This window comes from Chitinophaga sp. NPDC101104 (genome assembly GCF_050277495.1).
GTDB lineage: Bacteria > Bacteroidota > Bacteroidia > Chitinophagales > Chitinophagaceae > Chitinophaga.
In genome coordinates this window covers 2,690,459-2,915,617 of record NZ_JBNNSF010000001.1, presented here as the reverse complement: position 1 = coordinate 2,915,617, position 225,159 = coordinate 2,690,459, and the positions used below count along the sequence as shown (strand labels likewise).

Here is a 225,159-nt window from a genome sequence, read left to right as displayed (position 1 = left end):
TTCTACAAATGGTCCGATTCCATCTGCGGCTTCACTTTTTATGATTTGGCCTTGCAGGCTGGTGTGGCGGCAATGATTCGCTTCCCGCCTTCTACAAATGGTCCGATTCCATCTGCGGCTTCACTTTTTATGATTTGGCCTTGCAGGCTGGTGTGGCGGCAATGATTCGCTTCCCGCCTTCTACGATGGTCCGATTCCATCCGCGGCTTCAATTTTCAGGATTTTGCCCTGCAGGCCGGTTAGCGAAGATGATTTGTGCGATGGCGGCCGGTGTAGCGGAGACAATTCACTTCCCGCCTTCTACAATGGCCCCGATTTCATCCGCGGCTGTTGCATGCTGCATTAATAGTTAAGCATAAGGTTGAACCTACATTAACCGGCAACATTGCCCATTACATATAACTGGGTCAGATCTGGAGTAGGGCTTCCTCCTTCCTTTTCGAGGGTAATCGCGAATGCATCCGCATGTTCCACCGGCTTGAGCCGGCAAAAGCCTTGACAATTGTCCAGCATTCCTGCATCTACAGGCTTACCGTCGACCAAAGCCCATAACTGGAATTGTTTTCCTTTAGGCGCAGGCGGCAAAAATTGGGTATAGACAAAAACATCATGACTATCATCATTCCAGTAAATGGTAACTTCACCCTCTTTTCCACCCACACCTTTAAGCAGAATTTTCTTGGTGCCCGGTGCCGCAACAGAACGGACGTGGGAATACACCCTGGACATCGTATCCCTTATGGCACTGTTGCCCGCAAGCAGTAAATCGTTGCGGCGCATTACCGCCGCATAATCATCCTTCAGCCGGTGATAACGCTGATAAAGCAAAATATTCCCCGCAACACTTACCAGCAACAAAATAGCAGCTGCGGCAGCTACGCTCCCCCAACCGAATACCCCGCGGATAAGCTTCCGTTCACGCACTACCGTACCGGTTCCCGGATAAATGTTCCCGGCATCAGCTACATCGGTGCTTTCAGCTAACCTGTGTTTCAGGTCGTCCCACAGGTTATTCTCCAGAGGCCTGGCATGATCGAAACAATATGTCTCCAGATTCTCCTCGCACTTTTGAATGGCGGCTTCGATCTCCGGATACCGGGCACGGTATTGTTCCACTTCCGCCCTTTCCTCTGGCGTAGCAAGACCAAGTACATAACTTTCGATCACCCCACTTTGTATGTATGCCGATACGTTCACGCAAATAAAAATATAGATATCATTTTCCTGAGTTGCCGGATCGCTGCCCGCAACCTCGTTTTAACCGTCCCCATCGGGATATTCTCCAACCGGGCAATCTCTTCATGTGTATAGCCCTGAAAATAAGATAATTCTATCAATGCCCGATGCTCTGCGGTCAGCTTGCTGACCGATTTCCTTAAACCCGTATACTCTATAACCGATCCGGCGATCGCATGATGATAATCCTGAACAGGTTCTACCTTCCGCGCATTCCGCCATGCCGCACTCCGTACCGCATCTATCGCACCGGAACGGGCAATATTATGCATCCACGTAAAAAGCCTCGCCCTGGAGGGATCATATTGTTCCATCAAACGCCAAATCTTTACGAAACTTTCCTGCAAAACATCCTGCGCCGTGTGCGTTTCCGGAACGATACTGAAAATCACCCCGTATAACGCGGATGCGTAATTGTCGTACAAATACCTGAATGCGGTTTCGTCCCGCTGTTTTAACAGCTGAACCAGGTCGTCCTCTGTATATTTTGATATAAACTTCAAAAGATTATGAATAACTCGAACAGCATAATATACGGGGGAACCGTATATCCGGTTTTAAGATAATTGACGCCCCTCGCTGATGCCTGCAAGGGGCGTTCCGGACTATCCGTTCACCCACAGTTTCCAGCTGGCATCGAACTTATACCATTTACCATCGGCTCCCTCCCACTTCCATTCGGGCACTTCCGACCATGCATTGCCATCTGTGCTCCAAACTAGTTTGCCTTCATGGATCTTTAACCATTTGCCCTCCTTATCCATCCACATACCGGTCTTATCAGCTGTCCATTTCTTGCCATCATGGCTTTGCCAAAGCCCGCCTTTGGCATCCAGTTTATACCATTGCATTTTCCCTTCATGCATGCCTGCCCATGTACCCGTCGCGGACCTGGACCAATCGAAAGCAGCAGCCATGGTTTCAACACGGCAACCGGCCGACGCGAAAACATTCGGAGAAGTGATACCCATTACAGCCGCCAGCATGGCCATTTTCATTGTACTTTTCATAGTAGTGACGTGTTTGGTGTTGAATACAAAAATTGAAATCGAAATTATTCAATTGACAACACAGATACGGGGGCTTATGAAAAATAGTTTTGGCCGTGCAGTTTAAATTTGGCAGATCCGCTGCAACCTGCCGGCAGCTTCACTTTCATCCAGATCGATGAAGTAGCCGGATTGCCATTGTTGTGTTTTCAACGCCTGCCGGTTGGGCGCTTCCACCCAATCGGGATACAGCCGGAAGCCGCGCTTCCCTTCCTTCGGCCCGACCGTCAACACACCGTTATCGGCCAATGCCTGTTTCGGGAACATGAAAAATCCGCTGCGCGGTCCGCTTTGTACAGCGATCATGTAAAAGTCGTAGGGATCGGAAAGCGCGAAAGGCTCCGTTTCGCCGGCACCGCTTCTTTTCCATAACGCCACAAAATTGCCCGCTTTTTTGGGCGTTAATTTCGCCTGGCGGTATTTGATGCGGACGTTGCCCTCGCAAAGAAGGTCGTGGCCGTCGTAGTCTTCACTTCCGGCGTCTTGTAACATACTCGTGATGTGCCATCCCGCGGGACGTAATGCTTTGGATGCTATGGATGCGAGCGTAGCGGTCATATGGAGAATCGGGGTTAAAAAACCGGCCCGCAATGTAAGGATTCGTCGCGAAAAAATTCCCCGTTTCGCGGCTGGCATGCTATTTTCGGTAGTTCCGGCATGATCGATATGTCTTTACTTACCGCTATCCGCAACGGGCTCATCCACTCCGGGCAAACGATAGCCGTAGCCGAAAGCGCCACGGGGGGCGCGCTGCAATCCGCCATCGTAGCGGCTCCTGACGCGATGCGCTTATTCCAGGGCGGGATCACCGCTTACAATCTCGGGCAAAAATCCAGACATCTCCTCATTGAGCCCATCCATGCGCAGGAAGTGAATTGCGTGAGCGAACGGGTGGCGGCGGAAATGGCGGCGGGCGCATGCAGGTTGTTCCGCAGCGACTGGGGGATTTCCATCACCGGATATGTAACGCCCGTGCCGGAGTCCGGCAATAAAGTGTTTGCGTGGTACGCCATCGCGAAAGGAGAAGATATCGTGGAATCGCGCCGGCTCGATGCGCCTGGTGAAGATCCGGAACAAATCCGCCATTGGTATGCGGAAAAGTCCCTTGAAGCCTTTCTTGCCTGCCTGGAACGCGTATGAGGATAGAATTACTTCCGGATGCCGAGTATCCCATTCACCAGGCTCTTCCACTGGAAATGCGAAAACCCCAGCATGGCGGTGACAGACACGATGAGGTTGCGCAGCTTCGCGATCAGCCCTTTCGCATTCGTGTTCGGCACTTCATTGCGGCCAAACACGCAGGCGAACACCGTTCTTCCCTGCAAAACAACCATGAATGTACTTGTGGCATACCGCTGGAAGAAATGGGACACCCTGTGCAGCGGTTTCTCCGGCTGCGGCGCAGGGCGCACCCGCATTGCAACGGACAGTGTGTCGCTACGGATGTTCCGCTGCTCCGTAATGGCCTCGATCACGACCCAGTCGAACCCGTTCCCATTCGGGTTTCCAGGGCCCGGGAGCCGGATGCGGATGTAGTCGCCCGGAGCGGCTTTGCGCTGAACGGGCCTTCCGGATCCGTCGGAGAGATGGAAGGAGGCCAAAGGCTTTTCGCTCGTTTCTTTCCAGTTATTGACTTCCAGGAGCCTGTCCAGCGATTCACGGAACAGCTGTTCCGCATCTTCCTTCGTAGGCAGCGTGATCATCTGGCAATCGTTGGTCTTGTTCCCCAGATGCTGATCGGGGATGTCTTCCTTTCCTACGATGGCCGGGTCGTCCAAAAGCATAGTTTTTTTTAGTTTTCACGAAAAAATGGTGCCGGATTTTACCGTTACACGACATGCTGTTCTTCCAGCAAGGACCTCAGCCAGCTGCAAAGCCTGGAAATACTGACGTCCTTCACCCAATATCCGGATGCGCCGAGCATCAGCATTTCGTCGCGGGTGCGCGGGTCGGAAGACGTGGAATAAATGATGACGGGGATATCGCGGAGCTGCGGATCGGCTTTCATGGCCATTAAACAGCTGCGGCCATCCATCGGCGCCATATTCAGGTCAAGAAAAATGTAATCGGGCTTTTCACCGGCTGCGGCCAGTTTCTTCAATGCTTCGCGCCCGTCCCTTGCAAACTGGCACAACACCGGCAGGTTCAACTCACGAAGCGCGTAGAGGAATATTTCCTGGTCGTCCGTGTCGTCATCAACAAGCATACAGATACGATTTGATTTCATGCGGAACAATTGAGATGGAGTGATATGGTTCAAGTCGCTGGACGGTAAATAGCGCAGTATATGGAAGATAACGATTTTTATCAGTAACGGCTTTATTATTTGCGGTAACAACTGTGGCACATCGCCACAATTTGCGGCAGTAACTTCCCCACTACGCTTTCCAGCGCCCAAAATCAGCCATGGCACGCTTTTTCATCTCTTTATCACAAGGAGGTCATAGTTATGAAAAATCATTCCTTTTTCTACCGCAACGGGCTCAGTATCGTGTTTTTGTCATTGTTGTTTATTTGTCTTGCCGCGCAAACGCTTACAGGCTGGCAGGAGTTCAACGACGAATTGAAAGACCTGCATCTTCCACCCGTCCGTCTGCTGCCGTACCTGGCCAGTCCGCATTTTTTTGAAGCCACGTTCGAGAATTGGGAAAGTGAGTTTCTGCAGATGGGTATGTACGTGATTTTGACGGTGAAGCTCCGGCAATGGGGCTCGGCCGAATCCAAAGACCTCGATAAAAAAGAAGAGGTGGACCGAGAGCCGAAACCTTCGAAAGATGCGCCCTGGCCCGTCAACAAGGGAGGATGGTGGTTGCGGCTGTACAAGCATTCCCTTTCGCTGGCATTCTTCGGGCTCTTCATCGTTTCCTTCTGGCTGCATTTCATGGGAAGCCGCGGGCATTACAACCTGGAACAATCCGCCAGGGGCCTGCCCACCGAAACTGCCGCCGCTTATTTATCCAATCCCAAATTCTGGTTCGAATCGTTCCAGAACTGGCAGAGCGAATTCCTTTCCGTAGCGTCGATCGTCATCCTGTCGATATGGCTGCGGCAGTGGGGCTCGCCAGAATCCAAACCGGTTGATGCACCGCATTCCGAGACCGGAAAATAAAAAAGACCGGGGATGGAAATCCCCGGTCACTGTCATCCAAAATCTAAATAATGCTTATGATGAAAAGAAATGTCTGTTAAAATTTATCCCACCAGAGCTTGGTCTCCACTTTGTCTCCACCCATCGCCTGGGCCGCGGCTTCGTAGTTGCGGCGGTTGATGTTATGTTCTGAAACGGGATACCGGTAGCGTACGGGGAATCCGGAGATGGCATTTTGCGCGGGCTGCAGTTTCGGAAAATCCAGGCGGCGGAAATCCGTCCAGCCATCGGCCCCGCGGTTGAAAAACGCGATCCATTTCTGTACGCCGATGCTCTTTTTCCAGTTGGCGGGATCGTAAGCCACTTTCGGTTGCGCCAGGTATTGGGCGATCTCCGCATCCGGGATGTTCCAGGATTCAAGAGCTCCTCTCACGCCGGCCATATAGTGGTCTGCAGCCGAACCGGATACGTTCCAGCCACGCTGTTTCGCTTCCGCCAGCAGCATTTCCACTTCCGGATAATCCAGCATGATACCCGGCAATTCCGGGTTGTTGAAATCGCGGTGGATGCGGGAGAACTGGCGATAGTCCGGCTTGGTGCCCGGAGGCGCTCCCTTGTAGCCGCCCACTGTGGGCACGGTCCTGAAGAAGCGCGTCATCCGCGGATCATTGAAAGAAGCCAGCGTATCTACGATGGTTTTGCATGCCACGAAATCGATACGGCCGCTTTGAACCAGCTCTTCGTAAACCGGGTTGGTATACGGCGGCGAAGCGAGGAAATGCAGCGTAAAATTATCGTCTGCACTGGTAAAGACCCCTGATTCAATGGCGTCTTCGCCCGCCGTCTGTGCCGCAGTGGCGTCGCTGTCCGCTATGAGGATGGCCATTTTCAGCTTGAGCGAAGCGGCCATTTTCTTCCACGCGGCCACATCGCCGCCGTAGATGAGGTCGGAGTCGCCGAAGCTCTCCGCGCTATCGTCCATATCGCCGATCGCCGCAGTCAGCCGTGCCAGCAGGTCTGTATAGATGCCTTTGGCGTCGTCGTATTTCGGGAAGGAATTATCATCGTTGATCGCCTCTTTGTACGGCACGTTCCCGAAAGTTGTCGTGAGGTAATAATAAGCGGTCACTTCGAGCACTTCCAGCAAGGCCAGCTGGTTCTTGCGCACCTCTTCCGCCACTTCCGACGCTTTCACCCATTTGCGGCAGCTGTGGACATTCTTGATGACGAAAAAGTAGTGGTCGCGCCACCAGGCCCCCGAAAGCGCATTCCCTTCCAGCTCGTACTGGCTTTCCTGGTTATAGGTGGTTTGCTGCCAGTATTGGGTGATCACGCGGAACACGTTGACATATACGTTCGGAGAAGCATGCGCGGTAAACAGTTCGCGCTCGGCGCTGGCGAACAACGTTCCGGGAGGCACTACCTCGGGGTTCTTGAGGTCGTCGTTCAGGCTCGTCAGGTCTTTGGTGCACGACACCAGCGCACCGGCGAGCATTATAGTGATGAGTTGTTTTCTCATGTTGATCAGAATTTACATTTCAGGTTGAAGGTGAAAGTGCGCGTGGTCGGATAAGAACCGCTCTGGTAGCCCTGGAGGTTGCCCGATCCCAGGGTATCTTCCGGGTCGGCGTGCGGCAGGTTCTTATGGATGATCCAGAGATTGCGCCCGATCAGCGACAGGTCCAACCCCTTCACGAACCCGATCCTCGACAGCAACGTTTTGGGCAACGTATAGGTAAACACCGCTTCCCGCAGTTTCACATACGAAGCATCGTACACGAAGCCCTTGTTGGGATTGTAATAGTCGCCATACGTGCCATACTCGTTTTCCACCCATATTTCGTTTTCCTTACCGTCTGCCGTCACACCGTCCATGATCACGCCGCCGTTCTTATCGACCGGTTCGCGCGAGTTCACACCGCGACTGTTAACGAGCGCCGTTTCGGTATACAGCCCCTGGGAAAGCCCGTAATACATATCGAGGCTGAACACATCGCCGCCCTTACGCATGTCTACCAGGAAGCTGAGGAAGAAATTCTTGTAACGGAACTGGTTATTGAGCCCTGCCAGCCATTCCGGGTTGGGATTGCCGATGATGTTGTTGGTGGTGGGAGAAATGAGGTACCGGCCATCGTCGTCCACCGTTTTCCTACCGTTCGTATACACGTAATCGGTACCGCGGATGATGCCAAAAGGTTGTCCTATAGCGGCATTGATCGTCACGTTACCCTGGAAGCTGGCCAGCTGCAGGTTGTCGGCGCCATCGGGCAGCGATACCACGCGGTTTTTGTTGGTAGACCAGTTGGCGGTTACGTTCCAGGAAAAATCGGCCGTGCGCACGGGAGCGCCGGTCAGCGAAACTTCCAGCCCTTTGTTTTCCACTACGCCTGCATTCATGTACCGCGCGAGGAAGCCGGAAGCGGCGGAAGAGGCTACGGGAATGATCTGGTCGATCGTTTTGGTTTTATACGCGGTAAGGTCCAGGCCGATCCGGTTGTCGAAGAAACCGAGTTCCAGGCCGCCTTCCACGCTTTCGGTACGCTCCGGTTTCAGGCCCAGGTTGTTTTTGGTGGAACGGGTGCTGTATTGCACGACCGGCCCCCAGATCTGCTCCTGCAAATAGGTGTCGCGAACGGCGGAGATCGGGGCGTCGGCGCCTACCTGCGCATAGTTGGCCCGGAGCTTGCCGATGCTCAGCCAGGTAGCGGCGGGCAGCAGTTTGCTGAAGGTAAAGCCACCGGAGACGGACGGATAATAATAGCTGTTGGCACCCTTGGGCAAGGTGGAAGAAACGTCGCGGCGCAGGGTCAGGTCGAGCGACAGCATATCCTTGTACGAAAGGGTAGTTCCGCCGAAAATGCCCTGTACTTCCCTCCTGCCCAGGTATTCGAGCGGAGAAGCCGGCTGGCTGAGGGTATTGCTGAGGGTATACAGCCTCGGCACCACCAGGCCGCCGTTCGTTTCCGCGAGGATGTTCTCGATCCGTTGTTTACGGATGTTGGAGCCCAGCAGCGCTTTCAGCGTCAATCCATTCGCGATTTCCTTGTCGGCGTTCAGCAACAGGTCGATATTGGTTTCCTTGAACCAACGGTTAGACCGTAAATATTTCGGAACGCCGGTGCTGCCGATGGCGATGCGCTCTTCCCGCAGTTCGTCGTAATAGTCCTGCGCTACACGGGCCATCACGTTCAGCCATTCCGTAGCCTTGTAGTTGACGGAAACGTTGCCGAAAAAGCGGTTGCGGGTGTCGTCCTGGTAGTTTTCGTAGATCGTCCAGTAGGGATTGTCCCAGTAATACGGCCGCAGGTCGTCGTACCCCACGATGTTCCAGGGCCGGTTTTTCCTGTCCACGAAATACGCTTCTTTCTGGTCAAGAATGTCTACGCTGGTTTGCCACCATTGGCGGAGGCTGGTCATGATATTTTTACCTTCCGATCCGTCGTACCCCGTTCCCCATCTGCCTTTGCCTTTGATATTGGTGTAATTGGCGGCGGCGGAGATCGTCAGTTTCGGAATGGGATTGAAGGATGCGCTGATGTTGACGAGGTTCTTCTGGATGCGGCTGTTCTCGATGATGCCTTTTTCATCGTTGCGGGTAAGCCCCAGCTTGAAGGCCCCTTTATCTGTGCCACCGTCTACGAATACACTGAAATTAGTGGCCGAGCCCTTGCGGAAAAACGCGTCGGGATTATTTTCAGGCGCTGTCCAGGCGCGTTTTTTCAGGTATTTGGGCGTGCCGGGGTACAGCGATTCCCATTGGAACACCATGAGGTTGGGATCGAATTTGTGACCGTAGGAAGCATCGTCGCCGATCGGCGCGATGAGGTCCGGCTGGCCATCGCCGTCGAGGTCGTCTTCATAAAAATATCCGGTGGCATCGTCCTTGTCCGCCCCGTATCCGCCGCCATAGAGGCGTTGATAGGTCGGGAACGTGCTTTTATCGAGCATACCCAGCGTTCCGCCGGCGTTGAAAGTAACGCCCAGGCCGCGATTGGCTTTTTTGGTCGTAATGAGGATGACGCCGTTGGCGCCCTGCGATCCGTAGAGCGCACTGGCCGCGGCGCCTTTCAGGACGGTGATGGTCTCGATATCGTCTGCGTTGAAATCGGCCGCGGTACTACCGTAATCGTAGCCGCCGCCGCCGGTACGCTGCGAGGAGTTGGTGGTATTGAGGATATTGCGGGTGCCGGAAGCATTGGCATAGGGCACACCGTCTACCACAAAAAGCGCCTGGTTATCGCCCGTGATGGAGCGGATGCCGCGCAGCGTGATATTGGTGGAGCCGCCCATGGCGTTCCCCTGCTGGATGTTCAGCCCGGCGATCTTGCCGGAAAGGCCCTGCACGAAGTTGGGGGTCCTGATCTTGGCGACCTCGTCTCCCTTGATGGTTTGCACGGCATAGGGCATCTGGTTCCTGTTGCGGTTCACGCCAAGCGCGGTCACCACTACTTCGGTCAGCTGGCTTTCGTTTTTGGTCAGCCGGATGGTATAGTCGCCGTCCACCGCCGCGGCGGCCACTTCCGCGCGCAGGAAGCCGACCATGGTGAAAACGAGGACCGAGTGCTGGGGGGATTTGATGGAAAATTGTCCTTTGGCATCGGTAAAAGTGCCCGTGGTAGTGCCCTTGATCTGAACGGAAGCCCGCTCCAGGGGCATTCCCGTCTCATCCAGCACCACGCCCTTCCTTACCGCATCCTGCGCAAACAGCGCCGGCATGAGCCCGGTAAGGATCAACATGAATAGCAATCGTTTCATAAGCGTCTTTTAGGTTGATAAAATGAAGGTTTAGACACAGCAAGAAACGACCGGCCCGCCGATCTGAAAACCCTTGGGCCAACGAGATGGAGTTATTCAGTGCTAATATGACGAATTGGAACGCCGAGCGAAATTGCCCGGAATACGGATAAAATACGCCTGCCCGGCCGCAGGGACCGGGCATTCAAAACAGGCTACAATCAGCCACTGCAGCGGAATACAAAAGGAAACCGCAAGCAGGGAAAAATCGGTAATGCTACGTAGGCCACGCGGTGGTCCCACAGTGGCCGGGTGAAGTGACTGGATTTGTCAGGCGGAACGGGGCGCTTCCACGGGCACGCCGGCGAGCTTGGCCGGCATGGGTTGGGCGGCGAAGCGAAGCAATTTTTCCAGCACGGCGTGGAGCACCTTGCCGTCTACCGGTTTGCGGATATAACCGTCCATACCCAAATGGATATACGCAGCTTCCTGCTCCTTGAACGCATCCGACGAAACGGCGACCACGGGGATGTGGCGCAGCTTTTCGTCGGCGCGGAGCGCCAGGAACGTTTCCCGGCCGCTGAGCACGGGCATGTGAAGGTCCATGAGGATGACGTCGGGCATGGTTTTTCTCGCCAGCTCGATGCCGTCTGCCCCGTCGCTGGCGAAAGCTACGCGCGTAACGCCGATGCGGGCGAGGAAATGTTTCATGATGAGGTGGTCGAATTCATTGTCGTCCATCACCACCACGGTCGTATCTGCGGGCAATAAACTGAGTTCCACGGCGGGTTTCGGGAGCCCGGTCACTTCCTCGCTGACGAGCAGCGGCAGGGTGATGACGAAGTTGGTCCCTTCTCCGGGGGTGCTGCTGACCTGGATATTGCCGCCCATGGTTTCGGCTTTGCGCTTGGCGATGGCGAGGCCCAGCCCGCTGCCGCCGAATTCACGGTACACCTCGCTGTCGCCCTGCTCGAAGGGTTCGAAGATGGCGTCGAGCTGGCCGGCGGGGATGCCTTTGCCTTCGTCGCAGATCTGGAGGAAGAGGCGGTTCTGCTGATGGAAGCAGCGCACGCGGATATTTTTGCCTGCCGGCGTGAATTTGATGGAGTTGGAAAGGATATTGTTGATGATCTGGCCGAGCATGACCTTATCGCTGAGGATCTGTTCGGGGAAGCGGCCGTCTACTTCCAGGTGGATGGTGACGGATTGTTTGCTGGCAACACTTTGGTAAATGCTGACGGTGTGCCGGAGCCATTCTCGGAGAGAAAAGGGTTCTGGTCTTACTTCATCGGTTTTCCCGGCTTCTATTTTAGACAATTCCAGCACGTGATTTACGAGTTCAAGGATATTATGGCCTGCCGCCTGCATGTTCCGCGCCATTTGCCGGGCCTGGACGGGTGCGTCCGGCTCGCCGGAGGAAAGGGTATCGCAAAGGAGCTCCGTCATTCCCACGATCAGATTCAGCGGTGTCCGGATATCGTGACTCAACTCGCTGATGAACTGCGTTTTGGCATTGTTGGCCTTTATCAGCGCAAAGGTACGTTCGCGGACGAGCTGTTCCAACTCCCGGCTGTATTTTTCCAGTTCTTTCCGCTGCCGCTCCACTTCCCGGCGGCTTTTGGCGAGCGACATATTCCTGTTGCGCAAAATCCGCAGCAGGTCCATGATATTATCCTGGTAAAGGTGGATGGCCAGGTAGTTGAGGTATAGCACAACCGGCATTACCATCCAGCGGTAGATATTCTGTGTCGTTTCGTTTAATGGAAGCGGCGTAATAAGATGAAAATAGTAAATAAACTCGAGAATAACCAAACAAAGGATGGGCATGGCCGCACAGATGATGCGGGGCCCCTTTTCCTGGGGTTTCCAGATGAGCAGTGCCACGCTCATAAGGAAAACGGCCAGCAGCTGTACTTCCGTCACCCGTCCGAGAATACTCCCGTAATACAGGATCAATGATATGAAAATAGCCTGTATGGCCACGCGTGCCTCCGTATGCCGCCTCCTGCCGTTGAGCCAGATCACCCCGAAAAATGATGGGGCAAACACCAGCAAAGCGGGCAAAAGAATAAGCAGCGAGTGCAGCAGCAGATAAAATGCAATGCCGTAGATGATCACCAGCCACCCGGTGATCGCGCTCACGATGTTGACCACCCTGATCCTGCGGGCCTCTTCCTTACCGATCGATTGTACCACGCCCATCCGGTATATGGCCTGGACCCTGATCCGTAGCCGGGATAAAATTTGCATCATCACGAACAGATTTTGAAACAAACAAATTGGAAAAATAAAGCGTCGCCGGCGCCAGGTTTTTCATGTCTTGCATTGCCGGCCGGCTGCTACAGTAGTTCAATCAAATAGGTGGATCGTTATCACGGGGCATTCACCACAGTTGCGGTGAATAAATATAAGGATTCCTTTCCGTATTAAAATATACGTTACGACGCGGGGTTCGGATTAGTTTTGGTATGTTTTTATTCTTTTCTGCCGCCCCGTTTCGCCGGCTGTGTCTCATGCGGCAAAGGAGTTTGTGTTGCGCGCCGTTTTTCCTGCATCACCGACTCGCTGATCTCCCCCTTTTCATAGGTTTCCCGGAGCACGCCGCCGTCTTCATCATAGAGCTTCCATTCGCCGTGGCGCACGGAATGGCCCTTACGTGTTACTTCCACAAGTTTCTCCTCGCCCGTCGTCACATCGATGGTCACAACGGTATCTTTTTGTCCTTCCAGGTCGATGGCCAGCATCCTGCCCGTCGCCATTATTTTTCCATTGGGGTAATAATATTTGCACAGCCCGTCGAGCGCGCCGTTTTTATACGTTTCTTCCGCCACGAGATCACCATCTTCCGTCGTCTTTTTCCAAACGCCTTCCTTCCGGTCGTTCAGGTAAGTGCCCTCCAGTATGTACGCCGGGTCTTCCCGCAGCGCGGGCAGCCTTTCCATCCACACGCCCTGTTTACGCTTTTTCGCGTCTACCCGGTTTTCCGCGCTTTGCGCGCCGGCGGAGAAATAAAGGCCGCAGCCTAACAGGATCATAATGCCCGTGCGTTTCATACTCATGATTTTTCGATCCCACAAATTAATATTTTTTATCAACCAACAAGTCTTCCGGAAGTAAAAAGGCCGCTCCATTTCCGGGAACGGCCTTATACAGGAAACGCATAGGTTATGCGCTGATCAGAATCTATTTTTTGAGCGTGATGGAAGGGATGCGTGTTTCCCTCGCTCTTTCCACTTTTACATCCGTTACCGTCGTGTCTCTATACCCGTTGCCGGCATTTACAAAAACGCTGTAGGTGCCGGGTTTGAGGCCCCTCACCTTCCATTCTCCGCTACGTCCGGGCAATGCGTACAGCGAATCGGCGTTGTTGTATACCGTGATCACGGATTGCGCATCCACCGGCAATACTTTTCCGGAAACGGCGCCCGTCTGTTTCACCGTCCATACATGGATATAAGGCTTGAGGATGAAACGGCCGTTGCTGACGCGGATGATGGAACGCTGCACGTCGAAATCCAGCCACAGCTGCAGGTTGTCGGGCGATACTTCGTCCCACTCGTTATGCCGTACACGGATCACGATCTTCACCTGCCCGTTGATGGAACGCAGCGGATACGTCACCCCGTCTTTCACGAGCGAATTCTCCGTCCCCAACGTGATGCGGATGCTCGTGATGCGCCCCTTCGGAACGTAACCCGTCGCCAGGCTCGTATCCAGGCCGTTGCGCAGCTGTAACATATCGTATACGCCCGGCTTCACGCCCAGCGAATCCCACACAAAGCAGTCGCGGTTATGCCAGCGGTCGTGCCAGTCTTCCCACCAACCGCAACGGTCGCGGTCGTCCCAATCGTCGTCATCATCATCGTCATCGTCATTGCGCGCCGTCGTTGCGCAGGTGTCCGTCAAAACTTCCACTTTACGGATGTCGATATTCACCTTGTCGAACAGCCCGGGATCGTCTGTCAGCATGAGGCTGACTTTCTGCTTTCCATCGGGCACTTTTTCGGGTGCGGCGGATTCGTTTTTGCTACAGGCGTAAATTACGACGGACAGTATGCCCATAAGAAGTACGGGCCAACCAGCTTTTCGGAGGATGTTTTTCATACTAAAGATTTGGTTTTAAAGGTGATGTGGTTTTTATGTTGTACCCGGTTAAAGCGTTGACAATAAATATGGCATGGACGGAGGCATACGAAGTTTTTCGTTCAATACAGATAATGGTTTTTTCCTGGTTCAATACAAGATAATGGCAATCCATTTAACGTGCGAACGCTAATGCTTATTGTCTGGATACAGGTGGGCGACTGGAGAATTCATTCCACCGAACAAAAATCTCAGCCTTTAGCGCACCACTGGGGCGCAGCCAGGCGTTTCCGGACGATTGGTACCGGAATGCAACCACAAATTTTCGGCCAGATTATTTCGGGAGGGTATTATGCTTTTTTCCTGCCCTTTTTCGGTTTTTCCGGTTCCATTTTCAGGATGGAAGCCCCCAGGGGCGGGAGTCTCAGCATGAGGTCGAACGGCCGCCCGAACCGTCCGGTAACCGGCGTCAGCGGCCCGGTGTTCACGACGCCGCTGCCGTACCATTGGGCATCGTCGCTGTTGAGGATTTCGTGGAAGGTATTGCCCCAGGGAATGGGCACCGGGTAATCTTCACGGGGCACCGGCGTCATGTTCAGTACCACGAGTATCACGTCCCCGTTCGCGCCTTTGCGGGCGTACACGAGGATGCTGTTTTCCTGGTCGGCCAAATGTATCCACTCAAACCCCGCGGGATCGAACTGCTGCCCGAAAAGCGCCGTTTCCCCGGTATATAAACCGTTGAGCGCCTTTACGAATTCCCGCAGCCTGCCGTGGGTAGGGTGCTGCAGCAAATGCCAGCCCAGTTCCGACTTGAAGTTCCATTCCTTCGTATCCCCGAACTCGTCGCCCATGAAAAGGAGCTTGGTGCCGGGGTGCGTAAACATGTAACTGTATAACAAGCGCAGGTTCGCGAATTTCTGCCAGTCGTCGCCGGGCATTTTGTAGATCATGGGGCTTTTGCCGTGCACCACTTCGTCGTGGCTCAGCGGCAGCATGAAGTTCTCGCTGAACACGTACATCATGCTGAAAGTGATCTGGTTATGATACCATTTACGATAGAGCGGGTCTTTCTTGAAATAATCGAGCGTATCGTTCATCCAGCCCATCATCCATTTCATCCCGAACCCGAGCCCGCCGAGGAATACGGGCCGGCTCACGCCGTAAAAGGAAGTAGATTCCTCGGCGATCGTCTGCACGTCCGGATACCGCTCGTAAATGCGGGAGTTCATTTCCTTGAGGAAGGAGATCGCTTCCAGGTTTTCGGCGCCGCCATGCACGTTGGGCTCCCAGGTCCCCGGTTTGCGGGAATAATCCAGGTGGATCATCGAGGCCACCGCGTCCACGCGCAACCCGTCGATATGAAAACGGTCGAGCCAGAAAAGGGCATTGCTCAGCAAAAACGAGCGCACTTCGTTACGGCCATAGTTGAAAACATAACTGTTCCAGTCGGGATGGAACCCTTTCCGCATGTCCGCATATTCATAGCAATGGCTCCCGTCGAAGCGGTACAGGCCATGGTCGTCATACGGAAAATGCGAAGGCACCCAGTCCAGGATCACCCCGATCCCCGCATGATGGAACGCATCTACCAGCGCCATAAAATCCTGCGGCGTGCCGTACCTGCTCGTGGGCGCGAAGAACCCCGTCAGCTGGTACCCCCAGCTCCCGTCGAACGGGTGCTCGGCCACGGGCATGAATTCCACGTGCGTGAAACCCATCTCCTTCACGTACGGCACCATCATGGCCGCCATATCGCGATAGGTATAAAAACGCTCATGGTCGTCCGGATCGGGCCGGCGCCAGGAGCCGAGATGCACTTCATAGACGGAAAATGGACTGTCCAGCCCGTTCTTCTCCCCTCTTTTCTTCATCCAGGCCGCGTCTTTCCATTTATATTCCAGTTTCGTGGTGACGGAAGCCGTTTTCGGCCGCAGCTCCCAGCTGTTGGCGAAGGGGTCGCCCTTCCGCAGCTCTTCCCCGGAATTGGAGCGGATGAAATATTTATACAGCTGCTGTTCCCTGATCCCGGGAATGAACCCTTCCCAGATACCCGATTTGTCCCACCGCGGGAACAGGGTATGGCTATAGGCGTTCCATTCGTTGAAGTCCCCGATGACCGACACAAAAGCCGCATTGGGCGCCCACACGGCGAAATACGTGCCCTGCTTTCCTTCGTAGGTAAGCCCGTGCGAGCCGAATTTCTCGTACAGCCTGTCGTGCGTACCGGCCTGGAAAAGCTCCACGTCCCTGGCGGAAAACAGGGAGAAAGGCTCAACGGGCTGTAGTTCTCTGAAAGGCTCTTCGTTGCGGGGGAGCTTTTGTTTGTTCGGTTGATGGGTCGTCATATCTGGGCTTTGGGTGCTTTGGTACAAGGTAAAAAAATACCCGCAAACTGACGCTTGCGGGTATAATATTTCTTGATAAGAAAAATCAACTAGCCACGTTTCGGACGGAATCCGCCACTGCTGGCACCTTTCGAGAATTCGCGGCGCGGACGGAAAGTACCGTCTTCGCTGCCGGTCCAGGTGCGCTTGGGGCGGTCGCCGTAAGAACGGTAACCACCGCCGCCACCGGGCTTGCGCTTATCGCCGTCCTGGGAGGTTTCGATCCGCACGGAGCGGCCGTTGTAATCCACTTTCTTGAAGCCGGTCTGTACCTGGGGTACCACATCGTTTTCCACTTCGAAGAAGGAATACACGCCTTTCAGGTCGATGCGGCCGATCTTGTTGCCGCGGATGCCTGCGTTATCGCAGATAAAGCGGAGCATATCGCCACGGGTGAAATTGTCTACCGAACCGAGGTTGATGAACAGACGGGTGAATTTGCCGGAGTTACGGCGGGTCATCGAATGTTCGTCGCTGCCGCGGGGGCCTTCCTTCACGTTCAGATCAGGGGCGTCCTGGTAGTATTCGAGGAATTCGTTGAATTCGAGGGATGCGAAGCGGCGGATGATATCTTCCTTGCTCAGGTCCGCGAATTCTTCGTAGATGCGGGTCAGGTAAGGATCGATCTGCTCTTCGTTAACGGTTACGTTATGTACGCGGTGAACGAGGGCGAACAGCTGTTTTTCGCAAACGGCGAACCCGTCGGGCACTTCACCTTTTTCGAATTTCTTGCCGATCACGCGCTCGATCTGGCGGATCTTGCCGATGTCGCGACCGCTGATGATGGCGATGGAAACGCCGGAGCGGCCTGCACGGGCCGTACGGCCGGAGCGGTGGGTGTAGTTCTCCACGTCGTCGGGCAGTTCGTAGTTGATCACGTGCGTAACGTTATCCACGTCGATACCGCGCGCAGCCACGTCTGTAGCCACCAGTACCTGGAGGTTCTTTTCACGGAAGCGTTTCATCACCTTGTCGCGCTGCTGCTGGGTGAGGTCACCGTGCAGGGCGTCGGCGTTGTAGCCGTCCTTGATGAGCGATTCCGCGATTTCCTGGGATTCGATCTTGGTACGGGTGAAGATGATGCCGAAGATGTCGGGGTTGAAATCTACGATGCGTTTGAGCGCGGCGTATTTGTCGCGGGGACGCACCACGTAGTATTCGTGCTCGATGTTGGCGTTACCGGTGTTCTTGCCGCCAACGGTCAGTTCGAACGGATCTTCCATGAATTTCTGGGCGATCCGGCGTACTTCCTGGGGCATGGTGGCGGAAAACAGCCAGGTGGTTTTTTCTTCGGGGGTGTTGGAGAGAATGCTGTTGATGTCTTCCTGGAAGCCCATGTTCAGCATTTCGTCCGCTTCGTCAAGGATCGCATAGCGAACATTGTCGAAGTTGATGGCGCCACGCTCGATAATGTCGAGCAGGCGGCCGGGCGTTGCCACTACAACGTGCGCACCGCGTTTAAGGTCGCGCAGCTGCATTCCGATGGAGGTACCGCCGTATACGGGAACGATGTTGATTTCGCCCAGGTATTTTGAAAAGTTCTTGAGGTCGCTGGTGATCTGCATGCAGAGCTCGCGCGTGGGGCACAGGATCAGGCTCTGGGGCTGTCGGACCTTCAAATCCAGCTGATGCAGCAGGGGAAGACCGAAAGCGGCCGTTTTACCGGTTCCCGTTTGTGCGAGGCCCACAAAGTCGCGGTCGCCGCCCAGCAGAACCGGGATGGCTTTCTCCTGGATGGGTGTCGGGGTCACAAAGCCAAGGTCGGTAACGGCTTTAAGCAGGTTTTCCTGTAAGCCTAATGTTTCGAATGTAATCATGTAATTTTTTTCGGTGGCCCGGGGTTGTTTTAATAACCGGACCGGGTGATCTAATGACGCCGGCGCAAAAAGTTTAAACCAGCTCTCCTTCCAGGTCGTAGTCGAACGCCCTGGTAATTTTAACCTGTACGAAATCTCCGGGTTTCAACTTCCTGTCCGTGTTAATGATCACTTCATTATCCACCTCTACCGAATCGAACTCCGTGCGGCCCAGGTATCGGCCGGATTCTTTTTTATCCACTATTACTTTGAAGACTTTGCCAACCATCTCCTGGTTTTTCTCCAGGGAGATTTCCTGCTGCGTTTCCATGATGTCCTGCGCGCGGCGTTCCTTTTCTTCAGCGGGGATCGTGTCTTCCAGCTCGTAAGCCGAAGTATTTTCCTCGTGGCTGTAGGTGAACACGCCCACACGGTCGAAGCGGACTTCTTCGAGGAAGCGTTTTACGTCTTCCACGTCTTCCAGCGTTTCGCCGGGGAAGCCGGTGATCAGGGTGGTGCGCAGGGCGATGCCGGGCACTTTTTCGCGGATGCCGGCGATGAGGTCCACGATCTCCTGGCGGGTGATCTGGCGCTTCATGGCTTTGAGCATCGGGTCGGCGATGTGCTGCAGCGGGATGTCGAGATAATTACAGATGTTGTCGCGCTCGCGCATCACGTCCAGGATTTCCATGGGGAATTTCGTGGGATACGCGTAATGCAGCCGGATCCACTCCAGCCCTTTCACATCGGCGAGGGCGTTGAGCAGATCTGCCAGGCGGCGCTGCTTGTACAGGTCCAGCCCGTAATAGGTCAGTTCCTGCGCGATGAGCATCACTTCCTTCACACCGATCTTCACGAGCCTTTCCGCTTCCGCCACGATCTGTTCGATGGGCTTTGAAACGTGCTGGCCGCGCATGAGCGGGATGGCGCAGAAGGAACAGGTGCGGTTGCAGCCTTCGGAAATTTTCAGGTAAGCGTAATGGGAAGGCGTGCTCAGCAGGCGCTCCCCGATCAGTTCCGCCTTGTAATCGGCATCGAATTTCTTCAGGATGGCGGTCATTTCCATCGTACCGAACCAGGCGTCCACACCGGGAATTTCCTTCTCCAGGTCGCCCCGGTAACGCTCGCTGAGGCAACCGGTCACGTACACCTTGTCGAGCTTGCCGCTCTCTTTCAGGTCTACCTGGTCGAGGATGGTGTTGATGGATTCTTCCTTTGCTTTGTCAATAAATCCGCAGGTGTTGACAATCACGATGTTATGATCGCGTTTGGCATTTTCGTGCACCACATCGATGTCGTTGGCTTTCAGCTGACCGCTTAATACCTCCGAATCCACCATGTTTTTGGAGCAACCCAGCGTGATAATATTAACCTTGTCTTTCTTTAAAGTTCTCGTCTTCAAAAAGCAATTTTTTAATTTCTCCCGGTTTCGTCCCGGAATTGCCACGAAGACACGCAGACACGCTCTTGAGAGTACAGCAGGCAAGCTGTTTGAAGTGACTATGAGCCTAAGTGGAGCTATTGAGAAGACGCAAAGGTAAGTAAATTATTTGAATATCTGCATTTTCCGTTAGGCCATGAGGCGGCGCATGGCTTTTTCGGCTCTTTGGGTGGCTACTTTCCGTTTATAATGGTACCACCATTCCGGCGCCATTTTGATGAGGAGGTTGTTGACGCTGCGGAGCCCTGCGATGTGGTAAAGCCCGTTGAGCTTGCCGGAGAGCGATTGGTCGAGGGCGCGGAGGCTCATGGCGAAACCGCCTTCCAGGTATTCCATATGGTGCCAGTAGCCTCCGGGCATGAACATGGAATCCCCATGCTCCAGCACCGTGGTATACGCTTTGGCGTATTTGAGCGCGGGGTAACGGTTTTCGTCGAGCCGCTCGGCCCAGCCCACGAAATTGGCGGCGCTTTCCACGGTCATGGGCATGCGGTATATGAGCTCCGACTGGTTGTTTTCCAGGAGCAGCACGCGTTTGCGGCCAACGAACTGGGTATGGAAGATGTGGCTGAGATCGATGTCGTAGTGCATATGGGCAACCGAACCGCCACCGCCGACGAAGAGCATCGGGTATTTTTTGAGGAAACCTTTGGCGAGCTCGTCGGGCCAGCTGAAATCTTCCGTCAGCTGCGGGGCGTGCTGAAAAATGTTGAACAGGAAGATGCGGAGCTGTACCGGCCCTTTGGCGACCATGTCCAGGTACTGGCCGAACGTGATGTATTCATCGGCCCCGTTCACGAGGGTTTTGGCCCCTGCCCTTTCGTTGTTGTAGACGCCCACGGTCTTGTCGCCGACGATAGACTTGAAATATTCCCAGGTCCACTTTTCGAAGGCTGGCCATTGTTTGGACAATCCTGTGATGATCAAGGGTTTGCGGGTCTCGTAATAGTGTTTCCTGAAATCTTCCGGTGTGATATGGTCAACTCGATCTATGGATTGTACTTGCATAAACACGAATTGGTTTAATGGGTGAAAACAAATGACGCTATCCCAAATTTAAGGAATTGCTGCATTCGGAGCGCACGGGGTAAATGGTTGAAATCTTGGTTTTTAGAAAAAGTTGGGTGATATTTCGGGGGAAAGGGTATTACCGGATGATGGACCCACAACAATATAATGAATGGCTTTCGGCCCTGCGCACCGGCGACCGCCCTGCCTGTGAGGCCCTTTATTCCGAGTGTTTCCCCGCGGTGGAGCGCATGGTGCTCCTGCGCGGCGGTACCCGTCCGGATGCGGAAGACGCCTTCCAGGAGGCGTTTATGGCATTGTGCCAGCTGGCCGCGGATTCCTCGTTCCGGCTCACGGCGCCTCCTTCCCATTTTCTGCTGGCGGCGGCGCGCCGGCAATGGCTGAAGCGCCTCCGCGAAAGGGAACGCCTGTCTTCCCAGCCGCTCCCCGATCCGGCGGATTGCCCGGAACCCGCCCATACCCCGTTGGCACCGCTGTACGCGGTGCTCAAGCGGTTGACGCAGCATTGTTTCCTATTATTGTCGAAGGCGTTCCTGCTCCCCAAAAAGCAACAGGAAAAAGTAGCGGAAGAACTGGGCTATAAAAACCGCCATTCGTTCGACAACCAAAAATACAAATGCCTTCAGCAAGCCCGGAAAATTGTCCGCAAAGGGTGAGAATTTCGTAAAACGGGTATCTCTATTAAAAAACATGCAAAACAATTGCCCGGTACCCACCACTCCCCGTAAAGGCTGGAAAGCCGTTCTCTTCCGGTATGGCTATTGCCCGATGTGCATTTCGGCGGGATTGATCCATAACTGCCTGCGTTTCTTTCGAAGAAGCAAGAACTAGCTATTCAAGTTAACTAACTGGATATCAACCTATTGTCATGATTATTTAAAATAGGATCGCAGTCCCGTGGAACTGCGATCCTATTATTTCCCCTATTTATTCGCCCTGATATGGCAATGAACGGTCAAACCGGCTTTCGACATGATCATCGTCCCACACATGTTACCTTGGTACCTAAGTCCGGTTACCCTTTGTATCCACCCAATGACAAATATCTTCATTACCAATGTCCTGTTGGGAAAAACAACGGCATGGGATCATTCCCTGGCACCAGCACTATAAAAAAAGCCGGAAGCAAAACTCCCGGCTACACAATAATGATTTATGATAATCAGCTATTTAGGCTAAACAGCGAATCTACGAATTCTTCTTTGTCGAACACCTGAAGATCTTCCATTTTCTCCCCGATCCCGATGTATTTCACCGGGATTTTGAACTGGTTGGCGATGGCGAGCACCACACCACCCTTGGCGGTACCGTCCAGTTTCGTGATGGCCAGGGAAGTTACTTCCGTGGCAGCGGTGAACTGTTTGGCCTGTTCCAGGGCGTTTTGGCCTGTGGAGCCATCGAGCACGAGGAGCACTTCATGGGGGGCGTCGGGGATCACCTTGTTCATGACGCGCTTGATTTTGGAAAGCTCGTCCATCAGGTGGAGCTTATTATGGAGCCGGCCGGCGGTGTCGATGATGATCACGTCCGACCCGCGGGAAACACCGCTCTGTACGGTATCGAATGCTACGGCAGCGGGGTCTGAGCCCATTTGCTGCTTCACGATGGGCACGCCTACGCGCTCGCTCCAGATGGTCAGCTGGTCTACCGCGGCGGCGCGGAAGGTGTCCGCAGCGCCGAGCAGGACGGATTTACCGGCTTTATTATAATTATATGCGAGTTTGCCGATGGTGGTGGTTTTGCCGACGCCGTTCACTCCTACGACCATGATCACGTAAGGTTTTTTGCCTTCGGGGGTGGAGAAGTCGCGGAACCCGGAATCGGGGGCATCCACGAGAATGGCTGCGATTTCCTCTTGCAGTATACGGTTCAACTCGCTGGTGCCCATATACTTATCTTTCGAAACCCTTGCTTCGATGCGGTCGATGATGCGAACGGTGGTATCTACCCCAACGTCTGCGGAAACGAGGGCTTCTTCGAGGCTATCGAGCACTTCGGCGTCTACGGTGGATTTGCCGGCGATGGCGCGGCCGATTTTGGAAAAGAAGCTCTCTTTCGTCTTCTGCAGGCCCTGGTCCAGGCTTTCCTTCTTTTCGCGGGAAAAGAGCTTATTGAAAAATCCCATACTGGTGATGCTAGTGGTTAAAAAACTGGAGCGAAGATAAGGATATAAACACAAAAAGCCGTCCGTCTTAATACGAACAGCTTCTGTGCAGTATGATTAGTAAAGCCGAATTACTTTTTGTTAAAGTACTCAGTTACAGTATCCTTGTGGATGATCTGCTCCTTGAAGGTATAAGCGCCGCTCTTGGGAGAACGTTCAGCTTTGATCACTTTCGTCCACACTTTGGATTCAGCCGCAGCCTTCGCGTCTTTTACTTTCGAGTTCTTTGAAGCTTGTTTTGCCATTTCGTATAAATGTTAAACGTTAATTGTAAAGGTTGTCAATCGTCAAGCGCTAATCGAATATAGACGTAAACGATTAACAGCCAGGCAATTAAAGTCGACCTTATTTAATTTCCTTGTGCACAGTCACCTTCCGGAGAATGGGATTGTACTTTTTCAGCTCCAGACGCTCCGGAGTGTTTTTCTTGTTCTTGTTGGTGATGTAGCGGGAAGTCCCGGGCTGACCGGAGTTCTTATGCTCCGTGCACTCGAGGATTACCTGCACCCTGTTACCTTTCTTTGCCATTTTGTATACTGGTTAAGTTGATACCGATGAATTAAACGTCTTTTCTACCTGCAGCGCGCATTTCTTTCACAACAGTGTAGAGACCACGCTTATTAATGGTTCTCAGACCGTCTGCGGACACTTTCAAAGTGATCCAACGATCTTCCTCTGCCAAAAAGAAACGCTTGGTTTGCAGATTGGGCAGAAACCTTCTCTTTGTCTTAATGTTCGAGAAAGATACATGATGACCTGTAATCGGTTTTTTCCCAGTCACCTGACATACTCTAGCCATGTTCTAAAAATTTTGGACTGCAAAAGTCGCATTAATTTATGTAAATATCAAATTAAAGGAAGTGTTTTTATTAACACTCCGGAATCACTGTCTAAAATAATGGACGATTCGCTCATTAGAATAATACCCCCAGGCTCTTCACCACCGCGCCCAGCCGCACCGCGTCCAGCACCCGTTGCTGCGACGTACCGTGCTTCAGCAGGGCTTCTTCGTGGCTCGTTACGCACATCTGGCAGCCGTTCAGCGCGCTCACCACCAGGCTCAGCAGCTCAAAGAACTCCTTCCCGATCACCGGGTTGGCCATAATGCTCATCCGGATACCGGCAGGCGCAGAAGTATAAAATTCCTTCTCCACGAAGTGGCGGAAACGGTAATACACGTTGTTGGCGTTCATAAGCGAAGTGCAGCTGATCACCTCTGCCACTTCCTTTTCCGTAGCCCCGGCAGCCAGCGCCAGTTGCTCGAAACCGCCCTGCAATGCCGGCAATTTCTCGTTCACCGCCACAGACAGCGCCACGAGGAAAGCTTCCTTCTTCTCGAGGGTTGCCGCGTCGAGCGCATTGGAAACGTTGATTTTCAAGTCTTTCAGATAACGCGCATCCACAGCGGCCAGCGCGGCCAGTTTGGCCGGCACTTCGGCGGCGCCCAGCCCTACAGCCTGCAGTATCTGTTGTGCGGTATCGGTCGTATTGGTCCCAAACATCGGTTGTATCGATTTGAAATGTCAGAAAAATGGCCGGACAAGCAGCATGCCGCCCGGCCACGAAATAAAGTCGTTGCTCGAAATTACGCGTTGAGGGTAGCTTCGCCTTTCTGCCAGTTGCAGGGGCAGAGCTCGTCGGTCTGCAGCGCATCCAGTACACGGATCACTTCTTTCACGTTACGGCCAACGGAGAGGTCGTAGATGGAAGTCCACCGAACGATACCCTGGGGATCTACCACGAAAGTAGCGCGGTAAGCGATCTTCTCGCTGGCTTCCAGGATGCCCAGCTCGTCTGCCAGGGATTTGGAAGTATCGGCCAGCATGGGGAACTGCAGGCCGCGGAGATCGTCGTGGTTTTGTCTCCATGCCAGGTGCACGAACTCGGAGTCGGTAGAAGCGCCGATCAGGATCGCGTCGCGGTCAGCGAAATCCTGGTAATGTTTGTTGAACTCGGCGATCTCGGTGGGGCAAACGAAGGTGAAATCTTTCGGCCACCAGAACATTACCATCCATTTTCCGGAAGCTTTGATCTCTTCGGAAGAGATCTCATAGAACTCCTTGCCTTTCTCGATGGAAACTACTGCCTTTTTTGCGAACTCAGGGAATTGGGCCCCTACTGATAAAACTGCATTTTTCATAATACTATTATAACTGTTTATTGATTTTCAAGTCGGACTGTTGTGAATCGCCGCCGCAAAGTTCCGTTCCCGCAAGGGATAAATCAAATAGATTTACTAACACCTGATATTGTTTCTATCTATATCATTTTGAATTCCGATAGATGAACGTAGTGTTAAATCCAAGCCCAGTACGGACTTCCGGAAAAGTGGCGGAAATACCTACGCGGAACGGATTTTTTCACTGCGGAGCCATTTAACCTTTTGGCACGTATTTTAGTTATATCTAGACAGGTAAAAAACGATTGGATATGAAACTGAGAAACATTTTGCTTACGATCCTTACGGTTGGCCTTGCTTTGATTCCGTTTATCAAAAACGTCATCAACAAACAGGATGAATTTGATGCTACACAGGATTTATTCATCTAGTTTCGGCAGGTCATGATGCCTTTCACCCCAGGCTATTACATGACCGCAGCGGGCTCCATTGTACCGTAAATCAACCCGCCCTGCTCCCCGATCAGGGCCTCAGGGAACGTTTCGCCCAAACCCAGGAAACGCTCCCTCCCACTTTTTGCGCCATACCTCTCCAGGTCGCCCATTCGCGGTCCGGACTTTTGTGCAACATTCCCCGCGCGAATGCACCTGCATACATCCGACAGACGCTTATGCAGACGTCGGCAAGGCGTTCGGCATCAATTACCGCAAAGCCCTCAAGGCACTTAAATAACGGGCAGACCATACATCCAAAGCCGCTCCCATAGGACGGCTTTTTCATTATATTTGCCTTGTTCCGCCATTTTAACGACCATGCGCCTCATTTTACCTGTACTCTTCCTCTTCATTGCGCCCCGCCCCAGTTCCGGCCAGGACACCACCACCGTGCGCCAATGGATCGCTACGGCTACAGCCAAAGCCGCCATACAACCGGATTCCGCCGATTATTACTACCGGAAGGCCGGCGCCCTGGCCGAAAAGATCGGGTTCACCGACGGATTGCTGGACTACACCCGCCGCTACACCCTCTTCCTCTACAACAACCTCCGGTTCGAAGAAGCGTTGAAGATTTCCGCGCTCCAGCTGGAAAAGGCCATGGAGGTCAAAAATTTCAGTAAAGCGTCTGGCGCCTACAACAACATGGCCCTGCAATACCAGGCCATGGGGCAATTGCAGAAGGCGGCAGACCATCTCATCAAGGCGCTGGAAATGGCCGAACGGCTCAACGACCAGCCGAACCTGCAGAAATATTACACCAATCTCGGGTCCATCCTGCTCGACCTCGGCAATTATCCCAAAAGTCTTTACTACACGCGCAAAGGCCACGAAACCGCCATTGCGCTGAAAGATACCAATGCCATCGGCCGCAGCCTCGTGAACCTCCTGGCCAGCGAAACCCTCAGCAAACGCTACCCCGACGCCCTGGCGCACGCCCACGAAGCGCGGGTCATCGGGCTGTTGCGGAAAGACACGATCCTCCAGCTATGCGCATATATCAACCTGGGCAGCATCCTCAACAGGGTCGACCGGAACGATTCGGCCCTTTACTGGAACCAGGTTGCCGAAAGGCACCTTTCCCCGACCATACCGCCGGACTACAGGATTTACATCGACCACCTGTACGCGGAAATTTACATGTCGCGAAAGCAGCCTGCCAAAGCGGCCCCTTATTTCGACCGGGTGATCGCCGATGCGGAAAACATCTTCCCGCGGAGCGAACTGCGGGAGCTGTACAAACTGGGTACGGAACTGAAGGAAATGCAGGGCCAGCCCGCATTGGCACTGGATTACCAGCGGAAGTTCGACGTCCTCAACGACTCCATGAACAATACGGCCACCCAGGCCGCCATCAACGAGCTGGAAATCCAGTACGCCACGGCCCGGAAGGAACAGGCACTCGCCCAGCAGCAGTTGCAGCTGGAGCGGCAGGATTTCTGGATTTGGGTTTCCTGGGGCATCGTGGCGCTGCTTGTCGGCGCCGGCGCGGTGACCTGGGTTTTGTTCCGGCAGCGGCAGAAAGCGGCCGGCGAACGCAAGCGCACACAACTGCTCCTTGCCCACCTCGCCGGTGAGGAAAAAGAGCGCGCCCGCACCGCACAGGAACTGCACGACGGCGTAGGCAGCATCCTTTCGGCCGCCAAAATCCATATGCATTCGGTCCGCGGAGAAGACCCGGAAGCCTCGGCGCGGGTGGTTTCCCTCATCGAAGACGCCGCCCGGGAAGTCCGCAACATCTCCCACAGCCTCGACCCCGAAATCCTCCTCCAGGAAGGCCTGGAATACGCACTCCGCGCGTTCCTCGCCAAGATCAGCCATCCCGGCCTGTCCATCAACCTGTACACCGTGGGCGAAATGCCCCAGCTCGCCGCCGGACAGGAGCTCCTCCTCTACCGCATCATCCAGGAAGCCATGAACAACGTCATCCGCCACGCCAACGCCACCGAAGCCATCGTGCAACTGGGGTACGACAACGGTATCCTGACCCTCACCGTCGAAGACAACGGCAAGGGTTTCGATACCAGCGCCGTGCCTGGCAAAGGCATCGGGCTGGGCAACATGGTGACGCGGATCAATCTGCTGAAAGGGCATTATGAAATCAGCAGCCGCCCGGGTGAAGGAACGAGCATCTACGCGGAATTCGCCGGCCTGATGGCATAAAAAAACCCGCTCTTCGCCGTAGCCGGCGGGAAGAACGGGCTCATCATCAAAAGGGACCGGATATTACAGGGATAAACACCTGTGCATGGTCACGATTTTCAGGAACCGGGGCTGCACATGGACTTTCGGGGCAATGGATTCCGTTTTCTGATAGCAATATTTTGGGGGCAATGGATGATACCGTTCTTATTTGGGGAACGAACCGGATGTGGCCGGAAATCGGCAATACATTATTTTATTTTGTATTCAAGTATCTGGCAATTGTTGCAGAAGGATTCGAAGGTGGGATAGAAATCGAACGTCACATCTGCGCCGAAAGCGTCTTGCGTCCGCCATTTCCGGAGTTTCAACGCTTTGCCTTCGTAAGCGGCCGTAACTTTGTACCTGCCGATGGGCACATCGCGTAAATCATTCCCGTTCGCCGATTTCAGGGTCAGCACCTTTCCGGCGGAACCATCGATCAGGGGGCCGGAAGGGGTGAATGTCCAAACGATCTCGCGGTCTTCGATCACTTCGAATTCCCCGACGGTATGGTTGAATTCCACCACACCGCCGTAGGTACCCGTCATCGGCTCCGTTTTTTCGCCGGACAGTTTCCAGGTGAAATTGCGTACGGCGCCGTCGCCCCCGAAACCGTCGGAGTTATCCGGGTGAAGGTCCATTTTGAACTTCCGGCCGTTGTATTCGACCGTATTTTCGGCGAAGGCGTACCAGGAGCCGATGGGGATTTTGACGCTGTAGGTGCCGTCGTCTTTCGTGCTGGTGGTGATGTTGGAGTTCCAGAAAATGCTGTGGTCGATGATGATCTTTACGCCTTTGAGGGGCTTACCGGCCGAATTCACGACTTTGCCGGTCACATAACCTTTCTGGGGCTGGGGCTCGCCGTTACCGCCTTCCTTGTTATCGTCTTTCTTGCAGGCGATGGCGGCGAGCGCGAGGATGATTATGGGGGTGATGAAACTTTTCATACTATTCGGTTTTAACGGTACAAAAGTATACCGCTCCGCAATGCCGGAAAACGGGTGTAGTACGTGATTTCAGGACCTACGTAGTAGTACTGGGGGATGTTACCGCAGGAAGCTGTTTTTTTGCATTAAATTTACTGTCACACTTACTTCAATCCGAGCACTCATGGAAATCAGGATCGGCATCGCGGACGACCATTTGTTAATCATCAACGGGCTGGAAACGATGCTCAGTTCATCGCCCCGGCATCAACTCATATTCAAGGCACTTACGGGCGCTGCGCTCATGGAAGCGCTGGAGCAGGAAGCGCCGGACGTGCTGCTGCTCGACATCCAGTTGCCGGACGCCAACGGCGTGGACCTCTGCAAGCAGATTTCCGACCAATACCCGGACGTGCGGGTGATTGCATTGACCAACCACGAAGAAACGATGTACGTGCGCAAAATGATGCGCAACGGGGCGCTGGGCTACCTGCTGAAGAGCACCGACCCGGAGAGCCTCCTTTCCGCGATCGATAAGGCGTACGACGGCGAAGAGTACCTGGACAAACGTCTTGAGAAGGCCATGTTATCGGAAATGATCATGGGAAAGCGGCAATCGAGCCGCGAAGTGCAGCTGACGAAGCGGGAAACGGAAATATTGACGCTGATCGCATCTGAGCATACGAACCAGCAGATCGCGGAGAAACTGTTCATCAGCCTGAGAACGGTGGAATGTCATAGGTTGAATATCACGCAGAAGCTGAACATCAAGCACATGGCGGGTTTGGTGAAGGAAGCGATGATGCGGGGGTTGATTAAGTAAACGTAGATTACAGCGGGTAAAGCGAAGGTATATTAAAACGAGCGACCTGATCTTCTGAAACCCGAATATTCTGTTCGCATAATCATTCTTGTTGTGCTCGATAGAAACTGATACTATCTTCTTGTACAGTGGGCTTAATTGTTGCCTAGATCCAAATTAGCCCCGTTATAAATTTTCATTTCTTTTTTTTTTGACCAATGGCTGACTAACATTCCAAGGCTGTTTACACTTTCTTCTTGCAAAAGAAAATCAACTTTCATTTTTACACCCTCATAGCTGAATACTATTGAATTTCCAGAACCTTGATTCATTGAAATGCTATTGATAGCGTTGAATTTACCTTTTACGTCCACAAGGTAAAGTATAACATCCTTTATCTGCTGAAACGGGAATTTCAAACTAGCATTTTGCTCAACAACAACTATCTCCTCAGTTGATAGCAAGACGGCGCCTACAATCCGATAATTCCTAATCAACATCGCAGATCCTATGCTGGCAATACCTAAAATTGACCAAATTGCCATTTTACCTGTACTAAAAATTAAATCAACAATTGAAAAAAGCAGCATTATTAATCCAAAAAAGATCAGACCACGAATGATCATGATATTTTTCCTTCTGATTAATGGTAAAGTCATTTGCATAAAATATAATATTTAAGCTATTGCTGAAGTGGTCCATATTTATACGTATCAAATGCACCCATATCATTCATGAAATTCACAGTAGTATTGACTTCTTGTAGCCCGACTCCGACCTCTTTTGCAATAGCTGTCGTTTTAGCACCCGCTCCTACTCCACTAGCCGCATTACCAAGCGCCCCAAAACCTGGATAGGCAGTAGCAAGTGTGATAATAGCGAACACCTTGTCAGATTTGCTATTAGCCTGTACGTTGTAAATATCTTCACCTCTGGCAAGCACAAAAATTGAATTCGGAACACTAAATAATGGATTAAGCCCGGCTATGCCTTTTACCACTCCGTTCGCCTGTCCATCTTTTCCTCGAACTGAAGCATCTGCATTCATCGCTACAATTTTAAAATAATCATATCCAGACGCATTTGCCATGAAAGTGGATGTAGAGCTCCCTGTTGCCAATAGCAAATTAGAGCGATCTTTGCCCGGTTTAAATACTTGCGTATTAACGTTGTAAATTGTGGATGTCTTGCCATTTACATCTGTATGGGTACTAGTATAGTTGGATGCTGGGTCTCGTTGCTGGTGTAGACGTACAGGAACCCGGATTTCTCCATCACCACGTTGTCTTGCGCAAGCGTCTGCAGCCTGGCTGGGCGGTCACCTGTTTCACACCGCTGGAACCTTCCACTAAGTTAAAGTTCTCATCGAACAGGACAAAATTCAGGAAAGCTTTGGGCCTGTCCGGGTTGTTCGGGGATTTGGGGTCCCGTTCCTTCATCCGGTTCCAGCTGTCGTTTACAAAGTTGTTGTTGAAGGGCGTGCCGTTGGCACATTCGGTACCGCCGTGGCCATCGGCAGCCGCGGCGCCGGGGTTGCCGAACGCCCGGATCAGCGATGCGGCCATGTCGGCGATGGGCCTGTCGTTTTTTTGTGCCTTGTTGGGGCTTTGTGATTTATAGAAGGCCCTGGCGCCCAGGCGCACCGTATCCCCTGTAGTCTTTATAAAATTTCAACACATGGCCATTTGTAATTTTGCCATGCCGGAATACGGCTTCTTTCTTGATCCTATCCATCAGAATCATCGTAACCAAATTTCCTATTACATCAATGCTGCCAATTGTGGACAGCGTTCTACCTACCCCCTTAATTACTATCTTCTCCATACTCGCCATTCAAAAGAAAGTCTCCGCTTACGGTGGAGTCTCTCGAATAAAAACACATAAACGTATCAGGTCGGAACATTAATAAGGTCCATGAGGCTTTTCACCCCGATCATCTTCGCGCTCGTAAACCCTTCCGCGTAAGGCACGCCGATCATTTTTCCGAGCATTTTGGCGCGGTACATCACGCTGTCGAAGAATTCGGGGGATGAGATGTAGGTCTGCGGCTCGTGGTCTTTTTCTGCGAGGAACTGTGTTTTGAAACATTTGATCGCGGCGATCTTCTCCTCGATCACCTCGGTGATATCCACCACGAAATCGGGCTGCAGGAAGCGGTCCTGGATGAAATGGTACACCTGCGCGGGGCGCCAGGCGTGTTGGGGCTGCCCGTCGTCGCCGAAGGTCTCGATCTTGCGGAGGCCAGACATCCAGGCGGCGTCTCTCACCAGTTGCGAAGCACGGCCGTGGTCGGGGTGCCGGTCTTCCGTGGCGTTGGTCAGCACGATGGTGGGCCGGAACTTGCGGATGGCGCGGATCACGGCGAGCTGATCGTTTTTCGTGTTTTGGAAAAACCCGTCGGCCAGGGAGAGGTTCTCGCGCACGTCGAGGCCCATGACCTTGCAGGCGTCCTGCGCTTCGAGGATGCGGCCTTCAGGCGTGCCGCGCGTGCCCAGTTCGCCACGGGTAAGGTCTACAATGCCGGTCTTCAGGCCCTGGCGGGCGTGTACCATCAGGGTGCCTGCGCAAGACAGCTCAACGTCGTCGGGGTGCGCAGCGATGGCGAGTATATCCAGTTTCATGATGCTCAGATTTTTGCCCGGCAAAGTTCGGGTTTAGGAAGGGATGTACCAAATCCCGGTGGAGCGGGATCAGTTAAAACGGTTATAGAGCTGGATTTCCTGGACGATCAGCTCGATGTCGCGGTCGTCCTGCGTATTGAATTCGCTTTTCAGGTTGCCGCCGAAAAAGAATGCTACGGTTTGGTACATCCGCGCGTTGAATCCGCCTTTCAGCTCTTTGATGATTTCGTAACAGTTCTCCCCTGTTTCGCGGTGGATGAGTTTCATGAGCACTTTGCCCTGGTATACCGACAAATTCTCCAGTTTATCGCCGAACTGCGCTTTCAGCTCCTTTTCCTTGCTGGCGAGGTACTCTTTCCGCTGCTTTTTGGAGGTACAGCGGTCGAGGTCGCGGCTCACGTCTTTAAGCACCCGGGAGGCCGACACGGCGTAGGGATACGTCACATACACGGCATTGCGCAGGCGCGTCCAGCGTTCGCGCTCCTTGCGGAGGCGCTTCGGCAAACGGTCGTATACATCAAAAATGGAAAGGGTGATGGAGGGAATGGTATCTGTTCCAACAACAATGGCGCGGACGGCGACGGAATCTCCTGCAGACCTTTGCTGGGCAAGGGACCGGCCTGTCAGGCACAGGAAAAACATCATACAGCAAACCGCGGATCGAAGCACTGGAACGTATTGGTTTCTCCCCAAATTACGCATTTTTTCAATTCCCGTACATATCCCGCCACCACGCTTCTATGGCCGTTTCCACGCCCGGCACGTCGTGAGACGTAATGTTGGAGCCGATCACGTGGCTGCCGGCGCCGGGAATGGCCACTGCGCGCTTTTTCGCGGCGGGCGTACCCAGTTTTTCGTGCATGGCGAGAATGGCGGATACTTTCACCGTAGGGTCCTGCTCCTTTTCGTTCTTGTAATAGTACAGGTTGAGGATAGGCTGGCTCACCCGCGCGAAGAGCTCCGGTTTCATAGTATGATCCACCAGGTTTTCCAGTTCCACCGCGGCTTCCAGGCGGTATTTCGTATACCAGTATTTCGCTTTTTCGGGGTTGGCGGGCGTAGATTCATCGTATTTGCCGCGCTTCACCGTCCGGGCCACCATGAGGCCCCAGGGCTCGTCGAGCATCCCGACCATGGGCTGGTTGATGGCGATGTTGGGAGACATGTTGACGACGGCCTCCACATCATTAGGGAACTGCGCCGCCAGCATCAGGGCCAGCGTGCCGCCGGTGCTCGTTCCCATGACGATCACCTTGTTGCCCAGCTGCTTGCCGATGGCGAGGGCTTCGCGGGCGTCTTTCCAGAGCCCTTGTGCCGTCATGTCCAGCAATGGCTCGGGGGTTTCCAGGCCGTGGCCGTCGAGCCGCGACAGGTACAGGTTGAACCCGTGCTTTTTCGCGAAATCGGTGTGAACGGGGAACCCTTCGTGTTCGCTCGCCGAAAATCCGTGCAGGTACACCACGCTGAAAGGGGTTTTATGGACAGAGTCGCCCGCCCAAACGATCCTGGCGCGGTTGCCGGGGCGCGTTTTGAACCCGGCTTCCTTCTTGTCCACATATGCCGCCACCTGCTCCAGCTGCTGGGGCATTTTGGGCAACGAACCCTGTAAATCAGGCGGAGCGGGCTTGGGGCCGAGGATGTAAATAACGGCCAGCACAGCCAGCACGATGAGGAGAAAACGGAATATCCTGCGCATAGGAGAAGGGTTTGCACTGCTAATATAAATAAAAAGGACGGCCGCATGGACCGTCCTTCATATGAATATCATGTTATATATTATTTCCGCATCCGCTGGCGCATCGCCATGGCGAAACCAACGGCCATTACGATGATACCGATCCACAGCACGTTGATCCAGGGGAAAACGAGCGCTTTCAGTACGATGTAATCCATCGGTTCGCGGGTTTCCTTCAGTTCGATCTGCACCTTGTTTTCGTTCGGCAGGATCTTGGTGAATTTCACGGCCAGGCTCAACGGCGCGATGGTATCGGGCACATTCGCCTGGAAGCTGCTGTCGCGGATGAAATATACCGGATTGATGCGGAAGTCGCCATTGTCGCGGGTATGCACGTAAATTTCGGCGCCCACGGCAATGTCTCCCGGCTCGGGATGGTAATTCTTCTGCTGCGGTTTCGTGTTCAGGTTTTCCAGCACCATGAACCCTTTCGAGAAATAAACCGTATCGCCCTGGGTGATGACGTGCTGTGCATATGGCAGCGTATCGGCCGGGATGTCTTTCCTCGGAACGGCGGTGATGTAAGTGAAGATATCGCGGGTGAGGTAATGTTTGGAATCCGGGTTGGGCGTAATGCCTTCCTGGCCCTTCACATTGAGATACGCGTCGGGATACAGCGTGAAACGCTCCGTGGGCACGTCTTCCAGCTTCGCTTTCCGTTCATATTCAACAATGTAGAGGGTTTTATCCTTATCTACGGTGCTGATGGAATCGCCGCGGTATGTCACGAAATACGGTCCCATCTGCACGGGCAGGCCTTTGGGCAGCATGAGGTTTTCGCGGGAATTCTGTCCGCTTTCCTTCGTGAAGTATCCGCTGAGCACGTTCATCGAATCGATCGACAGCACCTCTTTCTTGCTGGAGGAAATGAGGATCCCCAGCAGCATGAGCCCGAAACCGACGTGGGCCACGGAGGCGCCGGCGGCTTTGGTCTTGCCTTTCAGTACGGTGATGATATAGGTGATATTGGCCACGATGGCGTACACGCAGGCGAACAGCATGAGGTAGATGCCCAGGAGCACACCCGCGCCGTAGTCGGTATAGAAAATACGTCCCGCTACGCCGATCAGCACGGCGATGGCAACGGAAATCAGCGTAGGCCAGGCCAGTTTCTTGGCCAGCACGCCTTTGGGCGTATCCTTGTACTTCATGAACTGGGTGATGGCCGTGAGCAGGGCGATGATGATCGCCAGCCAGATCTGCACTTTGTTGTAATGCAGCATCACGTCGGTCGGCGGCGCGAATTCTTCCAGTTTGAACAATTTCCGGATACCGGAGATATCGAGCAGTTTGTTCCAGACGGGGATGGAGGTGAAGAAGGTGACGTGCAGCGCGCTCACGAGGAGCACGAGGGCGCCGACGAACATCCAGAATTCGCGGGAATAGGTGCTTTCTTCCTTTTTCAGCGCCGGGATCTGCTTTCCGCGGGCGATCAGCATGCAGAAGGCCGGGATGGTGAAGATGCCCATGAACACGAGGAGCTGGCCGCTCATGCCGAGATCGGTGAAGGAGTGCACCGAGGTTTGGCCGAGAATGCCGCTACGGGTAAGGAAAGTAGAATAGAGGATGAAAACGAAAGAGATCAGTATAAAGAAAAACGATGATTTGAGGGCGTGGCCAGACGATTTGAAGGCCAGCATGGTGTGAATACCGGCTACGAGGGTGAGCCAGGGCACCATGGATGCGTTCTCTACGGGGTCCCAGGCCCAGTAGCCGCCGAAAGTAAGCGATTCGTACGCCCAGGCGGCGCCCATCATGATACCCACGCCTAACACCATTCCGGCAAAGAGCGCCCAGGGCAGCGCGGGTTTTACCCATTCGGTGTACCGGCGCGTCCACAAAGCGGCCACACCATATGCGAAAGGCACGATGGTGGCGGCGAAGCCGAGAAACAGCACGGGCGGGTGGATCACCATCCAATAGTTTTTCAGCAGCGCGTTCAGGCCGTTACCGTCCATGAACTGCTTGAACTGCATGTAATCCGGGTTATTGAAAATGGGCAGCGACGGGTCTTCCTGGCGGATGAGCAGGAACGGGTTGCTGCCTACTTTATAGTCGAACATGTAAATACCGATCAGCATGCTGCCGAGGCAGACTTGCGAGAACGCGAGGACCGCCATGACAGGGGCTTCCCACGATTTCGAAGTGTTGATCAGGATAATGCCCAGCACGCTGTGCCAAACGCTCCAGAGCAGGAAGCTGCCCTCCTGCCCTTCCCAGAAACAGCTGAGGAGGTATTTCACTTCCAGTTCGCGCTCGGAGTGTTGCCAGGCGTACTTATATTCGAATAAGTGATTGGAAATGATGTAGTAAAGGGTGGCGAATACGGCAAAAACGGAAAATGCCTGGATGTAAAACGACCACCGGCCGATTTTGGCCCAGGAGGATTTTTTCAGTTCATCCGAATGCCTGACGCTGATGAAGTAAGCCACGACAGACACCATGGAGGCCACGAAAGCCAGGATGGTGAAGAAATGGCCCAGTTGTCCGGGAAGCAGGTGCTCCCCATTGTATTTGATCGATTCCAATGGTTGTTCCGTAAGTTGTGAGGATTCCGCCGCCCGGTGGCATAGTGCTGAAAGACGACGATATACAGTTATTGTTTAATATCTTCCTTATCCTTTGCGCTGTGCGCTGAAGGCCTGCTGCTCGTCTTTATATTTCGACGGGCACTTCATCAGTATTTTGCTGCAATGGAACTCGGTGCCGACCATTTTGCCGGTGAGTACCAGCTCGGTGGATTTCTCGAAGTCGGTGGGCCGGGTACCGTAGAACACGACACGGCTGATTTCGCCGCTTTTGTCTTTCATATGGAAGCTGAAGTAGTTGGCATCCCGGGCGGGATCGTACACCACGGCCTTCGTACTGTCTAAAGCGCCGATCACGTGAATCTCCTTTCCTTCCTTCTTCCGGGCGGTAGCGAATGTTTCATAGGTGCTGAAATCACCCACCATCATGACCATGCCGGCCACGCAAACCGCTATTACTACGAGCAGAATAATACTTGTCTTCTTCATCCTTAGCAGATTAATCGAGACCAAAGGTAGCCAAAAAACCCGTTCCGGGGGGCTGATATTCGTCAGGTTTCCCCCTCCCGGAACCAATTTTTACCTGTACCTTTGCGCGGAAATAAGCTAAGTATTGATTCATCATGGCTGATCTATCGAAATTCGATCCCAACTCCCCCGGCCTGCTGTCCAACAACATTTTCGGACTGCCTTTCGGGGAAGACGATGCACGGCTGGTACTTTTGCCCGTGCCCTGGGAAGTGACGGTGTCTTATAACAACGGTACAGCCCGTGGCCCGGAACACATTTACAAAGCCTCCCTGCAGGTAGACCTCTACGATTCCGACACCGGGACCGAAGGCTGGAAACAGGGTTTCTTCATGAAGGAGCAGGACCGCCAGCTCCTCCTCCGGAGCGATTACCTCCGCAAGGAAGCCGAACTGTACCTGAAATTCCTCGCCGAAGGGGGGGATATCAGTGAAAACGACTTCATGCGCCGCTCGGTGGACGATGTCAACAAAGGCGCCTGTAAAATGAACGCATGGGTTTACGAACAGACCAAAAACCTCCTGGACAAAGGGAAGCTCGTTGGCCTCGTAGGTGGCGACCACTCCACCCCGCTCGGCTTCTTCCGCGCCATGGGCGAGCATAAGGGCGATTTCGGCATCCTGCAGATCGATGCGCACGCCGATCTGCGCAACAGCTACGAAGGCTTCAAATATTCCCACGCATCCATTATGTATAACGCGCTGGAGGAAGTGCCCCAGCTCAGGAAGCTCGTCCAGGTAGGCCTGCGCGATTTCTGCGACAGCGAGCTCGACCTCATCCGTAACAGCGATGGGCGCATTTCGGCGTTCTTCGACCAGGACATGAAAGAGCGCATGTACGAAGGCGAGACCTGGAAAAGCATCTGCGACGACATCATCTCCCAGCTCCCCCAGCAAGTGCATATCAGTTTCGATATCGATGGGCTGGACCCGAAGCTTTGTCCACACACCGGTACCCCGGTGCCGGGGGGCCTCGAAGCCCAGCAGGTGTATTACCTCTTCCGCCGCGTGATCGAAAGCGGGCGTACCCTTATCGGGTTCGACCTGGTGGAGGTCAGCGCGGGGCTAGACGAGTGGGACGCCAACGTGGGCGCACGCATCCTGTTCAAATTGTGTAACCTGATGGTGAAATCCAATGCATAAGTTCCGCATCCTACATCCGAACGCCATCACCAAACTGCGCATGCAACCCATTATGCATGGCATGATCGGGATACTTTTCCTGTTCAACCTCATCGGCGTATACAAAATGGAGCATCCCAACTGGCTGATGGCCCTGCTGTTCATCGCGCTCGGCACGGCCAGCCTGGCTTTTCCGTTCATGATGCGGAAGATGCGGAAAATGTCCGAGACCAATTCCGTATTGCGGCTTTTGCAGGTGTTCACACTTTTATCGGGAAGTCTGTTCTTTTTATCGCACATGCAGCCCATCATCGGCGGCACCCTGCTGCTGGCGGGGCTCGGCGTGGCATATACCGGCTATGCGGAATACCGCATCATGCAACCGGCGTACGCACGGATCGAAGATGGCGGCATTTCCCTCCCCACCGTTTTCGGAGAGAAGCATTACCGGTGGAACGAGATGAATAACGTAATTTTGCGGAACGACCTCCTGACGCTGGATTTCCGCACCAACAAAGTGCTCCAGCTCGAAGTGCTCGACGAATACTCCCCCGCGCAAACGGCGGATATCAATGCTTATTTTCAATCCAGGCTGACATGAACGTTTCTCCTTATATAATGTACTCCGACGGCAAGGGCAACATCTTCGAGGATACCTCGCTGTATGTGGTGGGCCGTGCCGGGTGGGATGCATTTCCCATCCCTGAAGATGAATGGATCGAGCTTCCCGAAGGAGGCAACCTATACGAACTGCCCGGCCGCAGAGGCATCGGGATCGATGTGCAAACCGGCGAAATGCGCCTTTGCGAGAAAGGATGGGCCGTTGCGGCGTTCATCCCGCCCGCGCATACCGGGCTGTACCTCGCGGCGTACGAGACTTTACCGGACGCGCCTACCCTTCCCCTGTTCTGCTACACGGCAGCAGGTTGGCACGACAATAAATTTTTTGTTCCGGCTGTGCGCATCGAGCAAGACATCCGGCAGGAATGCGCAGGATTCGACGATAAATCCGTGAAATCGGGCGTAACCGATATGCTGGCCGCTTACCCGCACAACCGGCTGGTGCAGCACCTGGCCAATAATTGCGCGCTGACGTACCATTGTCCGGCCGCGCGCAACTATTTCATGGGCCGCTGGGAATGCCCCATCCCGTCTTCCCCCGCCTGTAATGCCAATTGCATCGGCTGTATTTCGTTCCAGCCGGAAGAGGAGACGATCGTTTCCACGCAGGACCGTTTGACGTTCAAGCCTTCTGCGCAGGAGATCGTGGAATTTACCGTTCCTCACCTGGAATCGGCGCCATATCCTATCGTGAGCTTTGGGCAGGGATGTGAAGGCGAGCCGCTGCTTATGTGGGAAACCATCCGCGAATCGATCCTCGAGATCCGCAAGCATACGGAAAAAGGGAGTATCAATATCAATACGAACGGCAGCAAGCCCAATGCGGTGCGCGAGCTCTGCAAGGCGGGGCTGAACAGCATCCGCGTGAGCCTCAACTCCGTTCGGGAAGAGATTTACACGCCGTATTACCGGCCTAATAACTACCAGTTCTCCGACATCATCGAGAGCATTAAAGTGGTGCGGGAGCATGGTGGATGGGCGTCTATCAACTACTTCGTTTTCCCGGGCATGACCGATACGGTGGAGGAATATGAAGCCCTCCGCACGGTGATCCGTGAAACCGGCCTGAACATGATCCAGTGGCGGAATTTCAACATCGATCCGGACTGGTACCTGGGCAAGATCGGCGTGGTGGAAACCGGCGAGTTACTGGGTGTGAAACAGCTGATGGAGCTCATCCGCGAAGAGTTCCCTGATGTGAAATTCGGGTACTACAATCCGCCGATGGAACGTATCAAAGGCAACTACGAAGCGGATTTCGCGCATTTCTAGTTTGTAAAATTACGCACGATAAAAAAGCCCTCATCGCTGGATGAGGGCTTTTGTTTTTGGAACGAAGTATTGTCAAGGGAATTTTTTTTCGGTGGATGCGGAAAGCCTTTTGCATGAACATTTGCTGATGAAATAATGCCGCCTGGTGAAGTGAAGTTCACGCTGCGATGCGTTGTGCCGGTGCCTGGATTTCCGGTGGATACGAGAATGCATGTTCCGTGGGCATGTCCGGTCAGGCCACGGCTGCTTCAGGAGCCGGGTTGGGCTCGGGCGTGGGCGCGGATGCCGCCGGAGGGGTGGATGTATTTTTCAGCATCCAGCGGAACCCGAAGAAAGTGAGCAGGCTGATGCCGCCTACCGCCCACCACCAGTCGCGGAACCCGAAATGTTCCACGCCGAAAGCGCCTAATGTGGGCGCGAGGATCGTGGCGCATGAAAACGCGACCGTGTAAAGGCCCGCATACTGGCCGCGGTTGTGGGCCTGGGCGCGGTTGATCCAGAAGTTGTTCATGAACGGCAGGGTCATCATTTCGGCGGCCGAGAAAAGTACGATGTGGAGATAGGCCACAGCGGCCACGGGCGGCACGAAGTTGAAGATCACGTAGGCCAGTCCCATGAGGAGGGCGCCGATGCAGATGTAGTACTCGTTGGGCCGGCGGTTTTCCAGCTTGAACACGAGGATCATTTCGATGAGCGCGATCAGGATGCCGTTGGTCGAAATCGCCAGGCCGATCATGCTCTCATCCATGTGCACCACGGTTTTGAGGTACACCGGAACGATGTTGAACATCTGGAAAAGGCAGATGGCGTTGAACGTGACGAGCAGGATGAAGAAGAGATAGCGTTTATCCCGCCAGGCAGACATATTGGCTTCACCCGCGGGCGCTTGATGCACGATATTTTCCGAAGTTTTCCCGGGACGGAGGAACAATTTCAGCAGGAGCGCCGCCGAGAGGCAGGAAAATGCGTCGGCGAAGAAAAGCATATTGTAGCTGATCGTGGCCAGCACCCCGCCTACCGCGGGACCTACCGCCCAGCCCAGGTTCGACGCCAGGCGGAGCAGGGAATATGAGCGCAGGCGCGTGGTGGCATCGCTGTAATGCGCTACCGCCGCGAAGTTGGCGGGGCGGAAGGCATCGCCTACCATTCCCAGCACAAAAACCGTAACGGCGAACTGCGGGAAGGTATCCATACGCGAAAGCACGAGGAACATCACGCCGTGCATCGCCAGGCTCCAGAACTGCACCGGGTGAAAACCGATGCTATCCGTCAGTTTACCGCCCAGCAGGGATCCGAGGATCGAGCCGATGCCATAGACCGTCATGACAATTCCCGCCTGCTCCAGCGAAAAATGAAGCTGCGTGGTAAGATACAGCGTGAGAAAGGGGATCACCATGGCGCCGGCGCGGTTGATCAGCAGCACGGTCGCCAGCAGCCAGACTTTTCGCGGAATACCGCCGTAGGCGCTTCTGTACAAGGAAATTGTCTTGTCGAACATAATGTACCGCAAATTACACCGCTTACTTACATTTACCCGGCCGGAAATGACAAACCGCATTTGTAAATGACAGGCGCGGCAGGGTATTTGCAGCCGGGAACGGGGGCATTCCCTCCACCGGAAAAAAATATTAACTTTGGAACACCATGACAGAGCAAAACAAATCCAAAAATATAAAAGCCGCCGGCATCACGATCGGCGTACATGCCTTGCTGTTAGTGGCACTGGTGATGGTGAGCCTCGACGTGCCGCCGCCGCTGCCCGACCAGGACATGGGCATCGAAGTAAACCTCGGAACGTCTGACGACGGTATGGGCGACGAGCAGCCGCTCAATCCCAATCCGCCCGCAGCCGCCCAGCCGGAGCCTTCCACGCCGCAGCCTGCCGCCGCTTCGAAAGCGGACAACAGCAATTCGCAGGAACTGGCCACGTCCGACGAGGCCGAGGCGCCGGAAGTGATCAAGCAGCCGGTGAAGCCTGTCAACGTCAAACCCAAAGAAATCGCTAAAACACTCGAGCCCAAGCCGGTAAAAGCGCCCAAGCCCAAAGCGGAAGCGCCTCCCGCACCCGTTCCCCCTGCCCCGAAACCGAAACCCAAAGCCGTATTCACCGGCGGAACGGGTAACGCGGCCAATAGCGGCAACGGGGCCGACGGCTCCAATAACTCCACCGGGGAAGGCAATACCGGCAAACCCGGAGACCGTGGCGTCATCGGCGGCAGCCCCAATGGCGGCGCCTACACCGGCACACCCGGTGCAGGCCGCGGTGCGTCGGATTTCCGGCTCGCCGGGCGCACGCTCGTGAACCGCCCGTCCGTTGAATGGGACGGGAACGAAACCGGATATGTGGCCATCAACATTAAAGTGGACCGTAACGGGAATGTAGTCAGCGCCACGCATAATCTCCGTGGTTCCACCATCAGCAATCCCGCTGCTATCCGCGAAGCAAAGGAAGCAGCCTTGCGGATAAAATATAATGTGAGCCAGGAAGCGCCGGAAGAACAATTCGGGCCTATCCGGTTTTATTTCAAACCGCGATAAAAGCCGTTCCGCTGGTATGCTGCACCGGTTTACACTGGGAACCCAGTACAATACTAGCTGCGATGCACTGAAAAACAGTCCGGCAGCGTTCGCGCAGTAGATACGATAAGTCGGGATTTAGGGGATTTTAAGTTTTCGCGCCGGTGAACCACCAGCCGCAAGCGAATGGACCTTCCGGCACGATGTGATCCTGCCTTTAAACCACAAGTAACTAACCAGGACAATATTCGCCGGCTTTTCACCCTGCGAGGCTGTCACAAAACCAGGATGCCCCCGAAAATCAGTCCGGCGCCATCCGCTTCTGTTTCAGGCCGCAGGAACGACAGTACGGTAATATCCTTCGGATTTTCACGTTATTACCTATACCTTGTACTATTCTATGCGCAATTCACGTCTCCGATATCTCGCTTTGTGCCTGCTGACCGCTGTTTCAGCGCAGGCACAGGTATTTACCGGCTATCATACGAGCCAGTACGCAGGCGTCCACGCCATTCCGTTCAACCCGGCCCTCGGCGCCGGGTCGCGGTACAAGTGGGACGTGAATATCGTAGGGGCGGATGTGAAGGCCGGCAATACGTATTATTCCTTCGTTAAATCCTCCCTTTTTTCCAGCCAGGAAAAGTTGGTACGGAACGTCGACTATATCCCCGACACTAACGCCACCCGCCGGCAATACGGTTGGGGCAGCGGGGAGATCATGCTGCCGTCCGTCCTGTTTTCCATCGACGAGAAACAGTCCGTCGCGTTCACATGGCGCGTGCGCGGATCGGCCAATGCCGGCGGCGTGGAAACCAACATCGCCAATTTCTTCGCGCTCAACTACCCCAATCCCCGCTTCACCAACCGCAACTTCGCCGCTAAATTCGCGGCGGGCAACGGTCATGCCTGGAACGAATTCGGGTTCAGCTATTCCCGCGTCATCAAAGACGAAGGCGACCATCGCTGGAAAGCGGGGATTACGCTGAAATACCTCGGTGGACAGGCATCCGCTTACACGGTGGTGCGCGACGCATCTTTTACTTTCAACACCACGGAACTGGCCGATATCAACAGCGCAAAAGTGTATTACGCCTACAACGAGGAGATGGATGAATACACGAGCAACGACAGCTGGTCGTCTTACTACAAACCCTTCCAGAACCCCGGCATCGGGGCGGATATCGGGGTAGTGTACGAATGGCGGCCGGATAACGACGGGTTTGGCAGTATGCACGAAGGCGGGCCAGATTGGAATCCCGACGCGGATACCTGGAAAGCCCGGTTCGGCGTGTCTATCGTAGATATCGGCGGCATCAAATACAAAAAGGCCATGGCTTCGGCGAACCTGGACATGACAGCGAACAACGTGATCGTCCGCTCGCTGAACAAGCAGCGGGGCGAAAGCATGCGGCGGTATGCGACGCGCCTCGCCACGATGTTTACACCCATGGAAAACGAAGAAACGTATTACATGAACCTCCCCACTTCGCTCAACCTGTTCGGCGATTACAACCTCAACGACAGGTTTTTCCTGAGCGCAAGCGCCACGCTGGCATTGAACAGCGGGGAGAAAGACGATAACAAGACGAGCGCCCTTACACAATTGACCGTCACGCCGCGGTACGAGCTCCGCAACCTGGGCGTTTACCTCCCGGTTTCGGTAAACAGGTACGGACAGGCGGATGCGGGATTTGCCCTGCGCGCGGGGCCTTTGGTGATCGGGTCTGCCTCCATCTTTTCCACCCTCGCCCGCCGGATGATCAATCATGCGGATGTATTCGTAGCTTTGCGCGTAGTTCCCATCCGTTTCAGTAAATGGTCGTGGGACAAAGGCAGTGACGGAACGTACCGCAAACGCCGGCGCAACCTGGGCTGCCCCACTATTTAGCGAGGTATCCATGAACTATCAGCAAACGATCGATTACTTGTACAGCCGGCTCCCGATGTTCAGCAAGCTGGGGGCTTCCGCGCTGAAAAACGACCTGCTCAACATCCGCCTGCTTTGCGGCGTGCTCGGCCACCCCGAAGCAAAATTCCCTGCTGTCCATATCGCGGGCACCAACGGGAAAGGATCCACCAGCCACATGCTCAGCGCCATCTTCCAGTCGGCCGGATACAAAACGGGCCTGTACACCTCCCCCCACCTGCACGATTTCCGGGAACGCATCCGCATCAACGGCGAAATGATCCCTGAACAAAGAGTGGTCACTTTCACGGAGGAGATCAAACAGCACATCGAAACCATCGACCCCTCGTTCTTCGAAGTGACCGTGGCCATGGCGTTCCAGTGGTTCGCGGAAGAAGGCGTCGATATCGCCATCATCGAAACCGGGCTTGGCGGACGGTTAGACAGTACCAACATCATTTCTCCCCTCCTTTCCATCATTACCAATATCAGCCTCGACCATACCCACATCCTCGGCAATACGCCGGAACTGATCGCGAGGGAAAAAGCCGGGATCATCAAGCCGGATACGCCGGTGGTGATCAGCGAAACGCAGGCCGGGCCCGAGGGCGTTTTCCGCGAAATGGCAGACCTCCACAACGCCCCGATCCTTTTCGCCGACAAGCAATACACCATCGTTAAAAGCGAACCGGGCCAGGAAATGCTCACCGTTACCGTTGCTTCCGCCTCAGGCGAGCCCACATCCACCTACCGCCTCGATCTGCCGGGGCATTACCAGGAAAAAAACCTCCTGGGCGTGCTGGCCGGCGTGAACATCCTCCGGCAGGAAGGCTACCAGCTTACGCAGGAAGCCGTGGAAAAGGGACTGGCAAATGTAAAACGGCTGACGGGCTTGGGCGGAAGATGGGAAGTGATCGGCCGGCAGCCCTACACGGTGCTGGACGTAGGCCATAACGAAGCCGGCATTCGCGCCATCCTCGAACAGCTTTCCCTTGTAAAATTCGAAAAGTTACATATCGTGACGGGTTTCGTGAAAGACAAAGACGTGCCCGCCGCATTGCGTTTATTCCCGCAGGACGCGACGTATTACTTCACCCGTGCCCAGATCCCCCGTGCGCTCGACGAAAAAGAACTGCTGGAAATGGCCAGCCAGGAAGGGTTACAGGGAAATTCATACACCGGCGTCCCCGAAGCGTACGCCGCCGCCAAAGCCGCCGCCGGCGAAAACGATATGATCCTCGTTTGCGGAAGCTGCTTCATCGTAGGAGATATGCCGCAAAAACCCTAGATTCAGAAAGTACCCGATTTTCGATTTTAAACACCCGCCGGAGCCGCGGGGTTCCGGTAGTTTTGATGCATCACCAAAAACGAAGCCTGATGCATCCAAGACTGAGAACTGTATTGCCAATCGCCATCGCCGCATTCACTTTCGCCTCCTGCAGCAAAGACGATGCGCCGGCGCCCGAGCCTGCCAAATCCGGTAACGAAATCCTGTCCTCCACCCGATGGGTCACCACGGTAGTCACCGATTCCGTAGGCAAAGACGTGACCGCCGCCAACATGGGCTTCGTAGGCCTCGCCGATTACCTTCCCAACGGCAACTACGTTTTCTACAACAAAGACGGAACGCCCCGCGGCGATGAGGGTTATTACTTCATCACGCCCGACAATTCCAAGCGCATCCTCGTATCGCGCACCCGGAATTACACCCGTGTGGTGGACGTCGTGAAACTGACCAAAGAGATTTTTACGTACCGCGTGGTGAACGGAAACGGCGCCACCGTGAACGTGGAGCACAAGCCGGTCCAGAAATAACCGGCATTTTCAGCATGCATGAGGGGACAGCTGCGGGGAGCGGCTGTCCTTCTTTATTTGGATCGCAATTCCTTCCACTTCATCAAACCATAAAACAGGCAGGTGCAATGCAGCGACTGAAAAAACGCGTTCTGCGCCAGCCGCGCCTCCAATTCCGCTATGGTAACGATTTCCACGTCGATCTCCTCGTTAAAATCGAGCTGCTGCTCCTGGATTTTCTTCCCGCCCGTAGCCAGGTACATGAATACGCGGTTGGTATGGGTGGAAGGATTGGGGGACGTGGTCCCGAGGAAATGCATCTCATCGAACACATAGCCCGTTTCCTCCAGCAGCTCGCGGCGCATGGCGATTTCAGGCGATCCGTCTTCCGGGTCCATCACGCCGCCGGGGATTTCCAGCAGTACTTTCCCGACGGGGTGGCGGTACTGGCGGACGAGGATCACATTTCCATCGTCGGTAACGGCCATCGCGTTCACCCAATCCGGGTACTCGAGCACATAATATTCAGGTACCAACACGCCGGAAGGCGTTTCACATGTGTCTCTCCGCACGGTGAGCCAGGGCTCGCGGAACAGGTATTCTGATCGCAGTAGTTTCCAGTTCAAAATTCAATCGTTTTACTTCCATCCTTCCCTTTCCTTCAGCTTTTCGATATGCGCCAGGTGATGCAGCCCATGCCAGGAATAATTGGCCAGGTGCTTCGTCAGCGTGTTGGAAGTGTTGTTGCCGGGATGGAAAAATGTCCGGTCCCAGTCGCGCGCTTCCATATGCTCGAGCACGGCCGCCCAACGGGCATGCAGGGCATGAAGCAGGGTGATGGATATGTTGATGGGCGTATATTGTACGTCGGGCAGTTCGGCCCAGGCGGCTTCGTCGTAGGGCTTGATGGTAGGATTATCTTCCGTGAGCGCCAGTTTCAACCGGGTAAAACCGTTCATGTGCGAGTCTGCCAGGTGATGCACCACCTGCGCCACCGTCCATCCGCCGGGGCGGTAGGGCGTTTGAAGCTGGTGCTCGTCGAGCGTTTGCACGGCCAGCTCGATGAGCGATGGCAGGTGCCGGATGTCGTTGATGTAGCGTTTGCGGGCTTCCGCGTTAATGATGGCCGGCGGGTGAAAGCGGCCGATGGGATAGCGTAAATCTTCCATAAAAAAGAGCGATATGCATGTTGACGAATAATCAGTCTTCCCGCAGATCCTTACCGGTCAGCTGGATGAACACGTCTTCCAGGCTGGCCTTTTTCACTTCTTTTTTCCGCTCGAAACCGCCTGCCACGAGCTGGTCTATCAGCGCGTCGGGCGAGTCGATGGCGATGATGCGGCCACTGTCTACGATGGCGCAGCGGTCGCAGAGGAACTCGGCTTCATCCATGTAGTGGGTGGTGATCACGACCGTTGTGCCATTGGCCCTCACCTGCTGGATGAGCGTCCAGAGGTTGCGGCGCGCCTGCGGATCGAGGCCGGTGGTGGGCTCGTCCAGGAAAATGATGCGCGGTTTGTTGATGAGGGTGGTGGCGATGGAGAAACGCTGTTTTTGTCCACCCGAAAGCGCCTTGTATTTGGCTTTGGCTTTGTCTTCCAGGTTGAATTCGCGCAGCAGGGCCATGGGGTCTACGGGTTGATTGTACAATCCGCCGAACAGGTCGATCAGCTCCACCAGGTTGAGGTTCGGGTAATACCCGGACGTCTGGAGCTGCACGCCGATGATCTGCTTGATGGCCTCGGGGTCCCTGTCCAGGTCCAAACCCGCTACCATGACGCTGCCGGAGGTTTTTGGGCGGAGGGTCTCGATGATCTCGAGCGTGGTGGATTTGCCGGCGCCGTTGGGGCCGAGGAGCCCGAAGACTTCGTTCTCGTACACATCGAAACTGATCCCTTTCACGGCGGTGAAATCGCCATACGTTTTCACCAGGTCTCTCACCTCAATGATCCTGCGTTTTTCCATGGCGCCAAATTACGGCAAAAAACGGCAGGGAGGTACAAAAAAAGTACAGCGGCTCCCCTGCCCGGGGAACCGCTGTGTTATAAAACAGGTTAGCAAGTTTTATTTCTTCGCCTGGGGGGCGGGCTTGTTCACGAAAATCTGGGTGAAGAAAACGATGTTCCCTTTGCCCCTGGCCGTTCCGATGCCGATGAGGTTGAAATCGCCGAGCATGTTTTTGCGGTGGCCGGGACTTTTGATCCAGCCGTCTACCACTGCTTCGGCGCTCAGGTTGCCATAAGCCACGTTTTCAGCGGCGGCGCGCACGGTACCGATGGATTTGGAGATATCGTCGATCCGGGATTCGAAGCCTTCGTGCCCGAAACCGGTCCGCCCGCTGGCCATATCCTTACTGTGGCCGCGCGCTTCCTTGCTGAGAACGCCGTTCAGTTCCAGGGGCTTGAGGCCTTTGGACCGGCGGAACTTGTTGACAAAGAAGAGGATGTCTTCATCCATATCGCCCTCGTTGCGCACCGAGCGTTCGGATGTGGAGCCGCTACCGGTAACCGGTTTGCTGCAGGCCATGGTGGAGCTGCCCGTGATCACTGCGGCGGCGAGGAAGAGGATTTTGCAATAACGTTGGTTAAACATGTTGATTAAACGATTTTTTTAGGTGTTCTATTATTGCCTTATCCAAATTCGCGCCAAATTAACGGATCGCTTCCTGGACCCTTTCCACCATGCTCTTCGAGCCGATGAAAATGGGGATGCGCTCATGCAGTTCGGTCGGCTTTACGTCGAGCAGGCGCTGATTGCCGGCGGAAATGGACATCCCGCCCGCTTTTTCCATGATGAACGACATGGGGTTGCATTCGTAGCAAAGCCGCAGGCGGCCGTTCGTATATTTCCCGAAAGCCGGGTACATGAAGATACCGCCCTGGATGAGGGTGCGGTGGATTTCGGCGACCATGCAGCCCACGAACCGGTGCCGGTAGATCTTCTGCTTCGGGTCGGTAGCCACGAAAAGATCGATGGCGTTGCGGACTTTCGGCTCGTAGAGGTGATAATAACCCATGTTGACGGAGAAGATATCGCTGTCGTCCGGCACTTTGAGTTCGGGATGTGACAGGCAGAATTCGCCGATGGACGGGTCGAGAGTGAAGCCCTGGAGGGTGCGGCGGGTGGCGTAAACCAGCATGGTAGACGAGCCGTAGATGATGTACCCGGCCGCGATCTGCTGGGAGCCCGGCTGCAGGAAGTCTTCCAGCGTACAGGGCGTGCCGTTGGGCGACAGGCGGCGGTACACGGAAAAGATCGTGCCGATGGAAACATTGACATCGATGTTGCTGGAACCGTCGAGCGGGTCCATGAGCACCACGTACTTGGAGTTCATGGAAAATTCGTCTTCGAAGGCGATGAACGTGTCGTTTTCCTCGGAAGCCACGCCGGCACAGTAAATGGAGCTGGCAAGGGAAGCGATGATCTGGTCGTTGGCGAATTCGTCGAGCTTCTTGACGGCTTCTCCCTGGACGTTGGTTTTGCCCGCTTCGCCGAGGATGTCGGCGATGCCGGCTTTGTTCACTTCGACATTCACGCGCTTGGCCGCGAGGCCAATGTCTCGCAGGAGGCCAGACAGCTGGCCGGTGGCGCCGGGATAGTTTTTCAGGTCCTGGATCGTGAATTCGTCCAGGTTCATCACTTGGCGGTTGAATTTCATAAACGTGTTTGAATTGATTGGTTTTGGCCGGGCTAAGGTACGGGAAATCAGTCCTTTTTAAGAAATACGTCATTTTTTGGCCGTTGGATTTTTAATCAATTCTAAAGTTGCCGTACTTTGCCGCAGATTTTTTATAAAGAAGAGGGACCAAAGTATGAAGGTTTTCAAATTTGGCGGCGCAAGTTTAGAAACTATTGAGCGCATCCAGCAGGTAGGAAAAATTATCGAAGCGAACGCATCCGGCAAGCTGCTGGTGGTGATTTCGGCGATGGGCAAAACCACCAACGAGTTGGAGAAAGTTGCCCAGAACTACTTTATGCGCAAGCGGGAGATCGCCGCGCAGTTGCTCTTCAACATCGAGCAGCAGCACATCCAGGTGGCGCAATCGCTGCTGGGCGACCGTGAGCATCCGCTGTTCACGCAGTTGCAGCAATTCTTTACCGAAGCGGAATGGACGCTGGGAGAAAAGCCCCTCCGCTCCTACGATTACTATTACGACCAGCTGGTGGGCCTGGGCGAACTGCTCAGTACCGCTATCGTAAGCGCCTATTTCAACCAGGTAGGCATTACCAATACCTGGGTAGACGTGCGCGACGTTTTCCGGACAGACGATAACTTCCGCGACGCCAACATCAACTGGGAAATCACCGAACTGCAGGTGAACCAGAAGGTGCTGCCGCTTTTCAATACGGCCAATATCGTGATCGCACAGGGCTTCATCGGGAGCACGGACCAGAACGAGAGCGTGACGCTCGGCCGCGAGGGAAGCGACTTCTCCGCCGCGGTGTTCGCCAACCTCCTCAACGCCGAAAGCCAGACGATCTGGAAAGACGTGACCGGCCTGAAAAACGCCGATCCCAAGCTTTTCCCCGATACGATCGACATCCCGGAGATCGCGTATAACGAGGTGATCGAAATGGCGTATTATGGCGCGCAGGTGATCCACCCCAAAACGATCAAACCGTTGCAGAACAAGCAAATACCCCTGTATGTGAAGTGCTTCCTGGATATGAGCCTCCCCGGCACCGTGATCCGCCAGGACGTGGACGACCGCAAACTGCCGCCCATCATCGTACTGAAGAAAAACCAGGTGCTCATTTCCATCACATCCCGGGATTTCTCCTTTATCACGGAAGATAAGATCAGCGAGATTTACGAGATCTTCCACGACAAGAAGATCAAGATCAACCTGACCCAGAACGGGGCCATTACCTTCTCCTGCGCGATCGACAACAACCCGGAAAAGATCGAGCTGCTGATCAAGGCGTTGCATGGCGGGTATAGGATCAATTATAACGAAGGACTGGAGTTGCTGACGATCCGCCATTATCAGAACGGGCTGATCGACAAGCTGACGAAAAACCGGAACGTGTTACTGGAGCAGCGTTCCGCGAATACGATCCAGATGGTGATCAAATAAGTCGATCGAACGATTTGCATAACCGCCAGCCAGGGGACGTCCATCCCCGGCTGGCGTTTTTTATTCATAACATTTCAACAGTATTTCACTTTTATTGCCTTTTCTTTCAAACACACCTACTTTTTCATTATTAATTTGTAAATTTTTACTGTACTTTAGGCCCCTGAGGTCATATTCCTGAAAGAATCCAAAGAAAAGAGAGTTATAATTTATTGAATACCAAGACTAAAACCAAAATCCACGTCAAATGCCACCACTATTTCAATTGGTTAACATTTCTTTAATAGTTCCTTAACCTCGGAAGTTAGGCGAGCGCTGGATTAATTCCAATCTTGCGGCCGCAAACGGGACATTCATGACAGCATACATTACCCGCAGGGCGGAACACCGCGCCTGCAGGGCTTCTCATGCTCTTTACACATCAATCTATAAACTACTGTATCATGCGCAACATGCTTAGAAAACTATGCGCGGGACTGTTCCTGACAGGCCTCCTCCCATTGGCCGCACTGGCCCAGCAAGGCGGAGCCTCGATCTCGGGGACCGTATCCAGCCAAAAAAACGAACCATTGCCCGGCGTTTCCGTGGAAGTGAAAACACCGGACGGCCAACGGAAAGGCACCGCTACCGACATTTCCGGTAAATTCCGCCTCGCCGGCCTCCCTGCCGGCACGCCCGTTACCATCACTTTCACCTTTATCGGCTTCGAACCGCAATCGATTACCGGGAAAACCCTCCAGGCAGGCGACAACCCGCTTCCCGCCATCACCCTCGCCGACGCCGCAAAAGGCCTGAACGAACTGGTAGTGGTAGGTTACGGCACCCAGAAAAAAGTGAACCTCACCGGCGCCATCAGCCAGGTAGGCGCAGAAGCCTTCGAAAACCGCCCCGTAGCTAACGTCACCCAAGCCCTGCAGGGCGCCGTTCCCGGCCTGAACATCACGTTCACCGACGGCCGCCCCGGCGCCAACGGCCGGTTCAACGTGCGCGGCAACAACCCGCTCAGCTCCGGCGCCCAGCCGCTGGTGCTCATAGACGGCGTACCCGGCTCCATGAACAACGTGAACCCGCGCGACATTGAAACGGTTACCGTACTGAAAGACGCCGCAGCCGCCGCCATCTATGGCGCACGCGCCGCTTTCGGCGTGGTGCTCGTTACCACCAAAGCCGCCAAAAGAGGGAAACTCACCGTGAACTACGGCAACAACTTCAACAAATCCTACTCCACCGTTTCCACCGACTTCATCACCGACGGCTACACTTCCGCCGTGCTGAACGACGAAGCCTTCCTCGTGACTACCGGTAACACCTATACGCGGTATACTCCCAAAGACATGGAAGAGCTGAAGAAACGCCAGACCGACAAATCGCTCCCCTCCGTGGTGATCGACCGCCGGAATAACAAAGACCAGTATGTATATTATGGCAATACTGATTGGTGGGACGAGTTCTTCCTGCCTGCGCAAGACGGTATGGAGCATAGCCTGAGCATATCCGGCGGAACGGAAAAAGTGGACTTCCTCGTATCCGGCCGTATGTTCAACAAAAAAGGCATGATGCGCCTGAACCGCGACGTGTACAACTCCTACAACCTGCGCACCAAGCTCACCGTGCGCGCCAACAAATGGCTGACGTTCTCTAACAACACGCAGCTCATGATCGGCAAGTACACCTACCCGGGATGGGACCCGAACACGAATTTCGTGAACTCCACCGTGCACGCGCTCCCCTCCTACGTTCCGAAAAATCCCGACGGCACCGCCACCTACATCACCGCCCTGAACAACTACCAGATCGGTGACGGCCTCTTCTCCGACCTGCTCTACGGCAAAAACAAAGGCGTTCAACGCTGGAACGAACTGATGAGTACCTGGGGCGTAACCGTGAAGGTCAACGACAACATCAACCTGTACGCCAACTACACCTTCACGCTGAACCCTGCGCGGGATAACGATAACCCGACCACGGCCAGCTTCCGGCAGACTTCCTCGCCCTACTCCATCTACCCCGGCGTGATCAGCAAAGTGCCCCGGCCCGACTTCCTCCGCGAAGAAACCAACCAGGATTACTACCACGTAGCCAACGCTTATGGCGAGTTCACCAAAAGCTACGGCAAGCACAACGTGAAATTCATGGCAGGTTACAACCAGGAACTGAAACAGTTCAAACGCATCACCTCCGAGCGCGGCGACCTGCTCTCGCAAGACCTGAACGACATCGGACTCGGTTCCGGCTACTACACCATCTCCGGTGCGCAGAGCGAATGGGCGCTGCTGGGCTATTTTGCCCGCGCCAACTACGATTACAAAGGCAAATACCTCTTTGAAGTGAATGGCCGTTACGACGGTACTTCCCGCTTCCCGAAAGGCAACCGTTTCGGCTTCTTCCCGTCTGTTTCCGGCGGCTGGAGGATCAGCGAGGAAAACTTCTTCGAGCCCGTTAAAAACGTGCTGAGCGATCTGAAAATCCGTGCTTCCTATGGCCAGCTGGGCAACCAGGTCACTTCCAGCGCATATCCCTACATCCCGCTGCTGAACCGCGGTACGCTCGATTGGGTGGCAGGCGGCAAGAAAGTGGAATACCTGGCTTCGCCCAACGCCATCTCCCCCAACCTCACCTGGGAAAAGACGGCTTCACAGAACTTCGGCCTGGATGCAGGCCTGTTCCAGAATAAACTGACCCTGAGCTTCGATTACTATATCCGCGACACCAAAGACATGCTCACCAGGGGCGCAACGCTGCCCGTGGTGTTCGGTACCGGCGAACCGCAGGAAAATGCGGCAGACCTCCGCACGAAAGGTTTCGAGATCAGCGTGAACTATAACAGCTCGTTCGACCTGGCCGGCAAACCCTTCATCTGGAACATCGGCGCCAACCTGAGCGATTTCAGCTCCGTGATCACCCGGTTCTCCAACGACAACCAGCGCCTGAACGATTATTACGTAGGCCAGAAATATGGTGAGATCTGGGGATATGTGACCGACGGGTACTTCAATTCCGATGAAGAAGCCGCCGCATGGCAGGCAAAAGTGAACCAGGACCTGGTGGGATCCAACATCAAATCCGCCTCCGGTCAGTACAACAAACTGCTCGCCGGCGACCTGAAGTTCAAAGACCTCAACAACGACGGCATCATCAATAACGGCCTCAACACCCTGAGCGACCACGGCGACCTCGTGCGCCTCGGCAACAACCAGATCCGCTACCCGTATGGATTTAACGGCGGCGCCAGCTGGAACGGCTTCGACCTGTCGTTCTTCTTCCAGGGCATCGGCAAAAGAGACTGGTATCCCGGCGCGAACGCGGATAAATTCTGGGGCCCCTACAGCCGTCCGTATTACTCCTTCCTTCCCACCGACTTCCCCGACAAGGTTTGGACGCCGGAAAGAGGCCAGGATAGCTACTTCCCGCGCCTGCGCGGCTACATCGCCCTCAACGGCAACAACCCGCTCACCAACGTCAACGACAAGTACATGCGCGACCTGGCGTACCTCCGCCTGAAGAACCTCACCCTCGGCTATTCCCTGCCAGATCAGATGCTGAAGCGCATTAAACTGTCGCGCCTGCGCGTTTACGTGAGCGGCGACAACCTGCTGACCTGGACCAAACTGGACTCCAAGTACATCGATCCGGAACAGGCCAACGCCGAAGCTAATGGCCGTGTATATCCGTTCAGCAAAGTGTTCTCCGCCGGCCTGGACCTGTCTTTCTAACCCATCAATCGAACAACAATGAAAAAGCAACTTTCCATATTTGCCATTGCCGCGGCCGGGCTTTTCAGCAGCTGCAGCAAATTCCTGGACCGGCAGCCGCTTTCGCAGGTAGCGCCCGACCAGTATTTCAATAACGACAACGAGCAGAAATTCTACCTGAACTCGTTCTACAGCGCATTCCCATCCGCCGAAGGCGTATACAACGAAGATATCGACAACGTGGTGAAGCAGTCGCTCAGCGACCAGGTGACCGGCCGCCGCACCGTGCCCCTGACCGGTGGTAACTGGACGTGGACGGAACTGCGGAAGATCAATTACTACCTCGACAACTACAACCGCGTGATGCCACAGGCACAGGTGAACCGGTTTGCCGCCGTGGCCAAATTCTTCCGCGCTTACTTCTATTTCGACAAGGTGCAGCGTTTCGGCGATGTGCCCTGGTACACCCACGCTATCGATTACCAGGACAAGGAATCCCTCACCAAGCCCAGATCGCCCCGCAAGGTGGTGGTAGACTCCATCATCGCCGACCTGGATTTCGCTATCGCCAATATGGATGTAGCCACCTTCCCGCAATCCACGGAAATGGTATCCAAATACACCGCCATGGCCCTGCTGAGCCGCGTTTGCCTGTTCGAGGGGACCTGGAAAAAATACCGGAACGAAGCCGGCTGGGAAGCGCTGCTGGAAAAATCGGCCGCCGCGTCGCAACAGCTGATGAGCACCGGCCTGTATAAAATCTACAAATCCACGCCCAACAAGGCGTACCTCGAGCTGTTCGCTTCCATCGCACCGAATAAGGACGAGATCATCCTGGCCCGGACTTTCAGCAACGAATTATCGGTTTGGCATAACGTGAACTACTATACGATCACTTCCTCTTACGGCAAGCCTGGGCTGGACAAGGAGCTGGTGAACAGTTACCTCATGGCGGACGGTTCCCGCTTCACGGACATCCCGCGGTACGATACGATCACGTTTTACGGCGAAACGCAAAACCGCGATCCGCGCCTGTCCCAAACCATCCGCACGCCGGGTTATTCGCGCATCGGGACCAATAACCCGCTGGTGCCCGATTTCGGCGCGAGCGTAACCGGCTACCAGCTGATCAAGTTCGTAACGGACATGTCTTTCGACTCCTACAACCGCTCCATCAATTCCATGCCCATTTTCCGCTACGCGGAAGTGTTGCTGAACTTTGCCGAAGCCAAGGCTGAACTGGGCACGCTTACACAGGCCGACATCAACGCGTCTATCGGGCAACTCCGCGAGCGCGTGGCCATGCCGAACCTGGACCTCGCGGCCGCCAATGCCAACCCGGACCCCTACATGGCCGCGCAATACCCGGCCGTGACCGGCGCCAACAAAGGCGTTATCCTCGAAATCCGCCGGGAAAGGAGGATCGAACTGGTGATGGAAAGCCACCGCTGGAACGATCTCATGCGCTGGCAATCCGGCCAGAGCGTGGTGCGCCAGTTCAAAGGGATGTACTTCCCCGGTGCTGGCCAGTACGACCTCGACCGCGACGGCAAGATCGACGTGCACATCTACACCGGCGATAAGCCGAGCCCCGCAGTAGCAGGTGTCCAGTACTTCAAACTGGGCAAGGACATCGAGCTGGAAAACAATGCCGGTAACGTGCTGATCAACCGCACTACCACCAAAACCTTCCAGGAAAACAGGGATTACCTCCAGCCGATCCCCATCCAGGAACGGCAGCTGACGAACAAGATCCTGACGCAGAACCCGAACTGGAACGACGGTCTGTAGTTCCAAAGCAATTTTTATAAACAGGAAAGGCGCCCCGTACGAGGGCGCCTTTCCTGTTATTGTACACCTGGTGGTCAGGGGTTTGCGGCGAGGTATTGAAGGGCGCGTTGAAAGATAACGTCTTTCCCGCCGGTGAATTCCGCAACGGTCAGCGGCACTTCCACGTCGGGCGCGATGCCGATGCCTTGCGTGTAACCGCCATCCGGATAGAGGACGCCGAGGCCGGAGATCACGAAACGCATGTCCTGGTTGCCCACCATGGGGATTTGGGTGACGTCACCGTCGGCACCACCGGTGGTACGGCCGATCAGCACCGTATTCCCTTTGCGGGCCTTCACGATCATGGTAAGCATTTCTGGCCGGCTGACGGACTTTTCCGCGATCAATACCACCACTTTCCCTTTGAAATGGACCTTACGATCGGGACCGCGCTTATATTCCACCGTTTTCGTAAGGCCGGGGTAGCTGATCGTTCCGTTCCATAAAATACATTCCGTCTGCTTTTTGAACAGGAAATGGGTGAAGTTGATGAAATCGAAATTGGGATAGGTGCGGCATTCTATAATTAGAGATTGGGCTTTTTCGAGCAATTGCCGCGTGGTATCCGCCATTTTGCCCGACCATTTCGCAGGATCGATGTACAGGATACCGCCTTCCAGCATCCGCATGGCCGGCGGTGGCACTTCCTGTTTCTGCGCTTCCTGCTGCTTTGCCCAGGCCCTGGCGCCAATGGCCAGATACCGCGCAACCTCCTCTTCTCCATACTTTGCCCGGAATGTTTTGGACTGGCCGCCGCTTTCATAACCGACTTTCAGCGTATCGCCGTTCGCCGGCATCATCCGCAGCATGCCCGAAACGGTAATGTAGTAATCCTTCATTTCCCTGCGCGGATCGCTCATCATGGCCCGTAAAGCATCTACATAGCGGATCACGGGCGTGCCGTTGATGTGGTGTACCCTGTCGCCCGGGCGGATCCCGCTCAATTCCGCAAACCCGGAATCGGTCTGATGCACGAAAACCGTATCTCCGATAACGGCCATGGTAAAAGGCAAGCGGATGAGCCGGCCGGGCAGTACATATTCCGGGAATTTGGCGAAAGTGGGCATGATACTGTGCCCGTCCGTAATGGCGGCGTTGAGCCTGATCAAGGCCTGCGCATAGGCGCGATCGGTATTGGCATCGGCGAATTCCGGTATGAAGCGCGCCAGCTTCGCCGGCCACTGGCCTTGCTGCTGGTATTTGGCGGGAAGGTAATATTCGATGATGTTCCAGTAGCGGAACAGCGCCAGGAGGCGGAAATGCTTTTCGGGCAGGAAGTCTTTCCCGTATGTCTCCTCCTTGAATTGGGGGGACGGATAGCCGGAAACGTCCGGCGTGACGATGTATTTATTTTTGAACGGCTTGAAATAGTCCGCCAATGCGGTTAAGCGGTCTTTTTCCGCCTGGCCGAGCTGCTTTGCGGATGCGATCCATTGGTGGTTTACGTTCACTTTTTCGATTTCCTTCGCATCGGCGAGCTGCTTCGCACCGGATTTCCGGCCGGATGGCGCGGAAGGGGCGGCAGAATCGAGCATCATGCGGATGGACGGAAGCACGCCGGCGGCGGGGTTTTCATCCATCGCTTTCAGTTGATCGATGAGTACTTTGTCCCAATCGATGTTGCGTTCGCTGATAACGGGCGAGAAATACTTCAGGTAGCCCCAAACCCGCGCCAGCAACACCAGGTCGGCCGTTTTGCCGGTATCGGGGGAAATGGGTTGTTCTTTGATGGATGCCTGCTGCCGGTCCGGGAATGCCGCGCAACCGGAAGCGATTTGTACGGCGGTGGATGCGAATAAGGCGATAGCGATAAACCGGGTCAATGTCTTCATGGAGGTATAACATTAAAAAGTAGGTGAATTTATGTTTTTGCCGCGATTACGCAACGTCAATCCGTATATTTAGGAACAAATCCGCCCCGCCGATATGCCACATGATAAGCTCCATCACTTCCTCGACAACTTGACGCCGATCGCGCCAGCTACCTGGGAGCGGGTGCATCCATTGTTTACGGAAGGGCGCCTCGGCAAAGGGGAACATTTCATCCGCGAAGGGCAGCTGGCGCGGGAGATCGGGTTCCTGGCGGAAGGGGTCATGCGGGCATATTACCGGAACGCCGCCGGACAGGAATACAACAAGCATTTCTTCACGGCGCCCTGCTTCATCGGGGGCTATGCGTCGCTGATCACGGGAGCGCCGAACATGATCCAACAGGAGGCGCTGACGGATTGTACCGTGCTTTCCGCACCCTACGGGCATTTCCTGCAGTTGTTCGATCGATGTCCGGACCTGGAGCGGGCGGCGCGCATCCTGGCGGAGGGGTTCTTCGTGGCCAAGGAGCAACGCGAGATCGAGATCGTGCAGCTGGACGCGGAGGCGCGTTACCGGCTTTTCCGTGAGCGGTCGCCGGGGCTGGAGGCGCTCGTCCCGCAATACCACATCGCTTCTTACCTGGGAATTTCACCTACGCAACTGAGCCGCATCCGCAGGAAATCTTCCGGCCGCTGATTTCTTTACCTATGTAAACGGAATTCACACAGCTGAAATGGAAATTTGCCGGAAATCCTTTGCTCATGCATCTCTCCGGCAATACCGTCCTCATCACCGGCGGCTCCTCCGGCATCGGCCTCGCGCTGGCCCGGCAATTCCAAATACACAACAACCGCGTCATCATCACCGGGCGCGATGGCGCAAAACTCGCATCCGCCGAAAAGGAACTGCCCGGCATCCACACTTTCCGGACCGACCATACCGATCCGGCTTCCGCGATTTCTTTGCGCGATTACATCTCCGAACACCACCCGGCCCTGAACGTCCTCATCAACAATGCCGGCGTGCAATACAGTTACGCTTTCGGCCACGATCCGGCATCCGCCGGAAACATCGCTACCGAAACGCAGATCAATTTCATCGCTCCGCTCCTGCTCACCAATGCCCTGCTGCCCTTTCTCACCGGGCAACCGGCATCTGCCATCGTATTCGTAAGCAGTGCATTATACATCGCCCCGAAACGTTCCGCACCGGTGTATTGCGCCACCAAAGCCGCCATCCACACCTTCGCGAAAGCGCTCAGGTATCAGTTGGAAGGCTCCTCCGTCAAAGTGTTCGAGATCATCCCGCCGCTGGTAGACACCGCCATGACGACCGATCGCAGCAGCAGCGGTAAAATGTCCACGGACAGGCTCGCCCGGATTTTCATCCGCAACTTCCACAGCGATGATACCGAACAGTATATCGGGAAGAGCCGGTTGTTGAAAATGCTTTCCCGGATTTCGCCGCGGCTCGCGGAAAGCATGATGAAAAACGGGTAAAAAAGAACGGCCGCCCGGATTGCTCCAGGCGGCCGTTCATGTAACATTTCGTTACAGATTATTTCACGCGTACCGGGTCGGCCGGTTTGGGGACCGGTTGCCAGGTTTTCGTTTTCAGTTCTTCCAGCAGGATCTGCACGCCTTTCTCCAGCTGCGGATCGCGGCCGGCGATCACGTCTGCCGGGGTTTGTTCCACATCCACATCCGCAGGCGTACCTACGTTTTCGATGATCCATTTGCCGTTGGTATCGTAAATACCGAAGCTCGGCGAAGTCACATAACCTCCGTCGATGAGCGAAGGATAGCCGCTGATGCCCACCAGGATACCCATGGTACGTTTACCGACGAGTTTGCCCAGTTTCTTGTGATTGAACATCCAGGGCATCATATCGCCGCCGGAACCTGCGTATTCGTTGATCAGCATGGCTTTCGGGCCATAGATGCCGTTACCCGGCGTAGTAAAACTGCGGCCGTCGCGCACGCCCCAGTAGCTCATTACTTCCCGGTTCAGCACGTCTATCACGTAATCGGCCACAGAGCCGCCGCCGTTGAAGCGCTCGTCGAGCAGCAGGGCTTTTTTGTCGGCCTGCGCATAGTAATAACGGTTAAAGGAATTATACCCTTCGCGGCCGGTATTGATCATATGCAGGTAAGCGATCTTTCCACCGCTCAACTGGTCTACTTTCCTGCGGTTCCCTTCCACCCAGTCTACGTAGCGGAGACCGTATTCGGTAGACACGGGAACAGGTTCCACTACGATTTCGCGCGCACCGGTTTCCGAAGCGGAGCCGTTCACCTTCAGCGTCACCTGGCGGCCGGCCTGGTTCTGCATCAGTTCGTGGATGCTGGTGGTCGCGTTCAGCGGAACGCCGTTAACGGCCAGGATATAATCGCCTTCCTTCACGTTGAGGCCAGGAATGGCCAGGGGCGCTTTGGCCTCGGGGTTCCAGCTTTCGCCGTTGTAGATTTTCGCGATGCGGTAGCGGCCGTCGATCACTTCGTAGTCTGCTCCCAGCATGCCTACGTTCACGCTCGGACCGGAAGGCATATCGCCCAGGCCCACGTAGTTGTGGCCCACCACCATTTCACTCATCATTTCGTTGAGAAGATAGGTGAGATCGGCGCGGCTGCTCACATGCGGCAGCAGGGCTTCATACTTGCGGCGGTTGGCATCCCAATCCACGCCGTGCATATTTTTTACGTAGAAGAAGTCTTTTTCGATCTTGTACACTTCGTCGAAAATCTGTTTCCACTCGGCCACGGGGTCTACGTAAACGGTTACGTTGGACAGGTCTACCTTGCCGTCGCCCGGCGCAGGTTTCCGCTCCGTTCCCACGATCTGGAAGTTGTTGCCGCCTCCGGCGATGAGCATCTTCTTGCCGTCGGCGCTGATCATGAAGCGGCCACCTTTGGCGAAGGTTTCGGTTTTCCTTTCTTTCAGGTCGAAGTATTTGATCTCACTTCCGTCAGTGAAGAAAATTTTATCTTTCACTGCGCCGCTCACGCCGTATATAACGCCTTGCGGAACGGGGATCGAAATGATGCGCTGCTGCAGGCCCTCTACGTCTACAAACGCGGCATCAGGCTTGGCAGGCGTGGTTTTGATGCTGTCTTTCTTCTTGTCCTTTTCTTTATCCTTATCTTCTTTTTTGTCGTCGGTTTTCACCGTTTCCTCATCGCTTTCCGGCGTGAAGGGCGTAGCGGTGTTTTTCGACAGCACCGCGGCGTAGAGCGCCATGGCGTTGCCGCGGTCGTAGGTCTGCATATGCAGCCCGCTGAGGCCCATACCGCTGTTGGTGCTGGCGGGGAAGAAGAGATATTTCCCGTCGGCGCTGAACGAAGGCGCACTGGCGTCGCTCATTCCGTCGGTCACGCGAACGGTTTTGCCGCCGGCCACTTCGTATAGGAACACCGCATCAAAGCCGTTCTCCTCGGCATTTAGGAAAGTGATCCATTTCGAATCGGGCGACCACGAAGGCTGGAAAGGATTGCTGCTGCCGGAAGGGATGCTGCCGTTGGCATACGTCGCCACTTTGGTGATCTTCCTGCTGGCCACGTCGAGCACAAAGAGGTTGAAGTGCGCGTCGCTGTAAAGGATTTTTTTGCTATCGGGCGACCAGCTCAGGCCGAAATAATACACGGTTTTACCCAGCTCGATCTCGATCGGCTTATCCATGGCTTTCTGGTCGCGGAGGATGAGCTTGTAATTGCCGTCCTTATCGGAAACATAAGAAATGTACTTCCCGTCGGGCGACCAGCCCGGCAGGCGTTCGTGGGAACCGGGAGAATTGGAGATGTTGCGCACATCGCCTTTTTCCTTCGGAACGGAAAGGATTTCACCACGGCCCTGAACGAGGAGCCGTGCGCCGGTGGGCGACAGGAACACGTTCTCGAAATTACTCAGCTTTTCGTACCGCGGCCGTTTGGAGGGGATATCCGCCTGGAGGGTCACGGAAAGGTCGGTCACTTTGCCGGTACCGGGGTCCAGCAGGTGGAGCGTGCCGGCCTGCTCGAATGCGAGCGTTTTACCGTCGCCCTGGAGCGATTTCACATCGTCGGTCTTGTATTGCGTAACCTGTGTAATCTGCTTCGAATCGGTATCGTAGCGGAAAACGTTCATGGTGTGGTTACGGTCGCTGAGGAAGTATACGTTTTTGCCGATCCATTGCGGGCGGATGTTGTTGGCGTTTTCCCCGGGGATTTCCACGATCTGGTTATTGGCGTGGTTGAAGATCCAGATTTTGGGCGCATAACCGCCGCGGTAGCGTTTGAAGGGGCGGTACACGGCGCCGCCTTCGGTAGGATCGGGATTTTTGATATATGCGGTAAACTTCCCGTCGGGCGAAACGGCGCCCTGGGTAGCTTCGGGAATGCGCTGATGCGGTTGCTGGAGGCCGCCTTTGAGGCTGGCGGTGTAGAGGCGCTGTGTTCTGCCCGTGGGCGATTCCAGGCCGGAGGCGTAGAGGATATGATCATTATCCACCCACCCGCGAACCACCTCGGAGGCAGGATGGAACGTGATGCGCCGGGGCTCGCCGCCTTCTACCGGCACCACGTACACGTCCGAATTGCCATCGTAATTACCGGTAAAGGCTACCCATTTGCCATCGGGCGAAATCACGGGCTCCGTTTCCAGGGCCGGGTTGATGGTGAGCCTTTTGGGTGCGGAACCATCGCGGTTCGCGATCCAGATATCTCCGCCATACATAAACGCAACATGCTGGGCGCTCACCGTAGGGTTACGGAGCAGTTTGGTGGGGCTTTGCGCCATGGTGACGGGTGCGCCGGCCAGCAGGAAGGCGCCGGCGGCAAGAAGCATACTTTTCTGTATCATAAGCAGACTTGGGTTTGATATTGCCGGAAAGAAACGGCAGTAGCGCAAAATAAGGATAAAATCCCAAGCCGGAAAATCGATATTGCAAGATAAGAATGTCGCGCCGCCGGAAGGCCCGGGGCGCGACGGAATGGAAAACACAAGTCAGATCATACGATAAACGGCGCCACGATATCCAGCACGGCCTGTTTGCTCAGCGGCTCGTCGAACGCTTCGGTGGCGGCGTTCACCCCCACGCCCGTTCCGTTGATCCCTACGATATTGATCCCCGCCTGCGCGCTGACGTCTTCACCATTATAGCTGGCCTGCACGGCGGCGCCGATGCCACCGGTGTCTTTCCCGGTGATCCAGGGCTTGATGGTGTTATTGGCCGTCAGGTTCCTCCGCATATAACGGATATGGGCGGCATGGCGCGCCTCTACGCTATGGATCTTCAGCGCGGCCGTCAGCACGTCGTTACTGGAGATCAGCTCCCCCGCCTGCCCCTTGTAGGCCCTCACGCCCGTATCCTCGAAAGTCTGCGCCACGGCAAGGAAAAGCGGGTAATTCGAAAAAACGCCCTTGAACGGCCCGTTCCCGCTGCCGTCGCCCGCACTGAAATCGAATGTGGGCTTGGGGACCGGCGTGGCTCCCAGCGAACTGATCGTCGTTTTCAAGAGCGAGACATGCGCGTTCTCATGGTCGCGGATCGTAGCGATGGCTCCGGTCGGCGGGCCGGCGGGCACCAGGCCGGGTGCAGCCGCGCCGAGGGTATAAAATTCCGCTTCGAGATATTCCAGCGTAAGGGCGAACTGCAACACCTGCACGATGCCGGAAGTAGACTGCCCGTAAGCTTTCTTGAACAAACTGCCCAGCGCCAAAGGTATGGCGGCGAGGGCGAGCTTCCCGCCAATACTGGCCAGTCCGTTGATGGCGGACCGCCGGCTGCTCATGCGGTCGTGGAGCTCGGGGTCTTGCTGCTCCAGTTCTGTAATGATATGTTCGATGTTCATGTTTCGGATTTTAGATCAGGAAGTGGGAAGATTGGACGCGTTGATCTTCGATTTCAGGAAGCCGCCGGCTACTTTCAGCACGTCTGGCGGTGCGAGCGCCATATCGAGCCCATTGGCGTCTACGGCGGAGCTGTCGGCGAAAGAACCGTTGCTCAGCAAATCACGGATCATGGCCGCGTGGCGCGCTTCCACGGAAACGATTTTGCCAGCCAGCAACAGGTAAGCGCCATCGGTGATCAATTTGCCGGCGCCGTTATAGGCCGCCACGCCCAGGTCTTCGAAAGCTTTGGCAGTCCCCAGCACACTCGCCCTGCTGCTGAAATCGATCTTGCTGAAATCCGTCTCCAGCATGGGGATCGCTTTACCGCCCAATGCATTCCGGAAAAACTCGCGGTGCGCGATCTCATGATCGCGGATGTCTGTCAGAAATTGTTGCTCCGTTGCCGTGGCGCCGCTGAAAAATGTTTGCGTAACGCGAATGTAGAACGCGGCTTCGAGCTGCTCCAGCGCATAAGCATAGTTGAGTATCCCGATATCGCCACTGCCAAGGTTGACGCCATTGTCGGGCGAAGGATCGTCGTTGTTGGAACAGGCATGCATCAGCGTGGCCGCAGCGGCGGTTCCCGCGAAAAGCGAGAGGAACCGCCGGCGCTGCTGGCCTTTCAGTGATAGCATGGCATGCCCCTCCTGTTCCTGTGGAACATTCAGTTTTTCTGCCATAAAATCTTCGTTTACTGGTGGATTAAGAAAGGTTACTGCTCAGTGAATGGATTTGGATGTTTTACACGAAGATATACGCGGCCAAATTCCAATTGGTTTTCGATCATCCGAAATAAATTATTACGGTTGTTTGCATGAAATGAAAAAGCCCGCTTCGCGGGAAGCGGGCGATCATACTGTATAACCGGCCGGTCAGCCCATGGTCAGTATCATATCGCGGATCATGGCAATGAGGACTGACGGATAGATCCCTAACCATAGCAACAGCGCCATGAGGGCAGACAGGGCGAACAGGCCGAAGAACGGCAGGCGCTTCCGGGCAAACGTACCCTCCTGCGGCGCAAACATCACCGCCACCAGGCGGATGTAATAAAACAAACCGATCACGCTGTTCACCACCAGCAGCGCCAGCAGCAGCCACAGTCCGGCGTTCACGCCCGCTGCCACCACATAGAACTTGCCGATGAACCCAGCCGTCAGCGGGATGCCCGCCAGCGACAACAGCATCGCCGTGAAAATAGCTGCCAGCCAGGGTTGCCGCCAAAACAGGCCGCTGAAGTCTTCCAGCATTTCCACATCGTTCAGCTCATCGCTCAGCAATGCCAATACCCCGAACGCCCCGATGCTCGTGATCACATAAGCCACCAGGTAAAATATCACCGCCTCCTGCCCTGCTTCGGAACCGGCCAGGAACGCGATGAGGATATACCCCATATGCGAAATGGACGAATACGCCAGCAACCGCTTCACATTGCGCTGCATGAGCGCGAGCCAGTTCCCCGCAAACATGCTCGCCATGGCGATGATGGCCAGCACCCACCATAATATCGTGTATTCATATCCGTTTACATCCCTGTAAAACCGCATGAGCAGCACGAGCATGCTGCCTTTGGACACCGTAGCGATATATGCCGCCACCGGCAGCGGCGCCCCTTCATAAATATCCGGCGCCCACATATGGAACGGCACAATGCCGAGCTTGAACCCTACACCAATGAGCATGAGCCCGAAACCCGCCACCACCGTTACTGGCGCGGAGGAAATACTTTTGAGGTACTGCCCGATCCCCACAAAATCCATCGTCCCGGATTCCGCATACACCAGCGCCATACCGAAGAGCAGGAATGCCGACGAAAGTGCCGCCAGCAGCAGGTATTTGATCCCCGCTTCGTCTGACCGCTCCCGCGCGCGCAGGTATGCGATCAGCCCGTACAGACTGATGCTCATCGTTTCCAGTCCGAGGAACAGCGATACGAAGTTGCGGCTCACCAGCAGCACGATCCCGCCCACCGTAGCCAGCAACAGCAGGATGTAATATTCCTCCTTCCGCTCTTCGCGCTGCTCGAAATAATTGAACGACAGCAGCAGCACGCTGAGGCCCGCGGCGAGGATCAGCCCCGTGTTGAATTCCGCGAACTTGTCGACCACGAACAGCGGCGCAACGAAGTACGGCATTGCAACCGGCTGCCGGAACAGCGACAGCAGCGCGATAAGGAATGCCGCTACGGTGAAGGCGTGCATCAGCCGGTGATTGCGGCGTATCGCCACCAGCAGCATGGCGATCACGGAGGCGCCGGCGAGGATCAGCACGGGCAGCAAGGCAAGCAGATCTTGGGTAGACATATGTCCGATTTATTTTTCCTTGTATTGAAAAGCGACGACCGGCGCGGCTTTCGAAGCAGTGTCGATCACCCGCTGGGGGAACAGCCCCAGCCAGATGATGGCGATCACCAGCGGCAGCAGCATCACGGCTTCGCGGAACGTCATATCCTTCAAACGGAACTCGCGCAGCGAAATCCCGAAAAATACTTTCTGCATGATGCGCAAACTGTACACCGTGGCTACTACCAGCCCGATGGCCGCCAGCACGGTGATCCAGGGCGACGCCTGCCAGCTGCCGGCCAGGATGAGGAATTCCGCGATGAAATTCCCCAGCCCCGGGAGCCCCAGCGATGCCATGACGAACACCATAGTGATGGTCCCCAATCCAGGCAAAGCCGCCCACAATCCACCCATCTTCTCCAGCTCGCGCGTGTGAAGCCTTTCATACAGCACCCCGGCGATCATGAACAGCGCGCCGGTGCTGATGCCATGCGTGATCATCTGCATCACCACGCCCTGGTAAGCCAGCTCGTTGAACGCGAAAGCCCCCACCAGCACAAACCCCATGTGGCTCACACTCGTGTACGCCACCAGCCGCTTGAAATCGGTTTGTGCGAACGCCAGCTGCCCGCCGTACAAAATCCCGATCGCGCCGAGCAGCATGAACACCTGCGCAAAAGCGTGGCAGGCCTCGGGGAACAGGGGCAGCACGAAGCGCAGGATGCCGTAAGCGCCGGTTTTAAGCAGCAGTCCGGCGAGGATGACGGACCCCGCGGTCGGCGCTTCCGTATGCGCATCGGGCAACCAGGTATGGAATGGAAATGCCGGTAACTTGACGAGGAACGCCGCCATGAACCCCAGCATCAGCCATCGGCCAATCCCTTGCTCAAGGGGCGTTTGCAGCAATTCTGCATATGAAAAGGTGTAATTACCGGTGGATGCGCCGTGCACGAAATACAGTCCCAATATGGAAAGCAGCATGAGCAAACCGCCCGCCTGCGTGAAGAGGAAAAACTTCAGCGAAGCGTACAACCTGCGCCCATGGCCCCAGATGCCGATAAGAAAATACATGGGGATGAGCATCACTTCCCAGAAGAAATAGAACAGGAACAGGTCCATCACGAGAAAAACACCCGCGATACCGCCCAGTACGAATAAAAGGTTGAAGTAGTAGAAGCCCGTGCGGTCGCGGATTTCGTCCCACGACACCAGCACCGCCATGACACCGAGAAAGAACGTGAGCACGATCATGAGGAGGCTGAGGCCGTCCATCGCCAGGGAAAGGCTCACGCCGAAGCGGGGCATCCAGGGTTGATGGTAGACGTATCGCCAGTCTGCCCCCGCCAGCGAGGCCGGTTCCGGCTGCACCCAGATGCCCACGGCGAGCACGAGGCCCGCGAGCATCACCAGCAGGGCGACCCATCGGGGAAGGGTGGCGTTCACGGCCGCGGAAGCCCAGGCCAGAAAAGCGCCCACCAGTGGAAATAATATGAATGCCAGCAGTATCATGCCGAATCGTTTTTCAGGTTACATGGAATGCCGCCAGATGATGACGGACAGTATCAGGACCGCGCCCATCACCACTCCCAGCACATACCACCTGATGATCCCGCTTTGCGTGGCGGACATCATCCGGTGAAGCCCGCGGGTAATGGCGGCCAGCCCGGTGTATACGTTGTCGATTATATCTTTCCGGTTGAGTTTCGCTATCCGGACGAATGGCTGAACGAACACCACGTCGTACGCCGCATCGAAGCCCCAGCCGCTTTTCAGGAAAGCGCCCGCTTCTTTAGGGAACGGCGCGTTCAGCAATCGCCAGGTAATGTAAATAGCCAGCGCTGCAAGGCCCGCGGTGATGGTTTGCAGTCCCCACTCCGCCGCCACGCTGGCATGCGGTGTTGCCACTTCCGGCAGTACGGGTCGCAGGAAATCGCTCAGCCAGGTGAAATGCCCGAGGGTATGCGGCAACTCCAGGAACCCGGCAAGCGTGCTGCAAACCGCCAGTACGTGTAGCGGTATCATCATTTCCGGGCCGGGTTTGTGGTGGACGTGCGTCTGTTCCTTCCCGAAAAATACCAGCAGCATCATCCGCGTGGTATAGGCCGCTGTGATGAAAGCCCCCAGCACCGCGGCAAACGCGTACACCGGCCTGCCTCCCGACGCCGTGCCCGCCAGCCAGATGATCTGGTCTTTGCTGTACCATCCCGACGAAATGAACGGAATGGCCGCCAGCGACAACGAGCCTATCAAAAACACGAGGAACACGCCGGGCAGGGATTTGCGCAATCCGCCCATTTTGAACATATCCTGCTCGTGATGCAGCGCATGGATGACGGCGCCCGCACCGAGGAATAACAAAGCTTTGAAAAACGCATGGGTAATGAAATGGAAGATGGCGGCCGACCAGGCGCCAACGCCCAGCGCGAGGAACATATACCCGATCTGGCTGATGGTGGAATAAGCCAGTACCCGTTTGATGTCTGTTTGCACCCAGGCGCTGAAACCCGCCAGCAGCAATGTAACCGCCCCGGTGATGGCCACGGCCGTCTGCGCCGCGGGCGCCAGCGCAAAGATGACGTTCGTCCGCGCGATGAGGTACACGCCTGCCGTTACCATCGTGGCCGCATGGATGAGGGCGCTCACGGGCGTTGGGCCCGCCATGGCGTCAGGCAACCAGGTTTGCAGCGGCAGCTGGGCAGATTTTCCGACCGCGCCGCCCAGCAGGAGGAACGCGATCCATACGACCGTGGGGTCTCCCGCCGCCCAGAGACTTTGCGCCCGCTCCAGCACCACCGACAATTGTAAGCTCCCCGTATGCTGCACGAGCAAAAACAGTGCGATGGCCATGGCAGTATCACCCACCCGGGTCACGATGAAGGCTTTGCGCGCGGCCGCACCGTTCGCAGGATCTTTGTACCAGAACCCGATCAGCAGGTAACTGCACAGCCCCACGCCTTCCCAGCCCAGGTACATCAGTAAAAGATTATCGGCCAGCACGAGCATGAGCATCGATCCCACAAACAGGTTCATGCACGCGAAAAACCGCGCGAAATCGGGATCGTCGGACATATAGCCCGTCGAGTAAATATGGATCAGCCATCCCACGAACGTGATGACGAACGTGAACGACAGGGAAAGCGCATCCAGCCGCAGGTTGACGCCGATGCTGAAGTCGCCCACCCGCAGCCATTCCCATAAATGCTGGCTGAACGCCGGAACGCCCGACTGCATGAACTGCCAGCCCGCCACGATGGTCACCAGCGCCGCCAGCCCGATACTGCCGCAGCCCACGGCGATCACGCCGGGCTTCCCGATCTTACCGGAAAACAGGATCAGGACAAGAGCGCCCAGGAAAGGGAGCGCGGGAACGAGGTACATCCATTCCATAATGCAATGTTTTTACGTTTCTCGATGCGGATTCAGCCCCGCATCCGGCTGGCTTCGTCGCTGTCCAGCGTTTTGAGCTGGTGGTACAACTGGAGGATCAGCGCCAGGCCTACAGACACTTCCGCCGCGGCCATGGCGAGGATGAACATGAACATCACCTGCCCTTCCGGTTGCCCCCACCTGCTGGCCGCCACAATGAAGGCGAGCCCCGCGGCGTTGAGCATGATTTCCACAGACACCAGCATGAAGATGATGTTCCGGCGGATCAGCATGCTGATCAGGCCCAGTGTGAACAATACCCCTGCAAGGACGAGCCCTGCCGTTGTTGCGTTGATCATGACGGCGAATTTTCTAGGAAACGGTGAACGATTTTCTTCTTTTGACGGCCGAGGTGATAAGCCCCTACGATCCCTGCCATCAGCAGCATGCCCGCCAGCTCAACAGCCAGGATGTAAGGGCCGAACAAACTTTGGCCCACTGCCTTCGGGTCTACCACTTTGATCTCCGCACCCGTATCCACAGGCTGGACCATGAGGAAGATCAGCTCCGCCAGCAGTACGAGGCACAGTATCGACGGACCGATCCATACGCCCGGCGTCATCCAGCTGCGCTCTTCGCCAGCGGTCTGGCTGCCGAGGTTGAGCATCATCACGAAAAATATGATCAGCACCATGATGGCGCCTGCATAAATGATCAGTTCCAGCGCGGCCATGAAAGGCGCCCCGTACAGGTAAAACACCACCGCCACGCTGAGCAGCGACACGATGAAGTACAGCAGCGCATGCATGATATTGTACCGGGTTATGACCATGATGGTCGACAAAACGGCCACAGCGGCCGCGATATAGAATGCGGTTCCCATACCGTTGGGTTTTTAAGGTAACAGACTGCGCACGTTGACCGGCGGTTCTTCCCACTGGGCTTCTCCCTTGTCTTTCCCCGCGATGGCCATGCCCGCCACGCGGTAATAGTTGTAGCCGGGATATTTGCCCTGGCTGTCGATGAGCAGGTCTTCCTTTTCATACACCAGGTTCTGCCGGTCGTATTCCGCCATTTCGAAATCGGGCAGCAGTTGAATGGCGTAGGTAGGACAGGCCTCTTCGCAGAACCCGCAGAAGATGCAGCGGGAAAAGTTGATGCGGAAGAAGCCGGGATACCGCCGTCCGTCGGGAGCTTCGGCTGCCTGCAGGGAGATGCAGTCTACCGGGCATGCGGCGGCACAGAGATAGCAGCCCACGCAGCGTTCGCCGCCGTCGGGGTCGCGGGTGAGCGCGATGCGGCCACGCCAGCGTGCGGGAAGGGGGGCTTTTTCTTCCGGGTACTGGTACGTTTCGCGTTTGTGGAACATGTGCAGGAACACCAGCCACATACTTCTGAGTAAACTGAACATAACCGGTCATTTATCGATGAACAATTTGATGGCCGCCGTGCCGAGCAGATTCAGCAAGGACAGCGGGAACAATACCTTCCATCCGTATTCCATCAGCTGATCGTACCGGGGCCGCGGCATGGAGGCGCGCAGCAGGATAAAGACCATGATGAACACGAACGTTTTCAGCACGAACCAGATCACGCCGGGCAGGAAGGCGGGGCCTAGCCATCCCCCGAAATACAACGTCACGATCATAGAGGAAATGAGGGTGATGCCGAGATATTCCCCGATGAAGAACATCCCGAATTTCATCCCCGAATATTCTGAGTGGAAACCCGCCACCAGTTCGCTTTCCGCTTCCGGGATGTCGAACGGCAGGCGGTGCGTTTCGGCGATGCCTGCAATGAAGAAGATGACGAATCCCAGTAACTGCGGGAATATATACCACATCCCCCGCTGCGCTTCCACGATCTGCCCGAGGTTGAACGTGCCGCTGAGGATGACCGTTCCCATGAGCGCCAGGCCCATGAACACTTCGTAACTGATCATCTGCGACGCGCCCCGCATGGCGCCCAGCAATGCGTATTTATTGTTGGACGCCCATCCCCCCAGCACGATGCTGTACACGCCCAGCGAAGACATCGCCAGGAAAAAAAGTATCCCGATGTTCATATCGGCCACCACGATCCCCGGCCCGAAAGGCACCACGGCAAAAGCCATGAGCACACTCGCCACCACCACCGCCGGCGCAAACACGAATACGACCTTGTCCGCAAACGGCGGGATCCAGTCTTCCTTGAAAAACAGTTTCAGCGTATCCGCCAGCACGATGAGGATGCCGAAAGGCCCTGCCCGGTTGGGGCCGTACCTGTCCTGCCAGAGCGCCAGCATCCGCCTTTCGAGCCAGATGAGGCCGGCCGCCGTATTGAGCAGTACGAACAGTACGCCGCCGATGATCCACCAGTATTGTGCTTCCATATCGAAATGTATTATCGTTATCGTTTACGCCTGCATCTTCGCCAGTACCGGCAAATCCACTACAGGCGAATGCGGCAGTCCCGCGTTCATGCCCGCCAGTCCGCGCGGCATCCAGTGATTGGCCCTGGCCACCAGCTTGCAGGTATGATGGTCCATTTCCACCGTCACCCAGTTGCCGGGCGTGATGTTCCACTGCGCGAGATCGTCCGGGTTGAGGAAGATGCAGCAGAAATCAGATGCGTTTTTCGCAATGCCCGGCGTGTACATGCTCAGCTCCTCCGACCCGAAAATGTTATAGACCGGCATGATGTGCACATGCCCGGGGATCGGCACGAACGTGTCCGGCGCTTCGTGGAAATACGGCGGACTACCATTCACGTGCGGTTCCAGCAGGCGGATGCCCGGGTCGCCGCCATGGAGGTGCCCTCCTATTTCCTGTTGGTATTTGTTCACGGATTGTACGGAATTCCAGCCCGGCGACCAGAAAAACGGAATGAGCGGCGCCGGCGGCTCTCCCCTGAAACCTTCCATGGTGAAGGATAGCGGCGTGTCCTCGTCTTCCGCGGGCTTCGGCTCGCTCACGTTCACATTCGCCTGCATGGCCGTTCGCCCGCTGTAGCGGTGCGGCTCGCGGGGGATGCGCTGCCCGTTGATCCGGAAATCGGCGTGCGGCGCGAGATGCTGCACGGATGCGAGAGCCGGCATTCCGGTAGTCAGCGCCCAATCGATATCGTCGAGGTTATGAAGGCCGTGGAGCGACGGCACCTGCGCGCGCTCCGCGATCTGGAGGCACCAACGCCAGCTTTCCTGCACATCTCCCTTGGGGACGTACACCTGGTAGTAACGCTGCGCGCGGCCTTCGTTGTTGACGACGGTGCCGTCGGCTTCAGCGAAGGTCCCCGCGGGCAGCAGCACCGTCGCTTTCTCAGCGGTGCGGTTGTATAAATGATCGATGAGGATGACATCCTGCGCATGCAGGAAAAATTCGTCGATAAGATGTTCGTCTGCGCGGCGGTAGAGATCGTTTTCCAGCACGATCACCGTATCCGCCTCTCCCTGCCGCAACACATCGATGGCCGTATCGAGCCGGTGGCCGCCGAGCATTTCGAGGCCGAGACTGTTCACTTCCGGCAACGTGAGGCTGAGCAAAGGATTGCGGCCTTTATGCTGTAACGCCCAGGCCACGTTGGCCGCGGCTTTCATCATATGATCGCATCCGCTGCCATACCCGCCGATGATCAGCGGCCGCTCCGCCGCCAGCAGTCCCGCCGCTATTTTTTCGACCAGCGCGGTTTCTTCCGGCGCCAGTCCGGTAATGGGCTCGATGTCAGCCCCCAACTGCTGCGCCACCGCGAATCCCAGTCGCGCCAGCTGCTCCGGCGCGCCGCGTTGCACGGCTTCCGCCAGTTCGTCCAGTTTGGTGGGGATGGTATTGAATATGAAAAGCGGCCCGTGATCTTCCTGCACCGCTTCGCGCACGGCGGCATCCTGCCATTCGGCGAGGTGGACCTGCCCCATGGCGTCGGCCTCCGGCTTGCGCCGTACGGCCTGCCGCACCGCCAATGCGAGCATGGGCGCGGTGTTGGTAAGGTCTTCCCCCAAAATGAATACCGCATCGGCCTCGCCTGCTTCCTGGAGGGAAGGCGTTCGGACGGGCCCGTCGCGGAGGATTTTCAGCGCGAGGGAAGTAAGTTCATGGTCCGAATCGGACATGCCGAGGTAGAAATTGTCTTCCCCCACCAGCAGCTTCAGCGCGAAATTCGATTCCAGGCTGGCGCGTGGCGAGCCTATGCCGATGGTGCGGCCGTTCTTCAACCGCGCCGCCACCTGGCCCAGCACATGCTCCTTATTGACCGTACCGTTGGAATGCGGACGGAACGCGGGTTGCAGGATGCGCTGATCACTGTTGACGAACTCATATCCGTACCTTCCGCGATCGCAGAGAAAATAGCCGTTCACTTCGCCGTTGTAGCGGTTGGCGATCTGGCGGAGGGAACCGTAACGCTCGCCGGCGCTCGTGTTGCATCCCAGGGAACAGCCCTGGCAGACCGACGGCGCCCAGGTCATATCCCACTTGCGGGTGTAATGCGATTTGAGGGTTTTGTCGGTAAACACGCCCGTAGGGCATACTTCCGCAAGATTCCCGCTGAACTCACTTTCCAGCCGGCCGCTTTCGCATCGCCCGAAATAGACGTGGTTGTGTGCGGCGAAGACGTTGAGGTCTTTTCCGCCGGCATAATCTTTATAAAAACGCACGCACCGGTAACACTGGATGCAGCGGTTCATTTCATGGTTGAGGAAGGGCCCGAGGTCCTGGTTCTCGTACGTCCGTTTGGAGAAGCGGTAATTGCGGTACGTGTGGCCCGTCATCACCGTCATGTCCTGTAAATGGCAGGAGCCGCCTTCGTCGCATACGGCGCAATCGTGCGGGTGGTTGGTCATGAGCCAGCCGATGACCTGTTCCCGGAAAGCCTTTGCGCCAGGGTCTTCCAGCGAAAGCCGGAGATTGTCGCGCACGGGCTCCATGCATCCCATCACCAGGCGCCCCGTCTTATCGTCTTCGTCCTTGAACACTTTCACGGCGCATTGCCTGCAGGCGCCCACCGAGCCAAGCGCCGGGTGCCAGCAGAAGTACGGAAGGTTCAAACCCAGCTCCAGACAGGCTTCCAGGAGATTCTTCCCCGGCTTCGCTTCGTATGGCTTGTTATCGATGTAAATGGTCATAAGTGATGGGTATGATGGAGGTGAGCGGATGCGGGAGCGGCCGGCACGGGGTCGTGGTACGGACAGCGGTGTTCCCGGATGTGTCTTTCAAAATCGTCGCGGAAATATTTGAGGGCGCTTTGCAAAGGCTCCATGGCACCGGGTGCCAGTGCGCAGAAAGTGTTCCCTGGCCCGAGCCATTCCGTATGGCGGAGCAGGAGCTCCAGGTCTTCGTCGCGCCCCTTTCCCTGCTCGATGGCCCAGAGCAGCTTTTCCGTCCAGGGAAGGCCTTCGCGGCAGGGCGTGCAGAACCCGCAGGATTCCTGTGCGAAGAAGTGCTCGAGGTTGTGCACGAACCCGACGGGGCAGGTCTGGTCGTCGAGCACCACCATCGTCCCCGTTCCCAAACGGCTGCCTGCTGCGGCAACGCCGGCGAAATCGAGGGTGATGTCCATGTGTTTGTCGATGAGGAAGTCGGTAGATGCGCCGCCCGGCAACACGCCCCGGAAACCGAATCCGTTTTTCATGCCGCCGGCGTAATCTTCCATCAGTTCGCGCATCGTGATGCCCATGGGGAGTTCCCAGGCGCCGGGTTTGTTCACGCGGCCGGAAACGCCGTAGATCTTGGTGCCGCCATCCGCCGTTCTGCTCAGTGATTTAAACCAGTCTGCGCCTTTATTGACGATATGGGGGATGAACGACAGGGTTTCGACGTTGTTGACGATGGTGGGCTTGCCGAACAGTCCGGAGACTTGCGGGAACGGGGGTTTGGCCCGCGGTGTGGCGCGTTTGCCTTCAAGGGAATTGAGTAGCGCGGTTTCTTCGCCGCACATGTATCTCCCCACGCCCGTATGCAAATGCATTTCCAGGGAATACCCGGTGCCGAGGATATCTTTTCCCAGGTACCCCGCATCATACGCTTCCGCGATCGCCTTCCGCACCGCAACGGCCGCGTCTTTATACGCCCAGCGGAGGAACACGAACGCTTCGGTGGCCTGTATCGCATACGCCGCTACGATCATACCTTCCAGCAACTGGTGGGGATTACCTTCCAGCAGCCATCTGTCTTTGAACGTTCCCGGTTCCATTTCGTCGGCATTGGCCACGAGGTATTTGGGGCCGGGAACGTCCATCGGCACGAAGCTCCACTTCATACCGGTGCTGAATCCCGCGCCGCCGCGGCCTTTCATGTTCGACTCCTTCACCAGTGCCGTCACTTCCTGCGGCTGCATATGGCGTACCGCCTTGCGCACGGCCTGGTAGCCGCCGATGGCCTCGTACTGGCGGATCTCCAGCGGCGGAAAGGTGATGTGTTGAGTGAGCGGTCGTTCCATATCAGGTATATTTTTCGAGTATGTCAGCTAATGCGGAAGGTTGCAGATCGCGGTAGGTATCCTTGTCGACCATCATCGCCGGCGCATGATCGCAGGTGCCGAGGCAGGGATTGGGCAGCAGGGTGAAACGCCCGTCTGCCGTCGTTTGCCCGTACTGGATCTCCAGCAGCCGCGTCAATTCGGCATGGATGCCTTTAAGGCCCATCACGTAACAGCTGATACTGTCGCACAACAGGATGATGTGCCGGCCAACGGGCTGGCGGAAGATGAGGTTGTAAAAGGTAGCCACGCTGTCTACCTCTTCCGCGCTCATATCGAGGATATCGGCGACGTCGCGGATGCTTTCGTCAGACACCCATCTGCGGTGTTCCTGGACGATCTTGAGGGCTTCTATGCAGGCGGCCTTTTTGATGGGCACCTGCCGGATCTTTTCCTCGATTTTTTCTTTTTCGGTCATCGATAGCATACAATTCGTTTTTACCGGTCAATATCCGCCAGCACGTAATCCATGGCGCCGAGGATGGATAAAAGGTCGGCCACCGTATACCCGCGGCTGATGTACGGGACCATCTGCATATGAGCGAACGAGGGCGTGCGCACGCGCACCCGGTAGGGCGCGGTGTTGCCGTCGCTGGTGAGGTAATAGCTGTTCCACCCTTTCGTGGCTTCGGTGACGATCATGGCTTCGCCGTTCGGGATCACCGGGCCCCAGGAAACGTGGAGGAAATGATGGATGAGGGTTTCGATGTCCTGCATCGTATATTGCTTCACCGGCGGCGTGGCCAGCGGATGATCGGATTTATACGGGCCTTCGGGCATGTTGTTCAGGCATTGCTCGACGATGCGGAGGCTTTCCCACATTTCCTGCACGCGCACCACGGCCCGGTCGTAACAATCGCCGTTCCGGCCCGTCGGGATGTCGAATTCATAGTGCTCATACCCGCTGTAGGGCCGCTTCTTGCGCATATCCCAATCCATCCCGCAGGCCCGCAGGTTGGGGCCGGTAGCGCCCCAGTCGATGGCCTCTTCCAGCGAGAAAACCCCGATGCCCACCGTGCGCGCCTTGAACAGCGCGTTACGCATCACCATCTTGTCGTATTCCTTTAATTTCTTCGGGAAGTACTGCACGAATTCGCGGACGAGCTTATCCCATCCCTGCGGCAGGTCCTGCGCCACGCCGCCGATCCGGAACCAGTTGGGATGCATCCGCCCGCCGCAGACGGCTTCGATGATGTTGAAAATCTTTTCCCGGTCGGTGAACATGTAGAACACAGGCGAAAGTTGCCCGACGTCTTGCGCGAAGGTGCCGTACCACACGAGGTGACTGGCGATGCGGAACAGTTCGCACAACATGACGCGGATCACTTCAGCCCGTTGCGGGATGTGGATGCCGGCCAGTTTTTCTACGGAAAGTAAATAAGCGAGGTTATTGTTGACGCCGCCGAGGTAATCGATGCGGTCTGTGTAGGGAATGTAGGTGTGCCAGCTCTGGCGTTCCCCCATTTTTTCGGCGCCGCGGTGATGGAAACCGATGTCTGGCACTGCGTCTACGATATCTTCGCCATCGAGCTGGAGGATGATGCGGAGCACGCCGTGGGTGCCGGGGTGTTGGGGGCCGATGTTGAGGAACATGAAATCGGAGTCGTCAGACTGCCGGCGGAGGCCCCATTCTTCCGGGTCGAACTGCAGGGCCTCCTGCTCCCTGTCTTCTTTTTCGGGAAACAATCGGAACGGCCCCATTTCGGTGGCCCGTGCGGGATGCTCTTTGCGGAGCGGGTGGCCCTCCCAGGTGGTTGGCATAAGAATGCGGCGAAGCAGGGGATGCCCATCGAAACGGATGCCGAACATGTCGAACACTTCCCTTTCATACCAGTTGGCGGACGGCCAGATGTGGGTAATGCTGGGGGTGACGGGAAACTCGCCGCGGAGGGCTACTTTCAGGCGGAGGAAGGCATTTCGTTCGAAGGAGAAGAGATGGTAGACGAGGGTGAATTCGCAGGTGCCGTTGTACTTACTTTTACAGGCACGCTCGTCGATGGCCGTGAGGTCATAGAGCATGCGGTAAGGTTGGTCCGCTTCACTGCGGAGGTACTCCAGAACAGGTACGATCTTCCCTTGTGGCGTCCAGATGGTGGGCGTCTCATCCCGGGTGAGCTGTTCATGGAACAGCTGCTCGCCGAACCGGGAGCAGAGGGCAGAAAAGATGCTTGCAGGCATGATGCGGGTTTTGTGTATCCATGCGCCTGGCTGCTGGCTTTTCCAGTCTGTTATACCCTTGCTTGAAATGAGCTGTTGGTCGCTATATCGGGTTTTGTATCAGTTTCAGATTCTTTCTTCCGGCTCATGCACCCTGATCGCTGCCTCTTCTCCCGCCGCCGCTGCGGCCCTTTGCGGATGCCCGCCGTGATGATGATGGTGGCCGATGAACTTCCGGCCGAATTTCATGCCTGCACCGTGCAGGATGCTTTTTCCGTGACCGAAACAGGCGACGTCGAAATCGAACGTGGCCAGCTTTTCGAGGCTGTGCCTCCCTGCTTCGAAGTCTTCGTAAAAGGTCGAATACCCCAGTCCGAAGAGATTGTCGCAGGCATCTGCCGCAAACAGCACATTCTTCGCGCCCGGGAAGAAAAAGGCCAGTTGCCCATCGCTATGCCCCGGAATGTGCACCGCCTGTATCCCGCCGCCGATGGGCAGCCATTCGCCGTCTTCCAGCAACCGGTCTATCCGGAACGGTGTGATGGAACCCGGCGCCCCGGCAATGAACATCCGGTAAATGAGGCGGTTGACCAACCCCGTGAAATGCGGACGCTCGGGCTTCGGGATGTATCCTGCTTCCACCCACTTCCGCTCGGCCGGATGCATGTATATCTTCGCGCCCGTGATGGCCTTCAGGTCGGCAGCACTGCCAGAATGGTCCGGGTGGCTGTGCGTCAGCAGGATGTTTTTCAGGTCATCCGGCTGCCGGCCGATGGATTGCAGCAGTTCCAGTATGAGGCCGCTGCTGTCGGGCGCTCCCGTGTCTATGAGCGTCAGCTTTTCATCGTCGATCAGAAATGCGTTCGACTTTCCCAAATTCAGTTCATAGACATTCTCGGTGATCCTTCGGATACTCATGCGGTGTAGGTTTATAGGTTGCGGCGGGCGGGATCCCTTTCAGATTTCGTCCGGCGTCTTGAATTCGGTCATATTCCGGCGCTTCTCGCGGAAGCGGTCTTTCATCGATTCTTTTTCGGGCCTGATCACGCCCTGGTCGCCGATCGTCCAGCTCAGGGGGCGCAATTCCTTTCCCACGGATTCCTGCAACAGCAGCAGGCCGTGCATGAAGGCATCGGGGCGCGGCGGGCATCCGGGAACGTATACGTCTACCGGTAAAAATTTGTCGACGCCCTGTACCACGCTGTAAATATCATACATCCCGCCTGAATTCGCACAGCTGCCCATGGAAATTACCCAGCGCGGCTCCATCATCTGTTCGTATAGCCGCTGGATGATGGGCGCCATCTTGATGAAAACCGTTCCGGCGATGATCATGACGTCTGCTTCCCGGGGCGTTCCGCGGATCACCTCCGCGCCGAAACGCGCGAGGTCGTACTTGGGCGTCATCCCGGTAGCCATTTCCACGAAGCAGCACGAAAGCCCGAAGTGGAAGGGCCACATGCTGTTTTTGCGGCCCCAGGCCACGAGGCGCTCCACGGAGGTGAGCATCACACTCTGGCCCACGGAGTCTTCGGCCGAGTAATTGCCGTTGCTGCGCGGCGCGGCATCTTTCGGTTCAGTTAACCACCACTTCATGGCTGTCGGTTTTAGGTTGAAGGGATGTGGACTGCATCTTCCGGAAGGCTTTCAGGATTTTCTTCCCGTCCGGCCCGAAATCGAGTGCGCCGTTCCGCCATTCGTAGATGAGGACGACCAGCAGGATGGCGATGAAGACAGACACGCCGATGAACCCCGCCCATCCGAGCTCTCCGAACGCTATGGCCCAGGAGATCACGAAAACGGTCTCGATGTCGAAGATGACAAACAACATGGCAACAAGGTAAAATTGGGACGGGAAGCGGAGACGCGCGGAGCCGGTGGATAAAATACCGGCCTCATAAGCTTCGCCCGTAGAGCGGTCTTTATGGCGCTGGCCCAGCAGGTAGGACAGACCCAGGATCGCCAGTACCAATACGAGTACGATGGCGCCAAATACGAGAAATGGCCAGGTTGGGTGCATAACAATCGTTTTATGGGTTCATCTGCGGGTAATCCGGATGGGCGCTGGTGAGGGGCTCCTTTGCAGTTGTTTTATTGTAGCCAATCGAATTCCAACTCCTCGCACCGGGCAGATGCAGGCCATAAAACAATAAACAACGCCGGGGATGTGGCTGTCTGTAACTGTTGTAACTGATCCGTTAATGATGCGTGCCGGTAATATAGCACTCCAGGTTTTCAATGATGTGTTTCTGTTCGTCCATGATATATTTCACTACATCCCCGATGGAGACAATGCCGATGAGTCTTCCTCCGGCATCCACCACCGGCAAATGCCGGATTCTTTTATCGGTCATCTTGCACATGCAGTTCTCGATCGTTTCGTCTTCCGAAACCGTGATCGGGTGTTCTGTCATGATCTCGCGGATCGTGGTCTCTTTCGAAGCACGACCTTTCAATATTACCCGGCGCGCATAATCGCGCTCGGAAAATATGCCCATAAAATGATCTTTATCTACGACGGTGAGGGCGCCAACATTCCGGTCCACCAATACTTTAAGGGCTTCATAAACGGTGCTGTCCGGATGTACGGAGTAAACTGCGTGACCTTTGCCCACCAAGATGTCTCTGACTCTCCCCATGGTAAGCTGTATTTAAGTTTTAACAATAACGTGTGCGAAAAACCTACTTTAAGTTACCTTATTTAATCCGTAAAATCAAAAAGAACCCCGAAAAAAGCCGTCAACAAATTTGTTTGCGCCCCTTTTCCCGCTACCAAATAATCCGTTATACGTGTAAATTTTTAACCCGATGTTCATCCCCACTGCAACGTCCCTTCCGTTATTCCATCCGCGGATGCCCGGATACCGATGCAGCAACCGCCTGAAGCGGGCCGAACACCACAAATTCGTTTGTGCGGGAATGCAGCCAGGCGGCTTATCCCTCCTGCCTATGCCCAAAAAATAAAGGCCGGCAACGCGCCGGCCTTTCGTATGTACATTACAGTTAGTATCACAGGTTTTGTTTCTTCAGCTCGTTCACGCCATGGTCCACCGCACGCGCCGTAAGCGCCATGTAGGTGATCGACGGGTTTTGACAGGCCGAAGAGCTCATGCACGCGCCGTCCGTGATAAACACGTTCTTTGCCGCATGCACCTGGTTGAAACCGTTGAGCACTGAGGTTTTGGGATCGCGGCCCATGCGCGCCGTCCCCATTTCGTGGATGCAATGGCCCGGCGGCGGCATATCGTCGCTACCGCCAACGTTCTTCAATCCTGCCGCTTCCAGCATTTCCTTCGCGCTTTCCAGCATGTCTTTGCGCATGGCCAGCTCGTTGTCGCGGAAATTGCAGTCGATGTCCAGCGTAGGCAGCCCCCATTTGTCGGTTTTCGTTTTATTAAGTCGCACGGTATTGTCCGCATACGGCAGATGTTCGCCCCATGCACCGATCCACATACCCCATTCACCCGCTTCGGTATTGCCTTCTTTCAGTTCGATGCCGATGCCATCCATCGTTTGTTTGCGGCCGCGCCCGGCGCCGCCCTGGTAGCCGAATCCGCGGACATAATCCTTGCGGTTGGTATTGCCGCCGATGTTGCGGAACCGGGGGATGTATATACCGTTGGCACGCCGTCCGTAAGTGTATTGGTCCTGGAACCCGTCAAACGACCCGCCGGCGCCTACGCCGAAATGGTGGTCCATAAGGTTGCGGCCCACCTGGTCGCTATCGTTACCGAAGCCGTTAGGGAAGCGGTTGCTGACGGAATTGAGGAGGATGGCGGTGGTACCGAGCGTGGAGGCGTTGAGGAAGATGATCTTTGCCGTGTATTCGATCACTTCTTTCGTTTCCGCATCCATGATGCGCACGCCTTTCGCTTTCTGCGTGCTTTCGTCGTACATCACTTCCAGCACGATGGAATGCGGGCGAAGCGTGAGGTTGCCGGTTTTGGCCGCCGCCGGAAGGGTGACGCCGTTACTGCTGAAGTACCCGGTGAAAGGGCATCCCCGCGCGCAAAGGTCGCGGTACTGGCAAGGCCCTCTCCCGTTGTGCGCTTCGGTAACGTGCGCGCAACGGCCGATGGTCATGATGCGGTCTTTGTAATGCGCTTTAATGCGCGCCGCCACGTGCTTTTCGAGGCAGTTCATCTCCATGGCCTTGAGGAATTCGCCGTCCGGCAATTGGGGAAGGTTTTCCGCCTGGCCGCTGATCCCGATATATTTTTCGACATAGCTGTACCAGGGCGCAACGTCCTTGTACCTGATCGGCCAATCTACACCATGGCCGTCTTTGGCGTTGGCTTCGAAGTCGATATCGCTCCAGCGGTAGACCTGCCGCCCCCACATGAGCGACCGGCCGCCGACATGGTTGCCGCGCAGCCAGTTGAAGGGTTTGATCTCGTTGTAGGGATTCTCCTTATCGTTCACCCAGAAATGCTGCGTGGCTTCGTCGAACGCGTAGCAGCGGCTCTGGATGGGATGGTTCTCCTCCATTTCCCGGGTAAATTTGCCGTGATGGGGATAATCCCAGGGGTTCCAGTTAGCGGTCGGATAATCCTTGATATGCTCAACGTTCCTGCCTCTTTCCAGCACGAGGGTCTTGAGCCCTTTTTCGCACAGCTCCTTGGCTGCCCAGCCGCCGCTGATGCCCGATCCTACCACGATGGCGTCGTAGGAATTTTCGGCCGCGGCCTTGATGTTAAGATTCATTGTAGCGTGGGTTTTAAAACGGGAAAAGCCGCACAGAACGCGGCTTTTCCCTGGTAGTTATGCCTTAGTTCCTTATCAGATATTCCCTTTCTTCAGTTCCTTCACGGCATGGTCGGCCGCGCGGGCGGTCAGGGCCATGTAAGTGAGGGAAGGATTCACGCAGGAAGCGGAAGTCATGCAGGCGCCGTCTGTCACGAATACGTTCTTGGCGGCATGCACCTGGTTGAATTCGTTGAGGACAGACGTTTTGGGATCGCGGCCCATGCGGGCGGTACCCATTTCGTGGATCGCCATACCGGGCCATGAGCCGTTGTCGTACGTTTTCACGTTCTTCACACCGGCTGCTTCCAGCATTTCGGCCGCATCGTTCATCATATCCTTGCGCATCTTCATCTCGTTTTCCTTGAATTCGGCGTTGAAGCGCAGCGTAGGCTGGCCCCATGCGTCGGTCACGGATTTATCAAGCGTCACGTAGTTATCTTCGTACGGGAGGCATTCGCCGAAGCCGCCGATGCCCATGCTCCATTTGCCGGGCTCCGTGAGCATTTCCTTGAAGTCTTTGCCCACACCCATTTCCGCGATGCCGCGGCTCCATCCGCTGCGCGAAGCGCCGCCCTGGTAGCCGAAACCACGCAGGTAATCGCGCTTGTCGTTACCGATGTTGCGATAGCGGGGGATGTAAATACCGTTGGCACGGCGCCCGTAGAAATATTTATCGTCGTACCCTTCCATCACGCCGGATGCACCGGTGCGGAAGTGGTGGTCCATGAGGTATTTGCCCAATGCGCCGCTGTCGTTCCCGAACCCGTTGGGGAAACGGTCGCTGATGGAGTTCATCAGTACGAACGTGGAGCCGAGGGTGGAACCGTTCACGAAGATGATCTTCGCATAGAACTCGATCATTTCTTTCGAATTCTTATCGATGACGCGGACGCCGGTGGCTTTGCCTGCCTTGTCGTCGTAGATGAGGCTGTTCACGATGGAATCGGGGCGCAGCGTGAGGTTGCCGGTTGCCACCGCCGCCGGGAGGGTCGACGACTGGGTGCTGAAATATCCGCCGAACGGACAGCCGCGGCTGCACAGGTTCCTGAACTGGCACTTGGTACGGCCGGGCAGGTCTTGCGTGATGTTGGCCACACGGCCCATGATGAACTTCCTTCCGCCGAAAGCCGCTTCGATCTTACCTTTCACGTCTTTTTCCACGCAGTTCATTTCCATGGGCGGCATGAAGATGCTGTCGGGCAGCTGGGGCAGGTTTTCGGTGGTGCCGCTGATACCAACGAATTTCTCAACGTATTCGTACCAGGGCTGAATGTCTTTATAACGGATCGGCCAGTCTACCGCGATGCCGTCTTTCTTGTTGGCTTCGAAGTCGAGATCGCTCCAGCGGTAGCTTTGGCGGCCCCACATGATGGATTTGCCGCCTACGATATCGGGGCGATACCAGTCGAAGCGTTTATCTTCCTGGTAGGGCGCTTTGCTATCGTTGATCCAGTATTTTTCGTTGTGCTCGGAATAAGGGTAATCGCGACTGAGTTTCTCGTGCGACTGGCGCTGGTCTTGCGTGATCCTGCCGCGGTGGGGGAATTCCCAGGGATCTTTGGTGGCGGTTTCGTATTTGCCGTGCTCGAGGTTGTGGCCGCGTTCGAGCATGAGCACTTTGAGCCCTTTTTCGGTCAGTTCTTTGGCAGCCCATCCGCCGCTCACGCCGGAGCCGATCACGATGGCGTCAAACGTATGCTGGTCCTGCGCTTTTATGTTCAGGTTCATGTTGATCAGTTTTTAATAAGTGTGGAAATACGGTTACGCCCAGGCGCGGTCGCCTTTTTTGTAGGGCACGCAGCCTTCGTAGCGGCCGGGCACGGCGATGTACCGCAGGGCTTCGGTGGCGCCGGGTTTGGACGTGAAATAGCCGAGCAGCGTCAGTTCTTTCATGTACTGGAAGTAGTGAACGGGATCGTCCTTCTTCTTGTTTTCGCGCTTGTTGTAATCCACACGCTCCTGGTCGATGGCGGTGAGCAATTCGGTGCGCTGTTCGGGCGTGAGGTCCATGAACACTTTACCGTCGAATTTCTTTTTACTTTCTTCATTGATCTTGTTCAGACCGCCTTCGAACACCTTCTGCGCTTTTTCGTCGTAGCAGTCATTGATCATGGTAACGATGAAGTCCTGCACGCCCGCGGCTTTCGCGCCAGGTGTACTGGTGGCCGGAATGATGGTTTCTGCGATCTCTGCGAGCAGTTCCTTCGTTTCGGGTGTTTGCAAGGTATATGTCGCTGGCCTGGATTTGCAACCCTCCAGTGCCGCTAACGTGGAAGCGGAAAGCGCGGTACCCATGAGTATCGCCACATTCCTGATGGCATCTCTTCTGTTCATAATAGTAAATTGATTTGACCTTTGTGGAAAAATCCAAAAAATTTGCGAGAAAGCAAAATAATTTGACCCCTGCGGGAAAATAATGTGTAAAAATGACACGTAGGGAGCAATAGCAGTTTGATATTTTCAGCTGTAATACGCGTGGATGGCTGATCCCGGGATGGGAATATTTGCTTATTTCCCGGTACTTTTTTCCTGTAGGGCGTTATCGCAGGTCCCGGCGGTTATCCAGTAGTACCGGGAACGGCCGAACTAATTCATCCCTTGCGTTTCAGGTGGTGCTTTTTGCCGGGTGCTTTTTCAGCATCCAGTTTCCGCTGTTCCTCCTTCACTACCGAATCCCAGATAACAAGGACCGCGGGCAGGAATACAAACCCGGCTACCGACCAGCTATCGGCCAGCAAACCGCGCCCTTCCTTGTCGAAAAGCGAGCCCTTACCGACAACGGCCCCTAAAACAATCGCCACCAGAAATCCCAACGCCAGTACGGTTACCGCCTGAAAAACCCTCCGCAGGAAGATGCGGATTACCTGCCAGCGATCGACCCCGCCTTCCCCGAGGCGGATCCATGCAAGCGCGAACAAGGCAATCGCGAATCCGCCGAAGTAAAAGAACTTGAAGAATTCCATTAGCAAAAGGATGTTGACTGAATATACGGAAAATCCCCGGTCAAGTGGCCGCTTTCTCTTCATTGCGCACCTTCTCCCAAATGCCCACCGACAATGCGCTGAGCGAAATACAAAAATACAGCGCCATGTCGTCCAGCTCCGTTTTCCAATCGTCCGGCGAAAAAGCCCTGCCCTTGAACAGCAACGTCACGCCAATCAATAACAAAATCAGCGCGGCGGAGAAAAATGCATATCGTAATAATTGCCACGAATACGAGCGAAATTGCTGCTTCCACGGACGCTTTTTCCAGGCGGCGTACATCAACACCACATAAACCCAGCAGACGTACCATAATGGTATTAAAAGGAACCAATTGTTCATTTTGAAAGGGATAATACAATGAATATAGAAAACTGCCGTCCAAAAACAAAACAGCCCCCCGTTTACCGGAGGGCTGCCCTATAAAAATTTCATGGAAATCAATTCGTATGCTGCGCCGGACGGCCAGCGCCGATCTGCGCCACAGCGGGTTCCGGCGTGGGGGCCGTGTACACGTACTTGCCCTGGCTGTTTACCATCACCACCGGCATTTTACGCGTTTTCTCGAAGTAATCGTATGCATTCTTCAGGTTGAGCCAGAATTTCTGGGACTCATTGTCGGTGAGCGACTGGCTGCCCAGGTAGTCCATGCTGCGGCTGTTACCGAAGCGCACGGGGAACACATGTACGGGAATGAAATCCTGTCCGGCGTTCTTGGCCTGCACCGCCATGATGTATACTTCGGAAATAAATTCGTCTGTCAGCGGAATGCAGCCTACCGTAAGGCAGGAACCATGGATATAGATATCGCCGCCCGGTTTCTTCGGGTCGCTGAGCACGCGGTCGGAATAGTTCGGGTAATTGATACCCAGGCTAAGGTGGTAACTGCTGTTGGGATTAAAGTCGTTGATGTAGTAGAACCCTTCCGGCACCTGGCGGTCGCCCTCCTTCCGTTTCGGCCCCATTTTGCCCGAAAGCGAGCAGACACGGTAGGTTTTTACGAGGGTGAAAGTGTCGCCGGGGTTGTTCCGTGCCCAGATCTCCATTTCACTGTCCAGCTTGAAGCTGCGGATGTAAATCTGTTTGGCCGGCCAGGCGATGCCTTTTTTGGCGCACTCTTTCTTAATGCTTTCTTCCTTCTCCCTGAACGCCTCCCCTACCCTCGGGAACAGTTTCTGGTTCTCGAGGAAGGATTGCTGCGCATGCGCACCATAGGCGCCGAGGAGGGATAAAATACCGATGAATAACCGCTTCATATCTAGTCTGTCTTACCAATTCATGCCAGAAAATAATATGCCAGGTAGAATAATATAAATGCAAAAATAACATATATTATCGAACCTACCTTCTTGTTGGCAAATCTTAATACATAATGCCGGTTGCCGGCAAAGATCAGGTAGGCTGTCAGCAGCTGCATAAGTCCTGCCAAAATGAACAGATACCCGAATAAATCACGTAATTCCATAAATATTAACGCCAAATTTAACTATTTAGTGGGTAAAAGCCTACCAAAAACCGAATTTTTCATGCCATCCATCTTCCTGTTCGCCGCCCTTGCCCTTGGGCATCCTCTTCCCGCTGCAGACACCAGCGGGTATGCGCTTGTCTGGTCAGACGAGTTCGATACGCCCGGCCGTCCGGACCCCGCCAAATGGGATTACGAACTGGGCTTCGTCCGCAACCGGGAGCCGCAATGGTACCGTCCGGAAAACGCCACCTGCCGGGATGGGCTCCTGGTGATAGAAGCCAGGAAGGAGCGGGTCCCCAATCCCGGTTTCGACTCCGCCAGCGGCGACTGGAAGCGCAACCGCCCCTTCGCCGAATACACTTCGTCCTGCCTCATCACCAAAGGCAAATTCCAGTTTACCTACGGCCGGGTCGTTATGCGGGCCAAAATTGACATCCGCAAAGGGAGCTGGCCCGCTTTCTGGATGCTGGGCGCCAAACGCGGCCCCGTTCACTGGCCGGCCTGCGGGGAAGTAGACATCATGGAATTCTACCGCGGCAACCTCCTCGCCAACGCCGCCTGGGAAGGCGAACAGCAAACCGCCTGGGATGAGGCCAAATGGCCCGTTGCCGCCTGGGGTGGCGAAAAATGGGGGGAACAGTTCCATGAATGGGAACTGATCTGGGATGAAAATGAAATGGTGATTTCGGTGGACGGGAAAGTCCTCAATACGATAGACGTCAAAGCCGCAAAGAACGCCCGCAAAGGGGACCTCCCCTTCCGCGATGATTTTTACCTGCTCCTCAACGTGGCCCTGGGCCACGGCGGCGAAGAAATCCCCGACGCCCACATGCCCTCGCGCCTGCTGGTGGATTATGTGCGGGTGTACCAGCGTTCCGGCAAATAATACATCCGCAACAACAGCAAAGCCGTCCCGGGATGAACCGGAACGGCTTTTATTTTCTCACGTAGCAGGTTGGTTTATAAGTTGCCGCGCAGCGCCTGTTCGCGCTCTATTGACTCGAACAGCGCCTTGAAGTTGCCTTTCCCGAAAGATTTGGCGCCCTTGCGCTGGATGATCTCGAAAAACACGGTAGGCCTGTCTTGCAGCGGTTTGGTAAAGATCTGCAGGAGATAACCCTCTTCATCGCGGTCTACCAGGATGCCCAGTTCTTCCAGCGGACGAAGGTCTTCGTCGATCTCGCCCACTCTTTCCAGCAAGGTGGCGTAGTACGACGACGGAACGCTCAAAAACTCCACGCCCCTCGCCTGTAGCTCGCCCACGGTGTGCACGATATCGTTGGTAGCGATGGCGATATGCTGTACGCCCGGGCCGCCATAGAAATCAAGGTATTCCTCGATCTGGGATTTCTTCTTGCCCTCGGCCGGTTCGTTGATAGGGAATTTGATCCGCCCGTTGCCGTTGCTCATTACTTTGGACATGAGCGCGGAATATTCGGTGGAGATATCCTTGTCGTCGAAAGACACGAGGTTATGGAAGCCCATCGTTTTGCTGTAGAAATTCACCCATTCGTCCATCTCGTTCCAACCCACGTTCCCCACGCAATGGTCTACATATTGCAGGCCGGTGCTGGTGGGCTGGTAACGGCTTTGCCACGGGCGGTACCCCGGCAGGAAGGCCCCCTGGTAGTTCTTCCGCTCCACGAAAATGTGAACGGTATCGCCATAGGTATGTATACCGCTGCGCACTACTTCACCGAATTCGTCCTTTTCGACGGTCGGCTCCATATACGGCTTGGCGCCGCGTTTCACGGTTTCTTCGAAAGATTTGCGGGCATCGTCGACCCAGATAGCCAGTACTTTCACACCATCGCCGTGCAGGGCGATATGTTCGGAGATAGGCCCTCCGGGCTTCAGCGGCGTCGTCAATACAAAGCGCAGTTTGTTCTGCACCAGCACATACGATACTCGGTCTTTCACGCCGGTTTCGGGACCTGCGTAGGCGAGCGACTGGAAGCCGAAGGCTGTTTTATAGAAATGCGCAGCCTGTTTGGCATTTCCCACGTAAAACTCCACGTAGTCCGTACCGTTGAGCGGCAGGAAGTCTGCTGTGTCCTGCGCGGATGCTGGCTTTACGGTGGCTGTGTTCATAAAAAGATTGTTTTTGGTGTATGATTTTTGATTTTAAACAAGTTGCAATGCGTACAAATGCTTGTTGATGAAATCGATCTCCTCAGACGTCAGTTTCACGTTGATGGCGGCGGCGTTCTGCTCTGCCTGCCCGGCGTTGCGCGCGCCGACGAGGGCAACGGTAATGCCCGGCCGCTCGATGGTCCAGCGGATGACGAGTTGCGCCAGCGTAGCGTTCTTGCTTTCCGCCAGCGGTTTGATGATAGACAGGAAAGCGTTGATCCTTGCGATGTTATCCGGTTGATAGAAGGGCGTATTCGGGCGGTGGTCTCCGGCTTCGAACTGGTGCTCCGGTTTGATCTTTCCGGTGAGGATGCCGCGTTGCAGCGGACTGTACGCCAGGATCGCCTTGTTGTTTTCGATGCAGTAAGGCACCAGTTCTTTTTCGATGTTGCGCTCCACCATGCTGAAGGGCACCTGGTTGGAGGCGAGCTTCACCACGGCATCGGCTGCTTTCATTTGCGCTACGTTGTAGTTGCACACGCCCGCTTCGCGGATCTTGCCCTGTTCCTTGAGGCGCAGCACGGCTTCGAAGGTTTCATCGATAGGCGTGGTAGCGTCTGGCCAGTGGATCTGGTAAAGGTCGATATAATCGGTGCGCATGCGGCGGAGACTGGCCTCGCATTCGCGGATGATGCTTTCTTTCCCGGCGTATTTGTAGATCTCGATCGGTTTTCCGCTATTGTCCTGGCTGCTGAATGCGAACGTTCCGTTGGTGCCTTCCCAGGTCATGCCGAATTTGGTGAGGAGCTGCACTTTATCGCGCGGGATGCCCGCGAGCGCTTCTCCCACGATTTCTTCGCTGGTGCCTTGTCCGTAGATCGGGGCGGTGTCGATAGACGTTACGCCGCGGTCGATGGATGCGCGGATGGCTTCGGTGGCGTCTTTCCGTTCTGCGCCGCCCCACATCCAGCCGCCGATGGCCCATGCGCCGAAGGTGATGGCGGATACTTTCAGATCGCTGTCTCCTAATTGTCTGTATTCCATGCTTTTATTTTTTCCAAAAGTAATATTTATTCGGCCCAGCTCATGGTGTAGCGCTCGTCTTCGATGCTACGCGCATCTTCGGTTACCTGCAGCGGATGGAAGGTATCTACCATCACGGCGAGCTCTTTGGTTTCCTTTGCGCCGATGCTTTTTTCCACCGCGCCGGGATGCGGCCCGTGCGGGATGCCGCCGGGGTGCAGGGTGATCATGCCGCGGGTTACGTGTTTGCGGCTCATGAAATCGCCGTCCACATAATACAGCACTTCATCGCTATCGATATTGCTGTGGTTGTAGGGCGCCGGAACGGCCAGCGGATGATAGTCGTACATCCGCGGCACGAACGAGCACACCACGAAATTGTGGCCTTCGAAAGTCTGGTGGACCGGCGGCGGCTGATGCACACGGCCGGTGATGGGCTCGAAGTCGTGGATAGACAATGCGAAGGGATATTCGCATCCGTCCCACCCCACTACATCGAACGGGTGATGCCCGTAATGGATCGGGTACATCACGCCTTTTTTCTTGATGTTGATGATGAAATCGCCCGCCTGGTCGATGGTTTCGAGGTCTTTCGGCTGGCGGATGTCGCGCTCGCAGAAGGGCGCGTTTTCCAGGAGTTGGCCGAATGGACTGAGGTATCTTTTCGGGAACCGGATCGGGCTGAAAGATTCCACGATGAACAGGCGGTTGTCGCTATTGGAGAATTCGAGCTGGTAAATGGTGCCGCGGGGAATAACGAGGTAATCGCCATACCCGAATTCGATGCGGCCGTATTGTGTATGGAGGATGCCGGAGCCTTCGTGAATGAAGAGCAGCTCATCGGCATCCGCGTTTTTATAGAAGTAATCTTTCATGCTGCTGCGCGGGGCGGCGAGGGAAAGATGGCAGTCGGCGTTCACGAGCACCGGTTTGCGGGAGGCGAGGTAATCGCTTTCGGGCTGCACCTGGAAGCCCTGAAAACTGCGGTGCTTGAGCATTTTCTCTTCGGCTACGCGGGGCGCGGCGGCGTAGGGATCGTCTACCTTCACGATTTCCGTTGGCGGATGGCAGTGATAGAGCAGGGAATAGTGGGACGAGAACCCTTCGGTCGAAAAAAGCTGTTCCGAATACAGGGAGCCATCCGGCTTTCGGAACTGGGTATGCCGCTTATGCGGAATTTGCCCGAGCGTATGATAATGTGGCATAATTGGTGGAATTGATCTTTCCCGGCGGCAAGCCGGAAATGGGTCCTACGATTCAAGTAAATGGGAAGAATGGCCGCAACAAAGGGCCCCGGCATTATAACGCCGAATCCATGGCGAGAGTTGCCATGAGGAAGCAGTAATTGCTCTGATACTTGTATGTAAGCGAATGATGCATACGTAACTGCGATAAAATTAAGGGAAATTCCAATACATCCATCAAAACCACCTGAAATTTTTTACCTTGGGCACACCTTTACCTAAAACACCTGTACCATGTGGCCTCACTTCCGCCAGTCGTTGCTCCATACCGTTGCATATATCGATAACTCCCTCGAAGAATTCGCGCCCGCCGTTCGCAGAACGGGCATCGTTTTCGTTATTCTTGGCACATTCGCAGGGATACTGGCTTTTTTATCGATCGCATTTTTCATGGAAAAGATGGATCAGCTGGAAGAATTGGGACAGTTGGCCAACATCGGCTTTTCGGAGGGACAGACGCTGGGTAGTTACGTCATGTTATATTCTTCCAGCCTGCTGGCCGTACATATGTTCAAGAGAACCGTACCCGGGCCTGGTACAGCCTGGTCTGGCCAGCTGCCGCCCGCAGCGAAGCGCATGTTCCTGCGGGGCTTGCTGGTATTGCTCATCATTTTCGGCCTGTACGAGTTCCTGCAGTTGCTCAACTTATTCAGCGACGATTCCATCTACCGGAATTCGTTACACACGGCGTTGCTTACCTGGCTCAAGACGGTTTCATTAGCCTCCATGGCCATCGTCATGTCCTTTTTCGCTGTAATGGTGGTACTGAAGGGCACCGGCCAGGTGCTCAATGCACAAACCAGCTCGACTGTAATTGCGGCTGCCGTCTTGCTGTATTTTTGGATCAAAGTGGTCCACGTACTGGTGTCGATCATAAATGCGGTGGTCACAACACCCATCGCTGCCCTGATGCCGCATGAAGGCCTTCTGAACTTGATGAGCGCCGGTGTGATGGTCATCATCAACCTGTTTGCCATGATCCCTGCGGCCGCTATCGCCGCGAGCATAGCCCCGCCTGATGCAGACATGATGTTCGATGCAGATACAAAATGACGCTTAATAGCTCAACTAAGCCTGCTCATCGGCAAAGATCGAATTGATCCTCGGCTGCAGGAACCAAATCCCGATCGGGAAGAACCAAATCATGAAAAACTCCCCGGCAAAATCGGAAAACGTCACCGGCCTGCGCCATTCTACCGTTTTCAATGCTTTCGCAATAAAGTACATACAATAGAATATGCAGAACATGGAAAACAAATGGATCGGTACCAGCAATCCAGGCACGAGGAATTCCGGCCCGCTGAAGGGTAGATCACCGAAAAACGCCACCGTTACAAAAACAGAAATAGACAAAATATACACTGAAGGGATCAAAAGAAACAATTTGAAGCGGCTTAGATCCATTTTCTCCCCGGCGGGTAACTTTTCCTGGAGATTCAACCCCAGCGCATAAAACCAGCTAAAATAAAGACCGGTTAACACCAACGTTATAACAGGGATAAAATACAGAATATGCATCGGATCGTTGCCGGAAACCGCCGTGCTGAAGATCAACACTTCATACAAGACCGGAACTCCGATAAAAAGTGCGAATAATTGCCAATGCTTGAGGTACAGGAATTTTTTCATGCTTTCATTGTTAACCAGTATAGAAATGCCCGGATCTGTATCCGGCAACGGTAAATATACGCAGGGAAATTTCACTTACCCCCCTTCCTTACCCACTCAGCTCACACTCTGAAAGTTCCCGGCACGACTACATGTCATCATTTTGTCATTACAGACAAACACCTCCACCAACCTGCATTTCAGCGATTTCGTCAAATATCCAGCAGGTATGCATCTGTTAGAAATTTTCGAAATCTCCCGAAACCGCTTGCATTTTTCATCAGAATTAATAACCTTTGTCTTATCAACGTCATAAGTTAATAGTGCATTACTCCAACTCACATATTATCCGTATTGCTTCCCACTCCACCGGAGCAGCGGGCACTATTATCACAACCACAACCATTACAACCCCATCCCGGGGTTAATTTTCACATATCGTCCACCGACCGGGCTTCTCCGGTTCCCAGTAAGCGGGGTATTTCCCCTTCCGTTTCCTCATTCATCTTGATTCAACATGCAGGTCCTAAAATTCGGCGGCACCTCCGTAGGCAGCGCCCAAGCTATCAGCCAGGTTTGCGATATATTAGCCCGGTATAAACGTAAAAGCGTCATGGCCGTAGTTGTGTCTGCCATGAGCGGCACCACCGACAAACTCATCCGCTGCGGACATCTCGCCGCAGCCGGCAACGAACAATACCGCGACGTCCTCCGCGAAATCGAACAACTCCACCTCGACACCGTCCGCAATCTCTTCCCCATCACCGCGCAAAGCGGCCACCTCAGCCAGGTAAAGAAACAGCTTAATCAGCTGGAAGCCTTGCTGGACGGAATTTTCCAGGTGGGGGAAATGTCGGACCGGTGCCGGGACAAAGTCATGAGCTACGGCGAGCTCCTCTCCTCCTGGATGCTGGCCGAAAAACTGCGGCTCGAAGGCCTGAACGCAGCCTGGAAAGACAGCCGCGACCTCATCCTCACCGATAATCACTTCGGCAGCGCGCTCGTCAATTTCGACGCCACCGATCATAATATCACTACTTTCTTCCACCAGCAGCAGGCCGACATCGTCATCTTCCCCGGATTCATCGCTTCCAACGCCGATAAAGACACCACCACGCTCGGGCGCGGCGGCTCCGATTACACCGCCGCCATCATCGCAGCAGCTATGGACGCCAGCGTGCTCGAAATCTGGACAGACGTCAGCGGCATGATGACCGCCGACCCGCGCATCGTTCCGCAGGCCATCGCCATTCCGCGGATATCATATGAAGAAGCGATGGAACTATCGCACTTCGGCGCCAAAGTCATCTATCCGCCCACCATCCAGCCGGTAATGAACCGCCGGATCCCCATCCTCATCAAGAATACGTTCGAGCCAGAGGCCGGCGGCACTTTCATCCAGGACAACGGTGAAAAACCTTACCCGGTAACCGGCATTTCCGGCATCAGGGGCATCGCGCTGCTCACGCTCGAAGGCAGCGGCATGGTGGGCATCCCCGGATTTTCGCGCCGCCTGTTCGACGCGCTGCTCCAGGAACGCGTGAACGTCATCCTCATCACCCAAAGCTCCAGCGAACACTCCATCACCGTGGGCATCAACGAAAGCGACATGCTTAAAGCCAAAGCGGCGGTAGACGGCGAATTCGCGCAGGAAATCCATGACAAGCGCATCAATCCGCTGATCGTGGAAAAAGACCTTTGCATCGTGGCCGTTGTGGGCGACAACATGAAAAATCACCACGGATTGAGCGGCCGGCTCTTCGGCGCCCTTGGGCGCAATGCTATCAACGTGCGGGCCATCGCGCAGGGATCCACTGAAAAAAACATCTCCGCCGTGATCGGGAAAAACGATCTCCGCAAGGCGCTCAACGTCATCCACGAAGTGTTCTTCGAATCGGATACCCGCCAGCTGAACATCTTCGTAGCCGGTACCGGAAACGTCGGCGGAAAGCTGCTCGAGCAGCTCCAGCAGCAGGAATCCTACCTCCGCAGCGAGCTCGGCGTGCAGGTGCGCATCATCGCCCTGGCCAACAGCCGCAACATGCATTTCTCCGAAAGCGGCATTCCGCTGGGGAATTGGAAAAACGCACTGAGTAACGGCGAGCCCATGGACCTCGCCGCCTTCGCCGCCCGCATCCCGCAAATGAACCTCCGCAACAGCGTCTTCGTCGACAATACCGCCAGCGAAGCCGTTGCAGGGCTTTACGCTAACTTCCTGCAGCATGGCATTTCGGTGGTGACCTGCAACAAGATCGCGTGCTCGTCGGCATACGCTTCGTATAAACAGTTGAAAGACCTGGCCCGCAAGTACAACGCTTCGTTCCTCTTCGAAACCAACGTGGGCGCGGGGCTCCCGGTCATCAACACCCTCAACGACCTCGTGCGCAGCGGCGACAAAGTGCAAACCATCGAAGCCGTACTGAGTGGCAGCCTGAACTTCGTGTTCAACAATTTCGTGAACGGCGCCAGTTTCCGGCAGGTGGTGAAAGCCGCGCAGGACGAAGGTTACACCGAGCCCGATCCCCGCATCGACCTCAGCGGGAAAGACGTGATGCGCAAAATCCTCATCCTGGCCCGCGAAAGCGGCGCGGTATTGGAAATGGACGATATCGACAATCATTCCTTCCTGCCGGACGCCTGCCTCAACGCAGCCGATGTCCCGGCCTTCTTTGAGCAGCTCGATACCTGCGCGCCGCATTTCGGGCAGCTGCTGAAAAACGCGGCAGACAAGGGCGAGCGGCTGAAGTTCGTGGCGCGCTACCATATGGGGAAGGCTTCCGTGGGCTTGCAGTCCGTAGGCCCGCAGCACCCGTTTTACCAGCTGGAAGGGAAAGACAACATCGTGCTGTTCACCACCCAGCGCTATTCCGCGCAACCGCTGATCGTGAAAGGCGCGGGCGCCGGGGCCGACGTAACGGCTTCGGGCATATTTGCAGACATTATCAGAACCGTTCGTTAAATGAAAGATATGAACCAGGAAAACAAGCCATCCGTTACGGTATTTGCCCCGGCCACCGTAGCCAACGTCGCCTGCGGGTTCGACGTGATCGGGCTGGCGCTGGAAAGCACCGGCGATGAAATGGACATCCGCCTGTCTGACACGCCCGGCGTGCGCATCACCTCCATCGAAGGCGCGAAGCTCCCCCTGGAAGCGGCGCAGAACGTGGCGGGCGTGGCTTTGCAGGCGCTGCTGCAGGAATACGGCAAACCGGAAGTGGGCATGGAGATCGCCATCCGCAAAAACATCCATCCCGGCAGCGGTATCGGGTCCAGCGCAGCGAGCGCGGCCGGCGCCGTGGCGGGGGCGAATATGCTGCTCAACGGTCATTTTTCTTCCGATGCGCTGATCCGTTTTGCGATGGAAGGCGAGCGTCTGGCCTGCGGCACGCCGCATGCCGACAATGTGGCCCCGGCCATCCTGGGCGGTTTCACGCTCGTGCGGAGCTATCAGCCGCTGGACGTGATCGCCCTGCACACGCCGGCCGACCTCTGGGTAACGGTGATCCACCCCCAGATCGAAGTGCGGACGGCCGATGCGCGGGAAATCCTCAAACAGCAGGTGATGCTCAAAGACGCCATCCGCCAGTGGGGCAACGTTGGCGCGCTCGTAGCCGGGCTGTACCGCGAAGATTATGATCTCATCGCCCGCGCCCTGGAAGACGTCATCGTTGAGCCGATCCGTTCCATCCTCATCCCCGCGTTCCACGACCTGAAGCTGCGCTGCCGCGAGGCGGGGGCCCTGGGCGGAGGGATTTCCGGCAGCGGCCCGTCCGTTTTCATGCTGTCCAAAGGAGAAGCCAACGCCCGCACCGTAGCCGCCATGATGGAAGCCATTTACGCACCGCTCGGCGTCGACTATCACATCCATGTTTCCCGCATCAGTTCCACCGGCGTAAAAGCCATCAAAGCCCATCAACATGCAGTACTATAGCCTCCAGAACCACCAGCACCGCGTTTCCTTCCGCGAAGCCGTCATCCGCGGCCTGGCGCCCGACAAAGGGCTTTATTTTCCCGTTGAAATTCCGCGGCTGGAGAAGGATTTCATCGAACGGCTCGAGGAATACGATCCCCAATACATCGCCCGGAAAGTGATCCAGCCCTTCGTGGGCGCCGACATTCCCGTGCAGGCGCTCACCCAGATCATCCGCGAAACGCTTACTTTCCCCTTCCCGCTCCGCGAAGTGGAAGACAACGTATATGCGTTGGAGTTATTTCACGGGCCTACGCTGGCTTTCAAGGACGTGGGCGCCCGGTTCATGGCCGGATGCCTGGGGTATTTCCGGAAAGATGAGGAGAAGCCCGTCACCGTACTGGTAGCCACGTCCGGCGATACCGGCGGTGCCGTGGCGAGCGGGTTCTACGATGTGCCCGGCGTGGAAGTGGTGATCCTTTACCCTTCCGGCAAAGTGAGCGACCTGCAGGAAAAACAGCTCACCACCCTCGGCCGCAACATCCGCGCGCTGGAGATCAAAGGCACGTTCGACGATTGCCAGCGGCTGGTGAAAATGGCTTTCCTCGACGAGGAACTGCAGGCCCGGAGGCCCCTCACTTCCGCCAACTCCATCAACGTAGCCAGGTGGCTGCCGCAGATGTTTTATTACTTCATGGCGTACCGGAAAGTGAAACAGTGGAAGAAAGAACCCCTGATCTCCGTTCCCAGCGGCAATTTCGGCAACATCTGCGCCGGCATGATGGCCGCCGCGATGGGGCTCCCCATCCCCCATTTCATCGCATCCACCAACGTGAACGATACCGTACCGCGATTCATGGAAAACGGCAGATACGAGCCGCAACCCGCCACCGCCACGCTGTCTAACGCCATGGACGTGGCAGACCCCAGCAACTTCGTGCGCATCCTGCAGCTCTTCGCGCAGAACGACCGGGCGCTGAAAGCCCGGCTTTCCGCCTACCGCTTCACCGACGGGCAAACCGTTGCCGCCATGGAAGACGTCTACGCCCGCCGCCGCTACCTCATGGACCCGCACGGCGCCGTAGGGTACCTGGGCCTGAAAAAATACATGGAAACGCACCCCGGCCACCTGGGCATTTTCCTGGAAACCGCGCACCCGGTGAAGTTCGCCAACACGATGCCGCCGGGCCTCGCAGACGCCATCCAGGCACCGGAACGGGTTATGGTGCTCGATGGCATGCAGAAAGAAGCCGTACTGATGGATGCAGACTACAACACAATGCGCGACTGGCTGCTGCAAACCGCGAAAGCCGCCGTAACGGAGGATGCGAAATAACAGGGATTTCTGTATGTTTGGGCGATGAACACCCGCCATTTACTTTGGGCGCTGCCGGCGCTGTTGTGCGCATGCGGCCAACAGGCCGATCCCGGAAAACAGCAGCCGGCGCCCGCCGCAGATTCCCTCGCCGTCGCCATTCACAACATGCGGACCGACCTGGCCATAAAACCGGACGACCTGGACCTGCGCGTCTGGCTCGCCAACGCCCTCATCGAACATAACGAATACGCCGCGGCAGACAGCCAGGCGGCCATCATCGCACGGGCGCCCGGCAAACTGCCGCAGGCGTTGTATATCCGCGGACTGATCGCATTGCGGCAGCAGGACACGGTCAAATCCATCGACCTGCTGACTTCCGCCATCCACATCCGGCAGGATTCCGCCGAATACGAAGTGGTGATGCTCACGGCGGATATGATCGCCGCGCTCGGCAGTTACGAAAACGCCACGAACTATTACCGCCTTGCCGCCAGGATCGACTCCTCGTCTGCCGAAGCCCCGTTCCTCACCGGCGAGTGCCTGGAAAAAGCAGGTAAGATTCCCGAAGCCTGGGACGCGTTCCGCGAATCCATCCGCCGCAACCCCGCCTACGCGCCGGCCTACATCGCCATCGGCAACCTGCTGGCCGCACAGGGCAACGCCAAAGACGCGCTCGTGTCCTACAACATGGCCGCGAAAGCCGATCCCACCAACGCCGACGCCTTCTACCGCCGCGGGAAAACCTTGCTGCAACTGGGGAACAAAGCCGCGGGGCTCGACGATCTTACCAAGGCCCTTTCCTTCCGGAAAAATTTCCCCGAAGCGCAACACCTGCTCGATTCGGCTAAAAATCTGTAGTATTGTACCTGCTTGAAAACTCGTAACGCATTGGAAAAGAAAATACCGCTCATCGCCCCCAGCCTCCTCGCCGCCAATTTTCTCGAAATCGGGAAAGATGTGGAAATGATCAACGACAGCCACGCCGACTGGCTGCATCTCGACGTCATGGACGGCCGCTTCGTGCCCAACATCAGCTTCGGGCTGCCGGTGATCTCCGCCGTTACGAAAATCTCGAAAAAAGTGAATGACGTGCACCTCATGATCGAGGAGCCGGAAAAATACGCGGAAGCTTTCGCAAAGGCGGGCGCAAATTACCTGACCGTCCACATCGAAGCCTGCCGCCACCTCCACCGCAACATCCAGCAGATCAAAGGGCTGGGCATGAAAGCCGGTGTAGCCCTTAACCCCCACACTTCCGTGGCCCTGCTGGAAAATATCATCACCGACCTCGACCTGGTGCTCATCATGAGCGTGAACCCCGGTTTCGGCGGCCAGCATTTCATCGAGCAGACCTACATCAAGCTCCGCCAGGTGCGCGACCTCGTCCGCAGAACGGGGTCCACTGCCCTCATCGAGGTAGACGGGGGCATCACCACGCAAAACGCGGCGCTCGTGGTCGAAGCGGGAGCAGACGTACTGGTGGCCGGCAACACGGTTTTCTCTTCGGCCAACCCTGCCGCCACCATCCGCGAGCTGAAACGCCCCGTTACGGTAACAATGCCATGATAATATCGTTGGTCAAAGGCTTGGTGAGGTAGCCCGACACGAAGTCGAACTGGTCTACCCGCTGCCGGTCGCGCTCGTCGATAGAGGAAGTGAGCACATAAATCCGGATGTCTTTGGCGATCTGATGCCGGATCCCGGCATATACTTCGAGGAATTCCCACCCGTCCATGACAGGCATGTTGAGGTCCAGCAGGATCAGGTCCGGCAGGGAAGCCTGGTCTGCGGTATTGACGCGGATATGGTCCAGCACATCCTGTGCGTCGGAAAATTTAGTGACTGCATCAGCGATCCTCAGTCTTTCCAGCATGATTTCAGTGATCTGCTGGTGAATGGGGTCATCGTCTACTATAAAGATCGAATGTAGCGGCTTCATAGAATTGCTATTCGGGCCTGAAGGTAATGATAAATTTCGTTCCTGCACCCAGGTTACTTTCGGCATGTATGCTCCCACCCATCGCTTCTATCTGCGTTTTGGTGATAAACAGGCCGATGCCCTTGGCGTCTTTATTTTTATGGAATGTCTTTCGGAACCCGAACAATTTGGCGCCATACCGCTCCATATCGATCCCCATGCCGTTGTCTTCCGCCGTCAGCATAATGCCCCCTTCCACCACCCTGCTCTTCAGATGCAGGCTGGGCTTGCGTTCCGGCGACCGGTACTTGATGGCGTTGGTGAGGAGGTTTTGCAGGATGCTGTCCAGGTAGATGCGCGGATAATCGATATGGGGCGCTTCGGTGAAATCTGCCGTGAGCCGCATGCCGCTCGTTTCCATATCCACCAGCAGGATATCCTTCACTTTTTGTAGCCGGTCCGAAAAAGCCAGCGTTTCCCTTTCCACGTTCAGATCTTTCCGGATCTGCACGATCTCGATCAGGTCGTTGAGCGTTTCGTCGATATTGCGGATCACTTCGGCAAACATCCCCCTGTACATTTCCCGCTCCTGCTCGTTCCCCGTTTCGTTCATGATCTGCATGAGCGCCTTCAGATTGGCGATCGGCGCGCGGAGGTTGTGGGAAGTGATATGCGCGAAGTCTTCCAGCTGCTTGTTCTGGTTGACGAGGAATTTATTGAGGGACGACAACTGTTCGTTCGCTTTCCGCAATTCCCGCTGCATCTTTTTGCTGTCGGTAATATTCCGGGTGAAGATGGAAATGCTGCCGTCCTGCATGGGCGCCAGCAGGAATTCGTACCATTTATCTAGCTGCGGCAGGTAGTTCGAGAACGAAACGGGCGCCTGCGCCTCGATGCATTGCCGTACGCGGGTGTGGAACGTAGACCCTACCAGCGAAGGGAACACTTCAAAAATATTGCGCCCTATCACCTTGCCGTGGTCCACGATCTCCTGGGCCTTCCGGTTGATGAAATTGACCTTCCCTTCCTTGTCCATCACGGCGTACCCCATATCGATGGTGTCGAAGAACAACCGCATGAGCTCGGCGTTCCGGGTGAGCTGGTTCCGGATGCGGAATTGCTCCGTCACGTCCTGGATCACACCGTAAATCCGCACGATGCGCCCGTTGCGGTATTCCGGCTTCCCGATCACGCGGGCCTGCAGCGTGTTGTTGCGCGCCGTGATGAGGGTCACCTGCAGATCGTACGCCTTCCCGCGGCTCATGCACGCGGCGATGGCCTGGTCCATCCGCGCGCGTGACTCGGGCTCGTAGAACGACAGCGCCTTTTCCACGTTGATGGTGGCATAGGGCGGCAGTTCGTGGATTTTATAGGTTTGGCCGCTCCAGCGCAGATGCTTCGAAGCCATGTCCAGCTCCCAGCCACCGATCTTCCCGATCTCGCCCGTTTGCAGGAGCGACTCCTGGACTTTGGTGCTTTCCAGCTCCTGGCGCTTCTTTTCGGTGATATCGTTCACCAGCGCCACTACGATCTGGTCTTTGTCTACGGGGTCTTCCACCGGGAACATGGTGAGGTCGAGGAAAATTTCCCGGTCGATCTTCCCGGCGCCGGTATGCACCTGGAACTCGAGTTTCTTCTCCAGCCGCACCACTTTCCCCCGTTGCAACACATCCATGAAAAGCTGGTCGAGCTCGAAGAGCCGCGCGAAAGGGTCTTGCACGAGGTTGCTGTCGGGCTGCTCTTCCAGCCCAGTGCTGGCGAAAAATTTGCGCTGTGTCTGGTTGACGCGGCGGATGAACCCGAAGTTGTCGAATTGGATATACCCGACCGGCAGGTTCTCGACGATGGTGTGCAGCAGCCGTTCGCTCTTTTCGAGGCTGAGGACGGCCAGTTTCTTTTCGGTGATCTCGCTGAGGATGATGAAGAGGCACTCGATGTCGCCCTGGAGGTCGAGCACGGGGAAACCGGTCACTTCATAATACATCGGCTGGATGCGGGTCACGTTTTCATCGTGGATCTCCTGGTATTTGAGCATCATTTCCCGTTTGACGGGCGCTTTATGCTGTTTCACTTCGTCGAGCAGGGCCGAAAGGCCGTTGCGGCGGTTGAAGGGATCGTCGAAAACGTTATAAGGCGCTGAGTTGGCGGCATGGTTGGCGCCGAGGATGATGCGCTGGGCGCCGTTCATGTTGCGATGCCATCCTTCGGGCGTGAATTCCTGGAGGCCGACGGGGAGGTTTTCGAGGACGGACCGGAAGAAGCGTTCGTTTTCGCGGGCTTCGGTTTCGGCCTGTATGTTGCGGATCACCATCATGACCTGGAATACCTCTTGCCGGTCGTTCAGCAGGGGGCTGCAGGACACCTGGTAGCGGAGGGGCGGCTGGCCGTACTGCAGTTCGAAGGCCACGCGATGGCCGCCGAGGGCGCTGGCCCAGTGGTGCATGGAATGTTCGGCGATGCCGGGATGGAGGTCTGCCAGCCGGCGAAGGCTGTCTCCTGGCTGAAGGGCAAAGCCGAGGTGGCGGCAGCTTTCTTCGGAGAAAGCGCTGTTCACCGTTACCAGGCGCAACTGCGTGTCGAACACGGCTACGGGGTCTGGAAGGGCTTCGATCACCTGTGTCAGCAAAGGATCGATCATCGGGATAGACTGTTAGGCATAGGCTAGTTGATGCGCGAATGTAGTCAATATATTACACAAAATTAACTTATCAGTATGGGAATTAAGGGGCATGGAACGGATGTTGAAAATTTCACGGGGGCTGAAATGATTTGTTAAGTCATGATGATATATCTTTGACGCAGGAAACAAATAATCATTTTTTTACGTTAATTTATAGCAGATTAATACTCAAATGAAAGTTTTAATTATCATGGGCTCGGAAAGCGATAAGCCCGTAATGCAGGAATCTCAGAACCACTTACAGTTCTTTGGCATCGAAAACGAAATGATTGTGGCTTCTGCCCATCGTAATCCCGACAAGGTACGCGAGATCGTAGTGAACGCGCAATCCCAGGGTTACGGCGTGATTATTGCAGCAGCAGGTATGGCGGCGGCGTTGCCCGGCGTAGTATCTGCCTATACTTCCCTCCCTGTTCTGGGTGTTCCCCTGGACGGTGGCTTACCGGGCGGTATCGATGCGCTGTATTCCATCGTACAGATGCCCGCAGGCCTGCCCGTAGGCACCCTGGCAGTCGGCAAAGCCGGTGCGCGCAACGCGGCGGTACTCGCAGCACGCATCCTCGCTCTTGGCAACAAGCAAATCGCTGAACGCGTAGAAGCGTTCAAACAGAACGGATACCGGATCTGATCCAGTCTCTGAATAAAGAACGGCGGGCGCATCCCGTCCGCCGTTCTACCTCAAACGCACTGTTCAGATTCCGAAACTATGGACAAGATTAAATCGAACCGCACTTGACAGAATCCATCATTAACCTGGACAGCGTAAACCCGATCGAGTTTTTCGGGGTTAACAACGGAAAACTGGACTTACTAAAGAAAAAGTTCCCTCTACTGAAGATCCTCAGCCGCGGCACGCAGCTGAAATTGTCGGGCGCTCCTGAAGAAGTGGCCACCGCCCGCGAAAAGATCGGTCAGATCGTCAGTTACCTCGAGCGGAACGGCCACCTCAGCGAAAACTATTTTGAACAGATCCTCGGAGAGGAAGAAGGCTCCGGCATCGACCATTTCAAGGACCGCAATCCCAACGACGTGCTCGTTTTCGGCCCCAACGGCCGTACCGTCCGCGCCAAGACCGCCAATCAGAAAAAGATGGTGACCCTGGCAGACAAGAACGACATCGTGTTCGCCATCGGCCCCGCCGGTACCGGTAAAACCTACACCGCCGTCGCCCTCGCCGTCCGCGCCCTCAAAAACAAAGCCGTCCGCAAGATCATCCTCACCCGCCCCGCGGTAGAAGCCGGCGAAAGCCTCGGGTTCCTGCCGGGCGACCTGAAGGAAAAGATCGACCCGTACCTGCGGCCTTTGTACGACGCGCTCGACGATATGATCCCGCCAGACAAGCTTAACTATTTCATGACCAACCGGATCATCGAAATAGCCCCCCTCGCCTATATGCGCGGCCGTACCCTCGATAACGCCTTCATTTTGCTGGACGAGGCCCAGAACTCCACAGACCTGCAGATGAAGATGTTCCTCACCCGTATCGGCTCCTCCGCCAAAGCGATCATCACCGGAGACCTTACCCAGATCGACCTTCCGAAAAACCAGAAAAGCGGCCTCGGCAAAGCGGCCCGCATCCTCCGGAACGTGGAAGGGATCGGTTACCTGGAGCTCGACGAAGAAGACGTGGTTCGCCACCGCCTGGTAAAAGCCATCATCAAGGCCTACGACCAAGCCGCGGCACAGGAAGAAGAACGCGAAAAGGAAAGGGAAAAAGAACGGGACCACCACCATCAGAAAGATCATAAGGACCATAAGCAGAAGGACCACAATTAACACGGCCTTAACAGCCGTTGTCGTAAGTTGTGCAATTGGAAGATTCCATCTACTTTTGCGGTAAGACATAATAAACATTAACCTATCAACCACATGAGCTATTATAGGCGATTTTTATACCTTATGTGCGCATCGGGCCTGGCGCTCAGCATTAGCAGCTGCAAGAAAAAACCCGAGCCGCAGGAGGTTGCCTTGGAGTTTATGCACGCTATCCAGGAATCGAATTTCGAACGTGCCAAAGAATACGCCACGAAAGAATCCCAGTCGGTGATCCTCCTGTATTCCATTTTCGACGGCAAACGCAATGAAAATGAACGGGAAAAGATCAAAAACGCCAAGCTGAAAGTGGTTAACCACGACGAAGAAGGCGATAAAGCCACCGTCACCATCCTCAACTCCTCTGTGAGCTCACAGGAAACCCTTCACCTCGTGAAGGAAGACGGACAGTGGAAAATATCCCTCACCCTCGAAAGCATCCTCCCGACTTCCGTACCCCCAGGCACCATGGACATGAACTCCATGTCGCCCGTTGTACCCGTGGATTCAGCGCTCGTAAAATGATCTCTCCCAATTTTTTATAGCTATTCCCGGTTTGTTCATTAATTTTGCGCACTGAACAAACCGGGTTTTCTTATCCGGCCGGGTTGAATTACAACCCGTTCGCCGTTTTTACCCGTCAGTAAACGAGATTGATATCATATTTTTTTAAAGCAAGATTGAATGACGACAACGAATCCATGGCACAGCGTAAGCCCCGGCGAAAATGCCCCCCACACGGTAACCGGCATTATCGAAATCCCGAAGGGCTCCCGTGCCAAGTATGAACTTGACAAAGACAGCGGCCTGCTGAAACTGGACCGTGTGCTGTATTCCTCCGTGTACTACCCCGCCAACTACGGTTTCATCCCGAAAACATATTGCGACGATAATGACCCGCTGGATATCCTCATCCTCTCCCAGATCGAAGTGGTCCCCATGTGCATCATGGACGCCAAAGTGATCGGGGTTATGCAGATGATCGACGGCGGCGAGGCAGACGACAAGATCATCGCCGTGGCAGCGCACGACATGAGCGTGGCCCATATCAACGACATCTCCGAGCTGCCCCCGCACCTGCTGAGCGAGATCCGCCACTTCTTCGAAGAGTACAAAACCCTGGAAAAGAAGACAGTTAAGGTGGAAGAATTCGGCAACAAGGCCAAAGCGGAAGAAATCATCCGCGATGCTTTCGAGCTGTACAACAAGACCTTTACGCAGCAATAATCTGCCACAGAAACGCACCTATAGCCGCCGGGACCCTGGTCCCGGCGGTTTTTTTATGCCTATCCCGTTGATTTTAAGCCCATTACAAACGCACCTGCAAATAAAACGTTACAATCCGTCAAAAACATGGTGGTTTACGAAAGCCTGTCCAGGTATCTTGTTTCTTCAACCAAACAACAAACCAGCACATCCCGTATATCTCACATATGGCAACGAAACAACGACCACTCGCCGGGCGGCTCCTGCTATGCCTGGCCATTTTCACCGGTTCGGCCGCGGCGCCCGCTACTGCGCAGGTACACTTCAAAACGAAGCAATGGAGCCTCCAGCTCGATAACACCGGGAAAGTTACCAGCATGAAAAGCCTCGCGCTGCAAAAGGAATTCCTCGTGGCGGCGGAAGCGAACGCGTTATTGAGCGTGAAGAAAGACGGCACCATCCATGCGCCCCGCACCTGCACCTGGAATCCGAAAAAGTCGGAACTGGCGTTATCCTACCCGCAAACCGGCGTGGAAGCTACGGTGAAAGTGCAATCCAACGACCGGTACCTCCGCTTCGAGCTCACGAAGATCACACCGGCCGAAAAAGTGGACCTCGTGCTCTGGGGGCCCTATCCTACCAGCATCGCAGACACGGTCGGCGAAGTGGTGGGCGTTGTGCGCAATAAAGAATTCGCCATCGGCATCCAGGCGCTGAACATCAAAACCCTGGGCGGCTATCCCAATGCGGAAAGCGACGTCGAGCCCTCTTACGATATTTTTGAAGGCGGCAATAAAGTGGATGTGAAGGAAAACGACATGCACAAGCAACTGTTCCGCGGCGATGTGGCGCGCCCTACCGCCTTCGGGGCCGTGTTGCAGGCTTATTGCCGCAACCGCGGGAAAGACCGGATCATCGAAAACTGGGCGCATACCGCTTACCTCGCGCCCGCTTTCCAGGACGGCGGCGTAACCGGCAGTAAAATCGCCCTGTTTGGCGTAGCCACCGCCGATGTACTGCCCACCATCTCGCAGATCGAATTGAAGGAAGGATTGCCGCACCCGATGCTCGACGGCGTTTGGGGGAAACAGGCCACGCATGCTTCCGAATCGTACCTCATCATGAATTTCGGCAACGCCAACCTGCAGGAGGCCATCGCCGTCACGCAGCAGGCCGGCCTCCGGTACCTTTACCACGGCGATCCCTTCGAGCAATGGGGATCATTCAAACTGCACCCGCGCGACTTCCCGGAGAACTGGGCCAGTCTTCGCCAATGTGTGGAAGCGGCGAAAGCGAAAGGCGTTCGCCTGGGGGTGCATACCTTGTCCAACTTCATCACCACCAACGATCCGTACGTAACGCCCGTTCCCGATCCGCGCCTGGCGAAAGTCGGCTACTCCCGGCTCAGCGATGCCATAGACGCGACGGCGAAAGAAATCGGGATCGAAGACGCGCTTTTCTTCAACCAGTTCCAGAATAATACGCTGAAAGCCGTTGTGGTAGGCGATGAGATCATCCGGTACGGCGGCGTTTCCGCATCCGCGCCCTGGAAACTGCTCGATTGCCAGCGCGGCGCCTTCGGCACCAAAGCTGTTGCCCATGCACAGCGCGACACTATCGGCAAACTGATGGACCACGCCTATAAAGTATTCCTCACCAACTACGCGCTGCAGGAAGAAATGTCGAAAACGATCGCGCGGCTTTTCAACGAAACCGGGCTCATGCAGATCTCGTTCGACGGGCTCGAAGGCTGCCATTCTTCCGGCATGGGCCAATATGCGCGGCAATTGTTTACGCAGACATGGTACGATGCGCTTTCCCCCGAGCTGAAAGGCAAAGTCATCAACGATGCCAGCATGCCCGGGCATTTCTTCTGGCACACCTACACCCGGATGAACTGGGGCGAGCCCTGGTACGCCGGGTTCCGCGAAAGCCAGCTGCAGCTTCGTTTGAAAAACCAGCAATTTTACCGCCGCAACCTGATGCCCTCCATGCTCGGCTGGTTCAGCCTCCGGCCAGAAACCACGCCCGAAGACATTGAGTGGATGCTGGCTATGGGCGCAGGTTACAACGCGGGCTTCGGTTTATCGACCAGCCTGGAAACCCTGCAGAAACACGGTAAAAAAGATGAAGTGCTGGCACTGATCAAAACCTGGGAACAGGCCCGCATGCAAAACATTTTTTCCGAAGCGCAAAAAGCGCAGATGCGGAGCCTTCAGCACGAATTCCACCTGGAACCGGCCCCCGGCAATGCTTACCGGCTGACGCCGGTGTACAACGCTTATTTCAAACATCAGCAAGTCCTGAAACAACCCGGCGAGCCGGTATTCTCCACCTTCAATTTCAATAATCCGGCCGATGCGCAACCCGTCTCGTTCATGATCACGCTGGCGCCCACGAAAGAATCCGATCCGGACGTCACCTTCGACCAGATCTCCATCGCCATCAACCGCCAGGATGCACTCGTGTTGCCCATTGCATTGAAACGGAACCAGTTCCTGAAATGCGACGGTAAAACCGTGCAACGCTTCAACCGCCAATGGCAACTGATGGAAACGATCAAACTGGAAAAGCCGCTGCCTGTTTTGTCGGCCGGTGCAAACGAGATTGTATTTGACGGGAAATATTCCGGGGAGAATGGTGCCGACGTGAAGCTGGAAATCCGCGCCAGCGGGCGGCCGGAGCTGATCGGGAAAGCCCGGTAATTCAATTACTACTCTCTTCATACAAAAGCCCCCATGCACAAAGCGCGTGGGGGCCTGTTTTTTGACGAAAACCTGTCAGAACAACCGTTTGATGAGCCGCAAGCGATGCGTGCGCTCGCCCGTGTCGGCGTTCACGATGCCCTGATTGTCTACCGGATCGATGCGTACCTTCCCGGACGAATGGATGATCCGCTGCTCGTCGAGCATAATGCCCACGTGGGTGATGCGCCCTTCGGGATTGTCGAAAAACGCCAGGTCGCCGGATTTCACTTCCTGGAGGAACGAAACCGTTTCACCCTGAGCGGCCTGCTGGTAGGCGTCTCTCAGCAAGGGAATGCCGAGGATTTTATACACGGTTTGTGTAAAGCCGGAACAGTCTGTCCCGAACACCGTCTTCCCGCCCCATAAATACCCCGTATTCAGGAATTCCATGGCAATGGGTGCCCAGGCCTCCCGCGGCGCGGGAGCCGGCTTAAACGGCACGATACCTTCGCCGGCGGCTACCGACACGCTTCCCCATTCAGCCGTGCCCAGCTTCAGCAAACTGCCGTAAGGCACGTGGACCGGTTTTCCATTAAGCTGCAATACGGCCTGCCAGTGGCTGACCACGTGCGTGGGCGCTGCCTCGAACAAGCCCTGCGGAATGGTTTCCAGGTGCGAAATCGTTACCCATCCTTCATATCCTTCGTACTGCATCCTTACTTTCACCCAACCGTCCTGCGTAACGGTTTCTGTTTCAAGACATTCCCCGAAAACCGCCTGGGAAATCAATTCGGCCCGGTGCGAAGGCTCCGCCCGGAGGGGCATGACCGGCACTATCGTGATCGCTAATGGCATGTTAATTGTTTAAATAATATGACGTGACCGGTGAACTTTTGGCCCGGATTTACGTAAATATAATCATAGAATATATGCATCTCCAGTTAAATAACCTCAGCGACAGGGAACTGCTTCTCCGGTTCCGGAAATTCCGGGAAAGAGAGGCGGCAGGGGTTTTATTGGACCGGTATAGTCACCTGCTGGTGGCGGTTTGTTTACCCGGGCTCGATGAGCGGCATCCCGCAGCAACCGTACTCCCCGAACTGACCGGCAAATTATTCGATCAATTGCAGCATGCCACTGGCAGAGTAAACGAAATCATGCACGGCCTGGTCCAGCAGTATTTCGGCAAAACCCGGAAGGCCCCTCCGGCGGCCATGCGCGAGCTGGAAAGCCGGGTAGACCATGCCGGCAACAATCCCATCGAAAAAATGGCATTGGCAGCGCAGCTGGAAAATGCGCTCGGCAGGCTGATCCCCGAGGATATGGACCTGCTCAATGAATTTTACCTCGAGCACAAGCCCCTGCAGGAGCTTGCGCGCTCGCGGCACATCGGTCCCGGCCAGGTGAGGGACCGGCTGAAAGGCATCCGTCAACAGGTTGCTACGTATATGAAAGAGGCGGCATATGAATAGTCATTCTCCAAGACAAGAAAGGATCATCCGGATCTTCACTCCCGTACGATGTTTGAACAGGGACCAGATGCGCCGTTACCATCTCGGCCAGATGACCGTTGTGGAACAGCATCTGGTGGAACAGCACCTCGTGGAATGCGACCTTTGCAACGATGCGCTCGCCACGCTCGAAAATCCCGCCAACATCGAATCTTACCAGCAATTGAGCCAACAGCTCAGTCAGTATATCCAGCGGGAATATGCGCCTGCTCCCCCGCCCGTCCGCCAGCAAAAACAATTGGCGGCCAAACAACCGCAGCAGGAACGCAAAACCTTTGCAGACAGCGCCCAGTCTTACTTCTGGACGATCATTTTCCTGGCGTTCGGCGGTGGCGGCATTTTCCTCCTGCAGCAGCACCTCAAAAACCGGCCGCCGATGGCCGTTTTGCCCGCGCGCGCCGCGGAGGTCGTTGTGCTGCCTGCGCCCAAAGGCGCTGAAGTCGGCAATTACCAGGCGCATGCCGAACCGGTGCAGGAACCGCTGGTGATTCAGACCAAATACAGCAACCGTGATACTTCCCGCAGTGTGGCAGCCGCTACGCCCGTTCCCACCCGCGATACCGCGCAGAAGAAAAAGACCGTGAAAGACAGTGCGCTTCCCAAGCTGCCGCCAGCAGATACGAACGCCCGGAAACTGGCAGCGCAAACGCCGCCACCGCCGGCCGAAACACCGAAAGACCCGCCGAAAGCGCCGCAGCAGGAAACGCCGAAAGAAAAAGCCCCCGAGCCCGCGCCCGCTACAAAAGCTGAGAAAGAAGATGAACCGGCGGCGAAACCGGCTAACGGGGACGACTATGTGTACCGCAGCGCCATGCAATACCAGCAACAGGGCGATTTCAACGAAGCCATCAACCAGTTCCGCAAACTTTCCGATAAAGGCAAATACGCAGAGCGTGCCCGCTACCAGATGGCCATCTGCTACCGCGCGAAAGGCCAGAAAGGCAAAGCCCGCAGGATGTTGCGCGATATCGCCAACTCCGAAGGCCCGATGAAATCCCTCGCGCAGGAAGAGCTCAGCAACATGAATTGACCCGCTTCCATTTGAAATATTTATGGAATTTGTTTACTTATGCATCTCAATTGAGAACGCTACTGTAAAAACGTGCATCCATCCTCCGACCAATATCAACACATGAGCGACCAGGACCTGCTCCAACGGTATAAAGCCGATGGCAATACCGAGTGGATAGGCGTCCTGTTCGACCGGTACGCCATCCTGCTGCTGGGCCTTTGCATGAAGTATCTCAAGAATGAAGAAGACGCGCGCGACAGCGTGCAGCAGATCTTCCTGAAAGTGCTTTCCGAAATCCACAAGCACGACGTGATCTATTTCAAAGCATGGATTTACCAGGTCGCCAAAAACCATTGCCTCATGCAGCTACGGCATAAAAAAGACGTGGAACTGAAGGAGGAATTGGTGCCCGGCGTGGCGGAGCAGGAAGACGTGCGGCATGCGGCACATGTGCAGAAAGACGTTATGCTCGACCATATGGAACGGGCGCTGGGGGAATTGAACAAAGACCAGGCCGTGACCGTGCGCCTTTTTTATCTCGAGAAGAAAAGCTACCAGGAAATATCCGACATCACCGGCTTCAACGCCGGACAGGTAAAAAGCTACATCCAGAACGGAAAACGCAACCTTAAAATTTTATTGGAAAAGTACAGTAAAAATATGCGTTAACTTGCAACAGCGGGCAACGCCTTAACAGATATGAACGACCATTTTGCTGACATATTCACCGAAACCGCCTGTCCCTCGCAAGACAAGCTGCTGGCTTACGTCAAGGGTGAACTGAGTGCTTCCGAAAGGCACGAGGTTGAAATGCACCTGCAAGACTGTGAGCTGTGCAGCGAAGCTGTGGAAGGGCTGTCGGCCATTTCGCGGAAAGACCAGATCCCCGGATGGCTGCGGCAGGCGAAGTGGAATGTGTTGCACAGCCTCCGCCGGAAGAACCGCCGGAAGAAAAAGGAGAACTATTACCTCTACATCGCCATCGTGGCGCTGGTCGTCCTTTTCATGGCCATCGCGCTGTACTGGATTTACCATTTCGCGCGGAGATAACCGTCAATAACCGGTTTTATCGGATTTGCGGGCCCATTCCCGGAACACGTCTTTCGCCGCTTCTTCGGGCATGGGGATAAAGGGGATTTTCTTTTCGCTGAAAGGCAATTCCAATTCATGGTAAATAAAGGAATCGTCGAATTCGATGGCCGCCGCCTCTTCTTTCGTATTGGCAAAGAAAACCCTTTGCGGGCGCGCCCAATAGATAGCCCCGAAGCACATGGGACAGGGCTCGCAGGAAGTAAAGATCTCGCAATCCGTCAACTGGAAAGTACCCAGTCGCTGGCAGGCGTCGCGGATGGACACCACTTCGGCATGCGCCGTGGGATCGTTGTGGGTCAGCACCTGGTTCCATCCTTTCCCCACTACTTCATCTCCCCTCACTACGATCGAGCCGAAAGGCCCGCCGTCCCCGTTCCGCATCCCGCGGGCGGATAGTTCCACCGCCATCGCCATGAATTTCCTTTCTCTTTCTCCGATCGGGTACATAAGCCTGGTTTTATCCCAAATGTACGGATTTCAAGCGCTTATGAACGGCCAACCGTACAGGGGAAGGCGCTGAGGCAATACCCCGCGCCCTTCCTGTAGGCCTTTTAACCCCCATAATCCTGACTACACAATCGTTCACCGCTTCCAAAAGCGGTAATTCCTTGCCGCAGAACCAGCGGGTAGCTCGTTTCGTGGGCCACAAGATAACCGCTAATTTAGATTACAACAAATTTTAATTTATTACTATTGATAATGTGTTAGATGGCAAAAAAAATCCCGGATGAGGATTCATCCGGGCATTAACCTGTAACTGTATATCGTCGTATTAGAAATGACTTGTTAAGTGTTGCGGATCACGACCACATTGTCAAACACATCCACCAAAACCGGTTTCGCCTTGTCGATCTCTCCGCCGAGGATCTTCTTGCTGAGCAGGTTCACGATCTCTTTCTGGATCAATCTCTTCAGCGGCCTTGCACCGAATTGGGGATCGTAACCCTGTTCCGCCAGGTAATCCAGCGCATAATCAGAGAATTCCAATATCATGCCATTCTTCGCTACCAGTTCCTTCAGTTGTTGTAATTGTATGTTAATAATTCCCTTCACTTCGGAGCGCATGAGCGGCTGGAACATGATCACCTCATCCACACGGTTCAGGAACTCCGGACGGATGGTCTGTTTGAGCAGGTTCATCACTTCATCCTTCGTTCTGTCTACCACTTCATCTTTATTCCCTTCGGTGATCTTTTCGAAGTTTTCCTGGATGATATGGCTGCCCATATTGCTCGTCATGATGATGATGGTATTCTTGAAGTTCACCACGCGGCCCTTGTTGTCTGTCAACCGGCCATCGTCGAGCACCTGGAGCAGTATGTTGAACGTATCCGGGTGGGCTTTCTCGATCTCGTCGAGCAGCACCACGCTGTAGGGCTTGCGGCGCACGGCTTCGGTGAGCTGGCCGCCTTCATCGTACCCTACGTATCCCGGAGGCGCGCCCACGAGGCGGCTTACGGAATGTTTCTCCTGGTATTCGGACATGTCGATGCGCGTCATCATCCCTTCATCGTCGAACAGATAATCTGCCAGGGCCTTGGCCAGCTCCGTTTTACCGACACCGGTAGTACCGAGGAAGATGAAGGAGCCGATGGGCCGGCGCGGATCGTTCAGTCCTGCGCGGCTTCTGCGGATGGCGTCGGCCACGGCCACGATGGCTTCGTCTTGCCCCACCACGCGCTTGTGCAGCTCGTCTTCCAGCTGGAGGAGTTTATCTTTCTCGCTCTGCATCATCCTGGCCACGGGGATGCCCGTGGCTTTGGCCACGTTTTCGGCGATGTCTTCCGCGTCCACTTCTTCTTTCAGCAGGCGTTTATTGTTGGCTGAAATCCCGGTGAGCTCGGCGCTGAGGTCGGCCACCAGTTTTTCCTGTTCTTTTATTTTCCCGTAACGGATTTCCGCCACTTTCCCGAAGTCGCCGTTGCGTTCGGCCTGTTCGGCTTCCAGCTTGAGGTTTTCGATGGCGGCTTTCGCGTTCTGTACTTTATCTACGAGCTCCTTTTCCTGTTGCCATTTGGATTTGAAAGTGTTCCTTTCTTCGCTCAGCCGGGCAATTTCTGCGGCGAGCTCGCGCAGTTTTTCCTGGTCGTTTTCCCGTTTGATGGCTTCGCGCTCGATTTCGAGCTGCCGGATGCGGCGCTCCAGTTCGTCGAGCTCTTCGGGCATGGAGTTCATTTCCAGGCGGAGCTTGGCGGCGGATTCGTCGATCAGGTCGATCGCCTTGTCGGGCAGGAACCGGTCGGTAATATATCTGTGCGAAAGCTCCACGGCGGCGATGATCGCTTCGTCGCGGATCAGCACGTGGTGGTGGTTTTCGTATCTTTCCTTCAAACCGCGGAGGATGGAGATGGCGTCTTCGACCGACGGTTCGTCGATGAATACTTTCTGGAACCTCCGTTCGAGGGCTTTATCTTTTTCGAAATATTTCTGGTATTCGTTGAGGGTGGTGGCGCCGATGGCACGGAGCTCCCCTCTCGCCAGGGCGGGTTTCAGGATATTGGCCGCGTCCATCGCGCCTTCCATCGCGCCCGCACCGATGAGGGTGTGGATTTCGTCGATGAACAGGATGATGTCGCCATTGGAGTCGGCCACTTCCTTCACCACGGCTTTGAGCCTTTCCTCGAATTCGCCGCGGTATTTGGCGCCTGCCATGAGCGCGCCCATATCGAGGGCGAAGATGATCTTATTATCGAGGTTATCGGGCACGTCGCCGTTGATGATACGATGTGCGAGCCCTTCCGCGATGGCCGTTTTACCGACGCCCGGTTCCCCTACGAGGATGGGGTTGTTTTTGGAGCGGCGGCTCAGGATGTGCAGCGTACGGCGGATTTCCTCATCGCGCCCGATCACGGGATCGAGCTTGCCAGCGCGGGCCAGTTCGTTGAGGTTCTTGGCGTATTTCTCGAGCGAATTATACGTGGCATCGGCCGTTTGGCTGTTCACCGTTCCTCCCTTGCGCAGCTCGGTGAGGGCGGCTTTGAGGCCTTTTTCGGTGAGACCGGCGTTTTTCAGCAGCTTGGCGGTATCGTCGCTGCCGCCGAGCAGCCCCAGCAGGAGGTGTTCCACGCTCACGAATTCATCCTTGAATTCCTTGATGCTGGCGCCTGCCCGCAGGATCGCGTTGTTCGCGTCGCGGCTGAGCACCTGTCCGCCTTCACCGCTGCCGATGACGGGGTACGCCTTGATCTGCTCGTTGAGTTTGCCGTCGAGGAAACCCGTATTCACGTCGTTCTTCTTCAGCAGATATTCTATGCTGTTATCTTCGTCCTGCAGCAACGCCTTGAGGATGTGGCCGGTCTCGATCGCCGAGTTGCGATGGTTGAAGGCCAGCTGCTGCGCCTGTTGCAGCGTTTCCTGGGACTTGATGGTAAAGTTGTTCAAATTCATATGTCTACTTTATGCTCCTTTAGGTTAACGATTGGATTTTTGATTTGTTCAGGTTGATCAAATCCCGAACCAAGGCGCCCAAACCGGTCAAGCTGACAGCTCATCCCCTATCCAGCTGCATTAATTTCAGTTTATATGTGTATTAACTGCTATTTTGTCTATTCTTTTCATTTTGAGGGCCTTGCGGCGCATTTGTGTTAAATCCACCTATAAATTGAACTGTAGTAAGTATAAGCTGTTATAGATCAGTTACATCCTTATTGTATCACCACCAAAACATTCATTTATGGCGTTTGACCTCATAGAAACCCTGAAGAATCTATTCAACACGGAGTTTGCCGGAAAAGCCGCGTCCCAGCTGGGCGAAAGCGAATCCGGTATTCAGAAGGCGCTGGGAGGTATTATTCCCACGGTGCTCACGGGCCTGCTGAACAAAGCCGGTTCGGGCGATGCGGGCGGACTGATGGGGCTTGTCCGCGAAGCGGCGGGCGCAGACCTTTCGAAGCTGGGCAACATCGCGGGCGGAATGCCGGCGGGATTGCTGGCCAAGGGCTCCGAGTTCCTGCAATCGCTGTTCGGCAATAAATCGGGCGCAATTGCGGGCGCCGTGGCGTCTTATGCGGGCATCAAGCCGCAGTCGGCCGATACGCTCATGCAGGCAGCTGCGCCGGCGGCACTAGGGGTTATCGGGAAGCACGCGGAATCCACCGGCCTGGGTACTTCCGGCCTGCTCGAAATGTTAAACAGCCAGAAAGATAAAATATTGGCGGCCGTTCCCTCCGGCCTCGGCCTCGCGGGCCTGCTGGGCGTGGGCAGCCTGGGCGATATCGGCAGCAGGATCTCCTCGCTCGCCGGCTCCCTCAAAGGCGCCGCCAATTCCGTCGGCCATACGGTAGAGGAAGCCGCTTCCGGCGGCAGCAAATGGGTGACCTGGCTCATCATCGCCATCGCCGCCATCCTGCTGCTGTGGTGGCTATTGCGGGGATGCGGCGCCAAGGAGCATACGCCCGTTGCTACGGCCGACAGCCTCACCGTCGTGGAAGACACTGCTTCGCACATGGCTCCGGCCGCCGCGGCGCCTGTTGTCCGCGAATCCATCAAGGTTACGCTGCCCGACGGCAAGGTGCTCGACGCTTACAAGGGCGGTATCGAAGACCAGCTCGTACAATTCCTGCAAAACCCGAATGCCGCCGCGGGCAAAGACGTATGGTTCGATTTCGACAACCTGAACTTCCAGACCGGCTCCGCGCAGATCACGCCGGAAAGCCAGGTACAGATCAATAACCTCGCCGCCATCCTCCAGGCTTTCCCGAAAACGAAGATCAAGGTGGGCGGGTATACAGATGCAACGGGAGACGCGAAAAAGAACAAGCAATTGTCGCAGGACCGCGCTACCGCCGTGGTGACCGCACTTTCCGCCGCCAACGTGAAGCCCGTGCAATTGCTGGGCGCCGAAGGCTACGGCAGCCAGTTCGCCAAAGCGGCCGCCGATGCGCCGGACGAAGAGCGGAAGCTAGACCGCCATATATCCGTGAGCGTTCGGGAAAAATAACAGTAATGCAAAAAGTACATACATCAGAAGGGCGCCTCCGATTGGGGCGCCCTTCGCTTTTTATGCTTCCTTTTTGACCAGAACGACCTTGCTTCGGTCAGACTTGTAGATTTGATTGAGGAATTCTTCCAGCTTCGGGTAATCCTTCGCCGGGAAGCGCCCGGATTTCATTTCGACCCGGCGGACGTAGGTGATGCGGTTACCATTGACCGTCACCCTGGCGTAGTAGTTCCCGAAAGCCGTGCTCAGCTTCACTTCCGGGAACATCGCTTCGGGCGTGTACCCTTCGGGAACGGTGATGAGTACGGAATCGGCGTCTACATACGGATCGTAAAAATAGATGTCCGAACTACGGGTAGAATCGCTGGAGAGTTTGCTGGCCCCGCGGGTGAGGATGTTGGGCAAAATGAACAGCCGCTTGCCGGTAACGGAGGCGTAGTTGGGGACCTTCAGTTCCATGGTTTCCTCCACTTCCGGAACGGGCCGCACATCCGCATGCTCCGTATATTTCAGTTCGCCGATATCGAAACTGGGCAGTTTGAGCCTGTCTTTCAGCTCCTCCAACTGCTTTTCCCTGCTGTCGTAATGGACGATCTGGTGGTAATAATCCTGCTGAAGCCCGGTGTAGCGGGTTTCGCATTTCAGTTTCAGCGTGCCCGTACCGTCTGCTTCCGCGATGATGTTGCGGACCTGGAGATTCTGTTCTGCCGGGTAAGCGGGCGTGCGCACGAGCTTGCCGCCCTGTTCGGTAATCAGCAACACAGGCCGGTTGTTCGTAAATCCGCCCAGGTAGCCGGCCGGCGCGGTCTGACTGGTGCATTCCAGCCAGGTGGTATCTTTGGCGCCAGGTATACAGAGGATGATGTGGTTGAACTGGCTGACGGTGAAGTCTTCCATGAAATCCGTTTCCTCCCGCCCTGCATGCACGAGCGTGTAATGCGAGCGGATGCCGGCTTCCGCCAGCAGGGCTTTCATATAATTGGAGAGCGCCTTACAATCGCCATACCCTTTCGTGGCCACATAATTCGCGTCGAACGGCTGCCAGCCGCCGATGCCCAGCTGGATGCTGATGTACCGGGTATTTTGCTGCATGTATTCGTACAGCAGCCGGACCTTTTCCGCGTCGGTTTTGGCGTTGGCGGTGATGGACGCTACGGTGGATTTGATGTTCGCCGGCAGCACATCGCGCCCCTGGTTGAGCGTGGCGATGAACTTGCCGAAATTCTCCCAGGAGCTCATATCGCCGTCGTATTCTGCGAACGAAAATTTGCTGGGCGCCAGATATACCATGGTGCAGCGGTCGCGCAGGGGGCCGGTAAACGGTTCCGGTTGCTGGGCGGGCACGTTCTTTACTTCCCAGGTGAGCACTTTCGCGCCTTTTTCCGTGCGTTCCGCGGGCTTTCCTTCATACCGGAATTGCCGGTAGCGCAGATCGTACCCTTCGGGCGCGGTCACTTCCAGCTTGCTTTGTTCTACGGAATAATAATTGGCGCCCTGCGGCACCCACCTGGGAATGAACGCCGTGTGGCGGTGGCGGAATTCCACTTCGTAAGCTACCGTATAGGGGTAGACTTTATGATAGAAATTGTGGGATTTGACGCGACTGTCTTCCATGAGGCTCATTTCGCTCACGGCGCTCAGATCGCGCACATCGCCTTGTTTGAGCTTGCGGAGCTGATTGCCCTGCGCATCGTACAAAACGCCGCTCACGTCCTTTATCTCGCGGTATTTATCGTAGTCTTCGCTGAACCCTGCGAACCGGTCGCCGTTTTCGTTCAGCACCGTCACCACGATGCGGTGAACGTATCGTACATCGCGGGTGTCGACGATTTTAACGGAAACCAGTTCTTCCCGCTGCACGGCATACGCGTTTTTCAGCAATGCGGGCGGGATGGCGCTGACGGGATAACGGGGGTCCGCGGCGCGGAGCGCGCCGGCGGTCAGTAACAATATCAGTAAGAGGTAATTCCGGATCATGCTTTTTTCTTCTTGATGACAACTTGTTCCGCATGTTTTTTCACGACTACGTCGAAGAATTCGCGGAGCGGTTGGTATTCTTCCGCTTCGTACCATGCACGGTTAAACTTGAGCCGGGAGCGCATCATCAGCTGGTTGCCGTTTTGCTGCACCAGGTACTGGAAAATGCCTTCCCCGTCGTTGAATTTCACGATGGCGGATTTCGGGATTTCTTCGAAAGTACAGTCATCGGGCAGCGTGAGCGTCAGGCTATAGCTATAATCCGTCACCGCCGGCATTTCGATCGGGTATTTGCGGTTTTCCGATTTGAATGGATTGCTGCGGATGGATTCGGAGAACATGGGATGGAGGTACACCATCCCGCTTTCGTCCATTTCCCCGAGCTTGAAGTCATAATCCACCAGGAGCTGGTTGCTGTAATTCTCCAGTTCCTGCAATTTCCCGTTGCTCAGCTCGATGTCTGCCACGAACCCTTTCGCCAGGTCTTTAAAGAACACGTCCTGCCCCTTTTCCCGGATGCGGGAACGGGCGTCGTACGATTCGAAAAAGCTGTACTGCCGCTGGAAGTGCCCGGAAAGCCGGCCTTTATCGTCGGGCGAAATGAAAACACCCGTGACGCTGCGCTCCGACAGCGAATCCGCTTCGAAGGAAAGCGGGTCTGCCGCGACGTTCACCTTCCGGGCGGGTCCATTATAGCAAGACGCGTGCAGTTTCCCGAAGCCCAGGAACGGACGGGTGGCGTCCAGGAAATACTCCTCCCCGTCCGCATACACGCTCACTACCGTGTAATTGAGCTTGGAGCGGATAGGGTACATGGCGTATATTTTACCATGACTGCGCGTGCTCAGCAAAACGGGCGACGCATCCAGCCCCGCTTCGCGCAGCAGCGCCGTGAGCAGGATATTGATATCGGTGACGTTGCCGTTCTTTTTGGTGAAAGTCGTTTTGAGCGATTGGCTCTTCCAGATGGCGGAGTAATCGGTACAGGTGTAATTGTCCCGCACAAAACTGAAGATTTTCGCCGCTTTCTCCTTTGCGGTGGAAACCCCGGCTGTGAGGCGTTTTACATCGTCCGACAAATAATTGTTCGAGCGCAGCAATTCCCCTGCGTAATCTTCGTCTTTCCCCATTTCTTCCATGAACTTCGGCCAGGTGCTCATGATATTGCGCACGGGCGATTCGGGGAAGCGGATGGCAGACAGCTGGAATTCGATATAGCTGATGTGGTTTTTAAGGGTGGTCACGAAACTTTCCTCTTTGAGCGGCGGCACGTCTTTCATGACCCAGCGGTGGGTGGTGATGCCGGGCGTCACGGACACGTGGCGCGACGGGGACGCCGAAGACGCTCCTTCCATATTGAAACTGAAAGTTTTACGGGAATCTTTCGAGCTTTTGATGTGGTAACTGTTGTATCCCTGGCTGAGGAAGAGGTATTCGTAATATTCCGGCAGGGATACTTCGTATTCGCTCCACAGCACGGGCATTTCGACGTCCTGGAAAGCCCATGGCCGCAGGTAGGTGGGAAATTCGGAGTTGATGGTGAACGAATATTCGATGATGGTGCCTTCCTTTACAGCGGGCAGCGTGAATTTCTTACGGACGATGTTGCGGTCTACCTTTTCCGTGAAAACGGCTTTGCTTTCCAGCTTCGTTTCCACTACCTGGCCGTTTTCCAGGTTGTAGGAGCAGGCTTTGAGGTTGGAAATGGTCTCTTCTGCCGCGCCCTGCACATACAGCTCGATGCTGATATTGGCCTTTTCGTAGGCGCTTTTGCGGAGGATGTGGATACGGCGGTGCTGCTTGTACATCTGGATGAACCAGTCGCGCCCCGATTCGAACTCCGACGACCCCACGTCCGCCAGCACTACGGCTGCGGCACCGGTGTCGATGTCATATCGGGTCTTGAAATCTTCCGGGCTGACTTTTCCATACTTCACGGGCGTTTTATCCTGCGCGGCCAGCATCATGGCCCAAACCAGGAAAAGGGGCGTTAAGACGACAGTTTTGAGTTGCATTACAATGAACTTAGGTACGGGTTGAATTTTGGCTAAAATTATGGATTTTCCGGGCATCCCGTCCTTTCGGTCAAAAATATTCCGGAACGGCTCCCCCATCAGATGTAAACCGGCTTCAATTCCATAACATCGCGGCAGAAAAGCGTAAATTTGCGCCAGCATGCAGATTCTGGAGAAAAATACCGTGTTCATCAAGCAGCTGGCCAGGGAGCTGGGGTTCGATCATTGCGGCATCGCAAAGGCGGAGCAGTTGAGCGATGACGCTTTCCGGCTGGAGCAGTGGCTGAACCGCGGCATGCATGGCGGGATGCAGTATATGGAGAATTATTTCGACAAGCGCATCGATCCGCGGTTGCTGGTAGACGGGGCGCAATCGGTCATCACCCTGCTGCTGAACTATTACCCCGAGCAGCGCCAGCGGCCGGATGCGCCGCAGGTGGCCAAATACGCGTACGGGGCGGATTATCATGACATTATCCGCGAAAAGCTCAACACCCTGCTGGCCCGGATGCGGGAGCAGTGGGGAGATGTGCAGGGCCGCGGGTTCGTGGATTCCGCGCCGGTGCTCGAGCGTGCCTGGGCGCAGCGGAGCGGGCTGGGATGGATCGGCAAGAACGGGAACCTCATCCACAAACAGGCCGGTTCATTTTTCTTCATTGCCACGCTGATCGTGGACGTTCCGCTGGTGTACGACAGCGCGGCCGGCGATTACTGCGGCAGTTGTACGCGTTGCCTGGACGCCTGCCCAACAGGCGCCCTCGTTTCCCCGACGGTGGTGGATGGCAGCCGGTGCATTTCGTATTATACCATCGAATTGAAGGACGCCCTCATTCCCGGGAGCCTCCAGGGCCAGTTCGACAACTGGATGTTCGGTTGCGACATCTGCCAGGACGTTTGCCCATGGAACCGTTTCGCCAAAGCTACTTCCGAAACGGCCTTCACGCCCATCCCCGAAATCCTGAATTTTACCAATTCGCAATGGGAAGAGCTGACGGAGGAAGAGTTCCGGCGCATCTTCCGGAAAAGCCCGCTCAAAAGAAGCAAGTTCGCCGGCATCCGCAGGAACCTCCGGTTCCTGGAGCCCCCTTCCCTCCCCTGAAAATCCTTTTATTATGAAAATTGTCTGCCGTTGCGGGGCAAATCGGTCATCCATGTGAAGTCTGTGGCATGCTGCTCGTCCAGATCGGTCAATCGCAGTATTTCCGGTTCTTCCGGCCGGAGTCTCCGCTGGCGAAAGGGATTTTTCAAACATCGGCGGTTCCGGGACCGGACGGCTGAGCTTCAATGCGTCCCGTAAATGCTTTGGGCGGCGACTATGGGTTCCTGGTCGAAGTTGAAGAAGAACCCGGATAGGAAACCTCCCGCCTTTTTGCTATTTTTCTGACATGTCACCCTTGAAAACCATCGCCGCCGCTATTTTGCTCATGGCCGCCATTCCCGCCCAATCCCAGGACACCCGGATTTCCCTCGCAGACCCGACGATTTTCGTGCACGGGGGAACGTATTATTTGTACGGGACCGGCAGCAGCGAGGGTTTTCTGTATTATACTTCAAAAGATTTGAAAAAATGGACGCAGCCGGCAGATAGTTCGGAACAACTGGCCCTGAAACGCGGAGAAGCCTTCGGGAACACGGGATTCTGGGCGCCGCAGGTGTTCCGGCAGGGCGACAGCTTCTATATGGCCTACACGGCGAACGAACAGATCGCTATCGCACGGGCGTCCGCTCCTGCAGGGCCTTTCCGGCAGGATGCGCCTTTACGGCTCAGTGGTTCCGGCAAGCAGATCGATCCGTTCGTTTTTTTCGATGAAAGCGGGAAAGTGTACCTCTACCATGTGAAGCTCCGGCAAGGCAACCGGATTTTCGTGGCGGAAATGAAACCCGACCTGTCGGACGTGATTCCAGGCACCGAAAAGGAATGCGTGGCCGCTGTCGCGGGATGGGAGAACACGGCGGGTGCGGAATGGCCGGTGGCGGAGGGGCCTACGGTCGTCCGGCATAAAAACCTGTATTACCTGATTTATTCCGCCAACGATTTCCGCAATAAGGATTACGCGGTGGGCTATGCAACGGCCCCTTCGCCCACGGGGCCCTGGAAAAAATATGCCGGCAACCCCGTCATCAGCCGGCAAATGGTGCAGCAAAACGGTACGGGCCATGGGGATGTGCTGATCGATAAAAAAGGGAACATGCATTATGTGCTGCACATCCATCATTCGGCCAACAAGGTGTCGCCCCGCGCCACGGCGATCATCGGCCTGCGGTTCCGGCCCGGGAAAGACGGGGAAGACGTGCTGGAAGCGGACGCAACATCGTTCAGGACGCTGACCATCAAACCCTGACCCCTATTTTTCCCCATTCGCCGAATTCTTGGTAACTTGAAGTAGCATATATCCCCAAAAACAAAGCATTTCCGATGAAACGCCGGCAGCGATCCTTACTGATCTTGCTCTTACTCGCGATTTCGACTCCCCGGGCGAAGGCGCAATCCTTCCCCCAAGATTCCCTTCACACCGCGCAACTGATCGCCACCGCGGAAAACTTTTTCACCGCGTCCCGGTACGATTCCGCCCTGCATTACTGTAACCTGGCCGAGGCCTTCAGCCGCCGGAAGAATTACCGCGCGGGCATGGCGTATGCCATCATCGAGCGGACGGACGTGCTGATCGACAAAGGCGACCTGGAAAAGGCCGAAACCGAGGCACGGCGCGCGCTGGCGATCGGCCAGCAGCTGGGGCGGCAGCAGATCCAGGCGATTACGCAGATGCAGCTGGCGCAGGTCAGGATGTACGACCGGCGGTACGATGAAGCGATCCCCTATTTCGAGAAAAGCGTCGGCTGGTTCGCGGCGCATCCGTCGCGGTACGCCGCGCTGGCGTATAACGATTTCGGGTACACCTGGGGCATGAAGGGCGACATGAAGAATAAAGCGGAATGCCTCCTGCGCGCGGCGGGAATTTATGAAACGCTCGGCGAAGGGTACGATGGCGAGAAAGCCGCCACCTACAACAACCTCGCTACCTTGTATTATGAATTGAAGCAAAAAGACAAAACGATCGAATACGCGCTGAAATCCATCGCCTGCCGCGAAAAAACGGGCGACATCGCGCGGTTGTCTTTGGGATGCTGCAATCTCAGCCAGTTCTACCTCGGCGTGAACAACGACGAAGCACTCCGCTACCAGCAGCGCGGCCTCCAATACGCCCTGCAAACGGGCGATACGGCCCGCATCGTGCATGCATACGTAACGGCCTCGCTGGTGGCCAGCGCGCGGAAAGACCCTGCATCCGCCATCCGCCACGAGCTGAAGGCGATCGAACTGCTGGAGCGCAGCGGCAAAGACCCCATCATGCTCTCGCGCCGTTACATCGCAGCAGGGATGGCCTCCATGAAAACGGACTCCGCACAAACGGCCGCCTGGTTCGATAAAGCGCAGTTGCTGGCGGCAGCACGGAACGACAAGTACAACCTCCGCGACCTCTACTATCAACGCGCGCTTTTTTACCGCGACCGCCAGGATTACGAACGCGCCTATCAAAACTACCATCTCCACATCGCCTACCGCGACAGCATCATCAAAGACCGCACGGCGTCGGACATCGCGGAGCTGGAAACCAGATACGAAACCGAGAAAAAAGACCACCTCATCGCGCAGCTGCATGCCGAACGGAAAATCAAGGCATTGCAACTGGAAAAACAGGCAGCATTGCTCGCCGGTAACCGCCTCGAAGCTGAGAAAAAACAACAGGAGATCGATTTATTGTCGCGCGAGAAAGCCCTGCAGCGCGAGCAGCTGGAGCGCCAGGAACTCATGGCGAAAAGTACCCGCCAACAGTTGGAACTGGCGGAAAAAGAACAGCAATTGCAGGAAAGGCAGCTGAAAAACTCCCGAACCACGCGCAACTTTCTTCTCGCGGGGCTATTGTTGCTGTGCATTATCGGGTATTTTTCCTTTAACCGGTACCAGCTGAAAAGGAAAATCCGGGAACAGGAAAACCTGCTGGCCGTCCGCAACAATATCGCGCAGGATCTGCACGACGAGATCGGGTCTACGCTGACCAGCATCCGCATCCTGTCTGAAGTATCCGGCAAAAGCATCGAGAAAGACAAGGGGAAGACCCTGACCTATATCCATTCCATTTCCGAGCAGTCCAACGCCGCACAACAGGGCATCAGCGACATCGTTTGGGCCATCAAGCCGGAAAACGACAAACTGGAAAACATGGTGGCCCGCATGCGGGAGTACGCGGCGCAAACGCTCGAATGCAAGCAGGTGCGAACGGATATCCATATCAACGAGCAGTTGTTGGGAACGGGGCTCAATATGCAGCAGCGCCGCGATTTTTTCCTCATTTACAAGGAAGCGGTGAACAACATCGCCAAATACGCGGGCGCTTCGGTGGTGACGGTAGACATCCGGACGGAGGGACGGAGCCTCGTGCTCCGGATCGCCGATAATGGTGCAGGGTTCGACATGGCGGCACATACAACCACCAGCGGCCTGCAGAATATGCGATCGCGCGCCGGGGCGCTGCAGGGCACGCTCGGGATCGATTCTGCACCGGGAAATGGTACTACCATCCTGCTCAAAATACCCATTACATGATCATGTAGTGGCCGGATAAAACGGTATGATTACTTTTAGCCCATGGCGATAAAGGTTTTGGTTTATGATGACAATGAGGCGCTCCGCACGAGCATCGGCGCACTGATCGAGTCGGAAGACGATCTCGAAATGGCCGCCGCCATGCCCAACGCGGAAACAGTGGAAACAGACCTGGAACAAATGCGGCCCGACGTAGTATTGATGGATATCGACATGCCCGTGGTAGACGGTGTGGCGGCCGTGAGGCGGATCAGGCAGGTTAGTCCGCAGTTGCCGGTGATCATGCTCACGATCTTCGACGATACCGACAACATTTTCAACGCCATCTGTGCCGGGGCTTCCGGGTATTTGCTGAAGCAGCACGTTACCGAAGAGCTCCCCGGCGCCGTGCGCACCGTGCTGGCCGGAGGCGCGCCCATGACGGGGTCTGTGGCGAAGAAAGTGCTGGCCATGGTGCCGAAAGCCGCGGCCCCCGAACAGGAAACCAGCAACCTCACCAATAAGGAAACCGCCATCCTCCAGCTGCTCGTCAAAGGCTACAGCTATAAAATGATGGCGACCGAACTGGGCGTCACCATCGATACCGTCCGTTTCCATATCAAGAAAATATACGACAAGCTCCACGTACATTCCGCTGCAGGCGCGGTTTCCCGGGCCATCCGCGACAAACTCGTCTGACCCCTTCTCCCTTCCCGCGACATGGATATGTAGTTGTTCCCCTACCGCGTTCCCAGTAGGTTTGGATTAAAACCCACAACCATGAAACGCATCGTATTCCTCCCCATTTTGTGCATCTGCACCATTGCCGCCCTGGCGCAGGCGCCCGTCCAGAAACGGGTGGAGCAGCGGGCCAAAGACAAAGCCAACAGCCGGGTAGATGCTTCCATCGACCGCGGGCTCGATTCCGCCTTTGACAACGCCGGTCGCGCCATCGGCAGCATATTCAAAAAGAAAGACAAGCGCAAGGCCCAACCGGCGCCATCGTCCGGCCAGGATAACCCGGGAACCGGCAAAGGCGCTGCTTCCGGAACGGTTACTTCCAGCGGCGGCAGCGATTTCGTGCCGGGGGCGAAGGTGTTGTTCGAAGATCATTTCGACAAAGACGGTTTGGGCGATTTTCCCGCACAGTGGAACACCAACGGCAGCGGCAAGGTAGTCACCCTTTCGGGGCAGGGCAGCCGCTGGCTGGATGTGGTGCATAACTGCATCGTGGTGCCGGTGGTGAAAGGGCCGCTTCCTGAAAACTGTACCATCGAATTCGATCTTTTCCTCCGGTCGGAAAGCGGGCGCAGTACGCCTTTCATTCAATTCGGCCTCAGCCAGGTGAAAGATATCCTGAAGGAAGACATGTTCTACAAAGACCGTTTCTTCATCAACCTGCACCGCTATACGGAAGAAGATGGGAAAACGCTGGAATATGGACTGGGCAACGATATCATCGGCAACAAAAGCAACTTCCCGCTTACTTCGTACGTCAATAAAGTGCTGCCGGTGGCCATTGCGGTGAACAAATCCCGCATCCGGCTGTACCTCGACGGCAACAAGGTGATCGACCTGCCGCGGGCGCTGACGGATGGGATGCGCAACACTTTCTTCCTGAACAACAATGCCATCATTCCCGCATCCGAAACGGGCATGTACGTCGGCAACCTCCGCATCGCTTCCGGAGACACGGACGCACGCAGCCTGCTGGTGAAACAGCTCATGAGCGAAGGCAAAGCCGTTACCAGCGATATCCTGTTCGACGTCAACAGCGATCACCTCAAACCCGAATCCTTCCCCATTATCGACCAGTTTGGCGATGCTTTGCAGAAAACGCCGGCATTGCGGATCAGGATCATCGGGCATACCGACAGCAATGGCGACGATGCCAGTAACATCAGCTTGTCGCAGCGCCGTGCCGCGGCCGTGAAGACCTACATCACGGAGAATTACGCCGTGGCAGGTTCGCGGATACAGACCGATGGAAAGGGCGAATCGCAGCCCGTGGCCAGCAATACCACCGCAGACGGGAAAGCCCGTAACCGCCGCGTGGAATTCGTGAAATTGTAAAACCCCTACCCGTGAAAACGACCCTCTTTATCCTATGGCTGCTCCTTGCCGCCATCATCGAAGTGTGCGGCCAGCCCGCCGACCGGAGAGATACCGCATCCATCATCGCGTGGCGTACTGCTGTGAGGCGCGCGCCGGTGCTGACGGGCGCCACATCGCCGCGGACCATCGTTCCGCATGAGCCGTCGCTGTGCTTTAATATGGAATTCGACCTCAAGATCACGATGCCGGGCAAAATGGCAGAACAGTGCATGTTCGTAAATAATTCTACCGGTGTGATCGGACTGCTGCCGGCGCGGGAAGACGGGCTGATCAATATGCTCTTCCCGGAGCTGGCCGATTTTTCGTTCGACGTGATGAACATGACCGGCAATGTGTACCGTTACCATACCAATAAAGGGAAAAACAATACGATCGAAAGATGGGTGACGACGGGTTTTTCCGACCAGAACCCTTATCTGCAGTCCGCCGCCATGTTCGACGGGTCGGCAGACCTGCAGCGGAAAGGCGTTACCGCCACGTATTGCGACGGCAGGATGACGGCTGTGGCCTACCGGTTTTCGGAACATCCGGGGATGACGTGGTACGTGTATGGCGACCGCTATCCCGAAAAGCTGCACCCGCGCAAGTTCCTGGGGAACATGGGCGTGGGGTACCTCAAAACCGACGAAGGGCTTTACATCGTCACCGAATTCAGGTCGGAAGGATATAGCTGCCGCGTCACGAACATCGCGCCGGCCAATGCCTGCCTGCACACGGAAGCGTTCGTGCCCCGCGAAGCGGAGTACAGCCGCCAGGCAAATCTCAATATCGAAAAGGAAAAGGAAAAACTCGACCGGGCCAACACGGGCGGCGGCCCATGTGCAGGAGAAAGGTCTTTGCTGATCGATTTCAAGAAAGAACAGGCGCGCAAGCGCGAAGCGGCGCTGGCCCAGGCGCGGGAAGGCAACGTCTACCAGCAAAACAGCAATGCACAGCGGAGCATGGCCAGTATGATGGACCCGCTGGCCGTGGTGCAGGAAGACATCCTCAACGCCAAGCTCGAGATATGCAAAGCGGAGAACAGCACGAGCACCCGCAGCCGGGAACGGATCGGTTGCCTGAACAATCAGCTCAGCGCACTCATGCGCATCGAAGGCGAACTGCGCGCCCTCGACGCCAGGCACGCCAATCAACCCGGCATGGCCTTCGCCGAAAAAAGCAAACTGTACATGCGCAACAAACCCCGCGGCTGTCCATAACCCTTCACTAAACCATACATTGCCAATTCTTTGGAAAAAATACACCCTACCCTCCACAAGAAAAGCAGATAATGCGTAAATTAGGTGCATCGGACCTGGTTTTCCGTCCGGACACCCCACCGGGCGCTTAGTGATCGTATCAACCAACAGCACGGCATGCGCTTGTACTTAAGTACGCATTTATGTCAACTCCAAATAACATCCTTCATGTTCTCAAACTGTATTTTCTTATGAGACAAATCTGCTTTGCACTGTTATCGACGTGTATTTTTTCCGCCTGCAACCATTCCCCGAAGCCGAAGGAGACGGATTCTACCGGCAAGGCCGCCCCGTCTGTCGGTTGCGCCGTTCCGCCCACGCACGATAAGGATTGGTACGCTTCCGGCAAAAAAGCGCCCCTGCTGGAAGGCCTCGGCGGGATCGATTTCAAAATAACCACCGCCAATCCCGAAGCGCAACGCTATTTCAACCAGGGCCTCATGCTGGCGTACGGGTTCAATCATGCCGAAGCCGCGCGCTCCTTCCACGAAGCCACCCGCCTGGATTCCAACTGTGCCATGGCATATTGGGGCTTCGCCTATGTGCTGGGGCCGAATTACAATGCCGGCATGGAGGAAGATAATTTCCAGCGGGCGTACGAAGCGGCCGCCAAAGCGCAATCACTGTCGGGGAACAGCTCTCCGGTGGAAAAGGCGCTCATCGGCGCGATGCGCGCCCGTTACGCGAAGGAGCCGCCGGAAGACCGCAAGCCGCTGGACATCGCCTATTCCGCCGCCATGAAGAAAGTTTACGCCCAATTCCCGTCTAACCCCGACGTGGGCACGATGTACGCGGAATCCATGATGAACCTCCATCCCTGGGACCTGTACGATAAAATCACGAAAGTCCCCCGCGCGTGGACGCCGGCGATCGTCAAATTACTGGAACAACTGATCCGGCAACATCCGCAACATGCCGGCGCACATCACTTTTACATCCATGCCGTGGAAACGTCCGCCCGGCCCGAAGTGGCCATGGCCAGCGCCGGCTTGCTGGATACGCTCGTACCGGGAGCGGGGCACCTGTTGCATATGCCGTCGCATATCTACATCAACACCGGCGATTACCATTTGGGATCGCTATCCAACATCCACGCCGTGACGGCAGACAGTACCTATGCAACGGCCTGCAATGCCCAGGGCGCCTATCCGCTGGCGTACTATCCCCACAATTATCACTTCCTCGCAGCCACCGCCACGCTGGAAGGCAATTCGAAATGGGCCTGGGATGCGGCGCAAAAACTGCACGCGCACACGTCGGAAGCCATCATGCGCATGCCGGGATGGGGCACCTTACAGCATTATTACACCATTCCCATGTACGTGGCGGTAAAGTTGTCGATGTGGGACACGATCCTCGCGCTCCCCGCTCCTCCTGCCGATCTCGTATATCCCCGCGCCGTCTGGCATTATGCCAAAGGAATGGCCTACCTCGGCAAACACGACCTGAAAAGCGCCGGCATTGAGATGGACAGCCTGCAACTGCTGGCCGCCGACACGGCCCTCAAAGACATCACCATCTGGAACATCAACACCACGGCTGACCTCGCGCATATCGCATCGAAGGTGCTCAGGGCCGGCGTGACCCTTCAACAGGGCAATCCAGACCAGGCGGCCACGCTCCTGCAGGAAGCCATCGCGATGGAAGACCGTCTCAATTACAACGAGCCGCCAGACTGGTTCTTCTCTGTCCGCCACCACCTGGGCGCCGTATTGCTCAAAGCGGGGAAATTCAAAGAAGCGGAACGTGTGTACCTCGACGATCTGAAAACCTGGCGGAAAAACGGCTGGGCGCTTATCGGGCTGCAAGATGCGCTTGCCAAACAAAACAAGACCGCCGAAGCACAAAAAGCCAAAGCTGCGTTCGACGAAGCCTGGCAATATGCGGATGTGAAGATCACATCTTCGTCTACGATCGTGGATTGATATCTACAGCGATTTGCATAAAAAAACAGGAAGCATTCGAACATGCTTCCTGTTGCTGTTTACCGGTAAATGGTTTTATGCAAAATACGGTACATGAATATCTTTGGTGAACTCCTCCTGCAACGAGATCATCGATTCCGTCCGGTCTACGCCGGAAATCTGCATGACCTGGTCGTACAGTACCGACCGCAGGTGTTCCCTGTCCGTACACACCACTTCCGCCAGCAGGCTGAACTGTCCGGTGAGGGTATGCACCCGCACCACTTCACGGATCCGTTGCAGTTTCGCCACTACAAAATCATGTTTGGACCCGTTCTGCAGGTAAATGCCCACGAAAGCGGTGACTTTCAGGCCGATGCTTTGCAGGTTCACTTTCATTTTGGATTCGCCGAGAATGCCGTTGTCCTTCATCCGCAACACGCGGAAGTGGATCGTGCCGGGCGATACGTTGTACCGCTTCGCGAGTTCCTTGTGGGAAGTCTCCGCATCCGTAGACAGCGCGGAAATGATATTGAGATCGAGGTCATCCAGCTCGAGCCGGTGTGTAGGTTTGGTTGGCATTGTGAATGGAGCTATAGGGCGTAAATAAGATCATTTGCCGCACATAACCAAAAGATTCAGTTAGTGTAAAATGTACCGTATGTTAAGACTGGCGGGGGATTTGGCCTGCCTTTCAGGATCCCTGCCGGGTTTCGGCGACACGTTCTTCCATGAGCGCGCGGCTTCTTTCGACGGCTGCCGGGAATGTGGTGGTGACGTTCGCTTTGCCAATGGCAAACAGCAGTCTGGCGGACCTCAGCTCCTGCATGACCTGGCTGCTTACGATTTCGGACAGGACCAGTTTGGTTTGATGTTGCGCCAGCTCGCGGTGGATCTCCCGGATCGCTTTGATGCCGGTAGCGTCTATGAGGGGAACTTCCCGCATCCGGATGATCAGGACGTGTGGCCGCTGTCGCGAGAACTGCATGGCATCCCGGAATTTGTGCACGGCACCGAAAAACAGGGGGCCGGTGATCTCGAAAACCTCGGTGCCCGGTGGCAAAGGCGGGGCATCGGCGCTGCCTGCCTCCTGACGGCTGACTTTACTGCTGCTGATCATATGCCGCATAAAAAGAAAAGCCGCCAGCACCATCCCGATCTCGATGGCAACGGTAAGGTCTACCAGCACCGTGAGCAAAAAAGTGACCAGCAAAATGACCCGGTCGCCCGTCGGCCCTTTCATCACCGACGCGAAACTTTCCCATTCGCTCATGTTGTAGGCGACAACGATCAAAATACCCGCCAGCGCGGGCATGGGAATGAGCGTGGCCCATTTTCCGGCGAACAGCATGATCGCCAGTAAAGTAATAGCATGCACGATCCCCGCAACAGGCGTTCTCCCGCCGTTCCGTACGTTGGTGGCCGTCCGCGCGATGGCGCCCGTGGCGGGAATGCCTCCAAAGAAAGAGGAAAATACGTTCGCCGTGCCCTGTGCCACCAGTTCCATATTCGATTTGTGCTTTCCGCCGATCATGCCGTCGGCCACCACGGCAGACAGCAGCGATTCAATACCACCGAGCAGCGCAATGGTAAATGCGGGCTGGACCATATTCCGGATGATGGAATAGTCAATATGGGGGACCGACAGCGAAGGGAACGCGGCCGGGATGGCGCCGAACCGGCTGCCGATCGTTTCCACGGGCAATTGCAGCCAGCTGACGGCCACGGTTGCCACCAGCAGCGCGATGAGCGAACCCGGAACGACTTTGGTGATTTTCGGCGCCAGCCGGATCGTCAATATGGTAAAAACCCCGATAGCGAGGGCGTAAAAATTAACGGAACGGATATGCTGGAAATAGCTTTCCCATTTGCCGACGAAATCCGCCGGAACGGCGCCCATGTCCAGCCCCAGGAAATCTTTCACCTGCGAAGCGAATATCACGAGCGCAATACCGCTGGTAAAACCCGTGATCAGCGGATATGGAATGAATTTGATGACAGCCCCCAGGCGCGCCAGTCCCATCAAGATGAGCATCATCCCCGCCAAAAACGTGGCAACCAGCAGCCCGTCTACACCATACGTCTGCACGATGCCGTACACGATCACGATGAACGCGCCGGTGGGCCCGCCGATCTGTACCCTGCTGCCGCCCATCACCGAAATAATGAACCCGGCTATGATTGCGGTATATAAACCTTTTTCCGGTGAAACACCGGAAGCGATGGCGAACGCGATGGCCAGCGGCAATGCCACGATGCCCACGATCACGCCCGCCATCACATCCTTTCCGAATTGCTGACGGTTATAACTTTTCAGTGTGGTTAGCAACTTGGGTACGAACATGGGCGTCAGGATTTGCGGACGAACTTGGTGAGGATCACGATCGTCTGTTCATTGATCTTCCCTTCTATCTGTTCTGCGTTATCGGCCACCAGTCTTATTTTCCGGACGATGGTGCCTTTCGGGGCCATGAAATTGGCGCCTTTCACGTTCAGGCCCTGCGTCAATACAACGGTATCGCCGTTTTCCAGCGGGGTGCCGTTACTGTCCTGGTGCACGGCTTTCACTTCGAAGGCGGTCATCGCCCAGTGGACCACCGCTTCGTCGAGCTCCACGCTCCCGGCGATCTCCTGGGCCCAGGCCTCTTCCCTGAACTGGTGGAGCAAACGGTACGTCAGCGCCTGTACGCTGGGCGTTTCGTTCCAGATGCTGCCGGCCAGGCATTGCCAGTGCATCGCGGCGCCTTTATCGTTGAGCGCGGCGAGGCAGGTATCGCAAAGCGCCACTTCGTTGGCGATGGCATCATGGTTTTTCGGGCTAACGGCGTACGCGCTGGCGGCAGGCTCGTTGTTACACAGTTCGCAAAGGCCGCTGCAACGTTCGTTCAGTTCGCGGGTAATAGTTGTATTCATGTAATGTTGATTGTCAGGATTTTATCCAGAATTTGAGAAGATTGCTATGGGTACTGTCCACCACATGAAAATCGCGCGGCACCTCGTCTTCCAGGCTATGGAACGTTACCAGCCGCGTTCCGGCGGGCTTCTGGTCGAGCTGGCGGTGTAAAAACCGGTTGTAGTAATGGAACAGTTCGGCGGAATAGTCGATGCTGTCATCGATTTTGTCGGTACCGTCGAGATTTTCGTAAAAAGCGTTGTAAAAATAGAAATGATCGAATTCCCGGAAGTTCAGCTGGGTGAAGTTGGCGTTGATGAAATGCACGTTATCCAGCCGCAAAGCCTTTTTCGCCTTTTCGGCGTGCCGCAGCAGTCGCTTGCGCTGTTCCACGCCGTAGAAAGTCCCGTTCGGGGCGATATGCCCGGCGGCGAGGCAAAACTTCCCGACGCCGCAGCCGATATCCAGGACCTGCGCATTGCCGATGGCCAGGAAGGCGGCTACTTTCCGGGCGATAGGAAGCGGCGTCCAGTGGCGGCGCGAGAGGCTGACGATCTCCGGCGGGTACAGTTCGTTGAAATGCGCGTCTGAATGGAAGAAACGTGCGGTGTCTGTCCGGATATCGTCCCCGGGGGCGTTGAGCTCCCCGGGTAAATTATTTTGACCCTGCTGCATCATGAAACCTGCGATATTTTCTCAAACTGCAAAAATAAGGCAGATTTCCGGAGGTTCCAGTGCGCCCCGTCAATCCAAAAATTGCATTTTATCACTTTCCGTTAAAGCGATACATTCGCTGTACGATGAGCATAAAAGGCATTTTTCCGATAGACAAATGGAATTTCAGGCGGGAATCGATCCTGGCCGGGTTGCCCGAAAGCGACCTGACGGGGCTCATGGCGCACCGGCTGGAACAGGTGTACGACAAGGGTGAAGTCATATTCCGCGAAGGCGGCTTCCCCCAGGGGATTTTCTTTATCGTGGAAGGAAAGATCAAGAAATTCAAGGTAGACCCGGCGGGCAGGGAGCAGATCATCTATGTGGCCAACACCGGTGAACTGATGGGATATCATGCGGTGCTTTCGGAAGAGCGGTACCCCGATTCCGCCGCCGCATTGGAAAAAAGCAGGGTCGCCTTCATCCCCAAAGAAGATTTCCTCGACATCCTCGACCGCTCGCCCGTGCTGAGCCGGCGCCTCCTGAAAACGCTCAGCCACGAATTCGGCGTACTGGCCAATGCCGTGAGCCTCTTCGCCCAGAAACCCGCACGGCAAAGGCTCGCGCTCCACCTGATCGTGCTACGCGAAAAATACAAAGTGGACTTCTCCCCCGGCATGCCCGTCACCATCACCCTGAGCCGCGACGATCTCGCCAGCCTCGTGGGCGCCACACGGGAAAGCGTGGTCAGGATGCTGACCGAGCTCAAGGAAGAAGGCATCCTCGAAACGAAGGGCAGAAAGATCATCGTGCACGACGTCAACAAACTGATCCGGATCGCCGACTTCCATTAACCTTTCTACCGGCATCCACCCATTTCCCGATCTCCGTGTTTTTGCGTAGCTGGGCAAAGACCGACGGCCCTAGTTTTGCCGTCAGTTAAAAAGCCTGTTATGTTCCAATCAAATGTTTTCCCCTACCTGCTGCTATTCCTTTTTACCGGCAGCGTTTCCTGCAGGAAGCCCCCCCATGCCACGGAGCCTCCGCAACAGCAGGGCGTCGTATCCCAACAACCGAAAGGCACGCCCGTCGGCGAAAACTATACGGAGATCGTCGGATCCGGCGGAGGAACGGTCACCAGCAGCGACGGCCTCCTCGAAATCGAAATTCCCCCCGGCGCACTGACGGCCGATACCGAGATCGGCATCCAGCCGCTGCGCCACACGGCCACCAGTCCGGTCGGAAAAAGCTACCGCCTGACGCCGCACGGACAAACCTTCAGAAAAAGCGTCACCGTCCGGTTTAATTACTGGAAATACAAAGACGTCCTCGGCAGTGCGCTCGCACCGGAAATCGCGTTCCAGAAAGAAAGCGGCGAATGGGTTTGCACGGGAGGCAACGTGAACGATACCACCCGCAGGATCATCTCCGTGCAAACCGATCATTTCAGCGACTGGGCCCTCATCGCATCCATGGAGCTATCTCCCGTGACCAAAACGCTTGGCGCCGGCAAAACCGTTACCCTGAAGGCTTTCCGATATGTGTTCCCCGACGTGGGCGAATGGCTCGCACCGCTCTCCCTCCCGAACGCCGGCACCGGCCAGCCCATATTGATCGAAAAACAGTACATCCGGAAATGGACGCTCCATGGCCCCGGGAAGCTGGAAACCAAAGGGTCTGAAGCCGTTTACACCGCGCCTCCATCCGCCCCCGCCCATTCCACCGCCACTATCTCGCTCGAACTGAACGTTAACGGCAAACAGGTTTTGCTGATCAGCACCATCAACATCGTGACCGAAGGCATCCATATCAGCATCGACGGCGGCGAATGGCAATCGTACCCCGGCTGGGCCGTGAAAATGGACGGGCTTTTCCGGTTCAGCATGAGCAATATCCGCTCTTCCGAAGACATGCCGCAGATCGTATTCCAATGGCCGGAAAACGATAAAATGAAATCGGACGGCCTGCATTTCTGGTCGATGGATGATGAAGACCGGACAGACGTGAACTTCGAATATGATGAGCCCGGTTTAAAGCGGATGTGGATCTCCATTTTCGACGACGGCCTGCGGACGTTCGACAGCGCCGGTTTCCTCCATGTCGAGGAAACCGAGGAAAACGGGACGAAATACATCAGCGGGACGTTCTTCATCGGCAAAGCTGGCCTGCTGGAAAGGGAGAACGGCCAGCAGATCAGGACCGGCAACATCAACGGAACGTTCAAGGTACAACGCCGCTGGTGAGGCAACTGCCAATCTGTCTACGTAAATCACGCAGATCCCGGTCTCCTTCTTTCTGCTGATTTCCAGCGGAGCGGAATGCGGTTACTTTGCCGTATAAATCATCATCAACATGAAAAAATCCATATTCATCGCACTCCTGCATATGCCCCTGGCGGTATTTTCCCAGTCGGCCATCCTGGATAAAATCAAACAGAAAGCCGAAGCCAGGGCCGAGCGCCGGGTAGACGGCGCTATCGATAAATCGATGGACAAAGCCGAAGAAGAAATTGACGGCCAGTTGAAACAGCCGGCCAAAAAACAGCGGTCCGAAAAGGAAAAAAACCCGCAAAACGTAGTGCAAGACGCGGGCAAGCCGAATACCGGACTAAAAAGCTACAGCAAGTTCGATTTCATTCCCGGAGAAAGGATCGTTTATACCGAAGATTTCGCGGGAGACGCCATCGGCGAGCTTCCCCTGAAATGGGCCACCAACAACCGCGGCGAAACCGTGACCATCGACAAGCTCCCCGGTAACTGGATGCGCCTCTTCCCCGCCAGCCGATTCACCTCCCCCGCTGCCGGCAAGCTCCCGGAAAACTTCACGCTGGAAGCCGACCTGGTATTGCAGTTCGGCGACGATGGCGGATATGTGTACCCGGATCTGGAACTGAAACTGCTCGATCTGGCGCCGGGAGAACAGTCGCCCCGCTCCTACGTCGTGAACCAGGACGCAACCCACGAAGTAGCGCTCGTCATCTCCGCTGCCGGTGCTGGAAAACCCCTGAGCGTTTCCCTGAAAAGCTATGCGAATGGCACGGAATATTTTTCGAACCAGGCTAAAGAGCTGAAAATATCTTCGGACAATGACGGAAAACCGCTGCACATCTCGGTTTGGGTGCAGAAAGAACGTATCCGGTACTGGATAAACGGCGAAAAAGTGTTCGACATCCCGCAGGCCGTTCCGCCCAAATCCAGCTTCAACCGCGTGGGCTTGAGCCTGGAATCGTCGCTGTACACGGAAGACCAGTTGGGGATGTTCATTTCCAACATCAAAGTAGCGGAAGGCACGCCAGACCTGCGGAGCAAGCTCATCACGGAAGGGAAGCTCGTTACCAACGGCATCCTGTTCGACGTCAATTCCGACAGGATCAGGCCCGAAAGCGCCGGTGTGCTCAAGGGGATTGCCGCGGTGTTGCAGGAAAATGCGGCCGTGAGGGTCAGGATCACCGGTCATACCGACAGCGACGGCGATGCCGCGCAAAACATCGACCTGTCGAAACGGCGCGCCAAAGCGGTGCAGGCCGCATTGCAAACCGAATACGGCATCGCCGCGGCACGGATGGAAACCGACGGGCTCGGCGAATCGAAACCCGTGGCCGGCAACAATACCAAAGAAGGTAAAGCCAGCAACCGGCGGGTGGAATTCATCAAACTGTAAACTTTTATTGCCGGCAGCATGCAAGGTCTTTGCGGGATCCGTCCTGCAAAGACCTTTGGCATGGAAGAAATTCCGCGCAGCCGGAAATAATTTTTATTTTCGCCCTCTATATCGACCGCCCCAATATGATTAAGAAATGCATCGCGCTTCCCGTTTTATTTTTCATGAGCCTTTCCCAGCTGTTCGCGCAGGGTCAAAAGCAGGACCTGCGGCAATTGATCGCGCAGGCCAACGATACGGCCGGCATCAATGCGCTCATGAGTTATGCCGTAGACCTCATCAATTTCGACAATCCGAAGGCGAAGGAAATATTGCACATCACGCTGGAAAGGAGCGCCCGCATCGGGTACGATTACGGGATAGGATCGAGCTACGCCAGGCTGGGATACCTACTCGGGCATGAAGGGCGCAACCGCGAAGGGATCGACTATGCGCAGATGGCGCTCGTGCATTTCGAACGGATCAACCGGACGCGCGGGATCATCCTCTGCTACATCAATATGGGCTACAATTTCGACATCCTGGGCCAGGGCGACAGTGCCCTCCATTACCTGTTGAAAGGCGTCGAATTGCTGGAAAGGACCAAATCGGAGCCTGGTAAACTGGCCCGGTTGTATGAAAACGTGGGAACGGGGTTCGCTAACAGGCGGGAGCTCGCCAAAGCCGTTTCCTATTCCCGCAAAGCGGTGGAACTGGCTACGGCCATCAATGACAGCGATTACATCGTTACGGCGCATACCGGGCTGAGCTATGTGCTCAACCAGTGCAAGGATTACCCCGGCGCGCTGGAAGCGGCGAAAAAAGCCAGGCGGTATCTGCCGCAGCAGGAAGACCCCATGCTGATCATCAAGGCGTATTCCCACCTGGCGGCGGCCTGGGCCAAACTGAACGAGCCCGATTCCGCCATCGCTGCGGCGAAAATGTCTATGCAGTATTCTGCGGAAATCGATCCCGCGAATTACATCGCCGCCGGACTGGAACTGGCGGATGCTTACCAGCTGAAAAAGGATTACAGGAACGAAGGCCTGGTGCTGAACACGCTGAAACGGAAGGCAGAGGCGGATACGAGCCTTTTCCACCTGTTCAGTATCTATGACCGGCTGTCGCAAATGCACTATCTGACCGGCAATTACAAGGAAGCCTATTTGTACAACCAGCAATACAGCGCATTCAAAGATTCCTTTTATGCCCGGCAGAACACCCGGACGATCACGGAAATCGAATCCCGCTTCCAATGGTCCCAAAAGGAAAAGGCGCTGTCCGAGAAACAGTTGCAACTGGCGCAAAAAGACCTGGCACTTGAAAAAAGCAACCGGAATATGCTGTACGCGCTCGTGGGATTGTTGGTGGCCCTGTTGATCGCCACCGTATTGTTCATCCGCAACCGCAACCGGAAAAAATCATTCGCGCTCAAACTGGAAACCCTGCAAAAGCAACAGGAAATCGAAATGCTGCAGGCGCTGATGAAGGGTGAAGAGAAAGAAAGGAGCCGCATCGCCAAAGATCTGCACGACGGTATCGCCGGCATGCTGGCCGCGGCCAAGATGCACCTCAGCAGCATGGTGCACCTGCAGCAGCAGGTGGAAAAAACGGAAGATTACCTGCAAACCGTAAAATTGCTGGACGACGCTACCGTCGAAGTCCGCAAGACCTCGCACAACCTCATGCCCGAAATCCTCATGCTGTACGGCCTCAACGAAGCCCTGCGGCGCTATTGCGCCAACATCAGCAGCCATACGCTGAAGGTCCGGTATGATTCCTGGGGCCAGGCCACGCGGTTCGATGGCGGGTTCGAGCTGTCGGTGTACCGGATCGTCCAGGAACTGCTCAACAATATCATCAAGCATTCCGGCGCGGGCAACGCCATCGTTCAGCTGAACCACCAGGACAACCTGCTGTCTATCACCGTAGAAGACGATGGCAAGGGTTTCCTGAAGGATGAAACGGGCGGCGCTGGCATGGGCCTGCAAAGCCTCGCGTCGCGGGCGAAGGCGCTGAACGGCACGATGGAAATCGAGGCTTATCCGAACGAGGGGGTCAGCATTTATCTCGAGTTCGATACCACGGCGGCGGCGGTAAATATTGTGCCGCAGGAAGACATCGCCCCGTAGGAACCGGCCTCTCCTATTCTCCGTACATACTGAGAATCTGGAAACCACTGAAGGTGAGCTCGCCGTTCATGATAATGGAGGTTAGGTTCCAGACGAGTTTCTCGTGCGCTTCCAGCGCCCGGGCCTGCACGTCGCCCAGTATTTTCCCTGCGAGCTTTTGATCGGTGGCGCTCAATTTTTCCCCGTAATCGATTTTTTCCATCCATTGCTGGAGGGCTATGAGCGCGGCTGTGTATTTCCGGAACCTGTCCATCCACAACTGTTGTTGTTTTTCGTACAGCGATTTGCCCAGCTCAACTTTGGCCCTTGCGACGCCTGGCGCGTTTTCGCTGGAAAGGGCGGCCTCTTTCTGCCGGAACACCTTTTTTATCTTTTCATCTTCGGTATAATAATTCACCCAGTCGAACGCGGCCTGCAGCTCGAAGATCCGGGTCACGACCGGCCTGGCGGCGGCGTCCAGGCCGGCCAGCTTTGCTTTCACTTCCGGGCCAAAAATGGGGCGCAGGGCGAGTTTCCAGCGTTCGTCCTCGTATTGGATGGAGTCGGGCATATCCCTGCGCGGGGATTTTTTCATGATATCGCGGATTGTAGCGTCGTGAATGGTACTGATAAGCTGCTTACATTGCCCCAACGGCGGATCGAGCAAGGCGCCTGCCCTGAATTCTTCGCCGTACTTGGTTTTAAGGGTGAACAGTTCGTGCATGGCCGTTACCGTTGGCGGGAGTTGGGGGATACTGCTGATGAGGGATGCAGCATCCATCCGTACCGTTTTTTGGGCAATGGCCGGCATCCAGCTGCAACAAAAAAATATCGAGATGAACAAAGATGTCGCTTTCATACTGCAAAAAAAGGGCAATGCAGGAAAGCGGGGATCGGTGTTTGCCGTTAATCGGGAAATTCAGTGATTTACGGAGATGGAGGGGAACGGAGGATGCAGGCCGGGCCCTTCTAATCCGCCAGCCCCAACAATTGCCGCAATGCAAACACTGGTACCGCATCGCGGACCACCATTTGCTGGTGCCCCAGGTTGTTCCCCAACGAATCCCTGATAACCGATCCCAGAGGCGTGGTGGTGGAAACGATGCCTGCGAGGTTGCCACGGCGGTCGAAGATCGGCCCTCCGCTGGAACCGATGCCATAATCCGCTGTCACTTCCATTCTGACAGGCTTCTTGCCTGCAGGATTGAAACCCGTTGCCAACGATGGCCCCGGTACCGCGGCGTTCCTGGCCACGATGCCCTTGCTGAAGTACCAGAAATACCCGGCCGGGTGCGACAGGCAATATACACTCGCTCCCTCCTCCGCAGGTTTCCCTAGCGGCAGCGGATCGAACCGTGCGCCGTCCGCATCGAGGGTAAATATCGCCAGGTCGTTATTTCGCGACCAGGAAACGATCTTATTGATGAGGAAAACACGTTTATCGCGGGTGATGACGAACCATGCACTGTCTGGCCGGCCTGCCTCCTCCCGGGGAGTGATGATCTGCTCCAGCACGTGATAGTTGGTCACACAAACGCCGCCGGCCGTGATGGCGAACGCAGTACCGGTGATATCGAAGGAAATCCCGGCGGCTGCGCCGGCTTTCTTCAGCCGCCCTACCATCAGCACGCTGTTTTTGCGGCGCGCGTAAATCGCCTCGGCAGACAACGTTTTGCGCCCTGCCCCTGGCAGCGACAGCGGCGTGGCGGGCGGAACGTCTTCCACCAGCCGCGCTGCGCTGGATTTGAGGTCTTGCTGGATGGCGGCCGGAGAGCGCCCGGCAACGGGCGTAAAGGAAAGGTTGGAGAAGAATTGCTGATAGTCGACGTACATCCCGCCATTAAGACTGTCTTGCGCCAAAGCAGGCTGCAGCAAAACGTTCCCGCACATCAAAACCAACAAAAAACGATATAGTCGCATGTATTATCAGATTGAATCATTCAATAATTCGAGAATGCCCTCGTTGCGGATGATCATCATACCCTGCCGGTCTTCCGTAATGCCTTCGCGGAGCTGATAGGTGTACCGTGGCCGGGGGCCGTCCATGATCGTTGGCATGAATGCGAAGCGGATATTACCGTATTGCTGCAGCGCCTCCCCTACTTCGATGATGTGCGTAGACACCACGAACAGGCAGGCGGTGTATCCGGCGAAGCCTTCCGTTACGGCCAGCGTTCCGTCGTATGCGTCTTTCACGTTCGTGCCCTTGAAAAGCTCGTCGAACATCAGGAGCAGCCGCTTCCCGCTGGCGGCAGCTTCCGCGGCATGTTTCACCCGTACCACCTCCGCATAGAAATGGCTGTAACCCAGGCCGATATTGTCTGCCACGTTGATGGAGGTATACATCCCGTCGCGCACGGAAAATTCCAGTTTCGCTGCCGCCACCGGGAAGCCCATGTGCGCCAGGTAACAACCGATCCCGATGGATTTCATGAGGGTCGACTTCCCTGCCATGTTCGCACCGGTCAGGAACAGCACATTCGCCGCCGCACCCAGGTGAACACCGTTGCCTACGGCGCCTTCTATGCAAGGATGCGCCAGCGATTCGGCGCGGAATACGTTCGCTTCGGGCAGCAGCGCGTGCGCGTAGCAAAAGGATTTCTCGCGCGCCACATCGCTCACGGCAATAAAAACGTCTATCTCGTAGATGAAATGGAGCAGGTCTTCCATCTGCTTTTGCAGCTTGCCTTTGAGGAGATGGTCGTACCGGGCCAGCGTGCGCACGGGCAACGCCTGGTAGATGTCCATATTGCGCAATGCTTCCACTCTCTTATCCGCCTGCATGTCGCGCATGGCTTGCAACCGGGCCTGGAACGGGCCATCAGCCCGGCTGACGGACGATACGAAAGCGTGGCATTTCTGAAGGGTGACAATGGCGGCATGCAGGCCCTGCACCATTTTCTTGTATCGGTCGTCGCGCGTGAGCGACGACAGCCATTTCTTCACTACCGTTCCTGCCAGCACCATTCCGGCGTTTCCGGGAGCGGACACATCGAGGTATTCGCGGAAGAAACTCACCTGTTTCACATCGAACGGGAACACGAATTTTTCCTCCTGGAAATACTGGAAAATACGGCTGCGCTGGTTGATGGCATTGGCATCGGTCAGCGGGAAGCGGAACATATCGTCCAGCAGCTGTTCCCCGCCGCGGGTTTTGACGCGATTGAACAGGTGGTATACCGATCCCTGCCGGAATTTGCCCAGCAGGTTCAATTCTTCGAGGGTTTGTTTGTCGATTCCGAAACTCATACGATTGGTTGAATACGAAAAGGGATTATTTACCGAGCAGCGTTTCCAGCTGCTGTTCCAGTGCTTCTCCGCGCAAGTTCACGGCCAGGATGGTGCCGTCGGGCGACAACAGGAAGTTTTGCGGAATGCTTTTTACGGCGTACAGCTTCGCGGCCGCGTTCTGCCAGCCTTTCAGGTCGCTCACCTGCGTCCACGCCAGTTTATCCGTCTCGATGGCTTCCAGCCAGGCGTTGCGGAAGCGGGCATCGTCCAGCGAAACGCCCAGCACATCGAACCCTTTGTCCCGGAAGCGGTTGTATGCTTTTACGACATTCGGGTTTTCGGCGCGGCAGGGCATGCACCAGCTCGCCCAGAAATCCACCAGCAGGTATTTCCCTTTGAATTGCGCGAGGCTGACGGACCGGCCGTTTTTATCCGGCTGCGTGAAGTCCGGTGCAGGTTTGCCGGCGGCCGTATTGCGCAATGCAAGGATATCCGCCGCGATGCCTTTTCCGCTAACGCTTTCCCGCCAGCGGGGCGACAGTGATTTGAACAGCGATTCCAGTTCGGCGGGGGGCTGTTTGTCGTTGATCAGTTCTGAAATGGCCAGCAAACTGAAGTAATTGTCCGGATGCTCGCGGACGTAAGCCGTTTTTTCGGCTGCATTTTCTTTCGTCACCTGTTCCAGCCGGGCCTGCCAGGCGGTTTTCGCGGCCGGGTCCGCCTGTTTTTCCGGCGGCATCATCTGCCATTCGGCGTTCACCGCGTTCGATTTTTCCATCCAGGCCGCCAGCTTTTTGTAAAAGCGCTGGCCTTCGTCATTGAGCGGAGAACCTTCCGGACGGATGTTCTTCATGGAATCCGCGGAGCGGACCGTCATTTTCTCGTCGAACACATATACGCCCGTTACATCTGAATTGTAGGGATTCTGTTGTGCATATCCGATGCCGTCGCGGTCGAGCATCAGCCAGACCATCGTAACGTCTGGCACATTGCCGCGGAACGTAAAAGCACCGTTGGTAATGGTGGCCGAGTCCACCACGTTCCTTTCCCCGGCCATATAGACACAGTACACGCGGGCCGGAGCGCTGTGGCTGCCTACCTGGCCGTTGATCTCGAACTGATGCTGTGCGCTGGCCAGGAGCGGCAGGCTGCACAATGCGCCGGCAATAAGATGTTTCATTTTCATTTTATACGGTTTTGAATGTGGAGGATGCGGACGTGGCCGGCTGCGGAGCTTGTTGCCGGCGGCCGTTTTTCAGGATATCGAGGATACCTTCGTTGCGGATGATCACCATGCCATGGCGGTCGTCCGTCACGCCCTGTTCGAGTTTATAGGTGTATTCGGGGACATGTCCGTTCATGCGGGTGGGCAGGTACTGGAAGCCGATGTTATCCAGTTTGCGGAGCTCGTCGCCGGCTTCCACGATATGCGAAGAGATCATGAACATGCTGTTGCGTTTGGCGGCGAATGCGCGCGTCACCGCCACGGTGGCTTCGTGCGCGTCTTTGACGTTCGTGCCGCGGAAAAGTTCGTCGAACAGGACGAAGAACGACATGCCCGTCCGCAGTTCCGTCGCCATTTTCTTGACGCGAAGCACTTCCGCGTAGAAGTGGCTGGCACCGATGCCCAGGTTGTCGGGCAGGTTGACGGTGGTGTAAATACCGTCCAGCACGGAGAACGCCATGCTTTTGGCGGCTACGGGAAAACCCATATGGGCGAGGTAGAGCGCGGTGCTGAGGGAACGGAGGAAGGTGGATTTGCCGGCCATATTGGCACCGGTAAGGAAGATGACGTTTTGTGCGGCGTTCATCACGATATCATTGCCTACGGGTTGTTTCAGGGAGGGATGATAAACGCCTTCCAGCCGGAGCTCGCAAGTACCTTTATCGAGGGCTTCCGGGAATACGAACCCTTTTTCCACCGCCGTTTCGGCAACCGAAATGTAGACATCGAGCCGGTAGATGCATTCCAGCAACTGCCCGATCTTGCGCCGTTCGCCCACGCGAAAAAGCGCGTCGTACGCAGTTACTGCGCCATACGACAGTTTGCCTTTCGGCTGTTCCTTCAGTGCCGGCCCGAAAACGGGATCTGCCAGTAAGCTGGCCATAGCGGCCCGTTCCTGGGCGAATGCCTGGAGTTGCCTGATCTCATCCCGTTCCACGAATTCCTTCGAATGGCGGATCAGTTCGATGATTGCGCCCACGCCATTTTGTATTTCCCTTTCGCCCAGCACTACCTGGTCTGCCTTGCTGCGGGAAGGCTGATCGGCACTGACGAGGTATTTTTCGGCCATGTCGAACAAAGAGGAAGCGTAGGGAAATGCGATGCGCAGCCGGGCGAAATCCCCGATGATATTGCTCCGCCGGTTGATGGCGGATTTGTCGGACAGGGGCGCGCGGAACATTTCTTCCAGCAGCGTTTCGCCGCCGCGGGTATGCGAGCGGTTATAGATATCGTAAATCCCGCTGCCGCTTTTCTTCCCGAAAATCCCCAGGTCGTCGATGGTTTGTTCGTCGGTTCGTAACATGAAAAATGGTTTTAAATCCTGATGCCGCGAGCGGCGATCTATTTTCTTTTCCGGCGGATGAGCAATATCATGCCCGCGGCCAGTAATATGCCCGGCACTACCCACAGGAAAATGGTCTTCTGCAGGCCGGCGGCGTCTCCCGTGATGGAAAGCTGTGTGTCCTTGGCCGGTTCGCCGGGCGTATAAATGGGGAATTCATGGTTGCTCAGCCAGCTGTAGAAGGCGTTGCCAAAGAAATTTCCGGCCACGCGTGCGTTGCTGATGAAGTCGGCATCTCCGCACACCACGATCCGCTGTTCCTTTCCGCCGATGTTGCGCGTGAGCCCCAATATCGTCGGGAACGAAGCCTGGTACGCGTCTCCCTGCGCAGGGTCCATCGGCGGCAATGTGGAATCCCTGACGAAGGGGCCCGCTTTGAGCCAGGCGCGCCCGGGCATGGTCATCGCCAGCGGCGCAACGGAGAATGCGCTGTCTGCAAATTCCAATGCCGTAACGCCCGGCATGAGCGTGGTGGCCGTGTCGGCCTTCACGCCGAGGGCGTTGGCCCTGCGCAAAGCCAGCATGATGCTTTCTTCGGCCAGGCCGGCGCACGAATCGGTGAGGTAGGGTTTCACCATGTCGGGGGTTTCGTCGAACGTAGGTTGCACGAGCTGTCCATAGCGCATTTGCACGCCCAGTTCCCGCAGCAGCGGATTCATGACATATTGCTTTCCCGGCTCGCCGAGCAGCATCATGTTGCCGCCTTCGCGAACGTATTTGCGGAGCTTCTCCATCACCAGGGGCGGCAGTTCCATCCGCGGGTCCGCCAGCACCAGGCCGGAGATCCCGGGCGGGATGTCTTGCAGGGAAAGATTGATCGTATCCACGTCAAAACCGATGTTCACCAGCGCCCGCCGGCCCGTTTTCGCGTTCACCGGCCCGTAGTAATCGCGGTCTGCGCGTTGCAGGATGCTACGCTCCAGCTGACCGGTAACATACAGGAACCGGGGGCTCTTTCCTTCCACCAGCCGTTTCAGCGCGGCGTCCACGACCATTTCGTCGGGCCAGATGAACCCGTCCACGAACGTCCGCAGAAATTCCGTCCGCCCTTTATGGCGCAACTGCATCACCAACCGGTACCCTTCGCTCTTGAGATCGATCTGGCGGCGGATCTCCGCAGGCGGCAGAAATAACGACGTATCCAGGTCCATCCCGTCGGCCATCTCCGCCGCGATCTGGTCGAGGTTCTTCCCGGGGAGGTATTTGTACGGCGTACTGTCCCGGTCGTCCACATCGTAGTAATACACATATTTGAAGCGGATGTCTGGCCGGAACCGGAGGTAATTCTCCCAGAAGCGCGCCATATAAAACGAATTGCGCATCTCCGGCAGGCCGGCCATGGCGTTCTGGTCGATCAGGTTGGTATAAAGCGTCACCTCCAGGGAACTGTCGCCCAGGTTGCGGAGCAGCTGTTGCGTACGGGGATGGATGGTATTGCGCTTGTTGCCGGTCGCGTCCCAATACCCGGTCAGCGCCGGGCGGGAGCTCAGGTATCCGACGGCCAGCGTAACCACTGCCACCGCCGCATACCGGCCTGTCCGCACATACCAGGGTTTGCTTTCCCGGCCGTTTTTCAGCCGCACGAGCGTAAAACCGATGAACATGCCCGACACGGCCAGGAAATAGATCACGTCTTTGGTGGTAACCAATCCCGTCAACATTTTCCCGGTGCGGTTCTGCAGCGAAAGGAAATACGTGAGGTCGCGCACGAAATCATATTTCTGCCAGAGGCTTCCGATCCGGCCAAGCACGAAAATGATGGTGAACGTAGCCAGCGCGGAAACGATCTGGTAGTTGGACAGGCTGGACATGTACATCCCGATGGCGGAGCAGGCGCATACAATGAGGTAAAACCCCAGCGAGGCGGAGATCAGCAGGCCATAGTCGACGTGCCGGATATTAAAAGCTCCCGTGCTCATGAAAATCCCTACCACGGCGATCAACAGCAGGTTGAAAAACATGATGCCCGCATATTTGCCCAGTACGATTTCCCGCAGCCGTACCGGCGACGAAAACAGGAGGCGCGACGTGCCGCTGTTATTTTCGCGGCTGATGAGGCCCATCGTCAGCAGGGGAACGAATAGGTAGAGATTACTGACGGCATAGGAAAAGAGGCCGCCCCTGAGAAAAACTTCCGCTGTCATCGGGTCGGGCTCCAGCTTCCCCAATCCCCTGTGCATGTTGTTGGCCAGGACCATATCCTGCGTGAGCGCCATATGAAAAACGGGGATCACGTAAAAGATCGCGCATTGCACCAGGAACACGATCAGCAGAAACCATGCGATGGGCGAGTAAAACAGGTGCCGGAACTCGTTCTTTGCTATTTTGAGTAATAATTTCATGGGTTTCGTTGTTTATTTCCTTTTTCTCCGGATGAGCAATACGGTACCGAACAATGCCAGCAGGCCGGGCAGCACCCAGGTGTAGGCGATCTTCTGCACAACGGCCCGCGGGGTACGCAGGGTGAGCATATTGTCTTCCGCGTAGGGGTACACGGCATACACCGGCATTCGGTCGCCGCTCAGCCACGACGCGATCCCGCGGATCAGCCAACCCGTAGGCATACGGCGGTTGCCGAGGAAATCGGCGTCGCCGGCCACCATGATCCGCTGTTCCTTTCCGTTGATGTTCCGGGTCAGGCGGAGGAATGTCTGGAATTCATCCTGCCGGATGTCCCCTTCCGCCGCCGAAAACACGGGCGCCACGGAGTCTGCCACGAACTTGCCCACCTTAGACCAGGCCGATCCCGGTGCAACGTTCAGCAATGCAACGCTTGTAAATCCGCTGTCGGGCGAAAAAGCAAGCCCCGCGGCACCCGGCATTACCGCCTGTGCCGTGTCGTCGCGCACACCGTGGGACCACAAGCGATGGAACAACCTGGCCGGCTCTTCCTGCAATATTTCCAGGAAAGGGATCGGCAGGTAGGTTACCACTTCTTCCGGCGCGTGGCGCTCGCTGGGCTGCATGAGTTTTCCGGGGATCATCCGCACACCGGTTTTCCGCAGCAGGGGCCCGATGACGTGCTCCTTGCCCGGCTCGCCGAGGAGCAACATGTTCCCCCCGCCGTCGAAGTAGCGCTGCAGCTTTTCCATTTCAGCCGTTCCGTATTCGATTTTGGGGTCGGCCACTACCACCGCGGTAACATTCGGGGCAATGTCCTGCACCGCCAGGTTCACCGTATCTATATCGAAGCCGATGTTGACGAGCGAACCGGGATTTCCGGCGATGATGGTGCTGGATGAATATTCGCGTTCGCCGGTTTTATGCAGGCTTCTTTCCAGGTGCCCCGTCACGAAAGCGATTTTAGGGATCGGCCGGCCGAGGAGGCGTGCCAGCGCGGCGTCTATATGCACCGTTCCGGGCCAGTCCCCTCCCCCGTAGGTCCGCAGGAAAACCGAACGGTCCTTGTATTGGAGGCGCATCACGAGCCGGAGCCCTTCGGGGCGCAGGTCGATTTCTCTGCGCATGGTTTCGGGGGTTTTAAAATCCTTTACATCCACCTGCATCGTTTTCGCCATTTCAGCCGCGATCTGCGGCATCGTCTTGCCCTTGAAATCGTTGAATATACTGGCAGGCCCGATGCTGTCGGCATCGTAATAATATTCGTATTTGAAGTGGATGTCCCATTTGAACCGGCGGTAACGGTCCCAGCAGTCTGCGAGATATAAATTGCGGCGCGACGGAAGCCCCGCGTTGGCGCCCGGGCCGATCAGGTTGGTGTAGAGCGTTACTTCGAGGGGGCCGTCGAGCGCCTCGATCAATTCCCTGGAAGCCGGCCGCACGGTATTGATCTGCTGTGCCGTTACATCCTTATAAAGAGAAAACCGCGGCATCGACCCCACATATCCCACCATCAGGCAAACCGCCACCACAGCCGCATACCGCGCAGCCCGCACGTACCAGGCCAGCTTCTCGCGCCCGCCCTGCAGCCGCAGCCAGGTGAAACCGATGAACATGCAAATAATGACGAGATAGTAGAGCACATCCCGCGAAACGATCAGCCCCCACACCATCTTCTCCGTTCTTCCGGCGATAGACATGAACCAGGTGAGGTCGCGCACGAAATCATACTGCTGCCATACCCATCCGATGTTCATCAACACAAAAAATACCGTAAAGCTCGCGATGGCCGCAACGATGGGATAGGTCGTCAGGCTCGACATATAAAACCCTACCGCCGTCAGCGCGCATAAAAGCAGGTAAAATGCCAGCAAAGTGGATAGCAGCGGCCCGTAGTCGAGCGACTGCACATCGAAAAATCCGTTCACGACGAAAATGCCGACGATAGCCACCAGCAACAGGTTGTACAGCATCAGCGCCAGGAATTTCCCCAGCACGATACGGCTGATCCGAACGGGCGATGAATATAGCAGTTTAATGGTGCCTGCGTTGATTTCCCGGCTGATGACGCCCATGGTGAGCAGGGGCACGAAGAGGTAAATCGTCTGCAATACGTTGGTGAGAATCCCGTTTGGTCCCATGTAAATGGATGATGTCACGGATTCGGTAGCGCGCCATTTGAAATCCGGGTCGTTGGCATACGGGATCTGCGACATCTTCGCCCACATATAGCCTGCGCCTGTGTAGAAGTATGCGCACATCAGTGTGAAAATAATGAGCAGGAACCAGGCTATCGGCGAATAGAACATATTCCGGAGCTCGTTTTTCGTTATCTGGATTGTCGTTTTCATGGGCGGGGATTTACTGGAGCGTCTGGGTAGACAATTGTTTGAACACATCATCGAGCAGGCCTTTGTCCAGGCCGATTTCCTTCAGCTTCCATCCCTGCGCCACGCTTGCCGCGATCAGTCTTTCGGAAACGTCTTCCTGCGATCCTTCGAAGTACACGCGTACCTGCCGGTCAGACAGGAATTCCACCTGCGTCACGCCCTGGACGCGCTGGAACGCTGATTTCTGCGGCGGATGGTCCATGCGCAGGAGGATCACTTTCGACTGCACGTAATTGTTGAATGCGTCCATACTGTCGGCAAACACCATTCTCCCTGATTCGATCATGATAATGTCGCGGCAAAGCAGGTTGATTTCGGAAAGGATGTGGGAGGAAAGCAGTACGGAATGGTCGGCGGCGATTTCGCGGATCAGTTTCCGCGCTTCGATGAGCTGGTTGGGATCGAGGCCGTTGGTAGGCTCGTCCATCACCACCAGCTTGGGCTTATGGATGATCGCCTGTGCGATCCCTACGCGCTGGCGGTATCCGCCAGACAGGTTTTTGATGAGGCGCGAGCTGAAGTGCGATAATCCGCACCGTTCTTTCGCCTCTTCCACCGCAGTCCTCACCTTGTTTTTCGGGATAAGGCGGAGTTGTGCGCAATACACGAGGTATTCATCGATCGTAAGGTCTGTGTACAGCGGCGGGTTTTGCGGCAAAAAGCCGATTTCCCGTTTCGCGGCTTCCGGTTGTTTGCGGAGATCGAACCCGTTGATATAGACATTTCCTTCCGTCTGGTTCAGTACCCCGCAGATGATGTTCATCGTGGTGGATTTGCCGGCGCCGTTGGAGCCCAGCAGCCCTGTGATGCCAGCGCTCCCGATCTCGATGTTGATGTCGCGGATGGCCCAGGCGCTGCTGTAGCGGTGTGAAAGATGTTCTGTTTTAAGAATCGGATGCATGTGATAAGCGTTTGACGATTAACGGGATTTCGTACGGCGGTACCGGGCAAGGTTTCCCCGCTTCCATGGAATGCTCCATGAAATCCTCCGTGCTGCAGCGTTCCGGCAGCATCAGCGCGCTGCCAGCTTCAGGGCGGTAATGTTTAACGGAAGGGAAACTTCGGGTTGGGCGCAGGCCGGTTGCCGTTTGATATATAAATCATCGGGAAAGGTTTTTGTACCAGCGCGATGAAAAAAAATATGGTTGAAAATAAAAAAGAAGGCGAAGAGCAACATGGCCCCGGCGTGCTCCTTCATGAACTGGACCGCACGGGTCAGGTGGTTTCTCACGGTGAGCGGCGAAAGGTTCATCCGGTCGGCGATTTCGCGGCGATTGAGGCCTCTCAGTTTACTAAGGCGGTATATTTTCTGCTGCTGTTCCGGCAGCTGCTGGTAGGCTTTATTGAATTGATACGCGCTTTCTTTTTGCAGCAGCGGCTCCGCGGCTTCCACGGCCTTCGGTTGGCCGAGGGTCCAGGCCGCATACACTTTCCGGCGGCCGGATTCCCTTTTCAGGTGCGCCTGCGCCAGGTTCCACGCTACCCGGTACAACCATCCGCCCACGTTATCGGGCACTATCACCAGGCGCCGCTCCCACAGCCGGAGGAACGTTTCCTGGACGATGTCTTCCGCAGCCTGCCGGTCGCGCGTGAGGTAGGTAACGATATGCAGGAGCCTGGCGGAATGGATTTCCACCAGACCGCTGAAGTCCGCCTCCAGCGCTTGCCGCTGCTCCGCAATGCCCCGGTGGCTTTCGGGCGACGGCAAAAATACGGGTTGGGTCAGTTGTGAAATGGTCATGGCTTACCGTGGGTTTTGAATAATGCCGGGGTTATTGGCGATAATGACGGGCGAGAACGGCATAAGGTAACGCGGCGAATTGGGCACCAGCGTTGCCAGAACGGTCGTTCCGTCGTCTTTCTTCCTGAATATCGTACGTGCGTATACGTTATCGGAGTTCAGCCGTTTCAGGTCGAACAGGCGGAGGCCGCCGTGGCAGAACAGTTCCCTTCTTCTTTCTTCCAGTACCGTTTTCAGCACGTCCGCCCCGCCATCCAGCGGCTCGAATCGCGCCAGCCGGTTTTCCCGCAGGGTGTTGACGATCGCCATCGCCCCCGCCTTATCGTTTTTACGCGCGAGGCATTCGGCCCTGATGAGCATCGCTTCGGGAACGCCGACGCTGTAATCGCAGGTGACCGAATTGTACATGGATCCGGTGATGTACAGGTCTCCCGCAAAATTGACCGTGCGCCGCAGGTCGTTATCGCCAAACAGCTCCTTCAACCCGGGATCGATGAAAAACGGGGTAAACCGGATGCCATAGAACTTGTAATCGTTGCAGATACGCGCCAGCATCACTTCCGGATTGTGCGAAAGGTCGAGCAGACTGGCCGGCGCTGCATACTCGGCGGTGAACTTATGCAGTTGATCGTGGGCCGAAAGGGCGGCTTCGGCAGCCTGTTGCGCATCGTCATAGCGGCCCATGTACAGGCATGTACGGGCCAGCAGCGTGAAACCGGCCGCTTTGCCGGGATGCAGGACATCCTGCCCCATATCCGGCAGTGAGGATGTGGCCAATGCGGCGCGGAGGTCTCCCGTCACCTGTTCGTACACCGCCTTCACGGTGGCGCGTTGCGGCAGCACCGCAGCGTCCGGCGAAAGGATGAGCGGCACGGAAAGGTCAGTTGCGGCAGACGATTCCCGGTAGCCCGCCCCGTACAAATTCGCCAGCTGCAGATAATACCAGGCGCGGTTGATCAGCGCCTGCGCTTTCACAACTTCCTTATCGGACTCCTTACCGGCGGTACGGCCGATCCGGTCCAGGATGATGTTCATTTGCAAAATGCGGGCGTACGCGGAATTATACATCTTGTCCTCTTCCCCCGGCTGCCAGACAGTTGCTCCCCAAAGCCAGGCCTGGGTGTAGGACGAAGTCGGGTCGGCAGACAAATGGGCATCCTCCAGCCGGATATCGTCGCTCATGAAATCTGCCAGCATGAAATTGCACAGCGCGAGGGAATCGTTATTCAGCATTTCCTGAAAATCCTTCAGCGTGGCGGGATTGACGATCGAGGTATTCGGCCGCACGTCGAAGAATGTATCGCAGCCCTGCAGCAGTCCCTGTACCAGGCAAAGTACCAGCAGCCAGTTCCTGGCGGCGGTGCGGTGAAAATATGTTCTTGCCATATACATGCGTCTGATTGTTAAAATTTCAAGTTTACGCTCATGGAATATTGCCGGGGCCTGGGCAGGCCGATCTGGCCGGTATTTGCCACGGTTTCAGGGTCTACGCCGAGCCTGTTGCGCGTCCATACCGCGAGATTCATTACCTGTAGCGAAACCATCACGTCTTTGATGCGGTAATTCCGGAAGAGTTTCCCGGGTGCGCCCTGCCATCCGATCTGTACTTCCTGCAGGCGGATATTATCGCCAGGCATGATGCTGTTCGAAGAAAACTGCGCCAGGAGCCTGCGCACGGTGCCGCCGTCTGCATTGGCAGACATGGCCGGCACGTCGGTAAAGGCTTCGTCTCCCGGTTTTCGCCACCGGTCGCGGATCAGCGCGCTGTTGTCGAACTCGCGCGACGGCACGGGAATGTATTCCCTCATCACATGCCCGAAATTCAGCAACAACGTCGCCCGGGCGAAGAATCCCCTGTAATCCCATTCCTGGATAAAGCCCCCGGTATAAGGCGGCCTCGTTACCCCGCTGTATACCAGCGCAGCCGCCAGTACAGCCGAATCCGGAGCGGCGGTCCGCTGGTCTTTGGTATCGAAGATCGTGGGGTTGCCCTTGCCGTCGAGCCCCGCCCAGCGGTAACTCCAGACATTATCCGTCGGATAGCCGTTCCGGTAAGCGTTCAGAAAGGCAGGGGTCGCCGAAAAATATGTAGGCGGCACGCTCCGCACGATGTTCCTGTTATAGGCTCCATTGAGGGTGATCGTATAATGGAACCCATCCCTGTCTATGGCCTTCACCCGCAGGAATGCTTCCACGCCCCGGTTCACGATCTCGCTGTACGTCACCTTGGAAGACAGCCCGGTTGCGGGATCTGTGGGAACGGGGATGTTATTGTTCAGTCCGGATGTGATTTTTTCGTAGTACCGCAAATCGAGCAGCAGGCGATCATTGTACATCCCGAGGGTCGTGTGCCCTTCGAGGTTCCGCACTTTCGGCGGCAACAGCCCGAAATTGGTGTTCACTGCCATCGAGAATCCGCCGTCCGCCAGCGGCGCATTCGTTTCCGTCATCAACTCCATCCCCTGGAGCGAACTGATGTTTTGCAATGTAAAATCCGCCACCAGCTTGCTGATCGAACCGGCATGGAAATACGTTTCCCGTGCAATGTCGTATGCGATCCGGAGATTTGTCTGCGGCTGCCCGTCGAGCGAGTATCCATATCCTGCGATCAGCAGCAGCAAACCTTCCCGCATTTTGAGCCGGCCGTTGGCGCTGACGTAATTCCGGGCCTGGCGCACCAGCTTGTCGCCATCGAGATGTTCGGTGCGCAGCGTATTGTAGGCTACGTCGAGCAGAATGCGGTTTTCGTGCAGCCCGATCCGCAGTTTTTCGTAGATGTTGTAGGAATTCTGCCCGTTTTGCTGTGGCAGCGTGAACCCGCTCACCCAGATCGCGTAATTGTTCCAGTTGTTCTGAAGCAGCCGCGCCGCGTCGATCTGTGGCGGCAGTCCCGGCATTTCGAACCCGTTGCCGCCGACAGTCAGCACAAGGTCGCTGACCAGGTGCGGCAGCCGGAGGAATGGCATCCTGCTTAACCGCCAGCCCGCTTCCCCGTTGTAACTTTTCATCACGGTGTAAGGCGTGGGATGGCCGTAATTCTGGCTCAGCGTGGCGTTGTACCGCCCGTTGAGCAGCAGGGTACTGTCGTATGCATAAGAAAGCATCCCGTTCCAGTTGAGCCCCCGCGTCATCGTGGTATCGCCGGCAGTGGGCACGAGCAGGGTTGAGGGGTACACCATTCTTCCGTACGTGTCTTGCCAATAGGGGTCGGGCAGGCTGTAGAGATTGGGGATGCCGGCCGAGGGGTCGGGCTCCGGCAAACGGACCGGTATTCCACGGCCCGTTTGCGGATCATATCCGTATATGGTTTCATAGGAGGGCCTGCGCCGTACGTCTGCCGCGCCACCACCGCCAATGGCGGCTGCCACGGCATGCTTGCCGAAAGTTTCACTGAACTGGAGCGCCGACCGGACGTTCCATGCGCGTCCCTTCTGCTGCGATTTCCGCATGATCCCGCCGCGCGGCACGTAAAAGTCGACACCGGTGACGTTGTTGAACTGGTCGAAGACCGGGCTGCCATATTCGTTGAAGACCGACCGCGCAGCGCTGGACGATGCGGCTTTCAGCTCGTCGGTCTGGGCCTGGTCGAGATCGAATTGCAGGGAGTTGGACCATTTGAGAGATGGGAGCAAGTCCCAATCAGTATTCAGCCGCGATTGCAACGAATGGCTGCGGGTATCGGTGTTGTTGACACGCGCGTCTTCGAGTACATTGGTCCCGTAATCGGCATACCCGTATTTTCTTATCGCCGCATTGGCACCGGGGTGGAACGAGGAGTAATCGTATACATACATCCCGGTGACCGGGTCGGTGAGCAGCTGGTAGGGTTGCATCGTACGGAGGTCTGTTCCCACACCGCCCCGCGCGGTGCTCTGCGCGGCATTGATGTACCACTGCGCCCGGAGCCGGTTGCGCAGGAGCAAAAAGTCGTTGAACAGATTGAGGCTGACCGTCCGGCTGCGGTCGCGCAATGCGGAAGCTTTGCCGGAACTGTAACCGCCCGCTGCCCTGAAGCGCCATCCACCGGCGCCGCCGGCGAGGGTCAGCGTCTGGTTGTGGCTGAATTCGTCTTGCTGCAGGAGGCGGAGCTGGCTTTCGTTGGACAGCCGGCCGAGGGAATCCGCCCCCCGCCGGTAATCCTCGTCCGAGATCGAGCCTTGCTGCCATTGTTGCAACAGCCGCTCGGCGGCGTTGAGGTTGAAGGCCGTCATCGGGTAGTCTTTTCTCCCCAGCACCAGGAATCCCGAATCAGCGGCAGATTTCATATAATCGACGATATCCGCGGAACCGGCCAGCCGCATTTTTTCGCGGTTGAACCGCGGCGCCGGCGAGTAGGCGTAATTCGATGCGTAACTCAGTTCCAGCTTGCCGGCCGAGCCGCGCTTGCTCGTGATCATGATGATGCCGCCCGCCGCTCTCGGCCCCCATTTCGCCAGTTCTTCCGGGTCCTTGACGATTTCGACGGATTGAATATTGGCCATGGACAAGGTGGCGGGGAACCCGTCCTGCGGGAAACCGTCCAGCACCACCAACATACCTGAAATATCGCCGTTGAATCCGCTGACGCCGCGGAGCTGGGGTATCAGCCCGTTGTTATTGACGGATGTGCGGTAGTTGAATTTGAATTTGCCTTTGAAAGAGTTGATCCAGGATTCGAAAGTCGGGAAACCGGTCGACGCATAATTGCTCCTGTATTGGTTGTAGGAAGCCCGGAGCTGATCGATGGTAGGCGTTCCCGAACCGCCTACGATTGCGCCGTCGAAGTCGATGCTTTGCAATGTTTGGGTGCTGCTGGAAGAATTCTGAAGCGTCAGCCCGGGGATCGTGCCCTGTAATAACTGCCCCAGGTTGAGATGCGTGCGGTGCGTCATGTCGATCGTATCGGTGAATGGGAGCCGCTTTTTGCTGAGGTTCACATCGTCGATCACCACTACGCTGATCTCGATGGGCACAATATGCATCGTAATACGGAATGGGTGCGTTTCCCCGTTGAAACGGATAGCCTCGTTCTTATGGCCTACCGCCGAAAACTCGAGCCGGTCCCCCTTTTGGCCCGACAGTTCGAAAACGCCGTTCACGTCGGTTACCGTCATCATTTTGGGCCGGGCGCCGCGGGGACTGAGCACTACCGTCACGCCCGGTTTCGAAAAACCGAGACTGTCGACGACGATCCCGCTGATCAGGAGCTCCTCCCCTGACGGCGATTCCGGCACCAGCAGATCGCGGGTCATCTCCGGACTGGCTACTTTCCTGATACCGATGTTGTTGCCGGAGATGATATAGGATAATGGTTGGTTGATAAAGCAATAACTGAGCACTACATCGATCGGGGTTTCCTTCACCTGGACCGTTACCGGACGCGTATTGTCCAGCAGACCTTTTTCATAGAGAAATATGTATGGCGACTGCTTCTGGATCAGTTGTAATATTTTTTTGAGCGATGCATTTCTTTCGTTCAGCGTAATTTTCTGGGCCATGACAGCGGTGCCGCACAGCATGCAGCATAGCAGCCAGGCGAATATGGCAGCGGTACGCCGGTAAATCCTTTGGTTGACCCCGGGCGTTGCGTACCCGGATAATGAATAAACACTCATAGTTCTAGCAATTTTTTTTGGGTTCATGATGGAATGAACTTCCAATCGGCTGGATTGGAATGGAAGGTTTACCCAAAATGTTGCATGGAGCCTCGCGAGCACTTCCTGCCTTTTTGTATGCCTTCTTTGGTTGATAATGTATTCACATGACGCAATAATTTCCCTTCCGGCGTTGCGGGCACGCCGGCAACACCGTAACAATACTTCTCATGCCGCTTTACGGTTTCACGATAATTTTCCGTCCTTCTATCTTCAGATTTACATTTTCGAATTCCAGCAGCCTCAGTACGTCTTGCAGGCTCGAGTTACGGGAGATGCCGCCTACGAAGCGCCGCGCCGGCATTTCCCCTTCAAACACCACTTCCACATCGTACCAGCGCGCAACCTGGCGCATGATGGTGGCGATATCCGCGTTTTCGAAGACGGTATACCCGTTTTTCCAGGCGATCACGTCTTCCACGTTCACGTCGTCGACGATGGTGAGCGGACGGTCCTTTGCCACGCGCGCCTGCTGGCCAGGGGCCAACACGGCCATGTAACGGCCGGCGGTTACGCGCACGGCGCCCTCGAGGAGGGTTGTTTTCGCATCGGGCTCGTCGTTGTACGCATTGATATTGAAATGCGTGCCCAATACGGTGATATGCATTTGGTTGACCTGTACGATAAAGGGTTGCACGGCGTTTTTCGCCACTTCGAAATAGGCCTCTCCGGTGATGGACACTTTACGCGTATCGCCATCGAAATACGTCGGGAACGTGATGGACGATGCCGCGTTCAGCCAAACCAGCGTTCCGTCGGGCAACCGGAGCCGGTATTGCCCGCCCTTCCTTGTATATAGGGTATGGTATTCCGGCGCGGCCGTTTTGCCCTGGTAGGAAACGGCGCCGCTATCGTTGCTGACCTGCAGGCTCCCCTGTTGCACGATATTGCCCTGCACGCTGTCGAGCGTGATCTGCTGGCCGTTCGCCAAACGCAGCACGGCGTGGTCGCCCCCGGCGGGAATGTCGGTAACGATGGCCTGTATCGGCTCCGGACCGGCGTTCCGGCCGGTGAAAAGCCAGGTGGCAGCACCTGCGATCAGCAACATAGCTGCTGCTGCGGCCCACCAGGTACGGCGGAGGTACCGGATGCGCGGGGCGGGCTGTTCCAGGGGTTCCTGTTGCAGGATGGCGTCCAGCACGGGTTGCCATTTTTCGGGGGTGAAAGTCCCGTCTGCCCCGTCTTCCCGGAATGAAGGCGCCAGCAGCGCGTACCAGTCGATGTCCGGCCGCCCGTCGATAATATCCAGGAGCTCCCGGCGCTCGGATTCCGATGCCCGGTCCTGGAGGTAAAGCTCCAGCAGTAGTTGTATGCGATCGTCTGGTATCAACGGCAGTGGTTTGTCCGGCAGTCCGGGTATGGATATAAGGTATAGACATTGAAAAATCCTTCCGGTACTCCTCCGTGTTAATTTTTTTTTTTCGATTTTTTTTCTGCGGGGCGTTAAAATGGAAAGGGAAGATTTGTCTGCGGGCGGGATCGGAGCGTTCAGTAGTTCTATATTACCGGTCGATGGCGAACTTCAGGAAAAACACACCGGCGATGAGCAGGCCGCGGTCTTTAAGGATGGATTCCTGGATGTGGCGCAGTGCGATCCGGAGCTGGTTTTTGACGGTGTTCTCCGAAATCTGGAGCGTTTCGGCGATCTCCTGGCGGGAAAGCCCTTTTTCTCGGCTCAGTTCATAAATCCTGCGGCGTTGTTCCGGCAGGGTTTCGACGGCTTTGTGGATAGACTGCTTCAGCTCCCGGATGGTGAACTGGTCTTCGGCGGAAGGCTCCTGGCCGGGAAGGTCCAGATAAGCGTCCTGCAAGGCGCCGGGAGCGGTTTTGTGCTGTTTGAGGGAATTGATGGCGAAGTTGGTAGCCATGCGGTAAATATATCCTGCCAGGTTACCGACTTCCGGGAGGCGCGCGCGATGGAGCCAGAGCTTGAGAAACACCTCTGCCACCACATCTTCCGCAGCGGCTTCATCTTTTACTATTTTCAGGATAACGGGGTGGATAATGGCACCGTAGTGATAGAACAACCGCGAAAACGCTTCTTCGTCTCCCTCCGCGATCTGTAGTATGCATGTGGATTCCTCGTATGAATTAGTCCCCGCCACCTAGGTGTTGTTTGTAAGTTCGGCAGGCAATATAATCATTCAACCCAATAATTCCTCCATTCTTTTTTTCTGCATTAACCACCGTGCAGAGAATATGCTACCGGTGCCCGGAGGTCCTCCCGGTCAACGGGATATACCGGTTTTTATGCAAAAAATGCGGTACTTCGTTGTCAAATGTTTTACGCCGACCAATATGATAGATTTATCTCATACAAATAGCCATATTCAATACGTCACGAATTTCCAGGAACTGGTAGCAGCGCCCTTCGAAGGAACGTTGAATGCTATTTGCTGGGCGCGCACCCTGCGGGGCGATTTCTTCGAAATCGTACGAAAAGTCGAACAAACGGGAAATATTACCGTAATCGAAACCGAAGAACTGCGTGCGCTTCAGTTAACCGAACAGGGATCCATTGCCCGGGACATCCTCCTGAACGACCTCCAACTGCTCGAAGCACATGGCGCATCACCGGTACTGAACCTCATCAGCCATTATGATCGGGATGATACTTTCCCTTTCTTCCCTACCGACGTCTATTCATTTCATGTCGACCGCTCCCCCATCGCCACCGATACGATATTATGCACTTACTTTGGCGAATCGAGTGAAATTTTGCCGAATGAACAGGGTGAAAAGAAAGTTCTGATCCCCGAACTACGTGCCGCGCTCAAAAAACTATACCAGGGAACCACAGAAGGCTTCGAACAATTTTTAACCGATAATTTCTTCGATCTGCATTACCAGGCGAACCCCGGCGCACAAATCATCCGCACGGGAATTGGCAACTTATGGAGATTGGCGGTAGACCATCCCGAAAGTCTGGTACCTCCCTGTCTCCACCGGGCGCCAAATGAAAAACCGGGTGAGCCCAGGCTGCTGCTGATCTGTTGAGCCGTATTAACACATGAAGCAGAAAAGCGATATCCCACTCAACTAATACCTATGAAACAATTAGTAGAAAAAATCATACGGACAAGTTTAATACTGACCATCTCCTTTTCCTGTAAGGAACCGACGATAAACAATACACACCATCCATCGACAACAGTTGTTCAAAAAATAAATGAAGTCAGTCTTTTAAGCAAACTAAATGACAACCTATTGTTTATTGGCGACAGTCTATTTACCGGCAAGGCGGTATTGATCAAAGAGCTTGTCAGCAAATATCAACATGACACTTGCGGTTTCATTGCTTATAAAGACAGTGTGCTAAAAGCCGGATTTGAAGGTGTCAAAATCGTTGGTGATATAAATGGGAACAAAAGTAACGACACGGTTTTCGTGCTGCCATCGTTTAATTATTGTGATGAAGGGGATTCCTATTATTTTTTTGACACGAGTTTACCAAGGCTATATACAGATTCGTATTGCTGCCGCCCTGACAACTTATTTCCAATTGGGGACATCGACGAAGATGGCATTTCAGAAATCTGTATATTTTATTCCAGTTGTGCAAGTCGGTTCAAGTCACTGATCGCATACAGCCTAAAAAAGAAAACATGGAAAGCAATTGGCAGGTGTACTTTTGATATCGAATTTGTGGAGGCCGACAAAGAAAAGAGAGTTAGAAAGATGGGTAAAGGGAAGTTTGAAATGCTTGAAATTGTTGACAAAGAAGAAAACAAAAAATGGAAACGGTTTTCATTTTAGGCAACATTCTTCATCAAATGAAAGGCGTTCCATAAAGGTGCTTTGCCTTAAAGTTGCATCGTTTTGTGAAATATCATCTTGATTCCTGAAAATGGTTTAGATGGATTCGAACTTCATCTAAATATTTGAAAAACAACAGATTAACAACTTTAGACAACAAAACAAAGCGATTTAGTTCTAAAAAAGAAAACCCGCTCAATGAGCGGGTTTTCTTTTTTACCGTGTAAAAGAGTCGGGATGACAGCCCGACTTATTAACTTTAGAAGCCGCATTAGTAGCCGGTTTAAGCAATTCACAACAAAATACTCACGGAAAAACTCACGAACCCGTTAAGCCTGGTGCTCCCTTATTTTATGGTACTTTATTCTCCAAAGTTGTCGGGCTGTCTTCCCGACAAAAGTAAAACCCGCTCTAGTAGCGGGTTTTGCTATTAACCACAAGTCCTTTAAAAGGACTATTTTACGACTACAAATTGAAGGGAATCCAGTATTTACAAGGCTTTCACGGTTTAACCGAAAAAAACTCACGGAAAAACTCACGGCAAAATAACACCATTCAATTTATATCAATTTAAGATGCTTTGCCAGCCTCGTTTGTCGGGAGATTCGCATTCCCATGTTCCCCTGTATTTATACAATCAATTTTGAGTACAGACTACCTGTGAAGTATTTCAATCTATAACTCCTCTACAATTAGGACAAGCTCAAAGAACTTTTACAAATATAAATCTTTTACTATAACTCCGACGGTTCTTCGGGAATTTGACGAAATTTTGAAAAAAATATCACCGAAGTTTTCAACATAGCCCACCTTACCGACCACTTCTATTTTAGTTTACATTCAATTAAAAAATACGAAATCCTAAATGGCTTCACCTTTTATTATGGCTTTTCATCAGATAATTTTGATGACACAGGCAGGAATAATCACCCTAAGAACTTCCAAGGAATAAGCTTTCATTTTTTGCAGTGATAGAACAAATTTCGTAAGGTAGAAACACCAAAACGCTGGTCTCATCTGTGACCTTGCATAAGATATATATTTCAGCAAATTACAATCTGCGCAAAGTAGATTCCGGCAAGGGCTTTCGCGGCTTATGCTCCCTTCGGTCCGCTAACTTCCACGAACCCTTGCCGGAATCAGCAGATTGTTTGCATTGCAGAAATATATATCTTATGCAAGTACAAATCTGTTCCTTGAACATCGTTTCGGAGATATCTGTATCCTTTACTCCATCGATCCTCCCCTCAAAATGTCCAAAAATCAATGTATCGAATGACATTTATGAAATCCTAAAATCTAATTGGAACATGGGAACTTTTTACCTACAGGAAGAGCTCAAAGCCGTGTTTTTAAACCACGATAATCGCGTAATGGGCATCCTCCCAATCAGCGTCGGCACAAAAACAAGTTGCTCCTGCGACCTTCCAAAATTACTAGGTGCAGCATTGAAAGCTTCGTGCACAAAATTGATCTTGGCACACAATCATCCATCAGGATCTATAAAGGCCAGCAAGGCGGATATTGAACTTACAAGCCAAGTAAATGCCGCCTGCAAATTGCTGAATTTAAAACTTCTCGACCATCTTATCCTTGGTGATTCTGGCTATTGTTCAATGGCCGATGAAGGGTTGATACTATGACCCTTGCTCACTAAAAAGCCTTCCCATATAAATAAGATCAACCTTTTCTATTAAATTTTGGTGGCGATTTTGCGAGTCTACCTTTCATTCTTTGCAGATATTTTATGTCCATTTAACTGGCTATTGTAGTGGAAAATTATTCTTATAACAAATAGTCAACCTAACTGACTTATAAACTTTGAAGTCGCCTTATCACCTATTGAAGAATTTTGATATTTTCTCTCCAACAAATTAATTCTTCCTGTCCGTAGCACATGGACAATGTGCAGAATGTTGACCTTACGAAATTCAAACTTTTTTGATATTTCCTGTACCAAAGTAAGTTGCGTCCATCGAATTCTTCCCGCTGGGGGAGGCATCACCAACACCGAATCTACTTCTTTTCTTAACTGCTCATAATATAATTGTTTAATAGCCTTTCTATTTTGGCTAGGGCAGCTTATTGTGGCTTTCCGCCGCTTTCTTTTTAATTCCGAATAGCAATTATCCTCCTTCAGTCTTATTCCTTCCTTCTTTATTACTTTGGTCACAGTCAACATTGACAATTTCCTATAATTATCATGATCCCTCAAAAAAGAGACTATACTTCGATAACACCATCGTGATTCTCCAGTTGGAGGCTCCAGTTTTAATACATTATGAATATCGTCCTTGAGATATGGATACTTTGTCAGGTAATTCATTGCCCTCTGTTTTTCACCAACTACCTTCTTGATCCCACCAGCAAGGAAACGATCTTTAACGGTTCGAATGAGTTCTCGGGATCTAAACAATGCCTGAATTTCACTTTCACTAACACCTTCGCTCAACTTAACGAGCACTTCTAATCGCCTCCTCTGTTTATGAGTATAATTACCAGCCAATACGGCATACTGAAGTTCCTTCAGCTCGTCACCTGAAAATGTAACCGTTACCTGGTTGTTCCGGTTTCTCTTTCTCTTTTTTTCAACTTTCACACAGGATAGCATGTTTCCTACGCCTAATGTTTCATACCGTCTTACAGTTTTCACAATTGTACTGTTACATGTTTTCAATACTATTCGAACCTCGTCCATTGACAATCCTTCATGAAGTTTTAATAGAATCTCTGCCCTTCTCCTTTCATGGACCGAATAATCTTTTGAATACTTACATTGTGCTAATAATTCAAACTCTTCAGGAGACAAAACAATCTTGGAAATTGTTAACGGCAATCTTTTGGGAAAATCTATTTTCAAAGCTGACAGAATCAAATTCAGATAATCTTCATTCTTATGAAATTCTTCCAAAATCTCCTTCAAACTCCACTGGGTGGCTCCCGGAGGCAGCTTTACTTCTTTTATCGCAATAAATGCCTTAATTAGGTAATCCCTAACTTTTTGAAATTTCTTGTCTGAAAGTCGCATAATTAAAAAATCGTGAATTTACCCCCCCATCAATTTCCCGATTATTAATTACTTGTTAATGAATTAAAATCAAAGTCACTCCTATTTCTAATGGAAACCTGCCATTTCAAGAAATTTTCAATTGGTCTGCAAGGCATCAAACCATAGACAAACAATTTTCTCCATATGGTGAAACCTGTCATATGCCGCCTATAGTTGTGCTCATCTTTGTTCCACAACTTAATTAAGCATGGAAAAAGAACTTGAAATATTTGGACACCTGGCCTACTCGTTTGGCCCCAAAATAGGCGGAACACCTATAGAGACAAGTAGTGAGGTTTTTTCTATAAAGCACGCCGACGATCTATTCAACATCCTTAGTCAAGACAGTGGTAAATTAGTCTACTCCAATTTCAGGTTACTAGATCCTACAAAAAAGAACTTGATTAAGAAGTATGAAATCGGTAATAAACAATCAGTTCAAAAACCTCCTGCTCGACGGATCACACCAACACAGCCAAAAGGAAGAAAACTATGATGTGTGCATTACTAAACTTTCTACAAATACTTCAAATTTCCCAGCATGAAGACGATTGACATAGAAGGAACACCATATTACGCGGACGTTGACAGCTTATTATTTCAGAATAAGTATGATCATCGGGACGTTATACGGGTGGACATCCTCAATGACGTAGGGACACACTATGAACTCCTGCATGTAAAAAATGGGAAACCCACAATCCTGAATCTTCCTCAATTCGTAAATATCGATCCTGAAGGAATGCGGGAAAAATATTGCCTTCCACCCAATACTCCGCTACCTGCGCGCGACGCTGAGTTTTCTTGCCGCCAGGATCTTCTGCAAGAGAGACTGAATGACAAAATGCGCCCCGTTATTCAGATTGGTCAATGGGAATATAGAGTTGATGGGGTGTCTCATACTCTTCGGCCTTGTTTTACCCCTATGTTGCACCCCGCTTTCCTAATAGATGATTTTGAGATTACTGAAACTGGCTATCGAATTTACATCGATCAGTCAACCGGCTTTATCATTCCCAAAACATCAGTTGGCGAAAAAGGCAACTATATTTATGCTAACATACCGGATATTTTTGTTCTCGATCCTGTAGGCGCTTCGAAGAAACACGATTTGAACTATCAATTCTTTACACAACGCTTTCCTGTCCGGAACAAAATCAATATCACCACAACTGCCAGCTTCAAAATGGTTCTGCCGAATAAAAAGCGCAGAATGCCCTCTACCGCTATCAAAAATAAAAAAAGGGGAATTAAATAATCCATTGTTAACCCCAATTTGAATCATTCAGATATGAAATTCACTGAAATCAACAATATCCTGTTCCTGGTGGATACGGACATTATGGCTCTACGGCATGGACGAAAGTTCGAAAAAACTATTAGGTTATCAGAAACAGAAATAATTCCTCAAGGTTATCGGGCTAGATTTAAAGGATCTGAATTGATAATTCCCCATTTCGTAAAATTAGACCCAGACGGAATGCGAAAGCGTTTCAGCCTTCCTTCTAACACAATACTTCCAGAAAATGACCACGACTTGAAATGCTCCAAAAAGCTCTATAAGAAAAGAATAGAAACACGTGCCAAACCAATGATTACCGCCGGAAAATGGAAATATTATTTCAACTATAAGCATTTAAAATTAATAACTGAAGTGATCCCAAATGGGAAAAAGCGACCAATTTCCATCCCCCTTTCTAAAATGGAACGCTTTGATTTTGGAAAACGATTTTTAATTGACAACAGAACAGGAATTCCCCCACTACCTGGAGAAGTAATTCCTAAAGAACATTTATTCATCGTTGAAATACCGCACGCCAAGGCTCTTGACAATGTAGGCTTCAACCAATTTTGGGGAGAGCTCAATTCCCCAGACACCCTACAGCATCCAGTTCGATACAATTTTGAAGCTCGTTTCGGAAATTTCTACAAGAACAATCTCTACCCCCGCCCTACAGCCAAACGAATAGTTGCCCCGAAGAAGAACCGCGGTCCCAAAAGATAATCCATCTTTCCCGTAAAAAACTAAAAAACTCATTTCCCATATTCGTTTCCCCCACAGGCGGCAAAAAATTCAATCATGCCCATTACTTTTCCTTACGCAAACCAGGTACTGCTGGGGGATTGCCTTCAAATCATGCCGCAATGGCCCGAGCACTCCATTGACATGGTACTTTGCGACCTGCCTTACGGTACTACTCAGAACACCTGGGACATTCCGATAAACCTGCAAGAACTTTGGGCAGCATACGCGAAAGTCGTAAAACCGCATGGGGCGATCCTGCTTTTCGGGCAAGGCATCTTCACTGCGAAATTAATACTTAGCAACCAGGGCATTTTTAGATATAAGATAGTCTGGATAAAATCAAAGGCTACCAATTTCCTGAATAAAGCTAAGCAGCCACTTCGTAAACATGAAGACATATGCGTCTTTTACCTGCAACAACCAACTTTCAACCCGCAAATGGGACGAGGGAAAATCTATAAAACAAAGAGAAATGGTTCTTCACAAGGAACATATGGCAAATACGATGCATTTACTTCTGAAAGCAACGGCGGGCGATACCCAACGGACGTTTTACTTTACGAACCGGCTGATTTTATTTATTGCCAGACTTGCGAACATACACTTGAAGACTACTTTCACCATGCCCAAAAACCAATAGAGCTCGCCAGGTACCTGATCCGAATGTACAGTAATCCCGGAGACTTAATACTGGACAATACGTGTGGCAGCGGATCATTTCTTGTTGCCGCGGCCATTGAGAACCGGCGCTACATCGGTATTGAACTCAATCAAATTATCAGCAGAAACGGGAAAGAAGTCAACTTGATAGACACTTGTCGCAAGCGATTATCATCGCTGCAAAGTTCATTGGAACTCTGACAACACATAAAAATAAAAAGTAAGCATTATGCAAAAATTGAAAGATATACGTGAATGGGCAATGGAGGAATTTTGGTATTGTCCGCCCATCCTTAAAACCAAAACCTGCCAATTCCTGATGTTAGGCCGTCAGTCGCAATTGTTGGATTGCGAAACGAAATACCGGTATAACTGCCCTGATTTTTTCGGAGAAGGATTTGACGAAATCGTAACATTTTTCATGGACGATCGCCGCAAACAAATGATATCGTACAACAAGCTCAAAGAATACAAAAGGGTTTTCGGATGGCAGGATGTCACCAAATACATCTTCCCACATCCCGAGCTCGTTGACACTTTGGGATATGATTTGTGGATTGACCAAAAAAGCGTCACAAAAGAACAACGCGAACAACCACCTCAAATCATCATACCGGAGCGAGTACCAGTCCGCTCTATCATGACAGTACCGATTCAGGAAATGACATGCATGATTTGGGGAGCCCCAAAAAAATCAAGGATTTTTCAAAAACAGCGTTCCCGAATCGTGAAAAGAACAAGTCGTTTCCAAAATAGATAGCAAAACAACCTTTAAAATTCTGTAACAGGTTCAAAAGTTCCCGCATTATGATAATTTTTACCAAAGGCGAGCCCTTCCCCGATCCCATTTACAAAGGAGCTGTTGATAGTGCTGTAGTCCAATTAATGGATACAGGATTCAACCTCGTCATCTTCATTGACAAACCCACAAAAGGAGAACTTGAAAGTTTTGCTACTGGTAAACTTACCTACGGAATATATCAGGAGTTAAACATTCCATTCATGACAATTGAGTTACCCTATCTGGAATTTAATGCCTCCTTTAATATTAAGAATATGGAAAACCCTCAGGGGTTAAAGAATTGGTTGGAAATTGAAAGTAATGCAATGACACTAGTATTGGTCAATTCCAGCACCTACCTGATTGAACAAATTCGGCTGATCGGATTGAACCATGAATTTGTAAAAGACCTCCACGACATCCTCAGACGGCAGGACCAGCAATACCCAAACAAAACCGAAGTATTGAAACAGTTGCGCGCGGTTGAGAAAAGGACATCGTTAAGAACGATGTCGAAAGAATCCGTCAAGTACCGGCACAAATAATTCTTACAAAATCCAATAAAATACAAACAACTAAACCCTTAGTTATGGCACAATTCAAACGTAAAAGCCTCATGTTGTCATCCGGTAAACAGATTAAAATGACCGGCACGGCGTTGTGCATCCTTCCCAGTCTGGAGATCGGGGAAGGTTTCACCAACAACATTTTTGGCGTCAACGAAGCGATCGGAGAGAATCAAAAAGCCATCGTAACGCTCACCAATCCTTATCAGCTCTCCCCTGCCGATGTGCAAGAAATTGCACTTTTGCATATCCGTTACTGGCTTGACCTGATCGATGCGGTTGGCGAATTTGGCACCAAGGACGCCACCATTTTCCGAAAAAAAGAATGATGACATTGAACTGCCAGAAATACCGTCGTGCAAAACACGCCTCCCAGCACTTCATCCCTATTGGTCAACTGGGGGGTTAGGCACACCTGCTTCGCGGTGTCCAGCAAGATGTGTTCTTGTGCACAAGAACGTTTGAATGCCTCCGAAGTCGGCATTTTGTTTCGGCTATTCGTCACTGTCATATTGTCACTCAAATTTCCTAACAGCATGGGCCGGCAGAAAACACCCGAGGACGTTGCCCTGAAATATGGCGTAAAAACCAGGGTTGATGAAAAAACGAATGCACGTTTACGAGAGCTTTTAGCTAAGAGCCGGCATCGGAATATGGCAGAGCTTCTCCGCCATATTTTGATGGAAAGACCGATCGCAATCTACTCGGTTGATCAGTCGGTCGGCGCGGTCATTGAGGAGCTATCCCGTCTTCGAAAACAGATAGATAAGATAGGCATAAATATCAACCAGGTGGTGAGAGACTACAACTCAACAACCTCCCGGACAACCAGGTACAACCTCGCAATGGATTTAACGGAATTACAAACAGAAATCACTAATCATCTTAAACAATTGGAGCCCCACATCCAGGTACTTACCCGGATATGGTTGCGCGAATAACATTCGGAAAAGAGATTGGAAAGGCTATCAGATATAATGAATGTAAAGTGCAGGAACAAAAAGCCCTTTGCTTGTCAGCGAATGGGATCGGCTGGAACGATACAGGACTTAGCGCGCTTGAAAAAGAACGCTTCCTCCTCGATATAACCAGCAGAAATCAAATCACTGAGAAAAATGCACTTCATATTAGCCTAAACTTTCATCCATCTGAAAAGGACCGGCTGACGGATGAAATGTTACGGGAGATCGCCTCCCGCTATATGGAAAAAATAGGATTTGGCGACCAGCCATTTCTGCTCTATCGACATTTCGACACACACCATCCGCATGTTCATATCGTCACTACCAACATACGCTACGATGGGACCAGGATCAACACGCAATGGATAAACCAGCGAAAATCGGAACCCGCTCGAATGGAACTGGAAAATGAATTTGGGCTTATCCGGGCATCAGGCAGAAACCTGGACGGGATGCTGCCAATTTCCGCCCTGGAGATACCCGACATCGAATATGGACATTCCGAAACAAAAACAAGGATCAGTAACATAGTCAGGGAAGTTGTTCGTAGTTACCAATTCACCAGCCTGCAGGAGCTCAACGCTATTCTGGAGCAATTCAATGTCTATGCGGACGGCGGCGATATGGGATCGAAACTTGAAAAAACAGGAGGTCTTATTTTTGGATTGCTGGATAAATATGGAGCAAAAATCGGCCGGCCCGTAAAAGCCAGCATCATCTATACAAAGCCGACAAAACCACGACTTGCCGAGATGTATCAAACCAAAAAGGAGCGTCGGGTTAAGTATAAGGCCAGGCTCATTAGGGTGATCGACGACGCGCTTGCAGCCGCAAAAGACCGGGATCAATTTGCACAATTATTGGAAAATGCAAAGGTGAATGTCAAATTTCATTTCACGAAAGATGGTCTCCCGTTCGGCATTACTTTCATCGACAACCTTACCCGATGCGTTTTTAATGGGAGTGATCTGAACAAAAAAGGATATAGTGCCAGAGCTATCCTTGAAAAAATCACCTCTTCAACGACGCAGCACAAGCAATACAACTACCTGTTTATTCAGCAAGTCCTGAAGCAAACCGATTTTTCAAAAAGGCCCGAAACTATTCTGCGCGCCTGGAAGAAAAATGGCATTCGGATAGTAATAGATCCCGGCAAAAAGTATGCAAAATTCAAGGCAGGACACGCATCCCTTCCGAAAGATTCCTACGCGGATTTGCCGGCAGCAGTTTCCAGATGGCTGTCGGATTTAGAAAAATCCCTCAATAACCAAATATCGTCGCCCAATCCAAGGATAACATTCATAACTGAAACAGCAAAAGCACTATCCAACGAATTTACTAGCCTGTTTGATAAAATAACAGACGCACATTTAAGTCTATTCGACCCGGTTTACCCCCATTACTCCGCCCCACGGGAACTCCTGGAAGAAGCCAGGAAGAAAAAGAGAAAGAAGCGCAGATAACCCCCACCTGCATTGTATAACCCAATAAACCCAATCGTATGAACACTGGAGAAAACGAACAAGGGCTCCGGCAGGCAACCGATCTTATCCGAAAGGCCAGCATCATATTGCTAGGCACCCATTGTTACCTATTTTGCTACGGAGCATTCCATCAGCTCGGCCTGACCGCAGAAATATCCGACAAATTATTAGCTGGATTTTCCAAACACGCCGTAATCAACAACATTCACATCTCCAAACTTTTTATTCTGGTACTACTTTCCTTGTCTGTACTCGGCAACAAAGGGAAAAAGGATGAGAAAATCAACAAAGGATCAGTGGTCGCCTTACTAATTGGAGGATGTACCCTATTTTTCGGATCTACATTAATTACCTACCTAACCATACCTGTACTGCCGGCAGCTGTATGGTATATCCTATTCACCATTACAGGATTTTTGCTGGCACTTAGCGGAGCTGCCAGGTTAAGCCGGCTTGTGAAGATCCGGCTTCGAAAGGATATCTTCAATCTGGAAAATGAATCCTTCCCACAGGACGAAAAACTCCGCGACAATGAATTCTCCATCAACATTCCCGCCACATTCCGATGGAAAGGAAAAATCAGGCGGTCGTTCATTAACGTTATCAACCCATTCCGGGCACTGCTCATAACGGGCGTGCCCGGGTCCAGGTGATGGAAAAAGAGAAGAAATAAGGAAAGAGCTACTTCGTGGTACGGCATGTTATCACGCAAAGCATCGAGAAAGGTTACACCATGTTTTGTTATGACTTCAAGTTGCCGGACCTATCCATCATCGTTTATAATACACTATTAAAAAATAAAGACAAGTACAAAAAAGTACCCGCATTCTATGTAATTAACTTCGACGATCTCTCCCACAGCCATCGCTGTAATCCCCTTGACCCTCGAATGATGACCGACATCACCGATGCGGCGGAATCGAGCCGTAGTATCCTCATGGGACTTAACCGTCAATGGTCCACGAAAGTTGGGGATTTCTTTGTGGAATCGCCAATTAACTTCCTTACCGCTGTTATATGGTTTCTGCGAGAATATGAAGGAGGAAAATTTTGCTCACTTCCTCATGTAATAGAACTTCTTTCCGTTGACTACCGGGATTTATTCCCAATACTTGGGACGGTAGAAACGCTAACGACCTATCTCTCGCCGTTTCTAACGGCATATCTTAACCGAGCTATGGAGCAGCTCGAAGGGCAGATCGCTTCGGCCAAGATCGGCCTCGCTCGGCTTTCGTCCCCCCAGCTTTATTATGTATTGAGCGGCGACGATTTCACCCTGGATCTAAATAACCCGGACGATCCGAAAGTCATCTGCTGCGGAAACAACCCTCTGAAGATTCAGACATATGGAGCTGTTCTATCGCTGTATGTAAACCGAATGCTCAAATTGGTCAACAGAAAGGATCAGCTAAAGTCCGCACTTATTTTCGATGAGTACCCCACAATATACTGCCCACTTGATACCTGTATTGCTACCGCCAGGTCAAATTTGGTTTCAGTGAGTATTGCTGTTCAGTCTGTGGAACAACTGCGTAAAGACTATGGAAGGGAACAGGCAGAGGTGATCACATCCATCTGCGGAAACATCATATCAGGACAAAGTACTGGCGATACGGCTAAGTTGGTTTCTGAGCGAATTGGCAAAATTGTTCAGGAGCGAGAAAGTGTTTCCATTAATCGAACGGACACCTCCTTTTCGCGCAACACACAACTTGATTATGCCGTCCCCTCCTCCCGGATATCCATGCTTACCAGCGGTGAAGTTGCCGGCCTGGTGGCCGACAATCCGGATGAAGTAATAGAATACAAAGCTTTTCATTGCATGATCCAAAATGACCATGCCGCCATAAAAGCTGAATCCGATAGCTACAAACCACTACCAAAAATCCGCGACGTGAGCGCCCTGGATATCCACAACAACTATATCACCATCAAAAATGATATCGTAGAAATTGTCACCACTACCATTGAACGTATAAAATCCGATCCAGACCTGGCACATCTGCTGATAATAGATGAAGAACCCGGAAAAAGTACCTGATACCTATCTCATTGATAACTATAGTTTTTCGTCCTGCGCCAGTAAAGAACGGCAGGATTGGGCTACTTTTTTCGGAAAACGTTATAATTTTTCGTAATTTTTAATACCCTCTGTAAATCCGCACCCCGCCCAATACGAAACCTATCGAAATAAAATCCTACTTATGATAGAAAAGCTGGTACTCATGAGTGAGATGCTGCAAGCTCAGCTTCGCTACCCATCATCAGAGGCATCTGCAACGGAAACGTTCGCAGATACACTTGCGGAGGACTTCAAAGATTTAAAAGAATACATCACCAAGGCACTCTCGGGTGTTACTGCCAATACATGGCAAATTAATTGTAGCGCCATCTCGGCGGGGATCAACCGAATATGCACCATTCTCTATAGCTTATATGCCTCAGCAATACGAAGTGGTGATTCCCCGGTCAGGAAAGCTCAGATACGGTTCTGCAAAAAACTCTCCAGTCAAATCGAAGAATTAATATGGATCATCGGGGTACTGGCTCCGGGAATGATCAGTAAGAACAATGCAGCACCGCTATCAACTTACCTTCCTGCAAGGCTTAGAATACGCAGTAAGTCTAAAGCTCTCTCCGAACTAATCCCCTTGCTGGACGAGCACTGTCGCCCAATAATAGAAATCATTCAGTCCGCCATTAACAATCTCTTGAAGCCCGGCAAACCGGTTAGTTTTCGCCTCCTGGAATATCTGGAAGAGCTACTGGAAGTCCTACAGGGCGTAAAAGAAGACTATCCAGGCACAACAATCAATTACCGTTTACACATTAAATTGATTACTTACAATTTCAATTATCCCAGGTACGTTGCCTACTGCAACGGAAAATTGGAAGAAAAATTCGGAAGCGACTCCATAATTGAAAAGATTACTAATCTTAGCTGGTATGAAATGGAACTCCGCAGGATAATTCCCGTACCAGGCAAAGCACTCTTTGAAGCGCCGATGCAATCAGCACAATACTCGCTTCAACTGTATGTAACCGAAGAAATAAAATATCTCCAACTAATTAACGCATTGCCGTCCGGCAGTAACGTTGATAAGATCCGCCTTAAATTGAGTGTTGCCGAAACCAGCCTTTTATTTCTTGGCATGTCAGAACTGGACCTGATCGAGGATAAGAACTTTAACCACCTTACCCTACAGATATCACGATTCTTTTCGACAATTCAAGCAGAAAGTGTTTCAAAGGAAAGTGTACGGTCCAATGCATATCGATATAAACCTGAGACGATCGTATCACTTATAAAGAAATTATTAGAGCTCATTAACTGGCTACGCTCCAAGTAAGGAGCCTGTAGCTTGCTGATTACCAACTCCACAGGGGGTACCGGTACCCGGTCCCCGCTGTATCGGCGTTCATTTTATGCTTTTTGCATGAAATGACATCCTATGCTTTCAGATAATATTCTGTTCAGCGATTCACTACGAAATTCCGATCTCCCCGGAGCAGATCCACAAAGACTGCAGCATTATCTCCAGCAAGCAGAATCAGAACTACTTCAACTTCAAACGGATCGCCCAGACCCTGCCAATGTTCAGGAGCAAATTCAATACTACAAAACCACACTCCCCTACACCATCGCAAAATATCTTGCCGCTAAACAAGCGATTGACATTCTAGTATTCATGCCACCCCCACACCTCGCTACCCGCAAAGAATACCTTATGAATATTAGTGCGGAAGCCCAGCAATACCGATTGTGCAATCACGAAGCCTACCTATACTTCAGTCTATGTAAGTGTGATAGCGATGAAAGCCACTTCCACCCATATGCCCCTGGCGGCAGCTTTCCGACATCCATTCCGGTATGCCTGGCACCATTCCTTCCGCTGAAGGAATACTCCCTTCAGTATTGTAATTTCATTACTGGCCACATCATTTCAAATTGGATAAACTGCCACCTTTTACAAAATGCCCCCAATGACAATCCCACATCCCCCATTCAATGGATAGGCTCCATTGCCGCCATCACAGAATTGATCTATGCACTCAATGAAGCCGGCGTATTTGGAGCGGGAAGACAGGAAATAAATAAACTTAAACTGTACTTCGAAAAGGTTTTCAATGTTTCAATCGGCAATATCTACAAGGCATATGAACATGCCCGGATCAGAAAAAAAAGCCGGACTCCATTTATCGACAGCCTGAAAGCAGCTCTGCTACGACGGATGGAGGAAGACGATGAAAACGCGCTATAATTTATTTTCTCCATGTGGTGAGAAGTGGTAAAAATCGGCTCTCCGCGAATGCATTTTTGCAATGTAATCAATCGCATTAAATCATTCTTATGACAGCACTCATTCTTTCATCAATCACCTGGATGCAATTCGCACTTATATCGGGAATTGGCAGCATAATCTGGATTGCCTGGACATACAGGGAAAACATCCTTGGAAAAGGCCCACCGCCGCCAGCCGGCACCAAACGGGTTTGGTCTGTTGCGGACCAAAAGATGCAACACCCTACCGACGAACAGGTGTCGAACGATTACAGGGACAACGTAGCGATGTCCGCTGACCTCGAAGAGGAAAATGAAGAAGAGGAAGAAAGCGAATTCTCCTTGATGGAAAAAATGTTACAGTACATTGAAGATATTGTTACTGAACAAAAATATGAACCGGAAAAAGAAACATTAATTGCGGCCCTTCATCCATTGTTCCTCGAATATACGACCCTTCAAGTCGTACCCTTTCGCACAGCTATCCACAACTTTCTATCAAAGATCGCTCTAAAAGAGCTCGGTATTTCACTCACAGATCAGGAATTAGACCAACTCTGGATCGCGAAACAATAATCTGTCAAACATTTCTCGATACCTGACAGCTTCTGCGAACCATCCGCCTCCCAAACGAAGATCAGATATCCATTCAAAATAAGTGCATGAGCATGGTTGCCCATGGCGAAAGCTACCGCTTTTCGTCAGCGCCACTACGTGGGGTATGTGGCAGGCAACCACCTCATGCCACTACCTAAACTCTCTCCGATGAAAACGAACTTCCAACATAAAAGCGAACCCAGAAACCGGCAACTAATTTTTTTTGCTCAATTATTCGGTTATACATTACTGTTATCACTTCTGACAATTACGGCCTTTGCTCAAAGTGGTGAACAAGGCCTGATGAACGCCACTACAGAAGTGAAAAAATACTTCGATCACGGCACAAAACTAATGTATGCAATCGGGGCCATCGTCGGCATTGTCGGTGCGGTAAAGGTCTTCGGAAAATTCAACTCCGGCGACCAGGACACAGGCAAGGTAGCCAGCGCATGGCTTGGCAGCTGCATCTTCCTGATCGTTGTCTCTGCAATCCTTCGTGGATTTTTCCTTTAGGACTCATTCTTCCATACCCACCTATACGGACAGTCACATGCAACCTGCGGATGTATCTACATCTGCAGCATTTTAAATCTGCTGACGGCTATTAGACTGGCGGTGCCTTGGACAAGCACCACCAGTCATAGCCAAACAAACCAAACACCATGAAAGCAACGCTTACTCAAATTATCCACCGCCGGATGACTGATCATTATCCAGAAAAACTGCTTGAAATGCAGCTGTCTGGAGAATACACCTCCTACCTGCAAAGGATGAGTGAGATGATTTGGGGTAACTGGTATCTGGCTACTGAAGGACAAGATATATCCGTTGGCCTTGAGCTAGTCCGGGAAACACTGCTTCACCTGTTCGGCGCCAGCGCATTCGACTATGTGGAAACATTGCTTTGTACACACTTTTCCGTATGGCATAAAGCACTCGTAGATGGCGGTATCGCCCGCTATGAAATCATGAACATCCTTCATTTATCGGTACCGCTATGGTCGCAATTCCCAATTGACGCTGACAGCGAGCCCCACCCTGAACTCACAAATCAATTACTCGAACTCATCCGATCCTATCGAATCCCAAGCTATCAACTAACGATTTAGTTATTTATGTCTTTCAGGGAACTCCATACCATAAAGGATAATATCGAAGCTATTAAAGTAGCAGGGCAAATTATGTCCGGTACCCAGCCCGATAAAGAAATGATCACCTCCCTGTCGTATTACAGTGGCTTTGGCGGCATTAATTCCATATTATCAATACCTGATCCAAATTCCGGACAAGCCTCATCTAATCCCAAAATTGAATCTGCACTTTCAGAACTCTATCAGCTCATCGGTGAGCAATTCCCTTCCAAATCCGAAAAAGTCATTGAAAGCATAAAAAACAGCGTGCTTACTGCTTTCTATACTCCAGCTTCCATCCCAAGAGCGATTTACGAGGCGCTAGATGAAACAAACATCAAACCGGAAAACTTGCTCGACCCAGCGGCCGGGAACGGGATTTTTATTACAGAAGCCATCGAACACCTTCCATCCCTTAAATCATACACAGCCATAGAAAAGGATCTGTTAACCGGATTTATCCTGAAAGCATATGCCACAACATGGCAAAAACAAGGCATGGTTCTTATTTCAGGTTTGGAACAAATTTCATCAGGTGATTTTGAAAGATATGATCTTGCCGCTACCAACATTCCATTTGGTGCATTACGCATATTTGATCCGGAAGTGGCGGAGGTTTTTAAATCCCGCATTCATCTTTATTACTTCGGAAAAACGCTGCAACTTGTCCGTGAGGGTGGGATAATCGCTTTCCTGGTTACTGAAGCCTTTTTACATGCACCCGGCAACGAAAAGGCCCGCCGGCAGGTGTTTATGGAATCGGACTTCGTAGCTGTTGCAGGCCTTCCGCACAACCTGATGGAAGACCACAGCGGCACCTCCGTTGGAACGCATCTGCTTTTGCTTCAAAAAAGATCCCAAAAACAACAACTATCTGAACAGGAGGAGGAACTTTCCACAGCTATTTCAATTCCAAGTCCAATCGGCGACTTCTTTCAAAACAAATTCATTCATAATCACCCGGAGCTATGCCTGGCATCTGAAAGGAAATACGCAACTAATCTCTATGGAAAACCTTCGTTGCAGCTAAACTACTCTGGCCATATTGAAACGATTACTACACCGCTTAAGGATATTCTAAAAGTCCAAATTTCCGATAACTTTGACTATGCAATTGATGAACGGCAGCCACTGCAAAAGAATACAGCCAGCGGCAAAAAACAAGTATTGGCAAAACTGCCACCGCCCCCAATTCCGGAACAAAAAAACAATATCCAACTAGGCCTCTTCGATAATGCTACTGAGGAACATAATTCTAAAGCACTATCCTACATTTCCCCTAAAGATGAAAAAAACATAGACAGCCAAACTGTTACTATCATCGGTACGATCCAAACTGAGGACGACCCCGATCATGATACCATTGTAGTATTAAAAGGCAGAACAGGCGCTACCAAACAATTCATCTATAAAATAGTAGCCAACGCCGAAGGCATCAAAACACCTAAAGGATGGATAACCGGAGCCGCGATGCTTCCTGCGCTTCAGACAGTAAAGAACCAATTAGGCCAATACGACCATCAATACAGGTTTATTGGCGATCAGACGTTCAAGGACATTTTCCAATACGAACACAGAAAGACCCTACAAAGTCTTCCACCCTTCTATAAACCTGACACCTTACTTTTTCAGGAAGGAAAGGCCGGAACGGTGACTGATCTGGACGCTGTAAAACGGACGGGGTTTTTCAACCCTCTTTTAATTTCAGAAAAAGAGCGCCAGTTCCTACACGGATATGTAACGCTTCGTGATGCCTTTCATCTGCTATTTGAACATGAGAAAAACCAACAAGAGCCACAGCCCGACCTTCGGGCAGCACTTGTCTTCGCATACGGACAATTTGTTCAGAACCACGGACAGATAAACCTGGCAATAAACAGAAAAAGAATCCTGGAATTCGACCAGGGTCTCGGATTTATCAGTATAACAGCCATCGAGAGAAAGACAGAAAATGGATATACCACCAGCGACTTGTTCGACCGGCCGTTGTTGAATGCCCAAAACCTCGACATTACGTTGAATGACCCCATTTCTGCATTGGCATTTACGCTGCAAGAAAAGGGCAAAGTTGATATTGATGCCATTTCCAAAATGTGCAACTTAACTACCGATGAGTGCCTGGCTGCGTTGAAAGGGAAAATCTTCCTTGATCCGGCTTCCATGAACTGGCATACAGCATCTCGCTATCTCAGTGGAAACGTGGTCGAAAAGCGGGCCGTTGTGCTATCGGCTCTTGAAAATGAACCAGAAAACAACTACCTGAAAGATAGCCTGGAGGCAATCACCAACGTACTTCCCGCTCCAATCCCATTCGAGCTTCTTGACTTTAATCTCGGTGAGAGATGGATACCAATGAAATATTACTCACAATTCGTCTCGGAATATTTCAACACGCCGACTACCGTGAATTACTTAGCGAGCACAGATCGCTTCGTGGTTCAGCCCAGTTCAAAAACACCAACAATTACCGAGATATACTCTATCACATCCAAAGATGGAACTACGATAAACGGACACATCCTGATGGAACATGCCCTGGAAAATACGACACCGCACTTCACCATCGAAGTGGAAGAAAATGGCGTAACCCACCGTGTTCCTGACGTAGAAGCCAACCTATTAGGTGAGGAAAAAATAGATGCGATGAGAAAACATTTTTCCGGTTGGATAACCCAAATTCCAAACGCGGAAAAGGAAGCACTGGAAAACATTTACAACGAGAAGTTCAATAATTCAGTACTACGAAAATACGACGGGAGCCACCTGACATTCCCGGACCTGGACTACGCAGCCCTCAATATTCGTGAGCTGCGGACCAACCAGCGGGATGGCATCTGGCGAATTATAGAAGATCACGGCGGCCTGATGGATCACGATATGGGTTCCGGAAAAACACTTATCGCTATTGTCGCCTCCTATGAGATGCGCAGGATGGGATTGATTAGAAAACCACTTATCATCAGCCTTAAAGACGCAGTGCCCGCCATTGCAGAAACTTACCGAAAGGCGTACCCGAATGCCCGAATGCTTTATCCCGGAAAAGACGACTTCACGCCTGTCAAGCGTACTGCTATTTTCAACAGCATCAAGCACAATGACTGGGACTGTATCATCCTTACCCATGACCAGTTTCTCAAAATCAAAACACCTCTCAACATTCAGGAAGACATCATTAAAAAAGAATTGGATGATATCCAGGAAGAAATCGATTTGATTGAACAATTAGGCCGTGAGGTTACGACCAGGATGAAAAAAGGTGCTATTCTACGACAGCTCAACCTTTTAGCCAGGTTAAGATCTATCCAGAGCGACATGGAGAAGAACAAAGACCCCTATTCATTCGACGAACTTGGGTTCGATTATCTTTTTGTTGATGAATCCCATCATTTCAAAAACCTCTTGTTTACCACCCGGCATTCTGGCGCTGCCGGCCTTGGCAATCCTGCAGGATCACAGAAAGCCCTGAACCTTTTATACGCCATTCGCTACCTGCAAAGCATCCACAATAAAGACCTGTGCGCGACTTTTCTCAGCGGCACTCCCATCTCTAATTCCCTGACCGAAATGTACTTGATTTTCAAGTACCTCAGACCCCGCGCCCTGAAAGCTGCACGCATGGATAATTTCGACGCATGGGCCGCGATCTTTACACAGAAAACCGTCGATTTTGAATTCACGGTAGCCGGCAACATCAAAGCCAAGGAACGTTTCCGTTATTTCATAAAGCTACCGGAACTCTGCAAATTCTATAGCGAAATCGCAGATTACCAATCCGCTGAAATGATCGGACTGGATAGACCCCTGGCCATAGAACAATTGGTAGAGATCGCTCCTACGCCGGACCAGGAAACATACATCCAAAATCTCATCCTTTTCGCAAAAGGCGGCGATCCCTCACTGGTAGGACTTCCCTACCTGTCAGCCGACCAGGTGAAAGCCCGGATGCTCATTGCGACGAATCTCGCTCAGAAGATGAGTCTGGACATGCGGCTTATTTCGCCGCATTACAAAGAAGATCCCGGTAATAAAATCAATATAGCCGCCAAAATGATCGCCGAAAAATACGCAGTATCCACTCCGTACAAAGGTGTGCAACTAGTAATGTGCGACATTGGAACTCCGGCCACCAAAGGATTTAATGTATACCAAGACCTCAAAGACACACTGATCAACAATTATGATATACCCGCAGAAGAAATCACTTTTGTTCACGACTGGCCTGCCCATCAACGGCTGAAATATGAAAAGCAGGTAAATGACGGAGTTTATCGTGTTGTAATCGGCTCAACCGTTAAGGGCGGAACTGGCGTAAACATCCAGCAGCGGATGGTCGCCATTTACAACCTCGACATTCCATGGCGCCCCCCTGATCTCGACCAACGATGTACTCGCGGCGCGCGCCCTGGAAACTGGGTAGCAAAGCAACATTTCAACAACACCATCCCCTTTATAATTCTCGCAGTTTCACGATCACTGGATGCATATAAATTTAATGTTCTCAAGAACAAGGCCATCGTCATCCACCAGGCAAGAAGCGGACAAATAGTGGATCGTTCTTTCGATGAAGGGGCGATTGACGAAAGCTCCGGCGCCAGATTTGCCGAGTTCCTGGCCATTGTATCCGGGGATAACAGGTTATTGCAAAAATCAGTAGCAGAAGGCCGGATTCGGAAACTGGAAACCCTTCGTGCCGCATTCCTTCAAGAAGTAGCACAAGCCCGGATGGAGTCAAAATTCGTCCAGGAGAGAATTGACACATGCAACAAAACAATTGCTTTTCTTGAAGGCGACCTTCAACTATATAAGAGTAATATCCAGTACGACAATCAACGTTCCCGGATAAATAACATCTGTCTAACGGGTTGCTCAAACGATCCGGAAAAAGTTGCACTGTTTCTTGGCAGCCTTCTTAACGATCCTGTTATCGTCAATGGAGTCGAAACCTTCAATAAAATCGGCACCCAGTGCGGTTTTGATCTATATTTTCATACAGCAAAAAATGGAGAGAGGAAATTAATGGCCAAGAGCCCATTGTCCAATATTACGTATAGCTATAATCGCGGACAATTGGAATCAACACCTAACCTTTCTATGCAGGCAAGGCATTTTCTGTTTGCGCTCGATTCCATAGAAGAAAATCTTCAGCGCCAAACACGCCAACTCGATTCATACAAAGAGAAAATAGCGGCCTTAAAATCAGTATGCGAGCGAAAGTTCGATCATGATCAGGAAATAGAAAATCTCCGAAGTACGGTAAAGACCCTTGCAGCGGAGATTGCCACTACAGAAAAAAGCCTTCCGCGCGATGGACCAAAGGAACAGCCCCCACCCAATACGCCTCAGAAAAATTCGCCACCTGCAATAATAACACCGGAAAGCCCTCCAATGACAATCCGGTTAATACCAGCAAACAGAACGCAAGCTACTCCCCACCCACGCGTGCTTTCATCTTACCGCCCCTCGCGGGGCCGCCAATAACCCACATTCATGTCAATAGTCTATTCTATCAACAAAGGGATAAACAAGCCCCTGGAGTTTAAAGGCATCAAGGCCCAATATATCGTCTACCTCGCTATCGGCCTTGTCTTGCTCATGCTGGTCTTTGCCGTATTCTATGTTTGCGGCATCAGCCTATTCATATCTATACCGACTGTAGGCATCCTGGGCATGGCCCTTTTCAACTTCGTCATGCACTTTTCCTCAAAATACGGCCAGCATGGATTGGTCAAAGAATTTGCCTACAGGCGTATCCCTCCTACTATCCAATGCCTGGACCGGTCCCTGTTCATTTCCCTCACCCAAAACTGCAGATCATGATCATCTCCATTACCCTCGGCACAATCCTGCTGGCCGCAATCTTACTACAGCTCAGGCCAGAAAAGCCCACTACCAAGTCGTTGGAGAAACTCTTTCCCATCTACAAAGTGGAGCGGGATTGCATCATCAGCAAGCACGGAGACTTAACCGTAGTATTTGAACTGGAGCTGCCAGAAATTTTTTCCATGAGCACCGAAGACTTCCATGCCCTTCACCATACCTGGACAAGGGCCTTGCGCATACTGCCTCCCGGTAGTATCCTACATAAGCAGGACTGGTATACACACGACGTATATCAGGCATCGGAAGACAATGGCGAACGATCCTTTCTGACGCTTTCATCCGATCGCTTTTTCCAAGACCGCCCTATCCTCAAACACCGGTCATTCGTTATGATAACCCGCCGGGCCATAGGCAGAAAGCCGAGCAGTTCTGCGTTCTCAAACTTGCTGCGCCCGGTCCTGGTACCACAGGAACTAGTAAAAGGCCAGTTTTACCTGGACTTCCATACCAAGGTGTCCCAGTTTAAACGCCTGTTGGCCGAAGGCGGTTTTATTCGGCCACGGCGCCTAACTGCCGAAGAGATCAGCGGCACAAAAGAAAAGCCGGGCCTGCTGGAACGGTACTGTTTCCTGATGGGAGAAAAAGACACGCCGGCACTTAAAGAAATCAGTTTTAAGCCCCAATTTAGGATCGGGGAAAAGTTCTGCCAGCTATATGCGCTTTCCAACGTGGAAGATCTTCCAGCCCTTTGCGGACCGAGGATTACCTACGATAAATACTCTACCGACCAAACAAAGTTCCCCATCAGTTTCGCCGCACCGGTGGGACAGTTACTGGGTTGCGACCATATATACAACCAATTTGTCATAATTGAAGACCCGCAGGCTACCTTGAAAAAACTGGAAGCCAAACGCCGGCGGCTCCAATCCCTGAGTGCCTATTCACGCGAAAACGCCATCAGCCGCGATGCCACCAACGAATTCCTGAACGAAGCTATCTCCCAGGCAAGGCAACCTGTCCGCAGCCACTTCAACCTGATGGTATGGACTTCGGATCATAGCCAACTTAAAGAACTGCGCAACCTGGCCTCTTCCGCCATCTCCCAGCTGGACGCCGTACCCAGGGAGGAAATAAAAGGAGCCGCGCAGCTCTACTGGGCAGCACTCCCCGGTAACGCCAGCGATATTCCCGATAACGAGTGTTTCGACACATTTGCCGAACAGGCCACCTGCTTTTTCAGCCAGGAAACCGCATACCGCGATTCTCCGAGCCCGTTTGGGATTCGGTTGATCGACAGACAATATGGTGCGCCTGTATGGACAGACCTATCAGATTGGCCATATAAACAACAGTGGACAAATAATCTCAACAAGGTAATTATTGGAAGCTCAGGATCAGGTAAATCATTCATTATGAATGCTTTATGCCGTGCCTATATCGAACAGAACTCCCATGTGGTCATAATCGATATCGGGCACTCCTATCAGGGCGTGTGTAAGATTCTCGGAGGCTATTATTTTACCCATACTGAGGCCAACCCTATTCAGTTCAATCCATTTTACATCGAAGACGATGATATCCTCGATACCGAGCGCAAAGAGAGTATCAAGACGCTGCTGGTCGCAATATGGAAAAAAGATGATGAGCATTTCCGACGATCGGAGTATGTAGCCCTTTCCAATGCGCTCCAGCTTTACTACGATAAATTGTCGTCGGACCCCACCATCTTTCCCTGCTTTGATACTTTCTACGAATTCATCCGTGATGAATTTTCTTTAATTCTTGAATCCCAGCAGGTCAAAGAAAAGGAATTCGACCTCCACAATTTCCTTTATGTTCTGCGGCCTTTTTATAAGGAAGGTGAATTCCATTTCCTGTTAAATGCCCACAAAAATCTGGATTTGCTCAAACAGCCTTTGGTAATCTTCGAGTTAGACAATATCAAAGACCATAATATACTGTTTTCGGTAGCCACGGCAACGATCATGCAGTTGTTTATCAACAAGATGCGAAAACTCAAAGGCGTTCGTAAAGTGATCGTGATCGAGGAAGCCTGGAAGGCAATCGCAAAGGCCGGAATGGCCGACTTCATCAAATACCTGTATAAGACCGTCCGCAAGTTCTTTGGCGAAGCCATCATTTGTACCCAGGAACTCGACGATGTGATCAATAGCCCGGTCGTTAAAGACGCCATCATCAATAACGCCGATACCAAGATCCTACTTGATATGCGAAAATTTGCGAACAAATTCGAGCAAATCCAGGCGATCCTTGGGCTTAGCGATAAAGGCAAGGCAATGGTGCTTTCGCTGAACAAGGCCAATGATCCCCGACGAAAATACCGGGAATTTTTCGTGGACTGGGGAGGACAGCATATGTGCGTCTATGGATTTGAGCCGAGCCCGGAAGAATACTACGCATATACCACCGACCAACGGGAAAAAGTTGTGGTCGAACAGTACGCGGCCAGGTTTAACGGGGATGTAACTAAAGGTATCCGTGCCCTGATAGCCGACCAGCGGGAAAAATCAGGCACCTGAAAAAATGCTAATTTTTTTAGCATATTAATCAATTGCACTATTTTTGCTATACGTTATAAAATTGAACCTTATGATAAAAATGAAACCGTCTTCCCTGGCATTTGCATTCTTCATTTTCGTCGCCAATTGCGACTCCGGCGCTAGTTCCATCAAAAACATATCCGGAAAATACAACCGTATCGACTCGAACGAGTACAGCATTTTACATCAAACTGTACTAATCGAACCACAAGCCGGAGACGCCGATAAATACCGGTTAACGATCCATTCCATTGTGGATTTTCATGACGACAGGCCCAATGATACAACTGAACGGTTTGCCAACGCTACCTACGATCCCCAAAGCGCAATGCTCTCAACCGATCAGCAGTTGGTATATTCTTTCGATCCCCAAAAAGGATTGCTCCGGGTTAATAACATCGAGTATCGGAAAGAGTAAGTTATCAGGTTACGCACAAACCCCTTCCCCACTACCGCGCTACACCCGCGACCAACTTTCATTTCGACACCGATAGCCCCACCTTTCTGAATCTATTTATTTGCATGTGACTGGCGAATGTGCACCAAGGTGCCGTTCGCGGATGGAACATTATTGTTCACCGCTAAACCAGTCATTATGCGAAAGGCATTCCTCATTCTATTCTTTTCACTTACCGCCTCCCTGCTTTCCCCCACGCCAACGCAGGCAAACCCCATAGTTATTATCATCAAGACCGCGGTAAAAAAGATCCTTCGCGCCATGGACCTTGCCGTCCAACGCCTCCAAAATCAGACTATCCGCCTGCAAAACGCCCAAAAGGCGCTTGAAAATCTATTGAGCAAACTCAAGCTGGAAGAAATATCAGCCTGGGGTGAAAAGCAACGAAAGCTTTTCGCCGGCTACTATGATGAGCTGCACAAGGTTCGTACCGCCATCACCTATTACAAGCGCATTCGATCTATCATTGAAGCACAGGCGCAACTGATCAAAGAATATAAACATGCCGTCAACCTGGTATCCAACACCTCCCTTTTCAAACCGACCGAGGTGATGCATATGCTGGACGTATACACCGGCATACTGAACAAAAGTGTTGAGAACATTGATCAGATAACTGGCGTCATCACCAGTTTCACTTTACAAATGAGCGACGCACAACGACTGGACCTCATTCACAAGGCAGACAAAGAAGTACAGGTTACCCTCACAGACCTCCGCTCTTTCACCAATCAAAACATCATGTTGGCTGCTCAGCGCCTGAAGGATAAAACCGAATTGCAAACTATCAAAGGTCTATACGACATCGAGCCATGAGTACGCAAATCCCTTCCCAACTTAACGATGATAAACTCCTGCAGGATTTTGTTTCCCTCCTGCTTCGAAAAGGATATGATGGACAATTCTTCCTTCAAAGCCTCTCGCCACCGGCATTCTTTACCGGAGTGGTGGAATTATGCCTGCAAAAATTCATCGACAGTTTTCAACGCAATTACCCTCAATCCGCCGAAATCACACTTACCACTGACTTTCAGCTAAATGATCGTGATTCCCCAATATACGCCGTACTGAAAACCCGGTTTTCCGCCGATGATGGATGGCAAATTACTTCCATTCAATTAAAGGCCGGAGACCAGCAGCGCGCCAGCCCCTTGCCGATCACCAGCAACAAGGACATTCCGGCTTATAAATCCCTCCCCACGCTTTGCGAGCCTCCCCGACAATCCTGGCTGCGCCGAATACTGGTCAGAATAGGCCCCAAATCACAAAATCACGTTCACCCATAACCGATCCTTTATGAAAAAGATCATCCTTGCCGCTTTTCTACTGGCAACAGCATTCCTGTCCATATCCACGAAGGCCCAGGTTAGTTTCACTTTCCGGGAGTTGTTCAAGCAGAATAAAACCGAGATCAAATACCTCTCCCAGCAAGTGGGAGAACTACAACTATACCTCTCTGCCGTAAAAAAAGGATACCAGGTCGTTGAGTCCGGGTTGAGAACGGTGAATGCCATCAAAAAAGGAGAATACTCCATTCATGATATTTTCTATGCCGGACAGTTCCTCGTCAGCACTGCGATAAAATCGATGCCGGCCGTCACCGCAACGATTGACAACAGCCGAAGGATTCATAGAAACACGCGGAACTTTCTTCGGGAACTGAATACCACTGACCAATTTTCCAATTCTCAAAAAGAGTATATAGTCAGAACGTGTGGTCACTTATTGGCAGATGTAGACAATAACATTAGCCAGCTACAGCGCCTCCTTACCTCTGGGGCACTTCAAATGGACGATCATCAACGGATTGAAGCTATTCAGAAAATTTACCAACAAAGCACCGATCAGCTGCAATTCGCATCCCAATTTATTACTGACGCAAAACTCATCGGCATCAGCCGCAAACAATCCCTTCTCGATCTCCAGGTGCTGAGAAACCGGTATAACCTTCAAAACCCCTTGCCATGAAACTACTAACCATCATTATCATCATTGTGGCACTGGCTATCGCACCAATATCCCGATCCCATGCCCAGGAGCACGAAGCAGCCGTACTCCTGCTTAACCTTGAAAAGCTGAACCAGCTCCGGGAGATCCTTCAGAAAATGTATGATGGATACAGAACCCTTCAACAAGGCTATGGTAAGGTAAAAGATATCGCCAGCGGCAACTTTAAGCTGCATGAACTTTTTCTGGATGGCCTTTATCTTGTCAGCCCCGAAGTACGGAAGTACTATAAGATCGCCAATATCATAGAAACGCAGGTTTCTATCGTAAAGTCGTATCGCAGCGCATTCCGCATCTTTCAAAACAGCGGCGTTTACAATCCCCAACAGATAGAATACCTCGCCACGGTTTATTCCCGCCTATTTAACGACAGCCTCCGTAGCCTCGATGAGCTCCTGCTGGTCATTACCTCCCGACAGCTTCGCATGTCAGATGCCGAAAGGATAACGGCCATTGACAGGATAGACACTGACATGCAGCAGAAATGGACCTTCCTTAGAACATTCAACAATCAGCAAAAGCTCCTGACTATCGCCAAGCTAAAAGACAAGTCTGAATTGAAAACGCTCCGCGGCCTCCATGGCATCACACCATAATCTTCTCACTCCTAAACCGATTTTTTATGAAATTCAAATTAGCCATGCTGGCTATTCTCTTTCTCACACTGCCGATAACCGCTTTTTGCGGGGTTGTCGCAGATAGCATCCGGGGGATGCACGGAATTTTGGAAACCCTCTATGATAAAATGCTCCCACGCGTCAGCACACTCGAAGGATACGCAATTGCCATTGCTGGTTTTGCAGCCACCTTCTATATTGGCTTTCGGGTATGGAAGCATATAGCAAATGCTGAGCCCATCGACTTTTTCCCACTTTTCCGCCCCTTCGTCCTGGGGTTTTGTATTGTAAACTTCAAATTCGTGATCCTTCTTACCAACGGTCTCCTGTCCCCGACGGTTGTTGGTACCCGTGCCCTGGTTGACAATACGAACAAATCTATTGAGACGCTGCTGGCCAAAAAGGAAGCGGAAATGAAGAAAACCAGGAACTACCTGATGTACGGTGTCAACGATGGTGCCGGCGATAGGGATGTGTGGATGAAATATACCCATCACGATGAAATTGGGAACGAAGGCCTTTTTGGCAGCATAGGCAATGACCTGGAATTTGCTATCAGTAAGGCCTCCTTCCAAATGAAAACTTGGTTCAAAGAATTTATCGCCTTTATCCTGGAGCTTTTCTACGAAGCAGCGTCACTTTGTATTAATACGTTGCGGACATTCAACCTCATCGTTTGCGCACTGGTAGGCCCCTTTGTTTTCGCGCTAGCCTGCTTTGACGGATTTACGCACACACTCACCGTTTACCTCGCACGATACATTAATTTTTATCTCTGGCTTCCCGTCGCCAATATTTTAGGTGCCATCCTTGGCATGATCCAGGAGGAAATGCTGCTGCTCGACATAGACCAAATCGCCCAATACGGCGATACCTTTTTTACCACGGCAGATATTGGTTATATGATTTTCATGATCATCGGCATTTTCGCTTTCTTTTCCATCCCCAACATTGCCTCGACCATTGTCAACCCAGGCACGGCCTCAAACCTCACCATGCAAGTCGGCCAATACGCCAGAAACATGATCGGACTGCCCGCCACCGCAGCCGGCATGGCCATCGGCATGGCGTCGGGCACAGCAGGAATGGCCGCAGATGCTTTTGGGAACGCCCATGGGAAAATGACGGGCGGTGCCTCCGGAAGCGGGACGAGCGGAGGCTACTTCAATGACAAACTAAATGGATAATCTTCTCTTGAAACTAAACCCGTAACCATGTTCAAACAACTCAACAATATTGATAACGCCTTCAAACACGTCAGGCTATTCACTTTCGTCATCATCATTTCGCTTACCACGCTGTGCGGGTATTGCGTTTGGTTTTGTATCACGAAAGTAACGGAAGCCTATAACCGCATTTACGTGATTAGCGAAGGACAGGCGCTATCTGCAAATGCCTCGACAAGGGCAGCCAATATCCCAATAGAAGCTAAACATCACATCCTGATGTTCCATCAGCAGTTCTTCACCTTAAGCCCGGACGAAAAAGCCATACAGACCAGTGTCGCCAAATCGCTATACCTGGCCGACATTTCTGCAAAAGAAGCCTACGACAACCTGCGAGAAAAAGGTTATTACACGGCCATCGTTTCCGGCAACGTGAGCCAGGAAGTGATTTGCGATAGCATCCAGCTCGATATTTCCACCGCTCCATACCAATTCCGGTTTTTCGGAAAGCAGCGCATCATCAGATCAAGTGCCATCGTTACCCGCCGCCTTATCACTTCCGGGCTCCTGCGAAACGTCACGCGCTCTGACAATAACCCTCATGGGTTCCTGATCGAAAAATGGACAACAATTGAAAATAATGATCTCGAATTCAAACAACGTTAACCTATGCTACGATTGTTCAAAAGAAAAAAATCACCCACTGCAGGTAAGACCCTAAGCGGCATAGCCTACGCGATAGCCAGGGCACAGCTATCAGTCACTTCAAGATTAAACCGGCGAACGCTCAGCTGGAGCAAAAGGAGCAAAATTACTTTCCTGGTGATCTTCACTTCCATCATGGTCACTCTGGCCTTGCTGCAACTACAGGTGCCGATCCGCCATGCTACTGAAAGCAGTAAAAAGCCGCCATCCCCACAACAACGATCATCACAGCTTCCTAAAGATGCTACCAGCACCTTTAAAAAGGACTCGGCACTATTCAATGAATTCCTGCTGCGCTTGCAACAACTGCGAGCCACACCCGAAGGAAGGGACTCGCTGGCGCGCTATGAAGCTCAGCGTCCCGGATTTATCGACAGCGTGCTCGCCTGGGGAGCCAATATTAATCCAAACCATTAATCGAAAATCTACAGTTATGACCATTCAAAACAGAAAAAAACTCGCACGCGCATTACTGGCCGTTTTCTTCATCCCCCTGGCTGCCATCATTTTCTATTCACTCGGTGGCGGCTCCGCTGATGCAGATCCTAAACAAGCAACGAACGGACTTAATTCGCACCTGCCTTCACCTTCTCGGGAAGATAAAGAGATGGATAAGCTCGACACGTACAAGAAAGCAGCCGCAGACTCCGCCAAATTAAAAGAAGAGGAAAACAGCAAGTTGCTGGATTACTTTTCCATGCGCAAGCAAGCCCTGCCCGCCCCCTCCGAAACAGGCGCGGTGGAAAGCCCCTTCTCCCCAGGCACCGATGCATACGCCAATACTGACGATCGATTATTGCCGCCAGCTCGCAGAAATGAAAAACAGCTTTCCGCACTGGAAAACAAATTGCAACGCATTCAACGCACCATCGACCAACAGCCGGAGCCGGTGGAAACGCCTTATAACATTGCAGCCCCTCCCGATCCGGCCATCTCTCACCTGGAAAATATGATGAGCTCGCTGCAACAGAGCTCCAATGCTAATCCGGAGCTCGACCAGATGAACAATATGCTTCATACCATTCTCGACATCCAGCATCCGGACAGGGTTGTGCAGCGAGCCAAACAGCAATCCCTCCAAAAAGCTGGGGCCGCCTTTCCCGTTTCCAGCGTTCCTAAAATTGCGACATCCGCCTATTTCGGTGGACTTACCGTTACCGCTGACACAGGGAACCCTGCAAAATTGAGATCCCCTTCCGGCTCCGTCTTCTACGGCAGTCGTAATGCACTGGATACTTCTTTTAACAGGTACCAGGCCATCCAGGCAGCCATCCACGAGCAACAAACACTCGTTTCCGGCTCGACCGTAAAAATGCGACTGCTTCAACCGGTATACATCGACGGACGGTTGATTCCGGAAGGTACTTTCCTGTTTGGCAGCTGCCAACTCACAGGGGAAAGGCTCACAATTGATGTGACCAGCATCCGAAACGGTAACGCATTATATCCGGTAAAACTCACCGTATATGACCTGGACGGCAATGCCGGTATCCGGGTGCCAGGCTCAATCAACCGGGATGCCTCCAAACAATCCGCCGATCAGGCCATCCAATCAGCCGCCATCGGCACACTTGATCCCAGCCTCGGCGCACAAGCCGCTTCCGCCGGCATCGAAACGGCCCGTAAACTCCTCTCCAAAAAAATCCGCCTCATACGGGTAACACTTAGCGCCGATTACCCGGTGCTGCTCTCCAGTAACGATTCCTCTAACAATTAAAATGATACCATTATGATCAAGAAACTCCTTTCTTTCGCGGTCCTCCTGCTGCTGTGCGTGACCACCTTCGCCCAATCATCCAATATCCAACGGCTCAACCTGTACATTTCAACTGATCAAACTACAGTTTTAGTTTTCGCAGCCCCCATTTGCGAAGACTGTGTTGATCGCGGTCATCCGGACATTGCCACCGAAATGGTTACGGGAATGAAAAACGTCCTTCGTGTAAAGGCCCGTACCACGTCCTTGCCACCATCCAATCTCACCGTTATCACTGAAGACGGAAGAATTTACGCCTTTTACATTTTCTACAGTAAGAATCCACCGGTAACGGTCATGGAGGTAAAGCCGCCAGATGCTCCTTCCGCTCAATTTTCCCACGACCGCCTTAGCGACGCTTCCATCACACAATTCATGAAAGTGCTCGACGCAACCCCTGCAGTACGGAACCGCCCGACAGCCAAAACCAGCGGCCGCATTCGCATAAGCCTGGCCGATATCTACCTGAAAGGTGACGTGCTATTCTTTAAGTTCTCCATTTCCAACGCATCCAGCATGGATTACGACATGAATCTTACCAGGTATTATGTCAGGGATAAAAAAAGAGCCAAACGGACCGCCAAACTGGAAAAACCATTACCATCATTGTCAGAACAGCTCCCCCCACAAGGCCGGATCTCCTCTGGAAGAAAAGCCAACCTGGTCGTCGCATTTCCAAAGTTCACCATCGCCGATAACAAGCTCATGGTGATAGAAATATTTGAAAAAAATGGTGACCGCCCATTAACGCTTTACATAAAAGGTCACCAGCTCCTGCATACAAGGGGCGATTGAAAATATATTATTCACTATCAAATCAAATTTTATGGCAAACGATCGATTGAATCTTGACGAAGCCTTTACCTGCCTACAGCAATACTTTGACCGGATGGAACGTCAGCAGCCCGGTTATATGCAAAGCAGGGAAAAACTTATTCTTGAAAGGGACTTTATGGATTATATGCGTAAATCAGGCGGGAAGGACATCGATGAATGGCTGCGCGACAAATCCTTGCGTGCAGGTAAGAATTTCGCCAACAGAAAGATTAACAAAACCGGATTTGAACGCTTCTGGAGAGAAGTGAAACTCGGCGGAAGAAACCTTCTGCTGGCCCCATTCCGCCTTGCCTACCAGTTAATGCGATTGGTTGGCGCCATTACATCAAGGCTCCTGCTTTCAGCTATTCCTAATGGCATAATAGCGATGGGGCGATCCCTGTTAAGTCCTGCATATGCGCCCGGGCTTACCAACGGGCGAAGATCTTATATGGACGTGCAACCCGACATGCCATATTTCAGACAACCTCAACAAAAAGACCAGCAACAAAATCAGGCTGTATCTAAAACGGTAGTGCAACCTGATGGTCAGTTGAAAACAACATTACAGGCGCAAAATAGTATCAGCCCGCAACCCGCAACGCCTGGTAAGCCAGGCCCGGAGCAACAGAAGCTCCAGCCAACGAATAACAAAAATTCCTCCCAAGGGCAAATCAAACTCACCAATAAGGGCAAACCCGCTGTGAGAAAAGCACGGACAGCCAATGGCATCAGCCGAAAACGGTAATGCAACATCCATTCTAATCACTTATTAAAAGTCTTACATCATGGAACAACAAAGAAATATTGAAAACATCCCACAAATCAAAAAACAGGCGGAAAAGCTCGGTTTCGGTACCGATCTTAACGATGGTATTGACTTCGCATATAACACCGGCATGGAAGTATATTCTCCCCTTGCCATTTCCGCATTCGATTTCGGCGAAGCGTTCTTCCAGCCCAAAATTACCTTCGGGCAGCGGCGCGCCTTCTTTAATGGCTATGAAGCCACTCTTGTGGAAGGATTAATGCTTGACCAAACCATTGCAGGTATTGATGTGCGTGACCTCACCATGCGCATGGCAAACGGCCCGGGCCCGATGGAAGAAGAAGAGATGAGCATAGTTATTGACAACTATGAAATTTTCTTCAACAATCAGGTCCGCCAGGATCTCTCGCAAATCCGGGAAAACAACGAGGACTTATTTCTTGCTATCACCTCCAGGTTTGGCACCCACGGACTGGAACTGGACGAAAATACACTTTCCCGCATCAGCACCTATGGAATTGAGCACACTCGCTCCCGGTGGTTTCCTGCCGAAGAAAAGATCACAACGGATGAAGCCGCCCGGATGCTGGTAAAATCTGCAAATCCTGCTGCCGTCCGTAAGGAACTTACCGATTACCGCTCCAGGGAGGATGTAGCTGGCGAGTGGCAAAACAGAGGGTATGGCGATAGCCGGGAATTACTGGATAAATTCAACCAATTGGATCAAGAAACATTCCTCAATCAAAAGGCTCATAACGAGAAGGAGTTCTCTTCATACACACAATTGATGAGAAGATTTAGTGACTTCATGAAAAATGAACTGAAAAATGTAGGCAATCCCCAATTCGAGTTGACGGAAAAGAAAATGATGTGGCTATACATCGATTTCTCTTCCGAAACAAAATCAGTCTGGAAAAACATGCACCTGGAAAGAGTCCCTGATGAAGAGAACTACCTGGCCAACAAATACAGGGACTACAAGTGGACTGAAGGCATGACAAAAGACGCCTACTGGTCGGACGTGAAAGCTCTTCAACAGGGCCACAAGCTTGTAATTGAAACAGGAGACAAAGACATTCCGCTAATCCATGTATCGGCAAACCCTGAGTTCAAGACCATCCTAATCGCTGACGCCAGTGATGGCAAGGCGCTTTCACATGACCAATTCCGAACCGACAAGGCGCTTGAACGGGGAGTTGGATCAAGCAAACGTAATGAAGATCATTCCGTCATGCATGTTTACGATGGTACCCATAAAACGAACAAGGCAAAGGATCAAAAAAAAAATCCTGAATTGAACGCAGCCACCAACGCAGGCCAAGCGTCAGAGGATAATCCTGAAAAAACAAAAGCCACCATCAAATCCGAACGGCCGAAGAAAAAGACCGACAGGCCAAAGAAAAATTCAGCCACGCGTATTCCAGCATCCAATAAAAAAGGCAGGAAAATCAAAAGATAAATCAATACCAGCCCCCACCTGGTATTTTTTCCTTACTTCTATACAACCATACTATGGAACAGTCAAAGGAATTTATAATCAAGGTAGAAGGGTATGACCTCCGGGGGCAGAAAGATCCCAACCTGCTTACGCAAAAACCATTCTTGAACCAATCCACATTGGACTCATTGGCGGAAGCTCTCGCTACTGCCACTACCTTACCACTGGAAATGTTGGACAAAAGGCTGGCAAAAACACGCCATACCCCATTCCATCTATTCCGCGTCACCATCAGCAGAAAAGACGATAGCCGGTCTCTTCTCGAAATTCAACACTCCAAGCAATCTCCATTAAAGGATGAATTGAAAATGACTGGCGTGTATCTTTTCACCCGTCAACCGCGCCTTGTACAAGAACTCCTGAAAATGGATCTCGACCACCTGTTATACAAACCTGATCAAAACGGCTCTTTTTTATTGGGCTATACCGCCCAGGTCGGCAATGCCTATGATCTCATTCACCTGGAGGGGTTTCAAAAATTAAAGGAGCAGCTCAAGCCATTTGAAAGAACTATGCAATTAGGGCCTGCCGATAAGCCCCGTCGCCTTCCGACAAAGTATACCATCCATAATGATATCCCGAACCTAAAGAAAAAATTTGGCCCATAGCCCGAAAAGATATTGGTGAAAGTGGAGAAGGCTCTGCTGGAGAGCAACCTGTCAAGTGCTTCGCCAATCGGGGGAGATAGTCCCAATAGTTCCGGGCGCGCTGCCCGGAACTTTTTATATTTCCAAAAAGAAAACCTTATCAATTAGTTAAACGATAACAGTTCTTACCTCTCAAAATGAGCACCATGTACTGCGAAGACGAATTCTCTACGAAGTTTTATGTACGCGACATCCAAACTTATGATCCGGAAAAAATCCCGACAACAAAACACTTTATTTCCGAAGTGCCATATAACAACCTGGCGACCGCTCTGGGCACCGCCCCTATCTATCCGATTGCCTTTCTGGACAGAACTGTATGCTATTTTGAAAATGCTATTCAACATATTCATCAAATTACAATTCAGGCCATTTGGTCGAGGCCTCCCCTGGCGGTAGTCCAATCCAGTCGCAATTCCACTTTGTACAGGCATCTGCCCAATGGTATTTACCTATTCACGGAAAAGCGCGCCGAAATAAATGAACTACTTAATTACAACATAGATGAATTTCTTGCCCCCATTCAGAACGGCGTTTATCTCCTTGGGGCTTCCAGGAAGGTTGGCAACAGGCCCCACATCGAATTCACAAATGGTTTTAAGGAACTTCGCTACAAGCTGCTTTTGGAAGCCCTTCCGCTTCCTAACGTATTCCTTCCCCCAATTGATGAAGTACGACAGCAAAAAATACAGAGCAGGCGTATCAGAGACCGTACTTCCGGAAAAAATAAAGGTCACTATTTATAAGCTGGCCCTTCTTTCGTTACATTTCGACCCTATTTTCTAACATTTTCACCAATTCTATCATTTCGCCCCTCATATAAACCGTCCATCCATTAAAAAAGCATTTTTACTATGCTCACATTCCGCCACCAGCAAATACTTACCCGCTTTTTCGTCATTTCCCTCACAAGGCAGAATTCGCGCTTGGCCTCTATCATCTCATTAGCTTTGCGATAACGTTAACGTAGAACCGATAAAGCAGGCCCAACGTGCACTAGTGGCCGGCGTCATTACTTCACTATAATCCTTGAAAAAATGACTACCACCAATCCTGAAGAACTGCTGGCAAAACTGCTACATGATATATCCGAAATTGAAAAAGATGGCAACCACTCTATTGCTTCCTTCCAGGAAGCAGCAAGGGCCTGTAACCTTACCTTGCGTCAGCTGCAGGCCCACGCCGATAGCCACATATTCAAGCACCCGGATCTTGAAATCTATTTTTTCAAGCATATCAAACCCGCAGTCGAAGGAAGGCTCCTGTATTTCCTGAAATTGCTGGATTTGAAAGGCCAATTCCCCTATTTCATAAAAGAGGGAATCAACGAATTCTGGCAGAAAAGAATTGAAAGTATTCATGCTTACATTCTCCGGTTTGGCTCCATCTGGAAGTATTTTAACACCGGGGCTACCCATTTGGATGCCACTTACTTCCTTCGTCCCAAAGAAGTCCCCATTACTGGATACGGTTCCCTGCGCCAGCTCACCACCCCGGGCAGTGAAACCAAAGCAAGCCATGCTTTCGCCCGCATTACAGCCGCCATCATGCTGATCGACTTCTGCTACGAGCAACTCGGCAAACCCGATCCGTCCAATGACGTATCCTTTACCTGGACAGGAACGAACCAGGCACTCACGGAAGTGCTCTATGCTTTCAATGAATTACAAGTACTGGATGGCAAACGCCATGATATTACCAAAGTGAAAGCCTTTTTTGAGCGGGTATTTAATTTCAAAATGGGAAATGTCTATAAAAACTGGGAACATATCAGGATTCGCAAAAAAAGCCGCACCGCATTTTTCGATGAAGCCATTATTGCTCTCGGTAAAAGGGCGGACTACGATGATCTTCATGCTCTCGGCTAATCATCACCGGCAGGTACTCCATTCGGATTTGCCGGGACTGCCGCTACCCGGTATGGGATATCCAACAATACCACCGTACCGGTCCTGCCCGGCTCCGACAGGCTTCTCACTTCAAGCCGTCCCACCACGTGAATACGCTTGCCCAGTACACGCAGGCGCTTATTGGTGATCTGGGTAGAGAGTGACGGCTTTAACGACAGCGGCTTTGGTGCGTCCAGTCCCGGGCCGTTATCCTCGATACGGCAATGAATGGTTTGGATGCCCTTGGTAAATGAAATCCGGATCATTCCATTACCCTCCAGCCTGGAGACTCCATGCACCACCGCGTTCTCAACAAATGGCTGCACCAGCATGGGCGGGATCTGCACACCATCCCGCCCAAACCCTTCATATAGATCTATTTTGTAAGTGAACTCACGCGCCAGATGCACCTGTTGCAATTGCAAATAAGTTTCCAGGGCCGTAACCTCGTCTCGGAGAGAAACAAAGGATGACCGGGAATTGAACTGGTTTAATTGCAATAGCCGGGAAAATGTCCCCAGGTATTGCAGCGCATTGTCGTGATCTCTGTTGCGGACCATGCCCTGTAGGTTCGCCAGTGAGTTGTACATGAAATGGCCTTCCATCTGGCTTCGGAACAATTGCTGGAGCAGCTCCCCTTCCCGGATTTGAAGCCGCATCCTGTAGCGACGGTAGACCAGGACGGCAATCACACACAATGATACCGCCAGCAGTGACAAGTACAGGATCGTCAGCTTTCGTTGGCCGTTGATCTGCTCCCTGTCCTGGGCTTTCTCCAGTATTCGTTTGATGCGGATATTCTTTTCTTTGACCGCCAGCTGCCCCAATATCTCACCCACCTTTACCGATAACATCATGCTATCCGCTCTCAAATGATAATACAACGCTGAATCCAGGTCATGCATCTGCCGACGGGGTAATTGCGAAAACAGTTCCCGGTGCCGGAAGGTATATGCCTCACTTATCAGTTGCCAGTTGGACGTGCTTTTCCCCACCTGAATCGCAGAATCAACATATCTCAATGCCTCCCCGCTGCTACCGGTCCGCAGCAACGCCACTCCCATCATAAACAACAAATCTGGAAGCCGCTTCCCCTCCCTGCCGCTTTCATTGAGCGCCTTTACATATAATTTTTTCGCTTCCCGAAACTTTCCCTGCCGCATCCGAATAGCGCCCAACTGGCCTAATGCCGATATTCGCTGTGCCGGAGCATAACTTTTCAAGTCTTGATCCAGATCGCCCTCTGATAGCCCAATCATCCTCCTAATATTTTCCCCTTCACCGATTTTGTCCGCCAGGTAACTAATGGCGGGCGCCGTTGCATAGATAGGAATGAAATTATTGGCATTGGAAACAATGAGCTTGCTCAAACTTCGGCCACTGTTCCTGACCTGCAACTCCCAGTTCAGGCCCCGTTCCCGCTGATAGCCTGCATTCATGGATTTGATAAAATACTCCTGTACCACCGATTCCGAACGCCTCGCCAACACCTTCGCCTTTTCAAGTAGCAACCTTGCGCTATCCCGATCAATTCGCGCTAAATCCAGGTTTTGAAAGCTGAACCAATAGTCAGATCCACCTAACGCATATGTTTCTCGGGTCATGCTACCCAGCAATTCACTATATTTCACCTCTTCGGCTTCCAAAGCCGCTTTTTCAAACTTATCAAGCCCGGGATCGTCATCCTCCAACAGCGTACATCCCGAAATTATCATCAGCAGCAGTCCAGTAACCAGCCTTCTCATATCCCAACCTTTTCATTCCGTAAAAAATGCTCTACCGATTCCCGTCTCCTTGCTGAAACAGGTACACAGATGCCACAAGAAAGCTGTATCTCACCTCGTTTATAGTAGGTCTTGATGTGCCGCAGGTTCACCAGGTAAGACTGGTGAACCCGGATAAACTCTGTTTCCGGGAGCATTTTTTCTATATCAGCCAGTGATTTTATGGTTTTATGATGATCTCCCCCCGCCATGTGAACTACCGTCCCATGCGTGCCTTCCGCATAAAGGATCTCGCTCAACGGCAGCAGGTGCCAGTGGCCAACCGCCGGCAGCGCAATTCGCTCAACAAACGACCTTTCAAGACATTGCTGCCGGGTCAGCCGCCATTGCTCTGGAGATACCGGCGTTATGTCCCAGGCCCGGCTAACGGCAAGGCGTACCTCTTCCAGGGCCGCCGGCTTCAGCAGATAATCCAGTGCGCCGCATTTTATTGCCCGGATGGCGTATTCTCCGTAACCAGTGAGAAATATTACCCGGAATGACAGTGGCTGCAGTTGCTCCAGCAAATCGAAACACAACCCGTCACCCAGGTCAATATCCATAAATACAAGGTCAGGTGAAGTCGCGGTAATCACTTCAGCAGCATTCCTTACAGAAACCGCTTCCGCCACTACCACCACCCCTTCCATGGTTTCGAGCATTAGCCGTAAATCTTTTCGGATATTGGGCTGATCATCCACTATAACAATACGCAGGAATTTGATCATATAACATGGTAATTTAAGGTTTTCCATTGATCGAAATGAATAAAGCCATACTGCCGCGCACGGTAGCACAATCAGTTACTCAAATTAAATTCCGGTAATTATGATAATAGGCGGGATAACGTTAGATCATATCACACTTGTCGCGCTTGCTAAATCGAAAGTTCTTATTGGTATAACTAATATAAGAAATTTTTACGGGAATTTCAATTATTCGCCCTCCACCACTTAATATATTAATGTAATATATTTTCGGTTATGGGTAGATGTTATAGACTACTTTATATCGAAAATTTTCCGGCAAAGGCGGTTATTTAGGCTCTTTCGGCGGCTAGATCAGTGGTTGCTTTCATATTTATCCGGGGTAGGAAACGTGAACGGCGGCGCTCAAATTCCTTGTTCGCATCCACAAATGTCAATCAGGATGCACTAACGCGGCGGTTTATTCGAAAAGAGCGGGGAATGTATGGGTCAGCAATAACGCACCAGGCGACAGCCGTTGCGACGCTCCGTTTATCGCCTGTTCCACTATTTAACGTTCTGGAGAACAGGGCTTCCTTGGGATTGAATCAGAGTTGGTTACTAACATCTCTCCTATATAGCATCAACTCCTGTTTTGTAGCGCAAACGCGATTGCCGGACCACGATATTGTTCTGCCGTCTGCTCATCACACCATTTGATATCGGATTTATGGTTTTCCAAGGTATACATTCTATACAGGTCTTCATATGCATCAGTAAAAGGACTTCTGCCTACCAACAGCGCATTGCCATATATGGGACAATCTAAACATAATCCCGACCAAAATGCAGGACTCCCTTTGATAACGGCTGCACCATCCAGCATGACTGTCAGCAACTCATTATTGCGAATCATGTTAACCGCATCTGTTCGCAGTAAGGAACGAATTTCCTTCATAAACGCATTCGCCTCCATAGGGAGATCCACTTCCTTTACTTCCTTGTTGAAAGTATCTATCAAGATGGCTCGCATGTAATTGGTTTTGCTCTCCGCAATATAGCAAAAACTCGGACAATTTTAGTACTCCGGTGAATTACGCCACACCAACATGTTTGCGAAAGCTGCAGAAATCATACCTTTTCGAATACGCCTGCCCGTAAGTGCTAACTATTGACCGCATATTAAGCAATTGTGAAATTTCCCTTATTTCATAAAATCCTCATCTTTTCTCACAGGATCATCATTTTAAGAAAAACCAATTTCATTCCATAATTCCTTCACTCTACCATCCCCCTGTTGCATTCTGTAGTTTCAAAAGACATGGACATCGCCAACGCTTTGGCAACATCATTTCGCGAAAGTACTAACCGGCGCCGAGCATACGAACAGCTCATAAAATAAAATTCTTACACCCTTGTCTAAAGTCAGGGGAAGGTGTAAGTATTTTTTTTTACTCCCAGTTCTCCTGCCTCTGCCGGTTTAGTGCTAGTCGCTACGATGTATGACGGCGCGCTCTATACGCGGAAAGCGTCAGAAACTAAAACAAATCACCAGCAAAATTTACAATTATGAAAAAGGATGTTACAGGCTGCATCACACGTGATGCCATTTCGATCAAAAACGACAAAGGAAATTATGTATTGTTCTTTTCAGTCGCGGTAAACGACAGGTATTACACCAAGGCGAAAGGGGAATACGAAGAAACTGATTTTATTGACTGCTCCATGCTGGCCAGCCCCAAACTGGCGGATTCGCTCGTTAAAGGAAGGATAGTATCCCTCCATGGTAACCTCAAACCCGACGTTTATTTCAAAAAGGACGACAAGAAGAAAAAGAACCCGGTTCCCAGTTTCCGCCTGTTTGTTAACGAAATTAAATGGGAGGGCTACCGCAGTTCGGGCAGTCCCAAAGACAGCAGTGCCCAACAAAACCCTGCACCCGCAGGAAGCGCCGCTTCAGGTAGCGGTGATGATCTGCCATTCTAATCCGTCAACATGCGGCGGGCGAAATGCCCGCCGCTAATTTACTCACTCCCAAAAATTGGAAAATATGCAGACAAACTTTTTTTCACGGCTCCAAGAGCTAGGCATTGTCGGTGAAATTCAGCTAACCATTTCCGTTACAGCCACAACGATGCGCGCCGCTATCTTACCACTGACAGAAAAAAAGGGAATAGATGCTCCGGCTATTCAGCCGCTAAATATCAGGGACGCAACGGCTGCAGAACTGGATGCAGGCTTTTTCGAGGCCATCACCCGCCCCATGAAAAAGGCCATTGGGCTGATAACAAATCTGGAAGCCTTTGAAAAATCCACCGAAAAAGCCACCAAAACAACCACCGCCAAAACGACAGCCATAGCACCCAAAGCACCGACGAAGTACGCTGAGGCGATATTAAAATCGGAGAGGCTGGAAGCCAAAAACCTGATCGGTCAAGCCATAGCCGCCATGCCCGACCCGAAAAAGTTCCCGGCGCAGGCTTCCCAGATCACAGAACGCCTCGAAGCCTTGCGCGCCAAACATGGCGGATTCTCCCAATTGGGCATTTTCCCAAACGCCGATAAAACGCCCGCCGCAGTTTCTCCGCAAAACTTGGAAAATGGCACATCCGCTCCGGGTAACGAACATTTATCAGGAGAGCAATATCACCCGCACGATGAACCCGAAGAAGACGAACCGGGCGAAGAAGAAGAACTGGACGGAGAAGAACTACTGGCAAGGCACAGCGACCCCGGCGACGAAGAGGAAATCGAAAGCGAATACCCTGATGAATGGGACGAAAAATAATACATCACCCTTAAAATCTTTTATTATGGTAATAGAAGGCATGATCCGCCAATTTCGATATAAACCCGACAGGACCAAAGAGGAACTCCATCTGGCCGACCCCGACCCTACATTAACTCCCGACGAAGTAAGACATCACTTCGCCACCACCATGCCACTTTGTACGGCGCTTATCTCCGCCACAGTGGAAAAGCCGGAAATAGAAGATGGAAAAATACTGGTCTACCACTTTAAAAACAATCTCGGCACCAAAGGATAACGATATGAAACATACGAAAAACAAACGGCCCAAACTAAGGCCCATTGGTTACGTAAAAAATGAAAAGTTATGCGTACTCTACAAAATGCTCCTGCAATATTCAAAACGGATAGACGCGCTGCCAACAGCGGGAAGCATCAGGAAAAAGAAATGGCAACCCGCACCGGTATCCATGCAGCTCCCCATCTTTTGAGAAGGCAATGGCCACAGCGAAGACACCACCTTTTCGGTAATAACATAGCAGAAATAGAACAACGATTCTTTAACTCCGTGGGCCACCTTTGTGCTGCCCACGGAATTACCCAACCGAAATTCAGCAAAAAACAATTCCCTGACAATATCACCGAAACCTATAAGCGGCTTTCAAAAAATTGGGGCGGTGATCAGGGCTTGTTACTGTGCTATGCGGATCAGGTTAGCGGCGCTGTAGCGACCATCGACAACGCAATCACCGAATATGACCTCTACATCATCGATATACTACCGCTGTTTTTAGCCCAAGACAGGAAAAAAAACGTAGCAGCCCGAAACGCGCTTATTCAGACCTGCAACTACCTGTATCACCACCTCGGATTTGGGCATTTTGGCCCATCCAGCGGCAGCGTGTTTGCCAGAGCCTACCATTATATCGGCACGATGCTCTATGATTACGAAGATCAATACTTTGAGGAACCGGAACAGCAGGAATGGAAAAAAAAAGTAGAAAAAGAATATGACCTGACATTGAGGGCTGCAAAATGGCTGAGCGAGCAAATGGGCGGTGCCTTCCAGCCCGAAACATGGAAACACGCAGTATCAACATGGATTCCTTCCGGCGAGTGGGAAATAAAAGTACAGGCCTGCTGCTGCTCCCTTTACGCGCTTTACAGTGCCTATCCAACCTACACCTTGGAACAGATGAGCTTCCCTGCAATCACGGAAAACAAGATACTGGATGGTGAAGAGGAATCTGAATACCTGAGTATCTGCGACAGGTTCTCTTTTGTCGCTGGTGACGAGGGTAGCCTTGAAATGATGGTAACGGTAATGGAAGACCTAGATATGATCCTTGGGGAGCGGATATGTGAATACACCCCAGCCATTGTTACGATATATGATGATGCCACACCCAAGCAACTGCATGATCCAACATATCTGGCGATCCTACTGCCATTGATTGAATTATTTCATGACCTCACAAAAGATACACCATGCAAAACCTCATGAACTACCTCGATATTATTTATGATCCCGTAAAAGTATACGTACTGATGCAGCCTAACTCCGATCAGGTACTACCTTACGTGGAAACGTACCGGTTGCATAACCGCCGAGCCACCGCCGCCCACCCCCTTTCGCTCGATGAAGCACAGCAACTGGCGGAAATACTGAACAGCGTTTCTCCAGACAGTGGCGACTGCTTCCAGCCCACGGGATTGATCCCGGCCAATGCGCTCTATACACGTGCAGGAAAAACCGGCTTCGCCATTTGGTATACCCCGGCCAGACGCGTCAATCTTCTTTTTACCGAAGAACTGGATATCGCCGATGGTATCGCCTCCGTTCCGCCACTGCTGTGGAAGGCAGACAGGACAAGTCTTCAAATTTTTGCGCTTCTTTTCAACCAGCGCCCCAATATAAATACCCGCTTGCTACGATCCCCTTTCCATAATACTGACAAAGACGGCTTCGTTTGCATGGGTTCGGCAAAAATTGATGGTGACAGCATCGAAAACCTTGAAGGGTTTATGGCCTCATGGGAAAGCGCATTTTTCCAGTCAGTATTCACCCACGCCGGCGATAACACAGAAAGTCCGGTCAACGGAGACATGAACGCGATGTGGCGAAAGCTGATCGCCACACAACAGCCCTTCCCGAAAAAAATGCTCAAAAAAACGTCCATCACCCTTAAAGCACTATTATGAAAAAGATACATTTTACCGATACGGCCCTATTACATCCGACCGATGCTATTACTGTAAATATCATTGGGGCCGGTGGCACCGGTTCGCACCTGGCAATGGCGCTTGCAGATGTAAACTGCGCACTTTATGAACTGGATCATCCGGGGGTACACGTACGCCTATTCGATCATGATAAAATTTCAGCGGCCAACCTTGCCCGCCAGCGTTTCTCACCGGCAGAGATCAACCAACATAAAGCATCCGCCATTATTTCACGGATCAACCGCTACTACGGCTATAACTGGGAGGCGATCCCGGAAGCCTATGGCCCTGAACTCACCGGTTACATACCCAACCTGACATCACAAATCACTTTTTCTTGCGTCGATACTGTTGTCGCGCGCCAAATGATCGCCCAAACAATTACAGGCAGCACCTACCGCCAGTACGAGTATACCCCCAAATATTGGATTGACTGCGGCAACAACCGGATCAGCGGCCAGATTTGGTGCGCAACCGCTAAGCCTGTTAAGCAACCCGAAATACCCGAAACCATCGTCATTGATTCCCTTCCGTTCATTACCGACGTGTATGGGGATGAACTGGTAGACGGCCCTTCCCAACCCAGTTGTTCCGTACGGGAAGCTCTGCTCAGTCAGGACTTATTTATCAACCGGGCTATTGCACTGGCAGCAGCGAACTTTTTCTGGAAGATGCTACGCAAGGGAAAAACGGAAAGCATGGGATTATTTTACAATGCTGATGATGCCCGGATGCTTCCCATACCATTACCCGAACCGAAAATAGGCACAAACAAAATGGCGGCATAAGCCACCCTTTTTTCATCATTCAAAATTAATTCACATGAAACATATCATTGACATTAACGGGCTAGAGCTCCAGATCACAGACCTCGAAGGTGCCATCCATCAAGCAAGAACATTCAGCGGGTTCGAGATGTCCCCGCCCGGTAACCAGGAGGAAAACCGTCGCCTCACTATATACTGGACAGACATATGGATCAAACTGGAAATGGTAAAACACGGGGAGGAACCGGAAAACGACAATACTGAAATTCTCTTTCCAGAGCAATTACGACCGGTCGTATTGCAATGCCTGTCTGAAAATTGGAAAGTGGAAACGCACAAAAATGAGGAAGTATGTATCTGGCGCGAACAGGCTGATCTAGTAGCCAGGATCATAAAGGGGACTGGCGAACATTGGATATTGAAATGGATGCCAGCAGACAAGTAATGCTGCGCCCGAAAAAATCGCGCGCCCCTGACGGGGCGCGTGTATTTCTTAAAAATGTATAGGGAGCCTTCTGAAATTCGCCGATTAACCGATACCTGCATTTTTAATCCTTTTTTGACTATCCAGTAGCGCCACTTCAAAGAGAGATAAGATCTTCTTTATGCGATACTGGACGCCTCCGATATTCACTGGAGCATTCAGTACACCACCGGTAAGCGCCAACGCCTCCTCAGAATTACTGGATACTGAGTCAAGGAAGACTCCGTTATCGTCAATAAAAATCTTTCGGATAGCGCCGCTTCCATCTTCCAGTTCTACGCCACAAGACGGCACCACAACTAACGTTGCAATTCCCCGGAATCCATTGTTATTAAGTCCTGCGATAAATTTCACGTATCCCTGGTGACCGGACAAGTCTTCTATATTTTCATTGCGGATCAGCAACGCCAAATTCAGGCCATCCAGAAAATGCTCATGTCCCGCACTTACAATTCCGATAAAAAGTGCCTGCAAACGTTGGTCCTTTGACCATTGGAGCGATTCCAAATCCTTGAGTCTTTTTACTTTTCCCGTTTCATCTCTTGACCGAATAAAATAGGCCAACTCCTTTCCGCGGAGCATAGGATCATCCGGGTGATGCTTGATCGCATTACGCGCCATATCTAAAGCACCGACGAAATCATGGGCGCCTTCAGCTTCATCAATTAAGACCAATACACAGAACGGTATAGGATTATTGGGGTCATAAAATTTCTCCACCAACGCTATTGCATCATCTTTCCGTCCTACCTCGTTAAGACTGGAAACCAGGAATTCGGAATAACGGTTCCAACGGTCCCTGAAACGAGGCTGATTCAGAACATCGACGACTTCCTGAAAATGTCCCAGTTTGAAGCAAAGCTCCACCACGGAAAATAGTATGTTATTGGCAGGAGCCGGCCCCAACGCTCTTATTGCACGGGTTGCGTATTCATGGGCAGCTTTTCCATCCCCGACCATTAAAGCTAAGTCCGCTGTCCTGTGGGCTATCTGTGGATTATTGGGGTATTTGTCAGCCGTATCTCTTGCCAGTTTAAAGCCTCCACTCAAATCGCCGGTTTGCATCATGGCGAGGGAACGGAAAAAATTCAACTTACAAGTGGCCTCTTCATCGGCTTCATCGACTTTTCGTTCATCCAGAATCCGAAAAATTTCCTGGTGATTCTTATCTTCCAGCAACCCATTAAGTTCCATCATGAGAATATCTTCATCCTGCTCCTTCGTTAACTGCAGTTGTTCTCGCGCCTCCCTGATCAGGGAGCGATTGACCTTTCCAAGCTCCATATCCAGAATCAGCAGATGATGATAAAGGAAAAAATTCCTTTCCTCATCAAAAGCTACCAGGAGGTCAGTCTTCGCTGCTTCGTAATTACCAAGCACCTTTCGAATCACCCCACGATTGGCGGTTATGGCCCATTTCACCCTTCGCAAATCTGTGTCCTTGTAGTAATCCCGGGCCTGTGTGAGCCAATTTTCGGCGAGAATTAATCGCTGTCGCGATTCCTCCGTCATAACATTTCCCATTGCGTTATAATCTGCTATTGCGATTTTGGCGTTCAGAATCGCCATCCTCTCCAATTTTTCTGCACATGCCAGCGTGCCGTCCTTGGCTATTGAATTTTCAAGGATGTTCATGGCGCGTTGATAATATGAAGGCCCTTTAGCAATAAGCCATTCTGCGGTATTGAGGGCAATCATGGGATTGGTCAAATCCGCATTCTGTAAAATATTATCAAGAGCCTCGATGGTTGCATACACTGGCAGTGACATAACGCCTGCGACCACCGCCGACGGTAGCCCTGGAGATAATTTCAGTCCTTTCTCCGCGTACTGCCGGGCCATTATCGAATTATTCTTGATAGCATACCCCATTGCACCCACCCCAAACGCCTCGGCATTCCCAGGCAGTACGTCTGGCAGGGTAATGAATACCTCGGCAGCCTTCTCACTTTCGCTGAGTTCCAAATAAGCCTGCCCAAGCGCAAAACCGATCTTAAAATTCTGCGCAGGAGTTAATTTCCCGGCCTTTCGATCACGAAAAGCCTCTAGTAGATCTATCGCAGCCCTATTACGCTTTTTAGCCAACTGCTCCAGGATAGGTTTGATATTATCCTCAAAATCTTCCTGGGACATATGCGCCTCCAGGCCTGCGGATAACTCAGCCGGTAGCCTGCTCAAAAGCATATCTATCTTAGATTCAAGACTACTATGTCTCTCAGTGGCAAGTTCACTCTCCAGTTCCTGGCGCCACCTTACCTCCACCACATCAGACCTGACCGCGTGAAGCTGATTGACTGTATAGCGCGTGGCCGGGTCCATGCTCTCGAAAATCGTTTGCAAGAAATATACCATCAAATCGTCAAGGTCGTTTTCAATGGAAAGCCGAAAATGCAACAATTCAGGTCGTACAGCGAGATGGGCATGTATATGTTGGAGGAAATCTTTTTTTGACAACTCCCCACGAAAAGAATCTTCGAAAAAACTCTTGATCGTTTTATCCCTAAAGACCCTTACCACATCGGGATGTGTATGGGCTTCGAGCTTTTGCAGCGCCTTATAGTATATATCAGTAAAATCCTTCGCATCCGCCCCTAACCCCATTTCCTGGAAAAACTGGTGGATGATGAAACTTTTACTGGTGATAAAATCCCGTACTGCTTTTACCGCCGGCAAACCTGGCGCGAATTTATTGAACGCCACGTCCCAGCCGGTTTCTATTAAGTTACCCAATGAAAATTTATTTATGTCGTTTATTGAGAATTGGAGACCTACCCAAGGAGTTCAACAACACATTTTAATTTCGATCTAGCTTCATGCCTCGAAGTGGTCGGTATTCAAATATACGAAGTTGGGACCGCTTTATTGCGACGGCACCCCCAGCAACGAGCTAGAATGGGATCTACAGTATTACACAGACGGGACACTAACGACGAAACCTCTGCCGAAATTCGCCTGGCTGGATTCTACGGCGGGGTTGTGGCAGACGCCGTTGCTGACTCAATTTTTCGTAGAGGGAAAATAACTTTGGGCAAATGGCCTTTACCGTATCTTCAGACGCCAAATCCCATTTTATTTTTATGGAGGGTAATGCAGAATGATTCTCGGGTAAAACATCAAAAATATCCTTCCCCGTTTTCGCCTCATATGCATACGCCGCCGAATAGTTGAAAAACTCAAATTCGTAAAACTCAACGGTTGGATCTACTACACGATACAGGGTACCGTCGGGATCTTTAAGTGCAGCAGTAAATACTTCCTTTCCTCTGGAAATCAACCAAGCCTTGAAATAATGAAATCCGTCATCGGAGCACCCGTTGTTAATGATGGCTGCCGCACACCAAAGGTCACTGTTATGGCTGGCCCTTAATAATTCTTGGTGGCGGCATTCAAAAGCAATAATCTCCTCGGATGGAAGCTGAGATAAATATACATTAAGGAAAGCCTCTTGGGAGGTTTGGTCATAAGCCTTCGCAAGGGAGTTTTCTACGATCTCCCAGTATTGCCCCTCATCCATTTTTTGATATGATGTCATCTTGAAAGTATTTAGCTAAATTTAGCAAAACTTCAAGTTGGCTAAATTTCTCCAGCGATGAAAACAGAAATTATGATAATTAAAAGAGATATCCTCGAATGGCCGCTCTATCACCTCTTCAATAGTCAACTTTGTTGTCAATAAGACAGGCTGGAGAACTACCATCGGCAGGGCGACCGGAATTATCAAAAGGTTTTCACGGAGGCATTAAAGCGAATTCGGGAATAAAAAAGGGAGCCATCGATGGAAATCAGTGGCTCCTTTACCTATTGACCTCTATTTTTGCAGAGGTCAATTTTTTTAACTAGTTCCAAGATCGGTTCTTTATGCAAAAAAGATTGTCAATAAATAATGTCAGCGGTTGCGTGATCGGATGACCTCATAAGTGAGGTCATTCAACCTCACTTATGAGGTCACATTCGCATAGCTGGTGGAATTCCCTGATCATCCGCAAAAAAAACGCGCGCCTCATGCTGAGGCACGCGCAAATTTAACTGGATATCGGTTGACATAATAGCCTACGTGGCCTTTTGGTCGACGATGATCTCCTTTAATATCTCGATATAACTACCTATACCGTCTTTGGCTCCTTGCAACTCATTGATCCTTGGCAGCAGCTCGTTGCTATAGTAACTTTGACCTGCATAGTAATAATTACGGACACTATCGAAATTCTGCTTATCAATTGTACGAATATCCGGCGGCAGGTTATTTTTGGGGCCTCCCCCCCCACCGCTACCGCCACCACCCAAACGCTCAACACGCTCCAGTTTTGGCGGTGTAATCTGAAAGGTGAAGCCTTCGAATATATTTCCTTTTACAATCATGGCCTCTGTATAAAAGTACTCCCTGTAGTCCCGGCTATCCCTTTCTGTATACGACCGTGAATATGTTTGCTCCGGATATTTCTTTGCAAACTCAACTGCGTCGGCTTTCTGTTGCAATAATGCCGCCGAAATCGATCCAGGTAGTTTCGGATTGATGGCGCTTTCGTAGAAGGTAACATGATTGCGCATGATACTGGCAATCTCCTGGGCCGGCTTATCAAAATAATCCAGGAACATCAATTCATACACGATTGCCATCCAGACCGTATTATAATGGCTATACCCGTAGTTTTGAGAAACATTCAAATACTGCCGGAGCTGCAGGTAATAAATATTGGCCTCCTGCCGGGTTTCCGGTTCAGCCCGACGGTCCCACCAGGTGATGTAGGATTCGTCCACCATCCTTATGATCTCCTCCAGGTTATTGATCGCAAGTGCGCGGAATTCTGCTTTCACCAATACCTTCAATTCCTCCAGCCTGTCGAGGACATCATACAGCAACTGTTTGATGAATGCAATCTCCTTTTTAAGGTAGTCCATTAATTCGTTGTTCTTCCCCTTTCGCTTGCGCAATAGACCCATAACCTTCCGCCCGGTCTCCAACGCAGCCATAACTGTTCCGGGATCTACTGGTATGGGGGCGAGCATTTTCGTGGAATTAACTGAAATCGGGTACTGGTCTGCCAGCGCGGTCAATTGCTGGAACCTGGATTCATAAAACTGTGAAGCACTCATAAGCGAGGATTTGATTTAAAGGTGGTAAGGTATTTGAAAACTAGTTGAATTAAATGCAACAACATCAATTTACTTTTCGAGAGCTCCGCTCTCAAGAAGATTACTAAGGAACAACGCACTGCAGCGCGCGGCAAACTTCTTGGCTTTGTCATCTTTTAAGGCCATATTATCCATTCCAGATTTGAATATGATCCACTTCGTATGGCCCCCATTAGTGAGTTTCGCCGCACGCGCCACCCCGTAACTCTCCATTTCAACAGCCGCAACCTTCCGATCCTGAGGCTTAATGTGATCGTCGAAATACCCCTCTTTGTTTATTACCATCGTGCTGCATGCCATCGGCTCAAAATGGATTGTAACCTTACCAGGGCGATAAGGTTCGATGATCTTATTTATCGTCTTCTCGATATTTTCAATCTGATCCTCTATAGCATCTTTCACCAAAGAATGCACTTCCATTGAAGCCCCTTGCTCAGGCTCGAACTTTTCAACACTTACCGAAACCTGGTTCCCTTTTTCGTCATACAAATGACCCAGGTCAATTTCTCGCCGGTCTGCATCATACAACTTTATCAATTTTCCTTTCTTGTCCCTCAAATCACTAACCTTTCCCTTCTGAAAAGTAAATACACTCGAAGCAACAACAATGTCGCCTATTGCTAATGAACTCTTTACTCCACATACACCCGTCATCAGGATATACTTAGGCTTAAACATTTCCAGCATCTGTGAAGCTATTACTGCTGCATCTACCATACCGGTGGCGGGCTGAATGCCCACCACAATCCGCTTATCGGGCCTACCCTTCAAATGGCCCGCTTTATATACTTTGGTTTCCGTATTCACATTTTCGTTAGGAAGCCATTCAAATAGATCCTTCATCTGCTCATACTCATCTTTGTAGAGTGCAGCTATAATTGCGTAGTCAAAATTATAGCCCTTTGCCACCTGACCACTTCCACTTACTGGCGTTTCACTCCTTTTCAATAGATTTTTTGAATAAACAAAAACTCCTCCCGTCCGAATGTTATCACGAATCTCTTTGTAAATGTAAACGGTGCTCTTTACACCCTCTTTTTTCTTCATGTTCTCCATCACCTCCATAGAATCGCCCGCAGAGACATACACCGGATTTATATGATAATCATGGGTTATTCCGGAACTGTCAAATCGGGCTACACCACGTAACGCCGATCCGTCTTTCTCAGCGTGAAAGACATGGCATATCAAGACAAATTGCTCGTCATCTTGCAGGTTATCGAATTCTCGTTCAAAATCCTTTCTATCCTCAATAAGTCTTACACTCCGAAATAAATCCCTCCCAATTCGATCTTGTGTATTTTTAGATTGAAAATTGTCCTTTTCATCAAAGACCAGCAAAGTAATTTTTTGCAAATCGACAGCCATGCTATACTATTTTGAAGGTTAAAGTTTGTACATACTTATTATTGGGAGCCTTGTCGTCGTAATCGTATACTATTGGTTCTTCGGGCATTTCACTCAATGCCTTTAATTTGCTCATACCTGAACCACCACCAGTTCTACTTTGATTTTGAACGGGCGAGTTGATTATTTTTAGCTGGATTCTATCATTGTACCGCTTCCATTGAAATGAAATACTCTCACTCAAATTGCCATGACGTAAATTATTCTTAATTTCCTCAAACAATATCTTTTGAATGTAGTACTTCGGCACCCCAACACTAATCCCATCCAAACTATCACCAGTTGAAATTAAGTTAACTCCAGCATAGGTGTTTCTTAATTCCTTTATGAATTCATTGTACTCTATTTTAATATTTGGTGTAAAGACGTTACTAAATATTTGAAAATAGACCGAAGTACTTAATACATAACTTTCCCTGATCTTTTTCAAGGACTGGTTAATTTCCCTGAAATCGGTTTTCGAATTGATGGTGTATATCTGATCGGCAATGCGTCCATGAACTACCCGCAAACTGTCCGTATATGTTTCCAACTTACCAAACACCTTGCTATTACAAGGCCCAAAAAATTTCGGGAACGAATTGCTGAACGATAACAAATTTTCAAAAAACGACGACATGACCTCCCACTCCTGAACTACTACTGCAACTTTTTTTGGATCGTACTTACTCTCCAATAGCTCCAACTGTGTAGCTATAATATCATACTTCACATTGATAGATGAATCGTGGTTTTCATCATCAACCAATTTTGAATAATTGGACTTAAGTGTAGAAAGACTATCCTGAAAAGATTCTGTTACGTTTGGCAGCGTACCTAGAAATGATCGAAATCTTTTTAACGGCTTAACGAATTTCCCATTTAGCTGGTGATTTTCCAGAACACCATTGATGAGCAACTTCATATGACCGGCATATAAATGCGAATTTTTTTTGAGTACCCGATGTGGGAAATACTTCAAAATACGATACAGAAAATAGCTGAGATCACTTTCATCCTGACAAAAACGTGCAAGTATTGAAACAATATGATGCTGCTTAAACGTTCTGATAAATGCCCCCTCTTTATACGCGATGAATAATAGATGTAGTAAATTCTTGTTGCTCCATTTGTAATACAAGCCTTCCTTTGTTACCACCTTTCCTTTCTCATTCATAGGAATGCCCAGGAAAATTGATTTGACAAAATCTTCGATTTTCTCAACGAGATCCGGCATCACTTCCTTAAGCTTTTCGTACAAATTCGGCTCATGTAAAATTGCCGCCATAAGTATCTCTAGTCGCCGGTAGGCCGATGGAAGATTCTGCCCCAAATCAAAATCCAATACCAACTCATCAAAATGCTCGAAATGCTCCTGATAAAATCTATAACTAGTAACCTTACCAATAATCTCCTTTGCGATCAACAACTCTCGGACGATGGGTGAGTCATCCTTCCTTGTAACTAGGTATTGATTATTGGTCTCCTTGATCTCCTTTAAACGAAGTTCATTGCGGACCCTACTGACGGTATGCCGTATATTAGGTGGCAAATTAGTTATCTGACTAATTTCATCCAACCATTGCTGCTCCGCAATTACTGGGCTTTCCTGGGTATAATAAGTTGGGACATGCCAATGACTCCCAAAATAAACGTTGACCGGAATTGTACCGGGCTTGCCATTTACATCGAGCAGGCGTGAAAAGAAATCCCTTTTCTGATCATTTACCCGGCCGATAACTGAAAGAATTAAGATAGAACTAACTTTTAAGGAGGATACCTCACTGGTCATTTGAAATATCGACTCTCCCGAGCACGACCCGTCATCCAAAATTAGTGCCTTCTTGTCCTTAACGCGCTCATACATCTGGGCAGGAAGCGGAGTAAACCGCCACCCTTCATTCGTTGAGAACCGTTGCAGCTCGATCACCTCCACTGAATGATTAAAGAGTATTTTTTCCTTGATAAAATCAAAGTCAACATTTTCAACACCGGAATTCCTGGGATAAAAAATAAAGCTTACTCCCTTCAAATGTTCCGGATTTATCTTTGAAAACAGCTTTTCAAGAATATAGTTACTCCTTGCGCGGTCTTTCAGCAATTCATCCATATCAAAAAAATAGGGATGAATAAGGTTATTAAATTTAAAGTAACCAGCCTTCACATGCTTCTCTTCAATCATTGAAATAAAATCCCTATTAGAAATAAGGGTTATCTCCTCGCCCACATTCTCCGAAGCTTGTTGGGTAATTGGTGTGTTTACAAACGGATTTATTCTCCTTAAAATCAGATTCCGGCTCACAAGTTCATCGACAACCTGGGAACGGAAGTACTTTTTCATAGGATAATCTAAAAGACTCACAATTTTATCCCCATGAAATTGCAGAAATCGGTTATTAGGCAGCGTGAAATTAGGGTCAAGACTATTCACGAAAACAACAATCTTGCTTACAGTCATAGACAACTTATTCAAATAGCCGCCTAGTTTATAAGGGACATATCCGGTGGAAAGAATGTCACAGGCAATTATGAATTCAGCACCTTTAGGCACCTTGGCCTTCTGAATCCCCTCCACAACATCGGAAAGATCATTACCGACGTCTATTACCTTCTCACTATCTACATAACCGAGACTAACCAAATCATCTACAATTCGCTTACTGCTTGCTGAGTTATACAGGAAATAAAATTGACTGAGTGGCCCAACTTCGGCATAAAGCCTTTCAGCTAAAATATTGGACAAAATCCGGCAACTGTTCTTATCCGAGAGCACATTAAACAACTGCAGGTATTCATATTGATAATAATTCCCATTACACAAATAAATGGCACCTTCCTCTCGCTTTACACAGGGCATTATCAGCTCCTTGACTTGTCGATCCTGCAATGCCCGCCGGCTATTCCTGATATTTTCTATGATGCGCCCTTTATCAATAAGGGAACGTAGATTACCAAATTCATCATAGTAGTTTACATTTCCTGCGATTGCTTCCGGGTCTTCAAAATCACTCATCCTCAAATCACTCATGTCTAGCAACAATCGGTTCAACTTCTCTATGTCATCTTTGTCGTAAATTCCCATCCAGAAAATATTTACATCCTCATCATTCACTGAGATGAACGGAACAGGATGAATATTGAACCGCTTTACAGTATCCGACAATTGCGCCATTTCATAATGGATTGCTTCAAGCAGATCCATTGGTGGCGGATTAACGACAATTACGCTGTTCGACAAATTGATCCTATAATCAGTTGTTAGAAAGTATATTAACTTCTTGGTAACCCTGGAATCAATTTGATAACCGGCAAAATCTATGTAGAATAGCGTATCGGGCTCCGTACCATCTAGCAATGCCAACACTTTCCGGAACACCTCATTGTAAAATTCATTTTTTGCCGGGGCGTCCTTTCTCACCTCCGTCTGAATATCAAAAAGGCTGACGTACTTGATCTTCTTTCGGTCAAATTTCAACTTTTCAATACTATCAAATGGGCTGATAGCCGCCGAAGATATCGGTTCACTCCGTTTTCGCTCGGGTAGATATATTGTTATCAATGTGCCAGGAAAATCCAATGACGGGTTCCCGAAATAACGACCGCGGTTTGAAACCGAATCTTCAACAGAAAAATCAAATAACAATCTCCCCTTACCGCTTCTGGCAATCAACATGCCGCCAAAACGCTTTACGATCACCAGCAGATCGAACAATCCCCGAGGAACTGTCGATTTCCCCAGGTACTTTACATCGATGGGATCTTTCGATGAATCATGCCGAAAAGCGTGTTTAAGGACTTTACTTTCCAACATATGTACTGGGGCCACATCACTCCTAAGTACTTTCTCCTGGTATTGCGCCATCAATGTATCAGGAATTCCCGTACCAAAATCCAGGAAAGATAGCTGCAAGTATGACCTATTGCGATACTTCTTTGTACTGGCATCAAAGAAGAAATTCTTCGCCTCGGGGAATTGCTCTTCAGAAAAGTTTTTCGCCAGTATCGACTGAATTTCCTTCTCCCCCCTGTCCTTCTCATCCAGTTTGGTAACTAACGAGACGCTGAGAAAGCTATAGTCTTTTTGAGTACTGAATATATTTTTTGAAAAGTGGTCCAGAAAATTCTCATACAATTCCTTGGTCACAATTGCACTGAGCGTTTGGTTATCAAATGGCATCGTACAATTATGCGCTGCCAGCAGCTCTTTTGTAGCACCGCCTAATTGATACACCTTTGACAGCTTCTCCGAAATTTTTTGATCATCCGGATGATCAATTTTCTCCAATTCAACAAATGGAGTAATGCCATGTCGATTATATATCTCCTGTTTTACCGTGGAAATTGGATACAATTTTTTTAAAAAATCCGTGTATTTACCATCGATATCAAAATATTCAAGGTAATTTACTCCTGGAAGGACTTGCCATATTCTCCACACATCCCATATTTGCACGATCTGGACTGCCTTCCTGAACGATATTTTATCCGGCATTTGGTCTTCATGCAAGAACTGGACAAAAAACGGAATTTTCGCTTCTACGAAGTAGCGCAACAAACCTGTAATAAAAAGCAGCTCCTGATTGGCAATCCATTCTACTTCCGCAATATTCAAACGAACACGCGTTTTCCGACGCAAGATCTCAGGAAGCAACTGCGTTAATTCACTGGCGAATTCATCTAGCTGCCTCTCGGTTACTTTACCTCGTAAGACCTTTTGATACTCATTCTCTCCCATACATAAATTTTATCCATGCATGAAGCACCGTATAGTTTAGAAAAATTAAGGAAATGAAAGCGACCTCTCGAATGTGTTTTACTAGGCCTTCGAAGTACTTAGAAAACTGGAAAGTTTAAAACTATCTGGATGGGGATACAATTCGGCATTGAGGATAAACCGGTTCATAGCAACAATTTACAATAAACAATAGGTTAATATACAAAATCTTCCATTGTTGCCAAAATCTTGAAAACTAGCGGGCTACACACTCAAACTCATTTGCGTAAAAAGTACCTTATTTCAGTCGTATGCAAGCTTTACAGCTTTAATAATCCTGGCCTTTATTCAAAAAAAATGGGGCCTCTGAAGGCCCCAATTACACCCTAAAATATGATGCTCCCCCGGATAATTACGCCGGAAGATTCTGCCAATGCTTGCAGCGCCCACAAAGTAAAGAAATCAACCAACCATGGGCCTTGATCCTTGCTGCAATGGGAGGCGAAGGCATATGCCCCACCCCAAATATAATTACTTTTAACAGCTATAATGAATTGAAAACTAGTTTTTTAAAAGATTCTGTTACGTATCAAACTGGCATGTAACCATCCGTTTTCAATCTTTTTTTATCCACACACCGGTAAAAGAGGAGAAGGAAGTCCACCACATCAATTATCGCTTGGCTATTACAGCTTCTGGAATAAAAATCCCTTTCCCGAAAACCTGTTTCCCTATTCCTCCGGAATGCACTCGCCAATCATTTCCCAAAGCTCCTTCAAACATGAATGAGAATCAGCCGACCACACCGTCCAATCCAGGTCGGCCCGAAAACCACTTCTATCAAAGTCGGCGGACTGAATCTGGGGCCATAACCTTAACAATATTTCCAGATCCTTTCTTAATTGCTGGGCATGGACCTTAAAATCTTCAATTTTTGCAGGGCACAATGACAATAAATTCGCCTCGCGCATTGCACTTCCATCCAAAGCCACTACTTCAACTGGATAACAAAGCCCTCCGACAATATGGTCCAATTCGTCAGACAGGCCGTTTAGAAAGTATTCCTCATTTCCGCTATCCTGCATCGGAATATTCCGGTACGCTAATAAATAAATAGACTTTTTAACTTTGTAAATGCGTAACTGGAGCCATTCCAGTGAAATATTTTCCATCTCATTAATAATTTATACCTCTCGGACAGCCCAAGTTCTTTATTTTTTTCACCCTTTTTGCAGTACATGCATCTTTTATTGGTGATAGCAATAATATAACAATTGTCGGTTTCCGCCTTTTAACTGTTTGTTAAGCAAAATAATAAATTAACTAACACTTACATATATGCGAATTCAGATTTATTTACAACGGGCATATACATTATATAATTATACACTACATCAACAAATGTTACATCAAATAAAATATTGCTCTTACCATCACCCGGTTAAGAAGATAGCATCTTAACCATGGATTAACTGGCCTGACCTACAGTTTAAAAAAAATATTCAACCTGCTCCTTTGTCCGTTTATCCCCAACTTCCATGAATTCGTAAACCCGACCCAATGGCTGTTTCTACTCCGACAAATACCCCTGAACTTTCACTATCCAAAATGGAAGAAGTGCAACAACGAAGTGTTGCACACATTGTCACCAATATCGCAATAGTAACTTTTGGGTTTGCAATCCTGTTTGGTCAAATCCTGTATTTGATGTCCGGCGACAGATCCATACTCATCGCTGCGCTCATTGAAGCCTTCCTTTGTGTAGCGATCATAGCAGTCAACGAAAAGGAAAATTACAGGACCGCAGTATTACTAACTTTCATCACGCACTGTTCTTCGACCTTCTATTTCGGCTTGATGTTTACTTCCAACGTTCCGGTCGATACAATGATAATTTTCCTGGGTGGAATAGCCTGCCTGATATTCCAACGGCTGGTGGATAGGATATTTGCTGTCGCCCTGGTCGCTCTTTTGACGCTTACCTTAGAATATAACTACCTCGTACAATTTGCACCTGCAAACACTAACACACAGCCAATTGAAAATAGTATCCGGTATATGGTAATCGGTACTGTTGGGTTCCTAACTATTATGATGCTTTATTTCTATTCTCGCCAGATCAGGATGTGGAAAAGGAAAGCCAGTGATCAGCTGAACCAGGTAGAAACCAGTAAAAACGCAGTGGTAAAATATGTAATGGAAACATCCCACCAGGCACGGAACGATCTTAACGTTGTCTATGGAATAATACAACATGACCTGCAGGCTGGAGCGGCGCCAATGCAACACATGCAAATTATGTGTAATGGTATTCGGGCGGTAATCGATCAGAGCAACAATTACCTGAACTGGGCAAAGGTAGAAAAGGGGCTGGCATTCAGTATCAATTTTGAACCAATGAATTTTCATGACTGGATGAACAATATAGTCGGAAGATTTCGCTTTCTTGCGGAGAGCCGATCCCTGATACTGCATTTGATACTTCCAGCACCCGCCCCTGCATGGATCATGATGGACAAAATTGCATTAGATACCATTATTAGCAATTTGCTCACCAATGCGATCAAATATACGCTTGCCGATACCATCATTAAGCTAAAAATAGAAACAACGGATGATGAAATTCATTTTTTTATCATCGACCAGGGAAAAGGAATGGACAAGGAAAAATTGGTTTCTATTTTTGAGCCATTTACTAGCGAAGGCAGCTCCTTCCTACCCAGCACCGGCTTAGGGCTGCCAGTTTCTAAAGAAATGGCCCACGCCCTGGGTGGTGAACTAACAGCGTACAGCTCGATCGGAATGGGCTCCACTTTTCGCGTAACACTGCCCTTAATGCTTGCAGCGCCACAAAAGGCCGGTTCACAACCTACCCGAAACCTTTCAGATCTTCATGTGCTCGTTGCAGAAGACGATCCTATGCAGCAAAAAGTCATAAAAATGAACCTTGAGCAGCAAAGGATGATAGTGCACACAGCGAATTCAAAAGATGAATTTTTGAATTCACTTCATTCTCAAAAGATCGACGTAGTGGTGGCCGATTACCAACTACCAGGCTTTACGGGCTTGGATATCGTTAACTGGATCAGCAATACCCCAGACTGGAAAAACATCCCGGTTATAATAACTTCAGGAGAAACGCTTTCCGGCGACCGTAGCGATATCCGGGAATATGCGTTAAGTATCGGCGCCGCTCGTTTTCTTTCAAAACCGCTTGATTTCAAACAGCTCGCAGATGCCATTGCAAACGTCATAGAACCTGCAGAAAAAACAATGTCTCATACAGTATAAGTGCTACCAGCACCGTTCATCCACATGACTGCGAATTAATCGCAGTCCTTTTTTTTAGATTCAGGGCGAGATTATACCGTAACCATTAACGACACTCCCATGCTCTCCCTGTCCATCCCGGCACTCTATGCCCCGTTCGAAGAACGCATCAATCCCGGCGTACGCCTAATTGCTTACCGTACTCAGCAATGGGTAAGCCTTTACCAGTTACATAGTGACGACAACTTCGATACCTATGTTGATGAGGGGCTCAGCTGGATGACAGCGCGCTTTTACCCATCCGCCACCTTGGAGCGGCTATCACTTACCGACCGATTCAACACCTTGCTTTTCGCACTCGACGATCTGATGGATCACCATGACCATAAATCAGAAGTGATTTCCAGTCGTCAACGCTTCGAAGCCTACATTGACCGTTGCATGAAAATCATGAACGGAAAAAAATTGGATCTCCCACCTACAGGCCACCTTTCGGCACTGGAAAATATCTGGGCAAGTATTACAGCAATGACCTCAACCGCATGGCAACTTCGCTTCTGCGCTGGTATTAAGCACATGTTTGACGCAGCTTTGTGGTCACATGATAATGTCGCGGCCAACCGGCTTCCCTCCATTTCGGAGTTTTACAAAATGAGACCGTTTCTCGGCGCAGCAAATACCAGTACAGACATGATCGAGTTCTGTGAAAATGTGCATCTACCGGCAAGCATTCGCGAACTGCCATCTATCCAGGAGCTCACCCGCTTGTGCCAAATAACGGTATGCCTGGCCAACGACCTATTTTCACTATCAAAGGAAATGGCACATAAGGACAAACACAACATGGTGACAATCGTTCAATCGGAATTGGATTTATCGCTAGAAGATGCAATCGATTACACCGTATCGATGCACGACAATGATGTCAGGAAGTTTATCCGGTTAGCCCAAACAATACCGGACCACGGCAGGCAGCGGTCGGCACTCCGAAAATACATCCGGTGCCTGACTGCCCTGATGCGCGGAAACATCGACTGGAGTATCTCCGAAACAGGGAGGTATCACTTTACATACCAATATCCTGCCCTTGCACAATCGAATCGCACGGTATTAGTACCGGTCCCCTGATTACCATATCCAACATCTAACCCAACCCCATTTCAGCGAGTATACATCCCGCTCGAATATGAATTCCCTCAAACCCAGGCATATTTCCCCCACATGGTGAAAAATGGTAGTTCCCGGCCGACGCCCGGCGCATCTTTGTCGTGTACTACCGTCCCGTAACAACAAACATAGAATTACCATTTATTCATCAATCCCCTTACTATGAAATTTTCCTCCATTGTTTTGCCTTTGGCATTGGGCTGCGCTATTCTCGCATTAGAGCACTGTAAAAAAGCAGCAGATCCTGCGTCCCTTGCACCAGCAGACCAACATTTAACCCTCCCTCCGACTTACATTCTACAGAATCTTGACCAGCGGCTTCAGGCAGTCATCCAGTCTTTTCAATCGAACCCGGAAAGCTGCGTACGGCTCTCGGAGATCACCAGGCGATCAGGTACCCCGTACTGGTCCAAAGCCCTGATCAGCCAGCAGGGCAATATGATCCAGTGCCTTGTACCACTAAAAAAAGGGCCCGATAGTCTCTTCCGATCGTTCGCCGCCATCCGGCTGGACAGCAGCCTGCATATCAATTCTTATCACAAAAATTTGTTGCCGCGCTATCGTCGCTTACATTCAAGCCCAGGGGCAGTACAGGTTAACCACGCTCTGAACGCGCTTAACAGCTTCGGCTTTGGCACCTCCACTTATGACTTAACAGGACTCGACAGGCTGGAAATGACTGCCGTTCGCTCCCTAGCTTCCACTAAAGCACCGACGAACAGGACGCAAGTCCTTGGAGGAGTACTTATCACGACCTGTTACAGCTGGTCCACCTGTCAGGGAGACGGTATGGGCAACTGCGTTGGAGAAACGTATTATTTTGAAGAATGTGTAACTGACTATAAATCCTTTCCTGACGACCCCAACATCAGCAGTGCCGGTGACCAAGGATACGAAGGATCAGGAACTAACTACCCTCCCGCCGGCATCGGTCTGGCCACCCGAAGTAGCGCGGCTATGCCCCCACCCAAGGTGACCGTTACAAACCTCGCTGCCTACCTATCCTGCTTCAATACAGCTTTCCCGGCGAAAATTATCGTATATGCGGATCAGCCGACGGCAGGAACCACCGAGCCCGTTTCTATCCTGGGGGGCATCGGGCATACATGGATCACTATCGAACAGCAGCTCCCTGGCGGCGAATTGATTAGGCGCTCCTTTGGCTTTTATCCCCAGCAAAAGGTAAACCCCTTTGGCAACAAAGCCGCCACGGCTTCGATTGGCAACGATGAGTTACGCGGGTTCGACGTCAGCTGGTCAGCCACGCTCACACCTGACAAACTCGAAAGAATGCTGCAGGCTGTAAAGGCACATCCAGAAACGTACAACCTGGCCAGCTATAACTGCGTGAATTTTGTAATCGACGTTGCCGCTGCAGGTGGGATTACCCTCCCACGAAACCGGACAAGTTGGATAGTTGGATCAGGTCTGAACCCCGGAACATTTGGTGAAGATCTACGTCAACTTCCAAGTTCAAATGGTAAAAAAGGTACCACACTCCCTAATTTCGGCAATTGCCTGTAAACTTCTCCTTTTTCTCCTTCCCCTTTTCCGCCAGGGTCACCTTATTGGTGACCCTTTGCTTATGCTACTTTTCAATGCAGATCCCACAGGCTCCAGGTAAAATTGTAATCGATTATAGTATTAGCATGAAACAACTTCAAGCTGACGTAGTATTCTGTCAATTCTTCAAGTGATACAGTCGCATTGCACGCTATTTCGTGATAGGCATTTCTAGCTACCATCATCATCTTCTGATTGTACCATGTACTCTGGTAGAGCTTATCACGAATAACAGCAGCATTCTTCTCCGCATAAACAAACAGGAAACTTTTATCTTTCATCCC

The 225,159-nt window shown here is 52.7% G+C and carries 192 protein-coding genes (1 of these 192 running past the window's edge); 92 read left to right on the top strand and 100 right to left on the bottom strand.

Annotated elements, in window-relative coordinates; translation table 11 throughout:
* Positions 1-372: 372 nt before the first annotated feature.
* The 4 genes from ACQKLP_RS11715 to ACQKLP_RS11700 form a co-directional block, all read right to left on the bottom strand.
* On the bottom strand, positions 373-1,197 hold the full coding sequence (locus ACQKLP_RS11715) for an anti-sigma factor (RefSeq protein ID WP_427322935.1): 825 nt from the start codon (positions 1,195-1,197) through the stop codon (positions 373-375).
* Entirely contained in the window at positions 1,194-1,739 is a 546-nt protein-coding gene (locus tag ACQKLP_RS11710) for an RNA polymerase sigma factor (RefSeq protein WP_427322934.1), read from the bottom strand. Before ACQKLP_RS11710 ends, ACQKLP_RS11715 begins: the two co-directional genes overlap by 4 nt.
* A 102-nt stretch (positions 1,740-1,841) precedes the next feature.
* Positions 1,842-2,246: a hypothetical protein gene (locus ACQKLP_RS11705; RefSeq protein WP_427322933.1), complete on the bottom strand. Its 405-nt coding sequence runs from the start codon at positions 2,244-2,246 to the stop codon at positions 1,842-1,844.
* Positions 2,247-2,348: 102 nt separating this feature from the next.
* Complete coding sequence (locus tag ACQKLP_RS11700; protein WP_427322932.1) at positions 2,349-2,843, bottom strand: MepB family protein; 495 nt, start codon at positions 2,841-2,843, stop codon at positions 2,349-2,351.
* 108 nt (positions 2,844-2,951) lie between these two features.
* Between ACQKLP_RS11700 and ACQKLP_RS11695 the strand changes: the two genes are divergently transcribed.
* Positions 2,952-3,425: a CinA family protein gene (locus tag ACQKLP_RS11695; RefSeq protein ID WP_427322931.1), complete on the top strand. Its 474-nt coding sequence runs from the start codon at positions 2,952-2,954 to the stop codon at positions 3,423-3,425.
* 8 nt (positions 3,426-3,433) lie between these two features.
* Here ACQKLP_RS11695 and ACQKLP_RS11690 read toward each other — a convergent pair whose 3' ends face one another.
* On the bottom strand, positions 3,434-4,069 hold the full coding sequence (locus tag ACQKLP_RS11690; protein ID WP_427322930.1) for a hypothetical protein: 636 nt from the start codon (positions 4,067-4,069) through the stop codon (positions 3,434-3,436).
* A gap of 44 nt (positions 4,070-4,113) precedes the next feature.
* Positions 4,114-4,491, bottom strand: a complete 378-nt coding sequence (locus ACQKLP_RS11685; protein WP_427322929.1) for a response regulator — start codon at positions 4,489-4,491, stop codon at positions 4,114-4,116.
* Between the two features lie 243 nt (positions 4,492-4,734).
* On the opposite strand from ACQKLP_RS11685, the gene ACQKLP_RS11680 reads away from it, so the two are divergent.
* Positions 4,735-5,394, top strand: coding sequence for a DUF6766 family protein (locus ACQKLP_RS11680; protein ID WP_427322928.1), 660 nt, complete (start codon positions 4,735-4,737; stop codon positions 5,392-5,394).
* 76 nt (positions 5,395-5,470) lie between these two features.
* On the opposite strand, the gene ACQKLP_RS11675 is transcribed toward ACQKLP_RS11680, so the two are convergent.
* The 9 genes from ACQKLP_RS11675 to ACQKLP_RS11635 form a co-directional block, all read right to left on the bottom strand.
* Positions 5,471-6,892: a SusD/RagB family nutrient-binding outer membrane lipoprotein gene (locus tag ACQKLP_RS11675; protein WP_427322927.1), complete on the bottom strand. Its 1,422-nt coding sequence runs from the start codon at positions 6,890-6,892 to the stop codon at positions 5,471-5,473.
* Between the two features lie 5 nt (positions 6,893-6,897).
* Positions 6,898-10,128 (bottom strand): SusC/RagA family TonB-linked outer membrane protein, encoded by a 3,231-nt coding sequence (locus ACQKLP_RS11670; RefSeq protein WP_427322926.1) that lies wholly within the window; start codon positions 10,126-10,128, stop codon positions 6,898-6,900.
* Positions 10,129-10,437: 309 nt separating this feature from the next.
* On the bottom strand, positions 10,438-12,360 hold the full coding sequence (locus ACQKLP_RS11665) for an ATP-binding response regulator (protein ID WP_427322925.1): 1,923 nt from the start codon (positions 12,358-12,360) through the stop codon (positions 10,438-10,440).
* A gap of 221 nt (positions 12,361-12,581) precedes the next feature.
* A complete protein-coding gene (locus ACQKLP_RS11660; RefSeq protein ID WP_427322924.1) occupies positions 12,582-13,160 on the bottom strand; it encodes a toxin-antitoxin system YwqK family antitoxin in 579 nt (192 codons plus the stop codon).
* A gap of 130 nt (positions 13,161-13,290) precedes the next feature.
* Complete coding sequence (locus ACQKLP_RS11655; protein WP_427322923.1) at positions 13,291-14,211, bottom strand: DUF4382 domain-containing protein; 921 nt, start codon at positions 14,209-14,211, stop codon at positions 13,291-13,293.
* A gap of 329 nt (positions 14,212-14,540) precedes the next feature.
* Positions 14,541-16,538, bottom strand: coding sequence for a 1,4-alpha-glucan branching protein GlgB (gene glgB / locus ACQKLP_RS11650; RefSeq protein ID WP_427322922.1), 1,998 nt, complete (start codon positions 16,536-16,538; stop codon positions 14,541-14,543).
* An 89-nt stretch (positions 16,539-16,627) separates the two neighbouring features.
* Positions 16,628-18,394, bottom strand: coding sequence for a DEAD/DEAH box helicase (locus tag ACQKLP_RS11645; protein ID WP_427322921.1), 1,767 nt, complete (start codon positions 18,392-18,394; stop codon positions 16,628-16,630).
* A gap of 73 nt (positions 18,395-18,467) precedes the next feature.
* Positions 18,468-19,775 (bottom strand): 30S ribosomal protein S12 methylthiotransferase RimO, encoded by a 1,308-nt coding sequence (gene rimO / locus ACQKLP_RS11640; protein WP_341839155.1) that lies wholly within the window; start codon positions 19,773-19,775, stop codon positions 18,468-18,470.
* Between the two features lie 168 nt (positions 19,776-19,943).
* Positions 19,944-20,822, bottom strand: a complete 879-nt coding sequence (locus tag ACQKLP_RS11635) for a cupin-like domain-containing protein (protein ID WP_427322920.1) — start codon at positions 20,820-20,822, stop codon at positions 19,944-19,946.
* Between the two features lie 149 nt (positions 20,823-20,971).
* Here ACQKLP_RS11635 and ACQKLP_RS11630 point away from each other — a divergent pair, with 149 nt between their 5' ends.
* Entirely contained in the window at positions 20,972-21,499 is a 528-nt protein-coding gene (locus tag ACQKLP_RS11630; protein ID WP_427322919.1) for an RNA polymerase sigma factor, read from the top strand.
* A 506-nt stretch (positions 21,500-22,005) separates the two neighbouring features.
* On the opposite strand, the gene ftsY is transcribed toward ACQKLP_RS11630, so the two are convergent.
* From ftsY to ACQKLP_RS11600, 6 genes are all read right to left on the bottom strand, one after another.
* Positions 22,006-22,968: a signal recognition particle-docking protein FtsY gene (gene ftsY, locus ACQKLP_RS11625; RefSeq protein WP_341839151.1), complete on the bottom strand. Its 963-nt coding sequence runs from the start codon at positions 22,966-22,968 to the stop codon at positions 22,006-22,008.
* A 110-nt stretch (positions 22,969-23,078) separates the two neighbouring features.
* Complete coding sequence (locus tag ACQKLP_RS11620) at positions 23,079-23,252, bottom strand: DUF4295 family protein (RefSeq protein ID WP_126249337.1); 174 nt, start codon at positions 23,250-23,252, stop codon at positions 23,079-23,081.
* A 100-nt stretch (positions 23,253-23,352) separates the two neighbouring features.
* Entirely contained in the window at positions 23,353-23,535 is a 183-nt protein-coding gene (rpmG, locus tag ACQKLP_RS11615) for a 50S ribosomal protein L33 (protein WP_089918539.1), read from the bottom strand.
* Positions 23,536-23,566: 31 nt separating this feature from the next.
* Positions 23,567-23,806 carry a 50S ribosomal protein L28 gene (rpmB, locus tag ACQKLP_RS11610; RefSeq protein WP_126249338.1) on the bottom strand — a complete coding sequence of 80 codons (240 nt, stop codon included), beginning with the start codon at positions 23,804-23,806 and terminating at the stop codon, positions 23,567-23,569.
* Between the two features lie 115 nt (positions 23,807-23,921).
* On the bottom strand, positions 23,922-24,509 hold the full coding sequence (locus ACQKLP_RS11605; RefSeq protein ID WP_427322918.1) for a carboxymuconolactone decarboxylase family protein: 588 nt from the start codon (positions 24,507-24,509) through the stop codon (positions 23,922-23,924).
* A gap of 83 nt (positions 24,510-24,592) precedes the next feature.
* Positions 24,593-25,147: a peroxiredoxin gene (locus ACQKLP_RS11600; protein WP_341839149.1), complete on the bottom strand. Its 555-nt coding sequence runs from the start codon at positions 25,145-25,147 to the stop codon at positions 24,593-24,595.
* A gap of 791 nt (positions 25,148-25,938) precedes the next feature.
* Here ACQKLP_RS11600 and ACQKLP_RS11595 point away from each other — a divergent pair.
* Complete coding sequence (locus ACQKLP_RS11595; protein ID WP_427322917.1) at positions 25,939-27,783, top strand: tetratricopeptide repeat protein; 1,845 nt, start codon at positions 25,939-25,941, stop codon at positions 27,781-27,783.
* 230 nt (positions 27,784-28,013) lie between these two features.
* Here ACQKLP_RS11595 and ACQKLP_RS11590 read toward each other — a convergent pair whose 3' ends face one another.
* Positions 28,014-28,751 (bottom strand): hypothetical protein, encoded by a 738-nt coding sequence (locus ACQKLP_RS11590; RefSeq protein WP_427322916.1) that lies wholly within the window; start codon positions 28,749-28,751, stop codon positions 28,014-28,016.
* A 163-nt stretch (positions 28,752-28,914) separates the two neighbouring features.
* Between ACQKLP_RS11590 and ACQKLP_RS11585 the strand changes: the two genes are divergently transcribed.
* On the top strand, positions 28,915-29,553 hold the full coding sequence (locus tag ACQKLP_RS11585; RefSeq protein ID WP_427322915.1) for a response regulator: 639 nt from the start codon (positions 28,915-28,917) through the stop codon (positions 29,551-29,553).
* A 134-nt stretch (positions 29,554-29,687) separates the two neighbouring features.
* Here the strand turns inward: ACQKLP_RS11585 and ACQKLP_RS11580 are convergent, their stop codons facing one another.
* The 8 genes from ACQKLP_RS11580 to ACQKLP_RS11545 form a co-directional block, all read right to left on the bottom strand.
* Entirely contained in the window at positions 29,688-30,197 is a 510-nt protein-coding gene (locus tag ACQKLP_RS11580; RefSeq protein WP_427322914.1) for a hypothetical protein, read from the bottom strand.
* A gap of 17 nt (positions 30,198-30,214) precedes the next feature.
* Entirely contained in the window at positions 30,215-30,622 is a 408-nt protein-coding gene (locus ACQKLP_RS11575) for a hypothetical protein (RefSeq protein WP_427322913.1), read from the bottom strand.
* A 184-nt stretch (positions 30,623-30,806) separates the two neighbouring features.
* Positions 30,807-31,175, bottom strand: a complete 369-nt coding sequence (locus ACQKLP_RS11570; RefSeq protein ID WP_427322912.1) for a hypothetical protein — start codon at positions 31,173-31,175, stop codon at positions 30,807-30,809.
* Positions 31,176-31,421: 246 nt separating this feature from the next.
* Complete coding sequence (bshB1, locus tag ACQKLP_RS11565; protein WP_427322911.1) at positions 31,422-32,153, bottom strand: bacillithiol biosynthesis deacetylase BshB1; 732 nt, start codon at positions 32,151-32,153, stop codon at positions 31,422-31,424.
* Between the two features lie 69 nt (positions 32,154-32,222).
* Entirely contained in the window at positions 32,223-32,798 is a 576-nt protein-coding gene (locus ACQKLP_RS11560) for a DUF4294 domain-containing protein (RefSeq protein WP_427322910.1), read from the bottom strand.
* Positions 32,799-32,859: 61 nt separating this feature from the next.
* The gene (locus ACQKLP_RS11555; RefSeq protein WP_427322909.1) at positions 32,860-33,849 is read right to left on the bottom strand and encodes an alpha/beta hydrolase; all 990 of its coding nucleotides are present in this window, start codon (positions 33,847-33,849) and stop codon (positions 32,860-32,862) included.
* Positions 33,850-33,929: 80 nt separating this feature from the next.
* Entirely contained in the window at positions 33,930-36,416 is a 2,487-nt protein-coding gene (gene ccsA / locus ACQKLP_RS11550; RefSeq protein ID WP_427322908.1) for a cytochrome c biogenesis protein CcsA, read from the bottom strand.
* Positions 36,417-36,503: 87 nt separating this feature from the next.
* On the bottom strand, positions 36,504-36,905 hold the full coding sequence (locus ACQKLP_RS11545; RefSeq protein WP_126249183.1) for a cytochrome c maturation protein CcmE: 402 nt from the start codon (positions 36,903-36,905) through the stop codon (positions 36,504-36,506).
* 134 nt (positions 36,906-37,039) lie between these two features.
* On the opposite strand from ACQKLP_RS11545, the gene ACQKLP_RS11540 reads away from it, so the two are divergent.
* From ACQKLP_RS11540 to ACQKLP_RS11530, 3 genes are read left to right on the top strand one after another with little or no spacing between them, the layout of a single operon-like run.
* Positions 37,040-38,086 carry an agmatinase family protein gene (locus ACQKLP_RS11540; RefSeq protein ID WP_427322907.1) on the top strand — a complete coding sequence of 349 codons (1,047 nt, stop codon included), beginning with the start codon at positions 37,040-37,042 and terminating at the stop codon, positions 38,084-38,086.
* Positions 38,079-38,666, top strand: coding sequence for a hypothetical protein (locus tag ACQKLP_RS11535; protein WP_427322906.1), 588 nt, complete (start codon positions 38,079-38,081; stop codon positions 38,664-38,666). The genes ACQKLP_RS11540 and ACQKLP_RS11535 overlap by 8 nt, the downstream gene beginning before the upstream one ends.
* The gene (locus tag ACQKLP_RS11530) at positions 38,663-39,958 is read left to right on the top strand and encodes a radical SAM protein (RefSeq protein ID WP_427322905.1); all 1,296 of its coding nucleotides are present in this window, start codon (positions 38,663-38,665) and stop codon (positions 39,956-39,958) included. Before ACQKLP_RS11535 ends, ACQKLP_RS11530 begins: the two co-directional genes overlap by 4 nt.
* A 232-nt stretch (positions 39,959-40,190) precedes the next feature.
* On the opposite strand, the gene ACQKLP_RS11525 is transcribed toward ACQKLP_RS11530, so the two are convergent.
* Positions 40,191-41,456: an MFS transporter gene (locus ACQKLP_RS11525; RefSeq protein WP_427322904.1), complete on the bottom strand. Its 1,266-nt coding sequence runs from the start codon at positions 41,454-41,456 to the stop codon at positions 40,191-40,193.
* Between the two features lie 146 nt (positions 41,457-41,602).
* On the opposite strand from ACQKLP_RS11525, the gene ACQKLP_RS11520 reads away from it, so the two are divergent.
* From ACQKLP_RS11520 to ACQKLP_RS11505, 4 genes are all read left to right on the top strand, one after another.
* Positions 41,603-42,496 carry a hypothetical protein gene (locus ACQKLP_RS11520; protein ID WP_427322903.1) on the top strand — a complete coding sequence of 298 codons (894 nt, stop codon included), beginning with the start codon at positions 41,603-41,605 and terminating at the stop codon, positions 42,494-42,496.
* Between the two features lie 379 nt (positions 42,497-42,875).
* Complete coding sequence (locus ACQKLP_RS11515) at positions 42,876-44,363, top strand: DUF5723 family protein (RefSeq protein WP_427322902.1); 1,488 nt, start codon at positions 42,876-42,878, stop codon at positions 44,361-44,363.
* Positions 44,364-44,373: 10 nt separating this feature from the next.
* The gene (locus tag ACQKLP_RS11510; RefSeq protein WP_427322901.1) at positions 44,374-45,669 is read left to right on the top strand and encodes a bifunctional folylpolyglutamate synthase/dihydrofolate synthase; all 1,296 of its coding nucleotides are present in this window, start codon (positions 44,374-44,376) and stop codon (positions 45,667-45,669) included.
* Between the two features lie 89 nt (positions 45,670-45,758).
* Positions 45,759-46,196 carry a DUF4822 domain-containing protein gene (locus tag ACQKLP_RS11505; RefSeq protein WP_427322900.1) on the top strand — a complete coding sequence of 146 codons (438 nt, stop codon included), beginning with the start codon at positions 45,759-45,761 and terminating at the stop codon, positions 46,194-46,196.
* Between the two features lie 53 nt (positions 46,197-46,249).
* Here the strand turns inward: ACQKLP_RS11505 and ACQKLP_RS11500 are convergent, their stop codons facing one another.
* The 5 genes from ACQKLP_RS11500 to fbp all read right to left on the bottom strand — a co-directional run bounded on the left by ACQKLP_RS11500 (position 46,250) and on the right by fbp (position 49,833).
* Positions 46,250-46,801: an NUDIX hydrolase gene (locus tag ACQKLP_RS11500; protein WP_427322899.1), complete on the bottom strand. Its 552-nt coding sequence runs from the start codon at positions 46,799-46,801 to the stop codon at positions 46,250-46,252.
* A 12-nt stretch (positions 46,802-46,813) separates the two neighbouring features.
* Positions 46,814-47,344 (bottom strand): YfiT family bacillithiol transferase, encoded by a 531-nt coding sequence (locus tag ACQKLP_RS11495; protein WP_427322898.1) that lies wholly within the window; start codon positions 47,342-47,344, stop codon positions 46,814-46,816.
* Positions 47,345-47,375: 31 nt separating this feature from the next.
* On the bottom strand, positions 47,376-48,140 hold the full coding sequence (locus ACQKLP_RS11490; RefSeq protein ID WP_427322897.1) for an ABC transporter ATP-binding protein: 765 nt from the start codon (positions 48,138-48,140) through the stop codon (positions 47,376-47,378).
* Positions 48,141-48,239: 99 nt separating this feature from the next.
* Positions 48,240-48,767 (bottom strand): CAP domain-containing protein, encoded by a 528-nt coding sequence (locus tag ACQKLP_RS11485; protein ID WP_427322896.1) that lies wholly within the window; start codon positions 48,765-48,767, stop codon positions 48,240-48,242.
* 58 nt (positions 48,768-48,825) lie between these two features.
* Positions 48,826-49,833 (bottom strand): class 1 fructose-bisphosphatase, encoded by a 1,008-nt coding sequence (fbp, locus tag ACQKLP_RS11480; protein ID WP_427322895.1) that lies wholly within the window; start codon positions 49,831-49,833, stop codon positions 48,826-48,828.
* A gap of 154 nt (positions 49,834-49,987) precedes the next feature.
* Here fbp and ACQKLP_RS11475 point away from each other — a divergent pair, with 154 nt between their 5' ends.
* From ACQKLP_RS11475 to ACQKLP_RS11465, 3 genes are all read left to right on the top strand, one after another.
* The gene (locus ACQKLP_RS11475) at positions 49,988-51,253 is read left to right on the top strand and encodes an aspartate kinase (RefSeq protein ID WP_341839122.1); all 1,266 of its coding nucleotides are present in this window, start codon (positions 49,988-49,990) and stop codon (positions 51,251-51,253) included.
* A 443-nt stretch (positions 51,254-51,696) separates the two neighbouring features.
* Positions 51,697-54,966, top strand: coding sequence for a SusC/RagA family TonB-linked outer membrane protein (locus tag ACQKLP_RS11470; RefSeq protein ID WP_427322894.1), 3,270 nt, complete (start codon positions 51,697-51,699; stop codon positions 54,964-54,966).
* Between the two features lie 18 nt (positions 54,967-54,984).
* Positions 54,985-56,736: a RagB/SusD family nutrient uptake outer membrane protein gene (locus ACQKLP_RS11465; protein ID WP_427322893.1), complete on the top strand. Its 1,752-nt coding sequence runs from the start codon at positions 54,985-54,987 to the stop codon at positions 56,734-56,736.
* Positions 56,737-56,810: 74 nt separating this feature from the next.
* Here ACQKLP_RS11465 and ACQKLP_RS11460 read toward each other — a convergent pair whose 3' ends face one another.
* A complete protein-coding gene (locus tag ACQKLP_RS11460; RefSeq protein WP_427322892.1) occupies positions 56,811-58,607 on the bottom strand; it encodes a S41 family peptidase in 1,797 nt (598 codons plus the stop codon).
* A 94-nt stretch (positions 58,608-58,701) separates the two neighbouring features.
* On the opposite strand from ACQKLP_RS11460, the gene ACQKLP_RS11455 reads away from it, so the two are divergent.
* Positions 58,702-59,283 (top strand): Crp/Fnr family transcriptional regulator, encoded by a 582-nt coding sequence (locus ACQKLP_RS11455; protein ID WP_427322891.1) that lies wholly within the window; start codon positions 58,702-58,704, stop codon positions 59,281-59,283.
* Positions 59,284-59,348: 65 nt separating this feature from the next.
* Complete coding sequence (locus ACQKLP_RS11450) at positions 59,349-60,086, top strand: SDR family oxidoreductase (RefSeq protein WP_427322890.1); 738 nt, start codon at positions 59,349-59,351, stop codon at positions 60,084-60,086.
* Positions 60,087-60,144: 58 nt separating this feature from the next.
* On the opposite strand, the gene ACQKLP_RS11445 is transcribed toward ACQKLP_RS11450, so the two are convergent.
* From ACQKLP_RS11445 to ACQKLP_RS11330, 24 genes are all read right to left on the bottom strand, one after another.
* Positions 60,145-63,420, bottom strand: a complete 3,276-nt coding sequence (locus tag ACQKLP_RS11445; RefSeq protein WP_427322889.1) for a S41 family peptidase — start codon at positions 63,418-63,420, stop codon at positions 60,145-60,147.
* 149 nt (positions 63,421-63,569) lie between these two features.
* Positions 63,570-64,412, bottom strand: coding sequence for a ferritin-like domain-containing protein (locus tag ACQKLP_RS11440; protein WP_427322888.1), 843 nt, complete (start codon positions 64,410-64,412; stop codon positions 63,570-63,572).
* A gap of 15 nt (positions 64,413-64,427) precedes the next feature.
* Positions 64,428-65,132, bottom strand: coding sequence for a ferritin-like domain-containing protein (locus tag ACQKLP_RS11435; RefSeq protein WP_427322887.1), 705 nt, complete (start codon positions 65,130-65,132; stop codon positions 64,428-64,430).
* Between the two features lie 192 nt (positions 65,133-65,324).
* Positions 65,325-66,755 (bottom strand): NADH-quinone oxidoreductase subunit N, encoded by a 1,431-nt coding sequence (locus tag ACQKLP_RS11430; RefSeq protein WP_427322886.1) that lies wholly within the window; start codon positions 66,753-66,755, stop codon positions 65,325-65,327.
* Positions 66,756-66,764: 9 nt separating this feature from the next.
* Complete coding sequence (gene nuoM, locus ACQKLP_RS11425; RefSeq protein WP_427322885.1) at positions 66,765-68,243, bottom strand: NADH-quinone oxidoreductase subunit M; 1,479 nt, start codon at positions 68,241-68,243, stop codon at positions 66,765-66,767.
* 18 nt (positions 68,244-68,261) lie between these two features.
* Complete coding sequence (nuoL, locus tag ACQKLP_RS11420; protein WP_427322884.1) at positions 68,262-70,121, bottom strand: NADH-quinone oxidoreductase subunit L; 1,860 nt, start codon at positions 70,119-70,121, stop codon at positions 68,262-68,264.
* A gap of 32 nt (positions 70,122-70,153) precedes the next feature.
* Entirely contained in the window at positions 70,154-70,459 is a 306-nt protein-coding gene (nuoK, locus tag ACQKLP_RS11415) for an NADH-quinone oxidoreductase subunit NuoK (protein ID WP_341839110.1), read from the bottom strand.
* Complete coding sequence (gene nuoJ / locus ACQKLP_RS11410; RefSeq protein ID WP_427322883.1) at positions 70,456-70,983, bottom strand: NADH-quinone oxidoreductase subunit J; 528 nt, start codon at positions 70,981-70,983, stop codon at positions 70,456-70,458. Before nuoJ ends, nuoK begins: the two co-directional genes overlap by 4 nt.
* A gap of 12 nt (positions 70,984-70,995) precedes the next feature.
* The gene (nuoI, locus tag ACQKLP_RS11405; RefSeq protein ID WP_427322882.1) at positions 70,996-71,511 is read right to left on the bottom strand and encodes an NADH-quinone oxidoreductase subunit NuoI; all 516 of its coding nucleotides are present in this window, start codon (positions 71,509-71,511) and stop codon (positions 70,996-70,998) included.
* Between the two features lie 6 nt (positions 71,512-71,517).
* On the bottom strand, positions 71,518-72,471 hold the full coding sequence (nuoH, locus tag ACQKLP_RS11400) for an NADH-quinone oxidoreductase subunit NuoH (RefSeq protein WP_427322881.1): 954 nt from the start codon (positions 72,469-72,471) through the stop codon (positions 71,518-71,520).
* A 24-nt stretch (positions 72,472-72,495) separates the two neighbouring features.
* Positions 72,496-75,195 carry an NADH-quinone oxidoreductase subunit NuoG gene (gene nuoG, locus ACQKLP_RS11395; RefSeq protein WP_427322880.1) on the bottom strand — a complete coding sequence of 900 codons (2,700 nt, stop codon included), beginning with the start codon at positions 75,193-75,195 and terminating at the stop codon, positions 72,496-72,498.
* Complete coding sequence (gene nuoF, locus ACQKLP_RS11390) at positions 75,192-76,508, bottom strand: NADH-quinone oxidoreductase subunit NuoF (RefSeq protein WP_427322879.1); 1,317 nt, start codon at positions 76,506-76,508, stop codon at positions 75,192-75,194. Before nuoF ends, nuoG begins: the two co-directional genes overlap by 4 nt.
* A gap of 1 nt (position 76,509) precedes the next feature.
* Positions 76,510-76,974 (bottom strand): NADH-quinone oxidoreductase subunit NuoE, encoded by a 465-nt coding sequence (gene nuoE, locus ACQKLP_RS11385; RefSeq protein ID WP_427322878.1) that lies wholly within the window; start codon positions 76,972-76,974, stop codon positions 76,510-76,512.
* Positions 76,975-76,985: 11 nt separating this feature from the next.
* Complete coding sequence (gene nuoC / locus ACQKLP_RS11380) at positions 76,986-78,725, bottom strand: NADH-quinone oxidoreductase subunit C/D (RefSeq protein ID WP_427322877.1); 1,740 nt, start codon at positions 78,723-78,725, stop codon at positions 76,986-76,988.
* A 105-nt stretch (positions 78,726-78,830) separates the two neighbouring features.
* Positions 78,831-79,622, bottom strand: coding sequence for an MBL fold metallo-hydrolase (locus ACQKLP_RS11375; protein WP_427322876.1), 792 nt, complete (start codon positions 79,620-79,622; stop codon positions 78,831-78,833).
* 39 nt (positions 79,623-79,661) lie between these two features.
* Positions 79,662-80,300: an NADH-quinone oxidoreductase subunit B gene (locus ACQKLP_RS11370; protein WP_427322875.1), complete on the bottom strand. Its 639-nt coding sequence runs from the start codon at positions 80,298-80,300 to the stop codon at positions 79,662-79,664.
* Positions 80,281-80,724 carry an NADH-quinone oxidoreductase subunit A gene (locus ACQKLP_RS11365; protein WP_427322874.1) on the bottom strand — a complete coding sequence of 148 codons (444 nt, stop codon included), beginning with the start codon at positions 80,722-80,724 and terminating at the stop codon, positions 80,281-80,283. Before ACQKLP_RS11365 ends, ACQKLP_RS11370 begins: the two co-directional genes overlap by 20 nt.
* Before the next feature lie 178 nt (positions 80,725-80,902).
* On the bottom strand, positions 80,903-81,343 hold the full coding sequence (locus tag ACQKLP_RS11360; protein ID WP_126249146.1) for a CBS domain-containing protein: 441 nt from the start codon (positions 81,341-81,343) through the stop codon (positions 80,903-80,905).
* A gap of 370 nt (positions 81,344-81,713) precedes the next feature.
* On the bottom strand, positions 81,714-83,408 hold the full coding sequence (locus tag ACQKLP_RS11355; protein ID WP_427322873.1) for a GMC oxidoreductase: 1,695 nt from the start codon (positions 83,406-83,408) through the stop codon (positions 81,714-81,716).
* Positions 83,409-83,483: 75 nt separating this feature from the next.
* Positions 83,484-85,178, bottom strand: coding sequence for a GMC oxidoreductase (locus ACQKLP_RS11350; RefSeq protein ID WP_427322872.1), 1,695 nt, complete (start codon positions 85,176-85,178; stop codon positions 83,484-83,486).
* 33 nt (positions 85,179-85,211) lie between these two features.
* A complete protein-coding gene (locus ACQKLP_RS11345; protein ID WP_341839098.1) occupies positions 85,212-85,784 on the bottom strand; it encodes a gluconate 2-dehydrogenase subunit 3 family protein in 573 nt (190 codons plus the stop codon).
* 257 nt (positions 85,785-86,041) lie between these two features.
* Positions 86,042-86,413, bottom strand: a complete 372-nt coding sequence (locus ACQKLP_RS11340; protein WP_427322871.1) for a hypothetical protein — start codon at positions 86,411-86,413, stop codon at positions 86,042-86,044.
* Positions 86,414-86,453: 40 nt separating this feature from the next.
* The gene (locus ACQKLP_RS11335) at positions 86,454-86,714 is read right to left on the bottom strand and encodes a hypothetical protein (protein WP_427322870.1); all 261 of its coding nucleotides are present in this window, start codon (positions 86,712-86,714) and stop codon (positions 86,454-86,456) included.
* A gap of 158 nt (positions 86,715-86,872) precedes the next feature.
* Complete coding sequence (locus ACQKLP_RS11330; RefSeq protein WP_427322869.1) at positions 86,873-87,688, bottom strand: L,D-transpeptidase family protein; 816 nt, start codon at positions 87,686-87,688, stop codon at positions 86,873-86,875.
* 270 nt (positions 87,689-87,958) lie between these two features.
* On the opposite strand from ACQKLP_RS11330, the gene ACQKLP_RS11325 reads away from it, so the two are divergent.
* On the top strand, positions 87,959-88,786 hold the full coding sequence (locus ACQKLP_RS11325; protein ID WP_427322868.1) for a glycoside hydrolase family 16 protein: 828 nt from the start codon (positions 87,959-87,961) through the stop codon (positions 88,784-88,786).
* A 74-nt stretch (positions 88,787-88,860) separates the two neighbouring features.
* Here the strand turns inward: ACQKLP_RS11325 and hppD are convergent, their stop codons facing one another.
* Genes hppD through ACQKLP_RS11310 form a run of 3 tightly spaced genes read right to left on the bottom strand, consistent with a single transcriptional unit; the run spans position 88,861 to position 92,201 of the window.
* Complete coding sequence (gene hppD, locus ACQKLP_RS11320; RefSeq protein ID WP_427322867.1) at positions 88,861-89,991, bottom strand: 4-hydroxyphenylpyruvate dioxygenase; 1,131 nt, start codon at positions 89,989-89,991, stop codon at positions 88,861-88,863.
* Positions 89,992-90,024: 33 nt separating this feature from the next.
* The gene (locus ACQKLP_RS11315; RefSeq protein WP_427322866.1) at positions 90,025-91,017 is read right to left on the bottom strand and encodes an aldo/keto reductase; all 993 of its coding nucleotides are present in this window, start codon (positions 91,015-91,017) and stop codon (positions 90,025-90,027) included.
* Positions 91,018-91,043: 26 nt separating this feature from the next.
* Positions 91,044-92,201 carry a homogentisate 1,2-dioxygenase gene (locus ACQKLP_RS11310; RefSeq protein ID WP_427322865.1) on the bottom strand — a complete coding sequence of 386 codons (1,158 nt, stop codon included), beginning with the start codon at positions 92,199-92,201 and terminating at the stop codon, positions 91,044-91,046.
* Between the two features lie 273 nt (positions 92,202-92,474).
* On the opposite strand from ACQKLP_RS11310, the gene ACQKLP_RS11305 reads away from it, so the two are divergent.
* On the top strand, positions 92,475-93,293 hold the full coding sequence (locus ACQKLP_RS11305; RefSeq protein WP_427322864.1) for a hypothetical protein: 819 nt from the start codon (positions 92,475-92,477) through the stop codon (positions 93,291-93,293).
* A 15-nt stretch (positions 93,294-93,308) separates the two neighbouring features.
* Here the strand turns inward: ACQKLP_RS11305 and ACQKLP_RS11300 are convergent, their stop codons facing one another.
* Positions 93,309-93,869 (bottom strand): hypothetical protein, encoded by a 561-nt coding sequence (locus ACQKLP_RS11300; RefSeq protein ID WP_427322863.1) that lies wholly within the window; start codon positions 93,867-93,869, stop codon positions 93,309-93,311.
* 496 nt (positions 93,870-94,365) lie between these two features.
* Here ACQKLP_RS11300 and thrA point away from each other — a divergent pair, with 496 nt between their 5' ends.
* The 5 genes from thrA to rpe are packed head-to-tail and all read left to right on the top strand — an operon-like array spanning position 94,366 to position 100,642.
* A complete protein-coding gene (gene thrA, locus ACQKLP_RS11295) occupies positions 94,366-96,807 on the top strand; it encodes a bifunctional aspartate kinase/homoserine dehydrogenase I (protein WP_427322862.1) in 2,442 nt (813 codons plus the stop codon).
* 9 nt (positions 96,808-96,816) lie between these two features.
* Positions 96,817-97,779 carry a homoserine kinase gene (locus ACQKLP_RS11290; protein WP_427322861.1) on the top strand — a complete coding sequence of 321 codons (963 nt, stop codon included), beginning with the start codon at positions 96,817-96,819 and terminating at the stop codon, positions 97,777-97,779.
* Positions 97,766-99,094 (top strand): threonine synthase, encoded by a 1,329-nt coding sequence (thrC, locus tag ACQKLP_RS11285; RefSeq protein ID WP_427322860.1) that lies wholly within the window; start codon positions 97,766-97,768, stop codon positions 99,092-99,094. The genes ACQKLP_RS11290 and thrC overlap by 14 nt, the downstream gene beginning before the upstream one ends.
* Positions 99,095-99,118: 24 nt before the next feature.
* A complete protein-coding gene (locus ACQKLP_RS11280) occupies positions 99,119-99,934 on the top strand; it encodes a tetratricopeptide repeat protein (RefSeq protein ID WP_427322859.1) in 816 nt (271 codons plus the stop codon).
* 30 nt (positions 99,935-99,964) lie between these two features.
* Complete coding sequence (gene rpe / locus ACQKLP_RS11275) at positions 99,965-100,642, top strand: ribulose-phosphate 3-epimerase (RefSeq protein ID WP_427322858.1); 678 nt, start codon at positions 99,965-99,967, stop codon at positions 100,640-100,642.
* Here the strand turns inward: rpe and ACQKLP_RS11270 are convergent.
* Both ACQKLP_RS11270 and ACQKLP_RS11265 read right to left on the bottom strand, forming a co-directional pair.
* Entirely contained in the window at positions 100,623-101,015 is a 393-nt protein-coding gene (locus ACQKLP_RS11270; protein WP_164714409.1) for a response regulator, read from the bottom strand. The genes rpe and ACQKLP_RS11270 overlap by 20 nt on opposite strands.
* A gap of 7 nt (positions 101,016-101,022) precedes the next feature.
* Positions 101,023-103,632: a PAS domain-containing protein gene (locus ACQKLP_RS11265; RefSeq protein WP_427322857.1), complete on the bottom strand. Its 2,610-nt coding sequence runs from the start codon at positions 103,630-103,632 to the stop codon at positions 101,023-101,025.
* 214 nt (positions 103,633-103,846) lie between these two features.
* Between ACQKLP_RS11265 and purE the strand changes: the two genes are divergently transcribed.
* The 5 genes from purE (at position 103,847) to ACQKLP_RS11240 (ending at position 109,397) form a co-directional block, all read left to right on the top strand.
* Entirely contained in the window at positions 103,847-104,302 is a 456-nt protein-coding gene (gene purE / locus ACQKLP_RS11260) for a 5-(carboxyamino)imidazole ribonucleotide mutase (protein ID WP_126249128.1), read from the top strand.
* A 104-nt stretch (positions 104,303-104,406) separates the two neighbouring features.
* The gene (locus ACQKLP_RS11255; protein ID WP_427322856.1) at positions 104,407-105,450 is read left to right on the top strand and encodes a PhoH family protein; all 1,044 of its coding nucleotides are present in this window, start codon (positions 104,407-104,409) and stop codon (positions 105,448-105,450) included.
* A gap of 93 nt (positions 105,451-105,543) precedes the next feature.
* Positions 105,544-106,011, top strand: coding sequence for a DUF4878 domain-containing protein (locus ACQKLP_RS11250; protein ID WP_341839076.1), 468 nt, complete (start codon positions 105,544-105,546; stop codon positions 106,009-106,011).
* Between the two features lie 159 nt (positions 106,012-106,170).
* Positions 106,171-106,713 (top strand): inorganic diphosphatase, encoded by a 543-nt coding sequence (locus ACQKLP_RS11245; RefSeq protein WP_126249125.1) that lies wholly within the window; start codon positions 106,171-106,173, stop codon positions 106,711-106,713.
* A gap of 206 nt (positions 106,714-106,919) precedes the next feature.
* Positions 106,920-109,397, top strand: a complete 2,478-nt coding sequence (locus ACQKLP_RS11240) for a hypothetical protein (RefSeq protein ID WP_427322855.1) — start codon at positions 106,920-106,922, stop codon at positions 109,395-109,397.
* Between the two features lie 75 nt (positions 109,398-109,472).
* Here the strand turns inward: ACQKLP_RS11240 and ACQKLP_RS11235 are convergent, their stop codons facing one another.
* Entirely contained in the window at positions 109,473-110,234 is a 762-nt protein-coding gene (locus ACQKLP_RS11235) for a C40 family peptidase (RefSeq protein WP_427322854.1), read from the bottom strand.
* A gap of 74 nt (positions 110,235-110,308) precedes the next feature.
* Here ACQKLP_RS11235 and ACQKLP_RS11230 point away from each other — a divergent pair, with 74 nt between their 5' ends.
* The 4 genes from ACQKLP_RS11230 to ACQKLP_RS11215 all read left to right on the top strand — a co-directional run bounded on the left by ACQKLP_RS11230 (position 110,309) and on the right by ACQKLP_RS11215 (position 112,952).
* Positions 110,309-110,851 (top strand): hypothetical protein, encoded by a 543-nt coding sequence (locus ACQKLP_RS11230; protein ID WP_427322853.1) that lies wholly within the window; start codon positions 110,309-110,311, stop codon positions 110,849-110,851.
* 67 nt (positions 110,852-110,918) lie between these two features.
* Entirely contained in the window at positions 110,919-111,920 is a 1,002-nt protein-coding gene (locus ACQKLP_RS11225) for a tetratricopeptide repeat protein (RefSeq protein WP_427322852.1), read from the top strand.
* Positions 111,921-111,992: 72 nt separating this feature from the next.
* Entirely contained in the window at positions 111,993-112,571 is a 579-nt protein-coding gene (locus ACQKLP_RS11220) for an RNA polymerase sigma factor (protein WP_427322851.1), read from the top strand.
* Positions 112,572-112,601: 30 nt separating this feature from the next.
* Complete coding sequence (locus ACQKLP_RS11215; protein WP_427322850.1) at positions 112,602-112,952, top strand: anti-sigma factor family protein; 351 nt, start codon at positions 112,602-112,604, stop codon at positions 112,950-112,952.
* Between the two features lie 3 nt (positions 112,953-112,955).
* Here ACQKLP_RS11215 and ACQKLP_RS11210 read toward each other — a convergent pair whose 3' ends face one another.
* Positions 112,956-113,441: a nucleoside deaminase gene (locus ACQKLP_RS11210; RefSeq protein WP_427322849.1), complete on the bottom strand. Its 486-nt coding sequence runs from the start codon at positions 113,439-113,441 to the stop codon at positions 112,956-112,958.
* Positions 113,442-113,780: 339 nt separating this feature from the next.
* Complete coding sequence (gene clpB / locus ACQKLP_RS11205; protein ID WP_427322848.1) at positions 113,781-116,381, bottom strand: ATP-dependent chaperone ClpB; 2,601 nt, start codon at positions 116,379-116,381, stop codon at positions 113,781-113,783.
* A 286-nt stretch (positions 116,382-116,667) separates the two neighbouring features.
* On the opposite strand from clpB, the gene ACQKLP_RS11200 reads away from it, so the two are divergent.
* On the top strand, positions 116,668-117,933 hold the full coding sequence (locus ACQKLP_RS11200) for a DUF937 domain-containing protein (protein WP_427322847.1): 1,266 nt from the start codon (positions 116,668-116,670) through the stop codon (positions 117,931-117,933).
* A gap of 60 nt (positions 117,934-117,993) precedes the next feature.
* Here the strand turns inward: ACQKLP_RS11200 and ACQKLP_RS11195 are convergent, their stop codons facing one another.
* Positions 117,994-119,910 carry a DUF3857 domain-containing protein gene (locus ACQKLP_RS11195; protein ID WP_427322846.1) on the bottom strand — a complete coding sequence of 639 codons (1,917 nt, stop codon included), beginning with the start codon at positions 119,908-119,910 and terminating at the stop codon, positions 117,994-117,996.
* Positions 119,907-121,925, bottom strand: coding sequence for a transglutaminase domain-containing protein (locus ACQKLP_RS11190; protein ID WP_427322845.1), 2,019 nt, complete (start codon positions 121,923-121,925; stop codon positions 119,907-119,909). The genes ACQKLP_RS11195 and ACQKLP_RS11190 overlap by 4 nt, the downstream gene beginning before the upstream one ends.
* 160 nt (positions 121,926-122,085) lie before the next feature.
* Here ACQKLP_RS11190 and queG point away from each other — a divergent pair, with 160 nt between their 5' ends.
* The 7 genes from queG (at position 122,086) to ACQKLP_RS11155 (ending at position 131,788) form a co-directional block, all read left to right on the top strand.
* Positions 122,086-123,024, top strand: coding sequence for a tRNA epoxyqueuosine(34) reductase QueG (queG, locus tag ACQKLP_RS11185; RefSeq protein ID WP_427322844.1), 939 nt, complete (start codon positions 122,086-122,088; stop codon positions 123,022-123,024).
* A gap of 286 nt (positions 123,025-123,310) precedes the next feature.
* Entirely contained in the window at positions 123,311-124,267 is a 957-nt protein-coding gene (locus ACQKLP_RS11180) for a glycoside hydrolase family 43 protein (RefSeq protein WP_427322843.1), read from the top strand.
* 74 nt (positions 124,268-124,341) lie between these two features.
* On the top strand, positions 124,342-126,531 hold the full coding sequence (locus ACQKLP_RS11175) for a histidine kinase (RefSeq protein ID WP_427322842.1): 2,190 nt from the start codon (positions 124,342-124,344) through the stop codon (positions 126,529-126,531).
* Between the two features lie 42 nt (positions 126,532-126,573).
* On the top strand, positions 126,574-127,209 hold the full coding sequence (locus ACQKLP_RS11170) for a response regulator (protein WP_427322841.1): 636 nt from the start codon (positions 126,574-126,576) through the stop codon (positions 127,207-127,209).
* A gap of 81 nt (positions 127,210-127,290) precedes the next feature.
* On the top strand, positions 127,291-128,583 hold the full coding sequence (locus ACQKLP_RS11165; RefSeq protein WP_427322840.1) for an OmpA family protein: 1,293 nt from the start codon (positions 127,291-127,293) through the stop codon (positions 128,581-128,583).
* Between the two features lie 11 nt (positions 128,584-128,594).
* Positions 128,595-129,824 carry a hypothetical protein gene (locus ACQKLP_RS11160; RefSeq protein WP_427322839.1) on the top strand — a complete coding sequence of 410 codons (1,230 nt, stop codon included), beginning with the start codon at positions 128,595-128,597 and terminating at the stop codon, positions 129,822-129,824.
* Positions 129,825-130,054: 230 nt separating this feature from the next.
* A complete protein-coding gene (locus tag ACQKLP_RS11155; RefSeq protein WP_427322838.1) occupies positions 130,055-131,788 on the top strand; it encodes a hypothetical protein in 1,734 nt (577 codons plus the stop codon).
* A gap of 75 nt (positions 131,789-131,863) precedes the next feature.
* Here the strand turns inward: ACQKLP_RS11155 and ACQKLP_RS11150 are convergent, their stop codons facing one another.
* From ACQKLP_RS11150 to ACQKLP_RS11135, 4 genes are all read right to left on the bottom strand, one after another.
* The gene (locus ACQKLP_RS11150) at positions 131,864-132,349 is read right to left on the bottom strand and encodes an Lrp/AsnC ligand binding domain-containing protein (protein WP_427322837.1); all 486 of its coding nucleotides are present in this window, start codon (positions 132,347-132,349) and stop codon (positions 131,864-131,866) included.
* 112 nt (positions 132,350-132,461) lie between these two features.
* Entirely contained in the window at positions 132,462-134,111 is a 1,650-nt protein-coding gene (locus tag ACQKLP_RS11145; protein WP_427322836.1) for a SulP family inorganic anion transporter, read from the bottom strand.
* Between the two features lie 5 nt (positions 134,112-134,116).
* The gene (locus ACQKLP_RS11140) at positions 134,117-134,680 is read right to left on the bottom strand and encodes a PhnA domain-containing protein (protein WP_427322835.1); all 564 of its coding nucleotides are present in this window, start codon (positions 134,678-134,680) and stop codon (positions 134,117-134,119) included.
* 13 nt (positions 134,681-134,693) lie between these two features.
* Positions 134,694-135,338, bottom strand: a complete 645-nt coding sequence (locus ACQKLP_RS11135; RefSeq protein ID WP_427322834.1) for a class I SAM-dependent methyltransferase — start codon at positions 135,336-135,338, stop codon at positions 134,694-134,696.
* 122 nt (positions 135,339-135,460) lie between these two features.
* On the opposite strand from ACQKLP_RS11135, the gene ACQKLP_RS11130 reads away from it, so the two are divergent.
* The 4 genes from ACQKLP_RS11130 (at position 135,461) to ACQKLP_RS11115 (ending at position 141,085) form a co-directional block, all read left to right on the top strand.
* Complete coding sequence (locus tag ACQKLP_RS11130) at positions 135,461-136,168, top strand: Crp/Fnr family transcriptional regulator (protein ID WP_427322833.1); 708 nt, start codon at positions 135,461-135,463, stop codon at positions 136,166-136,168.
* A 99-nt stretch (positions 136,169-136,267) separates the two neighbouring features.
* Positions 136,268-137,557, top strand: a complete 1,290-nt coding sequence (locus ACQKLP_RS11125) for a hypothetical protein (protein ID WP_427322832.1) — start codon at positions 136,268-136,270, stop codon at positions 137,555-137,557.
* A gap of 109 nt (positions 137,558-137,666) precedes the next feature.
* A complete protein-coding gene (locus tag ACQKLP_RS11120; protein WP_427322831.1) occupies positions 137,667-138,974 on the top strand; it encodes an OmpA family protein in 1,308 nt (435 codons plus the stop codon).
* 125 nt (positions 138,975-139,099) lie between these two features.
* Positions 139,100-141,085 carry a tetratricopeptide repeat-containing sensor histidine kinase gene (locus ACQKLP_RS11115; protein WP_427322830.1) on the top strand — a complete coding sequence of 662 codons (1,986 nt, stop codon included), beginning with the start codon at positions 139,100-139,102 and terminating at the stop codon, positions 141,083-141,085.
* A gap of 13 nt (positions 141,086-141,098) precedes the next feature.
* Here the strand turns inward: ACQKLP_RS11115 and ACQKLP_RS11110 are convergent, their stop codons facing one another.
* The 13 genes from ACQKLP_RS11110 to ACQKLP_RS11050 form a co-directional block, all read right to left on the bottom strand.
* Positions 141,099-141,845 (bottom strand): hypothetical protein, encoded by a 747-nt coding sequence (locus ACQKLP_RS11110; protein WP_427322829.1) that lies wholly within the window; start codon positions 141,843-141,845, stop codon positions 141,099-141,101.
* A 188-nt stretch (positions 141,846-142,033) separates the two neighbouring features.
* The gene (locus tag ACQKLP_RS11105; protein WP_427322828.1) at positions 142,034-142,984 is read right to left on the bottom strand and encodes a S1 family peptidase; all 951 of its coding nucleotides are present in this window, start codon (positions 142,982-142,984) and stop codon (positions 142,034-142,036) included.
* Between the two features lie 6 nt (positions 142,985-142,990).
* Positions 142,991-144,313 carry a MutS-related protein gene (locus ACQKLP_RS11100; protein WP_427322827.1) on the bottom strand — a complete coding sequence of 441 codons (1,323 nt, stop codon included), beginning with the start codon at positions 144,311-144,313 and terminating at the stop codon, positions 142,991-142,993.
* 25 nt (positions 144,314-144,338) lie between these two features.
* Entirely contained in the window at positions 144,339-145,475 is a 1,137-nt protein-coding gene (locus ACQKLP_RS11095; RefSeq protein ID WP_427322826.1) for a redoxin domain-containing protein, read from the bottom strand.
* Between the two features lie 7 nt (positions 145,476-145,482).
* Positions 145,483-146,823: a MutS-related protein gene (locus ACQKLP_RS11090; protein WP_427322825.1), complete on the bottom strand. Its 1,341-nt coding sequence runs from the start codon at positions 146,821-146,823 to the stop codon at positions 145,483-145,485.
* Positions 146,824-146,861: 38 nt separating this feature from the next.
* Complete coding sequence (locus tag ACQKLP_RS11085; protein WP_427322824.1) at positions 146,862-149,204, bottom strand: Gldg family protein; 2,343 nt, start codon at positions 149,202-149,204, stop codon at positions 146,862-146,864.
* 12 nt (positions 149,205-149,216) lie between these two features.
* Positions 149,217-151,553, bottom strand: a complete 2,337-nt coding sequence (locus ACQKLP_RS11080; RefSeq protein WP_427322823.1) for an ABC transporter permease subunit — start codon at positions 151,551-151,553, stop codon at positions 149,217-149,219.
* A gap of 10 nt (positions 151,554-151,563) precedes the next feature.
* Positions 151,564-152,493 (bottom strand): ABC transporter ATP-binding protein, encoded by a 930-nt coding sequence (locus tag ACQKLP_RS11075; RefSeq protein ID WP_427322822.1) that lies wholly within the window; start codon positions 152,491-152,493, stop codon positions 151,564-151,566.
* Between the two features lie 111 nt (positions 152,494-152,604).
* Complete coding sequence (locus ACQKLP_RS11070; protein ID WP_427322821.1) at positions 152,605-153,333, bottom strand: sigma-70 family RNA polymerase sigma factor; 729 nt, start codon at positions 153,331-153,333, stop codon at positions 152,605-152,607.
* A gap of 3 nt (positions 153,334-153,336) precedes the next feature.
* Positions 153,337-154,719, bottom strand: a complete 1,383-nt coding sequence (locus tag ACQKLP_RS11065; RefSeq protein WP_427322820.1) for a RagB/SusD family nutrient uptake outer membrane protein — start codon at positions 154,717-154,719, stop codon at positions 153,337-153,339.
* 17 nt (positions 154,720-154,736) lie between these two features.
* A complete protein-coding gene (locus ACQKLP_RS11060) occupies positions 154,737-158,927 on the bottom strand; it encodes a TonB-dependent receptor plug domain-containing protein (protein WP_427322819.1) in 4,191 nt (1,396 codons plus the stop codon).
* A gap of 217 nt (positions 158,928-159,144) precedes the next feature.
* Positions 159,145-160,296 carry a FecR family protein gene (locus tag ACQKLP_RS11055; RefSeq protein WP_427322818.1) on the bottom strand — a complete coding sequence of 384 codons (1,152 nt, stop codon included), beginning with the start codon at positions 160,294-160,296 and terminating at the stop codon, positions 159,145-159,147.
* A gap of 172 nt (positions 160,297-160,468) precedes the next feature.
* The gene (locus ACQKLP_RS11050) at positions 160,469-161,071 is read right to left on the bottom strand and encodes an RNA polymerase sigma factor (protein ID WP_427322817.1); all 603 of its coding nucleotides are present in this window, start codon (positions 161,069-161,071) and stop codon (positions 160,469-160,471) included.
* Between the two features lie 145 nt (positions 161,072-161,216).
* On the opposite strand from ACQKLP_RS11050, the gene ACQKLP_RS11045 reads away from it, so the two are divergent.
* The 3 genes from ACQKLP_RS11045 to ACQKLP_RS11035 all read left to right on the top strand — a co-directional run bounded on the left by ACQKLP_RS11045 (position 161,217) and on the right by ACQKLP_RS11035 (position 164,365).
* Positions 161,217-161,963, top strand: a complete 747-nt coding sequence (locus ACQKLP_RS11045) for a hypothetical protein (RefSeq protein ID WP_427322816.1) — start codon at positions 161,217-161,219, stop codon at positions 161,961-161,963.
* Between the two features lie 51 nt (positions 161,964-162,014).
* Positions 162,015-162,722, top strand: coding sequence for a hypothetical protein (locus ACQKLP_RS11040; RefSeq protein ID WP_427322815.1), 708 nt, complete (start codon positions 162,015-162,017; stop codon positions 162,720-162,722).
* A gap of 1,175 nt (positions 162,723-163,897) precedes the next feature.
* Positions 163,898-164,365 carry a JAB domain-containing protein gene (locus ACQKLP_RS11035; RefSeq protein WP_427322814.1) on the top strand — a complete coding sequence of 156 codons (468 nt, stop codon included), beginning with the start codon at positions 163,898-163,900 and terminating at the stop codon, positions 164,363-164,365.
* 155 nt (positions 164,366-164,520) lie between these two features.
* On the opposite strand, the gene ACQKLP_RS11030 is transcribed toward ACQKLP_RS11035, so the two are convergent.
* The gene (locus ACQKLP_RS11030) at positions 164,521-165,750 is read right to left on the bottom strand and encodes a hypothetical protein (RefSeq protein ID WP_427322813.1); all 1,230 of its coding nucleotides are present in this window, start codon (positions 165,748-165,750) and stop codon (positions 164,521-164,523) included.
* Between the two features lie 229 nt (positions 165,751-165,979).
* Between ACQKLP_RS11030 and ACQKLP_RS11025 the strand changes: the two genes are divergently transcribed.
* From ACQKLP_RS11025 to ACQKLP_RS10860, 34 genes are all read left to right on the top strand, one after another.
* Positions 165,980-166,267, top strand: coding sequence for a hypothetical protein (locus ACQKLP_RS11025; RefSeq protein ID WP_427322812.1), 288 nt, complete (start codon positions 165,980-165,982; stop codon positions 166,265-166,267).
* A 45-nt stretch (positions 166,268-166,312) separates the two neighbouring features.
* Positions 166,313-167,029 (top strand): hypothetical protein, encoded by a 717-nt coding sequence (locus ACQKLP_RS11020; RefSeq protein ID WP_427322811.1) that lies wholly within the window; start codon positions 166,313-166,315, stop codon positions 167,027-167,029.
* Positions 167,030-167,062: 33 nt separating this feature from the next.
* Complete coding sequence (locus ACQKLP_RS11015; protein WP_427322810.1) at positions 167,063-167,776, top strand: hypothetical protein; 714 nt, start codon at positions 167,063-167,065, stop codon at positions 167,774-167,776.
* A 75-nt stretch (positions 167,777-167,851) separates the two neighbouring features.
* Positions 167,852-168,658 carry a DNA-methyltransferase gene (locus tag ACQKLP_RS11010; RefSeq protein WP_427322809.1) on the top strand — a complete coding sequence of 269 codons (807 nt, stop codon included), beginning with the start codon at positions 167,852-167,854 and terminating at the stop codon, positions 168,656-168,658.
* A gap of 28 nt (positions 168,659-168,686) precedes the next feature.
* Positions 168,687-169,217 (top strand): hypothetical protein, encoded by a 531-nt coding sequence (locus tag ACQKLP_RS11005; protein WP_427322808.1) that lies wholly within the window; start codon positions 168,687-168,689, stop codon positions 169,215-169,217.
* Positions 169,218-169,264: 47 nt separating this feature from the next.
* The gene (locus ACQKLP_RS11000) at positions 169,265-169,783 is read left to right on the top strand and encodes a hypothetical protein (protein ID WP_427322807.1); all 519 of its coding nucleotides are present in this window, start codon (positions 169,265-169,267) and stop codon (positions 169,781-169,783) included.
* 44 nt (positions 169,784-169,827) lie between these two features.
* Positions 169,828-170,133 carry a hypothetical protein gene (locus ACQKLP_RS10995; protein WP_427322806.1) on the top strand — a complete coding sequence of 102 codons (306 nt, stop codon included), beginning with the start codon at positions 169,828-169,830 and terminating at the stop codon, positions 170,131-170,133.
* Positions 170,134-170,340: 207 nt separating this feature from the next.
* Positions 170,341-170,745 carry a plasmid mobilization relaxosome protein MobC gene (mobC, locus tag ACQKLP_RS10990; RefSeq protein ID WP_427322805.1) on the top strand — a complete coding sequence of 135 codons (405 nt, stop codon included), beginning with the start codon at positions 170,341-170,343 and terminating at the stop codon, positions 170,743-170,745.
* Positions 170,746-170,792: 47 nt separating this feature from the next.
* On the top strand, positions 170,793-172,229 hold the full coding sequence (locus ACQKLP_RS10985; RefSeq protein WP_427322804.1) for a relaxase/mobilization nuclease domain-containing protein: 1,437 nt from the start codon (positions 170,793-170,795) through the stop codon (positions 172,227-172,229).
* Between the two features lie 38 nt (positions 172,230-172,267).
* Positions 172,268-172,903 carry a YWFCY domain-containing protein gene (locus tag ACQKLP_RS10980; RefSeq protein ID WP_427322803.1) on the top strand — a complete coding sequence of 212 codons (636 nt, stop codon included), beginning with the start codon at positions 172,268-172,270 and terminating at the stop codon, positions 172,901-172,903.
* 80 nt (positions 172,904-172,983) lie between these two features.
* Positions 172,984-174,291, top strand: coding sequence for a type IV secretory system conjugative DNA transfer family protein (locus tag ACQKLP_RS10975; RefSeq protein ID WP_427324363.1), 1,308 nt, complete (start codon positions 172,984-172,986; stop codon positions 174,289-174,291).
* Between the two features lie 163 nt (positions 174,292-174,454).
* Positions 174,455-175,600, top strand: coding sequence for a hypothetical protein (locus ACQKLP_RS10970; protein ID WP_427322802.1), 1,146 nt, complete (start codon positions 174,455-174,457; stop codon positions 175,598-175,600).
* Between the two features lie 102 nt (positions 175,601-175,702).
* Positions 175,703-176,512 (top strand): RteC domain-containing protein, encoded by an 810-nt coding sequence (locus tag ACQKLP_RS10965; protein WP_427322801.1) that lies wholly within the window; start codon positions 175,703-175,705, stop codon positions 176,510-176,512.
* A gap of 89 nt (positions 176,513-176,601) precedes the next feature.
* Positions 176,602-177,108, top strand: a complete 507-nt coding sequence (locus ACQKLP_RS10960; RefSeq protein WP_427322800.1) for a hypothetical protein — start codon at positions 176,602-176,604, stop codon at positions 177,106-177,108.
* A 189-nt stretch (positions 177,109-177,297) separates the two neighbouring features.
* The gene (locus ACQKLP_RS10955; RefSeq protein WP_427322799.1) at positions 177,298-177,645 is read left to right on the top strand and encodes a DUF4134 domain-containing protein; all 348 of its coding nucleotides are present in this window, start codon (positions 177,298-177,300) and stop codon (positions 177,643-177,645) included.
* A gap of 149 nt (positions 177,646-177,794) precedes the next feature.
* Positions 177,795-178,241, top strand: a complete 447-nt coding sequence (locus ACQKLP_RS10950) for a hypothetical protein (protein WP_427322798.1) — start codon at positions 177,795-177,797, stop codon at positions 178,239-178,241.
* A 6-nt stretch (positions 178,242-178,247) separates the two neighbouring features.
* Positions 178,248-183,740 (top strand): N-6 DNA methylase, encoded by a 5,493-nt coding sequence (locus ACQKLP_RS10945; RefSeq protein ID WP_427322797.1) that lies wholly within the window; start codon positions 178,248-178,250, stop codon positions 183,738-183,740.
* Between the two features lie 9 nt (positions 183,741-183,749).
* Positions 183,750-184,079 carry a DUF4133 domain-containing protein gene (locus tag ACQKLP_RS10940; RefSeq protein WP_427322796.1) on the top strand — a complete coding sequence of 110 codons (330 nt, stop codon included), beginning with the start codon at positions 183,750-183,752 and terminating at the stop codon, positions 184,077-184,079.
* A complete protein-coding gene (locus ACQKLP_RS10935) occupies positions 184,076-186,622 on the top strand; it encodes a TraG family conjugative transposon ATPase (protein WP_427322795.1) in 2,547 nt (848 codons plus the stop codon). The genes ACQKLP_RS10940 and ACQKLP_RS10935 overlap by 4 nt, the downstream gene beginning before the upstream one ends.
* Positions 186,623-186,692: 70 nt before the next feature.
* A complete protein-coding gene (locus ACQKLP_RS10930; RefSeq protein WP_427322794.1) occupies positions 186,693-187,061 on the top strand; it encodes a hypothetical protein in 369 nt (122 codons plus the stop codon).
* A 177-nt stretch (positions 187,062-187,238) separates the two neighbouring features.
* Entirely contained in the window at positions 187,239-187,916 is a 678-nt protein-coding gene (locus ACQKLP_RS10925; protein ID WP_427322793.1) for a conjugal transfer protein TraI, read from the top strand.
* Complete coding sequence (locus ACQKLP_RS10920; RefSeq protein WP_427322792.1) at positions 187,913-188,386, top strand: hypothetical protein; 474 nt, start codon at positions 187,913-187,915, stop codon at positions 188,384-188,386. Before ACQKLP_RS10925 ends, ACQKLP_RS10920 begins: the two co-directional genes overlap by 4 nt.
* Before the next feature lie 10 nt (positions 188,387-188,396).
* Positions 188,397-189,068, top strand: a complete 672-nt coding sequence (locus tag ACQKLP_RS10915; protein ID WP_427322791.1) for a hypothetical protein — start codon at positions 188,397-188,399, stop codon at positions 189,066-189,068.
* On the top strand, positions 189,065-189,703 hold the full coding sequence (locus tag ACQKLP_RS10910) for a TerB family tellurite resistance protein (protein WP_427322790.1): 639 nt from the start codon (positions 189,065-189,067) through the stop codon (positions 189,701-189,703). The genes ACQKLP_RS10915 and ACQKLP_RS10910 overlap by 4 nt, the downstream gene beginning before the upstream one ends.
* A gap of 26 nt (positions 189,704-189,729) precedes the next feature.
* On the top strand, positions 189,730-190,911 hold the full coding sequence (traJ, locus tag ACQKLP_RS10905; RefSeq protein WP_427322789.1) for a conjugative transposon protein TraJ: 1,182 nt from the start codon (positions 189,730-189,732) through the stop codon (positions 190,909-190,911).
* 27 nt (positions 190,912-190,938) lie between these two features.
* Entirely contained in the window at positions 190,939-191,556 is a 618-nt protein-coding gene (traK, locus tag ACQKLP_RS10900; protein WP_427322788.1) for a conjugative transposon protein TraK, read from the top strand.
* 3 nt (positions 191,557-191,559) lie between these two features.
* On the top strand, positions 191,560-192,012 hold the full coding sequence (locus tag ACQKLP_RS10895; RefSeq protein ID WP_427322787.1) for a hypothetical protein: 453 nt from the start codon (positions 191,560-191,562) through the stop codon (positions 192,010-192,012).
* 16 nt (positions 192,013-192,028) lie between these two features.
* Positions 192,029-193,312, top strand: coding sequence for a conjugative transposon protein TraM (gene traM / locus ACQKLP_RS10890; protein ID WP_427322786.1), 1,284 nt, complete (start codon positions 192,029-192,031; stop codon positions 193,310-193,312).
* Positions 193,313-193,324: 12 nt separating this feature from the next.
* A complete protein-coding gene (gene traN, locus ACQKLP_RS10885; protein ID WP_427322785.1) occupies positions 193,325-194,146 on the top strand; it encodes a conjugative transposon protein TraN in 822 nt (273 codons plus the stop codon).
* Positions 194,147-194,177: 31 nt separating this feature from the next.
* Positions 194,178-194,915 (top strand): hypothetical protein, encoded by a 738-nt coding sequence (locus ACQKLP_RS10880; protein ID WP_427322784.1) that lies wholly within the window; start codon positions 194,178-194,180, stop codon positions 194,913-194,915.
* Positions 194,916-194,955: 40 nt separating this feature from the next.
* Positions 194,956-196,395 (top strand): hypothetical protein, encoded by a 1,440-nt coding sequence (locus tag ACQKLP_RS10875; RefSeq protein ID WP_427322783.1) that lies wholly within the window; start codon positions 194,956-194,958, stop codon positions 196,393-196,395.
* 53 nt (positions 196,396-196,448) lie between these two features.
* Positions 196,449-197,042: a hypothetical protein gene (locus ACQKLP_RS10870; protein ID WP_427322782.1), complete on the top strand. Its 594-nt coding sequence runs from the start codon at positions 196,449-196,451 to the stop codon at positions 197,040-197,042.
* 185 nt (positions 197,043-197,227) lie between these two features.
* On the top strand, positions 197,228-197,827 hold the full coding sequence (locus tag ACQKLP_RS10865) for a hypothetical protein (protein ID WP_427322781.1): 600 nt from the start codon (positions 197,228-197,230) through the stop codon (positions 197,825-197,827).
* A 291-nt stretch (positions 197,828-198,118) separates the two neighbouring features.
* Positions 198,119-198,949 carry an RteC domain-containing protein gene (locus ACQKLP_RS10860; protein WP_427322780.1) on the top strand — a complete coding sequence of 277 codons (831 nt, stop codon included), beginning with the start codon at positions 198,119-198,121 and terminating at the stop codon, positions 198,947-198,949.
* On the opposite strand, the gene ACQKLP_RS10855 is transcribed toward ACQKLP_RS10860, so the two are convergent.
* The 3 genes from ACQKLP_RS10855 to ACQKLP_RS10845 form a co-directional block, all read right to left on the bottom strand.
* A complete protein-coding gene (locus ACQKLP_RS10855; RefSeq protein WP_427322779.1) occupies positions 198,946-200,715 on the bottom strand; it encodes a histidine kinase in 1,770 nt (589 codons plus the stop codon). The genes ACQKLP_RS10860 and ACQKLP_RS10855 overlap by 4 nt on opposite strands.
* Positions 200,712-201,461: a LytR/AlgR family response regulator transcription factor gene (locus tag ACQKLP_RS10850; RefSeq protein ID WP_427322778.1), complete on the bottom strand. Its 750-nt coding sequence runs from the start codon at positions 201,459-201,461 to the stop codon at positions 200,712-200,714. Before ACQKLP_RS10850 ends, ACQKLP_RS10855 begins: the two co-directional genes overlap by 4 nt.
* A 601-nt stretch (positions 201,462-202,062) precedes the next feature.
* On the bottom strand, positions 202,063-202,452 hold the full coding sequence (locus ACQKLP_RS10845) for a hypothetical protein (RefSeq protein WP_427322777.1): 390 nt from the start codon (positions 202,450-202,452) through the stop codon (positions 202,063-202,065).
* A 536-nt stretch (positions 202,453-202,988) separates the two neighbouring features.
* On the opposite strand from ACQKLP_RS10845, the gene ACQKLP_RS10840 reads away from it, so the two are divergent.
* From ACQKLP_RS10840 to ACQKLP_RS10810, 7 genes are all read left to right on the top strand, one after another.
* Positions 202,989-203,405: a single-stranded DNA-binding protein gene (locus ACQKLP_RS10840; RefSeq protein ID WP_427322776.1), complete on the top strand. Its 417-nt coding sequence runs from the start codon at positions 202,989-202,991 to the stop codon at positions 203,403-203,405.
* A 64-nt stretch (positions 203,406-203,469) separates the two neighbouring features.
* Complete coding sequence (locus ACQKLP_RS10835; protein ID WP_427322775.1) at positions 203,470-204,207, top strand: PRTRC system protein E; 738 nt, start codon at positions 203,470-203,472, stop codon at positions 204,205-204,207.
* A 25-nt stretch (positions 204,208-204,232) separates the two neighbouring features.
* The gene (locus tag ACQKLP_RS10830; protein ID WP_427322774.1) at positions 204,233-204,466 is read left to right on the top strand and encodes a PRTRC system protein C; all 234 of its coding nucleotides are present in this window, start codon (positions 204,233-204,235) and stop codon (positions 204,464-204,466) included.
* 69 nt (positions 204,467-204,535) lie between these two features.
* Positions 204,536-205,672: a hypothetical protein gene (locus ACQKLP_RS10825; protein WP_427322773.1), complete on the top strand. Its 1,137-nt coding sequence runs from the start codon at positions 204,536-204,538 to the stop codon at positions 205,670-205,672.
* Positions 205,657-206,370: a hypothetical protein gene (locus tag ACQKLP_RS10820; protein WP_427322772.1), complete on the top strand. Its 714-nt coding sequence runs from the start codon at positions 205,657-205,659 to the stop codon at positions 206,368-206,370. Before ACQKLP_RS10825 ends, ACQKLP_RS10820 begins: the two co-directional genes overlap by 16 nt.
* Complete coding sequence (locus ACQKLP_RS10815; protein ID WP_427322771.1) at positions 206,367-207,179, top strand: PRTRC system ThiF family protein; 813 nt, start codon at positions 206,367-206,369, stop codon at positions 207,177-207,179. The genes ACQKLP_RS10820 and ACQKLP_RS10815 overlap by 4 nt, the downstream gene beginning before the upstream one ends.
* 34 nt (positions 207,180-207,213) lie before the next feature.
* A complete protein-coding gene (locus ACQKLP_RS10810; protein WP_427322770.1) occupies positions 207,214-207,603 on the top strand; it encodes a hypothetical protein in 390 nt (129 codons plus the stop codon).
* A gap of 84 nt (positions 207,604-207,687) precedes the next feature.
* On the opposite strand, the gene ACQKLP_RS10805 is transcribed toward ACQKLP_RS10810, so the two are convergent.
* The 6 genes from ACQKLP_RS10805 to ACQKLP_RS10780 all read right to left on the bottom strand — a co-directional run bounded on the left by ACQKLP_RS10805 (position 207,688) and on the right by ACQKLP_RS10780 (position 220,047).
* Positions 207,688-210,372 (bottom strand): hypothetical protein, encoded by a 2,685-nt coding sequence (locus tag ACQKLP_RS10805; protein WP_427322769.1) that lies wholly within the window; start codon positions 210,370-210,372, stop codon positions 207,688-207,690.
* A gap of 193 nt (positions 210,373-210,565) precedes the next feature.
* Positions 210,566-211,174, bottom strand: coding sequence for a DUF4240 domain-containing protein (locus ACQKLP_RS10800; RefSeq protein WP_427322768.1), 609 nt, complete (start codon positions 211,172-211,174; stop codon positions 210,566-210,568).
* A gap of 518 nt (positions 211,175-211,692) precedes the next feature.
* The gene (locus tag ACQKLP_RS10795) at positions 211,693-212,736 is read right to left on the bottom strand and encodes a hypothetical protein (RefSeq protein WP_427322767.1); all 1,044 of its coding nucleotides are present in this window, start codon (positions 212,734-212,736) and stop codon (positions 211,693-211,695) included.
* A 69-nt stretch (positions 212,737-212,805) separates the two neighbouring features.
* Positions 212,806-214,143: a hypothetical protein gene (locus tag ACQKLP_RS10790; protein WP_427322766.1), complete on the bottom strand. Its 1,338-nt coding sequence runs from the start codon at positions 214,141-214,143 to the stop codon at positions 212,806-212,808.
* Position 214,144: 1 nt separating this feature from the next.
* Positions 214,145-218,896, bottom strand: a complete 4,752-nt coding sequence (locus ACQKLP_RS10785) for a hypothetical protein (protein WP_427322765.1) — start codon at positions 218,894-218,896, stop codon at positions 214,145-214,147.
* Between the two features lie 710 nt (positions 218,897-219,606).
* Positions 219,607-220,047 carry a hypothetical protein gene (locus ACQKLP_RS10780; protein ID WP_427322764.1) on the bottom strand — a complete coding sequence of 147 codons (441 nt, stop codon included), beginning with the start codon at positions 220,045-220,047 and terminating at the stop codon, positions 219,607-219,609.
* 388 nt (positions 220,048-220,435) lie between these two features.
* Here ACQKLP_RS10780 and ACQKLP_RS10775 point away from each other — a divergent pair, with 388 nt between their 5' ends.
* From ACQKLP_RS10775 to ACQKLP_RS10765, 3 genes are all read left to right on the top strand, one after another.
* Positions 220,436-222,166: an ATP-binding response regulator gene (locus ACQKLP_RS10775; protein WP_427322763.1), complete on the top strand. Its 1,731-nt coding sequence runs from the start codon at positions 220,436-220,438 to the stop codon at positions 222,164-222,166.
* A gap of 99 nt (positions 222,167-222,265) precedes the next feature.
* Positions 222,266-223,273, top strand: coding sequence for a terpene synthase family protein (locus tag ACQKLP_RS10770; protein ID WP_427322762.1), 1,008 nt, complete (start codon positions 222,266-222,268; stop codon positions 223,271-223,273).
* A 201-nt stretch (positions 223,274-223,474) separates the two neighbouring features.
* Positions 223,475-224,836, top strand: a complete 1,362-nt coding sequence (locus ACQKLP_RS10765; protein WP_427322761.1) for a hypothetical protein — start codon at positions 223,475-223,477, stop codon at positions 224,834-224,836.
* A 71-nt stretch (positions 224,837-224,907) separates the two neighbouring features.
* Here ACQKLP_RS10765 and ACQKLP_RS10760 read toward each other — a convergent pair whose 3' ends face one another.
* Positions 224,908-225,159 carry the 3' portion of a hypothetical protein gene (locus ACQKLP_RS10760; RefSeq protein WP_427322759.1) on the bottom strand. 165 nt of this gene lie beyond the right edge of the window, so the window shows 252 of its 417 coding nt (coding positions 166-417); the start codon falls outside the window, past its right edge; its stop codon occupies positions 224,908-224,910.

Coding starts and splice junctions, on each gene's coding strand:
- ACQKLP_RS11705 (WP_427322933.1), bottom strand. CDS start 2,246: ATGAAAAGTACAATGAAAATGGCCATGCTGGCGGCTGTAATGGGTATC.
- ACQKLP_RS11700 (WP_427322932.1), bottom strand. CDS start 2,843: ATGACCGCTACGCTCGCATCCATAGCATCCAAAGCATTACGTCCCGCG.
- ACQKLP_RS11695 (WP_427322931.1), top strand. CDS start 2,952: ATGTCTTTACTTACCGCTATCCGCAACGGGCTCATCCACTCCGGGCAA.
- ACQKLP_RS11690 (WP_427322930.1), bottom strand. CDS start 4,069: ATGCTTTTGGACGACCCGGCCATCGTAGGAAAGGAAGACATCCCCGAT.
- ACQKLP_RS11685 (WP_427322929.1), bottom strand. CDS start 4,491: ATGCTTGTTGATGACGACACGGACGACCAGGAAATATTCCTCTACGCG.
- ACQKLP_RS11680 (WP_427322928.1), top strand. CDS start 4,735: ATGAAAAATCATTCCTTTTTCTACCGCAACGGGCTCAGTATCGTGTTT.
- ACQKLP_RS11675 (WP_427322927.1), bottom strand. CDS start 6,892: ATGAGAAAACAACTCATCACTATAATGCTCGCCGGTGCGCTGGTGTCG.
- ACQKLP_RS11670 (WP_427322926.1), bottom strand. CDS start 10,128: ATGAAACGATTGCTATTCATGTTGATCCTTACCGGGCTCATGCCGGCG.
- ACQKLP_RS11665 (WP_427322925.1), bottom strand. CDS start 12,360: ATGATGCAAATTTTATCCCGGCTACGGATCAGGGTCCAGGCCATATAC.
- ACQKLP_RS11660 (WP_427322924.1), bottom strand. CDS start 13,160: ATGAAACGCACGGGCATTATGATCCTGTTAGGCTGCGGCCTTTATTTC.
- ACQKLP_RS11655 (WP_427322923.1), bottom strand. CDS start 14,211: ATGAAAAACATCCTCCGAAAAGCTGGTTGGCCCGTACTTCTTATGGGC.
- glgB (WP_427322922.1), bottom strand. CDS start 16,538: ATGACGACCCATCAACCGAACAAACAAAAGCTCCCCCGCAACGAAGAG.
- ACQKLP_RS11645 (WP_427322921.1), bottom strand. CDS start 18,394: ATGATTACATTCGAAACATTAGGCTTACAGGAAAACCTGCTTAAAGCC.
- ACQKLP_RS11635 (WP_427322920.1), bottom strand. CDS start 20,822: ATGCAAGTACAATCCATAGATCGAGTTGACCATATCACACCGGAAGAT.
- ACQKLP_RS11630 (WP_427322919.1), top strand. CDS start 20,972: ATGGACCCACAACAATATAATGAATGGCTTTCGGCCCTGCGCACCGGC.
- ftsY (WP_341839151.1), bottom strand. CDS start 22,968: ATGGGATTTTTCAATAAGCTCTTTTCCCGCGAAAAGAAGGAAAGCCTG.
- ACQKLP_RS11620 (WP_126249337.1), bottom strand. CDS start 23,252: ATGGCAAAACAAGCTTCAAAGAACTCGAAAGTAAAAGACGCGAAGGCT.
- rpmG (WP_089918539.1), bottom strand. CDS start 23,535: ATGGCAAAGAAAGGTAACAGGGTGCAGGTAATCCTCGAGTGCACGGAG.
- rpmB (WP_126249338.1), bottom strand. CDS start 23,806: ATGGCTAGAGTATGTCAGGTGACTGGGAAAAAACCGATTACAGGTCAT.
- ACQKLP_RS11605 (WP_427322918.1), bottom strand. CDS start 24,509: ATGTTTGGGACCAATACGACCGATACCGCACAACAGATACTGCAGGCT.
- ACQKLP_RS11600 (WP_341839149.1), bottom strand. CDS start 25,147: ATGAAAAATGCAGTTTTATCAGTAGGGGCCCAATTCCCTGAGTTCGCA.
- ACQKLP_RS11595 (WP_427322917.1), top strand. CDS start 25,939: ATGCGCCTCATTTTACCTGTACTCTTCCTCTTCATTGCGCCCCGCCCC.
- ACQKLP_RS11590 (WP_427322916.1), bottom strand. CDS start 28,751: ATGAAAAGTTTCATCACCCCCATAATCATCCTCGCGCTCGCCGCCATC.
- ACQKLP_RS11585 (WP_427322915.1), top strand. CDS start 28,915: ATGGAAATCAGGATCGGCATCGCGGACGACCATTTGTTAATCATCAAC.
- ACQKLP_RS11580 (WP_427322914.1), bottom strand. CDS start 30,197: ATGCAAATGACTTTACCATTAATCAGAAGGAAAAATATCATGATCATT.
- ACQKLP_RS11575 (WP_427322913.1), bottom strand. CDS start 30,622: ATGGCAAATGCGTCTGGATATGATTATTTTAAAATTGTAGCGATGAAT.
- bshB1 (WP_427322911.1), bottom strand. CDS start 32,153: ATGAAACTGGATATACTCGCCATCGCTGCGCACCCCGACGACGTTGAG.
- ACQKLP_RS11560 (WP_427322910.1), bottom strand. CDS start 32,798: ATGATGTTTTTCCTGTGCCTGACAGGCCGGTCCCTTGCCCAGCAAAGG.
- ACQKLP_RS11555 (WP_427322909.1), bottom strand. CDS start 33,849: ATGCGCAGGATATTCCGTTTTCTCCTCATCGTGCTGGCTGTGCTGGCC.
- ACQKLP_RS11545 (WP_126249183.1), bottom strand. CDS start 36,905: ATGAAGAAGACAAGTATTATTCTGCTCGTAGTAATAGCGGTTTGCGTG.
- ACQKLP_RS11540 (WP_427322907.1), top strand. CDS start 37,040: ATGGCTGATCTATCGAAATTCGATCCCAACTCCCCCGGCCTGCTGTCC.
- ACQKLP_RS11535 (WP_427322906.1), top strand. CDS start 38,079: ATGCATAAGTTCCGCATCCTACATCCGAACGCCATCACCAAACTGCGC.
- ACQKLP_RS11530 (WP_427322905.1), top strand. CDS start 38,663: ATGAACGTTTCTCCTTATATAATGTACTCCGACGGCAAGGGCAACATC.
- ACQKLP_RS11525 (WP_427322904.1), bottom strand. CDS start 41,456: ATGTTCGACAAGACAATTTCCTTGTACAGAAGCGCCTACGGCGGTATT.
- ACQKLP_RS11520 (WP_427322903.1), top strand. CDS start 41,603: ATGACAGAGCAAAACAAATCCAAAAATATAAAAGCCGCCGGCATCACG.
- ACQKLP_RS11515 (WP_427322902.1), top strand. CDS start 42,876: ATGCGCAATTCACGTCTCCGATATCTCGCTTTGTGCCTGCTGACCGCT.
- ACQKLP_RS11510 (WP_427322901.1), top strand. CDS start 44,374: ATGAACTATCAGCAAACGATCGATTACTTGTACAGCCGGCTCCCGATG.
- ACQKLP_RS11505 (WP_427322900.1), top strand. CDS start 45,759: ATGCATCCAAGACTGAGAACTGTATTGCCAATCGCCATCGCCGCATTC.
- ACQKLP_RS11495 (WP_427322898.1), bottom strand. CDS start 47,344: ATGGAAGATTTACGCTATCCCATCGGCCGCTTTCACCCGCCGGCCATC.
- ACQKLP_RS11490 (WP_427322897.1), bottom strand. CDS start 48,140: ATGGAAAAACGCAGGATCATTGAGGTGAGAGACCTGGTGAAAACGTAT.
- ACQKLP_RS11485 (WP_427322896.1), bottom strand. CDS start 48,767: ATGTTTAACCAACGTTATTGCAAAATCCTCTTCCTCGCCGCCGCAGTG.
- fbp (WP_427322895.1), bottom strand. CDS start 49,833: ATGAAATTCAACCGCCAAGTGATGAACCTGGACGAATTCACGATCCAG.
- ACQKLP_RS11475 (WP_341839122.1), top strand. CDS start 49,988: ATGAAGGTTTTCAAATTTGGCGGCGCAAGTTTAGAAACTATTGAGCGC.
- ACQKLP_RS11470 (WP_427322894.1), top strand. CDS start 51,697: ATGCGCAACATGCTTAGAAAACTATGCGCGGGACTGTTCCTGACAGGC.
- ACQKLP_RS11465 (WP_427322893.1), top strand. CDS start 54,985: ATGAAAAAGCAACTTTCCATATTTGCCATTGCCGCGGCCGGGCTTTTC.
- ACQKLP_RS11460 (WP_427322892.1), bottom strand. CDS start 58,607: ATGAAGACATTGACCCGGTTTATCGCTATCGCCTTATTCGCATCCACC.
- ACQKLP_RS11455 (WP_427322891.1), top strand. CDS start 58,702: ATGCCACATGATAAGCTCCATCACTTCCTCGACAACTTGACGCCGATC.
- ACQKLP_RS11450 (WP_427322890.1), top strand. CDS start 59,349: ATGCATCTCTCCGGCAATACCGTCCTCATCACCGGCGGCTCCTCCGGC.
- ACQKLP_RS11445 (WP_427322889.1), bottom strand. CDS start 63,420: ATGATACAGAAAAGTATGCTTCTTGCCGCCGGCGCCTTCCTGCTGGCC.
- ACQKLP_RS11440 (WP_427322888.1), bottom strand. CDS start 64,412: ATGAACATCGAACATATCATTACAGAACTGGAGCAGCAAGACCCCGAG.
- ACQKLP_RS11435 (WP_427322887.1), bottom strand. CDS start 65,132: ATGGCAGAAAAACTGAATGTTCCACAGGAACAGGAGGGGCATGCCATG.
- ACQKLP_RS11430 (WP_427322886.1), bottom strand. CDS start 66,755: ATGTCTACCCAAGATCTGCTTGCCTTGCTGCCCGTGCTGATCCTCGCC.
- nuoM (WP_427322885.1), bottom strand. CDS start 68,243: ATGATACTGCTGGCATTCATATTATTTCCACTGGTGGGCGCTTTTCTG.
- nuoL (WP_427322884.1), bottom strand. CDS start 70,121: ATGGAATGGATGTACCTCGTTCCCGCGCTCCCTTTCCTGGGCGCTCTT.
- nuoK (WP_341839110.1), bottom strand. CDS start 70,459: ATGATCAACGCAACAACGGCAGGGCTCGTCCTTGCAGGGGTATTGTTC.
- nuoJ (WP_427322883.1), bottom strand. CDS start 70,983: ATGGGAACCGCATTCTATATCGCGGCCGCTGTGGCCGTTTTGTCGACC.
- nuoI (WP_427322882.1), bottom strand. CDS start 71,511: ATGTTCAGTTTACTCAGAAGTATGTGGCTGGTGTTCCTGCACATGTTC.
- nuoH (WP_427322881.1), bottom strand. CDS start 72,471: ATGGAAGCACAATACTGGTGGATCATCGGCGGCGTACTGTTCGTACTG.
- nuoG (WP_427322880.1), bottom strand. CDS start 75,195: ATGACCATTTACATCGATAACAAGCCATACGAAGCGAAGCCGGGGAAG.
- nuoF (WP_427322879.1), bottom strand. CDS start 76,508: ATGGAACGACCGCTCACTCAACACATCACCTTTCCGCCGCTGGAGATC.
- nuoE (WP_427322878.1), bottom strand. CDS start 76,974: ATGCTATCGATGACCGAAAAAGAAAAAATCGAGGAAAAGATCCGGCAG.
- nuoC (WP_427322877.1), bottom strand. CDS start 78,725: ATGCCTGCAAGCATCTTTTCTGCCCTCTGCTCCCGGTTCGGCGAGCAG.
- ACQKLP_RS11375 (WP_427322876.1), bottom strand. CDS start 79,622: ATGAGTATCCGAAGGATCACCGAGAATGTCTATGAACTGAATTTGGGA.
- ACQKLP_RS11370 (WP_427322875.1), bottom strand. CDS start 80,300: ATGAAGTGGTGGTTAACTGAACCGAAAGATGCCGCGCCGCGCAGCAAC.
- ACQKLP_RS11365 (WP_427322874.1), bottom strand. CDS start 80,724: ATGCACCCAACCTGGCCATTTCTCGTATTTGGCGCCATCGTACTCGTA.
- ACQKLP_RS11360 (WP_126249146.1), bottom strand. CDS start 81,343: ATGGGGAGAGTCAGAGACATCTTGGTGGGCAAAGGTCACGCAGTTTAC.
- ACQKLP_RS11355 (WP_427322873.1), bottom strand. CDS start 83,408: ATGAATCTTAACATCAAGGCCGCGGCCGAAAATTCCTACGACGCCATC.
- ACQKLP_RS11350 (WP_427322872.1), bottom strand. CDS start 85,178: ATGAACCTGAACATAAAAGCGCAGGACCAGCATACGTTTGACGCCATC.
- ACQKLP_RS11345 (WP_341839098.1), bottom strand. CDS start 85,784: ATGAACAGAAGAGATGCCATCAGGAATGTGGCGATACTCATGGGTACC.
- ACQKLP_RS11340 (WP_427322871.1), bottom strand. CDS start 86,413: ATGGAATTCTTCAAGTTCTTTTACTTCGGCGGATTCGCGATTGCCTTG.
- ACQKLP_RS11335 (WP_427322870.1), bottom strand. CDS start 86,714: ATGTACGCCGCCTGGAAAAAGCGTCCGTGGAAGCAGCAATTTCGCTCG.
- ACQKLP_RS11330 (WP_427322869.1), bottom strand. CDS start 87,688: ATGAAGCGGTTATTCATCGGTATTTTATCCCTCCTCGGCGCCTATGGT.
- ACQKLP_RS11325 (WP_427322868.1), top strand. CDS start 87,959: ATGCCATCCATCTTCCTGTTCGCCGCCCTTGCCCTTGGGCATCCTCTT.
- hppD (WP_427322867.1), bottom strand. CDS start 89,991: ATGAACACAGCCACCGTAAAGCCAGCATCCGCGCAGGACACAGCAGAC.
- ACQKLP_RS11315 (WP_427322866.1), bottom strand. CDS start 91,017: ATGGAATACAGACAATTAGGAGACAGCGATCTGAAAGTATCCGCCATC.
- ACQKLP_RS11310 (WP_427322865.1), bottom strand. CDS start 92,201: ATGCCACATTATCATACGCTCGGGCAAATTCCGCATAAGCGGCATACC.
- ACQKLP_RS11305 (WP_427322864.1), top strand. CDS start 92,475: ATGTGGCCTCACTTCCGCCAGTCGTTGCTCCATACCGTTGCATATATC.
- ACQKLP_RS11300 (WP_427322863.1), bottom strand. CDS start 93,869: ATGAAAAAATTCCTGTACCTCAAGCATTGGCAATTATTCGCACTTTTT.
- thrA (WP_427322862.1), top strand. CDS start 94,366: ATGCAGGTCCTAAAATTCGGCGGCACCTCCGTAGGCAGCGCCCAAGCT.
- ACQKLP_RS11290 (WP_427322861.1), top strand. CDS start 96,817: ATGAACCAGGAAAACAAGCCATCCGTTACGGTATTTGCCCCGGCCACC.
- thrC (WP_427322860.1), top strand. CDS start 97,766: ATGCAGTACTATAGCCTCCAGAACCACCAGCACCGCGTTTCCTTCCGC.
- ACQKLP_RS11280 (WP_427322859.1), top strand. CDS start 99,119: ATGAACACCCGCCATTTACTTTGGGCGCTGCCGGCGCTGTTGTGCGCA.
- ACQKLP_RS11270 (WP_164714409.1), bottom strand. CDS start 101,015: ATGAAGCCGCTACATTCGATCTTTATAGTAGACGATGACCCCATTCAC.
- ACQKLP_RS11265 (WP_427322857.1), bottom strand. CDS start 103,632: ATGATCGATCCTTTGCTGACACAGGTGATCGAAGCCCTTCCAGACCCC.
- purE (WP_126249128.1), top strand. CDS start 103,847: ATGAAAGTTTTAATTATCATGGGCTCGGAAAGCGATAAGCCCGTAATG.
- ACQKLP_RS11250 (WP_341839076.1), top strand. CDS start 105,544: ATGAGCTATTATAGGCGATTTTTATACCTTATGTGCGCATCGGGCCTG.
- ACQKLP_RS11245 (WP_126249125.1), top strand. CDS start 106,171: ATGACGACAACGAATCCATGGCACAGCGTAAGCCCCGGCGAAAATGCC.
- ACQKLP_RS11240 (WP_427322855.1), top strand. CDS start 106,920: ATGGCAACGAAACAACGACCACTCGCCGGGCGGCTCCTGCTATGCCTG.
- ACQKLP_RS11235 (WP_427322854.1), bottom strand. CDS start 110,234: ATGCCATTAGCGATCACGATAGTGCCGGTCATGCCCCTCCGGGCGGAG.
- ACQKLP_RS11230 (WP_427322853.1), top strand. CDS start 110,309: ATGCATCTCCAGTTAAATAACCTCAGCGACAGGGAACTGCTTCTCCGG.
- ACQKLP_RS11225 (WP_427322852.1), top strand. CDS start 110,919: ATGCGCCGTTACCATCTCGGCCAGATGACCGTTGTGGAACAGCATCTG.
- ACQKLP_RS11215 (WP_427322850.1), top strand. CDS start 112,602: ATGAACGACCATTTTGCTGACATATTCACCGAAACCGCCTGTCCCTCG.
- ACQKLP_RS11210 (WP_427322849.1), bottom strand. CDS start 113,441: ATGTACCCGATCGGAGAAAGAGAAAGGAAATTCATGGCGATGGCGGTG.
- clpB (WP_427322848.1), bottom strand. CDS start 116,381: ATGAATTTGAACAACTTTACCATCAAGTCCCAGGAAACGCTGCAACAG.
- ACQKLP_RS11200 (WP_427322847.1), top strand. CDS start 116,668: ATGGCGTTTGACCTCATAGAAACCCTGAAGAATCTATTCAACACGGAG.
- ACQKLP_RS11195 (WP_427322846.1), bottom strand. CDS start 119,910: ATGATCCGGAATTACCTCTTACTGATATTGTTACTGACCGCCGGCGCG.
- ACQKLP_RS11190 (WP_427322845.1), bottom strand. CDS start 121,925: ATGCAACTCAAAACTGTCGTCTTAACGCCCCTTTTCCTGGTTTGGGCC.
- queG (WP_427322844.1), top strand. CDS start 122,086: ATGCAGATTCTGGAGAAAAATACCGTGTTCATCAAGCAGCTGGCCAGG.
- ACQKLP_RS11180 (WP_427322843.1), top strand. CDS start 123,311: ATGTCACCCTTGAAAACCATCGCCGCCGCTATTTTGCTCATGGCCGCC.
- ACQKLP_RS11175 (WP_427322842.1), top strand. CDS start 124,342: ATGAAACGCCGGCAGCGATCCTTACTGATCTTGCTCTTACTCGCGATT.
- ACQKLP_RS11170 (WP_427322841.1), top strand. CDS start 126,574: ATGGCGATAAAGGTTTTGGTTTATGATGACAATGAGGCGCTCCGCACG.
- ACQKLP_RS11165 (WP_427322840.1), top strand. CDS start 127,291: ATGAAACGCATCGTATTCCTCCCCATTTTGTGCATCTGCACCATTGCC.
- ACQKLP_RS11155 (WP_427322838.1), top strand. CDS start 130,055: ATGAGACAAATCTGCTTTGCACTGTTATCGACGTGTATTTTTTCCGCC.
- ACQKLP_RS11150 (WP_427322837.1), bottom strand. CDS start 132,349: ATGCCAACCAAACCTACACACCGGCTCGAGCTGGATGACCTCGATCTC.
- ACQKLP_RS11145 (WP_427322836.1), bottom strand. CDS start 134,111: ATGTTCGTACCCAAGTTGCTAACCACACTGAAAAGTTATAACCGTCAG.
- ACQKLP_RS11140 (WP_427322835.1), bottom strand. CDS start 134,680: ATGAATACAACTATTACCCGCGAACTGAACGAACGTTGCAGCGGCCTT.
- ACQKLP_RS11135 (WP_427322834.1), bottom strand. CDS start 135,338: ATGATGCAGCAGGGTCAAAATAATTTACCCGGGGAGCTCAACGCCCCC.
- ACQKLP_RS11130 (WP_427322833.1), top strand. CDS start 135,461: ATGAGCATAAAAGGCATTTTTCCGATAGACAAATGGAATTTCAGGCGG.
- ACQKLP_RS11125 (WP_427322832.1), top strand. CDS start 136,268: ATGTTCCAATCAAATGTTTTCCCCTACCTGCTGCTATTCCTTTTTACC.
- ACQKLP_RS11120 (WP_427322831.1), top strand. CDS start 137,667: ATGAAAAAATCCATATTCATCGCACTCCTGCATATGCCCCTGGCGGTA.
- ACQKLP_RS11115 (WP_427322830.1), top strand. CDS start 139,100: ATGATTAAGAAATGCATCGCGCTTCCCGTTTTATTTTTCATGAGCCTT.
- ACQKLP_RS11110 (WP_427322829.1), bottom strand. CDS start 141,845: ATGGATGCTGCATCCCTCATCAGCAGTATCCCCCAACTCCCGCCAACG.
- ACQKLP_RS11105 (WP_427322828.1), bottom strand. CDS start 142,984: ATGCGACTATATCGTTTTTTGTTGGTTTTGATGTGCGGGAACGTTTTG.
- ACQKLP_RS11100 (WP_427322827.1), bottom strand. CDS start 144,313: ATGAGTTTCGGAATCGACAAACAAACCCTCGAAGAATTGAACCTGCTG.
- ACQKLP_RS11095 (WP_427322826.1), bottom strand. CDS start 145,475: ATGAAACATCTTATTGCCGGCGCATTGTGCAGCCTGCCGCTCCTGGCC.
- ACQKLP_RS11090 (WP_427322825.1), bottom strand. CDS start 146,823: ATGTTACGAACCGACGAACAAACCATCGACGACCTGGGGATTTTCGGG.
- ACQKLP_RS11085 (WP_427322824.1), bottom strand. CDS start 149,204: ATGAAATTATTACTCAAAATAGCAAAGAACGAGTTCCGGCACCTGTTT.
- ACQKLP_RS11080 (WP_427322823.1), bottom strand. CDS start 151,553: ATGAAAACGACAATCCAGATAACGAAAAACGAGCTCCGGAATATGTTC.
- ACQKLP_RS11075 (WP_427322822.1), bottom strand. CDS start 152,493: ATGCATCCGATTCTTAAAACAGAACATCTTTCACACCGCTACAGCAGC.
- ACQKLP_RS11070 (WP_427322821.1), bottom strand. CDS start 153,333: ATGACCATTTCACAACTGACCCAACCCGTATTTTTGCCGTCGCCCGAA.
- ACQKLP_RS11065 (WP_427322820.1), bottom strand. CDS start 154,719: ATGGCAAGAACATATTTTCACCGCACCGCCGCCAGGAACTGGCTGCTG.
- ACQKLP_RS11060 (WP_427322819.1), bottom strand. CDS start 158,927: ATGAGTGTTTATTCATTATCCGGGTACGCAACGCCCGGGGTCAACCAA.
- ACQKLP_RS11045 (WP_427322816.1), top strand. CDS start 161,217: ATGCAAAAAATGCGGTACTTCGTTGTCAAATGTTTTACGCCGACCAAT.
- ACQKLP_RS11040 (WP_427322815.1), top strand. CDS start 162,015: ATGAAACAATTAGTAGAAAAAATCATACGGACAAGTTTAATACTGACC.
- ACQKLP_RS11035 (WP_427322814.1), top strand. CDS start 163,898: ATGCAAGTACAAATCTGTTCCTTGAACATCGTTTCGGAGATATCTGTA.
- ACQKLP_RS11030 (WP_427322813.1), bottom strand. CDS start 165,750: ATGCGACTTTCAGACAAGAAATTTCAAAAAGTTAGGGATTACCTAATT.
- ACQKLP_RS11025 (WP_427322812.1), top strand. CDS start 165,980: ATGGAAAAAGAACTTGAAATATTTGGACACCTGGCCTACTCGTTTGGC.
- ACQKLP_RS11020 (WP_427322811.1), top strand. CDS start 166,313: ATGAAGACGATTGACATAGAAGGAACACCATATTACGCGGACGTTGAC.
- ACQKLP_RS11015 (WP_427322810.1), top strand. CDS start 167,063: ATGAAATTCACTGAAATCAACAATATCCTGTTCCTGGTGGATACGGAC.
- ACQKLP_RS11010 (WP_427322809.1), top strand. CDS start 167,852: ATGCCCATTACTTTTCCTTACGCAAACCAGGTACTGCTGGGGGATTGC.
- ACQKLP_RS11005 (WP_427322808.1), top strand. CDS start 168,687: ATGCAAAAATTGAAAGATATACGTGAATGGGCAATGGAGGAATTTTGG.
- ACQKLP_RS11000 (WP_427322807.1), top strand. CDS start 169,265: ATGATAATTTTTACCAAAGGCGAGCCCTTCCCCGATCCCATTTACAAA.
- ACQKLP_RS10995 (WP_427322806.1), top strand. CDS start 169,828: ATGGCACAATTCAAACGTAAAAGCCTCATGTTGTCATCCGGTAAACAG.
- mobC (WP_427322805.1), top strand. CDS start 170,341: ATGGGCCGGCAGAAAACACCCGAGGACGTTGCCCTGAAATATGGCGTA.
- ACQKLP_RS10980 (WP_427322803.1), top strand. CDS start 172,268: ATGAACACTGGAGAAAACGAACAAGGGCTCCGGCAGGCAACCGATCTT.
- ACQKLP_RS10975 (WP_427324363.1), top strand. CDS start 172,984: ATGTTTTGTTATGACTTCAAGTTGCCGGACCTATCCATCATCGTTTAT.
- ACQKLP_RS10970 (WP_427322802.1), top strand. CDS start 174,455: ATGATAGAAAAGCTGGTACTCATGAGTGAGATGCTGCAAGCTCAGCTT.
- ACQKLP_RS10965 (WP_427322801.1), top strand. CDS start 175,703: ATGCTTTCAGATAATATTCTGTTCAGCGATTCACTACGAAATTCCGAT.
- ACQKLP_RS10960 (WP_427322800.1), top strand. CDS start 176,602: ATGACAGCACTCATTCTTTCATCAATCACCTGGATGCAATTCGCACTT.
- ACQKLP_RS10955 (WP_427322799.1), top strand. CDS start 177,298: ATGAAAACGAACTTCCAACATAAAAGCGAACCCAGAAACCGGCAACTA.
- ACQKLP_RS10950 (WP_427322798.1), top strand. CDS start 177,795: ATGAAAGCAACGCTTACTCAAATTATCCACCGCCGGATGACTGATCAT.
- ACQKLP_RS10945 (WP_427322797.1), top strand. CDS start 178,248: ATGTCTTTCAGGGAACTCCATACCATAAAGGATAATATCGAAGCTATT.
- ACQKLP_RS10940 (WP_427322796.1), top strand. CDS start 183,750: ATGTCAATAGTCTATTCTATCAACAAAGGGATAAACAAGCCCCTGGAG.
- ACQKLP_RS10935 (WP_427322795.1), top strand. CDS start 184,076: ATGATCATCTCCATTACCCTCGGCACAATCCTGCTGGCCGCAATCTTA.
- ACQKLP_RS10930 (WP_427322794.1), top strand. CDS start 186,693: ATGATAAAAATGAAACCGTCTTCCCTGGCATTTGCATTCTTCATTTTC.
- ACQKLP_RS10925 (WP_427322793.1), top strand. CDS start 187,239: ATGCGAAAGGCATTCCTCATTCTATTCTTTTCACTTACCGCCTCCCTG.
- ACQKLP_RS10920 (WP_427322792.1), top strand. CDS start 187,913: ATGAGTACGCAAATCCCTTCCCAACTTAACGATGATAAACTCCTGCAG.
- ACQKLP_RS10915 (WP_427322791.1), top strand. CDS start 188,397: ATGAAAAAGATCATCCTTGCCGCTTTTCTACTGGCAACAGCATTCCTG.
- ACQKLP_RS10910 (WP_427322790.1), top strand. CDS start 189,065: ATGAAACTACTAACCATCATTATCATCATTGTGGCACTGGCTATCGCA.
- traJ (WP_427322789.1), top strand. CDS start 189,730: ATGAAATTCAAATTAGCCATGCTGGCTATTCTCTTTCTCACACTGCCG.
- traK (WP_427322788.1), top strand. CDS start 190,939: ATGTTCAAACAACTCAACAATATTGATAACGCCTTCAAACACGTCAGG.
- ACQKLP_RS10895 (WP_427322787.1), top strand. CDS start 191,560: ATGCTACGATTGTTCAAAAGAAAAAAATCACCCACTGCAGGTAAGACC.
- traM (WP_427322786.1), top strand. CDS start 192,029: ATGACCATTCAAAACAGAAAAAAACTCGCACGCGCATTACTGGCCGTT.
- traN (WP_427322785.1), top strand. CDS start 193,325: ATGATCAAGAAACTCCTTTCTTTCGCGGTCCTCCTGCTGCTGTGCGTG.
- ACQKLP_RS10880 (WP_427322784.1), top strand. CDS start 194,178: ATGGCAAACGATCGATTGAATCTTGACGAAGCCTTTACCTGCCTACAG.
- ACQKLP_RS10875 (WP_427322783.1), top strand. CDS start 194,956: ATGGAACAACAAAGAAATATTGAAAACATCCCACAAATCAAAAAACAG.
- ACQKLP_RS10870 (WP_427322782.1), top strand. CDS start 196,449: ATGGAACAGTCAAAGGAATTTATAATCAAGGTAGAAGGGTATGACCTC.
- ACQKLP_RS10865 (WP_427322781.1), top strand. CDS start 197,228: ATGTACTGCGAAGACGAATTCTCTACGAAGTTTTATGTACGCGACATC.
- ACQKLP_RS10860 (WP_427322780.1), top strand. CDS start 198,119: ATGACTACCACCAATCCTGAAGAACTGCTGGCAAAACTGCTACATGAT.
- ACQKLP_RS10855 (WP_427322779.1), bottom strand. CDS start 200,715: ATGAGAAGGCTGGTTACTGGACTGCTGCTGATGATAATTTCGGGATGT.
- ACQKLP_RS10850 (WP_427322778.1), bottom strand. CDS start 201,461: ATGATCAAATTCCTGCGTATTGTTATAGTGGATGATCAGCCCAATATC.
- ACQKLP_RS10845 (WP_427322777.1), bottom strand. CDS start 202,452: ATGCGAGCCATCTTGATAGATACTTTCAACAAGGAAGTAAAGGAAGTG.
- ACQKLP_RS10840 (WP_427322776.1), top strand. CDS start 202,989: ATGAAAAAGGATGTTACAGGCTGCATCACACGTGATGCCATTTCGATC.
- ACQKLP_RS10835 (WP_427322775.1), top strand. CDS start 203,470: ATGCAGACAAACTTTTTTTCACGGCTCCAAGAGCTAGGCATTGTCGGT.
- ACQKLP_RS10830 (WP_427322774.1), top strand. CDS start 204,233: ATGGTAATAGAAGGCATGATCCGCCAATTTCGATATAAACCCGACAGG.
- ACQKLP_RS10825 (WP_427322773.1), top strand. CDS start 204,536: ATGCGTACTCTACAAAATGCTCCTGCAATATTCAAAACGGATAGACGC.
- ACQKLP_RS10820 (WP_427322772.1), top strand. CDS start 205,657: ATGCAAAACCTCATGAACTACCTCGATATTATTTATGATCCCGTAAAA.
- ACQKLP_RS10815 (WP_427322771.1), top strand. CDS start 206,367: ATGAAAAAGATACATTTTACCGATACGGCCCTATTACATCCGACCGAT.
- ACQKLP_RS10810 (WP_427322770.1), top strand. CDS start 207,214: ATGAAACATATCATTGACATTAACGGGCTAGAGCTCCAGATCACAGAC.
- ACQKLP_RS10800 (WP_427322768.1), bottom strand. CDS start 211,174: ATGACATCATATCAAAAAATGGATGAGGGGCAATACTGGGAGATCGTA.
- ACQKLP_RS10795 (WP_427322767.1), bottom strand. CDS start 212,736: ATGAGTGCTTCACAGTTTTATGAATCCAGGTTCCAGCAATTGACCGCG.
- ACQKLP_RS10790 (WP_427322766.1), bottom strand. CDS start 214,143: ATGGCTGTCGATTTGCAAAAAATTACTTTGCTGGTCTTTGATGAAAAG.
- ACQKLP_RS10785 (WP_427322765.1), bottom strand. CDS start 218,896: ATGGGAGAGAATGAGTATCAAAAGGTCTTACGAGGTAAAGTAACCGAG.
- ACQKLP_RS10780 (WP_427322764.1), bottom strand. CDS start 220,047: ATGGAAAATATTTCACTGGAATGGCTCCAGTTACGCATTTACAAAGTT.
- ACQKLP_RS10775 (WP_427322763.1), top strand. CDS start 220,436: ATGGCTGTTTCTACTCCGACAAATACCCCTGAACTTTCACTATCCAAA.
- ACQKLP_RS10770 (WP_427322762.1), top strand. CDS start 222,266: ATGCTCTCCCTGTCCATCCCGGCACTCTATGCCCCGTTCGAAGAACGC.
- ACQKLP_RS10765 (WP_427322761.1), top strand. CDS start 223,475: ATGAAATTTTCCTCCATTGTTTTGCCTTTGGCATTGGGCTGCGCTATT.